Below are 230,686 nucleotides of genomic sequence, written 5' to 3'. Positions count from 1 at the left end.
GAGGGCCGCCGTCATGCGGTCGAGCACGATGGCGAGGACGACGACCGAGACGCCGGCCTCGGCGCCCAGCCCCACGTCGATGCGGTTGAGGCTCGCGACGATGTCGCCGCCGAGCCCGCCCGCGCCGACCATGCCGGCGATGACGACCATCGAGAGCGAGAGCATGATCACCTGGTTGACGCCGGCCATGATGCTGGGCTTCGCGAGCGGCAGCTGGATCTGTCGCAGGATGCGCCACGGCGACGAACCGAACGCCTGGCCGGCCTCGACCACCTCCTTGTCGACTCCGCGGATGCCGAGCTCGGTGAGGCGGACGCCGGGGGCCATGGCGAAGACGATGGTCGCGACGATGCCGGGCACGACGCCGACGCGGAACAGCAGCAGGGCGGGGATCAGGTAGACGAACGCGGGCGTCGTCTGCATGAAGTCGAGCACGGGTCGGATGATCTGCGACGCGACGGTCGACTTCGCCGCGAGCACCCCGAGCGGGATGCTCAACGCGATGGCGAGCGTGCTGGCCACGAGCACGAGGGCGAGGCTCGACATCGCGTTCTCCCACTGGTTCACCGAGCCGATGAACAGCAGGCCCACGGCCGTGCCGACCGCGAACCTCCAGCCCTTCGCGACGAAGGCGAGGGCCGCGATGACGATCACGACCGCCCAGAACGGAGGCGCGCTCAAGAAGTACGCGACCCACTCGTAGAAGAAGGAGAACACCAGGCGGACGACGTCGAAGAAGCCGCCGAGGTTCGTCGTGACCAGGTCGACGACGTCCGAGACCCAGGAGCCGAAGGGGATGCGCAGGTACTCGTTCATCGGGTGGCTCCTTCGAGGGTGGCGTCGAGCTCGACGTCCGAGATGCGGGTGACGGGTTCGAGCACGGGGACGGGGGAGGTGGTCGTGTCGACGTTGCCGAGGGCCGCGAGCAGCGTGACGCGCGGGATGACGCCCAGCAGACGGTCGGCGTCGTCGACGACGGCGATCGGCAGCGGGCTCTCGACGGCGAGCTCGAACAGGTCGACGAGGGCCGCGTCGGGCCCGACCTTCGAGAACTCGGCGTTGACGACGGCCGCGAGGTCGGTGTCGTTCGCCTTGACCTGCCGCATGACGTGGCGGTCGCGCACCCAGCCGAGCAGCTTGCGGTCGCGACCGGTGACGAAGAGGGCGGCGGTCTGCAGGTCGCGGAGCGACCGCAGGGCGCCGCGCGGACCGACCGTCAGGGGGACGACGGCGCGGGCGGGCTCCATGACGCTCGCCGCGGTGAGGACGCGCGCCCGGTCGACGTCCTGCACGAACTGGGCGACGTAGTCGTTGGCCGGGTCGGTCAGGATGTCCTCGGGCGTGCCGATCTGCACGATGCGTCCGTCGCGCATGACGGCGATGCGGTCGCCGAGGAACATCGCCTCGTTGAGGTCGTGGGTGATGAAGACGATGGTCTTGCCGAGCTTCGCCTGCAACTCGACGAGCTGCTCCTGCATCTCGCGCCGGATCAGCGGATCGAGGGCCGAGAAGGCCTCGTCCATCAGCAGGATGTCCGTCTCGGCGGCGAGGGCGCGGGCGAGGCCGACGCGCTGCTGCATGCCGCCGGAGAGCTGGCTCGGCAACTCGTCCTCCCACCCGGCGAGCCCGACGATCTCGGTGACCTCGCGGGCCTTGGCGAGGCGCGTCGCCTTGGCGACGCCCTGCACCTCGAGGCCGTAGGCGACGTTGTCGAGGACGGTCCGGTGCGGCAGGAGGGCGAAGTGCTGGAACACCATCGAGACGTCCTTGCGACGCACCTCGCGGAGCCTCTTCGCCGGGACGTCCGAGATCCGGGCACCGGCGACCTCGACCGAACCGGAGGTGGGCTCGAGGAGTCCGTTGAGCATGCGGATGAGCGTCGACTTGCCCGAGCCGCTCAGCCCCATGACGACGAAGATCTCTCCGGGCTGCACGTCGAACGAGGCGTCGATGACGGCGGCGGTGCCGAGGCCCGCGGCCTCGGTGCGCGAGGCACCGGCCTCGAGTCGGGCGACGGCGTCCTCGGGTCGGCGACCGAACACCTTGTACAGGTTCCGGGCACGCACGGCAGGCGTTGTGGTCACAGGTGTCTCCAGGCACGCCGAGGGGGCACCGGCCGCTCGGGCCGGCTCGCCGTCGGCGGCGATCGGGTCGGGCGGACGGGTCGACGACGCGTGCGGATCGTGTCGGCTCAAGCCCACCGTGGTGTCACGGGGCGAACCTGACCTCCGCCGGGTCGGTCATGGGACCGGACCCTCGCGCCAGCAGACCGTACGACGACCTTCGTCCGACCGGGTCGGACCATCGGGCGGCGCGTCCTGATGATGACGGGCCCGGTCTCCCGGGCCTCGACGAACGTAGCCGACATCTGTCGTCGATCCCAACGGCGAACGGGCACGGAGGGGGCGCAGGACCCCACCTTCGACGGCGTGTCGCCCGGAGGCACGGGGATCGTGATCGTTTCGCATTCGTTACCCGGCCGTGAATCGACCCCGCGCCTCCTGGGGGTTCGCCCGGCGGCCGGTCGCCACGCGGCCGGACCGGATAGGGGCTACGGTCGACCGATGACGAGTCCCACGAACGGGGGCGGCGACGCCTCGACCGAGACGCACCTGCCCCAAGACTTCTCACACGAGCAAGAGGGCTTCCAGCACGGGCTGAAACCCCGCCAGCTGCAGATGATCGCCATCGGCGGCGCGATCGGCACGGGTCTCTTCCTCGGCGCCGGCGGCCGCCTGGCGTCGGCCGGCCCGGCGCTCGCGATCGTCTTCGCGATCTGCGGCGTGTTCGCCTTCTTCATCCTGCGTGCGCTCGGCGAGCTGGTGCTGCACCGCCCGTCGTCCGGCTCGTTCGTCTCGTACGCTCGGGAGTTCTTCGGCGAGAAGTTCGCCTACGCGGCCGGCTGGATGTACTTCTTGAACTGGGCCATGACCGCCATCGTCGACGTCACCGCGGTCGCCCTCTACCTCCACTACTGGTCGGCCTTCACGGCGGCGCCCGACTGGCTGCTGGCGCTCGTCGCGCTGGCGGTCGTGCTGTCGGTCAACCTGCTGGCCGTCAAGGTCTTCGGCGAGATGGAGTTCTGGTTCGCCATCATCAAGGTGGCGGCCCTCGTGGTGTTCCTGGTGGTCGGCGTCGTGTGGTTGGCCGCCGCGTTCCCGGTCTCGCACGACGGTGCAGCCGTCGACACCGGCTGGGGTCTCGTGGCGTCGTCGGGCGTCCTGCCGAACGGCCTGCTGCCGGCGGTCATCGTGGTGCAGGGCGTCGTCTTCGCCTACGCGGCCATCGAACTGGTGGGGACGGCGTCGGGTGAGACGCAGGACCCCGAGAAGGTCGTGCCGCGCGCGATCAACACGGTCATCATCCGCATCGCGGTGTTCTACGTCGGCTCGCTCGTGCTGCTGTCGCTGCTGCTGCCCTACACGGCGTACAAGGCCGGCGAGAGCCCGTTCGTGACGTTCTTCAGCAGCATCGGCAGCCCCGAGGTGGGTGACGTCGCGGGGTCGATCATGAACTTCGTCGTGGTGACGGCGGCGCTGTCGAGCCTGAACGCGGGCTTGTACTCGACCGGCCGGGTGCTGCACTCGATGGGCATGAACGGATCGGCACCGAAGTTCACGACGAAGATGTCGAAGGGCGGCGTGCCGTTCGGCGGCATCCTGCTGACGGCGAGCATCACGTTGCTGGGCGTGTTCTTGAACGCGATAGTCGGGGCGAACACGGCGTTCGAGATCGTGTTGAACATCGCGTCGCTCGGCATCCTGACGGCCTGGGGCACGATCATCCTGTGCCAGATGCGGCTGCGCCAGTGGGCGAAGCAGGGCAAGGCGAAGGAGCCCTCCTTCAAGCTGCCGGGCGCGCCGGTCACGAGCTACCTGACTTTGGCCTTCCTGGCCGCGGTGATCGTCCTCATGGCGATCGACTGGCCGATCGGGTCGTTCACCGTCATGTCGCTCGTCGTGATCGTCCCGCTGCTGATGCTCGGTTGGCACCTGCAGCGCGACCGCATCCTCGCGGCCGCCCGCCTGCGCGAGGGCATGACCGGCCCCTACCCCGTGACCGGCCGCGACGCCGCCTCGCAGGTCCCCCGCGACGGCCAGTAGGCGCCCCCACCCCGGACGCCGGAGGCGCGGGCCGACCCAAGTGTCCGCCCGCGCCTCCCCCGCCGACAAGGGAAGCGAAGTCACCCACGCGTGACGAGCGAAGCGATGTCACCCCCACCCTGACGAGCGAAGCGAAGTCACCCACCCGCGACGAGCGAAGCGAAGTCACCCCCACCCTGACGAGCGAAGCGAAGTCACCCACCCGCGACGAGCGAAGCGACGTCGCCCCACCCGTGACGAGCGAAGCGACGTCACCCCCGTGCACCGGCGACCTGGCGGGCGCGGCAGGCACCCCGTGCGGGGTGTGCCGCGGTCCGCGGAGCGGACCAAACCCACACGACGAAAGAATCCCCCGGTCCTGCACAGCAGGACACGGGGGACCAATTCTTTCGTGCACCCCCTCGGACTTGAACCGAGAACCCACTGATTAAGAGTCAGTTGCTCTGCCAATTGAGCTAGAGGTGCGAGCTGCGGTGCGTTCCGCAACGAGGAATGACTCTAGCATGAGTTCCGACCCCCTCAGAACCACCGGCCCCCTCGGGGCGCCCGCAGATCGGAGCACCATGTCCACGAAGCTCGAGAAGGGCGCCGCGGCGCCGACGTTCACCCTGGACGACGAGAACGGCTCGCCCGTCTCGTTGGCCGACTACTCGGGGCAGAAGGTCATCGTGTACTTCTACCCGGCGGCTTCGACGCCGGGGTGCACGACCGAGGCGTGCGACTTCCGCGACAACATCAACTCGCTGAAGTCGTCGGGCTACCAGGTGCTGGGCGTCTCGAAGGACGCCCCCGCCGCCCTGCGGTCGTTCAAGGACGAGCAGGGGCTGAACTTCCCGCTGCTGAGCGACCCCGACCTGACGGTGCACCTGGCGTACGGCGCCTACGGCGAGAAGAACAACTACGGGCGCATCGTGACGGGCACGATCCGCTCGACGTTCGTCGTCGACGAGCAGGGCGCGGTCGAGCTGCCGCTCTACAACGTCAAGGCGACGGGGCACGTGGCGTCGCTCCGCAAGAAGCTCGGCCTCGACTGACGCCCGGCGGCGACGCGAGCACAGGAGGCGCGGTGCCGGTCCTCGAGACCGGCACCGCGCCTCCTGCGCTGCCGCTGCGCCACGACGTGGACATCCCGCCACGAGATCGTGTGGCGGGATGTGTCTTTCGTGGCGGAACGCGGGGCACCGACTGTCGGGAGCCGCTCGCGTCGGGGGTCAGTAGACGTGGGGCTCCTGGTCGCGGGCCGAGGTCGCGGCGACGACCGACGGCACGAGCAGCAGGCCCACGACGGCGACGGCCGGCACGATGAGCGCGACGCCGATGGCCGGGTCGGCGAAGACCCCCTGGAGGCTGCCGAAGCCGACGGCGAACTGGAGCACCTGCCAGACGATCGCGGCCCCGCGGATCCAGGCCCGGCCGCGCAGCGCACCGAGCACGATCGACCCGAGCCAGACGGCCGCGAGCACCGTCAGCACGACGATCGCGACGGCCGAGGGGTACGAGTCCGGGCGGGCCACGAGCAGCTCGACGACCAGGAAGACGGCGGTCGCCGCGACGAGCAGGAACTCGGCCGCGAGCAGGACGATCACGACCCAGAGCAGGGCCGGGCGACCCGCCCCGGCAGACCGACCGGTCTCGTCTCGGGGGCCGTCGCTGCCTGCTGTCGTCACGTGTGAGCCTCCCGGAAATCCCTTGATTTGGCCGTACCAGTATGCGACCATATTCGAGGTCGAAGTGACGTGCACATTGCGGTGCGCGCCTCCCGAATTCTTCTCTTTCCCCACCACGAACCAGGCGCCTCGACGTGCCTGGTTCTGCATCTTTAAGGAGTACCCATCGATGGATTGGCGTGACAAAGCCGCTTGCCTGCAGGCTGACCCGGAGCTCTTCTTCCCCGTCGGCAACACCGGCCCCGCCGTCGACCAGATCGACAAGGCCAAGGCCGTGTGCGGACGCTGCACCGTCACCGAGACCTGCCTGCAGTACGCCCTCGAGACCTCGCAGGACTCGGGCGTCTGGGGCGGCCTGAGCGAGGACGAGCGTCGCGCGCTCAAGCGCCGCGCCGCCCGCGCCCGTCGCGCCAGCTGATCATCCGTCGACCGACTCCGGTCGGTCGACGCCCGGCCCTCGTGGCCGACGTCGGAGCCCGGCACCTCGTCGCAGGTGCCGGGCTCCGTCGCGTCCGGGGCAGTCGTCGAGCAGCGGGCTTCTCGACGTCCTGATCAGGGTTGCGTCAGCCAGCGGAACGGGATCTCGATGGTGACCTCGGTGCCGTTGCCGACCAGCGTGTGCCAGTCGATCGTGCCGCCGAGCTCGCCCTGGATCAGCGTGCGGACGATCTGGGTGCCGAGGCCCGAGCCGACCTTGCCCTCTGGCAGCCCCACGCCGTTGTCGCGCACCTTGACGGTGAGCTCTTCGGCGCGACGGTCGGCGACGATCTCGACCTCGCCGTCGCGCCCGTCGAGCCCGTGCTCGACCGCGTTCGTGACGAGCTCGGTCAGCGCCAGCGCCAGCGGCGTCGCGTACTCGCTGGGCAGGGCGCCGAAGCTGCCCGTCATCGTGGGACGGACCGTGGTGTTGTGGCTCGACGCGACCTCGGCGATGAGCATGAGCACGCGGTCGAACACGGTGTCGAAGTCGACGTTCTGGCTGAGGCCCTCCGACAGCGTGTCGTGCACGACGGCGATCGACTGCACGCGTCGCATGGCCTGCGTCAACGCTTCGCGGGCGACGTCGGTGCGCGTCCGGCGGGCCTGGATGCGCAGCAGCGACGCGACCGTCTGCAGGTTGTTCTTCACCCGGTGGTGGATCTCGCGGATCGTCGCGTCCTTGGTGATCAACTCGCGCTCTTGGTGCCGCAGCTCGGTGACGTCACGACAGAGCACGATCGCCCCGACGCGCTCACCCCTGTCACGCAGGGGGATGGCCCGTAGCGACACGGTGACCCCCCGGGCCTCGATGTCGGTGCGCCAGGGGGCCCTGCCCGTGACGACGAGGGGCAGCGACTCGTCGATGACGAGCTTGCCGGCGAGCAGCCCCGTGGTGACCTCGGCCAGCGACTCGCCCTCGAGCTCGCCGGCGAAGCCCATGCGGTTGAAGGCCGACAGGCCGTTGGGGCTCGCGAAGGTCACCATGCCGTCGACGTCGAGGCGCAGCAACCCGTCGGAGGCGCGGGGTGCGCCCCGTCGCGGACCCGTCGGCGCCCCGAGGTCGGGGAAGTCGCCGGCGGCGATCATCGCGAAGAGGTCGTTGGAGCACTGGTTGAAGGTGAGCTCCTGGCGACTCGGGGTGCGGGCCTCGCTGAGGTTCGTGTGCCGCGTGATGATCGCGATCGGGGCGTCGGTGACGTCGGGCCGGCTGGCCCCGAGACGCCGCAGCACGGGGACGGCACGGACGCGCGTGGGCGTCTCTTCGTACCAGTCGGGCGCTGCCGAGTCGACGATGCGCGTCGTCGTGAACGCCTGCTCGATCTGGTCCCGCCACTCGGGGCGCACCTCCTGCCCGACGAAGTCACGGTAGAACAGCGTGGCCGAACTGGACGGCCGGGCGTGGGCCACCGCGACGAAGCTGCCGGTCTGCGTGGGGACCCAGAGCACGATGTCGGCGAAGGCGAGGTCGGCGAGCAGTTGCCAGTCCCCCACCAGCAGGTGCAGCCACTCGACGTCCACCTCGCTCGAGAGGCCCTGGGCGAGAACGAGATCACTGAGCGTCGACACCCGATCAGTCTAGGTCGACGCCCGGAGCCGTGACGTCCGCGGGCCCCGTGCAGGCGCGGTGCCCGGACGGGTTCTCCACAGACCGTCGAGTCGGTCTGGTTTCGCCATCTCACATGTCATATCTTCGGAACGTGCCCGGATGACCGTGAACAGGAAGACTGCCGATGCCCTCGAACCACCACGCCCTCGCCCTCGCCGAGCCCGCCGTCGAGCCCCGCGTCCCCGAGGCCTCGCCTCGGCCGCACCTCCGGCCCGTGCCTCCGCTCGTGAGCCCGCGTCGAGGCTCCGACCGCGACGACGACGCCGCTCTCGTCACCGCTGACGGGCCGTCCGACGACCACGCCCTCGACCCGGGTCGCCCGGCGGCCAAGGCGTCGACCACCTCGCCGTTCCCGGACGACCCGGCCCTGCTCGTCGAGAACCTGGTGCGGTGCGTCGTCGAGATCCTCGCCGGCGCACGAGACCTCGACCAGGTGTCGCGCTGGGTCACCGAAGACGTCTACCGGACCCTGCACACCCGCGTCGTCCTGGCGGCCCGTGCCCGTTCGGCCCACGGCACCCGGGTGCAGCGTCCGGCCTTCACCACCGGCGGCGTCCGGCTCAGCTCGCCGGTCGACGGCGTCGTCGAGGCCGTCGTCGTCCTGCACGGACGAGCCCGCAGCCGAGCGGTCGCCGTGCGCCTCGAGACCTACGACCGCCGCTGGCGGGCGACCGCCGTCCACGTGCTCTGACACACGACGACGCGCCCCCGACCGGTGTCGGAAGCGCGTCGTCGTGTGGGCGGTGCGGGGTGGGTCAGCGGCCCTTCTTGCCCGACGCACGCCGCTCGGCGCGGTTGACCGGGCTGGCGCCGCCACCGGTCTTCTGCCCGAAGGCACCGACGGTGCCCTCGTCGGCGTCACGGGCGGCGGGGCCTCCGGAGGCGCGTGCCGCCGCGATCTCGGGCGACGTCGACCGCTCGGCCTCGTCCTGGGCCTTCTGGGCCTTCGCGGTCGCACCCTTCTCGAGCTGGCCGCGCTGGTTGCGGACCTCGACCTCGCCGTCGATGTTCGGGGCGGAGTAGGCGAGCTGCGCCTGCGGCTGCTTCTCGGCCTCGAGGCCCTTGGCCGCGATGACCGGTGCTTCGGCGGCGTCGACCTGACCCTGCACCTCGACCTCGAGGTTGAAGAGGAACCCGACGGTCTCTTCGCGGATCTGGCCCATCATGCTCTGGAAGAGCGCGTAGCCCTCTCGCTGGTACTCGACCAGCGGGTCGCGCTGGGCCATCGCCCGGAGGCCGATGCCGTCCTTCAGGTAGTCCATCTCGTAGAGGTGGTCGCGCCAGCGGCGGTCGATGACCGAGAGCACCACGCGTCGCTCGAGCTCGCGCATCGCGGACTCACCGAGGGCCTCGGTGCGTGCCTCGTAGGCCACCTTGGCGTCGGAGAGGATCTCTTGGCCGAGGAAGGCCCGCGTGGCCTTGCCCTTCGAGCCGGCCTCGGTGATGACCTCGTCGATGGTGATCGAGATCGGGTAGAGGGTGCCGAGCTCGGTCCAGAGCGCGTCGAGGTCCCAGTCGTCGGGGCTGCCGTCGCCCGTGTGCTGGTCGATGACCTCGTTGACGACGTCCTCGAGGAACTTCTGGCTGCGGTCCTTCAGGTCGTCGCCCTCGAGGATGTGCCGTCGGTCGCCGTAGATGGCCTCGCGCTGGCGGTTCAGGACGTCGTCGTACTTGAGGACGTTCTTGCGGATCTCGGCGTTGCGCGACTCGACCTGCGACTGCGCCGAGCGGATGGCCCGCCCGACGATCTTGTTCTCGATCGCGAGGTCGTCGGGGACGTTGCCGCGCCCCATCAGCGACTCGGCGGCTCCCGAGTTGAACAGGCGCATCAGGTCGTCGGTGAGCGACAGGTAGAACCGGCTCTCGCCCGGGTCGCCCTGGCGACCGGAGCGCCCACGCAGCTGGTTGTCGATGCGGCGGGACTCGTGGCGTTCGGTGCCCAGCACGTAGAGGCCACCCGCCTCGACGACCTTGTCGGCCTCTTCTTGGACCGCGGCCTTCTTGGCGGCGAAGACGTCGTCCCAGGCGGCCTCGTACTCGTCGGGGGTGTCGACCGGGCTGAGCCCCTTGGCGTTCATCTCGGCGACGGCCAGGAACTCGGCGTTGCCGCCGAGCATGATGTCGGTCCCGCGACCGGCCATGTTGGTGGCCACCGTCACGGCACCGGCACGACCGGCCTGTGCCACGATCGCGGCCTCTCGCGCGTGGTTCTTGGCGTTCAGCACCTCGTGCTTGACGCCCTTCTTGGCGAGCAGACGGGAGAGGTACTCGCTCTTCTCGACGCTCGTGGTGCCGACGAGGACCGGCTGGCCCTTCTCGTGCCGCTCGACGATGTCTTCGACGACCTGGTCGAACTTGCTCGTCTCGTTCTTGTAGACGAGGTCGGTCTGGTCGATGCGCTGCATGGGACGGTTGGTCGGGATGGGCACGACACCGAGCTTGTAGGTGCTCATGAACTCGGCGGCCTCGGTCTCGGCGGTACCGGTCATGCCCGACAGCTTCTTGTAGAGGCGGAAGTAGTTCTGCAACGTGACCGTCGCGAGGGTCTGGTTCTCGGCCTTGACCGACACCCCCTCCTTCGCCTCGATGGCCTGGTGGATGCCCTCGTTGTAGCGGCGACCGCTCAGGATGCGGCCGGTGTGCTCGTCGACGATCAGCACCTCGCCGTTGATGACGACGTAGTCCTTGTCGCGCTTGAAGAGCGAGTCGGCCTTGATGGCGTTGTTCAGGAACGAGATCAGCGGGGTGTTCGCCGACTCGTAGAGGTTGTCGATGCCGAGGTAGTCCTCGACCTTCTCGATGCCGGGCTCGAGGACGCCCACCGTGCGCTTCTTCTCGTCGACCTCGTAGTCCGTGCCCGGCACGAGGCGACGGGCGATGGTCGCGAACTCGGTGAACCAGCGGTTGGCCTCGCCGGACGAGGGCCCCGAGATGATCAGCGGGGTGCGGGCCTCGTCGATGAGGATCGAGTCGACCTCGTCGACGATCGCGAAGAAGTGGCCGCGTTGCACCATGTCCTGGGCCTGCCAGGCCATGTTGTCGCGCAGGTAGTCGAAGCCGAACTCGTTGTTCGTGCCGTAGGTGATGTCGGCGGCGTACATCTCACGGCGCTCGGCCGGCGTCTGCCCCGACAGGATGCACCCGGTCGTCATGCCCAGGGCGCGGAAGACGCGACCCATCAGCTCGGACTGGTAGCTCGCCAGGAAGTCGTTGACCGTGATGACGTGCACGCCGCGGGAGGCGATGGCGTTGAGGTACGCCGCCGTGGTGGCGACGAGGGTCTTGCCCTCACCGGTCTTCATCTCGGCGATGTTTCCGAGGTGCAGGGCGGCGCCACCCATGAGCTGCACGTCGAAGTGGCGCAGGCCGAGGGTGCGCTTCGACGCCTCGCGCACCGCGGCGAAGGCCTCGGGCAGCAGGTCGTCGAGCGACTCGCCCGACGCGTAGCGCTCGCGCAGCTCGACCGTCTCGTTGCGCAGCTCGTCGTCGGTCAGGGTCGTGAAGTCGTCCTCGAGCTCGTTGACCGCCTTGGCGTAGGCCTTCAGCTTGCGCAGCGTGCGGCCCTCGCCGACGCGGAGGACCTTCTCGAGGACGTTGGCCACTGGTGTGCTCCCATGTGTTCGGTCGAACCCGCGGAACGCTCCGCGGTCTCGCTGAGGTGATCCGCATCGGAGCACCGAGATGTCGAAGGTCCGTCCTGGACCGGCCCACGATTTTAGCAAGCGTAGTGGCCGACCCCCTGGGAGGCGGCAGGGACGTGCCCTGCGCCTCCCGGGGTGTCGGCCCCCGAGGACCTCGAGGCGTCAGCCCGCGAGCCCCGCCCGCAGCGCCGTCGCCGCCTCTTGCAGTTCGGGGGCGTCCTGGTCGAGCCCGATCACGCCGTAGTCCCAGCCCTTGCGGCGGTAGACGACGCTCGGCCGTTCGGTCTCGGCGTCGATGAAGAGGTAGAAGTCGTGGCCGACGAGCTCCATGTAGTAGAGCGCGTCGTCGACCGTCATGGGCGTCGAGGCGAAGACCTTCGTGCGGATGACCACGGGGCAGTAGTCGTCCTCGAACTCGTCGGAGGGGGCCTCGTCGCCCACCACCGGCACCGCGCCGGTCCGCACCAGGTCGAGGGTCTCGGCGGCGGCCGGCGTGACGCCGACCCCGCTGAAGTCGGCCGTCGACGCCTCTCGCAACGACGTCGGCCGGTGTTGCCCGCGATGGATCTTCTGCCGGTCCTTGGCTCGCCGCACCCGTTCGAGGAGGCGCCCGATCGCCAGGTCGAAGGCCGCGTACTTGTCGCCGGCCGTGGACTCGGCCCGCACGAGGGGGCCGGGGCCGATCAAGGTCAGCTCGACCCGGTCGTCGCCCGCCTGGCCGCCGGACTTCTCGTGGTGCCGCGAGACCTTGACCTCGAGTGCCAGCGCCTTGGTGGCGAGGGCGGCGACCTTGTCGGCCTTCTCGGTGGCGTACTCGCGGAACCGATCGGTGATGCCGACGTTTCGACCCGTGACGGAAATTTCCATGACGACCTCCTGTGGCTATCGACGTGCCGCCTGTCAGCCAGGCGGATGTCCTTTCACGCCTTTCGCCCCACCGTAGCCACCCGGACACCTCCCTGTCACGCACCGTCCACCCGGGCGCGGCGGATCGACAGGTGCGGCACGACCTCGGACACCCCGGCCCCGGCGCACCCGTCACGGCGTCGACCCCGACCACGACGGGGTCGACGCCAGGCACGCCGCACCGACCACCACCGCACCGCGGGCCCGCAGGGCACGGCACGCCTCGGTGAGGGTGCCGCCCGTCGTCACGACGTCGTCGACCAGCACGACGCGCGACCCCGACAGGTCCCGCGTGCAGCGCAGGCTGCCCTCGCGGGCGCGCAGCCGCTGCTGCCGGTCGCGACCCTTCTGACCTCCGCCCGCCGACGCCGTCGGCACGAGCACCCGACCCCCGACCACGAGGCCGAGCCGCCGCAGGACGAGCTCGACCGGGTCGTAGCCCCGCCGCCGTCGGCCCCGGCGCGACGGAGGGACGGGGACGACCAGCAGCGAGAGGCCCGACCGAGCATCGGCGCACGCCCCGGGCCCGGCCCCGGCCTCGGCCTCGGCGTTCCGGGCACAGCACTCGAGGGCCGCGCCCAGGGCCGGGGCGAGCGCCTCGGCGAGGCGGACGCGCCCGCCGTTCTTGAAGGCCAGCACGACGCCCCGCACCTCGAACGCGTAGACCAGCCCGGCGAAGACGGGCAGCCCGTCGGGCAGGTCGACCCGCGTGACCTCGGGGACGAGACGACGACGGCAGTCGCCGCAGAGCGCGACGTCGGGCGACCGGCACCCCGCGCACGACACGGGCGAGACGACCGAGAGCGCCTCGCGCGCGGCCTGCCGGAGGGCACCACGCCAGGCGCCGCTCGGGCGGCGGGGGCGGGAGCCGGACGACGGAGGCACCCCGCCAGCGTGACCCGTGAGGAGCACCCGCGCCGCGCCTCCTCGTCCGGCTGGGGACGGGAGCACGACCGGGCCGCCTGGGGAGGACCCGGCGCGGCCCTCAGCGCTGGGTCGCCAGCAGGTCGGCCGTGAGCCCGGTCGCCTGCCAGCTGCTGCCGCGGGGTTCGAGGACGTCGCCGTCGGCGCTCAGGACCAGCAACCGCTCGAGTCCGTTGCCGCCGACGACGGCCACCGCCTCGCTCGGCGGGCGTCCGGCGCTCGACGAGTCGCCGCCGACCTCGGACGTGGTCACGCGCGAGGACTCACCCACGGTGGTGAGCACGGCCACGGTGAGCTGGTCGGCCCAGGTCGCGTCGACCGGGGCGCCGTCGGGCGCGGACAGCTCGAGGGGCGGGCCCAGGCGGATCGGGACGCCGTCGGAGTCGCGGACGACGGCGGCCACGAGGAGGCGCGACGCACCCTGGTCGTCGAGCAGCAGCAGGGCACGGGTGCCGTCGCGCGCGACGCGGAAGGTGGTCACGCGCGGACCCGTCGGCAGCGACGTCGCGACCGGGTGGGCCGTGCCGTCGGTCGAGTACGCCGTGAGGCTCGACGGGTCGTCGGCGACGAGGGACCAGACGAAGCCGCCGCCGTCGAGCGAGGGGGCCACGAGACCGGCCCGACCGTCGACCAGGCGCGCACCGCCCGAGGCCGTGACGGCGTACGAACCGGACGCCGTGCCCACGGCGGCGGTGGTCTGGTCGGAGGACAGTTCGACCGACCGGGGGCGCAGGGCCTCGACGGCCGTCGAGAGCCCGGGCAGTTGACTCGTGGCACTCGCCGTGGCGAATCCCAGCACCCCGTCGGCCAGCACGAGGGGTCGAGCGTCGACGGCGGGGTCGCGGACGGGCACGGGCTGCTGCATCGCCGGGACCGACAGCGGCGCCCCCTCGACGCTGAGCTCGACGGCGGTCACGGTCGCCAACGTCGAGAAGCTCGCCAGCAGTTGTGCCTGCATGCGGGCCCGGGCGTCGGGCGTCGCCTCGAGGGCGTCGGCGGTGAGGTCGACCCTGGCCGTGCCGTCGTCGACGGTGATGGCCGTCAGCGACAGCTGCGTGCCCTCGGGGAAGGCCGAGACGACGGCGCCCTGCAGCCAGTCGGAGGGGCCGTCGAGCAGTGCCGTGGCGAGGCGGGTGCTCGTCGAGGACCGGGCGAGGAACCAGCGCTCGTCGGGCACGAGGTAGGTGAAGGTCGGGTCGTAGAAGTACGCGGCGTGCGCCCGGAAGACCGAGTCGAAGGTGGCCGGCGAGAGGACGATGCCGTCCGGGGCGTCGCTGATGCGCCATTCGTCCCCCTCTTTCACGAACGAGAACGCCAGGGTCGTCGTCGTCGTCGAGGTGGCCGGGGTGTAGTGCCCCGCCGAGTCGACCGTCGCCGAGCCCACGAAGGCGTAGTCGAGCGTCGTCTCGCCGACCCGCGACGTGGACCCCACGCCCGGGCGGATGGTCACGCTCGCCCGGGGCTCCCACGCGTCGGCGAAGCCCGTGCTGAGGAACTCCCTGGCGACGCCGTAGTTGTCCTGCGAGCCCGTGCCCGCCGAGAGGAAGTCGCGCAGCAGTCGCTCCTGCGAGCTGCCGGCGACCGGGCCGTTGGGCCGGAACACGAAGTCGCTCACGACGTCGTCGCTCACGGTGTCGCCCTGCTGCACCTGCCCGCCGTCGGGGATGCCGACGCAACCGGTCAGCACGGCGAGGGCGGCCACGAGGGTCGCGAGGGCGGCGGATGCCCGGCCCGCCCGCCCGGCCGGTCGACGCCCGGTCATCGGAGCCCCTCGTCGGAGCCGTTCGTCGGCGCCGTCGGCACGGCTGGCGTCTCGTGGGCGGGGACCTGGCCCGTCCAGGGTTCACCGGTCACCGGCACGGTCGTCTCGCCCCGGCGGTCCGGGGGCACCACGGGCAGGGGGGTCCCGTCGATGCGGCCGCCCGCCACCCGGGGCAGGGTCACGACGAAGCGGCTGCCCGACCCCGGCTCGGACCACACCTCGAGCCGTCCGCCGTGCAGGGCCGCGTCCTCGAGGCTGATGGCGAGCCCGAGGCCCGTCCCCCCGATCGTGCGTCGGCGCGAGGGGTCGGCCCGCCAGAACCGGTCGAACACCCGCGACGCGTCGTCGGGACTCATCCCGACGCCGTGGTCACGCACCGCGACCGCGACCGCCGAGGCGTCGCTGTCGACCTCGACCTCGATGGGCCGCCCCTCGCCGTGCTCGATCGCGTTGCCGAGCAGGTTGCGCAGGATGCGGCGCAGTCGGCGGGGGTCGACCTCGGCCTCGAAGTACCCGCCCCTCGCGACGACCGACACGACGCTGCCGGACTCGGCCGCCAGCGGGCCGAACTCGTCGACGCCGTCCTCGACGAGCCGCACCACCGTCACCGGCTCGGTCTCGAGCTCGACCGCCCCGGCGTCGAACCGCGAGATCTCGAGGAGGTCGGCCAGCAACAGCTCGAACCGGTCGACCTGGGTGTGCAACAGCTCGGCCGTCCGGGCGGCCGACGGGGTGAACGACGTGCGCTGGTCGTACAGCACGTCGCCGGCCAACCGGATGGTGGTCAGCGGCGTGCGGAGCTCGTGCGAGACGTCGCTCACGAACCGTTGCTGGACGCGCGAGAGCTCGGCCAACTGCGAGATCTGACGCTGCATGGCGTCGGCCATGCCGTTGAACGACCGCCCGAGCGTGGCCACGACGTCCTGCCCCTTCTCGGGGATGCGCTCCTCGAGGTGACCGGCCGCGATCTTCTGGCTCGTCTCGGCCGCGGTGCGGATCGGCCCGACGACGAGACGGACCACCAGGTACGTGATCGCGCCGATCAGCAGCACGAGCGCGAGCGACCCGATGCCGAGCGTCCGCTGCATCAGGTCGAGGGTGGCCTGCGCGTCGCTGAGGTCGTAGACGAGGTAGAGCTCGTACTGGCCTGCGGTGGGCACCTGCAGGGTCGACCCGACCGCGATGCCCGGTGATCCGCCGCCCTGCGACGTGGGGGGCAGCGACACCGACTGCATCGACAAGCGTCCGTCGTCCGTCGCCACGGCCTCGCGGAGCGCCGGCGAGATCACCGAGTCGGGGAAGTCGGGGCTGGCGATGTTCTGGATCGTCTGGGGGCTGTTCTGCCCCGGGGTGCGGAGGATGGCGATGCTCGTCCCTCCGGGGCTCGAGGTCGAGCCGAGGATGGCGGTCTGCGCCTCGTTCTGCAGCGCGTCGAGCTCGACCTGGTTGGCGTCCTCGGTCGCGGTCGCCGAGTCGAAGATGTTCTGGGCCAACAGCGTGGCGCGGACGCTCTCGGCCTCGACCTGCTCGCGGCGCTGGTCGTACAGGCTCGTGCCGATGGTGACCGAGATGAGCGTGCCGATGATCGTCACGGCCACGGTCGAGAGCACCACGGTGAGCGCCACCGTGCGGAACGACAGGGAGGAGCGCCAGAAGCGGACCACCCTCGTCGGCCAGGTGCGCCACGCCGGCGGCCACCAGGTGGACGCCGCGCCCCGTCGCCGGGCCGGCCCCGGTCCGGGCCCCTGCGTCGCGGACACGAGCGTCACCCGCCGGGCTACGAACCCGCGCCGGCGCGGTAGCCCACGCCGCGCACGGTGGTGACGATGCGCGGAGCGTCGGGATCGTGCTCGACCTTGGCCCGCAGCCGCTGGACGTGGACGTTCACGAGACGCGTGTCGGCCTTGTAGTGGTAGCCCCAGACCTGCTCGAGCAGCATCTCGCGCGTGAAGACCTGCTGCGGCTTCGACGCGAGCGCGAGCAGCAGCTCGAACTCGAGCGGGGTGAGGGCGATCGGCGTGTCGCCCCGGCGCACCTCGTGGGCGGCGACGTCGAGACGCAGGTCGCCGACGGTGAGCACGTCGTTCGTGGGCTCGGTGGCGGGGCGCAACCGGGTGCGGATGCGGGCGACCAGCTCTTTCGGGTTGAAGGGCTTGACCACGTAGTCGTCCGCGCCGCTCTCGAGCCCGCGGACGACGTCGGCCGTGTCGCCCTTGGCCGTCAGCATGATGATCGGCACCCCGCTCTCGGCACGGATGAGCCGGCACACCTCGATGCCGTCGAGGCCCGGCAGCATGAGGTCGAGCAGCACCAGGTCGGGCGTGGCCTCGTGGAACGCCTCGAGGGCGCCGCTGCCGTCGCCGCAGAAGTGGGGGTCGAACTCGTCGGCGCGAAGGACGATGCCGATCATCTCGGCGAGCGCCGGGTCGTCGTCGACCACGAGGATGCGCGGGTTCATGTTCTCCGTCGGGGCTGGGCCGCTCGGGAGGCGGCACGTCAGGACAGATTAGTGCAGGAGGCGCGCATCGGCTGGCAGCGCTGCGTCCGGTGTGGAAACATGAACACACTCGTGAGGACGACCCCACGGGCAGGACGACCAGGGGGACCATGAGCGATCCGAACGCCTGGAGCACGCCGGGAGGCGACGCGTCGCCGCCGCGCTGGGGCGAGCGGGTCGACCCGTCGACCGCCGGTCCGGTGCCCACGCCCATGCCGCCCGTCGGGGGCCACCTGCCGGCTCCCGGCTGGACTCCCCCGCCGAAGCCGGGGCTCGTGCCGTTGCGTCCCCTGACGTTCGGCGAGATCCTCGGTGCCTCGTTCCAGGTCTTCCGCCGCAACCCCCGGACGACCTTCGGGACGGCCCTGCTGTCGCAGGTCGTCCTGCTGGTGGTGACCCTGCTCGTCACCGGTGGCAGCGCCTTCCTCGCCTTCGGCCGGGTCGAGCAGGCCCTGCCCCGCGACCGCGACGCGGTCCTCGCCGGCGCCGTCGCGATCGTGGCCGCCTCGGCCCTCGTGCCGATCGCCCTCCAGGTGATCGTCACGGCGCTGTTGCAGGGCCTCTTCGTGCTCGAGACGGCGCGTCAGACGCTCGGCGAGAAGCTGCGGCTCGGGGGGCTCTGGGCCCTGGCGAAGGGCCGCCTCGGCACCCTCGTCGGCTGGTCCGCCCTGCTGACCGCCGCCTACGTCGTGGCGCTGGCTCTCGTCGCCGGGGTCGTCGTGGTCGGCGTCGCCGTCGGCACGGGGCCGAGCATCGGCATCGGCATCGGCATCGGGGTCCTGCTGGGCCTCGGCCTCCTCGTCCTCGGGGTGTGGGTGACCGTGAAGACCAGCCTGGTGCCGAGCGCCATCGTCCTCGAGCGGATGGGGCTGGGTGCGGCGGTGAGGCGCTCGTGGTCGCTGACCCGCACCTCCTTCTGGCGGACCTTCGGCGTGATCGCCCTCGTGTTCCTGATGGTGCAGATCGCCTCCCAGGTCGTCGCGACGCCGTTCTCGGTGCTCTTCAGCGTCCTGACCGGCACCCTCGCCCCCACCGGCGACGTGACCGACCCGACCTTCGTCGCGTTGACGGCGGGCACCTACGCGGTGACCCTCGGCATCACGGCGGTCATCGGTGCCATCGGCTCGGTGCTGCAGGCGGCGTCGGCCGGGCTCGTCTACGTCGACCGCCGCATCCGGACCGAGGGGCTCGACCTCGAGCTGGTGCGGTACGTCGAACGGGGCGGACGGGCCGTCGACGGGCAGCCGGACCCCTTCCGCACCCCCGACGCCCCGATCGTCCCGACGACACCGCCGGGAGCACCGCGCTGGTGACCGGGCTGCCCTTCGCCGCCGGGCCGCCGCTGACACCCGACGCCGACGACGCGCGACGCGACGTCCTCCGTGAGCTCACGAAGCCCGAGTACGTGGCCGCGCAGCCGTCGTGGCTGGACCGGGCCGCGCAGGCGTTCTGGGACTGGCTCGGCTCGATCCGGTTCGGCGGCACCGAGGGGGCCCCGGCCGTCGCCCTGATCGTCCTGCTCGCGGTCGTCGTGGTGGTCGTCGTCGTCGTGCTGCTCGTCTACGGGGTGCCCCGGCTGAACCGCCGGTCGACCCGCGCCCCGGTCCTCTTCGGCGACGACGACGCCCGCGACAGCGAGGCGATGCGCACGGCCGCCCGCGCCGCGGCCGCCCGGGGCGACCTGACGCTGGCCGTGGCCGAGGCGTTCCGGGCCATCGCCCGCGGGCTCGACGAACGCGGCGACGTCGCGGTCTCGCCCGGCACGACGGCGAACGACGTGGCGCGACGGGCCGGTGACGTGTTCCCCGACCTGCGGGGCGGGTTCGCCGAGGCCGCGGCGGCCTTCGACGGCGTCCGCTACCTCGACCGGCCGGGCACCGACGACGCCTACCGGGCCGTCGCCGACCTCGACCGCCGCGTCACGGCCTCTCGGCGGGTCGACGCGTGACCACCACGGCACGCGACGGTGCGACCGGCACGGTCACGACGCCGACCCTCGGGGCCACGCTGCGCCGCGCCCGGTTCTGGCTCGCGCTCGCCCTCGTGCTGGCGCTCGGGGTGGCGGCCGCCCTCGTCGTCGGCTCGGGTTCGGGCGAGGGACGCCCCCTCGGGCCCGCGAACGCCGCCCCCGGCGGGGCGAAGGCGCTCGTCGAGGTGCTGGGCGCCCAGGGCGTCGACGTGACCGTGACGACGCGCTTCGACGCGACGACGGACCGGCTCGCCGGCGGGGACGGCACGGACGGTTCCGGCGGCGGCACGGTGGTCGTGGACGACGCCGACGGGTTCCTCGTGGCCGAGCAGTGGCGACGACTCGCCTCCGAGGCCTCCCACCTCGTCCTGCTCGCGCCCGGGCCCGCGGCGCTCGAGAGCCTCGGGGTCGACGTCCGAGCCACCGCCGAGGTGACCGACGCCGTGGCGTCCCCCTCGTGCGCGCTGCCCGCGTTGCGCCAGGCGTCCCGCGTCGACGTCACGGGCGTGGCGTACGACTCCGACCTCCCCGGCGCGGTCCGCTGCCTGCCGAGCGACGACGGCCACGGCCTCGTCGAGGTCGAGGACGGCGGCACCCGGGTGACGGTCGTGGGGGCGACCGGCGCCCTGAGCAACGGCTCGATCTCGTCGGACGACGACGCGGCCTTCGCCCTCGCCCTGCTGGGCGAGTCCTCCGAGCTGACCTGGTACCTGCCCTCGGCCGACGACCTGCCCGAGGGCTCCGGGACGCTGGCCACGCTCACCCCCTCGTGGGTCACCCCGTCCCTGGTCGTGCTGCTGCTCGCCGGCGTCGCGGCCATGGTGTGGCGGGGTCGACGACTCGGCGCCCTCGTCGTCGAACGGCTGCCGGTGACCGTGAGGGCGTCCGAGACCACCGAGGGCCGGGCCCGGCTGTACGAGCGGTCGGGGCACCGCGGTCACGCCCTCGACCAGCTGCGCATCGGGACGCTGGGTCGTCTCGCCCGGGTGACCGGCCTGTCGACGACCGCCTCGGTCGACGAGGTGGTCGCGCGCGTGGCCGTGCTGACGGCTGCCGACCCACGGGGCCTCCGCCACGTCCTCGTCGACGCCGATCCGGTCGACGACCGAGAGCTGGTGGCGCTCAGCGACAGCCTGCTCGACCTCGAGCGCGCGGTGCACCGGGCGGTGGCTCCGTCGTGACCCGCCCCGCGCCTCCCGTTCCTGCCTCGGGCGTCCCCGCCTCCCTCGATCCCGCACCGATCCCCCTCACGGAGAAGACCACCAGATGAGTTCAGAACTTCAGCAGACCTTCGCCCGCGTGCGCACCGAGGTGGGCAAGGCGGTCGTCGCCCAGGACGGTGCCGTCACGGGCCTGATCGTGACCCTGCTGGCACAGGGGCACGCCCTGCTCGAAGGTGTCCCCGGGGTCGCCAAGACCCTGCTCGTCCGTGCGCTCAGCCACTCGTTGTCGCTCGAGACGGCCCGGGTCCAGTTCACCCCCGACCTGATGCCCGGCGACATCACCGGGTCGCTCGTGTACGACGCGAAGTCGGGTGAGTTCGAGTTCCGGGCGGGCCCGGTCTTCACGAACGTCCTGCTCGCCGACGAGATCAACCGCACGCCCCCCAAGACCCAGTCCGCCCTGCTCGAGGCGATGGAGGAGCGCCAGGTCTCGGTCGACGGCGTCAGCCGCCCCCTGCCGACGCCGTTCCTCGTCGCCGCGACCATGAACCCCGTCGAGTACGAGGGCACCTACACGCTGCCCGAGGCCCAGCTCGACCGCTTCCTGATGAAGCTCACGCTCGACCTGCCGCCGCGGGACGCCGAGGTCGAGGTGCTCGGGCGGCACGCCGCGGGATTCTCGCCCCGCGACCTGCGGGCCGCGGGGGTCACCGCCGTGCTCGGCCCCGACGACCTGGCCCGCGCCCAGGCCGAGGTGGCCCGGGTCGGCGCCTCCCCTGACGTGCTGGCCTACATGGTCGACCTGGCTCGCGCCACGCGGGAGAGCCCGTCGGTCAAGATCGGCGTCAGCCCCCGCGGGTCGACGGCCCTGCTCGCGGCCTCGAAGGCGTGGGCCTGGCTGACCGGCTTCGACCACGTCACCCCCGACCACGTGCAGGCCATGGCGCTGCCCGTCCTCCGACACCGCCTCCAGCTGCGTCCCGAGGCCGAACTCGAGGGCGTCGACGCCGACGGCATCGTCCGCTCGGTGCTGCAGCAGGTCCGGGTGCCGCTCTAGCCATGGCGATCACCGGGTGGTTCGTCGCGCTCGTCGCGTTGGGGGTCGTGCCCGTCGTCGCGACGGGCAGCGGCTGGGCGATCGTCGGGTGGCTGGGGGTCGTCGTCGCCCTGACGGTGGTCGACGTGGCCCTCGCGGCGTCCCCGCGATCGCTCTCGCTGCGCCGTGACCTGCCCGGCGCCATCCGCCTGGGCGAGAGCGCGCCGGCCCGGCTGGTCGTCGTGAACGAGGGCCGACGGACCCTCCGCGGCCTGCTGCGTGACGCGTGGCAACCCTCGGCCGGAGCCACGCCGACCCGTCACCGGGTGACGCTTCGACCGGGCAGGGCGACGACCGTCACGGTCTCGCTGACCCCGTTCCGTCGGGGCGAGCGCCGGGCCGGCGGGGTGACCGTCCGGACGATCGGGCCGCTCCGGCTCGCCGGGCGCCAGGCGACGCACGACGTGCCGGGAGCGGTGCGCGTCCTGCCCCGCTTCTCGTCACGGAAGCACCTGCCGTCGCGGCTGGCGCGCCTCCGTGAGCTCGACGGGCGCACGAGCGTCATGATCCGGGGCCAGGGCACCGAGTTCGACAGCCTGCGCGAGTACGTGCGTGGCGACGACGTCCGCTCCATCGACTGGCGGGCGACCGCCCGCCGCGACGGCCTCGTCGTCCGCACCTGGCGACCCGAGCGCGACCGCCGCGTCGTCGTCGTCGTCGACACCGGGCGCACCTCGGCGGCCCGCATCGACGACGAGCCCCGGCTCGACACGGCGTTCGAGTCCGCCCTGCTGCTCGGGGCCCTCGCGTCACGGGCCGGCGACCGGGTCGACGTGGTCCTCTTCGACCGGCGCGTCCGGGGTCGGGTGCAGGGCACGACCGGGCCGGCCCTGCTGTCGTCGATGGTCGAGACCATGGCCCCCGTCGAGCCCGAGCTCGTCGAGACCGACTGGGCCGCGGTGCCCGCCCTGGTCCGCTCGGTGACCTCGCGACGGGCGTTGGTCGTCCTCGCCACGACGGTCGACAGTCCGGGCGCCTCGCGCTCACTGCTCGCGGCCGTCCCCCAGCTGACGCGCCAGCACCTCGTGGTCGTCGCGTCGGTGACCGACCCCGCCCTCGACGAGACGGTGCTGCGCCGGGGCGACCGCGCCGAGGTCTACCGGGCCGCGGCAGCCGAGAGGGCACGCCTCGACCAGGCTCGCGTCGCGGCGGCCCTCCGCCAGGTCGGTGCCGACGTCGTCACCGGGGCACCGGCCGACCTCCCGCCGGCCCTCGCCGACCGGTACCTGGCGCTGAAGGCGGCCGGCCGGCTCTGACCTCGCCCCGACGGTGGGGCGACGGGGGGCGGCCGACCGGCTCCGACCCCGCCCGGCGGTGCGGACGACCGGGTCAGTCGGCGACGAGCTGGGTCGCCCCGGCTTCGAACTCGTCGAGGTCGCCGGTCTGACCGGCCCGGTGCGCCCGGCCGCCGAGCACCCACTGGTAGGCCAGGAAGCCGAGCAGGGCCACCGTGCCGATGCCGATCTTGACCGGCCAGGGCCAGGCCTGACGGGTCACGAACCCCTCGATGACCCCCGAGACCAGCAACGAGAGCACGAGGCCGACGGCGATGGTCACGAGCGCCCGGCCGTCCTGCGCGAGCGCCTGGCCGCGGGTGCGGGCACCGGGTGCCACCCACGACCAGAAGATCATCAGGCCGGCGGCCCCGGCGACGAAGATGCTGTACAGCTCGAGCTGGCCGTGGGGCGCGATGTAGAGGAAGAACTGGTCGAGTCGCCCCTGGTCGGCCATCAGCCCGGCCGAGATGCCGACGTTCATCGCGTTGCTGAGGATCGCGTACGGCACCCACACCCCCGTGATGCCGAACGCCACGCACTGGGCCGCGATGTAGGCGTTGTTGGTCCACACCTGGCCCGTGAACGAGGTGGACGCGCTCTCGGAGTAGTACTGCACGAAGTCCTGCTCGGCGAACTGACGACGGAACTCCTCGCTGCCGAACGACGCGAGCAGGGCCGGCGTGTTCGCCGCCCAGACGGCGAACACCGCGGCGACGACGACCGTCACGATCGTCAGGACGAGCGACAACCAGCGCACCCGGTAGAGCGCGGCGGGCAGTTGCGCGACGAAGAACGCGGGCAGTTGGGCGAACAGGTCGCGACCGGCGCCCGTGAACCTCAGCCTGGCCCTCGACAGCGACATCGACAGGCGGTCGGCGGGCACCGAGTCGCCGGTGGCGGTCTTGAGCGCGGACAGCTGCCCCGCCCCCGACTGGTAGAGGCGCACGAGTTCGTCGGCCTCGGGTCCGCTCAGGCGACGCCGTCGGGCCAGACGGTCGAGCTCGGCCCAGTCGTGACCGTGGGCGGCGGCGTAGGCGTCGATGTCCATTCTGCTTAGATGATAGGCATGTCGCGCACGAAGGCACGAGGCGCCTCCCCGGTGGCGTTGCGCCCCGACCAGGTCGAGGCGTTCACGGCGGGCGGCGACGAACTCGTCACGGGCGAGGCGGTCGCCCTCGACCTCCGCCCGACGAGCTTCGTGCTGCGGGCCGCGGGCGTGCTGATCGACTACCTCGCCTACGCCCTGCTGCTGGTGGGCGCGCTGGTGCTCGTCTCCCTGCTCAACGAGGCCGGGGTGCTCGACGACGCGATCTCCCAGGCGTTCCTGGTGGCGTCGATCGCCGTCTGCTTCATCGTGGTGCCGACGGTCGTCGAGACCGCGAGCCACGGGCGGTCCCTCGGCAAGCTCGCCGTGGGTGCCCGCATCGTCCGCACCGACGGCGGCGCGATCGGCCTGCGTCACGCCCTGACCCGCGCGCTGGTGGGGTTGCTCGAGATCGTCTTCACGAGCGGCGGCCTGGCCGTCGTGGTCGCGCTGCTGAACGGCTCGTCCCGGCGCCTCGGCGACCTCATGGCCGGCACGTACAGCCGCAACGAGCGCGTGCCGAGGGCGACGCACGTGGTCTACGGGGTCCCCGCACACCTGCAGGGGTGGGCCCTGGTCGCCGACGTCGCGCGCCTCCCCGACGGGCTCGCCCGCCGCATCGCGTCGTTCCTGCAGCAGGCCCCCCAGCTCTCGCCGGCCAGCCGTCGTCGCGTCGCCGACGAGCTGGCGGCCGAGGCGGTCCCCTACGTCTCGCCCGTGCCGCCCGGCGACGCGGAGTTCCTGCTCGCGGGCGTCTCGGCGCTGCGTCGGCAGCGCGAGGCCGCGGCGCTGGCCCGCGAGGCGGCGCTGCTCGAGCGTCTCACGCCGGCCCTCACCGAGACCGTGCCGGGGTTCCCCCGCCGCTAGTGCGTCACGACCGGACGAGCCGGGCGATGGCCGCCGACGCCTCGCGCACCTTGGCGTCCGCGACGTCGCCGCCCTCTCGGGCGGCCTGGGCGACGCAGTGGGCGAGGTGGTCCTCGAGCAGCTGCAGGGCCACGGTCTCGAGGGCGCGGGTCGCGGCGCTGACCTGGGTCAGCACGTCGATGCAGTAGGTGTCGTCCTCGACCATGCGTTGGATGCCCCGCACCTGGCCCTCGGCCCGGCGCAGCCGCTTGACGATCTGTTCCTTGTCGCCGCTGTAGCCGACGTGCGCCGCCGACGTCCGCTCACCGTGCTGCGCCACCCGCGCCTCCTGACCGTGTCGTGACCTCGGGCCAGGATACCCCGTGGGGGTACGCTCCCCGACGCGGCCACGGGCCGCGACGAGGAGCGTCCCGGGTCAACCCCGGATCAGGCCCAGCACGTGGTCGCGGACGCGCTCCATGCCGGCGGGCGTCGCCGCCTCGGCGTTGAGGCGCAGCAACGGCTCGGTGTTCGAGGGGCGCACGTTGAACCACCAGAACCCGTCGTCGGACGAGCCGCTCACCGTCAGGCCGTCGAGCTCGTCGAACTCGCCGACGCCCGTGTAGGCCTCGACGATGCGGGCGTAGGCCGCCGGGACGTCGGTGACCGTCGAGTTGATCTCACCGCTGGCGGCGTAGGGCGTGTACCGGTCGGTCAGGGTCGACAGCGGCTCGGACTGCGAGCCGAACTCGGCCAGGACGTGCATCGCGGCCAGCATGCCGTTGTCGGCGCTCCAGAAGTCGCGGAAGTAGTAGTGGGCCGAGTGCTCGCCGCCGAAGATCGCCCCGGTCGCGCGCATCTCGTCCTTGATGAGCGAGTGGCCGACGCGCGTGCGCACCGGCGTGGCCCCCGCGGCCTGGATGGCCTCGGGCACGGCACGCGAGGTGATGAGGTTGTGGATCACCGCGATCTCGGCGTCGGGTTCGGCCGCCCGGACGCGGGCGATCTCGCGCACCGCGACGATGGCGGCCACGGCCGACGGCGTGACGGCGTCGCCCTTCTCGTCGACGACGAAGCACCGGTCGGCGTCGCCGTCGAAGGCGAGCCCGAGGTCGGCGCCGTGCTCGAGGACGGCCTTCTGCAGGTCGACGAGGTTCGCCGGGTCGAGCGGGTTGGCCTCGTGGTTCGGGAACGTGCCGTCGAGCTCGAAGTAGAGCGGGACGATCTCGATCGGCAGCTTCGGCAGGCCCGCGGCCTCGCCGAGCACGGCGGGGACGGTCAGGCCGCCCATGCCGTTGCCCGCGTCGACGACGATCTTGATCGGTCGGATGCCCGACAGGTCGACGAGGCCGCGCAGGTACGCCGCGTAGTCGGGCAGGGCGTCGTGCTCGCGCACGGCGCCGGGCTCGTCGACGGCCTCGATGCCGTCGGCCAGGAACGAGGAGGCGCGGTCACGGATCGAGGACAGCCCCGTGTCGAGGCTGATGCCCTGGGCACCGGCTCGGCTCATCTTGATGCCGTTGTAGGTGGCCGGGTTGTGGCTGGCGGTGAACATGGCGGCGGGAGCGTCGAGCGAGCCGGAGGCGAAGTACGACTCGTCGGTCGAGCACAGGCCGAGGGCGACGACGTTCGCGCCGCGGGCGCGGGCGCCGCGCGCGAAGGCGGCGGCGAAGCCCGGCGACGAGTCGCGCATGTCGTGGCCGACGACGAGGTCGCGGCCGGCGGCGTCGATCTCGTCGGCGAAGGCCGCACCGAAGGCCTCGATCACGGTCTCGGTCAACTGGCTGCCGACGAGCCCGCGGACGTCGTAGGTCTTGACGAAGGCGGTCAGGTCGACGGGGTCGTTCTCAGTGGTCATGGCCCAAAACTACCTGGCGCAGCACCTGCCATCCCTGAGGCACCGAGAGCGAGGCCGCGTGTCGGGCGCAGAGGTCGTACCCGTGGGGCTCCACCCGGCCGCTGAGCGGACCCACGACGACCATCGAGTCGGCGTACACGTAGGTCAGCGTCGCGACGGCCTCGTCGTGGCACGTCACCTTGCTGCAGGGTCGTCCGTTCATCTGCCCGCCAGACTACCGCGACGTCCCCGGGGGCCGACCCGCGCCTCCTCGACGGGCCTACGATGGGCGGATGAGCAAGGCCCGCCGCGCACGCGTCACCGACCGGTCCCGTCGGCGGGACCGCCACGGACGAGGCCTCCGGTCGTCGGCCGCAGGGCCCCACCTGCCGTTCCTCCGCACGCGGGTCGACCTCTTCGACGACATCGTCGCGGCGACCGCCGACTACCTGCGCGAGGCGTGGCCCGACGAGCTGGCCGACACGTCGTTCGAGGTCGCCGGCCTGCCCGCCGAACCCGATCGCACGAGGGTCGAACGGTGGTCGGTCGACCGGGCCGCGGGTCGGGTCGTCCTCTACCGCCTGCCGATCGAACGGCTGGCGCCCTCGCACGACCGTCGCGGCTCGGCCGAGGACGAGTGGAACCACCGCGTGCTCGTCGAGGGCTACGTGTTCCGGGCCGTCGCGGACCTCCTCGGCAAGGACCCGTGGGAGCTCGCACCCGACCGCTGGCGCGACGGCTGACCGGGGTCAGGGGTAGACGGTCACCGGGGTCGACGCCGCGAACGGCGAGGTCACGGGCCAGGCCGCGATCGCCGCGGTGGCCGAGAAGCTGACGCCGGCCCGCAGTCCGTCGGCGTCCTCGACCAGGACGGCGTCGCCGGAGGCCACGTCGAGGCCGACCGTCGACCCCCCGGCCACCTCGACGTCCTGCTCGTCGGCGTCACCGATCGTGACGCGCGCCGTGACGGCCTCCTGCCCGGGGTTGACGAGCCAGAACCGGCCCCCGTCCCCCTCGGGCACGACGGTCTGGGTGTCACCCGACAGACGCGGCGACGACGCGGCCCAGCTGAGGTCGACGCCGGCGCCGTCCGAGCCGACGGTCGAGGTCCTCGCGGCCACGGCGACGGCGGTGGAGGACCGCACGGTGGCGGTGTAGACGCCGTCCTCGAGGCCGTCGATCGGCACGTCGGTGACGCGGCCGCCCTCGACCCGGGTCTCGAAGGTGGTCCCGGTGCCGTCGTCGGTGGCCAGCGAGACCGTCAGGCTGGCGGCGTCCCGGCCCGGCACGAGGACGCGCAGGACCGACTGCAGGTCGGACGACGACGGGTCGGCCAGTGCGCCCTCGAGGTTGGCGGAGTCGCGCACGACGATCCCCGGGACGACCGACTCGCGCGCGGGCGCGGCCGAGCCGGTCACGATGTCGACCCCGCCGGGCTCGAGGGTCCGGACGACGCTCTGCTGCAGGCTCGCGACGATCTGGCCACCCCGGCTCGACACGTGCACCGCCGGCGACACGAGTCCCGTCGCGAAGCCCGAGAGGGGCACCACCTTCTGGCTGCGGGGGGCGACGACTATGCCGTCGATGCCCGGGCCCTGCACGTCACCGGTCTCGGACCGGATGTCGAGGTCGACGGTGGCGTTCACGTCGCTGGGGTTCACGAGACTGATGAGCGAGACGCGCCCGGTCTCGGTCGAACCGCCGATCAGCCAGGTCGAGCTGGTGGGTTCGGTGCACGGCGCCGAGGCGAAGCCCCGCAGGTCGCCGTCGTCGACCGACTGGCTCTGTGCTGCCGCGACGAGGGGGACGTCGTCGCCCTCGACGGGGGCCGTCACCACGGACGGGCGCGAGTCGCTGCCGTCCGCGCCGGTGAGGACGTCGACGTCGACGTCTCCCCCGCTCGATCGACGGACGACGTCGGCCCGGCCGACCGAGCTGGCGGTCGTCGCCTGCTGCCCCTCGGCGTCGGAGAGCTGCAGGAGCGACCCCGTGCAGACGCGCTGCTGGTCGACGGGCACCGGTGTCACGAGCTGACCGGCCGGCACGGTCTCGAAGCGCGGCAGGGGCAGCACGGCCGCACCGCCGACGACCGCCGCGGCGACGGCGAGGCCGACGACGCCGACCGCGACGCGTCCCGTGGTCGAGAAGACCGATCGCTTATTCATCTCGCTCCTCGTCGAAGGTCGTGGCGGGCTGCTCGGCCTCGGGGGTCCCCGCCCGCGAACGGCGTCGGCGGGGCGACGTCGGGATCGCGAGCAGCAGGGCCGAGCCGAAGACCAGGCCCCAGCTGATCAGGACGATCGGGCGCAGCGGCCCGGCGCCGGGGTGCCCCTCTCGCTCGTCGGCCGCCTCGACGTACCGCCAGAGCAGGCCGTTCGAGGTGTCGCCGACCGGCAGGAAGAGCGCGTCGGCGTCCAGTGCCTCGCCGGCTCGCTGACCGAGGCGGTCGGCGTCGCCGTCGTCGTCCGTCGCCGAGAGCAGCACGAAGCCCACGCCGAGCCGGCGGAGGTCGTCGGTGGGGTCGAAGCCGCTGCGGCTGACGAGGTTGCCCGCCAGGACGGTGAGGTCCTCGTTGACCGAGGTGAGGCGCTGCGCGGTCGAGTCGAGCGTCGACTGGTCGTCGAGCGTCGCCCCCTGACCGTGCTCGAGCGAGACGGCGAGCGAGCCGTCGGGCTGGGGCGTCAGCACGAGGGTCCCGACGTCGGGGGTCGCCTCGGCCTCGGCCGTGACGTACGCCGACAGGATGCGACCCGAACTCGGGCGGACGTCGGCGACGGGACCGAACGAGGCCACGACGGTGGGCGCCGCGGCCGCGACGGCGAGCACGGCGACGAGGGCCCCCGCGGGAGGCGCGGCCCTCGGCAGCCGGTCGAGGGTGACGGCGGCGGCGCCGACGAGTCCGAGCAGGTAGAGGCTCAGGCCGCTGCCCGCCCAGATGGTCGTCGTGTCGCTGCCCACGCCCGTGACCGACACGTGGGTCGCGGCGACGGCGGTGAGGTAGCCCAACAGGGCGAGGGCCAGCGCGGGCACGGCCCGGCGCTGCGAGCCGACGAACGGCGAGGCCACCGCGAGCAGGGCGAGGGGGGCGATCGCCACGGCGACCAGGACGGCGAGGGTGGCCGCCGAGAAGCCCGTGCCGATGATGACGGCCGTCCAGCCGTTCAGGCCCGTCTCGGGCGAGGTCAGCAGCAGCTGCAGGGGCGAGGCGGGGTCGGAGCGGGTGGGCACCCCCGGATCGGCGAACACGGCCCACCAGGTGCCCCGCTGCAGCTGGGCGATCACGAGGGGGGCGAAGAGCGCCAGGGCGGGCAGCGGCACCGCGACGAGCCGGTGGGTGCCCCGGGGCCTGCTGACGATCGAGCCGAGCCAGCCGACGAGCAGGGCGGGGATCAGCGAGGGGGCGGCGGCCGCGGCGACCGCGAACAGCAGGGAGGCGGTGGCCCCGGCGGTCCACGACCTCGCGGCCCCGACCATGGCCCAGACGAGGAACGGCAGCGTCACGTGCGCGATGACCGCGCCCAGGTGACCGGACTGCAGACCCGAGAGCAGGGGGGACGACAGGGCGTAGAGGGCGGCGGCGACGGCCGGCACCCACGCGCGGCGGGTGACGCGACGCGTGGCGAACCACGCGCCGAGGGCGGTGAGGGGCAGGGCGACGACGTAGACGCCGACGATCGCCGTCGAGGGCGACCAGAACGTGATCGTGCCCAGGACGGCGACGAGCGCCGTGAAGGGGTCGGACGGGCCGACGAACCCCGTGCCGATCTCGCGCCAGCCGTAGCCGACCGACGACCACAACTGCCCCACCGAGGTGCTGAGCGGCAGCAGTCCCCCGCCGGTCACCGCGGGGTTGCCGAGCAACGGCAGGAACGCGACGACCCCGACGACGGCCGCGACCAGCACGACCCACAGCCCACCGGAGTGGACGAAGCTGGCGCGGGGGTCGGGTGCGTCCTCGACGGACGCGACCTGGGCGTCGCGGTCGGTCACGCGACGTTCGCGCAGCAGCGACCGTGACGCCCGGAGCGGTTCGACCGACGCCCAGCCGACGGTCCTCGTGCGGGCGAGCGAGCGACGCGCCGTTCCGACGTGCGAGCCCCCGAACGCGGCCCGGAACGCGGTGGCGAACTCGCCGACGACGGCTCCGGGGTTCTTGGTCAGCAGGTGCCAGACGCTGCGGACGACCGCGAGGGGCACGAGGCTCAGCCAGTGCAGCGGCAGCAGGACGGCCGACGAGTAGACCAGGCGCCGGTGCAGCTGGGCGGCCCGGTGCAGGCGGGCCCGACGGGCGTGCCCGACCGGACCGTGCCCGAACTCTTCCGGCGGGCCCGCGCTGTCGACCTTGGCGTCGGGCACGAGCACCACGCGGTGTCCCGCGAGCCGGGCCCTGATCGAGAAGTCGAGGGCGGCGTCGACGTGCGGCAGGGCGGGGTCGAATCCCCCCAGGGCGTTCCAGACGGTGCGGCGGACGAGCATGCCGCCGGCCGCGACGCCGAGCACGTCGTCGATCACGTCGTGCTGCCCCTGGTCGAGTTCGTTCTCGACCCGGGCGAGCGAGGCCCCGTACCGGGTCACCGTCTCGCCGAACTCGGCGATGACGCCGGGTCGTCCCCAGCGCATCAGCTTCGGGCCCGCGACGGCGACCGACGGTGAGACCTCGACCGTGGACATGAGGTGCTCGAGCGCCTCGGGTGCGGGGGCGTTGTCGTGGCCGAGCAGCCACACCCAGTCGTCCGGAGACGCGTCGCCCGGGTCCGAGAGCCGGACGCCGTGGGCCGCGGCCGCGCCGAAGGTCCCGACGTCCGGAAGCGAGGCCAGCTGCGCGGCGCCGCTCAGCGAGAGCCGACCGGCGGCCGAGTCCTTGCCGCCGGTGTCGACCACCACCAGCGCCTCGGGGGGACGCGTCTGACGCGACAGCCCGTCGAGGGTTCGGTCGAGGTAGGTCGCTCCACCAGGGGCGACGAGGATCGCTGTGACTCTCGGCTGCATGACCTGAGCAGCCTAGGTCGCACCGACGCGGGCACCTGGTCGGCGCGCCGACGCGACGGGCGAGTCGTGGCGACCCGCGCCTCCTCGTCCCTCCGCGCCCCGCGGCGAGCGTCGCCACCCGCCCGCCACGTGGCGACGGCACCGGCCCCGGAGGGTCGGTGCCGTCGTGGCCGATGCGGTCGAGGACCGAGGAGGCGCGGGTCAGGCCCGCTTGCGCAGCTTGCGACGTTCGCGCTCGGACAGCCCGCCCCAGATGCCGAAGCGCTCGTCGTTCTGGAGGGCGTACTCGAGGCACTGGGCCCGTACGTCGCACGAGGCGCAGATCTTCTTCGCGTCGCGGGTGGAGCCGCCCTTCTCGGGGAAGAACGCCTCGGGGTCGGTCTGGGCGCAGAGCGAGTCCGCCTGCCAGGCCAGCTGGTTCTCGTCGTCGACCGTGGTGCGCGACGCCGGCGAGCCGGGGACGCCCAGCTGGATCGGGTCGACGTGCCAGTCGTCCGGGACGCCGGCGCGGTTCTCGTGGATGCCCACAGCGCATCTCCCCTCGTGTCGATCGCCCGTGAATGTACGCGACAAGGTAATTACACCGGTGTCATTACCCATCCGTCAAGTCGAGGGCCAATAAACCCTGCACCCCCCGATCAGGGGCAAGGGAGCCTCGGCGTGTCGGGGGACGTTTCGGGCGGAACGGGTGACTTCGACCTCGCGCCCGCCCTCAGGCGCGCGGTGCGGCCTGCCAGGCGCTGGTCACCATCTCGAGCAAGGTGTGGCGCATCCGCCAGTCGAGGTCGCGGGCCGCCAGGCCGCCGTCGGCGACGATGCGGTCCGGGTCACCCGGGCGACGCGGGCCGATCTCGGGCGTGAAGTCGACGCCGGTGCCCTCGCGCATGGCGGTCATGATCTCGGCGACCGAGACGCCGCCACCCGAGCCGAGGTTGTAGGCGGGCTCGACGGCTTCGCCCGCGTCCAGTCGTCGGGCCGCCGCCACGTGGGAGACCGCCAGGTCGGCCACGTGGACGTAGTCCCGGACGCAGGTGCCGTCGGGGGTGTCGTAGTCGGCGCCGTTGATCCGGGGGGCGCGGCCCTCGGCGAGCGCCGCGAACACGAGCGGGAAGAGGTTGTGCGGGCTGGCGTCCCAGAGGTCGGGGCGACCCGAGCCGACGACGTTGAAGTAGCGCAGGCTCGTGTGGCGCAGGCCCTCGGCGACGGCCTGGTCACGCAGCAGCCACTCGCCGATCAGCTTGCTCTCGCCGTAGGGCGACGCGGGGGCCTTCGGGGTGTCCTCGGTGACGAGCTCGGTCGGCGGGGTGCCGTAGACGGCCGCGCTCGACGAGAAGACGATGCGGTCGACGCCCCGGCTCGACATCGCCTCGAGCAGGCGGGCGGTGCCGGTGACGTTCTGTTCGTAGGTGTGGAGCGGTCGCTGGACCGACACCCCCGCGTACTTGTAGCCCGCGACGTGGACGACGCCGGTCACGCCGTGGGCGTCGATCGTCCGCTCGACGAGTTCGCGGTCGAGGATCGACCCCCGGACGAACGGCACCCCGTCGGGCACGAAGCCCTCGAGGCCCGACGAGAGGTCGTCGAGGACGACCGCGTCCATGCCCGACCCCGTGAACTCGCGGACGACGTGCGAACCGATGTACCCGGCACCGCCGGTGACCAACCAAGACATGGGGCCAACCTATCGGGTCGCGTCCGACCGCCCCGCCGTCGGTGGACGGCGGCCGGGGGCCGCCGACGGAGGGCCGCCGGCGACGGCCAGGGGCCGGGGCCGGCCTCAGGCGGGCGTGGCCACGTAGGCGGTCCCGCCACCGGTCATCGCGAGCCGGACCTCGTCGGGGGTGACGAAGGCGGACTCGCCCCGGCCGAGGCGGATGGTACCGTCCTGGCCCTTCACGTGGACCTCGCCGTCGGTGACCAGGACGATGCTCGGGCCGCCGATCTCGACGACCGCCCCCTGGCCCGCCGCGTCGACCCGGACCAGCGCGAAGCCCGTCCCCGCGGGGGCGAACCGTTCGACGCCACGGGCCACCTCGACGGGCTCGAGGCGGGGCACGGGGAGGGGGTCGAAGTCGAGCACCTCCATGAGCTCTGGCACGTCGACGTGCTTGGGCGTGAGACCGCCGCGCAGGACGTTGTCGGAGGGCGACATGAGTTCGACGCCGAACCCGCCGAGGTAGGCGTGCACGTTGCCCGCGGGCAGGAAGAGCGCCTCGCCGCGGCGCAGGGTCACCCGGTTGAGCAGCAGCGACAGCGCGACGCCCGGGTCGCCCGGGTACCGCTCGGCGAGGTCGACGACCGTGGCGATGCCCGGGCTGCCGGACCGGTGGGCGGCGGCCAGCTCGCTGACCGCCGCGATCGTGTCCGCCGACTCGTCGGTGCCCTCGAACAAGAACGCGAGGGTCGCCCGGAGGGAGTCGCGCAGGTGCCCGCGCAGTCGGTCCAGCCGCCCGGAACCGCCGTCGAGCAGGTCGACGTCGACCAACGTCTCGGACGGCTCGCGGAAGCCGCACAGGGCGTCGAAGGTGTCGCTGAGGGCCACGATGATCTCGGGCTTGGCCGAGGCGTCCTTGTAGTTGCGTTCGGGCGCGTCGAGCGGGACGCCGGCGGCGTTCTCGCGCTCGAAGCCCTCTCGGGCCTGCTCGGGCGTCGGGTGCGCCTGGATCGACAGGGGGCCGTCGGCGGCCAGCAGCTTGAGCAGGAAGGGCAGCTCGTCGCGGTCGCGGCCGAGGGCCCTGGCCGGCTCGGCGGCGAACCAGTCGGCGAGCGTGTCGGCCCCGCCGACGACCGCCGGGGCGACGACCACGCTCGGCGACCCCGGGTGGGCGCCGAGCCAGAGCTCGGCCTCCGGGCGGCCGCTGGGCCGCCGGCCGAGGAGTTCGGCGATGGCCGTCGTCGATCCCCAGGCGTAGTCGCGGGGCGTGTTGGTGATGGCGAGGAACATCGTTCTACCTGCTTGTCGGAGCTCGTGCTTGGTCGCCCCCTACAAAGCCGTGCGGTCGACGGCCTGGGGGCGTTGACCAAAGCTACCAACCCCTTGGTCTCGGGCGGGCGGCTGCCTAGGCTCCTGTCGTCCCGACACGAAGCAATGGAGCACGGATGTCATCAGCGACCCTCACCTCGTTCACCTCTCTCGTCAGCGACTTCTACGGTTACGAAGACCTGCTCTCCGACCGTGAGAAGGGCCTGCTGGCCGACCTCCGTCGGTATCTCGAGACCGAGGTCAAGCCGGGTGTGAACCGGCACTGGGCGGACGCGACCTTCCCGCACGAGATCGTCAAGGGCCTCGCCGGGCTCGGGCTCTTCGGCATGCCGTGGGAAGAGACGCGCCCGTTCGAGAACTCCGCGGTCTTCCGCGGCTGGGTCGCCCTCGAGCTCGCCAGGGTCGACGCGTCCGTCGCGACCTTCGTCGGCGTGCAGAACGGCCTGGCGATGGGGTCGATCGGCGTCGGGGGGTCGGCCGAGCAGCGCGCCGAGTGGCTGCCCCGCATGGCGAGCGGAGACCTCGTCGGGGCGTTCGGCCTGACCGAGCCGCTCTCGGGCTCGGACTCGGCCCAGGGCCTCCGCACGATCGCGACGCGTGACGGCGACGACTGGGTGCTCAACGGCTCGAAGCGGTGGATCGGCAACGCGACCTTCAGCGACATCACGATCATCTGGGCGAAGAGCGCCGAGGACGGCCAGGTCAAGGGGTTCATCGTCCCGACCGACACCGCCGGGTACACGGCGACCAAGATCGAGGACAAGCAGAGCCTGCGCATCGTGCAGAACGCCGACATCACCCTCGAGGACGTGCGTGTGCCCGAGAGCCACCGCCTGCAGCAGGCCGACTCGTTCCGCAGCACCGCGGCCGTGCTCCGCCTGACCCGTGCCGAGGTCGCCTGGGCCGCCGTCGGCAACTCGATCGGGGCCTACGAGGCCGCCCTGGCCTACGCGAACGAGCGCGTGCAGTTCGGCAAGCCCATCGCGAAGCACCAGCTGATCCAGGACCTCCTCGTGAAGTGCATCGGCAACATCACGGCGTCCATCGGCATGGTGGTGCGGTGCTCGCAGATGCTCGACGAGGGCACCCAGCGCGACGAGCACGCCTCCCTCGCTAAGGCCTTCACGACGGCCCGCATGCGCGAGACCGTCGGCTACGCCCGCGAGGTCATGGGCGGCAACGGCATCGTGCTCGACTACGACGTGGCCCGCTTCTTCGCCGACGCCGAGGCCCTCTACAGCTACGAGGGCACCCGCGAGATGAACACGCTCATCGTCGGCCGCAGCATCACCGGGCAGGCCGCGTTCGTCTGAGCCGTCCGGCGGGGCGGCCCCCGGTCGCCCCGCCGCGCCTCCCCCGTCGTCTAGCCTGGTGCCCATGACCTCGACGCTGCCCGCGCGGCCCGCCCGAGTGGCGCCGACTCGCGGTGCCACGACGTTCGCGACGCTCGCGTTCCTCGTGCTCTTCGGGGGCGACGTCCTGCGCAACGGCACGGGGTGGTGGGGCTGGGGCGCGGCCTGCGTGGCGATGGTGGTCGCGGCGGTCGTCCTCGTCGCGCGGCAGCCGCCCCGGGTGCGGACGCTGCCGCGCCTCCTCGTGCTCTACCTCGCGTTCGCCGTCGCGTCCCTCGCCTGGTCGCAGTACCCGGTCGGGACGGCCGTCGGCGTCGTCACCACCCTGATGACCACCGTGGGCGCCCTGGCGATCACGGTCGTGGCCCCGTGGCCTGCCATCGTCACCGCGCTCGGCCGGGCGCTGCGCATCCACGTGGTCGCCTCGTTGCTCTTCGAGGTCGTCGTCGGGCTCGTGGTGCGCCGTCCCGTCTGCCCGGTCTACCTCGACTGCACCGGGCGACCGCCGGCCTTCCTCTGGTCCCGCGACGTCCTGTTCGAGGGGGGTCGCATCCAGGGGCTGCAGGGCAACAGCAACATCCTGGCCGTGATCGCCCTGCTCGCCCTGATCGTCACGGCCGTCCAGGCGGCGGACCGCTCGATCACCCGTGGCTCGACCGTCGTCGGCGTCGCGGCGTCCGTGCTCGCCCTCGGGCTGACCCGTTCCGCCACCGTCGCCGTGGTCGCGGTCGCCGTGGGTCTCGTGCTGCTGCTCGTCGTGGCGACCCGCCGACGCGGTCCCGGCCGCCGCGCACCCGTCTACGGCGTGGCCGCACTCGTCGTGCTCGCCGCCGCCGCGACCCTCACCGTCGCCCGCGGTCCACTGCTCGAGCTGGCCGGCAAGAGCGCCGACCTGACGGGTCGCACCGACATCTGGTCGGCGGTCCACGACCTCGGCGTCCAGCACCCCGTCGTCGGGTGGGGCTGGGTCAGCTACTGGTTCCCGTTCGTCGAGCCCTTCACCGACCTGGCCGAGCGCAACGGCGTCGTGTACCTGCAGGCCCACGACGCCTACCTCGACGTGTGGTTCCAACTGGGCTGGATCGGCCTCGTCCTCTTCGGCCTGACGATCGTCGGGGTCGTCGTGCGGTCGTGGTGGTGGGCCGTCGACCGCCGCATGCTGTCGCGCGAGGTGGCCGCCCCGTACAGCGCCCACGACCTGCTGCCGCTGCTGCTCGTCACGGCGCTGCTCGTCCACGGGCTGACCGAGTCGAGGCTGATCGTCGAATGGGGCTGGGCCACCTTCGTCGTGGTCGTCCTCGTGACCCGTCGCGACCCCTTCGGCTGGACGGGCCACGACCGGTGAGTTCGGGCTTCGACCGCAGCCGTGACCCCCTGCGCCGGTACCTGTCGGCCTGGATCGGCTTCTCGGCCGGTGGGCACTTCTCGCAGGCGCTGTCGGTCGCGATCGTGCTGTACGCGTTCTCGACGCAGTCCGTCAGGGCCCTGATGGGCTGGCCCGGCTCGTTGGCCGTCCTGGGAACCCTCGTCGTCCTCGCCGCGCTGTCGCTCGTCGGCGGCCGGCACCACATCGAATGGCACGGCATCCTGCCCGTGTCGCTCATCGCCCTGTTCGGCTTCATGGGCCTCAGCGTCTTCTGGAGCGAGTACACGTGGGTCACGGTCGGCGGCGTCGCCTACGCCGTCGGGTTCGGCGCCCTGGGGCTGTACCTCGCCCTGGGACGCGACCTGGTGCAGGTGGTCCGGGCGTTCGGCGACGCCCTGCGCATCCTGCTCGTCGCGTCGCTGTCGCTCGAGGTGCTGAGCGGCCTGCTGATCGACCAACCGATCGCGTTCCTGGGCATCCAGGGCAACCTGGCCTCGGGCGGACCGATCCAGGGCATCTCGGGCACCCGCAACTACCTGGGGTTCCTGGCCACGCTCGCCGTCATCACCTTCGCCGTCGAGTTCCTCACCCGGTCGGTGCCGAGACGGCAGGCCGTGGCGTCCGGCGTGCTGGCCCTCGCGGCGTTGGTCTTCGCCCGCTCCCCCGCGACGGCGATCGCCGTCATCGTCCTCATCGTGGCGGGCGTGGCGCTCGACGCCCTGCGGCGGGCCCCCGAATCACGGCGGCCCCTGATGCAGTCGGTCTTCGCGGTGATCGTGGTGCTGGGAGGCGCCCTGGCCTACGCGGGCCGGGTGCGCCTCCTCGACGCGGTCGGCGCGACCGACGACCTCTCGGTGCGGACGCTGCTGTGGGCACGCATCCGCGAGCTGGCGGCCGTGCACGACATCGTCGGCTGGGGCTTCGTCGGCCAGTGGCCGACCGACATCTTCCCGTACTCGACGATCATCGCCCCCAGCGGCCGTCCGCACGAGACGGGCCTGAACGCCTTCTTCGACATCTGGCTGCAGCTCGGGCTCGTCGGGGGGCTGTTGCTCGTCGTCGCCGGCACGTTGGCGTTCGTGCGCAGCTGGATCACCGCGTCGGGCCACCCCATCGTGGCCTACGTCTGGCCCGCCCTCGTGCTCGTCCTGATCGGCGTGACCGCCGTCGCCGAGAGCTTCGTGCTGTTCGAGGGTGCCCTCATGACCTTCGTGGCCATCGCGACGATCGCCGCCCGCAAACGCTCGTGGCGGTCACGCCTGCCCCAGGCGTCCCGCCGCTGACGAGCGCCGGGCACCAGGAGGCGCGGCGCGGTGCGTCGACCCGGCCGACCGGGCCCGACGACGGGTGCCGTGCGGCCGACGTCAGTCCTCGACGACCCAGCGGGGCCCCGGTCGCCGACCGAGCAGGGCCTGCACCCGACGCTGGACGCCCCACCTCGTGACGCGGAGCATCGCCTCGACGACGATCGCCTGGCTCATCTTGGACTCGCCGAGCTCGCGCTCCCGGAACTCGATGGGCACCTCGACGACGCGACCGCCGCCGTCGAGGACGCGCAGGGTCATGTCGACCTGGAAGCAGTAGCCCTTCGAGTCGATGCCCGTGAGGTCCATCGCCTCGAGGGCCTCGCGCGTGTAGGCGCGGAACCCGGCCGTGACGTCCTTCAGCGACAGCCCGAGCGCGAGGCGGGCGTAGAGGTTGCCGCCCCGGCTGAGGACCTGCCGCGAGACCGGCCAGTTCACGACGGAGCCGCCCGGCACCCAGCGCGAACCGATCGCGAGGCTGGGGGCGCCCGGGCCGTCGGCGCCGACGAGCGCGATCATCTCGGGAAGCTTCTCGGGCGGGTGCGAGCCGTCGGCGTCCATCTCGACGACGACGTCGTAGCCGCGTTCGAGCGCCCAGCCGAAGCCCATCACGTAGGCGGAGCCCAGGCCGAGCTTGCCCGTGCGGTGTGCCACGTGGATGCGCTCGTCGTCGGCGGCCATGGTCTCGGCGAGTTCGCCGGTGCCGTCGGGACTGCCGTCGTCGACCACGAGGACGTGGGCCTCGGGCACCGCCGCGAAGAGCCGGCCCAGGATGATCGGCAGGTTCTCGACCTCGTCGTAGGTGGGGAGGACGACGAGGGGACGGGGTCGGTGATCTGCAGAGCGCACCGCTGGAGTTTAGTGCACCGGGTCAGCCCCGGCCGTGACGGGCGCGGACGCCCGTCCGGCGCCCTCGCGCCGGATCGACCAGGCCAACCCGACGGCGGCGGTCACGAAGGTGGCCGCCGTGCCGGCCAGCATGGCTCCCCCGACCGCGACGCCGAGGTCGGCCCAGGGCAGCGCGAAGACCACGAGCAGGACGATCAGCCCGACGGGCCAGGCGAGGACCGACGTGCGGTCGCGGTGCAGGGCCAGGAGGCCCTGGACGGTGACCATCGTCGCGATCTGGAACACGCAGGACGCCGCGAGCAGCACCAGCTGACGCGTGGCCAGTTCGTAGTCCGGTCCGAAGAGCGTCAGCGCCGTCGTGCCCCCGACGTCGACGAGGACGACCCACACGACGCCGAGCACCAGCACGACGGCGTTCCAGACGGCGACGGACCGGGCCAGGGGTCGCAGGCGGCCGGCCTGGGCGTCCACGGTGAAGCGCGTCAGGAGGAACGACTGCACCGCGTTGAAGAGGAAGAGCGGGATGCGCGCGATGGCCAGTCCGGCGACCAGACTCGCGGTGAAGGCCGTCGCCCGGCCGTCCACCGACAGCTGCGTGAGCAGCACGCCGGCGTTGACGAAGACCTGCAGGAGGAGCGACCCCGTCGTCAGGGCGGCGAACGACCGCAGACCGACGCCCGCCCCGGGGTCGGTGGTGCGCCGGTCGAGTCCGTCGCCGTCGGGCGACGCCGCCGGGGCGGGGGCGCCGGAGCGGCGCGCGGCCCTCGACACGAGGACGGCGACCGCGGAGGCGGCCAGCGGCGCCAACACCAGCGAGATCGCCAGCACGATCGGGTCTCGTACTCCGGCACCGGCCAGGACGGCGACCGCGCCCACCTTGATCAGACCCTCGGACGCCATCTCGAGGGCGTACGACCCGAAGCGCCCCTGACCGGCGAGCCAGCCACGGACGAAGAAGAGCACGGTCGACGAGACCAGGCCCACGGCCAGCAGGACCGTGAACTCTGGACGCCCGGAGAAGAGCAGTCGTGACGCCGGCTCGGAGGCCGACGCGAGGACGATCGAGGAGGCGACCAGCAGGCCGCCGGCGAGGAGGGCGACCCGACGCATGGTCGGCCGCACGTCGAGCCCGTTCGCCCGGCGCCGGGCGAGCGCCCGCGACAGCAGCTGCTCGACGGGTTGGAACAGACCGACGGCGAGCCCCGCCATCATCGTCCAGAGCACCGAGACCGGTGCGCTCTCGACGCCGCCCACCACGTTCCCGACGAGGGCCAGGTAGACGTAGTTGCTCGCCCCGAGGACGATGGTACCGGCCGCGAGGCCGACGACCGGGTTCCGCGGGGCGGGGGTGCCCTCACCGGGGCTCGCGCTCGCGGTCACCCGAACTCGGCGCGCAGGGCGGCGACGCCGTCGACGGCGCCCCCGTCGAAGATGACCTGGCCGTGGGCGAGGACGATGGCACGGTCGCACAGTGACTCGACGGTGCCGAGGTCGTGGGTGACGATGACGATCGTGCGCCCCTGGCGTTGGAACTCCTCGATCTTGTCGAGGCACTTGCGCTGGAAGGGCTCGTCTCCCACGGCGAGGACCTCGTCGACCAGCAGCACGTCGGGATCGACGTGGATGGCGATGGCGAAGGCGAGTCGCACGTACATGCCCGACGAGTAGAACTTGACCTGCGTGTCGATGAAGTCGCCGATCTCGCTGAACTCGACGATCGAGTCGAAGAAGCCCGCGATCTGCTGCTGCGACAGACCCAGGATCGCCCCGTTCAAGAACACGTTCTCGCGACCCGTCAGGTCGGGGTGGAAGCCGGCCCCGAGCTCGAGGAGGGCGGCGAGCTGACCCCGTCGCCTCACCTCGCCGGTGGACGGCTGCAGGATGCCGCCGATGACCTTGAGCAGCGTGCTCTTGCCCGACCCGTTCGCACCGATCAGGCCGACGGTCGTGCCCGCCTCGATGTCGAGCGAGATGCCCCGGAGGGCCCAGAAGTCGTCCTTGTGCTTGTTCGAGCGGGCCAGGTTGACGATGCGTTCCTTGAGCGACTTCTCTTTGCGGATGACGAAGCGCTTGGACACGCCTGCCATCGTGACGACGGGGACGGGGGTGGGGCTCACGGGTCAGATCTCCTGTGCGAAGTTGCCCTGCAGGCGGGCGAAGATGCGCTGGGCGACGACGAGCAGGGCGAGCCCCACGACGCCGATGACCAGCAGGCGGAAGTCGAGGTCGACGGGGTAGGGCTGCGGACCGACCACCGTGCCGTCGGCGAGGGTCGTCGTCTCGGTGCCCGCCCGCCAGATGCCCTTCTGGAAGGCCAGGATGATGTCGGTCATCGGGTTGAGCTGGTACAGGGTGACGATCCACTCCTGGCCGCGCGCCGCGGCGCGGTCGACCACCATGCCGAACGAGTACACGATCGGGGACGCCCAGAAGAGGATCAGCAGGGCCACCTCGACCAGGTACTGGATGTCCCTGAGGTAGACGTTCAGGGCCGAGAGCAGCAACGCCAGGGCGAGGCCGTAGACGACGGTCAGCACGAGGGCCACGGGCACGTAGAGCAGGTTCCACGAGACGGGGAACTGCCCGAGCAGCACGACGGCCGCCACCAGCACCAGGAACTGCACGCCGAAGTTGAACAACGCCGACCCCAGGGACGCCAGCGGGAAGAGCTCGCGGGGCACGTAGACCTTCTTGATGAGCCCGGCGTTGGCGAGGATCGACGTCGTGCCGCTGGCGATGATCTCGTTGTAGAGGCCCCAGAGGGTGAGGCCGGCGAACACGTAGATGGCGAACTGCGGCACCGAGCGGGCCGCGCCGAGGACCTGCCCGACGGCGAAGTAGTAGATGGCCAGCATCGTCAACGGTCGGATGAAGCTCCACACGAAACCGAGCGCGCTGTCCTTGTAGCGAGCCTTCAGCTCGCGACGGATGAGGAGGTCGAGGAGGCTCCGGTGCGACCAGATGTCGCGGACCGCCGGTGAGATGCCGCTCACGAGGCCGCCGGCGGGGGCCCCGGCCTTCTCGAACGGCAGCGTCGCGATGCGTTCGATGCGCGCCTGCGATTCAGTACTCACGACTCTCCAAGACTCTCGACGCCACGACGGCCACGACCCGCCGACCGGCGGTGCCGAGGTCACGGCGACGAATCATTATCACAGGCCGTCACCGACAGCCCGGGGCAGCTTACCCGTCGCGTCCCGGGGCATCGGTAGACTCTGCCTCTGGTCAAGCCAGAGAGTTGCGTGAATGTCACCCCGTCTATCCGTCGTCGTGCCCGCCTTCAACAACGCCGACTTCGTCGACGAGACCGTGCGATCGATCCTCGACCAGTCGTACGACGACTTCGAGTTGATCATCGCCGACCACGCATCGACGGACGACACCTGGCAGGTGCTGCAGCGCCACGCACACGACGAGCGCGTCACGCTGCTCCGCACCCCCGCCGGCGGAGGCGCGGCGGCGAACTGGAACCGCGTGACCGAGGCCGCCACGGGCGAGTACCTGCGTCTCGTGCCCGGCGACGACGTGCTCTTCCCCGACACGCTCGCGCAGCACGTCGCCGCCCTCGACGCCCACCCCTCGGCGGCGATCGCCTCGTCGCCCCGCTCGTTGGTCGACGCCTCGACGAAGACGATCATCGGTCGCCGCGGTCCGCGCTGGCGGTCCCGCCTCGTCCCCGGCGCCGAGGCCGTCCGCGCGACGGTCCGGGCGGGCACGAACGTCTTCGGCGAGCCCTTCTGCGTGACGTTCCGGCGAGAGCCCTTCCTCGCCGCGGGCGGATGGGACTCCTCCTTCCCGTACCTGATCGACCAGGCCAGTTACTGCCGGGCCCTCCTCCAGGGCGACCTCGCCGCCGTCCCCGAGCTGGCCGGTGGGTTCCGACTCAGCTCCACGCAGTGGAGCGTGGCGCTGGCCGCCGAGCAGTCGCGCCAGGCCCGCGGGTACCACGCCGAGTTGCGACGCACGCACCCCGAGGTCGTCAGCGAGGCCGACCGCCGCGTCGGCGACCTGCGCGTCCGCCTGGTCGCTCAGACGCGTCGCCTCGCGTACATCGTGCTGAGACGGCGGATGACCGCCGCGACGACCGGACCCGGGGGGAAGAGCTGATGGCGACCACCCGACCCGACGACACCGGGCGCCTGCAGCGCGTCGTCCGCTCCCCCGGCGTCGCGTACCTCGTCACGGCGCTCGTCACCCTCGCGGCGACGACCTGGGTGCTGAAGCTCTGGCGGGCGGACTGGAGCGTCCCCTTCTACTACGCGGGCGACGCCCTGGCCGTGTCGGCCCACTTCAAGACCCTGCTCGAGACGGGCTGGTACGAGTCCCAGCCCCTGCTCGGCGCGCCGATCGGCCAGACGTACCACGACTTCCCGACGGCCGACAACCTCAACTTCGCCGCGGGTCGCGTCCTCGGCGTGCTGTTCGGCGACTGGGCCGTCGCGATGAACGTCTACTACGTGCTCGGCTTCGTCCTCTGCGCGATCGGCGGCCTGTTCTTCCTGTCCAGGGTGGGAGTGTCGCGCCTCCTGGCCATGGCCCTCGCGGTGTTGTTCGCCCTCGCGCCCTACCACTTCGTCCGCAACGAGAACCACCTCTGGTTGGCGTCGTACTTCCTCCTGCCGGTCGCCCTGTGGGTGGTCTGGCTGGTCGGGACGGGCCAGCCGCTCTGGTCCCGTCGAGCCGGGGTCTCGAACCCCGTGCTCGCCGTCCTGACCGGCCGGGGCGCCGGGGTCCTCGTCGGCCTCGCCCTCGCCGCCGCGAGTTCGACGTACTACGCGTTCTTCTCGATCGTGCTGCTGGCCGTGGCCGGCGTGGCCGCCTTCTGGCGGCACCGCTCGTGGCGACGGTTCATGGGTGCCGTCGCCGCCGGCGCCGTCCTCGCGGCCAGCGCCGTGGCCAACATGCTGCCCGACACGATCTACGCCTGGCAGAACGGCGAGTCGAACGGCGGCCTCACCCGCTCGCCGGTCGAGACCGAGTTCTACGCCTTCAAGCTGACCCAGCTGCTGCTGCCCATCCCGAACCACCGCGTCGCGGCCCTCGGCGCCCTGCGCAACTTCTACGACTCGTACTACCCCTTCCCGTCCGAGACCCCCGTCCTCGGGGCCGTCGCCGCCGCGGGCTTCGTCGCCCTGCTCGTGCTGGCGCTCGTGACCCTCTTCGGCCGTCGTCGGACGGCGGTCGCGACCACGCCGGCCGAGTCCGACCGCTTCCGCACGCTCCGCGTCCTCGCCGCCCTCAGCATCGCCGCCTTCCTCTTCGGCACGCTCGGCGGCGTCTCGAGCCTGCTGTCGTTCGTCACGAGCGACCTCCGCGGCTGGAACCGCCTCTCGATCGTCATCGGGCTGCTGGCGTTGGCGGCGGTCGGGCTCGTCGTCGACGTGGTCCTGTCGCGACTGGCCCGCTGGCGACCCCGCTGGCGGCGTGCGCCCGTGCTCGTCAGCGGACTCGTGGCGCTCGTGCTCCTCGGCGGGGGCGTCTACGACCAGACGAACTCGGGGGCGATCCCCACCTACGCCGCCAACGACGCGTCCTTCTCGTCCGACCAGGCCTTCTTCTCGGCCGTCCAGGAGGACGTCGGACAGGGCGCGGACGTGCTGCAGCTGCCCTACGTCGACTTCCCCGAGGCCAGCACCCCGAACGGCCTCAGCTACACCGAGTTCCTCAAGCCGTACCTCCACACCGAGGGCGTCCACTGGTCCGCGGGTGGCATCAAGGGCCGCGCGACGAGCGAGTGGGTCCAGTCGCTGCAGGAGTACCCGGGCACGTCCATCGCCGACCAGCTCGCCGTCGTCGGCTTCTCGGCCGTCCTGGTCGACCGTCAGGGGTACGCCGACTCGGGCGACGAGGTCGAGCAGTCGCTCGAACCGACGTTGGGCGCCCCGACCCTCGAGTCCCCGGGGGGACGCTGGGCGCTGTACTCGATCCCGGCCGACCTCGCCGCCGCGGCCGCCTCCCTGCCCGCCGACGAACGTCAGCAGCTCACGGAAGAGATCACCGACCCCCCGGTGGCTCGCCCGGGCAGCACCGACGTCGCCAGCGGCGGCGACGACACCGTCAACAGCGTCGTCGTGCAGAACGACCGCGACTCCGCCGTGCCGGCGACGCTCGAGATCGACCTCACCACGCTGCCGAGCGTGACCAGCGTGGTCGTCACGGCCTCCGGCACGACCCGCGTCGTCCCGGTCGACGAGAGCTCGGCGACCGTCACGCTCGACCTCGACCTGGCCCCCGGGGTCACCACGGTCACCCTCGAGGGGTCGACCGACGGTGGCAGGACGACCCTCGGCCAGTCCGCGGCCGTCGGCTTCACCTCCATCGCCGTCCTGCAGCCCTCGGTCGAGGCCCTCGACCTCACCCCGTGAGCCGTGACGCACCGTCGCCGTCACCCCTGATCCCCCGAGAGGCCCTGTGATAAAGTCACGACCCGTGCCGAGCCAGCCCGACGACGACGAGACGCCGGTCCACCGCCTCTCGGTGGTCGTCCCGGTCTACCAGGGCGAGAAGACGCTGCCGGGCCTGATCGACGAGATCGTCGCCCTGGCGTCGGTGCGCCGGACGCCCGACGGGCACCGCCGTGAGGTCACGGAGATCCTCCTGGTGCACGACAACGGGCCCGACGGCTCCGACCGTGTCATCCGCGAGCTCGAAGTCGCCCACGACCTCGTCCGGGGCGTGTGGCTGAGCCGCAACTTCGGCCAGCACGCCGCCACCCTCGCGGGCATGGCGTCCACCGGGGGCGACTGGATCGCGACCGTCGACGAGGACGGCCAGCACGACCCCGCCTACCTCGACTCGATGCTCGACACGGCCATGCGCGAGCAGGCCGCGCTCGTCTACGCACGGCCCACGAACGCCGCTCCCCACGGCCCCCTGCGCAACGCCGCGTCGAAGGGCGCCAAGACCGTGCTGCGCGCCGTCTTCGGCGACGGCGACGCGTCGTTGTTCCAGTCGTACCGGCTGATCCTCGGCGACGTGGGCCGCAGCGTGTCCGCCTACGCCGGGTCGGGGGTCTACCTCGACGTCGCGATCAGCTGGGTCACTCGCCGCGTCACCACGAGCCCGGTCCTGCTGCGCGACGAGGGCGACCGCACCAGCGGCTACTCGCTGCGCAAGCTGCTGTCGCACTTCTGGCGGATGGTCCTCACCTCCGGCACCCGGGGCCTGCGCATCGTCAGCGTCCTCGGGGTCGTCCTCGGCGTCCTGGGCGTCCTCTTCGCGCTCTACGTCGTCATCTCGACCCTGGCCGGTCAGCAACTCGAGGCCGGCTGGTCGTCCACCATCGTCGTGGTGCTCCTGTCGTCGGGGGCCATCCTCTTCTCGCTGGGCATCGTCGCCGAGTACATCGGCGTCGCCGTCAACATGGCGATGGGGCGCCCGTCGTACCTGATCGTGAGCGATCCCGGTCGTGGGCCGTTGGGCCGAGGCGTCGCGGCGTCGCGACGGGACGGCCGACGCGACCCCGACCCCCGATGACGGCAGAGACCGCACCGTGAGCGTCGAGTCGGCCCGCGCCTCCCGGCGGTTCTTCGTCGTCGGGGCCGGCGGCCTGCTCGGAGGAGCGGTCGCCGCCCAGCTCGACCGCCGACCCGACGCGGCCGTCACCCGGGCGTCGGTGCCGTGGCAGGACGAGGCCGGGTCGATCGCCGCCCTGACCGAGCAGTTCGCTGCCGTCGTCGCGTCGGGTGACCCCTGGTCGCTCGTCTGGTGCGCGGGCGCCGGCGTGGTCGCCAGCGGCCCGGACGCCCTCGAGCGCGAGCGCCGGGTCGTCGAGGCCTCGCTCGCCGCCTTCGGCCGCCTGCTCGCGGCTCGCGACACCGCCACGGACGGAGGCGCGCCCCACGGCAGCGCCTTCGTCGCCTCGTCCGCGGGCGGGGTCTACGCCGGATCGTCGGGGTCGCCCTTCGACGAGCACACCGAGCCCCTGCCCCTCGCCCCCTACGGCTGGAACAAGCTCGGCGTCGAAGAGCTCTTCACCCGCTGGGCTGCCGACTCGGGCGTGCCCGTCGTGGTCGGCCGCTTCGCGAACCTGTACGGCCCGGGGCAGGACCTCACCAAGGCGCAGGGGCTCGTCTCGCAACTCTGCCTGGCGCACCTGCAGGGGCGACCGTCGTCGATCTACGTGCCGATGGACACGATCCGCGACTACGTGTTCGTCGACGACGCGGCCGCGATGACCGTCGACGCACTCGAGCGCGCCTCCCTGCTCGACGCCGGGACGGTCGTCACGAAGATCATCGCGTCCGGGCTGGGCGTGACCATCGGGGCCCTGATCGCCGAACTGCAGAACGTCGTGAAGCGGCGACCGCGCATCGTGTGGGGCAGCCACGCCTCGGCCTCGCGGCAGGCCCTCGACCTGAGGTTCCGCTCGCTGGTGTGGCCCGAGCTCGACCGGCGGTCGCTGACCCCGATCGCGGCCGGCATCCACCGCACCCTGATGTCGCTCAACGAAGGAGGGGTCCGACGATGACGTCGACCGACACCCGTCCCACCCGACGGGTCACCATCCCGTCGTCCCCGGCCCCCGAGGTCTCGGTCGTCGTCCTCGCCTGGCGCCTCGGCGACGAACTGCTCGACTGTCTCGAGGCCCTGTCCGCCCAACGCGGCGCACCGCCCTTCGAGGTCGTGGTCGTCGCCAACGGAGTCGTCCCGGCGGCCCGGGCCGCGCTCGACCTGGTCGACGGCGCCGTGGTCGTCGAACTCGCCGAGAACGCCGGGTTCGGCGGCGGATGCGCCGCGGGCGCCTCGGTGGCCGGGGGCGCCGCCCTCGTCTTCGTCAACGACGACGCGGTCGCCGAGCCCGACTGGCTCGCCCGGCTGAGCGCCCGGGCCGTGGCCGACGATCGCCCGGCCGCCGTCGGGAGCCTGCTCCTCGACACGGACGGGACGGTCCAGGAGGCCGGCAGCCGCGTGCTCTCGACGGCGGGCACCGTCCAGCTCGGACGCGGCCTCGGCCTCGAGGACGCCCGGTCGGCCGGCCTGCTCGTCTCACGCGAGGTGGACTACTGTTCCGCCGCCGCGCTCTGGGTCGACCGTGCCGCCTTCGACGCGATCGGCGGCTTCGACGAACGGTTCGCACCCGCCTACTTCGAGGACGTCGACCTGCAGTTCCGCCTTCGACTCGCCGGGCGACCGGTGGTCGTCGCACCGGACGCGGTCGTGCGTCACTCGTCGGGCGCCTCGACCGACGCCATGCCCTTCTACCGCGAGTTCCTCGGGCAGCGGAACGGCACGACGTTCAGGGCGAGGTGGGCCGACACCCTGGCCTCGGCCCCGGCGCCGGAGGCTCCCCTGGACGAGCTCTGCGAGGTCGTGCCGCCGGACGAACTTGTCGGGGCGGTGGGCGAGGGTGTCGCCGCGTCGACGACGAGCCCGACGCCCGGCATCCCGCACACCGCCGTGGCCGACGACTACCTGCGGTGGCTCACCGAGCAACTCGGGCGGGCCCGCGAGCTCACCGCGGTCGTCGAGGCGCAACGAGTCGAGGCGGCCGACCTCCACGAGCAGTTCGCCGAACTGCAGGCGAAGCACCACGAGCTGTCGCAGAGCAACCACGCACTCTTCGTGCACGTGCAGCACCTCGAGTCCATGACGACAATCGACCGGGTCAGGGCCCGCCTGCCGCACCGACGCGACTAACGGGCGTCGGCCCCCTCGACCAGGGTCCACATCTCGGTCGCGTAGTCGTCCCAGGTCGGTCGGGGCAGCGTGGCCGAGGCCTCGACCAGCTCGGCACGGAGTCCGTCGTCCGTCAACAGCTGCTCCATGGCCGCGGCCATGTCGAGCGGCGAGTGCGGATCGACGACGACGGCCCCGTGGCCCTCGCCGAGTTCGCGCATGCTGCCGAAGTCGCTCGTGATGACGGGGACCCCGCTGACGAGCGACTCGACGACCGGCAGGCCGAACCCCTCGTTGACGCTGCAGAAGACGCTGAACCGGGCCATGCGGTACAGGCTCCAGACGACGCTGTCGTCGACGCCGGACAGCATCTGGACCGACCGGCCCTTGCGCCGCAGCCGACGGACCATCGCCTGGAACTCGCCGTCACCCCAGGCGTTGCCGCCGACGAGCACCAGGGTGAAGTCGTGCCCGCGTCGCCAGTTGAGCTCGGCCGCCGTCAGCAGTGCGAGGTGGTTCTTGCGCGGTTCGTGGCTGCCGACCGACAGCACGACCGTGCTGTCGACCAACCCGAGCTCGCTTCGGACGCCCTCGACGGTGTCGTCGTCGACCCGGCCGACCTGGGCCGGCAGCGCGACCGTCGTGATCGCGGGCGGCGTCAGCCCGGCACCGGGCAACATGGACGCCCAGCCCGAGTACTCGGTGTGGGCGGCACTCGAGATCGGCGCGACGGCGTCGAACGTCGCCAGGGTCGCGAGGTACTCGGAGAACGCGCCGGGCATGCCCGGTCCGCTCGTCTCGGCCGTCGTGACGGGGATGCAGTCGTAGCCGATGGCCACCGACCGGGCCGCCCCGTAAGCGACGACCGACCTCAGGCTCGCGGTGCGGTCGGCGTTGACGGTGATCTCGGGCAGCACGAACGTCGCGTCGAACGGGATGACCACCGAGCCCGCAGGCACCGACGTGACGGCGCCGGCACCGTCGAGCAGCACGCGCCCGGTCTCGTCGGGGGTGAGCCCGGCGAGGTGACGACCGGTGACGTCCCAGGCCGCGAGGACGACTCGGTGCTCGCGCGTCCATCGGGTCACCGTCTCGCGGGCGACCCGCTGGATGCCGGTGGTGAAGCGACTGCGGCTCGTGTCGGTGACGTCCATGACGACGCCGTCGACGATGACGAACGGCGTCGGTCGGCGCGGCGCGCGCAGACGGCGGTACTCGACGGTCAGCGGTGCGGACAGGCCTTCGACCCGCCAACGCCGCGTGAACTCGACCACTCGGGCTGTCGAGGGGATGCGCCGTTCGAGCAGCGCGAGCAACAGGTACGACAGGCGGTCGCTGGCCTCGCCGAGGTCGCGCGAGAGCGCGTCGACGAGCTCGCCGCCCGAGAGGCGGTCCCAGTCGACGGGGGCCGAGGAGGCGCGGCGTCCGGCCGCCCGGAGGGCCAGGTCGTGGCCCGGTCGCGCCAGCAGCCGGGGCGTCGGTGAGGTGAGGTTCATGCGGTGACCGCCGTCCAGATCTCGTCGGCGTAGCTGCGCCAGGTCTTCGGTCGCTGCTCGGCGATCTCGGCCACGAGCCGGGCGTGCTCGGCGTCGTCGGTCAGCAGGGTGCGCATGGCATCGACGATCGCCGTGTCGTCGCGGGGATCGACCTGCAGGCAGCCGCCGACCCGGGCGATCTCGTCCAGGCTGCCGAAGTCGCTCGTCACGACCGGAACGCCCAGGGCCAGCGACTCGGCCACCGGCAGGCCGAAGCCCTCGTGCAGCGAGACGAAGACGGTGAAGCGGGCGACGCCGAAGAGGCCCCACAGCTCGGAGTCGCCGAGGCGCCGGTGCGACTCGACCCTCATGCCCGAGGCCGAGAGCTTGGCGACGCGCTTGTCGAAGTGCATGGTGGCCAGACGGCTGCCGCCGCCGACGAAGACGATGCGGAACCGGTGCCCCTCGCGGTGCAGCAGCTCGGCCGCGAAGAGGGTGGCGTCCTGGTTCTTGCGGGGCTCGTGGCTGCCGACGCAGAGCACGACCGGCTCGGCGTCGGCGTCGACCGTCACCGCGGAGGCGGCGGCCCGGGCGACGGGCGAGACCTCGGTGGCCAGGGTGACGTCGACGACCTCGGGACCCGAGAGCCCCTGACTGGGCAGGGTCGCCACGAAACCGCGGAACTCGTCCGCGGCCGAGACGCTGATGCCGTAGACGCGTCGGGCGTGCTTGACGATCGTGAGGTAGTGCGCGAAGCGCTCGGACTCGGCGTTCGGCACGGAGTCGGCGCTGACGAGCGGGATGGCGTCGTAGCCGATCAGGTCGACGGCCGTCCCCGACCAGCGGGCGATCGAGGTCAACGAGTCGCACACGTGGAAGGCCGGCACCTCGGCGACGAGCAGGGTCGCGCGCCAGGGCACGAGGACGTGCTCGCGTCGCAGGTCGGCGTCGGTGAGGACGGGGTCGTCCGTCTTCGGCAGCCGCCGGTCGTTCCAGTGGAGGACGCGGTCGACCTGCTCGGCCGTCAGCTCGCGGTAGCCCGTGCTGTCCTGGTTCCAGGCGACCAGCCGATGACGGTCGTCGCGATCACCGCTCCACTCGGGCACCATGTGCCGGACGACGCGTTGGATGCCCGTGTTGTGCTCGTACTTGGCACAGAAGTCGACGTCGACGAGCACCGTGTCGGTGACCAGCTCGATGGTCCGGAGGCCCGAGTGCGTGCGCGACTGGACGTCCATCGTGCGCTCGAGGACGGCGAGCATCGCCGTCGCGGGCGTGGCGAGCAGCAGCGCCCGACGAAGGGACGCGAGGTCGGCGGTCGACGGGAACGTCGCCGTCACGCCGACGAAGAGCAGCCACGCCGAGGCCGGGTCGGCGCTCGCGTGCACCGAGCGCGCGAGGCGGTCGAGCTGCTCGGACGGGGTGAGACCCGAGACGTCCACGCCGAGGGCGGGCGCGACCACCTCGAGTCGGGCGCCCAGCGCGGCGCGGAGGGCGCCGATCTCGTCGGAGACGTTCTCGGTCGTGACCGGGGCCGTCCGCGTCATCGGCGCCCCAGGCGACGGGCGACCTCGACGGCGGCCAGTCGGCCGGCCGGGACCACGCCCACCTCTTCGGCCTTGCGCGAGAAGGTCTTGGCGGCGCGCAGCGGCCTCGTGACGCGCCACGACACGGTCTGCTGGATGTCCCGCAGGGCGTCGGTCACGTTCGACGTGACCGTCAGCCAGTCGTCGAGCACGGCCTCGCGCAGTTCTTCGAGGTCTCTCTCGGCGCTCGTCTGGTCTTGGTTCATCGCTGGTTCTCCGTCTCGGACGCTCCGTGCGGCCCGTCCGACCCCGCGAGGACGTGGGCGGGACCCCCCGAAGGGGAGCATCGACGACAGGCCGACCGACCCGATCGGCCGGAGCGCCCGGCTAGCATATCGTCTAACCCATCAGGGTCGGAGCAGGGTCCGACCCGGAAGAGTGAGCCATGAAGAAAGCCACCGTCGTCACGCTGAGCGTGGTCGCCGGCGTCCTCGTCGTCGCGGGCGTCGTCACGGCCGTGGTCGCCTCGACCGGTGGACCGGGCCCCGGGGGCGAGCCGTCCGCGACGACGTCGTCGACGCGTGCCTCGACCTCCCCCACCCCCTCGGCGTCGGCTCCGGAGACGCCCTCGGCCTCGCCGACGGCCGGGTCGACCCCGCGGCCCACGGCGACGCCGGTCGGTCCGGGCCAGACCACCACGGCGGCACCGGAACCGGCCCCCGAGGCCGCGGCCGTGACCCCGCTGATCACGTTCGACCAGTGGTCGGCCGACACCCGCACCCTGACGATCGGGGCGACCGTCCCCGGCACCCTCGAAGACGACGGCACCTGCACGGTGACCGCGACGAACGGCGGCACCGAGGTCTCGGGGACGTTCACCGCCCTGGCGTCGGCCTCCAGCACCGACTGCGGGTCCATGCCCCTGCAGAGCGACACCTTCACGTCCGGCACCTGGTCGGTGAGCGTCGCGTACGCCTCGTCGACGTCGGCCGGCTCCGTCACCGATTACGAGGTCACCATCCCATGAGACGTCCCTCACGCCTGATCGCCCTCGTCGCCTCGGTCGCCGTCGCCGCGGGGCTGATGACCGCCGCGACCGTCGCCGGTCCGGCCGCGCCGGCCTCGGCTGCCGCCGACGCCCGGAAGTTCGACGCGGGCAACATCATCTCGAACGACACCTTCTACAACTCGGCGGCCATGACGCCCGAGAGCATCCAGTCGTTCTTGAACTCGAAGGTCGTGACCTGCAAGGCCGCCGCCGGTCAGCCCTGCCTCAAGGACTACAAGCAGACGACGTCCGGCCGGGCGGCCACGGCCTACTGCTCGGCGATCGACGGTCGCAGCAACGAGAGCGCGGCGTCGATCATCTACCGCGTCGGGCAGGTGTGCGGCATCAACCCCCAGGTGCTGCTGGTCATGCTGCAGAAAGAACAGGGCCTCGTCCAGGCGGTCAGCCCCACGGCGACCGCCTACAAGATCGCCATGGGCTACGGCTGCCCCGACACCGCCCCGTGCGACACCGCCTACTACGGCTTCTTCAACCAGGTCTACAACGCGGCCCACCAGTTCCAGCGGTACACCAAGACGAGCTCGTCGTGGAGCTACCAGCCGGGCCGCAACAACAACGTCTACTACCACCCCAACGCCGCGTGCGGGACGAAGACGGTCTACATCGCCAACCAGGCGACCGCCAACCTGTACCTCTACACGCCGTACACGCCGAACCAGGCGGCACTCAACGCGGGCTACGGCACGGGCGACTCGTGCAGCGCCTACGGCAACCGCAACTTCTACCTCTACTTCACCGACTGGTTCGGCAACCCGTCGAACTGGCTGCAGTCGGCCTCGTTCGAGGGCGGGTCGGTGTCGGGCTGGGGCTGGAGCAACGGCGCCATCAACCGCGCGGCGGTCAAGTCGCCGGCGCTCAGCCAGAACGGCGACTACTTCCTGGCGATGAACACGTCGGTCGTCGGTCGCGCCATCACGCAGGACGTGCAGCGGACGACCAACGTCGGCGAACAGGCGACCGCCACGGCGTGGGTCCGGTCGGGCTCCGCCGCCTCGTACTCGGGCGAGATGGTGCTCTGGGGCCTGGGCGGCAGCCAGGAGGTCGCGATCTCCAAGTTCACCGTCGGCACCTCGTGGACGAAGATCCAGGTCAAGCTGCCGGTCCGCAAGTCCTCGCACTCGACGATCCGCCTCGACGTCTACATGGGGTCGAACACGGGCGACCTGTGGCTCGACAACACCGAGCTGACCTTCGGCGCGGCCCCGAGACCCCAGAACGAACTGAGCAACGCGTCGTTCGAGGGCTCGTTCGCCCGGTGGGTGCCGGGCAACGGCTTCGTCAACCAGCAGATCTTCAAGGACGCGAACGAGGCGGTCGACGGCTCGTGGTTCGCCGCCTCGAACACGCCGGCACGAGGACGCAGCTTCGCCCAGACGGTGCCCGTCTCGGCGACCTCGACGAACCAGCGCTACACCTTCTCGATCTGGCTGCGCTCGGACAGCGCCACCACCCCGTTCAAGGGCACCCTCGCCCTCTGGGGACTCGGCGGCAAGGCGAACGTGGTCGAGCAGACCCCCTTCACCGTGAACTCGACCTGGCAGAAGATCACCGTCTCGACCGACATGAAGTCGACGGCGTCCAGGCAGCTCAAGGCCGAGGTCTACATGGAGACCACCAACGCGACGTTGTGGCTCGACGGCGGGGGCCTCAGCGACAACCTGCTCGCGTCGGGCTCGTTCGAGGGCAACACGTCGGCCGGCTGGACCCGTGGCAACTCGCGCATGAACCTGGCCGTCTACTCGAAGGCGCAACTCCCCCCGAAGGACGGCTCGTACCTGGCCGCCACGAACACCCCGGTGGCCTCGTCGCTCTACCAGACGGTGAGCGCCAAGCCCCTGGCCGGCGAGAAGTACACCGCCGAGCTGTGGGTCCGGTCGGGCGGCCCCACGCCGTTCAAGGGCCGGCTCGCCCTGTGGGCGCTGGGCGGCGCGACCGAGGCGGGCAGCGCCTCCTTCACGACGACGGACGCCTGGACGAAGGTCACCTTCGAGGTGCCGATCACCCACGACGACCACACGCAGTTCAAGTTCGAGATCTACCAGGACTCGACCGACTCCACCCTGCTGATCGACTCGGCCCAGGTCTACTGACCCGGGTCCGCCGTCGCGAACGGCCACGGCTAAGATGTCGTGTCGGCCCGAAATCAACGTAAGGAACCTGAATTGACCAAGCGCGCCCTCATCACCGGTATCACGGGCCAGGACGGCATGTACCTGAGCCGCCTGCTCCTCTCGAAGGGGTACGAGGTCTACGGCCTCGTCCGCGGCCAGAACAACCCCAAGATCCCCGTGATCAACGAGTGGGCCCCCGAGGTCAAGATCCTCACCGGTGACCTGCTCGACCAGTCGAGCCTGCTGCGCGCGCTCAACAGCGCCCGTCCCGACGAGGTCTACAACCTCGGTGCCATCTCGTTCGTGGCCTACTCGTGGGAGAACGCCCAGCTGACCAGCCAGGTCACCGGCCTCGGCGTGCTCAACATCCTCGAGGCGATCCGCCTGTACGCCGGCGACGACATCGGCAAGGTGCGCTTCTACCAGGCGTCGTCGTCCGAGATGTTCGGTCGCGTGCAAGAGGTCCCCCAGCGCGAGACCACCCTGCTGTGGCCGCGTTCGCCGTACGGCGTCGCCAAGGTCTTCGGCCACTACATGACCATCAACTACCGCGAGTCGTACGGCATGCACGCCTCGTCCGGCGTGCTCTTCAACCACGAGTCGCCCCTGCGCGGGCCCGAGTTCGTGACCCGCAAGATCAGCATGGCCGTCGCGCGCATCGCCCTCGGCCTGCAGGACCAGCTCAGCCTCGGCAACCTCGACGCCAAACGCGACTGGGGCTTCGCCGGCGACTACGTCGAGGCCATGTGGCGCATGCTGCAGCAGGACGAGGCCGACGACTACGTCATCTCGACCGGTGAGACCTACTCGGTGCGTCAGTTCCTCGACATCGCGTTCAACCACGTCGGCATCGCCGACTGGGAGAAGCACGTCTTCCAGGACCCCCAGTTCTTCCGCCCCGCCGAGGTCGACCTGCTGATCGGTGACTCCGCCAAGGCCCGCGAGACCCTCGGCTGGACGCCCGCCACGAAGTTCGAGGACCTCGTGACGATGATGGTCGACGCCGATCTCGAGCGCGAGAAGGCGACGCAGGGCAAGTAGGGCATGTTGCGCGCCCTCGTCACCGGAATCGCCGGCCAGACCGGCAGCTACCTCGCCGAGAACCTCGTGGCCCGCGGCCTCGAGGTCCACGGCGTCGTCCGGGACGGGGGCGAGGACGCGCCGGTCGCCGACCTGCCGGCCGACGTCGTCCTGCACCGCGGCGACCTGACCGACCTGGCGGGGATGCGCTCCACGGTCCTCGCGGTCCGGCCCGACGTCGTGGTGAACCTCGCGGCGCTCAGCAGCGTCGCGGCCTCGTGGCGCCTGCCCGTCGAGACCGCACAGCTGAACGGCACCGCCGTGGCCGGGTTGCTCGCCGCGGTGGCCGAGCTGCGCGACGGCGGGCACGACGCCGCCTTCGTCCAGGCCTCGAGCGCCGAGATCTTCGGTCAGGCCGACGTCTCACCGCAGGACGAGACCACGCCGATCGCACCGGTCAACCCGTACGGCGCGGCGAAGGCGTACGCGCACCTGCTCGTCGGGGCCTACCGCGCCGCCGGCATGCGCGCCTCGAGCGTGGTCCTCTACAACCACGAGTCGCCGCGACGGCCCGAGCAGTTCGTCACCCGCAAGATCACCGCCGCGGCGGCCCGCATCGCGCGCGGCGAACAACGCGAGCTCGTGCTGGGCGACCTCGCCGTCCGCCGCGACTGGGGCTGGGCGCCCGACTACGCCGAGGCCCTCGCCCTCGTGGCGACGTCCGACACGGCCGACGACTACGTCGTGGCGACCGGCGAGTCGCACAGCATCCAGGACTTCGTCGACGCGGCGTTCGCCCGGGTCGGCATCACCGACACGACCGACCTCGTCCGCAGCGACGCCGAGTTCGTCCGGCCCGCCGACGCCTCCGAGCTGCGCGGCGACGCCTCGAAGATCCGCTCCTCGCTGGGATGGACGCCGACCCGGTCGTTCACCGAGGTCGTCGAGGCGATGGTCGACGCCGACCGCTGATCCGGCGGCGTCACGACCACCCAGCCCCCCACCGCCCGTCCGCACCGCACCGCACCGCACCGATCGAGGAGTCCCGTCGTGAGCGTCACCGTCCTCCTCGACGCCACGTCGATCCCCGCCGACTCCGGCGGCGTGGGTCGCTACCTGCGTGAACTCGTCCCGGCGTTGTCCGTGCGCGACGACGTCGTCCTCCACGTGGCCTGCCAGGAACGCGATCTCGAGTGGCTGCGCGCGGACGCACCCGCGGCGATCCTGCACCGGGTCCCGCCCCGCACGACCTCGGTCGGCGTGCGCCTGCTGTGGGAACAGCTCGTCCTGCCTCGCCTCGCGCGCCGTCTGGGCGTCGACGTGATCCACTCGCCGCACTACACGATGCCCCTGCTCAGTCGGCGTCGACGGGTGGTCACCCTGCACGACGCGACCTTCTTCTCGCACCCCGAGCTGCACGGGCGACTCAAGGGGCCCTTCTTCCGCACCTGGATCCGCCTCGCCGCCCGTCGTGCCGACCGTTGCCTCGCCCCGAGTCAGGCCACCGCCGACGAGGTCGCCCGGTGGGTGACGGGTCGTCTGGCGCCGATCGTCGTGTCGTTCCACGGGGTCGACACCGTGCGGTACTCCCCCGACGCCCGGCGCGACGAGGTCGAGATGCGTGAGCGGTTGGCGATCGGCGACGGTGGCTACTGCGCGTTCGTGGGCACCATCGAGCCACGGAAGAACGTGGGGCCGCTGCTCGACGCGATCGCCCGGGTGGGCGAGCGACGGCCCGACCTGGCACCGCGCCTCCTGCTCGCGGGCGGACGCGGCTGGGACGACGCCGTCCTCGCCCGCCTCGAGGCGGCGGGGCCGACGTCGCCCTACCGCTGGCTCGGCTACGTCGACGAGCGACTGCTGCCGGCGTTCGTGGCGTCGTCGACGCTCGTGGCCTACCCGAGCGTGGGCGAAGGTTTCGGCCTGCCGATCCTCGAGGCCCTGGCCAGCGGCGTCCCGGTGGTCACGACCGACCGGCTCGCGGCCCCGGAGGTCGGCGGTGACGTGGCCGTCTACTGCGAGCCCGACGCCGCCTCGCTCGAGGCGACGCTCGAGGCGCTGCTCGGCGACGGCGACCGTCGGGCCGAGCTCGGTCGCCGCGGCCGCGAGCGGGCCCTCGGCTTCACCTGGCAGCGGACGGCCGCCGAGCACGCCGTGGCCTATCGCGACGCCGCGGGAGGCACCCGATGAGCGAGATCCTCTGCATCACCGTCACCTACTCACCCGGCGACACCCTCGAGACCTTCGTCGACTCGCTCGCGCCGAACGGGTTCCCCCCCGGCCGGGTGCTGGTGGTCGACAACGGGTCGACCGACGGAGCCCCGGAGGCGGTGGCCGCGTCGCACGACGAGGTCACGCTCGTGAGGTCCCCCGGCAACGTCGGTTACGGGCGCGCCGTCAACCTCGGCACCACGTCGGCCACCGCCGACGAACGGTGGTACCTGATCTGCAACCCCGACGTCGTGGCCACGCCCGGGACGGTCGGGGCCCTGCTGGCCGCGGGCCGGGAGAACCCGCGAGCCGGTGCCCTGGGCCCGCGCGTCCTCGACCCCGACGGCACCGTCTACCCGTCGGCCAGGGCACTGCCCTCGATCCGCACCGGCATCGGCCACGCCCTGCTCTCGGGGGTCTGGCCGTCGAACCCCTGGACGCGCCGCTACCAGCAGCGCGACGTGTCGAAGTCGGAGAGCACCGCTGCCGTGGGCTGGCTCTCGGGTGCGTTCCTGCTGGTGCGGCGCGAGGCCTTCGAGGCGGTCGGCGGCTTCGACCCCGACTTCTTCATGTACTTCGAGGACGTCGACCTCGGGCGCCGACTGGCCCGGGCCGGCTGGTCGAACCTCTTCGTCCCCGACGCCGAGGTGATGCACATCGGCGGCGAGAGCACCGCTCGGTCGGCCGACGTCATGATCACGGCCCACCACCGGTCGGCGCACCGCTACATCGCCAAGACCCACCCGGGGCTGCTCTGGCGCCCCGTCGTCGCCGCGGTCGGCCTCGGGCTCCGCGTGCGGGCGCGCGTCACCATCGCAGCGGGGCGCGGGCGGCGAGCGTAGGCGCGACGACGCCCCGGTCAGCGGGCCATGTGGCCGTAGGACGAGCGGATCGTCGCCTAGGCCGCCGTGGCGGTGCAGTTCGCGATCGAGCCCGTGTACGAGAACGGGGTCGCCGTGTCGTTGCGTGCCGTGAAGATGTGGCGAGTCACGCCGAAGTCCTCGCTGATCGGCCGGGCGTACCCGCTCAACAGGGAGTCCTTGACCGCGTTCTTGCCGGGCTGGTCGAGCTGGTAGGTCTTGACCGCCCCGTCGTAGCGACCGGACCCGTTCGGGACGGCGATGATGTTCCGCTGGGCCTCGACCCCTTCTGCTGCGAGACCGATCGTCAGGCCCGACGCTGCGGACAACAGGGTGTTGTACCTGATGGTGACGTTCCGCGGGCTCCCGGACGCCGTCGCAGGGGTGCTCCCGGCGGCCTTGATGTTGGCCCCTCGCGGCGCACCAGCGACCAAGTTCCTCTCGATGAGGCCACCAGTGGACCAGATGGACGACATGAGATAGATGTTGTGGTCCGTCCCGGCGGCGTCCACGGCTCGGTTGTCGTGGATGCAGTTGCCTCCGATGAGGTAGTTGCGCGGCGCCGCAGCCGCCAGCTGGGCGGTCGACCCGGAGGCAGTCGTCGCGTTGACCAGCACGTTGGCCACGCCGCGTGTTCCCTGCACCTCGTTGTTGGTGAACGACCACCCGTCGCCGCCCGACATCAGCACCACCGATTGACCGGTCTGGATGGCCGAGTTGTACGTGAAGCGGATGCCGTTGATGGTCCAGTGGTCCGCCGAAGCCATGATGAGCGTCCCGTTGACCTCGACTCGTTCCCCCGGGCTCGCCTGCAGGACGATGGGACGCTCGGCGGTCCCGCGTTGGAGACCCCATCCGATCGCCTCCGCGTAGACGCCCCCTCGCACGACGATCACGTCGCCGGGCCTGGCTGCCCGGATGCCGGCCTGCACCGTCCGCAACGGCGACGATGCCGTGGGTTCGGGGCACCTGTCCTGATACTGGCCGGCGTTGGCGGGGTCCCTGAGGCAAGCGGCACGGTGGTACTGCTTGTAGGTGTCGGAGCCGGTCGTGGACACGTAGACGTGCCGACCGCCCGGCGACGGCTGACTCAACGAGCGCGCTCCGACGCCGTAGGACACGGCTGCCGCCGAGGCGGCTGCCGCCCCGGCCAATGGCGCGCCCGAGAGGCCTCCGCCGAGGACCGTCGCGATGACCACGACCGTCGCGGCCAGCAGACGTGAGCGACGGCCGGCCGGGGTCATGTCAGCGACCGGACCAGTCGGCACCGGTCTTCAGGGCGGTGCGAGGGATCGAGAGGGAGCTGAGGGCGGCGTAGAAGCCGGCGGCGTTCAGGTTCTTGTACTGGACCCCGACCGCCTGCATGGCGTTCACCATCTCCATGGTGGTCATGTGCCGGAGCGACCGGACGCCGACCATGCAGACGTAGCCGCTTCCCACCTCGGGCAGGTTGTCGGTGCAACGGATGATGAGCATGTGGAAGTCCTTCGATTCGTGTCGGGCGTGTCGGGCGTGTCGGTCGTGTCGGTCGGGTGCGCGTCAGCGACGCCAGTAGTCCGCGTCCTGGGTGAGTGCCGAGCGAGCGATGCCCAGCGAGTTGATGATCGCGTAGAACTGGTTGCGGTCCACCTCGTAGAACGGGGTGCCGGCGACGCGCATCGCGTTGATCATGTCGATGGTCGACAGGTGTCGCAGGCTGCGGACGCCCACGAGGGCCGTGTAGCCGAGCGCCTGTTCGCTGAGGGCCTGCTTGGCCCGGATGATGATGACCTCGGAGTCCGCGTCGACCTGCAGCGGGATGTCACCGACGTAGGCCGGGGTGTAGTCGAAGTGCCAGGGCTCGGGCCGGCTGAAGGAGTTGCCCGTGGGCATCCAGCCGTACGACGGCGCGTTCGCGTCCATCCACCGTTTGGCCGCCGAGCCGGCCGTGGCGACACCGGCACCGAAGTCGCAGGCGATGCCCCAGCCGTGGTTCGAGGTGCCGGGGTAGGCCGCGAGGTTGCCGGTGCCGGCCTGGTAGGCGTTCCAGTAGTCGACCTGACGGGAGTACGCGCGGTACCCCTCGGTGATGGCCAGGGGACGACCGACGGCGTTCGAAAAGGCGAGGCTGAGGGCGAGGTACTGGCGCGCGGCGTCGGTGCGGAGGTACCCCGAGCCGGCCACGGTCGCCGACACCGGCGTGAGGGCCCTGGCCGGGATGTTGCCGTTGGAGTACCCGCCCCAGGCGCTCAGTTCGGCCACGGCGAGTGCCTCGGCGATGCTGTCCGTGGCGGCGGAGGTCTCGCCGAGGCTGACCGACGCGTGCGCGGCGTCGGGCCGCAGCACGGAGGCCGCGCCGGTGGCGACGACGGAGGCGGCAGCGAGCGAGAGCAAGTGGCGGCGATGGATCATGCGCCCGATCTTGTCCCCCGGCTCTGCCTGATCAACAGAGGAGTCCATACTCCGAAGATCGCACGGATGCCAGCATCCGACCACCCCCCGTGCGGGAGTCGGCAAGAAGGAGGACTAGCCCAGCAACCCCATGAGGTACGCCCCGTAACCACTCTTGACCAGGGGTTTCGCGAGCCGACGCAGCTGCTCGTCGTCGATCCAGCCACGGCGCCAGGCGAGTTCTTCGATGCACCCGATCTTGTACCCCTGACGGTGTTCGATGACGCGGACGTACTCGGACGCCTGCATCATCGACTCGTGGGTGCCGGTGTCGAGCCAGGCGGTGCCCCGGTCGAGCACCTGCACCTGCAGCTTGCCCGCCTCGAGGTAGCGCTCGTTGATCGTCGTGATCTCGAGCTCGCCCCGTGAGCTCGGCTCGATGCCCTTCGCGATCTCGACGACGGAGTTGTCGTAGAAGTAGAGGCCCGGGACGGCGTAGTTGCTCTTGGGGTTCTCGGGCTTCTCCTCGATGGAGCGCGCCGTGAAGGTCTCGTCGAAGTCGACGACGCCGTAGGCCCGGGGGTTCGACACGTGGTAGGCGAAGATGACGCCGCCGTCGGGATCGGTGTTGGCCCGGAGGTTCGAGCCGAGCCCGACCCCGTGGAAGATGTTGTCGCCGAGCACGAGGGCGACCTTCTCGTCGCCGATGAACTCCTCGCCGATGATGAACGCCTGGGCCAGGCCGTCGGGTGACGGCTGGATGGCGTAGGTCAGTTCGATGCCGAGGTCGGACCCGTCGCCGAGGAGGCGCTGGAACTGGGGCGCGTCGTCGGGGGTCGTGATGATGAGGATCTCGCGGATGCCGGCCGACAGCAGCGTCGACAGGGGGTAGTAGACCATCGGCTTGTCGTAGATCGGCATCAACTGCTTCGAGATGCCCTTGGTGATCGGGTAGAGACGTGTGCCGGACCCGCCGGCGAGGATGATTCCGCGCATGTCTGCCTAGTTCTCGGTTCGGAGCTGCTGGTAGAAGGCCTGGCACTCGTCCCAGGTGGGCAGGAGGCCGAGGCTCTCGGCCTCGCCCAGGGTGGGCGCCGACGTGTCCTTCGGGGAGAGGAGGATCTCGCCGATGTCGTCGGGGAAGACGAGCCCGATGTCGGAGTCGAGGACGCTGAGGCCCTTCTCGCGCTCGGGGTTGAAGGTCTCGGTGACGAGGTAGTTGACGGTCGCCCCCTCGGTCAGCGCGACGATGGCGTGCCCGAGCCCCTCGGAGAGGTAGACGGCGCGCCGGTCGACGTCGTCGATGACGACGGAGTCCCACTGGCCGAAGGTCGGCGAGCCGACCCGGATGTCGACGACGAAGTCGATGAAGGCGCCCTTGGGGGCCGAGACGTACTTGGCCTGGCTCGGCGGCACGAGCGCGTAGTGGATGCCCCGCGCGACGCCCCGCGCCGACACCGACGTGTTGGTCTGCTTGAGGTCGAGCGGGTGGCCGACGACGTCCTGCAACACGTCGTAGCGGTACTGCTCGAAGAAGACGCCGCGGTCGTCACCGTGTTGCTTCGGGGTGAACTCCCAGGCGCCGGGGATGGCCAGTTCTCGCGTCTGCACCGGTGGAGTCTACAAGCACCCCGGCGTCCCCCGGGCTCGAGCCGCGCATCGATAGACTCCTCCCGGCCCGTCGCCGCAGGCACGGGTGTACCGAGAGACGCGAGGGGAAGCGCCGCGAGTTCCATGGACACCGCCAAGATCCGCCGACTCGTCACCGACCTGGTGCGGGTCAACAGGGACTACCTGACGCGCCCCGAGTTCCGCAACGCCGCTCGCGAGCGCCTCGTCGCGGTCGACAACTCCCCGGTCTCGCGTGCCGAGGCCGCGCTCGTCGACGACGCCGCCCTCCCCTATCTGCACCTCGTCGAGACGAGCACCGCCCTCGCCGGGATCACCGTCTCGCACGACGCGGAGCCCCACCTCGACCTGGTCGTCGGCGAGATCCGGCCGGACGCGACCTTCGCCGGCATCTCGACGGCGCTGTCGGTCGGCCGGACCCTCGCGGCCGAACTCGGACTGCCCCTGCGCATCGTCATGGTGTCGTACACGACCTCCGGCAACTCGTCCGCCGCGGCCCAGGCCTTCGTCGGGGCGCGCTTCCCCGACGTCGAGGCCAGGGTGGTCGCGCGCGAGGACCTCCCGTCGATCCGGTTCTCGCCCGACGACTCGTGGCTCGTCACCCACTGGAAGACCGCCCACGCCGTCGACGTCGCGACCCGCAGCGGACGCATCGCCCGCGAGCGGGTCGCCTACCTCGTCCAGGACTACGAGCCCGGGTTCAGCCCCTGGTCGACCGAGTACGCGGTCGCGGCCTCGACGTACCGACGGGGGTTCCAGCCCATCGTCAACTCGACGCCCCTCCGCGCCTACCTCGAGGAGCAGCAGGGCCTCACCGTCGACGACGACCTGGTGTTCGCCCCCGACCTCGACCTCGACCTCCTCCGCCGCGTCGCCGCGAAGCGGTCGGCGGGCGAGACGACGCGCGTGTTGTTCTACGGACGTCCGAGCAAGCACCGCAACCTCTTCCGGCTCGGGGTGGCGGCGCTCAAGATCGCCGCCCGAGAGCTCGCCGCCTCGGGCCACCCGGTCGAGTTCGTGTCGGCCGGCGAGCTCCACGGCGACACGGATCTCGGCGGCGGCCACACCCTGCGGAGCGTGGGCACCCTGCCCTGGGACGACTACTTCGACCTCCTGGCGTCGACGAACGTCGTCCTGTCGTTGCAGTACAGCCCCCACCCGAGCCACCCGCCCTTCGACGCGGCCGTCTCGGGCGCCCTGGCCGTCACGAACGAGTTCGACGGCACCCGCTCGGGCCTGCACGACCGCATCGACGCCGTGGCCGCCGAGCCGGAGGCCCTGGCCGCGGCCGTCGTCTCGGCCGTCCGGCGGAACGCCGCGGAGGGCCCAGGGGCCTTCGCCGACCTCGCACCCGGTGCACTCGGCGGCACCCTCGCCTCCGCCGTCCGGTCGGCTGCCGAGCGCCTGACCGCCGCACGACCCGAGTCCGACGGCAGCCGTCGAGGAGGAACCCCGTGAGCACCTCCCCCGTCCAGACGTCCCCGGGCGTCACCGTCGTCGTCCCGGTCTACGGAGACCTGCCGTCCCTGCTCGACTGCATCGCGTCCCTCCTCGACCACGTCGACACCTCGCGGCACCGCGTCCTGCTCGTCAACGACTGCGGGCCGGACGCCGACGCGATCGAACGCGCCGTCCTCGAAGCCGTCGCCGGCCGTGACGGGTTCCGCTACGAAAGCAACGACCGGAACCTCGGTTTCGTGGGCACCTGCAACCGGGCCGTGACCGAGCTCGACACCTCCGACCGCGACGTGCTGCTCTTGAACAGCGACACCGTCGTCACCGCCGGGTTCATCGACGAGATGCTCGAGGTCCTCCTGGCGGCACCCGAGCACGGGGTCGTCTGCGCCCGCAGCAACAACGCCACGATCGCCAGCCTGCCGTTCCGCCAGGTGTCCCCCGCCGAGCGCTCGTTCGAACGCACCCTGCAGGTCGCCGCCGAGATCGTCCCCGTCCTGCCCCGATGGTACGTCTCGCCCGTGGCCATGGGCTTCTGCTTCCTGACGCGACGCGACCTGATCCGACGGTTCGGCCTGTTCGACGACGAGTTCGCCCCCGGGTACGGCGAGGAGAACGACTACTGCCTGCGCCTCAACGAGCACGGGTACCTCGCGCTGGTCGCGAACCGGGCCCTCGTGCTGCACGCCGGGTCCAAGAGCTTCGTCGGGGCGCGTCGGAACACCCTTCGTGACGCCCACCAGAAGAAGCTCGAGGCCCGGTACCCCTTCTACGGGTCGGCGACGGCCGCGTTCCTGCGGCACGACGTGCACCCCGCCGACCGGTTCGCCGACGCGCTCGTCCCGGGCGCCGCTCGGGACACGATGACGATCGACCTGCGGGGTGCGGCCGCCGCGGGTCTCGACGACGCACGACGCGACGGCGTCGTCACCCGCGCCTCCCGGGCCCTCGGCGACGCGTTCGCCCTCGAGCTCCTGGTCGACGACGAGGCGGTGTCGGCGGTGTCGGCCCTGGCTCCGACCGCGGTCGTGCGGAGCGACGCGCCGGACGACCAGATCGGCTCCCTCGGGCTGCTCGTCAACGGCCTCGTCGACGGTGACCGACTGCTGCAGGCCCACCGCCGGTACGCCGTCTGGGCGAGCCTCGACCTCGGGCTCTCCGCGCAGCCGGTCCGCTGGAGCGTCGACGGCCCCGCCGCCGGACGCCGCCTCACGGGTGCCGCGGTCGGCGACCACGCCGCGTTCACCGTCACCGACGACGGAGGCGCGGACGCGTCGCCGTGGACCTCCCTGCCCCGGCAGTGGTCGCGTCACCGGGCCACGCCCCTCGCCGACCGCGTGGCCGCGCTGCAGCAGCGAGCCGATCGGATCGGCCTCGCCGACGCCGTGGCGCACCGGTCGGCCTCGACGGACGCTCGGCGCCTGCACCGCTATCGTGACGAGCTCAACCAGCTCAAGGCCAGCCGCAGCTACAAGCTCGCGTCGGTCATCGGACGTGTCGCGTCGCGACTGCCCCGGGGCCGCTCGTGACCGGGCCCGACCGTCGGTCCGTCCCGGCGCTCGTGCGTCGCTCGCTCGCGAGGTTCCGACCCGAGCCGAAGCCGCTCACGGTCGAGGACCGCCTCAAGCGCTGGGCCGACCGCGTCGTCGAGTTCGACCTGGTCGACCGTCCGTACGTCGAGGCGATCACCGGCCGCCCGTTCGGGTCGGACGCCGAGGCGGCCCGCTTCGTCATCACCGGCGACGGCGGGCGTGGGCTCACCCTGTCGCCCCTCGTCGAGCCCGAGTGGCTGCAGGCCCAGCTCACCGACCCGAGGACGAGCTGGTTCGACTTCCTGCACCAGGAGGACGACCGGCTCGTCGAGACGGGTCCCGTCTTCGACGCCGCCGCCTACGTCGGCTCCCTGCCCGAGGCCGACCGCCCCCGGACGACGCTGGACGCCCTGCGGCACTTCCTCGCCCACGCCCGCCCCGAGACGCTGCTGCCGACCCCCGCCGGACGCCTCGGTGACGCGCCGACCTGGGCGGAGCACCGCGAGGCGGCCCTCGCCCGGGCCCGGTCGTTCGCCGCCGACCAGGTGCGCACCCGCCGCCGGTACCGGTCGACCTGGGACGGACTCGACGCTCCAGCGGCCCGTTCTCGCTACCGCCGGGGGCTCGAGAGGGCCGCGGCCGAGCCGCCGGTCGTCTCCGTCGTGCTGCCGACGCGTGACCGGGCCGACTCGCTGCGGGCGGCCATCGCCTCGGTCCGGGCGCAGACCTGGTCGTCGTGGCAGCTCGTCGTGGTCGACGACGGCTCGACGGACGGCACGGCCGACCTCCTGGCGGAAGCAGCCCGAGACGACCCCCGCATCGTCCCGCTCGCGCAGGCGTCGCTCGGCGCGGGTGCGGCGCGGAACACCGGTCTCGCGGCGGCCACGGGTGGCGTGGTGGCCTTCCTCGACTCGGACAACGCGTGGTACCCGACGCACCTCGAGATCGCGGTCGCGGCCCTGCTCGAGACGGGGGCCGCCGCGGTGCACACCGGCCTGCGGATGCGCGGGCTCAACGACCCCGCCGCACGGGACGGTGCCCCCGTCGAGACGTACCGCGGCGAGGACGGCACCTGGGAGGACCTCCTCGCCGGCAACTTCATCGACCTCAACGCCCTGGTCGTGACCCGTGAGGCCGCGGACGCGGTGGGCGCCTTCGACCTGCGGCTCAAGCGGTGGATCGACTACGACTACGTCCTGCGCCTCGCCCGGGCACACGGCGTGCCCACCTACGTGCCCCACCTCGGCGTCGACTACGACAACTCGCACGACGGCGGCCGCATCTCGTCGACCCACCCGGCCTCCTGGCAGGACGTCGCCGTGGCACCCCACCTGATCGACTGGACCGCCCTCGAGGCGTCGGCGGGCGACCGCTCGGACGACCGCGTGTCGATCGTCATGCCCGTCTACCGCGACTGGAAGCTCACCCGACGAGCCGTGGAGGCGGTGCTCGCGTCGGACGACGGAGCCCCGGGCGTCGAGGTGGTCCTGATCGACAACGCCTCCGGACGGTCCGTCTCGGCGATCCTCGACAGCTGGTTCGGCGGTGACGACCGCGTGACGGTCCACCGGCAGGCCCGCAACCTCAACTTCGGCCTCGGCAGCGACGTGGGGCTCGCCCTGAGCACGGGCTCGCGGGTGGTCATGCTGAACAACGACACCGAGGTGCGCCCGGGCTGGCTGGCCCCGCTGCTCGCCGCCCTCGACGACGAGGACGTCCTCGGGGCGCAGCCGCTCCTGCTCTACCCGGACGGCACGGTCCAGGCCGCCGGAACGGTGTTCGGCGGGGACAAGGTCATGCCCTGGCACTTCCTCGCCCACCACCCACGCCTCGACGTCGACCGCGCGGACGCCCGACGGTTCGCGGCCGTGACGGCGGCGGCCGCGGCCTTCCGGGCGCGCGACCTCATCAGGTGGCGGGGCTTCGACCCCGTCTTCGCCAACGGGCTCGAGGACGTCGACCTGTGCCTGCGAGCACTCGACGACCGCCCGGGGTCGCACTTCGCCGTCGTGCTCGAGTCGGTCGTCGTGCACCACGAGAGCACGTCGCCCGGGCGCGACGACGCCCGGCTCGTCAACCGCCGGCTGTTCGACGAGCGGTGGCGCGGACGCTACCCCGACCTCGACGTCGCGGGCTACGAGGCGGCCGGGCTCCGCCTGGTGGGCATCGAGGCCGGCGAGCCGCGAGGGCACGACGTCATGGTCAGGTCGTCCCGTCCCCTGGTCGAACGCGCCCCGCGCTCGGGCCCCTGGGAGCGCGACGGCCTCCGCTGGGCCCTCAAGGCCGACCTCTCGGACGCCCGGGCCGCCGCCGCCTGCGCGCGCCTCCGGGGCCACCTCGTCTTCCACGGGCACGACGTCGTCGTCGACGACGTCGCGGCGTTCTACCGGTCGTCGTGCTCGATCGACGACGTCGCCGTGCTCGTCGCGACGGCCGAGGGCGCGCCCCGCTTCGTTCCCCAGCCCGGCGCGGTCAACGCCGTCTGGCTCGACGAGGACGGCCGGGTGGACGACCTGACCCGCGCCTCCTTCTCGGTCCTGGCCGGTCCGGGGGCGGGTGACGACCACCCGGCGGTGAGCGGACGCGCCGCGATCGTCCTCGACCAGCTGCGCGCCGTCGCCGCCGAGGCCTCGTCGTGAGGACCGTCACGACGCTGGGGGTGTTCCCGGCCTACCGGGACAACCCCTACGTGAACCTGATGACCCTCGCACCACGGGCGGCCGGCGTCCGGGTCGACGAGACGACCACGCTCGAGGGGGCCGAGGCCGTGCTCGCCGGCCTGGCCGATGGTGACGCCTTCCACCTGCACTGGACCTCGCCCGTCGCCCAACGCGCCGTCGACGGACGCGAGGAGGCGCGGGCCCGGTCCGAGAGGTTCCTCGCGGCCCTGCGGCGGGCGCACGAGCGGGGCGTGCTGCTCGTGTGGACCATCCACAACGTCGTCCCCCACGACGCCCGTCACCTCGACGTCGAGGTCGCGCTCTGTCAGGCCCTGGCCGATCTCGTCGACGTCGTCCACGCCATGTCGACGGGCACCGTCGAGGCGACCCGCGAGCACTACGTCGTCGACCCCGCGAAGGTCGTCACGATCCCCCACCCGAGCTACCAGGGCGTCTACCCCTCGACGCTGCCCCGCCGCGAGGCCCGCGAGCGCCTGGGCCTCGGCGACGAGGACCACGCCGCCCTGTTCTTCGGCCAGATGAGGTCGTACAAGGGGCTCGACGTGCTGCTGTCGGCCCTCGGCCGGGTCGCCGACGACACGGGCCCCGAAGCCGCACGGCCGGTCGTCCTGCTCGCCGGCAAGACCTCCGCCGACGAGCTCGCGTTCGTCGAGGCGCACCTGCCGCCCGGCCAGCGCGCCGTGAGACACCACGACCACGTCGACGACGCCGACGTCGAGACCTGGTTCGCCGCGGCCGACGTCGCGGTGTTGCCGTACCGGCGCATCCTGAACTCGGGCACGGTGCACCTGGCGGCGACGTTCGGCCTGCCGGTCGTCCTGCCGGGCGAGGACCACCTGATGGCCGACTTCGGTGACGAGCCGTGGGTCGGGTTCTACGGCCTCGACGATCCCGTGGGCTCACTCGCGTCGCTGCTGTCGATGCCCGGCACGTACGCCATGCCCCGCGAGGGGGCTCAGGAGTTCGCCCGGCGCCTGTCGCCGTTCACCGTCTCGAACCGGTACGCCGACCTCCTGTCGGACCGCCTCGCCTGCCTCGGCACCTGGCGTGACGGCGACCGCTCCGAGGGCCCGACCGGCCGCCCGAGGGGCTCAGCCCACAGGGCCTAGCCCCGGCGGGTGGCGGGGACCGACGCGCGGAGTCGATCGAGCACCCGTCGAGGGATGCGTCGGACGAGGGGCGACCGACGGTCGACGACGAGGGCACGTCCCCGCCGACGGTCGCTGAGCCCCTGCAGGTCGTGCCAGATCGACAGCGGTGCGATCGGCATCGGCGTCGTGGCGACCGGCAGGTCGAGGACGAGCCCGTCGTCGACCGCGACGCGGACCTCGATCGAGTACCGGCCGCTCCGGGCCATCGACCGGGCGTCGATCTCCGCCGCCCATCGCGCCGTGTCTCCTGCCGCGGGGACCAGCTCGACCGGGCCCAGGTCGACGGCGTCGGTCGCCCCTCGTACCGAGGCGACCAACCGCGCCCCCGCGAGCGTGCCCACGTCGCCGACGGGACCGGTGACCCGCAGGGAGCGCCGCCCGGCGTCGATGCGGTCGACGCGGAGGGGCGCCGCCCGCCGGGCGGCCGAGACGCGCGCGACGGCGACGGGGGCGCCCCGCCGCGCGCCGTCGACCACGGCCCGGAGGACGGCCGAGGTCGTCCCGGACGCGGCGAGCAGGCGGCCCGCCGCCCGGGGCGCGCGGACGGCCGGACCGACGCGGAGGGCTGCCACGACGGCCGCGAAGGCCTCGGGGTCGTCCCGCTGGACGTGGTCGGCGTCGTTCGCCAGGGCGACGCCGAGGCCGTCGGTCGCCAGCAGGACACGGTCGACGCCGGGCAGGGCGTCCGGGTGCCGGTCGATCGCGTCGAGGGCCGTCACCCAGGCCGAGAGGCTCGCGGCGTCGTGCGAGCGTCGCGTCCTGGCCTCGTCCATCCGGACGGCGAAGTCGCGTGCGACGTCGATCTCGTCGGCCACGACCAGCAGTGCGAGGGCACGCTTGTCGGGGCCCGCCTCGTCCACCGCGTCGTCGGGCGCGGTCGTCAGGACGGCACGCGCGGCGGCGACGACGTCCGCCGAGACGTCCGCACCGGGCTCGAGTCGACTCAGCCATCCACTGAGGTGCACCCAGGCGTCGGCATCGAAGACGAGTCGGGAGTAGACGCGCCCCACGGCCGGACCGCCGTGTCCACGGACCAGCTCGGCGCACGCCGCCTCCTGGCGGAAGTAGCTCGAGGCGGCCGCGTCGGCCGAAGCCCGGGCCGTCATCGACGTCCGACCGGGCCGGTCCCGGTAGAGGTAGACGCACCGGGGCACGACGTCGATCGACGACGCCGACAGGATCGCCCGGGTCATGGGGACGATGTCGTTGGACCTCGGCACCTCGGGGAACGCCAGTCGCGTCCGGTCCCAGAACGAACGGCGGAACAGCTTGTTCCAACAGGCGCGGCCCGAGATGGCCCAAGGGACGTCCTCGGGCGCCGCTCCGTCGACCTGTTCGGCGAGGTCGGCCCATCGGGCCGTGGGGCTCCACGACCTGCTCGGCGAGAACTTGAGGTGGTCTCCGATCGCAAGGTCGGACCCGGTGCGCTCGAGGCTGTCGATCATCGCACGGTAGGCCCCCCGTGGGACGAGGTCGTCGCCGTCGGCGAAGACGAGGTACCGCCCGGAGGCCGCCTCGACGCCGTGGTTGCGGGCGTTGCCGCCGCCGGCCAGGGGCGACGTCAGGAGGCTGACGCGCGGGTCGCGCGCCGCGACCGCGCGCACCCGGTCGCGCGTGCCGTCGTCCGACCGGTCGTCCACGACGAGGACCTCCATGCCGTCGACGTCCTGGGCGAGGACGCTGTCGAGCAGCTCGTCGATCCACGGCTCGACGTCATGGGTGGGTACCACCACCGAGAGCGACGGACGCACCGGCATCACGCCCGCCCCACCGGACGGAGTCGCCGGACGACGGCTCCGACGGCGCGCCGCGCGGCACTCGTCGGCGGGGCGACGACGGTGGGGGCGAGCAGATCGACCCCGTCGGGCGAGGTGAGCACCACCGCCCATCGTTCACCGTCGACGGGATGGTCGGCGACGTCGACCACGGCCACGCCGCCGTCGCCGAGGTCCAAGTCGGCCACGCGACGCGACGCTCCGCCGTCGCGCTCCCGCCGGATCACCAGGCGCCCTCGTCGCAACTCCCCGGGCGAACCGCCACCCGTCACCTCGACGCGGACGCTGCGGCGAGCGCCCGACGACGAGCCGACGGACAGCCGGACCGAGGCCTTGCGGTGGCGGCGGAGCGCTCGCACGACGGTCTCGTCGCCGACGCGCAGCGCGTCGAGCACCTGGCCCTCGTGCAGGTCGAGGGCCGTCGACACGTGGCGGTCGTGGAACGCGGCGACCTCGCGGAGTCCGTGAACGGGGACTCGGCCGGCCTGGACAGCGTCCAGGGTCGGGCCGAAGAGGCGCTCGCGCCAGACGCCGGCCGCGAGGTCGGCCTCGGTCACGCCGATGGTCCGTGCTGCGTCGTGCCGCCCCGACCACGAGGCCCAGGCCTCCGCCGGATCGGCCGTGCGGGCGTCGACGGCGCCGAGCAGCGCGACGAGGTCGGCGACGCGTCCGGCGGCCAAGAGGCGGTAGGAGGCGCGGGGCAGCGGCGTGAGGACCTCCAGTTCCCCCGCAGGCACGACCGACACCAGCCACGCGCCGAACGAGACCAACGAGGATTGCTCGGCGGCCCCCATGCCCGCCACGCCGCGCACCCGGGTCCAGGCCTCGCGCAGCAGCAGCTTCTTGAGGTATGCCTCGACCGGGGGGCCGGGAGCCGTGCGCTGGTACTCGGCCAGCGCCTCCTTCGTCTGGACGATCCAGTCGTCGAGATGCGAGCCGGCCGCGATGCCGCCCGTGACCGAGGCCGCGTGACGACGGTGACGGTAGACGACCTGGTCGACGACGTCGATGCGCACTCCGGGCACGATGCGGGCCCAGTGGACGAGGTCCTCCGAGGTCGTCCCCTCGGGAAAGTCGACGGCGACCTCGGCCCGGTAGACCTTGTTCCAGGGGGTGTGGTCCTCGACGAGGGCGGGGACGTCGGCGAGCGTCACGCCGACCCGGGGCTCGTCGAACGCCCGTCCCTCGGTCGACCAGTAGGGCCACGAGGCCGTGTCGTCGGTGAACTGCTCGGCCCGTCCGGTCGCCACGTCGGAGCCCGACGCCTCGAGGCTGCCGACCAAGGCGGCGTAGGCGCCCGGGGGGACGACGTCGTCCGCGTCGGCGTAGGCGATGTACCGACCGGCTGCGGCACGACGGCCCACGTTGCGGGCGTACCCGGCCCCCCGCGCCTCCGGCAGCTCGATGACACGGGCCCGCGGCACCAGATCGAGGACTTCTCGGAGGGCGACGTCCGTTCCGTCGGTCGGGTGATCGAGCACGAAGACCAGTTCGACGTCCGCGAGCTCTTGCCGACTCAGGCTCAAGACGCACGATCGGATGAAGTCGACGGCACGACCGGCCGGCACGACGACGCTGAGGACCGGTCGCGGCCCGTGACGTGAATGCGAATCGACCACTCGACCAACCCCCGGATCGTGCACGAACGAGCTGCCGATGAGTGAGGTCTCGGCACTCCTCGAACCGACGACGGCAGGGACTGCGGGCCCCTGTTTTCGTTCGCCGTGCGAACAACACCCTAATATCGTTTCGTGCCGCAACCGGTCGGGGGTCGTTGCGACCAGATCCTCAACCCGCTTCGAGTCGCGTGCCACCCGTACCCCGCACACCGGCCGGGCCACGACAGAAGGACGATCACGTGTTGCCTCACGCCGCTTCCTCATCGGACGACGACGAGACCAGTCGTTTCCTCATCAGCATCGTCATCGCGACCTACGACGTCGAGAAGTACCTTCCCGCGTTCCTTCAGTCGCTCGACCAACAGACGGCCGACCTGGCCGACGTCCAGCTGGTCTTCGTCGACGACGGCTCTCCGGACCACTCCGGCGACCTCATCCGCGACTGGGCTCGAGGGCGCGGCGACGGCGTCCTCCTCATCTCGAAGGAGAACGGCGGAGCCGCGTCGGCACGCAACGCAGGACTGGGCGCCGTCGACGCCGAATGGGTCACGTTCGCCGATCCGGACGACGTGCTCGATCGCGACTACCTCCGCGAGGTCGTGAAGTTCGTCCGACTCCACGGGCAGCGGCCGCTCTCGGTCCTCGCCACCCACATCCTCATGCTCAACGACAGCACCGGGGAAGTGACGAACACCCACCCGTTGCGCTCGAAGTTCGACAAGGGCAGCCGCATCGTCGACCTCAGAGCAGAACCCCTCATCCAGATCAGCGGCGGCAGCACGTTCGTCCGGACGAGTGTGCTCCGGAAGGAGGGCATCACCTTCGACGAGAGGATCCGTCCCAACTTCGAGGACGGACATCTCATCTCCCGCGTGCTCCTCGCCCAGGAGACGCCGCGCGTCGGGATCGTGGCGTCTGCGAAGTACCACTACCGCTATCGCGCTGACGGCAGCTCCCTGGTGCAGAGCAGCCACGACAAGGCGACGAAGTACACCGACCTCCTGCGGTACGGGTTCCTGGACTTGATCGAGCGCGCGACCGACACCGGCGGGGCCGTGCCCCGTTGGCTGGAGAACGTCGTCCTCTACGACCTCCTGTGGTACTTCAAGAACGAGATGGCGATCCGCTCGTTGACCGCCGCGGCGCCCGCATCGACTTTTGACGAGTTCCACGAACTCATCCGACGGATCATCGGCCGGGTGAGCAGGGACGCCGTGCGGTCCTTCGACTTCATGAGCGTCGACTTCGTGGTCCGGGAAGCCGTGCTCCGCGGGTACGAGGACTCACACCAGGAGCCCGAGTACGTCCGGGTCTTCGCCGTCGACGAGTCACGGCAGGAGATCCACCTCACCTACTTCTTCACCGGCGAACAGCCCGAGGAGGTCGTGGTGGTCGACGGAGAGGTGACGGAGCCCTCGTTCGCCAAGACCCAGGACTACCGCTTCTACGGTCGAGTCCTGCTCCGGCGCCGGCATCTGTGGATCCGTCGAGGGATCTCGACGACCATGACCCTCGGCGGGCGCCCTGTCCCTTTCACCCGCGGGGAGCAGTGGGGGCACCAGGAGAGGCTGACGCACCGACAGATCAACCCGCTCATCATGAGCCAGCGAAAGAGGGTGAAGCCCCAGTACGCCGACCCGTCCGAGACCCTCCGCCGTCGAGCCGGCATCAAGGTCCGCGAGTGGCGGGAGGGCCTGTCGCGGAGCCTCTCACGCGACAGGATGGTGGACAACGCCCTGGCGATCACCCTCCACATGAAGAAGACCCGCGAGAAATTCGCGGATGCGTGGGTCTTCATGGATCGAAACACCGACGCCAACGACAACGCCGAACACCTCTACCGACACGTTCGGGCACGCCACCCCGAGATCAACGCCTGGTTCGTGCTCGAGAAGGATTCACCAGACTGGGCTCGCCTCGAGAAAGAGGGTTTCCGTCTCGTCGCCTATCGTTCGTGGGAGTGGCACCACCTGATCTTCAGCGCGGCCCACCTGGCCTCGTCCCACATCGACCAGTACGTGATCCGGCCCCTCCTGAACGCACGATACGGGTGGCCGCGCTTCCACTACACGTTCCTGCAGCACGGCATCACCAAGGACGACCTCTCCCGCTGGCTGAACGTGAAGCCGATCGACCTGTTGGTCACCGCCACGCCCCAAGAACACGATTCGATCGCCTTGGACGGCCCGTACGCCTTCTCGGGCAGGGAAGTCGTCATGACCGGCTTCCCCCGTCACGACGCGCTCCTCAGGTTGCGACGAGCCACGCCCGACGAGGCTCGATCTCTCATCGTCATCATGCCCACGTGGCGCCAGATCCTGCTCGGGCCGGCGCTGCCCGGGTCCAACAAGCGGACCAAGGGCGTCTTGTTCCCCGGTAGCGACTACGCGAGACAGTACGGTGAGCTCTTGCAGTCCCGGCGACTCAAGGAGCTCGCCGAAGAGGGCGGCAAATCCATCGTCTTCATGCCCCACCCGAACATGGCACCGCACCTCGACGACTTCGTCATCCCGTCACACGTCACACTCATGACGTTCCAGGAGAACAACGTGCAGGAGGTCCTCGCGCGAAGCGCCCTCGTCATCACCGACTATTCCTCCCTGGGCTTCGAGGCCGCCTTCCTCGACATCCCCCTCGTGTACTTCCAGTTCGACGCGGCGGAGTTCTTCAACGGCATGCACATCGGACGCCGGGGGTACTTCGACTACGCCCGAGACGGCTTCGGGCCGGTCGCCGAGACCGTGGACGACGTCAACCGGGCGGTCGACGCCATCAGCACCCTCGGCTTCACGATGGAAGCGACCTACGCCGCCCGCACGCGGTCCACCTTCACGCAACGCGACGACCAGAACAGTGAGCGGGTCGTCGTGGCGATGAAAGCCCTCGACGGTGGCCCACGGCTCGAGACCGAACCGAATCCCGTCGACCGCCCTGCGATCGATCCGGTCACCGTCGGGGACACGCAGTGATGGTCTCCCGGGTACCTCGAGGGCGCTCACCCCTCCACCGCTTTCTCCGGAAACACCGACGCGATCTCATCGATGGGACGACAGGCCCGATCGTCGTCGTGGCAGACAGCAGCAGTGCGGCGGTCGTCGACGTGTGGAACGAGACGGCGCCGGGGCGGGTCCATGTCTTGTCGAGTGACCGACCTGAGTCGGAAGGCGTCATCTGGCACGAGAGCACGCCGGATCGCGGCGCCTACCGACTCATCGAATCCATCGGAGACATCGCGATCATCGTCGATGCCACGACGGCGGGGGTGCTGCAGCGAGTCATCAACTGGGAGTGGCTGTTCTTCCACGTGAAGTTCGGCGGCTATTACGTCGCCGCCGAGGGAGCTCGCGAATCCGGATGGGTCGTCGCCACCAGGCTCGTCGGACGGCAGCACCGATCCGACAGGGAACTGGACGCTCTCCGCATGGCGATGAAACAGCAGATCAGCGACGAGGGCTTCACCATCCTTCCCAAGGTGCAACAGCACGTGTGGAAGACGCGCGAGGAATCGGCCACGGACGTCCTTCGAGCCCGCCACCCCGAACTGACGGTTCGGGAGCTCGACGTCAAGGCCGGCGGTGAAGAATCGTCCGACCTCGTCGTCGTCCAGCACGGCGGCGAGCAATCCCTCCCCGGGACCACGTTCGAGTACCCCTCCGCGACGCTCAGGTCGTACGAAGGGGACGTCCTGGTCGGGTCACACCTGCTCACGACGGTGAGCAACACAGCGCTGCCTTCGTCCTTCCGACACGCCCGCATGGCGAACGTGAGCAACATGCGACTGGTCAACGTCAATCGAGATATCGCCTCAGCAGGCGTCGAGGAACTGGGCGGCGCCGAGCGGCCCGGGGCGTTCTACGATCTCAACGCCGGCATCCCGGGGCACTTCGGTCACACGATGATGGAGTCCGTGGCGAAGCTCTGGGGCTGGGAGACGGCCAAAGCGGACGATCCTGATATGAAGGCGTACTACAGGGTTCCGACGGGCGAGTTCGACACGTCGCTCGTGACGGAACTGCTCGCTGCCTACGGCATCGAGGAGGGAGACATCCACTTCGCGACGGAGAACGAGCGCGTCACGCGTCTGGTCGCTCCGTCACTGCTCTGGCACAACGCGATTCCCTACCACTTCCACCCTGCCGTCCGGACGGTGTGGGACACACTGCGGGGCAACCTCGCACGTCTGGACGAGGGTTCACCACGCCGAATCTTCGTGTCGCGCGGTTCGTCGGCGACGTCGAGGGTCTGCCGGAACGGGACCGACGTCGAGGAGTTCTTCGAGGAGCGCGGCTTCACCGTCGTCAAGCCGGAATCACTGAGCCTGGAGGAGCAGGCCACGCTGTTCTTCAACGCCGACGACATCGCGGGTTTCGCGGGGGCGGCCATGTTCAACCTGATCTTCGCCGGTCGGCGGCCTCGGGTGACGGTCCTGAGCCACGAGTCGTACACGGCGAGGAACGAGCAACTGATCGCTTCGTCCGTCGCCCGTGAGCTCCACTACTTCTGGTCTCGCGCCGACGTCTCGCAGCCGAAGAACCGCTATTCACCGGAGGCCTTCCTCTCCGACTGGGAATTCGACTTCGCTCGAAACGGGAAAGAGCTCGAAGCCCTCCTGGCAAGCGCGAACCACGGTGAGGCCGCGAGCCGATGACGATGCCGCCATCACCCGATGCATCCCGGGTGTCCCAGAGACCCCGCACCGTGCGCTTCGCCGCCCTCGACGGTCTGCGCTTCTTCGCCGCCGTGGCCGTCGTGCTCTTCCACTTCACGGCGCGGACGACCGATGCTTGGCCCCAGCCCGTGTCGGAAGTCGCACCGTGGCTCTTTCGGGTCAGCAAAATCGGTTACTACGGTGTGGACCTGTTCTTCGTCATCAGCGGCTTCGTGATCCTGATGAGCGCGTGGGGTCGCACGACCCCCCAATTCGCGGCCTCGAGGATCTCACGCTTGTACCCGGCCTATTGGGCCGGTGTCCTCATCACCTCCGCAATCCTCCTCTGGAGCGGACGAGAAGGATTCGACGTCGGCAAGCTGCTGGTGAACCTCACGATGGCCCAATCCGCCTTCGGCATCCCGAACGTCGACGGCGTCTACTGGACACTCTGGGTCGAGCTCCGGTTCTACCTCTTGATCGGCCTGTTCATCCTCGTCGGCATCACCACGCGCCGGGTGCTCCTCTTCTCGGCCCTCTGGCCTGTCGTCGCCTTCATCGCCGAGAGGAGTGAGGCCCATCTCGTACAGACGCTGCTGATCCCTCACTACGCCAGCCTCTTCGCGGGAGGCATGCTGCTGTATCTCCTCCACCGGAACGGTCACTCGTTCTTGACGTGGATGCTCCTGCTGGCGAACGTCGCCTGGGCCGTGCCCACGGCGGGAGACGACGCCCGAGGTGCTGTTCTCGACACCACGGGGTCCGGTGTGAGCCCTGGCGTCGGTGCGCTGGTGATCGTGTTCTGCTTCGCTGCCGTCGCGGTGACGACCCTGACGCCCCTCGTGCGCCTCCGTTGGCGTTGGCTCACCACACTCGGCGTCCTGACCTATCCCCTCTACCTGCTGCACGAACAGATCGGATGGTCCGTCATCCGGGTCGTCGCACCACACACCGCGTGGCCTCTCGCGCTGGCCGCGGCTCTCCTCGTCAGCCTGGTGCTGGCCGTCCTCGTCAACAGGTTCGTGGAGGTGCCGTTCGCGAGCCGACTCCGCGACCGGTTGAGCGCCGAACTCGGGTCAGGGGCGACGGACGTCCGGAAGGCGGGCACGTCAGCACGTCGGCGCCGACGATCACCGATCGAGTGACCGGAAAACGGGTCAGACGGTGGCTGAGTAAGCCTTGATGACGGCCTCGGCCGGGCCGGTCTGCCTGAGCTTGCCGGCATCCAGCCAGGCCACCTGGTCGCACATCTCCTTGACCGTGTTCATCGAGTGCGACACGAGGATGACCGTCTGCCCGTCGGCCTTCATCTCCTTGAACTTGTTGCGGCAACGCTTCTGGAAGGTCGCGTCGCCGACCGCGAGGACCTCGTCCACCACCAGGATGTCCGGGGTCACGCTCACGGCGACAGAGAACCCGAGTCGGACGTACATGCCGGACGAGTAGTTCTTCACCGGCTGGTCGATGAACTTCTCGACACCCGAGAAGGCGACGATCTCGTCGAACTTCCGGGTGACCTCTTTCTTGGACATGCCGAGGATCGAGCCGTTCAGGAAGATGTTCTCGCGTCCGGAGAGCTCGGGGTGGAACCCCGAGCCGACCTCGAGCAGCGACGCCTGCCGGCCATTGGCCGTGATGGTGCCGGACTCGGGCTGCAAGATGCGCGCCAGGCATTTGAGGAGCGTCGACTTGCCCGAACCGTTCTTGCCGATCAGTCCGAAGGTCGACCCGCTCGGCACCTCGAACGAGATGTTGTTCAGCGCCCAGAAGTCGTCGTGGATGCTGCGTCGGCCACGCATCAGCATGGACTTCAACGAGTTGTTCTGCTCGTGGTACATCCGGAACTTCTTCGAGACGTCGTCGACGAGCACGGCGGGAGCGTTCATAGCAGTTCGGCCAGTCTCTTCTCGTTCTTCGAGAAGGCGAGGAACCCGACGGCGAACATGATCGACGCCGCGAGGAGGATGAAGACGCCGTCGGACGGGTCGGGCCAACGGTTGTCGTAGAGGAAGTTGCGGAACACCTCGACGAAGCGCTCCATGGGGTTCAGCCGGTAGACGGTGAGTATCCACGAACCGTGCTTGGCCGACGCCTCCTCGACCAGCGAGATCGGGTAGATGATCGGCGTGAGGTACATCCACATCTGCAGCACGATGCCCATCAGGTGCTGCATGTCCCTGAAGTACACGTTCGCGATCGCCAGCAGCATCGCCATGCCCGCCGCGAAGAAGGCGAGCGCGATCATCGTCAGGATGACGAACGGCAACCACAGCCAGAGCTTCGAGCCGAAGACGACCAAGGCGAGGCAGAGGACGCCCATCTCGATGAGCCACGTGAAACCCACCGAGCCGACCGTCGAGAGCGGCAGGTTCATCCGGGGGAAGTACACCTTCTTGATCAACGAGCCGTTGGCCGTGATCGACGACATCCCCCCGTTGACGACCCGGGTGAAGAACATCCAGGGCAGCAGACCCGACATGAGCCACAGCGGATAGATCTGGATGCCGCTCGGGTCACCCGTCTGAATGCGCGCCCGGAAGATGAACGAGAAGACGATCGTGTAGACCAGCATCGTCGCCAGAGGGTTGATCAGCGACCACAGCTGACCGAACACCGTCCGCCGGTACTTGCCCTTCACCTCGCGCATCGTGAGGTTCGCCAAGAGTTCGCGTGACGAGACGAGTTCGCTCAAGTAGGTCATGCAGTTGTTCTCCCAGCTGCGCTATGGAACAGCAGCCGCTGTCGGGAAGGCGGACAAAGCATTGTCACACATCCGCCCTGCGTGCACGGCACCGCTCCGCGGGCGCCCGAGGCAAGGTGTCCATTCAGTGGCATGGAGATAGACGGCACTTGTAGGCTTGTCGAATGCGTGTCATGTTCTCGAACCACAGCACCGCCCCGGTGAACCTGGGCGGGGCGGAGCGCTCGCTGCTCCGGTTGGTCGAGGACTGGAAGGTTCGCCGCCCCGACCTCGACGCGGTCTTCGTCACGAAGGCACCCGAGGGGCAGTTCATCAAGGCGCTGCGCGAGAGGGGCTGGCCGTTCAAGGCCTACCGCTTCCGAGGGTGGGCGGTGCCCAGCGACCAACCCGCACCCGCAGCCGAGACCGCCTCGTTCGCGACGGTCGACTACGCAGCCGTCCGCGCGATGATCCGCGACATGGAGGCCGACCGGCCCGACCTCGTCGTCACCAACACGCTGGTGGCCCCCTGGGCGGCCTTCGCCGCGGCGACCCTCGGCATCCCGCACGCCTGGTTCGTCCGCGAGTACGGAGATCTCGACCACGGCTTGCAGTTCCAGACGGGACGGGTGTCCACCATCCACGACATCGGCCTCCTCAGCCAGGCCGTCTTCACGAACTCCCTCGCCCTCAAGACCCACCTGTCCGACCACCTCGACGCCGACAAGGTAACGGTGGTTTACCCGCAGGTCGATGCCGCCCAGGCTCGGCGGCTCGGGCTCGAGCGGCCCGCCACGCCGCCCTTCCCCCAGGCGGCACCGGGTCTCCGCATCACGGTCGTGGGACGCGTCGAACCCGGCAAGGGACAACACCGCGTCATCGACGCCGTCGCCGAGCTCAAGCGACGAGGCGTCACGGCGACGGTCTGCTTCGTCGGGTCATGGAAGGAGCCGGGCTACGACGTGGCCTTGCGCGACCGTGCCCGGTCGGCAGGAGTGGCCGAGCAGGTGACCCTCGTCGGAGAACAGGCCAATCCCTACGCGTTCATCTCCGCCGCCGACGTCTGCGTGACGCCGTCCACCCTGGAGGCCTTCGGCCGGACCACGCTCGAGTACATGCTGCTGAGCAAGCCGGTGGTCGCGTCGAACTCCGGCGGAAGTGCCGAACTCGTGGTGCCCGGCGTGACCGGTGCGCTGTTCGACCTCGACCGTCCCGACGCCCTGGCCGACGCCCTCGAGCCCTACGCGACCTCGCCCGACCTCGTGCGCGAACACGGCGACGCCGCCGCTCGGCACCTCGAGACCGTGGTCCACGGCCGGTACGGCAACGACGCAGCCATCGACCGCCTGGAGTCGCTCGTCGGCGGACCGGCCTACCGCCTGCCCGACGTGGCCCGCTACTGGTTCGCCCTTCCCGAGGCGTACGCGTCGCTCGGTGCCATGTCGGGGAAGATGGCCGCGGGACTGCTGGTGTCGCGCCTCCGGACCCGCTCCGGACTCGTCGGTCGGGTGATGCGCCGACCGGCCGTGGCCGTGAAGCGGATGGTCGGCCGGTGACGGACCCCGGCACCAGACGCCCCGTGACCGTGGTCGTCCCCGTCTACGACGACATCTCCGGCCTCGAGACGTGCGTCCGGTCGTTGATGCAGAACATCGACTTCGGCCTCGACCGGGTGCTGCTCACGAACGACGTCGGACCCCAGGCCGACGCCATCGAGACCATGTTGCTCGACCTCGTCGGATCGCACCCCGGGTTCGAATACCACCGCAACGAGGCCAACCTCGGCTTCGTGGGCAACTGCAACAGGGCGGTGCTCGAGCTCGACCGGACGGGCAACGACGTCCTGCTGCTCAACAGCGACACCGTCACCACGCCGGGTTTCGTCGACGAGATGGCGGCCGTCCTCTACGCCTCCCCCCACCACGGCGTGGTGGCACCCCGCAGCAACAACGCGACGCTGGCGAGCATGCCCGACGCTCGGCGGGTCAAGCACGGCCCGCGCTCGATGGAACGCAGTGCCGAGGTCCACGCCCTCGTGTCGCCGCTCCTGCCCCGGTTCTCGGTCGCCCCCGTCGCGATGGGGTTCTGCTACCTCGTCAAGCGCGAGCTGATCGACCGTTTCGGCTTCTTCGACGAGGCCTTCTCGCCGGGCTACGGAGAAGAGAACGACTTCTGCCTCCGGATCAACGAGCACGGCTACGTCTCGCTGCTGGCCAACCGGGCCATGGTCTTCCACGTCGGCAGCACCAGCTTCAGCGGCGACGTCGGCCCCTCGTTGAGGTTCGCCCACGAGAAGTTGTTGATCGAGCGGTATCCGTTCTACGTCGGCGCCCTCGAGATGTACCGGGCCGTCGAACGCGACCCCATCGACGCCTTCGCGGACACCCTCGTCCCCTCCGACGACGTCATCCGGATCGCCGTCGACGTCCCCGCCGACGTCGACGACTCGATCGTCGACCTCGTCGACACGCTCGTCGGAGAGATGGAAGGGGCCGCGGAGGTGACCGTCGTGGCCACCGCCAAGGTCGCCCGCCGACTGCGGACGCGACGAGAGCACCTCCGCCTGCAGGATCCGCGATCGGTCGCCACGGTCTTCGACGCCGTGGCCCTCATCCGCTCGGGAACGTCCCTCGAACGCCTCATCCGGGTCAACCAGCTCGCCCCGCGGCTGATCGTCATCGACCGGGGCACCCGCGACGACCGCCGGTGGGCGAAGCGCGTCTCGCGCCACCGTTACGACGCCGTCCGACAGACCGCCGTGCGGTACGCGGACAACCGCATCGACAAGTCGTCGGGCGCCGACGGCGAAGCGGGCGCGGGCGCGTCCGTCGTGATGGCCGCCTCGGTGCCCATCGAGGCCTCGCGCCTCCGGGCCCGGTGGGCGGCTCTGGCCGGAGCCGGCCTGGCGACGGGCGTCTGGGACATCCCCCTGCGGGCGTCGCGCCAGAGGCGCTACGCCCTGTTGCTGGCGTCGCGGTATCCGATGGTGAGCCGGCGGTTGCGCACCCTGCTGCACCGATGACCCCGGCTCGACCAGCGGCCCCCGGGCCACCCAGTAGCATCGACTGACCCGTCCGAGAACGACCACCCCAAGGAATCAGCGTGAAAATCCTCGTCACCGGCGGCGCCGGCTTCATCGGCTCCAACTTCGTCCGTCGCACCCTCGAAGACGCCTACCCGGGACTCGAGGGCGCCGAGGTGGTCGTGCTCGACGCCCTGACCTACTCGGGCAACGAGGCCAACCTGGCGAGCGTCGCCGACTCCCCCCGCTACACCTTCGTCAAGGGTGACATCCGTGACGGCGCGCTGCTCGACACGCTCTTCCCCGAGGTCGACGCCGTCGTCCACTTCGCGGCCGAGTCGCACGTCGACCGCTCGGTCCGCGACGCGTCGATCTTCGTCGAGACCAACGTGCTCGGCACCCAGCAGCTGCTCGACGCCGCCCTGCGCAACGACCTGAAGCGCTTCGTGCACGTCTCGACCGACGAGGTCTACGGCTCGATCGCCGAGGGCTCGTGGGCCGAGGACCGCCCGCTCGAGCCGAACTCGCCCTATTCGGCGTCGAAGGCCGGCAGCGACCTGCTCGCCCGCAGCTACCACCGCACGCACGGCCTGAACGTGTCGATCACGCGCTGCAGCAACAACTACGGTCCGTACCACTTCCCCGAGAAGGTCATCCCCCTATTCGTCACGAACCTCATCGACGACCACCACGTGCCCCTCTACGGCGCGGGAAACAACATCCGCGACTGGCTGCACGTCGACGACCACACCCGCGGCATCGCGATGGTGCTCGTGAGCGGCCGCGCCGGCGAGATCTACAACATCGGCGGCGGCACCGAGCTCACCAACGAGGAGCTCACCGGGATGCTGCTCGAGGCGACGGGCAAGGACTGGTCCTACGTCGACCGCGTCCAGGACCGCCTCGGCCACGACCTGCGCTACTCGGTCGACATCTCGAAGATCCGCGACGAGCTCGGCTACGAGCCGCAGGTGCCCTTCGAGCAGGGACTCGCCGACGTCGTGCAGTGGTACCGCGACAACCGCGAGTGGTGGCAGCCCCTCAAAGAACGCGCCGCCCTCTGATGGCGGTGCGCCAGAACGCCCGGTACCTGGTGACCGGGGCGCGCGGCATGCTCGGGTCCGACCTCGCCGAGGCACTCTTCGGCCGTGACGTCACGCTCCTGTCGCGCGCCGACCTCGACGTGACCGACCGCGACGCGGTCTCCGACGCCGTGCAGGGCCACGACGTCGTCATCAACGCCGCGGCCTACACCGCCGTCGACGCCGCCGAGACCGACGAGGACACCGCGCGCGCCGTCAACGGCACCGCGGTCGGACTGCTCGCCGAGGCCACGGCGACCCACGGGGCCAAGCTCGTCACCATCTCGACCGACTACGTCTTCGCGGGGGACGCCACCGAGCCCTACGACGAGGACGCACCGCTCGCACCCCTGGGCGCCTACGGGCGCACGAAGGCCCTCGGCGAACGCCTGGCGCGAGACGGCAACCCCGACGGCAGCTACATCGTGCGGACCGCCTGGCTCTACGGGCGGCACGGTGCGAACTTCCCGAAGACGATGCTCGGCCTGGCGGCCCACCGCGACAGGCTCTCGGTCGTCGCCGACCAGGTCGGGCAGCCCACCTGGACGCTCGACCTGGCCCACCAGATCGTCGCCCTGCTCGATTCGGACGCGCCCGCCGGCACCTACCACGGCACCAACGAGGGCAGCGTCAGCTGGTTCGAGTTCGCCCGCGCGGTCTTCGAGGAGTCCGGTCTCGACGCTGCTAGGGTCGAGCCGACCGACAGCTCGACGTTCGTCCGCCCCGCCCCGAGACCGAGCTACAGCGTGCTCGGTCACGACGCGTGGCGCCGAGCGGGGCTCACCCCGATGCGCTCATGGAGACAAGCCTTGTCCGAGGCCGCCAACACGGGAGTCCTGCAGAACGATGACAACGCTTCGAGTGGTCGTTGACCAGATCCTCGCACCCGTACCCGGCGGCATCGGGCGTTACACCGAAGAGATCACCCGTGCGCTGATCCGCACCGCCCCAGGCGGCTGCACCGTCGAGGGCATCGTCGCGGCGCACCCCCAGGCCGACTACGACCGGCTCACCGACTGCCTGCCCGGCCTGTCGCACCTGACCAAGACCCTGGTCGGCCGGCGAGAGCTGTCGGTCGCCTGGCAGACGGGCGTGATCGGCCCGAGCGGTCGCGGCATGGTCCACGCCACGAGCCTGATGGCCCCACTGAGGCGACACGACCGTCAGCTCGACCCCAGCACGCAGACCGTGGTCACCATCCACGACACCGTGCCGTGGACGAACCCCGAGACCCTCACGCCCCGCGGGGTCAGCTGGCACAAGGCGATGACGAAGCGTGCCCACCGGTACGCGGACGCCGTGGTCGTGCCCACCCACGCCGTGGCCCGCGACCTGGGCGAGTGGTTCGACTTCGGCGACCGCATCCGCGTCATCGGCGGGGCCGTCAGCGACGCCCTGGCCGTCCCCGACGACGCCGACGAGGTCGCGGACTCCCTCGACCTGCCCGAGCGCTACCTCCTCAGCGTGGGAACCGTCGAGCCGCGGAAGGGCATCGAGCCCCTCATCCAGGCCCTCGCGCACCCCGACGCCCCCGACCTGCCCCTGCTGATCGTCGGCCCCGAGGGCTGGGGCGACGTCCGCGTCGCCGACATCGTCGAGAAGGCCGGCCTCGCGCCCGACCGCGTCCGCACCCTCGGCTTCGTCTCGGACGCCCAGATCGCCGTGCTCTACCAGCGTGCAGCCGCCTTCGTCTTCCCGAGCCTGGCCGAGGGCTTCGGGCTGCCCGTCGTCGAGGCCCTGAGCTTCGGCACCCCGACCATCGTGTCGGACGCCCCGGCTCTCGTCGAGGTCGCCGCCGACGCCGCGGTCGTCGTGCCGCGAGACGACCCCGAGAGCTACCCCGAGCGCCTCGCGCAGGCGATGTTCCAGGTCGTCAACGACCTCGAGCTCTCGTCCCGCCTCGGCATCGCCGGCCTCGACCGTGCGCGAGCCTTCAGCTGGACCGACTCCGCCGACAAGGTCTGGCAGCTGCACGCCGACCTCTAGGCGTCCCCGAGGTCGCGAGCCGCGCCTCCCGCGTCACGACACCACCGGAGGCGCGGGTCACCGTGCGCCCGGAGCGGCCGACGAGCGTCGGCAGGCACGGGAGGCGCGGGTCACCGCGCCGACGACGGGTCCGGTCAGCCGGCGGGTGCGACGGCCGTGGCCGCCGCGACGTCGGCGTGGATCACCGTGTAGTCCGGGTAGACGTTCGAGTACGTCGGCGGGACGATCTCGAGGTCGGTGACCTGCTGGTCCTTCGCCTTGAGCGCGAGCTCGACGAAGGCCGTCAGGGCTCCCTGCGGGATGTCGGTGTCGACGGTCTGTGCCCCGGCCGACGCGACGGACTGGAACTTGGTCAGGACGGTCGCCGGCTGGAACTGCGTCAACAGCGCCTGCTGGACCTCTCGCTGTCGGGCCATGCGGTGGTAGTCGTCGGACCCGTGACGGGCCCTGGCGTACCAGAGCGCGTGGTAGCCGTCGAGCTTCTGGACGCCCGGCTCGATCCATCCGTCGACGTTCGTCGGCTGGCCGTTCGCGTCGACGCCGCCGTTGATCGGCAGCCGACCCTCGGTGTTGTCGACGGTGATGCCGCCGAGCGCGTCGATCAGGTCGACGAACCCCTGCATGTCGATCAGCACGTAGTACTGCAGCGTCAATCCGGTCACGCCCTCGACGGCGTCACGCATGGCCTCGACGCCCGGGTTGCTGCCCTTCGCCTCGGCGTCGGGGTAGAGGTCGGGGTGCTCTTCGCCGTACGTGTAGAGGTAGCTCACCAGGCAGTCGTCACCGCAGGTGTAGCCGTCGGGGTAGGCGCCGTAGAGCGGCGAGCCCTCGCTGAAGGGGGCGTTGTAGAGGTTCCGCGGGATGCCCACGATCGTGGTGGCCCCGGTCTCGGCGTCGATGCTCGCCACCGAGATGCTGTCGGGGCGGAGGCCGGTCCGGTCGGAGCCGGCGTCGCCACCGAGCAGCAGGATGTTGTACCGACCGTCGACCGGCGCGGCGGCCGCCTGCTGCGACGTGAAGAGGCTGTTCAGCAGCCCGTGCTGCACGCCGCTGAGGTACGCACCCCAGGCCGCGGGCCCGACGGTGGCCACGAGCAGCAGCACCATGACCCCCGCGAGCAGGCCCCGGGCCGACGGCGCGGTGCGGATGATCCGGATCAACCGGAGCGTGTCGAGGGTGAGCACGAGCCAGAGCACGGCGTAGTACACCAAGAAGATCTGCACCGCGGTGAGCGCGACGACACTCGTGGCGACGTCGAACAGGGGCGTCCGCCAGAACAGCGCCAGGGCGACGGTCACGAGCGCCACCGCCCAGAAGACGAGGGTCGAGGCGAGGCCCCAGCGACCGAGCCGACGACTGCCGGCCAGCACCTGCGCCGACCCGGGGATCACGACGTTCAGCAGCACCAGCGTCCACGCCCGCCGGGTCATGAACGGGACCGACCGCGTGTCGGGGTGGCGGACCGGGAGCGCGGCGCTCACAGCGACCGCGAGAGGGCCGCGTTCTTCTCGTCGACCAGCTGCGCCAGGCCCGACGCGTAGTCGGCGAGCTGGTCGGCGACGCCCTGGTCGCGCGACCCGATGATGCGCGCCGCCAGCAGCCCGGCGTTGACCGCTCCGCCGATCGAGACCGTGGCCACGGGCACGCCCGCCGGCATCTGGACGATCGACAGGAGGCTGTCGAGCCCGTCGAGCTTCGCGAGGGCGACCGGGACCCCGACGACGGGCAGAGTCGTCACCGACGCCAGCATGCCGGGCAGGTGCGCCGCCCCGCCGGCACCGGCGATGATGACGCGGACGCCGCGGCCGGCTGCCTCCTGGCCGAAGCGGATCATCTTCTCGGGGGTGCGGTGGGCCGAGACGACCTCGACCTCGTGGGCGATGCCGAACCGCGAGAGGATCTCGGAGGCGCCGGTCATCGTGGGCCAGTCGCTGTCGGAGCCCATGACGATCGACACCACGGGCGTCACCGACGGGTCGTTCGGCGAGGCCGGGGTCGGAGAAGTGCTCTTCGGGTCGGACACGGACTAGAGGATAGCCGTCAGTCGGTGAAGAACTCGACAGCGGCGCGCGCCCTGGCGACGCTCTCGTCGAGGTCGTCGCCGATCACCGTGACGTGCCCGACCTTGCGACCCGGTCGGGGCTCCTTGCCGTAGTCGTGGACCTTCACGGCCGGCTGGTCGCGCATCAACGCCGGCAGGCGGTCGGCCATCGTCCCCGTCGCGGGCCCGCCGAGGACGTTCACCATGACGCTGTGGGGGCGGTGGTGACCCGTGTCGCCCAGGGGCAGGTCGAGCACCGCGCGGAGGTGCTGCTCGAACTGGCTGGTGACCGACCCGTCGATCGTCCAGTGCCCGGTGTTGTGCGGTCGCATGGCCAGCTCGTTGATCAGGAGGCGCTCGTCGGTGGTCTCGAACAGCTCGACCGCGAGCACGCCCGTGACCCCGAGCCGCTCGGCCACCGTGCGCGCGATGTCGTGGGCGACGTCGGCCACCCGGCCGGCGCTGGACGGCGCGGGCGCGAAGACCTCGGCACAGACGCCGTCACGCTGGACCGTCTCGACGACCGACCAGGGCACGATCTGCCCGCTCGGCCGCCGGGCCACGAGCTGCGACAGCTCACGCCGGAACTCGACGAGCTCCTCGACCAGGAGCGCGCCTCCCTCGCCGTCCTGCGAGAGCGCCGCGAACCAGTCGTCGGCCTCGTGGGCCGCCGAGACCACGCGGACGCCCTTGCCGTCGTAGCCGCCGCGGGCGGTCTTGACGACGGCACGACCGCCGTGGTCGGCCAGGAATGCCTCGAGGCCGGCCCGGTCGTGGACCGCCGCCCAGTCGGGGACGGGCAGCCCGAGGGCCGTGAGCCGCTCGCGCATGACGATCTTGTCCTGTGCGACGGCCAGGGCGGCGGGCCCGGGGTGGACCTCGACGCCAGCCTCGACCAGGGTGGCGAGCACCGACTGCGGCACGTGCTCGTGGTCGAAGGTGACGACGTCGACTCCCCGCGCGAAGTCGAGCACGACGTCGACGTCGTGGTAGTCGCCGACCCGGGTCGCGGCGAGCCGCGCCGAGCTGCCCTCGGTCTCGGCCAGGACGCTGATCTCGATGCCCAGGTGGACGGCCGGCGGCACCATCATGCGGGCCAGCTGCCCTCCACCGATCACTCCGACGCGGTAGGCCATCTCGACTCCTGACTGCGCGACCGCCCCGCGGATGCGAGGATGGCGGGCACGCGAACGAACGCGGTGGACCCGAAACCGTCCGGTCGGGCCCGAACCATCTTGGCCGATCCCCGAAGGAGATGCATGCTGCGCCTCGCCCGACAGCTCGTCCGGTACGGGCTGATCGGCCTGTGCGGCCTCGTGGTCGACCTCGGGGTCTTCAACGCCCTGCGCCTGACGGTGTTCGACCCCGAGGTCACGGCCGGCGGGCCCGTCCTGGCGAAGGTCGCGTCGAGCGTCGTGTCGATCGTGGTCGTCTGGTTGGGCAACCGGTACTGGACCTTCGGCGACACCCGTAGGGACCGGGCCGTGCGCGAGGCCGTCGAGTTCTTCGCGGTCGCCCTCGGCGGCATGGTGATCGGGCTCGCCTGCCTGTGGGTGTCGCACTACGTGCTCGGGTACCGGTCCGCCCTGGCCGACAACGTCGCGTCCAACGTCGTGGGGCTCGCCCTGGGCACGGTGTTCCGCTTCACGCTCTACCGGCTGTGGGTGTTCCACCCCGCACGCACCCGGCCGGCGTCGTCGGACGTCGACCCCGCGCCCGCCGACGACCTGCAGCTCGAGGACTCGACGCGGGTCGGACGCGCCTGACCGCTAGGGACGCCCGAGCGCCCGGTACTCGAAGCCCGCGTCGCGCCACGCGGCCGGGTCGAAGACGTTGCGGGCGTCGACGAGTCGCGGGTGCGCGACGAGAGGGAGCACGTCGGCCGGCCGGAGGGCCTTGAACTGCTTCCACTCGGTCAGGACGAGCACGAGGTCGGCACCGGACAGGGCCGACGCCGCGTCGTCGACGTACGACAGGTCGGGCGCGAGGCGGGCGGCCGTGTGGTTGGCCTCGGGGTCGAACACCACGACCTCGGCCCCGGCCGCGTGCAGGCGCCGGGCGACGTCGAGCGCCGGGGAGTCGCGGACGTCGTCGCTGTCGGGCTTGAAGGCCACGCCCAGCACGGCGACCCGCCGACCCCGGACGTCCCCGCCCAGCAACTCGTCGGCCAGCGCCACCACCCGGTCGCGGCGGCGCAGGTTGACGGCGTCGACGTCGGCGAGGAAGTCGAGGGACTCGAGGCCCAGTTCGCGCGACCGGGCCTGGAACGCCCGGATGTCCTTCGGCAGGCAGCCACCCCCGAAGCCCAGGCCGGCGTTGAGGAACCGCCGACCGATGCGGGCGTCGTGACCGATGGCGTCGGCCAGCTGCGTGACGTCGGCGCCGGTGGCCTCGGCGATCTCGGCCATCGCGTTGATGAACGAGATCTTCGTCGCGAGGAACGCGTTCGCCGACACCTTGACGAGCTCGGCCGTCGCGTAGTCGGTGACGAGCCGGGGCGTGCCGGTGGCCAACGCCGTGGCGTACACCTCGTCGAGCACCGCGGTGGCCCGCTCGCCGGCGTCGCCGGACGGCACGCCGTACACGAACCGGTCGGGCGAGACGGTGTCGGCCACGGCGAAGCCCTCGCGCAGGAACTCGGGGTTCCAGGCCAGGTCGGCCCCCGAGGAGGCGCGGACCAGGTCGGCGAGGCGGCTCGCGGTGCCGACCGGCACGGTGGACTTGCCGACCACGAGGTCGCCGTCGGCGAGGTGCGGCAGGAGCCCCTGGACCGCGGCGTCGACGTAGGTCAGGTCGGCGGCGTCGCTGCCGGCCGTCTGCGGGGTGCCGACGGCGACGAAGTGCACCTGGGCCCCCGCGGCGTCGGCCGGGTCGGTCGAGAACCGCAGCCGCCCCGAGTCGAGGGCCCGGCGCAGGGCCTCGGGCAGGCCCGGCTCGAAGAAGGGGGCGTGACCCGACGCGAGCATCTCGATCTTGCCGGGGTCGACGTCGATGCCGACCACCTCGTGCCCGAGATCGGCCATGCACGCTGCGTGCACGGCGCCGAGGTAACCGCATCCGATGACTGACATACGCATGCCGTCAACCCTAGGGCAGGCCGGAGCGGCGCTCGTCCCGAGAGGGTCAGCGACCGAACGGCCCGTCCCCACCCCACGAGGTGGTGTCGTCGTGCCCGGCCGCCTGCTGGTGCTGACGACGCTGGGCCACGCTGTTCTGGTTCGCCTCCATCAGGTCGTGCAGAGCCGACTGCACGAGGTCGGCCGACGGCACGTCCCAGAGCACCAGCGGCCGGTCGAGCCCGGTGTTGACCAGGACGTCGCCGCTGCGGAACAGGCTCTGCACCGAGTTCTTGCGCACCGTCAGGTCGTATCCGCGACTGTGCAGCAGTTCGTGGCGGGTGCGGACGAACAGCCCCCGACGCACGACGAGCCGCCGCGAGGTGACGACGTAGCGCCGGCTCAGCCAGAGCAGCACCGGGACGAGCCACAGCAGCACGATCAGCGCGAGCGCCGCGCCCAGCAGCACGTAGTTCTGCCAGTCGACGTCGAACCGGCCGCCGAAGTACCCGGTCGCGGCGCAGATGCCGACGAGGGCGAGCGACGGCCAGAACAGGACGCGGGCGTGCGGCCGGAGGCGCGCGACGACGTACTCGGTCGGCTGCGGTCCGTCGGTGCTCACAGGCTCATTCATACCGCAGATGCGTGACGTCGCCCGATGCCACGGCCGTGGTCCCGCCGCTCGTGGCGGAACGCACGACCAGCCGTCCCGCCTCGTCGACGTCCACCGCCTCGCCGACCAGCACCGCGCCTCCCGGCAGCTCGACGCGCACCTCGCGACCCAGGGTCGCGCACGCCTCGCGCACCGCGTCGAGGGCGCCGCTCGCGGCGGCGTCGCCCCCGGCAGCCGCGAGGTCGCCGACGAGGCGCCCGAGGTCGGCGACCCACGACGAGAGCACGGCGTCGGCCAGGTCGGGTGCCGACCCCGTCGCGCCGTGCAGGCCCAACGACGTGGCGGTCGGCGTGGGCAGTTCGTCGGCGGGCACCGTGAGGTTGACCCCGGCCCCGACGACCACGGCGCTCGCGTCGGGCCGCAGCTCGGCGAGCAGCCCGCAGACCTTGTCGCCGCCGACCTGCACGTCGTTGGGCCACTTGAGGGTCACGTCCGCGCCCTCGACGACCCGACGGACGGAGGCGCGCATCGCCACGCCCGCGAGCAGCGGCACCCAGCCGAGCGACCCCGTCGGCAGGTCGCCCCGGTGCAGCAGCACGCTGGCCGCGAGCGAGCGCCCGGGCGTGGTCACCCAGCGACGGTCGAGCCGGCCTCGGCCGGCGGACTGGTCGAGCGTCGCCCAGGTCGCCAGGTGCGGCTCGTCGACGGCGGCGAGCAGGTCGGCGTTGGTCGACCCCGTCGACCCGAGCACGACGAGGTGAGGGCTGACGGCCGAGGTCAGGGGGAGGTCCATCGGTTCAGCCTAGGGGCGCCAGTTGACGAGTCCTACGACGTCCGGGCGCGTCCACGCGTGGAAACCTCCAACGGTGGGCCGGGGGCCGGTCAGTAGAGTGAAGCGCGTGACTCCTGACTCCGCGCCCCTCACCGACGCCGCGCCCGACCTGCACACCACCGCGGGCAAGCTCGCCGACCTCAAGGCCCGCTACCACGAGGCCGTGACGGCCAGCGGCGAGGCCGCCGTCGCGAAGCAGCACGCGAAAGGCAAGAAGACGGCGCGCGAGCGCATCGACGAGCTGCTCGACCCGGGCTCGTTCGTCGAGCTCGACGAGTTCGTCCGGCACCGCACCCACGCCTTCGGCATGGAGGCCAAGCGCCCCTACGGCGATGCCGTGGTGACGGGCACGGGCACGATCCACGGCCGCCAGGTGGCCGTCTACTCGCAGGACTTCACCATCTTCGGCGGGTCGCTCGGCGAGGTCGCCGGCGAGAAGATCATCAAGGTCATGCAGCTGGCCCTCAAGACCGGCGTGCCCATCATCGGCATCCTCGACTCGGGCGGGGCCCGCATCCAGGAGGGCGTCGTGGCGCTCGGCAAGTACGGCGAGATCTTCCGCCTGAACACGGCCGCGTCGGGCGTCATCCCGCAGATCTCGCTCATCATGGGCCCGGCGGCGGGAGGCGCGGTGTACTCCCCCGCGCTCACCGACTTCGTGATCATGGTCGACAAGACGAGCCACATGTTCGTCACCGGGCCGGACGTCATCAAGACCGTCACCGGCGAGGACGTCGGCTTCGAGGAGCTCGGCGGGGCCCTGACCCACAACAAGGTCTCGGGCGTCTCGCACTACCTGGCCAGCGACGAGGACGACGCCCTCGACTACGCCCGGTCGCTGCTGTCGTACCTGCCCGACAACAACCTGGCCGACCCGCACGTCTTCGACGTGCCCGTCGAACTCGAGACCACCGACCTCGACCGTCAGCTGAACACGCTGATCCCCGACAGCCCCAACCAGCCCTACGACGTCATGACGGTCATCGAGCACGTCGTCGACGACGGCGAGTTCCTCGAGGTGCAGCCGCTCTTCGCCCCCAACATCGTCGTCGGCTTCGGCCGGGTCGAGGGCCGCCCGGTGGGCGTGATCGCCAACCAGCCCTCGGCCATGGCCGGCACCCTCAACATCGAGGCGGGCGAGAAGGCGAGCCGGTTCGTGCGCTTCTGCGACGCGTTCAACATCCCGATCCTCACCCTCGTCGACGTGCCCGGCTACCTGCCCGGCACCGACCAGGAGTGGACCGGCGTGATCCGTCGTGGTGCCAAGCTGCTCTACGCCTACGCCGAGGCCACCGTGCCGCTGGTCACCGTGATCACCCGCAAGGCCTACGGCGGCGCCTACATCGTCATGGGTTCCAAGCAGCTCGGCGCCGACATCAACCTCGCCTGGCCGACGGCCGAGATCGCCGTGATGGGCGGGCAGGGTGCCGTCAACATTCTGTACCGCAACGAGATCAAGGCCGCCGCCGAGGCCGGCGAGGACGTCGCCGCCGTCCGCACGCGTCTCGCCAACGAGTACACGTACAACGTCGCGAGCCCGTTCCTGGCCGCCGAGCGCGGCGAGCTCGACGGCGTCATCGAGCCGGCGGCGACCCGGGTCGCGGTGATCAAGGCCCTCCGGGCGCTCAAGACGAAGCGCGCCACGCTGCCGCCCAAGAAGCACGGGAACATCCCCCTGTGACCGGGCGACACGCGGCCGAGTCCGCCGACCCGCCTGCCGGCACCTCGCCCGCCCCCGTGCTGCGGGTCGTGGCCGGCGACCCGACGCCGGACGAGCTCGCCGCCGTCACGGCGTTGCTGGCCGCCGTCCAGGCCGGTCGGTCGGCCTCCGTCGGGGCCGCACCCGTCTCGACCCCCACCTCGGCCTGGACCCGGTCGGCCAGGGCGCCGCGCCCCTCGATCGTGGCCGGAGAAGGCCGCTGGCGCGGATTCTCGGGCTGACGTGCCCCGGAGGGGGGGTGGACGGGGCCATCCTCCCCCGCCTGTCCCCCTAAATGACGACTGCACACCGGGCGTCGAGGGGTCATGCTGTCTCTTGCTAGGTGTCTCTCTCAGAGTCACACCACCGCGCAGGAGCCGACTAGGGTAAGCGGGTTCCTGCCGGGGGGAGTCAGGGCGACATTCGGGTTGCCGCCCTGGCTCAGGGTCTCGAAAGGGCCGGACGATCGTCCGGCCCTTCTTCCTGTGCCCGGCCCGGCGTCGGGCAGGGTGCCGGACGGCGTGGGTCAGGGAGCCGAACGGGGGATCTGCAGCCAGAGCTGCACCTCGTCGCCGTCGTCGTCCTCGTCGGCGTCGGCCGAGACGCCGCGACCGAGTGCGCTCGACGCGAGGTCGACCGACCCCAGGCCCACGACCGTGACGGCGTCGTCCCCGCCGCCCTGGACGGTCCGCACGACGATGCGGTCCGCTGCCGAGTCGCGGAGGGCCTCGGCGAGCACGCCGTGGACGCGGCGAAGGTCGGCCGGACCGAGATCGTCGATGCCGCCCTCGTCGAGGAGACTCACGACGGCCCCGCGGCGACGGGCCGCCATGACCTCGCGCCGCACGTCGTCGTCGAGCAGCCGCCGCCCGCGGATCTCGTCGCGGATCGCCCCCTCGAGGTTCAGGCACTCCCGGCGCTCGTCGGGGGTCAGGTCGCCGTGGCGTCGGACGATCGTCTGCAGCATCGGGCGGGCCGTGCGGCCCGTCTGCAGCAGTCGGTACTGGCGCTCGTTCACGTGCGCCTCCTGCGCGGCCTGCCAGTCGGCCGCCTCGTGCTCGGCGAGGATGAACTCGCGCGTCTCACGCCCGGCCCGCGTCAGCGTGCTCGACATGGCGTGGCTGAACGCCACCCAGACGACGCTGCCCACGATGCCGAGCTCGGCGATCTGCTGGACCCCGGCCCAGAGCACGCCGTGCACCGCCATGAACCCGACGCCGAGCCAGGCGAACCCCTGCCGCCGCCGGGTCGAGACGATGACCATGAGCGTGCCCACGGCGGCGACGTACCACGTGGCGTAGCCGTTCTTCACCGAGGCGTCGAGCTGCGACGTCACCACCAGGGGCAGGACGATGCTCACGGCCAGGCAGAACGAGGCCATCCAGACGGGCATGATGACGTGCCTGCTCGGCCACAGCACGGCCACGGTCGCGGCGGCGTAGAGGCCCATGCAGGCGAGCACCGGCAACGGGTCCGCGACGCGGTCCACCGACGCCGCGGCGAGGACGAGGTGGTAGGCCGAGAAGACGGCGGCCAGCGAGACGATCAGCCAGCGGGGCACGGAGACCCTCATGCGGGCCTCCCCGACGGCTCGGACGGGGTGGACGGCCCCGTCGGGCCGGACGCGACGGCCTCGCCGGACGGGCCCTCGATCGAGGGCACGCCCGCGGGTGCCTGGTCGACCGGCCAGCGGAGACGGACGACGGTGCCGCGTCCCGGTGCCGACTCGATGGTGGCGAGCCCGCCGGCGTTGTTCAGTCGCTCGTGGATCGACACGCGCACCCCCAGGCGCTCGGTCGGCACCGACGCCGGCTCGAACCCCTTGCCCGTGTCGCCCACCTCGACGGTGGTGAGCCCGTCGCCGTCGTGACGGACCTCGACCCAACGGTCGACGCCCGGGCCCTCGCCGGCGTGCTGCGAGCTGTTGACCAGCGCCTGCATCGCCGCCGAGTAGAGCGCCTCGGCGGCCGTGGAGGGGATGCCCTGGTCGTCGAGTCCGCCCCGGCGCACCTCGACCGGGACGCCGAGGTCGGCGACCGCCGCCTCGACGCGGTCTGCCATGCTCGCGAGCGTCGTGTCGGACTCGTCGAACGGCGTCGTGCTCGCCGCCGCCGAGAGGTGGGACATGGCGTTCCGGGCCATGTTCGTCGACAGGTCGCGCTCGTCGGGCGACCAGGCCCTGGCCGCCTGGATGAAGGTCGTGAGGACGCTGTCGTGGACGATGGCGTCGACCTCGACCCGCTCGAGCTCGGTCGCGTGCTCGCGGATGGCCTCGGAGTAGCGGGCGACGGCGGTCGCCTGGGCCTGGTCGACGTTCGCCGCCGCCTGCCGCAGGATCACCACGAGGATCAGCACGGCCCCGCCGAGCAGGATGGCGTAGACGGAGTCGAGGGTCGCCCGCTGCGGGGACACCGCGCCGCCCGAGGGCGTGAGCCGGATGAAGCCGTAGACGGCGGGGGCGACGAAGAGGTAGCCGCTGGCGATCCAGGTCGAGAACGCCGACGCCGCCGACGCGGTGGCGACCGTGCAGAGGTACCAGAGCCAGGGCACGCCCGACTGGATGCGACTCGGATCGTCGACGGCCAGCGGCCAGGTCACGAGGGCGATGAGGTAGGCGACGGCGACGAAGGCCTCGACGGTCGTGACGCCGCGCTGCACGAGGCTCGCCACCACGAGGGCCAGGAAGCCGCCGAACATGGCCAGGCCGATGACCCAGGCCCAGGCGAGTTGCATGTCGTCGACCTGACGGATCATGTCGGGCAGCGCCTGCAACCCGAACACGAGCCCGGCCGCGGCGATGATCCGCCCCAGCACCTTGTCGAGGAGCGCGCGGCTGATGGGGTTGCGCGGGGGCCGCAGGGCCCCGAGGGGGATCGGGGCGCTCAGGCGGCCCTCACCGGCCATCGCCGCCGTCCGCGTCGAGGCCCGGCAGGATGCCGTCCTCGACCGCGCGGCGCAGCAGGTCGACCTTGGTCGGCGCCGGACGCCCGACCTCGACGTACTTGACGCGGATGCGGTCGAGGTACTCGCGGGCCGTCGAGTAGCCGATGCCGAGCTGCTGGGCGGCGAGCTTCAACGGCAGTCCCGAGGCGTAGAGGTGCAGGATCTCGCGTTCGCGGCGGCCGAGCTGCGCCTTGGCGAAGTCGCGGTCGGCGTCGATGGCGCTCGCCCACTCGAGGTTGTTGAGGACGTCGCCCCGCGCGACGGTCGCGACGGCGGCCATGACCGTCTTCGTCGCGGACGACTTCGGGATCACCCCGGCCGCACCGGCGGCGAGCGCCTCGCGGACCGACGCGACCCGGTCGGCGATGCTGTGCACGAGGACGGCCGACCCGGTGGCCTGCACCCGCTTGACGTTCTCGGTGACGGTCGACCCGTCGCCGAGGGACAGGTCGAGGACGACGACGTCGACCTCGCGTCCGGCGAGGTTCTCGACGAACTCCTGCACGCCGGCGGCCGTCAGGACGACGTCGAAGCCCTCGTTCTGGCAGGCGGCCTGGATGCCGAGCCGGACCGACTCGTGGTCGTCGACGATGGCGACCCGGACGGGAGCCGTCGGGCGGGGCGCGGTGGGGGTCTCGGTCGAGAGGTCTGACACGGTGATCCTTCGTTCGGCGTGCGTCTGGCCCTGAACCCCAGGCGTGCACGGGGTACATCGTAACGGGATCGGTGCTCAGGCAGGCAGCAGGCGCACCACCGTCTCGACGTGGTGCGTGTGGGGGAACAGGTCGTAGGCCTGCAGGGCCTCCAGCCGGTAGCCGCGCTCGGCGAAGAGGGCCACGTCGCGGGCGAGGGCGACGGGATCGCAGGCGACGTAGACCACCTGGGCCGGGCCGAGGGCGGCGATCTCGGTGACCACGTCGCGACCGGCGCCCGACCGGGGCGGGTCGAGCACGATGGTCGCGTTCGCCAGACGCTCGCGCTCGGCGCCGCCGGCCTGCGACGCCGTCTGACGGAGCCAGCGCTCGACGCGTCCGGTCACGGCCGACGCTCCGATCCACTCGGCCAGGTTCTCGGAGGCGTGCTCGGTCGCCCGCTCGTCGCTCTCGACGCTCGTGATGCGCGTGCCCGCACCGAAGCGGTCCCCCACGGCCGCGGCCAGCAACCCGACGCCACCGTAGAGGTCGAGGTTGGCGGCCTTCGGGTCGAAGCGCCCGGGGTCGATCATCGTCTGCACCGCGGTGGTGAGCGTCGCGGCGGCCTCGCGGTGCACCTGCCAGAACCCGCCGTCGTCGAGGCGGAACTCACGGTCGCCGACGACCTCGGTGATGGTCGACCGGGCCTGACGACCGATGATGAGGCGGGCGCCGCCCATGCTCGGGGCCACGACGTCGACGTGCTCCTCGCCGGGGAAGGCGTCGCCGAGCGGGGCGACCTCGGCGACCTCGGGCGACGCGAGGGGCAGGTCGGGCACGTGGACGACCCGGTGCGACCGCGCGGCGTACTGCCCCGGGCGACCGTCCTCGTCGAGGTGCAGACGCAGGCGCGTCCGCCACCCGGTGCCCCCTCGCTCGTCGTCGCCGGGCAGCGCCTCGACCGTGACGCGCCCGTCGGCGTCGGCGACGCCGCCCATCCGTGAGAGGGCGTCGACGACCACCCGCCGCTTCAGCTCGCGCTGATGGGCCAGCTCGACGTGACCGAACTCGGCACCGCCCGCGCGGTCGGCGGGGTCCACCTCGAGGGCGGCCGCACCCCAGACGTGCGGGCGACGGTGCTCGCTGGCCTCGAGGACGCTCACGGTGTCGGCCCGCCAGAACGACTTCTTGCGGTCGTCGGCGATGCGCGCGACGACCTTCTCGCCGGGCAGCGTGTCGGTGACGAACACCACCCGCCCGTCGAGGCGGGCCACCGAGATGCCCCCGTGTGCGATGCCCGTCACGTCCAGTTCGACCTCGCGGCCCAGCATGTCTCCCATGCGTCGAGTCTGACAGGCTGGGCGGCATGACCGTCCCGCTCTACCTGGCCAGCACCTCCCCCGCCCGTCTCGCCCTGCTGCGCGCCGCGGGCGTCGAGCCGGTGCTCATCAGCCCCGGCGTCGACGAGGGGGCCGCGGTCGACGTCGAGGCCGGCCGGCTCGGTCGGCCGCTCACGGCCGCCGAGACCGTCCGGCACCTGGCCCGCCTCAAGGCCGAGGCCGTGCTCGACGTCACGGTCGACGGGCGCCCGCTCGACGGGTTGGTGCTCGGCGGCGACAGCGCCTTCGAGTTCGACGGCGAGGTGCACGGCAAACCGCACGAACCCGCCCTGGCGCTCGAGCGCTGGCGGCGCATGGCCGCGGTCGGCCACGGCACCCTCTGGTCGGGCCACTGGCTGATCGACCACCGCGGCGGCGCGCCGCGCACCAGCGACGAGCACCCCTCAGGAGGCGCGGGCCGGGTCGCGAGCGCGTCCCTCACCTTCGCCGACGACCTCGACCCGCACGAGCTCACCGCCTACGTCGAGACCGGCGAGCCGCTCGAGGTCGCGGGCGCCTTCACGATCGACGGCCGGGCGTCGGCGTTCATCACGCACATCGAGGGCACGCCGAGCGCCGTGGTCGGCCTGTCGGTGCCCGTGCTTCGATCGCTCGTCCGGGGCTTCGGGGTGCCGTGGCACGAGCTGTGGACCTCGCCGACCGCGGGCTCCTTGTAGGTTCTGCCTCGCGCCTCCTCGTCCTTTTTGTGCACGTCAGCCAAAGGCGAGTGCGGAGCGCGCAATAGGGTGGGGAACTATGCCGCGTATCAGCAAGGTCCTCATCGCCAACCGTGGAGAGATCGCCGTCCGCGTGATCCGGGCCGCACGTGACGCCGGGATCGGCTCGGTGGCGGTCTACGCCGACCAGGACCGCGACGCCCAGCACGCCCGCCTCGCCGACGAGGCCTACGCCCTCGGCGGGACGACGAGCGCCGAGACGTACCTCGTCATCGACAAGATCCTCTCGGTCGCGCGCCGCTCGGGCGCCGACGCCGTCCACCCCGGCTACGGGTTCCTCGCCGAGAACGCCGACTTCGCCCGTGCCGTCCAGGCCGCCGGCCTCGTCTGGATCGGACCCTCCCCCGAGGCCATCGAGCAGCTCGGCGACAAGGTGTCGGCCCGCCACATCGCCGAGCGCGTCGGGGCACCCCTCGCCCCCGGCACGCTTAACCCGGTCTCGGGTGCCGACGAGGTGCTCGAGTTCGTCGACCAGCACGGCCTCCCCGTCGCCATCAAGGCGGCCTTCGGCGGGGGCGGACGCGGCCTCAAGGTCGCCCGCACCCGCGACGAGGTGCCCGAGCTCTTCGAGTCGGCCACCCGCGAGGCCGTCGCCGCCTTCGGGCGCGGCGAGTGCTTCGTCGAGAAGTACCTCGACCAGCCGCGCCACGTCGAGACCCAGTGCCTCGCCGACGCCCACGGCAACGTCGTCGTCGTGTCGACCCGCGACTGCTCGCTGCAACGTCGCCACCAGAAGCTCGTCGAGGAGGCCCCCGCCCCGTTCCTGACCGACGAGCAGACCACCAAGCTCTACGAGTCGTCGAAGGCCATCCTGCGCGAGGTCGGCTACGTCGGCGCCGGCACCTGCGAGTTCTTGATCGGCAAGGACGGCACCGTGTCGTTCCTCGAGGTCAACACCCGCCTGCAGGTCGAGCACCCCGTGTCGGAAGAGGTCACCGGACTCGACCTCGTCCGCGAGCAGTTCCGCCTCGCCGAGGGCGGCGTGCTCGACTACGACGACCCCGAGGCCCGCGGCCACTCGTTCGAGTTCCGCATCAACGGCGAGGACGCCGGTCGCGGCTTCATGCCGGCCCCCGGCCCGATCCACGTCTTCAAGGCCCCCGGCGGCCCCGGCGTCCGCGTCGACAGCGGCGTCCAGGCGGGCGACGAGATCAGCGGCTCGTTCGACTCGCTGCTCGCCAAGCTCGTCGTCACCGGCTCGTCGCGCGAGGACGCCCTCGAGCGCTCGCGCCGCGCCCTCGCCGAGTTCGAGGTCGCCGGCCTGCCGACCGTGCTGCCGTTCCACCGCGCGATCGTCGACGACCCGGCCTTCGCGCCCACCGACGGTCGGCCGTTCTCGATCTACACCCGCTGGATCGAGACCGAGTTCGACAACACCATCCCGGCGTGGAGCGGCGAGGCCGAGGCCCCCCGCCCGGCCGACGAGCGTGACACGGTCGTGGTCGAGGTCGCCGGGAAGCGCCTCGAGGTCTCGCTGCCCGCCGGTCTCGGGTCGCGCACCGCGCCTCCCGCCGTCGCCCCCAAGCGCCGCGGGGCGTCCCGCTCGACGGTCGTGACCGCGACCGGCGCCGAGGTCAAGGCTCCGATGCAGGCCACCGTCGTCAAGCTCGCCGTCGAGGCGGGCCAGCAGGTCGTCAAAGGCGACCTCGTGCTCGTGCTCGAGGCCATGAAGATGGAACAACCCGTCGCCGCCCACCGCGACGGCACCGTCTCGGGCATCTCGGCGGTCGTCGGCGAGACCGTCTCGTCGGGCCACGTCCTGCTCAGCATCGACTGACGCGCGGGCCGGGCCCGGCACGACCGGGGTGGCGGGTCGGCAGACCCTAGAGTGGACGGCATGTCTGAGACCACCACGCACCCGCTCGACGACCGCGCCGCCGACCCCTTCGAGGTCGCCCGGACCGCCGCCGCCGAGATCGCCGAGAAGACCGGCGTCGCCCGCCACGACGTCGCCCTGACCCTGGGCAGCGGTTGGGCCAAGGCCGCCGACCTGATCGGCGAGACCGTGGCCGAGATCCCGGCGACCGAGATCACCGGCTTCGCCGCGTCGGCCGTCGTCGGCCACACCAGCTCGATCCGCAGCATCGCCCTGCCCTCGGGCAAGCACGCCCTCGTCATGGGCGCCCGCACGCACTACTACGAGGGGCACGGCGTCCGCCGCGTCGTGCACGGCGTCCGCACCGCCGCCGCGACCGGTGCCACGACGATGATCCTGACGAACGGCGCCGGCGGCATCAAGGAGACCTGGAAGCCCGGCACGCCCGTGCTGATCAGCGACCACATCAACCTCACGGCCGACTCGCCGCTCGAGGGGGCGACCTTCGTCGACCTGACCGACCTGTACTCGTCGCGCCTGCGTGACGTCGCCCGGAGCATCGACCCCGACCTCGACGAGGGCGTCTACACGCAGTTCCGCGGGCCGCACTACGAGACGCCGGCCGAGGTGCAGATGGCCAAGGCCGTCGGCGGCCACATCGTCGGCATGTCGACGGCGCTCGAGGCCATCGCCGCGCGCCAGGCCGGCATGGAGGTGCTCGGCATGTCGCTGATCACGAACCTCGCCGCAGGCATCCAGAAGACCCCGCTCAGCCACGCCGAGGTGCTCGAGGCCGGCCGCGACGCCGAGGCGAAGATCAGCGACCTCCTCGCCCGGATCGTGGCGGCCCTGTGAGCGTCTCGGTGAGCGGCCCGGTGACCGGCGACCTCGACGGGTTGCTCGCCACGGCCACGGCCTGGCGCGACCAGGACCCCGACGACGAGACCCGCGACGAACTCGACCGCCTGGTGACCCGGGCGACGTCGTCCGACGACGAGGCCCTCGCCGAGCTCGCCGACCGCTTCGCGGGTCGCCTGCAGTTCGGCACCGCCGGGCTCCGCGGTGCGCTCGGCTCGGGCTCGAACCGCATGAACCGCGTGCTCGTCGCCCAGGCGGCGGCCGGCTTCGCCGCCTTCCTGCTGGGTCGCGAGTCGCACCCCTCGATCGTCATCGGCTACGACGGCCGCAAGAACTCCGACGTCTTCGCCCGCGACACCGCCGAGATCATGGCGGCCGCCGGGGTGGCCGCGACCATCCTCCCCCGGGCCCTGCCGACCCCGGTGCTCGCCTTCGCCGTGCGGCACCTCGACGTCAGCGCCGGGGTCATGGTCACGGCCAGCCACAACCCGCCGCAGGACAACGGCTACAAGGTCTACCTCGGCGGCGTCGACGCCGGGTCGCAGATCGTGTCGCCCGTCGACGGCGAGATCGCGGCCGAGATCGAGGCGGCCGCGCAGTCCCCCGTCACCGACCTGCCCCGTTCGGACGACTACCGCGAGGCGGGTGACGACCTCGTCATGGAGTACGTCCGCCGGACGGCCGCCGTCGCCGGCACGGCCTCGACCGGCCGCCAGCCCCGCGTCGTCTACACGGCGATGCACGGCGTCGGGTGGGAGGTCGCCCGCCGGGTGTTCGCCACCGCGGGCTTCGCCGAACCCATCCCGGTCAGCGAGCAGAGCGCCCCCGACCCGGCCTTCCCCACCGTGGCGTTCCCGAACCCGGAGGAGCCCGGCGCGATGGACCTCTCGTTCGCGACGGCCGACCGCGTCGGGGCGGACCTGATCATCGCCAACGACCCCGACGCCGACCGTCTCGCCGTGGCCGTCCCCGTCGACGGTGGCTGGCGTCGACTCAGCGGCAACGAGGTCGGCTCGTTGCTCGGCTGGCGCGCCGCCGAGCGTGCCCGCCGCGACGACCGTGACGGGACGCTCGCCGCCAGCATCGTCTCGTCCCCCGCCCTGCGCGAGATCGCCCGCGTCCACGGTCTCGACTACGTCGACACGCTGACGGGCTTCAAGTGGGTGTCGCGCGTCGGCGGCCTGATCTACGGCTACGAGGAGGCGCTCGGCTACCTCGTCGATCCCGACGTCGTCCGCGACAAGGACGGCATCTCGGCGGCCGTCGACCTGCTCGCCCTCGCGACCGAGCTGCACGCCGCAGGGTCGAGCCTGTCCGAGCACCTCGTCGCCTTCGACGAGCGCTTCGGCGCCTACGCGTCGTCGCAGATCTCGATCCGGGTCGACGACCTCGCCACCATCACGGCCCTCACGTCGCGCCTGCGGCAGCAGCCCCCGTCGACCATCGGCTCGCACCGGGTCGACCACGTCGACGACTTCCGCGACGGATTCGGGTCGTTCCCCGCCGGCGACGTGCTGCGGTACTGGCTGACCGACGGCTCCCGGGTCATCGTCCGGCCGAGCGGCACCGAGCCCAAGCTCAAGGTCTACATCGACGCGTCGAGCACCGAGGGCGACGCCGTCGCCCGGCGGGCCGCCGCCGAGGCGGCCGTGGCCGACCTCGACGCCGGCATGCGCGAGCTGCTGGCCTGACGCCCGGGGCGGCGACCGCCCCGACGACGTGAGAGACCCCGGAGGCGCAGGTCGCGCCTCCGGGGTCTCTCACGTCGCGGACTCAGCCGAGCGACTTCTGCAGCTTCTCGGTGAGCTCGGCCTGGTCGAAGTGGTTGCGGATCACGATGACGTCGGCGAAGGTCGAGCCGATCGCCTCGACGAACTCGGCCGAGGTGAGGATGACCTGCGCGTCGTCGCCGACGGACGCGATCGAGCCGATGTCGGCGGCGACCACGTCGGCCTCGATGTCGAGCTTGGCCAGGACGCGCTCGGCGTTGACCTTGAGGATTCCGCTGCTGCCGATGCCGGCGCCGCAGATGGTGACGATCTTCATGGGGGTGTCTCGATCTGTCGGGGGCGGATCAGGCGGGGACGCCCATCAGCCGGCGCACCTCGTCGACCGAGGTGGCGGCTGCGAGGGCGGGGATGACGGACGCCTCGTTGAAGACGTTGGCCAGGTCGGCGATCGATTCGAGGTGACCCCCGACGGTGACGATCGCCAGGCCGAGGACGACGCTGACCGGGTCGTTGTGGGGGTGGCCGAACGGCACCGGTTCGGCGAGGGTGACGACCGCGAGGCCGTCGCGCACGACGGCGTCGCCGGGACGCGCGTGCGCGAGCACCAGCCCCGGGGCGATGACGACGTAGGGGCCGTGCTCGTCGATCATGCGGACCATCTCGTCGCCGTAGCCCTCGTGGGCGGCACCGGAGTCGACGAGCGCGCGGCCGGCGACGTGGACGGCCTCACGCCAGTCGGCGACGTGTGCGCCGATGACGACGGCTTCGTCGGGCAGCGGCGGAAGCGGCATGCTCAGGCCCCCTCGAAGCCGGCCGTGATGCGGTCGGCCAGCGCCTCGCGCTCTTCGAGGGGCAGGAAGCACGACGCCGCGGCGTTGAGCTGGAACGTCTCGTGGTCGTCGAGGTCGTAGTCGAAGGCCTGGCTGAGCAGGGCGAGCTCTTTGCACAGGCTGGTGTCGCTCATCAGGCGGTTGTCGGTGTTCACCGTGACGCCGTAGCCGAGCTGGTAGAGCAGGTCGAAGGGGTGGTCGTCGAGGTCGGTGCCCCAGGCGGCGATCGCACCGGTCTGCAGGTTCGACTGGGGCGACAGCTCGAGCGGGATCTCGCGGTCGCGCACCCACGACGCGACGGGCCCGATCTCGACCGTGGTCGCGGCACCCTTGCTCGCGACGACGCGGATGTCTTCGGCGATGCGGACGCCGTGCCCGAGGCGCAGCGCCCGCCCGTCGAGGAGGGCACCGCGGATGCTGTCGAGACCGTCGGCCTCGCCCGCGTGCACGGTGACCGGCATGAACTCGCGGGCCAGCAGGTCGAAGGCGACCCGGTGGTCGGCGGCGGGGTGCCCGGCCTCGGGCCCGGCGATGTCGAAGGCGAGCACGCCCGACTCGCGGTGGCGGACGGCGAGCTGGGCGATCTCGAGCGACCGGTCGCCGTGACGGAGTGCGCTGAGGATCTGGCCCACCGAGATCTGGTGGCCGTCGGACGCGAGCGCGCTCACGGCCGACGTGAAGCCCGCCTGGACCGCCTCGACGGCCTGGTCGAGCGTGAGCCCCTGACGCTGGTGCTGTTCGGGGGCCCAGCGCACCTCGGCGTGGACGACCCCGTCGGCCGCCAGGTCGAGGACGAACTCGTGGGCGACGCGCGTGAGCTGGTCGGCGGTCTGCATGACGGCGACGGTCAGCTCGAAGGTCGCGAGGTAGTCGACCAGGTTGCCGGAGTCGGCGTTCTCGACGAACCACCGGCGAAGACCCTCGGGCTCGGAGGCGGGCAGCTCGACGCCGGCCTCGCGCGCCAGCTCGACGACCGTCTCGGGTCGGAGGCCCCCGTCGAGGTGGTCGTGCAACGACACCTTGGGCAGGGCCGCGAGGCGCGGGCCCCCGTTCGGCAGCCGGTAGTCCTTGTCGGGAGCGCTCATGCCCCCAACCTACTAGCGGTCCGGCCGACGACTCTGGACGCGCGCCACGAGAGGGGCGGGTGCGCCACGAGAACCGGCACCGCGCCTCCTGGACGGAGGCGCGGTGCCGGTGGGACGTGCGTCGGGCGAGCCCGCTCAGCCGATCCGCTCGGCGACGATGGTGCGCGCCGCCGGAGCCTCGTCGCCGATCGTCCACGCGCCGTCGACGGCCTCGAGCGCACGCTCGAAACGCCCGGGCTCGTCGGTGTGCAGCGTGAAGAGCGGCTGCCCCTCGGTCACGCGGTCGCCGGGCTTCGCGTGCAGCTCGATGCCCGCGGCCGCCTGCACCGGGTCCTGCTTGCGGGCCCGACCGGCACCGAGGCGCCAGGCACCGATGCCGAACGGCAGCGCGTGCTGCTCGGTGAGGTAGCCGGTGCCCGAGGCGGTGACGACGTGCGTCTCGCGGGCGGTCGGCAGGGCGGCGTCGGGGTCGCCGCCCTGGGCACGGATCATGCGCTTCCAGGCGTCCATGGCGCGGCCGTCGTCGAGGGCGGCCTCGACGTCGGCGTCCGGGCGACCCGCGAGGGTCAGCATCTCGCGGGCGAGCGCGACGGTCAGCTCGCGGATGTCGGCGGGCCCGCCACCGGCGAGGGTCTCGACCGATTCGCGCACCTCGAGGGCGTTGCCGATGGTCAGGCCGAGCGGCACGTTCATGTCGGTCAGCAGGGCCGTGGTCGCGACCCCGGCGTCGGTGCCGAGGTCGACCATCGTGCGGGCCAGCTCGCGCGACCGCTCGACGTCCTGGATGAAGGCGCCCGACCCGAACTTGACGTCGAGCACGAGGGCCGCGGTGCCCTCGGCGATCTTCTTGCTCATGATCGACGACGCGATGAGCGGGATGGCCTCGACCGTGCCCGTGATGTCACGCAGCGCGTAGAGCTTGCCGTCGGCGGGAGCGAGGCCCGACCCCGCGGCGCAGACCACGGCTCCGCTGTCGGCCATGATCTCGCGCATGCGCTCGTTCGAGATCGAGGCCTGCCAGCCCGGGATCGACTCGAGCTTGTCGAGCGTGCCGCCCGTGTGGCCGAGACCGCGGCCCGAGAGCTGCGGGACGGCCACGCCGAACGAGGCCACCAGCGGTGCGAGCGGCAGGGTGATCTTGTCGCCCACCCCGCCGGTCGAGTGCTTGTCGACGGTCGTCTTGCCGAGCCCGGTGAAGTCCATCGTCTCGCCCGAGCGGATCATCGCCATGGTCATGTCGCGGATCTCGCGACGCTCCATGCCGTTCAGGAAGATCGCCATCGTCAGTGCCGACATCTGCTCGTCGGCGACGTAGCCCCGGGTGTACGCGTCGATCAGCCAGTCGATCTGCTCGGTGCCGAGGGCGCCCCCGCCGCGCTTGACGCGGATGAGGTCGACGGTGTCGAAGGGTTCGACGGCGTTCTGGGTCACGGTGGGGCTCCTTGCGGTGGTGCGATCGGTGGTGCGGCGGCGCGACCACGAGGTCGCGTCCGGGACGGACGAGGAGGCGCGGGTCAGCCCTGCGAGGCGCGGTACGCCTCGAGTTGCCGCGGCCCGAACGCGTCGGGGATGACCTCGTCGATGGTCTTGAAGCCCGACACGGTGTCGAGCACCATGGCCTCGTCGGAGTGTTCGTAGAGCAGTTGGCGGCACCGACCGCAGGGCATCAGCACCCCGCCGTTGCCGTCGACGCAGGCGAAGGCGACCAGACGGCCGCCACCCGACATCACGAGGTCGGACACGAGCGAGCACTCGGCGCACAGGGTGATGCCGTACGACGCGTTCTCGACGTTGCAGCCCGAGACGATCCGCCCGTCGTCGGTGACGGCGGCGGCGCCCACCGGAAAGCGGGAGTACGGCACGTAGGCCTTGCGCATGGCGGCCCTGGCCGCCTCGCGGAGGGCGTCCCAGTCGGTCTCGGCGACGACCGACGCGCTGCTGCGGCCCGTCACGACTTGACGTAGGGCTTGCCGGAGGCCGCCGGGCCCCGGGACTGCCCGACCAGGCCGGCGACCGCGAAGATCGTCACGACGTACGGCAGCATGAGCATGAACTCGCTCGGCACCGGCGAGCCGATGGCCCCGAGCACGTTCTGCAGGTTGCTCGCGAAGCCGAACAGCAGCGCGGCGAGCGTGGCCCGGATGGGGTCCCACCGGCCGAAGATGACGGCCGCCAGGGCGATGAAGCCCGCGCCCGCCGTCATCTCCTTCTGGAAGTTGCCGAGCGAGCCGAGGGTGAAGTAGGCGCCGCCGAGACCGGCGACGGCACCGGCGAGCGAGACGTTCCAGAACCGGGTGGCGTTGACCTTGATGCCCACCGTGTCGGCCGCCTGCGGGTGCTCGCCGACCGACCGGAGGCGCAGCCCCCAACGGGTGCGGAACAGACCGTAGAAGACGACCGCGATCGCGACGTACATCAGGTACACGATGATCGTCTGACGGAAGAAGACCGGGCCGACGATGGGGATCTGGCTGAGGACGGGGACGTCGAGCTGCGGGAAGCGCACGCCGCGGTTGAGCGAGTCGGACTTCGACAGCACCTGCGAGTACAGGAAGCTCGTCAGGCCGGTCACCAGCACGTTGAGGACGACGCCCACGATGACCTGGTCGACGATGTAGCGGATGCTGAAGACGGCGAGGACCATCGACACGAGCACGCCGGCGATCATGGCGCCGACCAGGCCGACGTAGGCCGACCCGGTCGCCGAGGCGATCGTCGCCGAGACGAAGGCGCCGGCCAGCAGCTGACCCTCGATCGCCACGTTGACGACGCCCACGCGCTCGCTGATCACGCCGCCGAGGGCGCCGAAGATGAGCGGCGTGCTGAGCGCCAGGGCACCGAGCAGCAGACCCGGCACCGGGATCGTCTGGCCGGCGCTCGCCCACGTGAGGAAGCCCAGCAGGAAGAGCACGCCGAAGACGGCGACCAGCCAGATCGGCACCTTCTCGTAGCGCACGGCCCGGAGGACCGCGACGACGGTGATCACGGCCAGCAGCACCGTGAGCACGACCCCGGTGACGGTCGACGGGAGGACGGCGTCGGGCAGGGCGAAGAAGTCCGTGGCGGTCGAGAGCCGGAAGGTGCTCTCGCCGTCACGGGCCAGGCCGACGAACAGCACCGCCGCGACGACGGTGAAGATCGCGAAGGCGATCGGGGCCTTGAGGCTGCGGGTCGAGGCCCGGGCCAGGTCGGGCGACGGCGCGGCGGGGACCGCGGTGTCGGGGGTGAGCGTGCTCACTTGGTGACCACCGCCTCCTTGGTCGAGGCCTTGCGCACCGGGCGGACGCCCGGGGCCGGCAGACGGAAGATCGCTCGGACCAGCGGGGGCGCGGCCACGAACAACACGATGAGGGACTGCACGACGAGCACGATGTCGATCGGCACGCCGTTCGCGGCCTGCATGGAGTACCCACCGGCCTTGAGCGCGCCGAACAGGACGCCGGCGCCGAACACGCCCCAGGGCCGTGACCGACCGAGCAACGCCACGGTGATGGCGTCGAAGCCGATGCCCGCGTCGATGCCCGAGGTGAAGCCGCTGGTCAGCGTGCCGAGCACCTGCGTCGAACCCGCGACGCCCGCCAGGGCGCCCGAGATGAGCATCGCGTAGAGGTAGATGTTCTTGACGTTCATGCCCGCCGTGCGCGCGGCGTGCGGGTTCTCGCCCACGGCCCGGAACCGGAAGCCCAGCGTCGACCGGTTGATCAACCACCAGACGACCGCGGTGATGACGACGACCAGCACGAAGCCCCAGTTGAGGTTGTACCGCGAACCGAACAGGTCGGGCAGGATCGCCGTGTCGAGCGTCGCGGGCGACTTCGGGTTCGCGCTGCCCGGGGCCTGCAGCAGGCCCTGGGTCCGCAGCATGAAGGCCAGCAGGTAGAAGGCGATGTAGTTGAGCATGATCGTGAGGATCACCTCGTGGGCGCCGGTGCGGGCCTTCAGCAGACCGACGATGCCGCCCCAGAGCGCACCCGCGGCGATGCCGGCCGCGAGGGCGAGCGGCAGGTGCACGGCCAGGGGCAGGTGGAACGAGAAGCCCACCCACCCGGCGGCAGCCGACGCCATGAGCATCTGACCGCGGGCGCCGATGTTGAACAGGCCGACGCGGAAAGCCACGGCGACGCCGAGGCCGGCGGCGATCAGGGGCACGGCGTAGTTGAGCGTCTCGGTCAGGGGGCGGATGCCCGCCGCGAAGCCGTCGACCCGGAAGTTGTAGATCGCGCCCTGGAACAGCGACGAGTACGACCCGCCGACCGACGTCCAGAACGCCTGGAAGAAGTCGGCCGGACGCGAGAAGAAGTAGCCCAGCGTGCCCTGGACGGTCGTGTCGGTGAACCCGATCAACAGGCCCGAGACGACGAGCGCGAGCACGACGGCGAGCACCGAGATGGCGGCGTTGCCGGTCGTGATCTCTCGCAGGAGGCGCGAGCCGCGTCCCTCGGTCGACTCCGGTGACGACGGGGCGGGTGGCGTGCCCGGCCCCTGCGTGGTGGTCGTGGCGTCGGTCACGCTGCCTGCTCCGTTCCCTGCGGCATCTCGCCGGCCATCATGAGCCCCAGCACGTCGCGGGGGGTGTCCGCCGGCACGATGCCGACGATGGTGCCGCGGTACATCACCGCGATGCGGTCCGCGAGGGCGGCGACCTCGTCGAGCTCGGTCGAGACGACGATGACGGGCACGCCCTGGTCGCGGGTCTCGACGATGCGCTTGTGCACGAACTCGATCGAGCCCACGTCGATGCCGCGGGTGGGTTGCGCCGCGACGAAGAGCCGGAGGTCGCGGCTGAGCTCTCGCGCCAGGACGACCTTCTGCTGGTTGCCTCCCGAGAGGCGACCGGCCGGGGTGGTGATGCCCTGGGTGCGGATGTCGAACTCCTTCACCTTGGCGACCGCGAACGCCGCCAGCTCGGACAGCTTGAGCGACCCGCGCCGCACGAACGGGCCCGACTGCGACCGGTCGAGCATGAGGTTCTCGGCGACGGTGAACTCGCCGACGAGGCCGTCCTGGTTGCGGTCCTCGGGGACGAAGCCGACGCCGGCGTCGAGCACCTGGCGGACGCTGCGGCCCGTGATGTCGCGTCCGTCGAGTGCGACCCGGCCCTCGACGCGGGGCTGCAGGCCGAGGATCGCCTCGGTCAACTCGGTCTGGCCGTTGCCCTGGACCCCGGCGATGGCGAGGATCTCGCCGCGGCGGACCTCGAACGAGACGTCGTCGACGACGACCTGCCCGATGGGGTCGACGACCCGCAGGTTCTCGACGACGAGGGCGGCTTCGCCGGCCTCGGCCGGCGCCTTCTGGACGGTCAGCTCGACGGCGCGGCCGACCATGAGCGAGGCGAGCTCGGCGTTCGAGGCGCTCGGCTCGGCCTCGCCGACGACCTTGCCGAGGCGGATCACGGTGATGCGCGTGGCGACCTCGCGGACCTCACGGAGCTTGTGGGTGATGAAGACGATCGCGGTGCCCGCATCGCGGAGCTGACGCATGATGACCATCAGCTCGTCGGTCTCCTGTGGGGTCAGCACGGCCGTCGGCTCGTCGAAGACGAGCACCTTGGCGTCGCGCGAGAGGGCCTTGATGATCTCGACCCGCTGCTGCACGCCGACCGGCAGCTCCTCGACGAGGGCGTCGGGGTCGATGTCGAACCCGAACCGACCGCTGATCTCGCGCACCTTCGTGCGGGCCGCGGCGAGGTCGAGCCGTCCGCCGGCCCTGGTCTCTTCGTGGCCGAGCATGACGTTCTCGGCGACCGTGAAGACGGGGACGAGCATGAAGTGCTGGTGCACCATGCCGATGCCCGCGTTCATGGCGTCGCCGGGACCGGAGAAGTGCTGGACGGCGTCGTCGAGCAGGATCTCGCCCTCGTCGGCCTGGTACAGGCCGTAGAGCACGTTCATGAGCGTGGACTTGCCGGCCCCGTTCTCGCCGAGGAGGCAGTGGATCTCGCCGGGCTCGACGGTCAGGCTGATGTGGTCGTTGGCGGTCAGGGCGCCGAATCGCTTGGTGATGCCCCGCAGTTCGAGCTTCATCTCAGGTGGACACCTCGGGTCTAGGCAATCGGGTGGAGGGCGGGCGGTGCCGGATCGGGCGGCCCGCCCACGGGCGTGGACAGGGCCGGGAGCGACGGGGTGACCGTCGCTCCCGGCCCTGGGTCAGTCGATGCTAATCGATGACGGGAGGTGCGTTCGTCAGCTCGTCAGGGCCGACGGCGACTCGACCGTGATCGAACCGTCGATGATGCCGGCCTTGATCGTGTCGAGCTCGTCCTGCAGGCCGCTGTCGACCTTGTCGGCGTAGTCGTGGAAGGGCGCGATGCCGACGCCGTCGTTCTCGAGGGTGCCCACGTACGGGGTGCTCGAGAACTCGTCCTCGCTGGCCTGCGTGACGACCGCGTCGGTCGCCTGCTTGATGCCCTTCAGCACCGAGGTGAGGAAGAGGTCCTTGTTGGCGCTGTCGGTCTCGTAGGTGTCGCTGTCGGCACCGACCAGGACGACGTCCTTGCCGGAGTCGCGGATCGCCTCGGCGGCGCTCTGGTAGATCGGGCCACCGACCGGCAGGATGACGTCGGCGTTCTGGTCGATCAGCGTCTGGGCGCTCTGCTTGGCCGTGGTGCCGGCCTCGAAGCCACCGGTGAAGGTGCCGTTCTGCGAGGCGACGTCCCAGCCGACGACCTTGACGTCCTCGCCCTTCTGCTCGTTGTAGTACTTCACGCCGTCGGCGAAGCCGTCCATGAAGATCGTGACGGTCGGGAACTGCATGCCGCCGAAGGTGCCGACCACGCCGGTCTTCGAGTAGCTGGCCGCCGCGTAGCCCGCGAGGAACGCGGCCTCGGAGGTGTTGAACGTGATGGGCTGGACGTTGTCGGCCGTGATGGACGCGTCGTCGATCGTGGCGTAGTCGATGTTCGGGTTCGCCTCGGCAGCGGCCTTCGTGGCGTCGGCGAGCGCGAAGCCGACCGTGACGATCAGGTTGCAGCCCTGGTCGGCGAGGTTCGACAGGTTGGCGTCGTAGACGGTCTCGTCGGCGGACTCGACGGTCTTCGGGGTGGCACCGATGGTGTCGGCCGCCTCGTTGAGGCCCTCGTAGCCGAGCTGGTTGAACGACTTGTCGTCGAAGCCGCCGGCGTCGGAGACCATGCAAGGGACGAAGTCGCTCGAGGCGCCGCTGGTCGAGCCAGAGCCGCTCTCGGGGGCCGAGGCACAGCCGGCCAGGATGACGGCGGTGCTCGCCAGGGCGAGGCCGCTGAGCACGGCCTTGCGCGCAGTTGTAGTCAAGTTGTCCTCCAGGGTGCAGCCCGGCACGAGGCGCGCCGGGCGGGTATGGCTGACAGGTTACCTACTGTGACGGGCGCCGATGACCGCGGGGTGCTAGTGATGCCGAGGCGTTACACAGTCGCGACCACGACGTAACGAACGCGAAACCTCGACGGCCCCCCGACGCCCGACGCGACCGGTCAGAGGACGTCGCTGCGGCCGCTGAGCTTGAGGGCGTCGACGACGCCCTTCACCCGCTGGGCGTTGGCCGTCGTGGTGACGAGCAGGGCGTCGGGGGTGTCGACGACGATGATGTCGTTCACCCCGATGAGCGAGATGAGGCGTCCGCTGTTCGCCACGACGATGCCGCTCGAGCTGTCCGCGAGCACGCGGGCGTTCTCACCGAGGATGGCCAGGTCGCTCTTGCGTCCGCCGGCGTGCAGCTTCGCGATGGAGGCGAAGTCGCCGACGTCGTCCCAGTCGAAGTCGCCCGGCACGACGGCCAGGCGGCCGGAGGCCGCGGCCGGCTCGGCCACGGTGTAGTCGATGGCGATCTTCTGCAGCCCCGGCCAGACCTTGTCGACCACGGCACCGCGCCTCGGGGTGTCCCACGCCTCGGCCAGCTCCTCGATGCCGGCCAGCAGCTCGGGGCTCGTCTCACCCAGTTGCTCGAGCAGGCGGTCGGCGCGTGCGATGAACATGCCGCCGTTCCAGAGGTAGTCGCCGCCCGAGACGTACCGCTCGGCCGTCTCGAGGTCGGGCTTCTCGACGAACGACTCGACCGTCCGCGCGCTGGGGGCCCCCTCGATGTGCAGGGGCGCGCCGACGTGGATGTAGCCGAACCCGATGGCGGGTTCGGTGGGGGTGATGCCGATGGTGGCGATGTAGCCCTCGTCCGCCGCGACGATGGCCTCGCGGACGGCCCGGGCGAAGCCGCGGGTGTCGGCGATGACGTGGTCGGCGGCGAACGACCCGATGATCACGTCCGGCTCGCGGCGGCGGAGGACCGCCGCGGCGAGGCCGATCGCGGCGGTGCTGTCCTTCGGCTCGCTCTCGAGGACGACGTTGTGGTCGGCGAGGCCCGGCAGCTGCGACTCGACGGCGGCCCGGTGCGCCCGACCGGTGACGACCATGATGCGCTGGTCGCCGTTCAGCGGGGCCAGGCGGTCCCAGGTGCCCCGGAGCAACGTCGAACCGCTGCCGGTCAGGTCGTGCAAGAACTTCGGCGCGTCGGCACGGCTGAGCGGCCACAGACGCGACCCGATGCCACCGGCGGGGATGATGCTGTAGAACCGGTCGAGGCTTTCCTGGATCGTCATGCGTTCACCTTATCGACGCCCCTCCTCCATTCCGCCGCTCCCCTCCCGCCACCGTCGCCGGTGATGCTCGCACCACGAGCAGTCCGAGGAGGACCGATGCGAGTCGCAGTCGTGACCGAGAGCTTCCTGCCCACCGTCAACGGGGTCACCACCAGCGTGCTGCGCGTGCTCGACCACCTGGCTCGACACGGGCACGAGGCCCTCGTCGTCGCGCCGGCCGGTCGGGGCACGACGAGCTACGCGGGCTTCCCGGTGCACCGGGTGCCCTCGGTCGCCTACCGGCAGTTCCCCGTGGGGCTGCCGAACCCGCAGGTCGCGGCCGCCATCGCCGCGTTCCGGCCGGACGTCGTCCACGTCGCCTCGCCGTTCCTGCTCGGAGCCCAGGCCATCGCCGCCGCCGCCCGCCTCGGCGTGCCCTCGGTCGCCGTGTTCCAGACCGACGTCGCCCGGTACGCGGGGACGAACGGCCTCGGTCTCGGCTCGGCCGTCGCCTGGCGGCTCGTGCGCCGCATCCACGACCAGGCGACGACGACGCTGGTCCCCTCGCGCGCCTCCCTGCGGGACCTCGAGACGGCGGGCGTCCGACGACTCGAGACGTGGGGTCGCGGGGTCGACTCGGCCCTCTTCCACCCCAACCGGAAGTCGGGAGGGGCCGTCCGCTCGCTGCGTGAGTCGTGGGGAGCACCCGGGCAGGTGCTCGTGGGCTACGTGGGACGCCTGGCGCCCGAGAAGCAGGTCGAGCGGCTCGCCGCCCTGCGGCCCCTGCGCGGGGCCCGACTCGTCGTCGTGGGCGGCGGTCCGTCGCTGCCGGCCCTCCGCCGGCGCCTGCGACACCTCGACCCGGTCTTCACGGGGCCGCTGCACGGGGAGCACCTCGCCGACGCGTACGCCGCGCTGGACGTCTTCGTGCACACCGGGTCGACCGAGACCTTCGGACAGACCGTGCAGGAGGCCCACGCGAGCGGACTGCCGGTCGTGGCCCCGGCCGCCGGCGGGCCCCTCGACCTGGTGCGCCACGGCGTCGACGGGTTCCTCTTCGACCCGCGCCACGACCACTCGCTGCGGCGGGGCGTGCGGGCGCTGGTCGACTCGGACGACCTCCGGGCGCGCTTCGGCGAGGCAGGGAGGCGCGCGGTCGTCGGACGCACGTGGGAGGCCCTCGGCGGAGAACTCGTCGAGCACTACCGCCGGGCGATGGCGACCGTCCGCGACGGGGCCGAGCGCGCCTCCGTCGGCTGACCCCGCCGGCCGGGGTGCCGTCTTGTCTCGACGTCGAACGACTTCGGCGGGGCGGGGCCGCGGCCCGACTCGACGGGACCGTAGACTGAACGGGTTCTGAGAACGCCACCAGCGGACACGGCTGTCCCTCGTACCGACCGAGTGAGAGCGTCGTCCGCCTCATCCGCGAGGAGAAGTGCTCATGGCTGAGCAGTCGACGGGAACGGTCGCATCACCGGCAGGCAGACCGGATGCGCCGAAGATCAGCGCGCCCAAGGCGCCCGGCAAGATCGCGGGCACCCTGTACCGCGGTCGCGAGGGCATGTGGTCGTGGGTGCTGCACCGCATCACCGGCGTGAGCATCTACTTCTTCCTGCTCGTGCACATCCTCGACACCGCCCTCGTGCGCATCAGCCCCGAGGCCTACAACGCGGTGATCGGCACCTACAAGAACCCGATCATGGGGCTCGGCGAGACCGGCCTCGTGGCGGCGATCCTGTTCCACGCCCTGAACGGCCTGCGCATCATCCTGATCGACTTCTGGGGCCCGGGCACGAAGTACCAGCGCGTGATGTTCTGGGTCGTCATCGGCCTCGCCGTGGTCCTGTTCGCCGGCTTCGCGCCCCGCCACCTGATGAACGTCTTCTCGGAGTAGGACCATGACCACCCAGACCGTCGAAGCCCCGCGCTCGGCCCGCACGGCCCAGCGCTCCACCAACTACGAGAAGTGGGGCTGGATCTACATGCGCGCCAGCGGGCTGTTGCTCGTCGTGCTCGTCTTCGGCCACCTCTTCATCAACCTGCTCGCGAGCGAGGGCGGCGTCAAGGCCATCGACTTCGCCTTCGTCGCCGGCAAGTGGGCCAGCCCCTTCTGGCAGGTGTACGACACCCTGCTGCTCTGGCTGGCGTTGATCCACGGCACCAACGGCATGCGCACGATCGTCAACGACTACGTCTCGAAGCCCACCGTCCGCAAGGTGCTGCTCGTCACGCTGCTCGTGTCGACGGTCGTCCTGCTCGTGCTCGGGACGCTCGTGATCTACACGTTCGACCCGTGCCCCGCGAACGCCCCGGCCGACCTGCTGCCGTCGTTCTGCACCGCCGGCTAGCCACCCGGCCCACCGCCCGCCCCGGCCTCCGGCCGCACGTCCCCCACCGGAAAGAACCGTGACCACACCCTCCCCCGCCTCCGCCAGCACCGTCGTCGACGGCGTCCACTACCACCAGCACGACATCGTCATCGTCGGGGCCGGGGGTGCGGGCATGCGGGCGGCCATCGAGGCCGGCCCGAACGCCAGCACCGCGGTGATCTCGAAGCTGTACCCGACCCGTTCGCACACCGGTGCGGCCCAGGGCGGCATGGCGGCGGCCCTCGCGAACGTCGAGGACGACAACTGGGAGTGGCACACCTTCGACACCGTCAAGGGCGGCGACTACCTCGTCGACCAGGACGCGGCCGAGATCCTGGCGAAAGAGGCGATCGACGCCGTCCTCGACCTCGAGAACATGGGCCTGCCGTTCAACCGCACGCCCGAGGGCAAGATCGACCAGCGCCGCTTCGGCGGGCACACTGCCGAACACGGCAAGAACCCCGTCCGTCGCGCCTGCTACGCGGCCGACCGCACCGGTCACATGATCCTGCAGACGCTGTACCAGAACTGCGTCAAGCACGGCATCAACTTCTTCAACGAGTTCTACGTGCTCGACCTGATCATGGGCGAGATAGACGGTGAAGAACGCCCCGCCGGCGTCATCGCCTACGAGCTCTCGACCGGCGACCTGCACGTGTTCCAGGGCAAGGCCGTCATCTTCGCCACCGGCGGCTTCGGCAAGATCTACAAGACGACGTCGAACGCGCACACCCTGACCGGCGACGGCGTGGGCATCATCTGGCGCAAGGGCCTGCCGCTCGAGGACATGGAGTTCTTCCAGTTCCACCCGACCGGCCTGGCCGGTCTCGGCATCCTGCTCAGCGAGGCCGCACGCGGCGAGGGAGCGATCCTCCGCAACAGCGAGGGCGAGCGCTTCATGGAGCGCTACGCTCCCACCATCAAGGACCTCGCACCGCGCGACATCGTCGCCCGCTGCATGGCGACCGAGATCCGCGAGGGCCGGGGGGCCGGTCCGCACAAGGACTACGTCTACCTCGACATCACGCACCTCGACCCGGCCGTGATCGACGCGAAGCTGCCCGACATCACCGAGTTCGCTCGCACCTACCTCGGCGTCGAGCCCTACACCGAACCGGTGCCCGTGCTGCCGACGGCCCACTACGCCATGGGCGGCATCCCCACCAACGTCAAGGCCGAGGTGCTCCGCGACAACACCACCGTCGTGCCGGGCCTCTACGCCGCCGGCGAGTGCGCCTGCGTCAGCGTGCACGGCTCGAACCGCCTCGGCACCAACTCGCTGCTCGACATCAACGTCTTCGGCAAGCGTGCCGGCAACAACGCCGTCGAGTTCGTCAAGGACGCCCCCTTCGTGCCGCTCCCCGACGACCCGGCCGCCTTCGTCCGCGGCCTCGTCGAGGACGTCCGCAACGCGACCGGCACCGAGCGCATCGCCACGCTGCGGAAAGAGCTGCAGGACAGCATGGACCGCAACGCCCAGGTGTTCCGCACCGAAGAGACGCTCGACGAGGTCACCCACGTCATCGCCGACCTGCGCGAGCGGTTCAAGAACATCTCGGTGCAGGACAAGGGCAAGCGCTTCAACACCGACCTCCTCGAAGCGATCGAGCTGGGCTTCCTCCTCGACCTGGCCGAGGTCGTCGTCTACTCGGCGAGGTCGCGGCAGGAGAGCCGGGGCGGGCACTTCCGGGAGGACCACCCCACCCGCGACGACGCCAACTGGCTCGTCCACACCATGGCGTACCTGACCGGCGACGCGCACTCGTCGCTGGCCGGCGACCACATCCGCCTCGACACCAAGCCCGTCGTGATCACGAACTACCAGCCGATGGAACGGAAGTACTGACATGAGCACCGCTGTCCTCGAGAACGCGCCCCAGGGCTCCGACGCCGTCCCCACGTTCACGGCCACCCTGATCATCCGACGCTTCGACCCCGAGGTCGACGACGAGCCCCGCTGGCAGGACTTCGACGTCCAGGTGCTGCCGACCGACCGCGTGCTCGACGCCCTGCACCAGATCAAGTGGGAGCAGGACGGCTCGTTGACGTTCCGCCGCTCGTGCGCCCACGGCGTCTGCGGCTCGGACGCCATGCGCATCAACGGCCGCAACCGCCTGGCCTGCAAGACGCTGATCAAGGACCTCGACATCTCGCAGCCGATCTACGTCGAGGCCATCAAGGGCCTGCCCCTCGAGAAGGACCTCGTCGTCGACATGGAGCCCTTCTTCCAGTCGTACCGCGAGATCCAGCCGTTCCTGATGGCGTCGTCGAAGCCCGAGAAGGAGCGCCTGCAGAGCGCCACGCAGCGGGAGCGCTTCGACGACACCACGAAGTGCATCCTCTGCGCGGCGTGCACCTCGAGCTGCCCGGTCTTCTGGACCGACGGCCAGTACTTCGGCCCTGCCGCGATCGTGAACGCCCACCGCTTCATCTTCGACTCCCGCGACGAGGGTGCCCAGGTGCGGCTCGACATCCTCAACGACAAAGAGGGCGTCTGGCGCTGCCGGACCACCTTCAACTGCACCGAGGCGTGCCCCCGTGGCATCCAGGTGACCCAGGCCATCGCCGAGGTCAAGCAGGCCGTGCTGCGCGGACGCGCCTGAGCCCGGGAGACCGGCTGCCCGGGCGACCGGCTCACGCACGAGGGCCCGACCACCACGGTGGTCGGGCCCTCGTGCGTGCCGGCTCGGGTGCTGGCGACGCGTCAGTCGTCCTCGACGATGCACGCGGCCTCGAGGCCCAGCGCGAGGCGGAGCGCGACCGAGACGCCGACCTCACCCTCGTCTCCCATCGGGGCGACGGCGTCGATCCAGAAGACCGGGAGGCGCACCGTGGGCGGGTCGGGCAGCAGACGGCCGATCTCGCCCGCGTCGGTCAGCTCGGCCGCTTGGTACACGGTGAGCAGGGGCACCCCGCCCGCCGCGAACACCTGGAGGGCGTCGCCGCCGTCGATCTCGCGCACGCCGAGCGAGTCGTCCACGGCGCGGGCCGCGGTGACGAGGTCGAGCTGGTCGTAGACGTGCGGGCTCAGGATGGTGATGTCGCGCGGCATCAGGCCTCGTCCTCGGCGGGGCCGTCACCCTCGAGCGAGCTCTCGTGCAGGAGGTCGAGTTCGTGGAGGTCTTCCTCCCAGGCCTGCAGCAACGGGCTGGCGACGAGCTGGGCGAGCCGCTCGGGTCCCACGACCTCGAGGGTGCGATGCAGGGCGTTCCAGCCCGAGGTGCCGGCGTCGCCGAGTGGGACCACGTAGGCGGGCAGACGCGGGCGGCCGACGACGACGACGGGGCGTTCGGCGTCCAGCGTGGATCGCTCGAGCCCGAGGCGGCGGACGGACGGGGCGCCGATCAGCAGTGCGACCGGGTTCGGCGGCGGGTACGTGACGGCACGGACGCACCGGTCGGACTCGCCCTCTCGGGCGATGACGAGGGCGAAGGTCGGCAGCGACGAGCCGGCGATCTCGGCGAGGGCGTCGGTCAGGCGGGCGATGGCGTCGTCGAGGGACCCGTCGACCACGTCGACCGTCACGGCGGTCGTCTCCTCGATGCCGTGGTCGGTGACGCGTGCGGTGATGGTGGCCGACAGGTGCGGACCCTCCACCACGACGCGGACCGTCTCGGGCGCCTCATGGCGTGCGTGCTGCGTGAGGACCCATCGATCCCAGCCGTGCACGAGCGGCTCGGTCGCGCCCCAACGGGTCGGGACGGAGCCCGAGGCGGCCCCGGCCAGGGTCTCGAGCGCGCCTCCCAGGCTCGTGTCGTGCGACGCGCGGTGCAGCACGGTGAGGTCGACGCTCAACTGACGGGTCGTGTCGACGGCGTCCGCGATGACCGGCAGCCGCTCGGCGGCGGGGACGTCGACGGTCGACGCGTCGACCTCGGCGGCCGCGGCGTCGACGCCGTCGTAGGGCACGCCGGTCAGACCGTCGCGCAGGCGGTCGGCGTCGTCGTGGACCACCCAGACTCCCCCGGCAGCCACCAGGGCCGCCCGCAGGCCGACGGTCAGTCGTGACCGCTCGCTCGTGACGAGCACGACCCGGCGCCCCGTCGCGGGTCGGCCGAGGAGGTCGGCGAGCGGACGGCTCAGCCGGACGACGCGGGCCCTGCTGTCGACACGGACCGCTCGCGACGAGATCGCGTCGACCAACGGGTGTCGGATAGGGGTGCCCACCCGTCGATTCTGCTCCGTGCTCGGCCGCCGTGACCGGATGCACGGCGGACTCGGACGTGCGCGGCCCGAGGTGGCCCGAGCGGCCTAGGCTGGGTCACCGTCATCGCCACCGACCCCGAGAGGCACGCCATGGACGACGTCCGACGTCTCGATCGACGGCCCCTCGCGGTCGTCCCCCGGCCGATCTCGTGAGGCGTCGCCCCTACCGCAACGGCGAGCGGCCCGTCGACCAGCGTGAACGTCGACGTGCCTTCTCGGCCGCCCTCCGGACGCGGCCGCCGGTGCGTCCGGCCGTCGACCGTGCGACGGGGCGCGCCCTGGCCCGACTCGACGAGCTCGTCGAGAAGGCCCTCGTCTCGGGCGAGCACGACCGCCTGCTCGACGAGACCCGCGTCTCGACCTGGCCCCGCGAGCTGGACGCCGTCGTCTCGGTGGTCGTCGACAGGCTCGACCCGCCTCCGTCGGTCGACCGTGCCGCGGTCGCGGCCGCCGTCGCCGACAACCTGGAGGCGCGGTTCGGCCTGCGACCCGGAGCCTCGCCGACCGAGCGGTCGGTCGTCCTCTGGCAGTCGGTCGCCGGAGCGGACTCGCGGCTCGCCGAGACCGGCTGGGAGCGCGACGTGCTCTCGGACGACCGGGAGGCGCTGGCCGAGTTCTTCGCGTCGGACGGCGACCCCGTGCGGGCCCGCCTCACGCGGTCGTCGGGCCGCCTGCACCTCGAGCTGCGGGGCACGAACGCCCCCGTCGGCGACCGCTCGTCGTCGTACGCGGTCCTGTCGCGGTCGAGCACGCTCGTGTTGGTCGACGACCCGCGCGGCCTCGTGTCGGTGCTCGACGACGACGCCGCCGGAGCGATCCGCGACGCGGTCGTGGCGTGGGGCGAACTCGCCGACCACCTGGACGAGCGGCGAGCCGAGGTCTCGGGCCGCTGACGCGGCCCGACGACCGGAACGGGTCGACGTCCAGGACGGATCGGCGACCGGAACGGAACCGCCGACAGGAGCCGACCCGTCGACGCGAGCGGCGCCGGCGATCCGGGTGCGGCCGCCGGTCCGAACGGGCCCGCCGGTCCGGACGGGCCCGTGTCGGGCCCGCCCGTCAGCTCAGACGGTGACGGCCTCGGCCGCGGCCCGCGCCCCGGCTGCCGTGGTGGCCGCGACGGCGGCGGTCGCGAGTTCGCGCGCCTGGTCGAGCGTGTAGCGCGACAGCTCGAGCCGCACGTCGGCGAGCGCGGCCGGCGTCATCGAGAGGGTCGTCGCCCCGAGGCCGACGAGCACGACGGCGAGCAGCGGGTCGGCCGCCGCCTCGCCGCAGATGCCGACGGGCTTGCCCGCCGCGGCCCCGGCGTCGCCCAAGGACTTCACCAGGCGCAGGACGGCGGGGTGCCACGGGTCCTGGTAGGCCGCCACGGACCCGAGCATGCGGTCGGCCGCCATCGTGTACTGCGTGAGGTCGTTGGTGCCGACGCTGACGAAGTCGGCGGACGCGAAGATCTGGTCGGCGAGCACGGCGAGCGAGGGCACCTCGGCCATCACGCCGACCGTCTTGAGCCCGAGCTCGCGGCCCAGCGTGACGAAGTACTCGGTCTCTTCGGCGTCGCTCACCATCGGGGCCATGACCCAGAGGTCGGCGGTCGTCGCGGCCTGGGCCGCCGCGAGGGCGGTCAGCTGGTCGCGGAGGATGTCCTCTTTGACGCGGAGGGCCCGCAGGCCGCGCAGGCCCAGGGCCGGGTTCTCCTCGTGGGCGTCGTTCAGGAAGCTCAGCGGCTTGTCGGCGCCGGCGTCGAGGGCGCGCACGACCACCTTCTTGCCGGGGAAGGCCTCGAGCAACGCGGTGTAGCTGCTGGTCTGGCTCTCGACGGTCGGCGCGGACGAGTTGCCGAGGAAGAGGAACTCGGTGCGGAACAGGCCGACGCCCTCGGCGCCCAGTTCGATCGCCCCCGCGGCCTCGGCCGGTGCTCCCAGGTTCGCGAGGAGCGGGACGGCGTGGCCGTCGGCGAGGGCGCCGTCGGTCAGGGGCGCCGCGGCCGCGGCCGCCCGGTCGGCGATGCGCTTCTCGGCCTCGGCGACCTCGTCGGGCGACGGGTCGACCGTGACGACGCCGCTCGCGGCGTCCGCGACGACCACGGTGCCGTCGACGAGGTCGAGGGCGCCGGTCACGCCGACGATCGCGGGGATGGACTTCGACCGGGCGAGGATGGCGGTGTGCGAGGTGGGCCCGCCGTCACGGGTGACGAGGGCGAGCACCTTGTCGAGGTCGAGCAGGGCGGTGTCGGCCGGCGCCAGGTCGGGGGCGACGAGCACGAACGGGGTGTCGCTCTCGGGCACGCCGGGAGCCGGGACGCCGCGCAGCGCGGCGATGACGCGCTGCGCCACGTCGCCGAGGTCGGTCGCCCGCTCGGCCATGTAGCCGCCCATGCCGATCAGGAGGTCCTGGAAGGCGGCGAACGCCTCGTGCACGGCGCGCTCGCCCGTGCGGCCGTCGTCGATGCGGGCCTTCACGTCGTCGGTGAGGGTGGGGTCCTGGGCCATCAGCGACTGCGCGTCGAGGACGTCCTTGGCCTCGCCACCGGCCTTCTCGCCCCGCGCGGTGAGGTCGGCCGCGACCGCGAACAGGGCCTTGAGCACGCCGTCGTACTCGAGGGCCGCGTCGGCCGTCCGGGGGTCGGTGCCCGGCTCGGGCAGCGGATCGGGCATCTTCTTGACGGGGCCGACGGCCACTCCACGTCCGACGCCAACGCCCTGTAGTGCCACGGTGAACCTCTTCGAGTCTCGATGGTGGAGACGTGCGGCAGGACGCCGGGCACGCTCACGGTCGGTCCATCGTAGACGGATCGCCCGGGCGTCCGGTCCGTGCCGATCAGGCGGGTCGCCGCGGCGTCGGTCCGGACGCCCCGGCGGACGGACCGGCCCCCGTACCCTGGACGCATGCGCGCGCCGTGGACCCGACGACCGACGCCCGACCCGGTCGAGGCGGCCCGCGCCTCCTCGGCCGTCCGCCCCTCGGCGCGGGCCCGTCGGGCCGGGTCGCGCGTCGTGGGGTCGCGACCGACCCGGGTGCTGGCCCGGCACGTCACGTCGAAGGGGCCGCTGCTGGCGGCGGGGCTGACCTACCAGGCGTTGTTCGCGCTCTTCGCGGCGCTCTGGGTGGGCTTCTCGGTGGCGGGCTTCGTCGTCTCGGGCGACGTCCTGCTGCGCGACGAGCTGATCGTCTTCATCCGGTCGGCCGTCCCCGGCCTCATCCAGGACGCCGACGGCACGGGCGTCGTCGACCCCGGGCTGCTGCTCGACGCGTCGGTCTTCGGCTGGACCGGCGCCGTGGCCCTCGTCGGCCTGCTCGTGTCGTCCATCACGCTGCTCGGCAGCATGCGCGACTGCGTGCGCATCGTGTTCCGGGCACCGCAGCCGGTCACGCCCCTGGGGCGGCTGATCGTGCGCGACCTCGGGTTGGCGCTCGCCTTCGGAGCCGCCGTCGTCGTGTCGGCGACGCTCTCGCTGCTGAGCACCACGGCGGTCTCGGGCCTGCTGTCCGGGGTGGGCGTCCCGGTGCGGTCGCTGCTCGGCGAGACGACCCTCCGCGTGGTCGGCGTGCTGCTCGTCTTCGTCTTCGAGACCGCCGTGCTGGCCGTGCTCTTCCGCGTGCTGGCCGGGCTGCACATCCCCTTCCGACGGCTGCTCTCGGGGGCCGTCATCGGGGCGGCCGGCTTCGTCTCGCTGACGTTGGTCGGAGGCGTCGTGCTGCGGAGCACGGGGTCGAACCCCCTGGTGGCCTCGTTCGCGGCGATCGTCGGCCTGCTGGTCGTCATCAACCTGCTCTGCCAGGTGCTGCTGCTCAGCGCGGGCTGGATCGCCGTCGGCATGGACGACCTCGGCGTGCACGCCGACCCGCACCAGGAGGCCGAGCGCCTGCGCCGCCTCGAAGAGGACCGCCTGGCCGAGGAGGCGCGGGCCCGGTCGCGTCGCGGCCGTCTCGTCACCGGCGCCCGCGGCCTGCTCGCGCGGTCGCTGCGGGCCGTGCGCCCGGGCGACCCGCCCGACGTCCCGCCCCCCGGCCTCCCGGTCGAGCCCCGTGACGGTGCCCGCCGCTAGTCTGGAGCCCATGTCCACGCGCCTCCGTCTCGCCACCGTCAACGTCAACGGCGTCCGCGCCGCGTTCCGCAAGGGCATGGGCGACTGGCTGTCGGCACGCGACGTCGACGTCCTCACCCTGCAAGAGGTCCGCGCGTCCACCGACGACCTCGAGGGCCTGCTCGGCCCCGAGTGGAACGTCGTGCACGACCCGGCGACCGCCAAGGGCCGGGCCGGCGTCGCGATCGCGAGCCGGGGCAAGGCCCACGTGCACCGGGTCGAGCTCGGCCCCGACGACTTCGACAGCGCCGGCCGCTGGCTCGAGGCCGACTACGAGATCGACGGCACCGTCGTGACCGTGGTCAGCACGTACGTCCACTCGGGCGAGGTCGACACCCCCAAGCAAGACGAGAAGTGGAAGTTCCTCGACGCGATGTCGGCCAGGCTGCCCGAGCTCGCGGCGCACAACGAGCTCTCGGTGGTCACCGGCGACCTCAACGTCGGGCACCGCGAGCTCGACATCAAGAACTGGAAGGGCAACGTCAAGCGCGCCGGCTTCCTGCCCCGCGAACGGTCGTACTTCGACCGGTTCCTCGGCCCGGCGGGCGAGCAGGTCGAGACCGTCGACGGCACCGGCGGCGAGGGCCTCGGCTGGGTCGACGTGGGCCGACGGTTCGCGGGCGAGGTCGAGGGGCCCTACTCGTGGTGGTCCTGGCGAGGCCAGGCCTTCGACAACGACACCGGTTGGCGCATCGACTACCAGCTCGCGACCCCGTCGCTCGCCGACGCCGTCGAGCACTACGTCGTCGACCGCGCCGCCGCCTACGACCAGCGGTGGTCCGACCACGCGCCGGTCGTCGTCGACTACCGTCTCTGAACCGCGCCTCCCCGTCCTGCGCCGCCCCGCCTCGCACCTCCCCTGTCTCGCACCTCCCCCGTGTCGCACCACCCCACCGAGGACCACATGACCAAGCCCCGCCTCTTCTCCGGAATGCAGCCGTCCGCCGACTCCCTCCACGTCGGCAACTACATCGGTGCGCTCCAGCAGTGGAAGTCCCTGCAGACCACGCACGACGCCCTCTTCTGCGTCGTCGACCTGCACGCCATCACCGTCCCGCAAGACCCTGCCGCGCTGCGGGCGCAGATCCGAGGGACGGCCGCCCAGTACATCGCGGCGGGCATCGACCCGTCGCGGTCGACCCTGTTCATCCAGTCGCACGTGCCGGCCCACACCCAGCTGGCCTGGGTGCTGAACACGCTGACCGGCTTCGGCGAGGCCAGCCGCATGACCCAGTTCAAGGACAAGGCGGCCAAGCAGGGTTCCGACGCGGCCTCGCTGGGCCTCTTCGCCTACCCCACGCTGATGGCCGCCGACATCCTGCTCTACCAGGCCGAGACGGTGCCGGTCGGTGACGACCAACGACAACACGTCGAGCTGACGCGCGACCTCGCGACCCGGTTCAACTCGCGCTTCGGCGAGACGTTCGTCGTGCCCGAGGCGACGATCCAGAAAGAGTCGGCGCGCATCTACGACCTCCAGTCCCCCGAGTCGAAGATGAGCAAGTCGGCGACGACCGACTCGGGCGTCGTGTGGATGCTCGACGAGCCGAGCCGCACCGCCAAGAAGATCAAGTCGGCCGTCACCGACGCCGAGCGCGAGATCCGCTTCGACCGCGGCTCGAAGGCGGGCGTCTCGAACCTGCTCACGATCCTCTCGTCGTTCTCGGGCGACAGCGTCGCCGACCTCGAGGAGCGCTACGTCGGCCGCGGCTACGGCGACCTGAAGAAAGACACGGCGGAAGCCGTCGTCGAGACGTTCGCGCCGGTCCGCGCCCGGGCACTCGAACTGCTCGACGACCCGGCGGAGCTCGATCGCATCCTCGCGGTCAACGCCGACCGTGCGAACGAGATCGCCCAGGTCACGATCGACACCGTGTACGACCGCATCGGCTTCGTCCGCAAGGCCTGACCGTGCTGCCGTTCGTGCTCGCGTCACCGACCCTCGAGTTGCTGGCGCCGAGCGCGGCCGACGTGCCCGCGATCGTCGACGCCTGCCAGGACGAGACCCTGCGGCGGTTCACCACGGTCCCCGTGCCGTACGACCGGTCGGACGCCGAGTTCTTCCTCCGGCGCATCGTCGACGACGGCTGGGCCACCGGTCGTGAGTTCACCTGGGGCCTGCGACGACCGGGCTCCGGTCTGCTCGAAGGCATCATCAGCGTGCGGCTGCGGTCGTCCGACGTCGGCTTCTGGACGGCACCGGCCTCGAGGGGCCGGGGCCTCATGACCGGCGCGCTGAGCCTGGTGGCCGACTGGGCCTTCGAGGGCGGAGCACTGCGAGAGCTCTTCTGGGAGGGCTACGTCGGCAACGACGCCTCCGCCGCCGTGGCCCGGCACGTCGGCTTCACCTACCAGGGGGTCGGCCCGGGCCTGCACCCGGGTCGCGACGGCGGACGTCCCCTCTGCTGGAAGGCCCGGCTCCGTCCCGGCGACGAGCGGTCGGCGCGACCGGGCTGGCCCGACCTGGGCGGCCGGTCGGCCGGTCCGGGCCGACCGGCGGAATACCGCGACGCCGACGGCGTTGAGTCCGTCGGCGACGCCGGAGACGGCGTCCGCAGACCATCCCCCGACCCGCACGCCCTGGCGCGTGACCGTTCCCTCCCGGAGGCACCGTGAGCACCGACGCGACCGATCGCGAGCTGCTCGAGCGCACGATGCGCCGAGCGGTGGTCCTCGCGCGCCGCGGGCCCGAGCGCGGCGTCAACCCCCAGGTGGGCTGCGTCCTCCTCCGCCCCGACGGCAGCACCGCGGCCGAGGGGTGGCACCGCGGCGCGGGCACGCCCCACGCCGAGGTCGACGCCCTGTCCCACCTGGCCCCCGGCGAGGCGCGCGGCCTGACGGCCGTGGTCTCGCTCGAGCCCTGCGACCACGTCGGCCGCACCGGTCCCTGCAGCGTCGCCCTGATCGAGGCGGGCGTCGCCCGGGTGGTGCACGCCGTCGACGACCCCGGCGCGTCGTCCGGCGGCGGCGCCGAGAGGCTCCGACGGGCGGGCGTCGACGTGATCGGCGGCGTGCTCGCCGACGAGGCCTCCGAGATGGCACGCCGCTGGCTGGTGACGGCACGCACGGGCCGACCCTTCGTCACCCTGAAGTGGGCGTCCAGCCTCGACGGGCGAGCCGCCGCCGCCGACGGCAGCAGCCGGTGGATCACCGGCACGGCCGCCCGTCAGCACGTCCACGAACGGCGGGCCGCCCACGACGCGATCCTCGTGGGCACGGGCACCGTGCTGGCCGACGACCCGAGCCTGACCGCCCGGGGCGACGCCGGCGAGCTGTCGCCCGCGCAACCCCTGCCCGTCGTCGTCGGCACCCGCGCCGTCCCGGCCAACGCGGCCCTCCGCAGGCACCCGCGGGGCCTCGTCGAGACCGGCACGCGCGACCTCGAGGCCGTCCTCGACGACCTGGGCAGCCGGGGAGTCCGCAGCGTGTTCGTCGAGGGCGGGCCGACCGTCGCGAGCGCCTTCGTCCGACTCGGACTCGTCGACGACTACCTCGTCTACCTCGCACCGACCCTGCTGGGCGGCCCGCGCACCGCCCTCGACGACCTCGGCGTCGACCACATCGACCGGCAACGACGACTGCGCGTCACCGAGGCGCGCACCCTCGGCGACGACCTCGTGGTCGTCGCCCGCGACACCTCCAGGAGGCACGCATGACCACCACCCCTGCCGCACCGTCCCAGGTCTCGTTCGAGGTCGAGACCACCGTCCCCACCCGCCACGGCACGTTCCGCATGCGCGCCTACCGTGACACCGTCACGGGGGCCGACCACGTGGCGGTCATCGCGAGCGATCCGACGGGCCTCCCCCCGGCGGACGGCGCCCTGGTCCGCGTGCACTCCGAGTGCCTGACGGGCGAGGCGTTCGGCTCGCTCAAGTGCGAGTGCGGCCCGCAGCTGGACGCGGCGCTCGACACCATCCGGGACCACGGCGGCGTCGTGGTCTACCTGCGCGGGCACGAGGGCCGGGGCATCGGCCTCGTCAACAAGCTGCGCGCCTACCGCCTGCAAGAGGACGGCCTCGACACGCTCGACGCCAACCTCGCCCTCGGCCTGCCGGCCGACGCCCGCGACTACGGGGCGGCGGCGGACGTGCTCCGCGACCTGGGGCTGACGCGCGTGCGGCTGCTGAGCAACAACCCCGAGAAGCGACGCCAGCTCGAAGACCACGGCATCGACGTGACCGAGCTCGTGCCGCTCGTCGTCGGGGTCGGGGCCTTCAACGAGGGCTACCTCGACACCAAGCGCGACCGCATGGGGCACGAGCTGCCCGGCCACCTCGGCGCCGACGACTGACCGCGTCACCGGCCGGCGACGCCGACCCCGGCGTCCGGACCGACCTCCCGGGGGACGACACGGGGTACAGCCGGGGTAGGATGGGCGACAGCCGTCACGAGCGGCTCCCGTCTTTCCCGGCCGAGCGAGCAGCAGATCCCTGCACCGCGCCTCCGTCCGATCCGTTGCGCCGCATCACGCGCCCGGTCGTCGACGTCCGCCGGGCCCTCGACCCGCCTCGGAGTGCCCCCGTGTCTGCCCCCACCGTCGACCCGTCGACGTCGTCCACCCCCGCCACCAACAAGCGCTCGCGCGTCATCGTCGCGAGCCTCATCGGCACCTCGATCGAGTTCTACGACTTCTACGTCTACGCGACCGCCGCCGTGCTGGTCTTCCCGACGATCTTCTTCGCCAACGACGACCCCGCGGTCGCGCGCCTCGCCTCGTTCGCCGTCTTCGGCGTCGCGTTCGTCGCCCGGCCCGTCGGCTCGGTCGTCTTCGGCCACTTCGGCGACCGCATCGGTCGCAAGGGCACCCTGGTGGCGTCCCTCCTGACGATGGGCATCGCGACCGTCCTCATCGGCTGCATCCCGGCCGGCACGACGCCCGGATGGGCGGTCGCCGGCCCCGCGTGCCTGGTGGTCCTGCGCTTCTGCCAGGGCCTCGGGCTCGGGGGCGAATGGAGCGGCGCCGCCCTGCTCGCGACCGAGAACGCGCCGGCGAACCGCCGAGCGATCTACGGCACGTTCCCCCAGCTGGGCGCACCGATCGGCTTCATCATCGCCAACCTCCTCTTCGTGCTGCTGAACTCGACCCTCACCGAAGAGCAGTTCATGAGCTGGGGTTGGCGTCTGCCGTTCCTGGCGAGCGCCGTGCTCGTCATCATCGGGCTGTACGTGCGCTTCAAGCTGATCGAGACGCCGGCGTTCCAGAAGGTCGTCGACTCGGGCAACGTCGCGTCGCTGCCGCTCGCCCGCGTGTTCCGCACGAGCTGGCGTCCGCTGCTGCTCGGCACGTTCATCATGCTGGCCACGTACACGCTCTTCTACCTGATGACGACCTTCACGCTCACCTACGGCACGGCCGACGCCGCGGGCGAGCCCGCGGGTCTCGGCATCCCCCGGACGCAGTTCCTGTGGATGCTGATCCTCGGCGTCGTGTTCTTCGGCATCTTCACCCTCGTCTCGGGGCCGCTCGCCGAGAGGTACGGTCGCCGCGCCATGCTGATCTGCGTCACCGCGGGCATCCTCGTCTTCGGCTTCACGTTCGCCCCGCTGTTCGCGGCCGGCGAGCTGGGCGCGCAGGCGTTGCTCATCATCGGCTTCGTGCTGATGGGGCTGACCTTCGGACCCATGGGGGCCGTGCTGCCCGAGCTCTTCCCGACGAGCGTGCGCTACACCGGGTCGGCCATCAGCTACAACGTGGCGAGCATCCTCGGCGCGGCCGTGGCCCCGTTCATCGCCGTCGCACTCTGGACGGCGGCGGACGGGAGCACCTGGCTCGTCGGCCTGTACCTGTCGTCCATGGCGCTCCTCACCCTCGTGGCGCTCGTGCTCAGCCGCGAGACCCGCGACGTCGACTACGAGGCGGCCGGCTGACCGGACGCACGCCGCCCCTCCGGCCGGCCCGCGCCTCCTGACCGGAGGGGCGGGCCGTCGTCGTGACGCAGGTGGATGTCACCCGGACGAAGTACGGTCGTACCCGGCGGTGGCACCGCCCGCGACATCCGACCGCCGCAGACCGCGACGCCGGTCACCGGCACGAGAGGCATCATGAGCTCCGACACACGCGCGCGCACGACGACGTCCACCGGTCAGGAGGCGCGGGTCGACCCGGTCGCCGCGCCCCGGTCGCGCTGGGGCCGCCGTCCGCAGCCCGAAGGGCCTCGCGCCACGTTCCGTCAGCTGCTGCCCTACCTGTTCGAGCACAAGAAGGTCATGGCCTTCATCATCGTGCTCAGCGTGCTCGGCGCCGCGGCGTCGCTCGGGCAGCCGCTGCTGGTGCAGCAGGTGATCTCGGCCGTCCAGCAGGGCGCGACGCTCGGGCCACTCGTCTGGGCGCTCGTCGCGCTGGTCGTCGCGGCCGGCCTGATCAGCGGGTTCCAGCACTACCTGCTGCAGCGCACCGGCGAGGGCGTCGTGCTCTCGAGTCGCCGCCGGCTGGTCGGACGCATGCTCCGGCTGCCGATCAGCCAGTTCGACACCCGTCGCACCGGCGACCTCGTGTCGCGCGTCGGCTCGGACACCACCCTGTTGCGCGCCGTGCTCACCCAGGGGCTCGTCGAGGCCATCGGCGGCAGCCTGACCTTCGTGGGCGCCCTGGTCGGCATGTTCCTGATCGACCCGGTGCTGCTCGGCCTGACGGTGCTCGTCGTCGCCGTCTCGGTGGTGGTCGTCGTGCTGCTGTCCGGCCGCATCCGCGTGGCGAGCCGCCAGGCGCAAGAGAAGGTGGGCGACCTGACCGCCGCCGTCGAGCGTGCGATCAGCTCGGTGCGCACGATCCGCGCCTCGGGTGCCACCGAGCGCGAGATCGCCGGCGTCGAACGCGACGCCGAGGGCGCCTACCAGCGCGGACTCCAGGTCGCACGCATCTCGGCCCTCGTCGTGCCGATCTCGTCGGTGGCGCTGCAGGCGTCGTTCCTCGTCGTGCTCGGCGTCGGCGGCTACCGGGTCGCCAGCGGCGCCATCGAGATCGCGTCTCTCGTGTCGTTCGTGCTGTTCCTCTTCCTCATGATCATGCCGCTGGGCCAGGCCCTCGGTGCCGTGCTCAGCGTCAACCAGGCGCTCGGGGCGCTCGGCCGCATCCAGGAGATCCTCGACCTGCCGAGCGAGACCGACGGCGACCGGCGCCTCGCGGCCGAGGTCGCCGCGGCCGGAACCGGGGCCCGCACCGGTCACGCCGGTCCCGACGACGGCGTCGCCGTCCGCTTCGACGACGTGCACTTCCGGTACCCGGGTTCGCCCGTGGCCGATGCGGCGCCGTCCGACCGTCCGGGCGTCCCCGGCACCCCGACGGACGACGCACGCACCGGCCACGAGGGCACCGGCGACGACGACCTGACGGTGCTGCGCGGCGTGAGCTTCACCGTGCCCGTCGGTCGACGAACGGCCCTCGTCGGTCCGTCGGGTGCCGGCAAGAGCACCATCCTGTCGCTGATCGAGCGCTTCTACGACCCGACCTCGGGGGCCGTCGTGGTGGGCGGGGCCGACGTCCGCACCCTCGACCGTCACGAGCTGCGGTCGCGCATCGGGTACGTCGAGCAGGACGCCCCGGTGCTCGCGGGCACCATCCGCGACAACCTCACCCTGGGGTCGCCGGACGCCACCGACGACGACTGCCGCCGGGTGCTCGAGGCCGTCAACCTCACGGCCGTGCTCGAGCGGGGCGACCAGGGTCTGGACGCGCAGGTCGGCGAAGACGGCGTGATGCTCTCGGGCGGCGAGCGGCAGCGCCTGGCCATCGCCCGGACGCTCCTCAACGCGCCGCCCATCCTGCTGCTCGACGAATCGACCTCGAGCCTCGACGGCCTCAACGAACAGCGCCTCCGCGAGGCCATCGACGCCGTGGCCGAGAACCGGACGCTCATCGTCATCGCCCACCGGCTGTCGACCGTGGTCGACTCGGACCAGATCGTCGTCGTCGAGGCGGGGCGCGTGGTGGGGGTCGGCACCCACTCCGAGCTCGTGCAGACCACGCCGCTGTACCGCGACCTCGCCAAGCACCAGCTGCTCGTCTGAGTCTCGCGTCTCGCGTCTCGCGTCTCGCCTCTGGCGTCTCGCGTCTCGCGTCTCGCGTCGGGTGCAGGGACCGGGTGTCGTACGGCGACGTGCGACGATGGCCCGATGAGCGACGTCGCCCCCACCGTCCTGACCCACGTCGAGCGCGGGGTGGGCGTCATCACCCTCAACCGGCCGCAGAAGATCAACGCGGTGACGGTCGAGATGCTCGGCCTCGTCGAACGCGCACTGGACGCCTGGCAGGACGACCCCACCGTGACGGCCGTGCTGCTGCAGGGGGCGGGCCCGCGGGGCTTCTGCGCCGGAGGAGACATCGCCTGGATCCACGCCAACGTGACGGACGACCCACGGCGCAGCGTCGACATGTGGCGTCGTGAGTACCGCGGCACGTTGCGGCTGTCGCGCTGGCCGAAGCCGATCGTCTCGCTGTTGGACGGCATCGCGATGGGGGCCGGCATCGGACTGGGCGGCCACGTCACGCTCCGCGTCGTCACCGAACGCAGCTCGCTGGGCATGCCCGAGACCCGCATCGGCCTCTCGCCCGACGCCGGCGGCAGCTTCCTGCTCTCGAGGGCGCCGGGCGAGCTCGGCACCCACCTGGCCCTGACCGGGCGCGCCATGACGGCCGCCGACGCCCTGCACACGGGGTTCGCCGACGTCGTCGTCCCGTCCGCCGACCTCGCACGCGTGCTGCCGACCCTCGCAGAGGGCGGTGTCGACGCCGTCCGAGTGCTCGGCATCCCGGCGGGTCCGTCCGAACTCGCCGCGGCCCGTGACTGGATCGACGAGGCCTACCGTGGCGACGACGCGCGCGCCGTCGTCCGTCGGCTGCGCGACCTCGCGTCGTCCGGACTCGTCGAGTCCGGAGCCGTCGCCGACGACCTCGAGGCCGCCTCGCCCACGTCGGTCGTGTTGACCCTCGAGGCCCGGCGCCGGGCCGCCCGCCTGCCCGACCTCGAGGCCGTCCTCGGCCAGGAGCTCGGCATCGTCACCTCGCTCGCCGCGTCACCGGACCTCGCCGAGGGCATCCGGGCGCGCGTCGTCGACAAGGACCGTCGGCCCCGCTGGTCGCCGGCGACCCTGGACGAGGTCGACGTGGCGGCGACCCTGGCGACGGTCGACTGGACGACGAGACTCTGACCGCGGAACCCGCGGGAGGCACGGCGCGGCACGCGACACCCGTCGCCTCGCGACCGCCCCGCGTCACGCGCCCGGGGCTCGAGATCAGAGCCGGATGACGCGTCCCTCGTCCGCCGAGCGACGCGCAGCCTCGATCACCTCGAGCACGCGGACGGCGTCCCACGGGTCGACCGGCAGGTCGCCGTCGCCGCGAAGGGCCACGGCGAGCTGCGAGTAGAAGTCCGGGTAGCGCCCGGGGTCGGTGGCCTCGTCGTGACGGGAACCGTCGGCGACCACGACACCGCGGCGGACGCCGGCCCCGTCGACACCGTAGGACGGGTCGGTCGGCCGGACGCCCGCGGCCAGCTGGGCCTCTTGCGGGTCGAGACCGTGCACCTCGTAGGCCCCGGACGACCCGAGCACCCGGAACCTCGGCCCCGGCACCGCCGCGACGTGGCTCAGGGCCAGGCGCGACCGCCGGCCGCCCTCGTGCCCGAGGGACAGGAACACGTCGTCGTCGGCCGAACCGGCCGGACGCCGGGTCGCGATCTCGGCGTGGACCGTCACGACGGGACCCAGGAGCGTCGACACCTGGTCGACGAGGTGCGGGCCCAGGTCGAAGAGGATGCCGCCGCCGTCCGCCGCCGTCGCCCGGCGCTTCCAGCCGGCACGGTTCTCGAGCTTCCAGGGCTCGAACCGCGATTCGACCGTGTGGACCTCGCCCAGGACGCCCGAGCCCACCAGGCGTGACGCGGTGAGGAAGTCGCCGTCCCACCGGCGGTTCTGGTAGACGGTCAGCGGACGGTCGAGCGACTCGGCCAGCTCGACGAGGGCCCGGGCGTCGGCCGACGAGGTCGCCAGCGGCTTGTCGACGACCACGGCGGCGCCGGCCCGGAGGGCCTGCGTCGCCGTCTCGACGTGGGTGTCGTTCGGCGTGGCCACGACCACCAGGTCGAGGTCGCGTGGCCAGAGCTGGTCGGCACTCGCGACCACGTCGGCCCCGGGGTGCGCCACGGCGACCTGCGCGGCCCGGTCGGGGTCGCGGGTCACCACCGCGTCGACCTGCCAGGCCGGGTCGGCGGCCAGGAGGGCCCCGTGGAACACCCGCCCGGCGAGCCCGTAGCCCACGATGCCGACCCGCAGCGGCTGCTCGGCGCTCATGCGGCGAAGGGGTCGGGGGTCAGCACGTACACCGTCTCGAGGTACTCGTGGATGCCCTCGGCCCCGCCTTCTCGACCGAGGCCGGACGACTTGACGCCGCCGAACGGCGCCGAGGCGTTCGACACGACGCCCACGTTCAGCCCGAGCATGCCGGTCTGCAGCCGCTCGGCCAGGCGCTGCCCCCTCGCGAGGTCGCGGGTGAACGCGTAGGCGACGAGCCCGAACTCGGTGTCGTTGGCGAGCCGCACGGCCTCGTCTTCGTCGCCGAAGGTCGAGACGGCGAGCACGGGCCCGAAGATCTCGGTGGTGAGGATCTCGCTGCCCGGCACGATGCCCGACAGCACGGTCGGCTCGAAGAAGGTGCCCGGCCCGTCGACGACCTGCCCGCCCGTCTCGACGACGGCGCCCCGCTCGACCGCCTCGCGCACGAGACGATCGGCCTTGTCGACCGCACGGTCGTCGATCAGGGGGCCGACCGTGACGCCGTCCTCGGTGCCCGGCCCCACGCGCAGGCCACGGACGCGCTCGACCACCCGCGAGGTGAACTCGGCAGCGACCGAGTCCTGCACGATGAAGCGGTTGGCGGCCGTGCAGGCCTGGCCCACGTTGCGGAACTTCGCCTGCATGGCCCCCTCGACCGCCGCGTCGAGGTCGGCGTCGTCGAAGACCACGAAGGGGGCGTTGCCGCCGAGCTCCATCGAGGTGCGCAGCACCTGCTCGGCCGCCTGGGTCAGCAAGGTCGACCCGACCGGGGTCGACCCCGTGAAGCTGAGCTTCCGGAGGCGCGGGTCGCGGATCAGGGGCTCGCACACGTCGTTCGCCGACAGCGTCGTCACGACGTTGACCACCCCGTCGGGGACGCCGGCCTCGACGAGCAGGGCCGCGAAGGCGAGCGTCGTCAGGGGGGTCAGCTCGGCGGGCTTGACGACCACGGTGCAGCCGGCCGCCAGGGCGGGGGCGATCTTGCGGGTGGCCATGGCGAGGGGGAAGTTCCAGGGCGTGATGAGCAGGCACGGGCCCACCGGGCGGTGCAGCACGGTCGTGCGACCGGTGCCCTCGGGGTTGGTGCCGTAGCGACCCGACACGCGCACCGCCTCTTCGGAGAACCACCGCAGGAACTCGCCGCCGTAGGTGACCTCGCCGAGCGACTCGGCCAACGGCTTGCCCATCTCGAGGGTCATGAGCAGGGCGAAGTCGTCGCGCCGCTCCGTGAGGAGGTCGAAGGCGCGGCGGAGCACCTCGCCGCGGTGTCGGGGCGACGCCGCGGCCCAGTCGTCCTGCGCGGCGACCGCGGCGTCGAGCGCCCGCACGCCGTCGGCCGGGGAGGCGTCGGCCACGGCGACGAGGACCTCGCCCGTGGCGGGATCGACGACGTCGATGGTGCCCCCACCGGACGACGGGCCCCACGAGCCGCCGATGAACAAGCCGGTGGGCACCGCGTCGAGCACCCGACGGCGATCGGCCGCCGTCACGCCCGTGCCGCTCACGCGGATGCCCCGGTCGAGCCGGCGACGACGTCGGCCGAGGGTGCGGTGGTCACGCCGGCCGCGCGCAGCTCGGCCAGGGCGGCCTCGCTCGGGCCCTGAGCCACGCCCGCGACGAGGTCGGTCAGCACGCTCACCCGGAGGCCCGCCGCCACCGCGTCGAGGGCGGAGGCCCGGACGCAGTGGTCGGTCGCGAGGCCCACGACCTCGACCTCGTCGACGCCCCGGTCGGAGAGGACCCGGGCGATCGAGGGGCCTCCCTCGACCAGCCCGTCGAAGAGCGAGTAGGCGGGACGCCCGTCGCCCTTGAGCACGTGGACGTCGACGGCCGAGGTGTCGAGGTCGGGGTGGTAGTCGGCCCCGACCGATCCCTGGACGCAGTGCGGCGGCCACGAGTCGACGAAGTCGGGCGCGGTGCTGAAGTGGCCACCGTTGTCACCGTCGGGCGAGTGCCAGTCCCGGCTGGCGACGACGAGGTCGTAGCGGTCGGGGTGGGCGCGCAGGTGGGCGGTGACGGCCTGCGCGACGTGGGCGCCGCCGGTCACGCCGAGCGCGCCTCCTTCGGTGAAGTCGTTCTGGACGTCGACGACGAAGAGTGCTCTGGTCATGCGTCCATTCTCGCGCGCCGCACCGACACCGGCGTCGTCAGCTGTTGGACAGGGCGTCGCCGCAGCTGTAGACCGCCGTCGTCAGGGTGTCGAGGGCGGCCCGCGCGTTGTCCTGCACCGGACCGATCGCGTAGAAGGCGAAGGTGAGCTTCGTGCCGTCCGCCGCGTCGATCGTGCCCGCGAGCGTGTAGGCCGTGTCGATCCACCCGGTCTTGGCGTGCACGGCACCCCGGGCGACGGCGTTCGACCCGGTGAAGCGCGAGGCGAGGGTGCCGGTCTTGCCCGACACGGGCAGGGCGTCGTACACGACGCCGAGCCCGTGCTCGCGGTTCAGCACCTGGACCATCAGCCGCGCGACGAAGGTCGAGGGCACGGCGTCGTTCTCGCTCAGGCCCGAACCGTCGACGATGGTGAGCGACGACGTGTCGAGCCCGTAGGTCGACGACAGCACGCTCTTGTAGAGCGCCGTGAGCGACGCGGCCGAACCGTCGGCGCCGGAGACCTTCGACGAGACCCGCGCGAGCATCTCGGCGAGCGTGTTGTCGGAGGTCGGCAGCAGTTGCGAGATCAGCGTGCCGACCGGCTGCGACGACACCTGGGCGATGACCGTGCCGCTCGTGGCGGTGCCCTGGGTCATCGTGGCGGAGTCGGCGCCGACGACGCCCGCCGCGACGAGGGCCGACCGGAAGGCGTCGCCCGCCCGGGCGACGGGGTCGGTGCTGCGGGGGCTCGTCTGCGCGGCCGGGTTCGCGCGGTCGCCGTCGACCATGAGCGCGGTGACCTCGGAGTGGTAGCCGATCGTCTGCTCGGTGCGCTTCCACGACGGGTCCCACTTGTCGGCGGGGTTCCAGTAGGTGGCGTCGAGCGTGATCTGGGTCAGCGGTTGGTCGCCGAGCGACGTCTTGACCTGGGTCGCGAGGTCGGCGACGGTGGGGGCGCCGGCGTACACGCTCGAACCAGTGGCGCTGAGCGTGGCGTCGCCGCCGCCCACCAACGCCACGGCACCGGTGCCGGGATCGCCGGTGACCCGCGTCGTGAGCCGCGCGTCGGCGCCGAGGACCGACAGCGCGACGGCGCTGGTCAGGGTCTTGAGCACGCTGCCCGTGCGGGCCGCCGTCGAGCCGTTGCGGTCGAAGAGCACCTCGCCCGTCTCGGCGTTGACCACGCTGCCCTCGAACTGGGCGAGCCGGGCGTCGGAGGCGGCCCCGGCGACCGAGCAGGTGCGCAGGCGGGTGGCGCCCGGCAGCACGTCGGGCACCGACCGCTCGGGGTCGACGGTGGGCGTGGCGCTCGGCGTGACCGTCACCACGGGCTGGGGAGTCGCCGAACCGGCCCGGGCCGACGGTGCCCCGGGCGCCGTGGCCGCGCCCGCCGCGACGGCACCGCCGCCCAGCAGGGCCAGGACGAGCACGCCGGCCGTCACGAGGACGGCCCGGGGCCGGGTCGACACCCACTGCCAGGCGGACGGGCGCGTCGTCGGCGACCCGGTCGGGGTCGTGTCGCCGTGGCCGTCACCCCGGGCCCCCGGGCTCGGTGCGGGTCGGTCGTGACGTGGCTCACCCTGATCGCTCATCGAGGACATCATACGGAGCGACGACGCGCCGTCACCCCTCTGACGGGTACCGCACGCCGATCTGCCGTCGGACCTCGTCCATGGTGCGCATGACCTCGACGCCGTCCGCCGCGGTCAACAGGGGGCTCTCGGATCCGCCCGCCGCGACGACCCGCTCGAGTTCGAGGGCCTGGTGCTGCATGCCCCGCAGACCGCCCTCGTCGGCGTCGAAGCGCTCGATCACCGCACCGTCGCCGTCTCGGACGGTGAAGCCACCCGGCGCGTAGAAGGTGTCGTCGACGTCGATGCGCCCCGCGGTGCCGAGCAACGAGGCGGTGTTGCGACCGGACGTGTCGAGGGCGGCGTAGAGCTGCGACGTCGCGCCCGACGCGTGGCCGAGCTGGATGCCGACGCGGGCGTCGACGCCCTGGTCGCTCAGGGTCGCCGTGGCCGTGACGCCCTCGGGCGGGCCCAGGAGGTCGTGGGCGAACGACACGGGGTAGACCCCCAGGTCGAGCAGGGCACCGCCGCCCAGGGCCGGGTCGTTGAGGCGGTGCCGAGGGTCGGTCGGCAACGACTGGACGTGCACCGCGGTCAGGAGGCGCACCTCGCCGATCACGCCGGAGCTCACGACCGCGCGCAGTCGCGCACTCTGCGGCGTGTAGCGCGTCCACATGGCCTCGAGCACGACGACGCCGGCCCGACGGGCGGCCGTGTAGACGGACTCGGCCTCGGCCGCGTTGACGGTGAACGCCTTCTCGACGAGGACGTGCTTGCCCGCGGCGATCGCGAGCAGGGCGTTCTCGGCGTGGAACGGGTGCGGGGTGGCCACGTAGACCACGTCGACCTCGGGGTCGGCGACGAGGTCGTCGTAGCTGCCGTGGGCACCGGGAACCCCGACCCGGTCGGCGAACGCTCGTGCCTTGCCCAGGTCGCGCGACCCGACGGCCGAGACGGTCAGCCCGACGCCCTGCAGGTCGGAGGTGAAGGTCGAGGCGATGCCGCCGGCGCCGAGGATTCCCCATCGAAGTGTCATGCGGACTGTCTACCAGCCACCGCCGACGACGCCGGTCAGCAGGCGTACCACCGACTGGCCGACCGGACGAAGTCCGGGCTGTCGCCCGGCGCTCCCCCGTGCACCGACGCGAACCCGAGGCAGGCGTGCGCGAGGTCGCCACGGAAGTCCGGCCGGTAGACGGCGTCCCGGTGCGGGGTCGAGGCCCACCACTTGTCGGCGGCCACGGCTCCGGTGGTGCCGGTCCCGCCCGCGAGGTTCCCGTCGCACCCCACGGCGGGCTCGCCGTCGCTGCGGACGACCTGACCCTTGTGCCCCCACGCGCTCAACGGGTCTGGGCTCGGGTCCCCGGCGATCCAGAAGAGGTACCGCTCGAGGCAGGCGTCGTACCGCACGTTGTCCGCCGGCAGCGGCTCGAGGCAGCCCTGCCGACGCTGCTCCTGGTACGCCGCGCGGAACGCGTCGAGGTCGTCGACGGTCGTGCCCGTGGCCCCGCTCGCGGCGTCCGCGGCACCCGTGGGCGCGGCGGACGCGTCGGCCACGGGCTGCGGACGCGAGGCCGGGGAGGCGCCGGTGGCGTCGACGACGCAGCCCGCGCCTCCCGGGCCCTCGGCGTCGGCCCCGGGGCCGCCGCCCACGGCGAGCACGGTCGCCCGCCCGTCGGCGACGCCGGCCGTCGCGAGGGCCGAGCTGTCGCCCCCCGCCCAGACGACCATCAGCACGCCCGCGAGGACGGCGGCGAGCAGCGCGGTGCAGAGGAGCCGGAGGGTCACGGGGACGCCTCCTTCCGTCGGTCGCGGGCGTCGCAGACCGACCGTACGGCGGCCGGACGCCCCCCGGGGGCCGTCCGGGGTACAAACGGGCCACGCGCTCACCACTACTGGGGGCGGAGGGTCGCCGCGAGGGCCGGACCGCGGGTCGGCCGGGACCTGCTGCGGGACGACGACGGGGACGAGAACAGCCCCGGGTCGAGGTGACCCGGGGCTGTGAGGGAGCCGCTTATCAGAATCGAACTGATGACCTTCTCATTACGAGTGAGACGCTCTACCGACTGAGCTAAAGCGGCGGGACCGGCCTGGGCCGGCTGCCCGTGCCTCGCGGCACGATTAGACACTGTACAGGATCAGCGGACCTCACGCGTCACGAGGCGGCCGAGCTCGTCGAAGCTGGCCTCCATCCGGGCGCGCAGGCTGTAGCGCATGTCGCTCAGGTGGTCCACGTCGTCGTCGTCGATCCACTCGGCCCAGGCGTGACGCAGGGCGGCGATGCTGACGAGCGACACGAGGTGCGCCCGGCTCACCAGGGACGCGTCGGCGGTCTCGCCGGCGACGCCCTCGTCGGCCGCCATGCGCTGGGCGACGACGGTGGTGAGGCGCTCCTCGAACACGCGCGTGGACGCGATGCGACGGGCCAGCAGGTCGGGGTGCGCCCGCAGCACGCGACGGCGCAGGACCACCAGCTCACGGTCTACCGTCGCCGACTCGACCGCGGTCGTCAGAAGCTCGATCAGGCTCGGGAGCACGGGCTCGTCACGCTGGGCCACGAACCGTTCGAGGTCGCTGCCGTCGGGCAGGGCGGGCGGGTCGCCGACGACGGCCTCTTCCTTCGACGTGAAGTAGTTGAAGAAGGTGCGCGGAGAGACGTCCGCCCGCCGGCTGACCATGTCGACGGTCACCGCGTCGAGGCCGTGCTCGACGATGAGGTCGAGGACGGCGACCTGGATGGCTCGACGGGTGGCCAGACGTTTGCGCTCGCGCAGGCCGGGGGCGGCGTTCGGGTCGCTCATCCGGCCATCATCGCGCATGCGTCCGGGAAACCGGTGGACGGACCCGACACCGTGGCCGCCCCGCCCCGTGGTGGCGGGTCGGCGGGAGGCGGGTCGACGGGAGGCGGGTCGGCGGGGTGCGGCTCAGCGGGTGGCGTGCCGGCTGACGACGACGAGCATGGCCTCGAGGGCCATGGCCGGCGACACGTTCGCCTCGATCCGCCGACGGGCCACCGCGACGGCGTCCAGCACCGCGAGGGTGGCGGCGGGGGTCGACGCGGCCGCGGCCGAGTCGAGCTGGGCCCTGATGCTGTCGTTGATGGGCTGCTCGTCGACGCCGAGCTGCAGGAGGAGGACGTCGCGGTACAGCGAGAGGAGGTCGACCATGATGCGGTCGATGCCGTCGCGCAGGCTGCGGGTCGCCCGGCGCTTCTGGTCGTCCTCGAGGGCACGCAACTGGCTGCGGAGCGCCGGGGGGACGGTGCCGCCCGGCTCGACGCCCAACGAGCGCAGCGCGCTCGCGCGCTCCTCGGCGTCGCGCTCTTCGGTGATGGCCTTGGCGTCGTCGCCGGCGACGGCCAACAGGGTGGCCGCGGCGATGACGGCGTCCGAGACGCTGCGGATGCCGAGGGCGGCCTCGAGCGTCTGCCGCCGCCGTGACCTGGCCGAGGTGTCGAGGGCGAGTCGGCGGGCCATGCCGATGTGGCTCTGGGCCTCGCGGGCGGCCACGAGGGCGACCTCGGGGTCGACGCCGTCGCGGTGTTCGAGCAACGCGGCGACGTCGGTCACGGCGGGCATCCGGAGGCGCACGCTGCGCACCCGGGACCGGATCGTCGGGATGAGATCGGCCTCGCTCGGGGCGCACAGCAACCAGACGGTGCGGGGTGGCGGCTCTTCCAGGGCCTTCAGCAGCAGGTTGGAGGTGCGCTCGGTCATGCGGTCGGCGTCCTCGATCACGACCACCCGGTATCGCCCGACCGACGGCGAGAACTGACTGGCCGCGACGAGGGCCCGGACCTCGTCGATGGTGATGATGATGCGCTCGGTGCTGAGGACGGCGAGGTCGGGATGCGAGCGGGCGGCGACCTGCCGCAGCGTGGCCTCCTCGTCGGCGGGGGTCCGCGACAGCAGAGCTGCCGCGAAGGCGTACGCGAGGTTCGACCGACCGGAGCCCGGCGGGCCGGTGATCAACCACGAGTGGGTCATCGAGGCGTTGCCGGGCTGCGTCGACGCCGCCGCGGTCAACGCCTCGATGGCGTCGGGCTGACCCGTGAGGTGTTCCCAGAGGGGCATGGTCAGCGAGTGCCCTGGGCTCGCCGCCCGACCACGCCGATCACTCGGCCGTGGCCTCGGGCGTGGCGGTCTTCGCCGCCGTCGCCCTCTTCGCGGGTGCCTTCGTCGCCGGCGCCTTCTTCGCGGCTGCCGTGGTCTTCGCCGCACCGGTCTTCGCCGGGGCCTTCTTCGCCGGGGCCTTCTTGGCGGGCGCCTTCTTGGCGGCGGTCTTCGGCTTGGCCGGCCCCTTGGCCCGCTTGTCGGCGAGCAGCTGGACCGCCCGGTCGAAGTCGACCTCCTCGACGGTCTCGCCGCGCGGGATCGTCGCGTTGGTCTCGCCGTCGGTGACGTACGGGCCGAACCGGCCGTCCTTCACCTTGATCGGCTTGCCGCTGACCGGATCGGCCTCGAACTCCTTGAGGGCGCTGCTCGCCTTGCGGGCACCGTACTTGGGCTGCGCGTAGAGCTCGAGCGCCCCGGTGAGGTCGATGTCGAAGATCTGGTCCTCGCTCGTCAGCGACCGGGTGTCGGTCCCCTTCTTGAGGTACGGACCGTAGCGCCCGTTCTGAGCCTGGATCTCGTCACCGCTGTCGGGATCGGTGCCGACGGTGCGAGGGAGGTCGAGCAGCCGCAGGGCGGTCGCGAGGTCGACCGTGTCGACGCTCATGCTCTTGAAGAGGGACGCCGTGCGCTCCTTCGGGGCCGTGGCCTTCCTGGCGGCAGCCTTCTTGGCCGGGGCCTTCTTGGCCGCGGTCGTCGTCGAGGCGGCCGCGGGCTCGGTCACGTCGCCGGTCGCGGGGTCGGCCGCGATCTCGCCGGCCGCCTCGTCGGACGCCGTCTCGGGCGTCCGCTCGGTGACGTACGGGCCGAAGCGGCCGTCCTTCGCGACGACCTCCTTGCCCGAGTCGGGGTTGACGCCCAGGACCCTGTCGCCGACGACGGGGGCGTCGATCAGCTCACGCGCCTTCTCGGCGGTCAGCTCGTCGGGAGCGAGATCTTCGGGCACGTTCACCCGGCGGGGCGTCTCGGGGTCGTCGCCCGGTGCCTCGAGGTAGGGACCGTAGCGACCGATGCGCAGCGTGACGCCGTCGGCGAGCACGATGGAGTTGATGTCCCGGGCGTCGATCTCGCCGAGGTTGTCGATGACCTTCCGCAGGCCTCGGTGCGACTCGTTGCCGAAGTAGAACCCGTTCAACCAGTCCACGCGGTCGGCGTCGCCGCCGGCGATGAGGTCGAGGTCGTCCTCCATGCTGGCCGTGAAGTCGTACTCGACCAGGTCGGCGAAGTAGTCCTCGAGCAGGCGGACCACCGAGAACGCGATCCAGTTCGGCACGAGCGCCGTGCCCCGCGGGGTGACGTAGCCGCGGTCGACGATGGTCGACATGATGGCGGCGTAGGTCGAGGGGCGCCCGATGCCGAGTTCTTCGAGTGTCTTGACGAGGCTCGCCTCGGTGTACCGCGGCGGCGCCGACGTGTCGTGGCCCTTGGCCTCGACCTCGTCGAGGCCGAGGGCCTGGCCCTCGGTCAGCGGCGGAAGCTTGGCCTCGGCGGGCTCGGCCGCGCCGTGCCGGTCTTCGTCCCGACCCTCTTCGTAGGCGTTGAGGAACCCGCGGAAGGTGATCACCGTGCCGGACGCGGCGAACTCGGCGAGGGTGCCCGCCGCGGTGCGCGCCGTGATGCCCTCGACCGCCCCGGGGGTGGTCGCCGACACGACGACCGAAGCCGTCGAGCCCTTGGCGTCGGCCATCTGCGAGGCGACCGTGCGCTTCCAGATCAGGTCGTAGAGCTTCCAGTCGTTGCCGCGGAGCACGGCCTGCATCTCGGAGGGCGTCTTGAAGGTGTCGCCCGAGGGGCGGATGGCCTCGTGTGCCTCTTGTGCGTTCTTGCTCTTGCCCGTGTAGAGGCGCGGTTTGTCGGGGACCGTCTCGGCGCCGTAGAGCTTGGCCGCCTGGCTGCGAGCGGCACCGATCGCCTGCTGCGAGAGCGCCGGCGAATCGGTCCGCATGTAGGTGATGTGCCCGTTCTCGTAGAGCGACTGGGCGACGCTCATCGTCTGACGGGCGGAGAAGCGCAGCTTGCGCGCGGCCTCCTGCTGCAGGGTCGACGTCGTGAAGGGCGCCGCCGGACGGCGGGTGTAGGGCTTCGAGTCGACCGAGCCGACGACGACGTGGACGTCGGGCGAGCCCAGCGCCTCGGCGAGTGCTCGTGCCGACGACTCGTCGAGCGCCACGGCCTCGCCCTTCAGTCGACCCCGGTCGTCGAAGTCGCGACCGGCGGCCACGCGTCCCCCGTTGACCCGGACGAGGCGCGACCCGAACGCGACCTTCGCCTCGCCCTCGGCCGCGACGGGCTCGAACGTGGCCGTGAGGTCCCAGTAGGAGGCCGAGACGAACGCCAGGCGCTCGCGCTCACGGTCGACGACGAGACGGGTCGCGGCGGACTGGACGCGGCCGGCCGACAGCCCGGGCCCGACCTTGCGCCACAGCACGGGCGAGACCTCGTAGCCGTAGAGGCGGTCGAGTATCCGGCGGGTCTCCTGCGCGTCGACCAGCGCGGTGTCGAGCTCTCGCGTGTTCTCCTGCGCCTTCTGGATGGCGTCCTTGGTGATCTCGTGGAAGACCATGCGCTTGACGGGCACCTTGGGCTTCAGCTCTTGGAGGAGGTGCCAGGCGATGGCCTCGCCCTCGCGGTCCTCATCTGTCGCGAGGTAGAGCTCGTCGGCGTTCTTCAGGGCGCGCTTGAGGTCGGTGACCGTCTTCTTCTTGGCGTCGGAGACGACGTAGTAGGGCTCGAAGCCGTTCTCGACGTCGACGGAGAACTTGCCCATCGACCCCTTCTTCAGCTCGGCCGGGAGGTTCTTGGGCTCGACGAGGTCGCGGATGTGGCCGACGGAGGCCAGCACCTCGTATCCGTCACCGAGGTACTGCCCGATCGTCTTGGCCTTGGCGGGCGACTCGACGATGACCAGTTTCTTCGTGCCTGGCACGGGACTCCTTGGGTGGTGGTGCGGCGACCCGGTCCGACGGACCGGGCGAGGGGCTGCAGGGCGAGGACGGGGCGCTCGATCGCTCCCACCGACCCCGAGGAACGTCGGGAGCCGTGCAGCCGACAGCCACACCATACACACCCGACGCTCCGGCCCCCTTCACGGGGCACGACCCCGGGGCGGGGCCGACGCGGGCGGCGGACCGGCCGTCGCGCGGGCCCTGACGCCGAAGGGCCCGAAGGCCGTCCGGACCTCGACCGTCACCTCGGCGCCCGTCACGACGCACTCCGAGACCACCACCCCGTTCGCCGCGGCCGTGACCGTCGCCCGGTCGCACGGTGGGCCCGCGACCAGGCCCGAGACGGCGTCGGCCGCGGCGAGCGCCGAGGCGTCGGCCGCGCCGGCGGCCTGCGAGCGGACGGCCAGGGCGGAGTGCGAGCCGACCAGCAGGACGCCGACGGCGGCGAGCGTCACGAGGACGCCGACGAGGACGACGGTCGAACCACCGTGGTCGCAGCACAACAGTCGGCGGAACGTCATCGCCCCGCCCTGGGGGCGCAGCTGCTCGCGCTCACCGTGATCGCTGCATCGACCGGACCGACGCGGACGTCCCGACGGAGGTCGACGCAGACGAGGTCGGATTCGTCGGAGCGGGTGACGCGGGCACCCGGTGCGAGCCGCGCCAGGGTGTCCGCCACCGAGCGGCCGTCGCCGCGGGCCGTCTGCCGGGCGACGACGGCTGCGGCGTCGGCGAGGCGGACCGACTGCGAGGTGACGGCCAGGCTCGCGACGACGAAGGCGACGACCACGATCAGGGACGGCATCACCATGGCGAACTCGACCGTCGCGCTGCCCGTCTCGTCACGGAGCGCACGGAGGACGCGGGCTCCGTGCCGACATCGGCCGACCCGGCTCGCCCCGGGGGTGCTCATCCGACCGTGAGGGCCGAACGGACCAGGTCGGACAACACGCCGCGGACCTCGTCCGACCTCATGATCGTCACGAGCAACCCGGCGAAGCCCACGGCGGCCATGATGACGATCGCGTACTCGGCCGTCGCCGCGCCGTCGTCGGCCCGGGCGAGGCGACCGGCCGCCCCGACGAGACGTCGGACCGTCGGTGCGGATCGGGGTGACGTCGGCTCCCCCGTGGGGGCGGCGGCCTGGGCAGTCGTGGTGACGGTCATGGTGTTCCTCTCTCTCGGGACGCCACCGCGGCGGTGACGCCTCGAGCCTGTCGGGGTCGCGGCGGCCCGGTCGCGACGCGGGCTCGTGCTGGGGACGCCGGTCACCACGAGCCGGTTGTGGACGACACGAGCGAGACGACCAGCGGGACGACCCCGATCACGAGGAAGGCCGGCAGGATGCACACGCCCAGCGGCAGCATCAGGGTGACACCGAGCCGACTCGCCGCGGCCTGCGCCGCCGCGCGGGCCTCCGACCGCAGCTCACGGGCCTCGGAGCGGAGCAGCAACCCGGCCGGGGCGCCCGCACGACGGGACAGGTCGAGGACGATCTCGCAGCGGTGGCGCTCGGAGTGGCCGGCTGTCTCGTCGACCGCACCCGCGCCTCCTCGGGGGTGGCCGGACGCCCCGTCGACCCCGCACGAGGCGACGGCCTCGTCGACGACGGTGAGCCCGGCCGACCACGCTGCTCCCCCGGACAACGCCACCGCGAGCAGTTCGGGCCACAGGCCCGGCACCCGCGGTGACGGGCGGGCACGCCGGACCAGGCGTGCGTTCCATCGTCGCGCCAGCGTCACGAGGCCTGCCGCGACGACGAGGCAGGCCCAGCCGATCGGGGTGCCCACGAGGACGGCACCGGTGTCGAAGCCCGACACCAGGGAGAAGAGCAGACCCACCAACGGGAGGGCGAGCACCACCTGGGACGTCGCGCGGGGGCCGCTCAGCGCGACCCGGACGTCGCGGCGGGCATCGTCGGCCGCGCGCAACGCTCCGACCAGCGCGTGGAGGCAGTCGGCCATGGGAGCCCCGCTCGTCTCGGCGACGCGCCATGCACAGGCGACCTGCCGCCAGGTGCGCTCGTGCTCGAGGGCGTCGGGGACGCCGTCGAAGGGGGCCGCGTCGAGCCACGTCACCAGACCGGACGACACCGGGACGCCGTCGGCCCCGCTCGACGCCACCGCCTCGGCCATCCGGCGGATCGGCCCCTCGGGTTCGACGGACGCGACGTGGCCCCACGCGCGGGCCGGCGCGACCCCCGCCTCGACGAGGACGGCGAGGCGCTCGACCAGCACGGCGGCCGGCGTCGACGGCGTCCGCCTCGTGGCGCGGCCACCCGGGAGGCGACGACGCTCTCCGTCACGTCGGCTCGGACCACCCGGCCGGTCAGACACGCAGGCCGGTCCGGGCGCACAGCCGTCCGTCGGGGCCGACGGCCAGGTGGCCGATCTCGGCCAGCCTCCGGCGGCCGCCCCGGCGTTCGAGGTGGAACACCGCGTCGACGGCGCTGACCGCCTGGCGGGCGAGCGCCTCGACGGACATGCCGGCGAGTGCCCCGAGCGCCTCGAGGCGGGCGGGGACGTCGTCCAGGCCGTTGGCGTGGACGGTGCCCGCCCCACCGTCGTGGCCGGTGTTCAGGGCCGCGAGCAGGTCGCGGATCTCACACCCCCTCACCTCGCCCACCACGAGTCGGTCGGGTCTCATGCGCAGGGCCTCGCGGACGAGTCGGGAGAGGTCGACGCCCCCGGCGCCCTCGAGGTTCGGCTGCCGGGTCTCGAGGGCCACGACGTGGGGGTGACGGGGGCGCAGCTCGGCGACGTCCTCGATCGTCACGATGCGGTCCGACCCCGGTGCCTCGGACAGGAGGGCGGCCAGGAAGGTCGTCTTGCCGGCCCCGCCCGACCCGCTGACGAGGACGTTGGCCCGTCGGGCGACGCAGCTCGTCACCGACTCGAGGTCGCCCTCGGCGAAGAACCCCCGCCGGTCGAGGTCGAGCAGCGACGGGGTCTCGGCGCGGGGCACCCGGATCGACAGGGCGGTGCCCGCGACCGCGAGTGGCGGGAGGACGACGTGCACGCGGACCCCGTCACCGAGGCGGACGTCCACGCACGGACTGGCCTCGTCGACGTGCCGTCCCCCGAGCGAGACCAGTCGCACGGCCACCTGCCGCGCCGACGCCTCGGACAGGTGGACCGACGTCTCGGCTTCGGCCCCGCCGCCACGATCGACCCAGACGCCGACCCCGCCGGTGACGAACACGTCCGTGACGGCCGGGTCGTCGAGGAAGCGCGCCAGCGGCCCGAAGGCCGAGCGCTGCTGTCGCGTGAACCTGTTCTGTACCCCGATCACCGATCCTGTACCCCGATCTGACGCCCGCGCCGTCGACGGGTGCAGGACGAAGCGGGCGGGCGGGTGATCGAGGGTGAGGGAGGGGTGACGATCGGCTTCGACGGGCCGCGGTGGAGGAGGCGGTGAGGACATCCACCGACGGTAGGCACGCCCTACCGGAACAGACAGATCGGTGGGGGCAGATGGGGACACGACGAGCGTCCCGCGACCTGGGGAGGAGCAGACGACCCACCCGGGCGACCGGCGGGTTAAACGAGAGGGGCGGCACCGGTTGGGGGGAACCGGTGCCGCCACGTGCGTCGGGCGATTGGGGGGAATCAGCGCGACGCACGTCGGAATCGAATCCGACTCCCCCACTGTACCCCAGAACTCCCCTCGCGCACCACGACGTCGCCACCGTGCGGGGCGTGTCGTCGGCCTCGGCTCGCCGCAGCCTCCGGAGTAGGGTCGTCGACGCGGCTCCGTGCCGCGGTTCACGCAACGACGCGAGAGGACTTGCGATGCTCGACGGCACCGACGACCAGCCCACCGAAGGCCGCGCCTTCGCCCCGCCCGCAGACTTCGCCAGGACGGCCGTGGCCGGTCCCGACCTCGCCGGACGGGCCGCCGCCGACCGCCTCGGGTTCTGGGCCGACCAGGCCCGCGAGCGCCTCACGTGGGACCGGGTCCCCACCGAGACCCTCGACTGGTCGAACGCCCCCTTCGCCCGCTGGTTCGCCGACGGCACGCTCAACGTCGCGTACAACTGCCTCGACCGCCACGTCGAGGCCGGTCACGGAGGACGCGTCGCCCTGCACTGGGAAGGCGAGCCCGGCGACGCCCGGACCCTGACCTACGCGGAGTTGACCCGCGAGGTCAAGCGGGCCGCGAACGTGCTGCTGTCGCTGGGCGTGCGAGCCGGTGACCGCGTCGTGGTGTACCTCCCCCAGATCCCCGAGGCCGTCGTCACGATGTTGGCCGTCGCGCGCATCGGAGCGGTCCACTCGGTGGTCTTCGGCGGGTTCAGCGCCGAGAGCCTCCGGGCCCGCATCGACGACGCGGGCGCGCGGCTCGTCGTGACGGCCGACGGCGGCTGGCGCAAGGGGGCCGTCTCGCCCCTCAAGGCGGCCGTGGACGACGCCCTCGCCGTGGACGGTGAGACGACGGTCGAGCACGTCCTCGTCGTCCGACGGGGCGGCAACGACGTCGAGTGGACGGACGGTCGCGACGTCTGGTGGCACGACGCCGTCGAGACGGTGGACGACGAGCACGACGCCGAGGCGTTCGAGGCCGAGCACCCGCTGTTCATCCTCTACACGAGCGGCACGACCGGCAAGCCGAAGGGCATCCTCCACACCTCGGGCGGCTACCTCACCCAGGTCGCCTACACGCACGCCGTCGTCTTCGACCTCCACCCCGAGACCGACGTCTACTGGTGCACCGCCGACGTCGGCTGGATCACGGGCCACAGCTACGTCGTCTACGGCCCGCTCGCCAACGGGGCCACCCAGGTGCTCTACGAGGGGACGCCCGACGTCCCCGCGCCCGGCCGGTGGTGGGACCTCGTCGAGAGGTACGGCGTGACGATCTTCTACACGGCGCCGACGGCCATCCGGGGCTTCATGAAGTCCGGGAGGGAGATCCCCGGCGCCCGCGACCTCTCGTCGTTGCGCCTCCTCGGCTCAGTCGGCGAGCCGATCAACCCCGAGGCCTGGCTGTGGTTCCGCGAGGTGATCGGTGCGGACCGCACGCCGATCGTCGACACGTGGTGGCAGACCGAGACGGGCGCCCAGATGATCTCGCCCCTGCCCGGGGTGACGACGACGAAACCGGGATCGGCCCAGACGCCCCTGCCGGGAGTCGTGGTCGACGTGGTGGACGACCACGGCGACCCGGTGGCGAACGGCGAGAGCGGCCTGCTCGTCGTGTCGGAGCCCTGGCCGTCGATGCTGCGCGGCATCTGGGGCGACCCGGACCGCTACGTCGAGACGTACTGGAGCCGCTTCGGCGACCGCTACTTCGCCGGGGACGGCGCCCGCCGCGACGCCGACGGCGACATCTGGCTGCTCGGCCGGGTCGACGACGTCATGAACGTGTCGGGTCACCGGCTGTCGACCGCCGAGATCGAGTCGGCCCTCGTGTCGCACCCCATCGTGGCCGAGTCCGCGGTCGTCGGCGCCGGCGACGAGACGACCGGTCAGGCGGTGGTGGCCTTCGTCATCCTGCGCGACGAGGCGAAGGCCACCCAGACCCCCGAGGAGGCGGTGGCCGCCCTGCGCGCGCACGTCGCCCACCAGATCGGTGCGATCGCCCGGCCGCGCACCGTCGTGCTCGTCGACGAACTGCCGAAGACGCGCTCGGGCAAGATCATGCGGCGCCTGCTGCGCGACGTCGCGGAGGGACGCGAGGTCGGCGACACGACCACGCTGGCCGACACCTCGGTGATGTCGGTCATCACGGCCGAGATGCGCTGAGCCAGGGCCTGCCGGGACGCCGACGGCCCCTCCTCGGATCGAGGAGGGGCCGTCGGCGTGGAGGGACGAGGAGGCGCGTCAGCGGACCTCGAGGACGAGCTCGACCTCGACGGGCGAGTCGAGCGGCAGCACCGCCACCCCGACGGCGCTGCGGGCGTGACGTCCGGCCTCGCCGAAGATCTCGGCGAGCAGCTCGGAGGCGCCGTTGACGACCCCCGGCTGACCGGAGAAGCCGGGGTCGGAGGCGACGAAGCCCGTCACCTTGACCACGCGCACGACGTCGTCGAGCGAGTCGAGCACGGTCGCCGCCGCGGCGAGGCCGTTCAGCACACAGGTCGCCGCGAGGGCCTGGGCGTCCGCGGATGCGACCAGGCCGTGGCCCTCGCCGACCTTTCCCGTGGACGGCAGCCGGCCGTCGACGAAGGGCAGTTGCCCCGCCGTGAAGACGAGCGACCCGCTGCGGAGCGCCGGGAGGTAGGAACCCGCCGGTGCCGCCACCGGAGGGAGGACGAGCCCCAGCTCGGCCAGGCGTTCGTCGACCGCTCCCATCAGGCGTCCTGACGGGGACGCTTGAGCCACGCGACGGGGCCGCCCTCGGGGCCCTGGGTCACCTGGACGAGCTCCCACCCGTCCGAGCCCCAGTTGTTGAGGATCGCCGTGCTGTTGTGCACCAGCAGGGGCGTCGTCGTGTACTCCCAAAGGACCATTTCGGCTTCCGTTCAGCTTGAAAATCGGCGATGTCGCTTACCCTGATCCTATGTCTGCCCAAAAATCGAAGCCCACGTCCGCCATCGGGGCACTCTTCGGATTCGTCGGCTTCAGCGTCCTGGCCGGCCTCCTGGTGACCATCGGCGTGACGCCGGCCATCGCGGTCGCCGGCATGACGGCCTCGAGCTCGATCGGCGTGTTCGAGTCGATCCCCGAGTACATCGAGATCGGCAAGCTGCAGCAGCGCAACACGTTGTACGCGACCCAGGGCGGGCAGCAGGTCCCCTTCGCGACGCTCTACAGCGAGAACCGCGTCGAGCTCAAGTGGGACGAGGTCAGCGAGAACCTCAAGACGGCCGTGGTCGCCGGTGAGGACCGTCGTTTCTACGAGCACGGCGGCGTGGACGTGACCTCGTTGGTGCGCGCGGCCGTCGGGTCGGCGGGTGCCGGCGAGCTCGGCGCGAGCGGTGGTGGCTCGACGCTGACGATGCAGCTCGTGCGCAACATCCGCATCGCCCAGTCCCAGCAGCTGCCCACGCAAGAGGAGCGTGACGCCGCCTACAAGGAGGCGACCACCACGACCCTCGACCGCAAGCTGGAAGAGATGAAGTTCGCGATCGGACTCGAGAAGAAGTACAGCAAGGACGACATCCTGCTGGCCTACCTCAACATCGCCTACTTCGGCGACCAGACCTACGGCGTGCAGGCCGCCGCGCAGCACTACTACAACAAGGCCGCGTCCGACCTCACGGTCGCCGAGGCGGCCAGCCTCATCGCGATCGTCCAGTACCCGGACTCGCGCAACATGTCCTCGCCCGACAAGTACGAGGCGAACACCGCCCGCCGCGACGTCATCATCAAGTCGATGTACGCCGAGAAGGACATCGACCAGCCCACGGCGGCCCTGGCGCTGTCGACGCCGGTCGCGAGCTACGTCGTGCTGACGCCCCCGACCCAGGGCTGCGGAGCCGTCACGGCCTCGGGCGCCCAGTACTTCTGCGACTACGTCAAGAAGAACATCAAGAACCTCGCCGTCCTGGGCTCGAGCCCCGAAGAGCGCGAGGCCAACTGGCGCAACGGCGGTTACGAGGTCTTCACGACGCTGAACCTCGACCTGACCGCGAACGCCAAGGCCCAGGTCGACGCCTTCGCGCCGGCCAAGGAGTCCCGCTTCAAGCTCGGCAGCGTCGTCAACTCGGTCGAGGCCGGCACCGGGCGCGTCATCGTCATGGCCCAGAACACCACCTTCTCCGAGGTGTCGGGCACCGATCCCACCCAGACCTCGGTCAACTTCAGCACCGACAGCGACTACGGCGGATCGAAGGGGTTCTCGACGGGCTCGACCTACAAGCCCTTCACCCTGCTCGACTGGCTCGAGAAGGGCCACGGCATCTCGGAGTCCGTCAACGCGACGCCGCGCACCTTCACCCCGATGACCTGGAACGGCGAGAAGGTCAAGGGCTACGACCCCAAGAACGACAACGGTGGCAACCCGGGCACCGTCTCGGTCGCGACGGCCACGGCCCAGTCGATCAACACCGCCTACATGGCGATGGCCCAGAAGCTCGACCTCGCCGACATCGGTGCGGTCGCCGAGAAGCTCGGCGTGCACCGTGCCGACGGCGGCGAACTCCAGACCGCGAACCCCTCGTCCATCCTCGGGACGAACGAGATCGCTCCGCTGACGATGGCGACCGCCTACGCGGCCATCGCCTCGGGCGGCACCTACTGCAAGTCGATCGTCGTCGACAACGTCAAGGACGCCGACGGCACCGACCTCGGTGGTCAGCCGCAGGAGTGCACCCAGGCCCTCGACCCGCAGGTCGCCGCGGCCGCGGCCGTCGCCATGCAGGGCCTGTGGCGCAACGGAACCGCCGTCGGCGGCCTGCCGGCCGACGGTTACCCCGAGATCGGCAAGACCGGTACCACGAACGACAAGGACCAGATCTGGATCATCGGTGCCACGAACAAGCTCGCCACGGCGGTCTGGCAGGGCACCTACGACGGCCCGAAGGCGAACCTCCGGTCGTACACGTCGCCGAACCAGAGCCGCTACGGCAGCTACGCCAACGCGCGGCCGCAGTTCTTCCGGGCCGTCCAGTCCGTGAACAACACGGTGTACCCGGGTACCGCCTTCGGTCAGGCCTCCGGTTCGGTGCTTCGTGGCTCGGGAGTCGCCGTGCCCGACATGCAGGGCATCACGGCCTCCGAGGCGCAGACGCTGCTCCGGAGCACGTCCCTGGCATTCAAGGACGGCGGCACGCAGGCCTCGGCGCTGCCCGCCGGCCAGGTGATCGGCTCCGACCCCGCCGTCGGCACGGTGGTCTCGAAGGGCACCACCGTCACGGTCTACACGAGCGACGGCAGCGGTGCGGCGCAGGTGCCGGACGTCTCACGCCAGAAGGTCGCCGACGCCGTCAAGTCGTTCGGCGGGGCGGGCTTCGACACGTCGAAGGTCTCGATCGCCGGCTTCACGCAGGGTGACGGCAAGAACGCCTGCCAGGTGGCCGGGTCGAACCCCGCCGCCGGTTCGTCGGCCGCAAAGGACGCCGCCATCGGCCTCACCCTCTACGGTGACCGGGACGGCAACGACCCGGGCAACTGCACGTGAGCCCTCGCGGGACCACCGGGCTCAGCCCCCTGGGGACGACGGCCGTGACCGCAGCAGCGGGCGCGGCCGTCGGCCTCGGGGCGCTCGCCTGGGGAGTCTTCGTGGAGCGCAACCGCTTCACCGTGCGACACGAGGTGCTGCCGATCCTCGAACCCGGCTCGCGCACCCTGACGATCCTGCACCTGTCGGACCTCCACCTCGCCCCCTGGCAGTCGGAGAAGCAGGAGTGGGTCCGCGGTCTCGCGGTGCTCGAGCCCGACCTCGTCGTCAACACGGGCGACAACATCGGCCACGAGGACGCCCACACGGCGCTCGAGTACACCCTCGAACCCTTCCGGGGCGTCCCCGGCGTCTTCGTGAACGGCTCGAACGACTACTACGGGCCCACCCCCAAGAACCCGTTCACCTACTTCGGAGGACCGAGCAAGGTCCACCGTGCCCCGGTCGACCTCGACGTCGACCGGATGCAGTCGTTCTTCACCGACCAGCTCGGCTGGCTCGACCTCGACAACACGGCCCGGGCCCTCGAACTGCGGGGCTCCCGGCTCGAATTGTTCGGCGTCAACGACGCCCACCGGGGATGGGACCGGCTCGACCGCATCCCCGGAGCCCTCGACGACCTCCGCGAGAACGTGGGCTGGCAGGACGACCACGGCGGGCCCGACCCGATCAGCATCGGGGTCACCCACGCCCCCTACCAACGCGTCCTGAACTCGTTCGTCAACAACGGTGCCGACGTCGTCTTCGCCGGCCACACGCACGGTGGGCAAGTCCAGGTGCCCGGCTACGGGGCCCTCGTCACCAACTGCGACCTGCCCCGCAGCAAGGTCAGCGGCCTGACCACCTGGAGCCACGCCCGCAAGACGGCGCACCTCGAGATCTCGGCAGGCCTCGGCACCTCGATCTACGCCCCCGTGCGGTTCGCGTGCCGTCCCGAAGCCGTGATCGTCACCCTCACGGCCTGACCTCGGGGCGAGTGACACGGAGAGCCTCGAACATGGGCTATTCTTGTCGAGTCGCTTCACGTGAGAACGCGAAGACATCGGGGTGTGGCGCAGCTTGGTAGCGCGCCTCGTTCGGGACGAGGAGGTCGTGGGTTCGAATCCCGCTACCCCGACGAAAAAAATTGGCTCCACCTATGGGTGGGGCCAATTTTTTTAAGCTTTTGATTCGCCCTTCGGGCGACACGGAAATTGGCTCCATCATTGGGTGGGGCCAATTTTTTTGTGCTTTTCGGTTCGCCCTCCGGGCGACACAGGAATTGGCTCCACCTATGGGTGGAGCCAATTTCTTGGTGCATCGTGGTTCGACCTGGGGGCGACGGGGTCAGGCGAGGCGGCCGCCGGACTCGGCGAGGTAGCAGGCGCCGCAGAGGGACTCGTAGGTCACCTCTCGGCCGTCGATGGCCACCTGGTCGCCGTCGAAGACGAAGCGATCGCCCACCGTGCGGGCGGTGAACACGGCTTTGCGACCGCACCGGCAGATCGTCTTGAGCTCTTCGAGCGAATGCGCGACCTCGAGCAGGCGGCGGCTGCCCGGGAAGGCCACGGTGCGGAAGTCCGTCCTGATGCCGTACGCCAGCACGGGGACGTCGTCGAGGATCGCGATGCGCAGCAGGTCGTCGATCTGGTGCGGTGACAGGAACTGGGCCTCGTCGACGAGCAGACAGGCCAGGCTCGACCCCGTCTCGACCCGGATGGAGTCCCGACGCTCGAGGAAGACCCGGCGCACGTCGTCGTCGGGCCCGAACGTGACGTCCGTGGCACGCGTCACGCCCAGACGCGACACGATCGCGTCGTCGCCCTTCGTGTCGACGCCGGGCTTGGCGAGCAGGACTCGCTGCCCGCGCTCTTCGTAGTTGTAGGCGGCCTGCAGCAGAGCCGTGCTCTTGCCGCTGTTCATCGCCCCGTAGCGGAAGTAGAGCTTGGCCACTACTGCAGGTAACCGTCTTCGGCGGCCCTACGAATCAGCTCGGACTTCTTGCTGGCCGGCCGGTTCGCCTTCGCGTACTTCTCACGGACCCGCCGGAGGAACGTCTTGGCGGTCTCGTACTGAACGTTCATCTGGGCCGCGACCTCGTTCGTGCTGAAGCCCGACACGTACAGGCGGAACGCCTCGGCCTCGCCGGCGCTGAGCTTCGGACGGGTCTGGTTGGCGGCGCCTGCCGGCAGGGGACGCCAGTCGCGCTGCGGCGAGTTGTCGCGAGCGACGCCCATGACCTGGCGAGCGGCGTCCATGACCTCGCGCATCGGCAGGGTCTTGGACAGGAAGGCCGAGGCGCCCGCCTCGAGGGCCCGCTCGCGGGACTCGCGGGTGTCGAGGCTCGACAGCACGACGACCTTGGCACCGGCGGCGCGACACGTCCGCACCCTGGCCTCGATCGAGACGGGCTCTTTCAGCTGGAAGTCGAGGAACACCAGGTCGGTCGGGAAGTTGTCGCTGTGCACCAGCTGCAGCCAGGTGTGCGCGGTGAGCACGAGGTCGAAGTCGTAGGCGTTGACGTTGATCCAGCTGCTGAGGCTGTCGAGCAGCACCTCGTGGTCGTCGAGGATCGCGAGCCGGACGCGTCGCGCCGGCGGTGCCTCGGACCCCGGGCCGACGGTGGCCCAGGACGGTGCTGCGACGGGCCTCCCGAAGCCCGGACGGTGGGACGAGCGGCCGCTCGGCTCAGTGCTGGTCATAAGAAAACCTTAGTGTCAGAAGCGAGGGCGACCGGTCGATGCGGAGGTCGCCCGAGACGAGGCGGAGCACGGTGAGGTAGGGCGAGAGCGACCGACGCGCGGCCGTGGCCGACGAGGCGACCGCGAGCTCGATCGTGACGTCGACCCGCGCCTCCTGACCGGTGAGCACGAGCCGCATCGAGCGCGCGTCGACCACCGAGGGGTCGTCCACGGCCGCGAAGAACGCCCAGAGCGCCGTCCGGTGCTCGGACCCGAGACGGTCGGCGACACGGCCGGGGTCGACCACCTCGGTCGCCACCCGCCGACCGGGGGCCTCGAGACGTCGCGACAGCCACGTCGCATCGGCGTCCGCCACCAGGGAGGCGCGGAGTGCCTCGGCCACGCGGCGCGCCTCGTCGGCGTCCCCCTCGGCGACGCTCCCCGCCGCGATCAGGCGGGCGAAGAACGGCACGACCTCGCGGTTCAGCACCGTGACGCGATCTTGCTGGACGGAACGCGCGAGGGTCACCCGCAGGTCGTCGGTGCTCACGCGGCGGAAGCCGACCGCGCGGGCGAGCCAGCGCTCGACGTGGCCGACGTAGACGGCCGAGAACACGGCCGACGCCGCCGTGAGGGCCAGCAGCGGCGTGACGGCGACCACGACGTACGTCGCGGTCGGCACCGCGGTGACGAACCCCGGGGACTCGACGACGACCACGACCGCGAGGACCGTCGCGACGGCGGCACCGACCACGACGATCTCGCGCGTGGGCCGGTACGGGGCGAGGCCGAGCACGAGCACGCCCGAGACGACCCCGGCCCAGTCGTCGCGGACGAAGGGATTGCTGCCGGACGTCGACACGGCCGACAGCACCGACGCCACGGCGCAGGCCGCCGCGACGCACCCGGCGGCACCGGCTCCGAACGGTGCCCGCACGGGGTCGGCCGCCACGACGAGCACCACCGCGCCCGCGGCCACCGCCAGCAGCGCCACGACCGCCGCCCAGGGCGTCGACACGTCGGAGGCGCGCGACAGGGTCTGGACGGACGCGAGCAACAGGGCGGCGGCCCCGGCCGCGAGGGTGACCGGCCGGGCCGCGAGGGCGCCGAGCGGATCGACCACCTGCGGCGTCCGGACGGAGGCGCGGGCGCTCGTCCGAGGAGCGGCACCGTCGGTCATGCCGACACGCCGCCCTCGGTGCCGACGCCGAGGGGCTCCGGACTCGCGGGGGCGAAAGGGACCCTCAGGACGATCGACGTGCCGCTGCCGGGCGACGACCAGATCTGCACGTGGCCGTCGACACGGCCCAGGCGGGCCTCGACCGAGTTCGTCAGCCCCAGTCGATCGGGGGCCACCGCCGCCTGGTCGAACCCGACGCCGTCGTCGATCACCATCACGGTGAGGTCGGTGCCGTCGCCGAAGACCACGATCTCGGCACGGTCGACGCCACTGTGCCGACCCACGTTGACCAGGCACTGCGCGACGGCGAGGCCGAGGGCGTCCGCCGTGGCGCCGTCGAGGCGACCGACCGACGAGACGTCGCCCGTCACGGCGACCTCGAGGCCGTCGCCACGCGCCTGTTCGACGGCGGCGTGCAGGCGACTGCGCTCCCAGCCGTCCGCCGCCGCGACGGCCTCGTCGGGGGTGCCGCCGCCCGGCGACAGCCAGTCCCGCCCCACGAGCACCTCGAGGTCGTCGGAGATCGACCGCGCCGCCTGTGCGGACAACGGCCCCGGGCCGGCCGCGGCCACCGCCGCGAGGTGCCCGAGGACCGTGTCGTGGACGAGGGCCGCCGCCTGGCCCTCGACGTCGGCACGGAGCCGTTGCACCTGCTGCTCGAGCGCCGCCCGATGGAGTCTCGGCTGCGCCCGTCGGGCCCGACCGCGGGATGCCTCGGCGTGGACCGACACGATCGCGACGAGGACGAAGGCCAGCAGCGTGGTCACGTCGAGTCGAAGGGAGGCGCCCGTGTGCCGGGTCGCCAGTTGCGTGGCGAGCTCGCCGGCCGCGTACCCCGCCGCCGACCAGAGCAACCCGCGTCGAGGGCCGAGGGCCGTGCTGCCCACCATCACGAGGGCGATCTTCGGCAGGGACAACGAGAACGCGTCGGACGCCTGTACCGAGGCCACCTGGGCGAACAGGGTGACGGCGTACCAGTAGAGGGAGGCCGTCCCCACGATCAGGTAGGCGAGGTGGGCCGTCGTCGACCTCGTCCGTTCGACGACGACGAGCAGCGCGAGCACCGGGACGAGCGACGCCAGCGCCGGCCAGAGGAGCAGGCTCGGCGAGGCGACCTGTTTCACGAGCAGGAGGGCCGCCGCGGCGACCAGCACGGTGGCCGCGATGGCGTGGCACGCCCTCGACACGGAGTCCCCGAGGGCCGCCGGTGCGAGGTGGGCCGGGAGGCCGAGCAGCATGAGGCCTCCTGATCGGCTCGTTCGTCGTCTGGAGAGATCATGGCAGAAGCCTGACCACGGGTGTACCCCGACATGTGGTGACATCGACGGGGTCATGCGGGTCGGAGCCGCCGTTTGTGCCCCGTTCGGTCGGGTCGGGGCACAGCTGGGGCGCGCCCGGCCGGACACCCCCCCTCGGATCGGGTCAGAACAACCGGGGCTGAGGGGACCGGGCACCGCCCGGGAGCTCGTGGGCGATCAGCGCGCGCGGAGCTCGTGACGACCCGGACTCGGCCGGCACGGCGTCGACCGCCGGACCACCGGCCCGGCCGTTCAGCCCCATCAACCGCAGCGATCGTGCGCTGTCGTCGAGGGCGGCCGAGCGCATCGACCCGGTGGACGGGTCGGCTCGCCCCTTCTCGAGGCCGTACTCGCGCAGCAGCGGCCGCATGCGGGCTGCCAACCACGAGCGGTAGCCCGTCGGGGCGTAGGTGCCTTGGGAGTAGAGCGAGCGGTACCTCGGGACGAGCTCGGGGTGCTCGCGTTCGAGCCAGGCGAACCACCACTCTCGGACGCCGGGCTTGAGGTGGAGTGCGCTGTACATGACGCTCGAGGCACCCGAGTCGCGCACGGCGGCGAACGCCGCGTGCAGGTGGTCGAGCCCGTCGGTAAGGTACGGCAGGACGGGCATCATGAACACGGAGCAGGACAGCCCGAGGTCGCGGGCCGCCGCGACGGTGGCCAGGCGGGCGGCGGTCGTCGGCGTGCCCGGCTCGACGGACTGCTGCAGGTCGTCGTCGTGGATCGCGATCGACATGGCCAGGTCGACGGGCACGTGCTCTGCGGCCTCGGCGAGCAGGGGCAGGTCGCGCCGCAGCAACGTGCCCTTGGTGAGAATGCTGAAGGGCGTGCCCGAGTCGGCCAGGGCGGCGATGATGCCGGGCATCAGGCGGTAGCGCCCCTCGGCCCGCTGGTACGGGTCGGTGTTCGTGCCGAGGGCCACCGGGTGGTGCTGCCACGTCGGTCGGTGCAGTTCGCGCGCGAGCACCTCGGCGACGTTCACCTTCACGACGATCTGCCGGTCGAAGTCGTCGCCGCCGTCGAGGTCGAGGTACTCGTGGGTGGGACGGGCGAAGCAGTAGACGCAGGCGTGACTGCACCCCCGGTACGGGTTGATGGTCCAACCGAACGGCAGGGCCGAGTCGCCACCCGGGACGCGGTTCAGAGCGCTCTTCGCGACCACCTCGTGGAAGGTCACCCCGGCGAACTCGGGCGTCGTGACCGAGGTGATGAGGTTGTTCAGGCGTGCCAGGCCGGGCAGGGCCGACGCCTTCTCGGTGTCGACCGCTTGCTCTGACCATCGCATGGCCCCATTCGAACACACGTTCGAACGGGGGTCAAGCCGGTCGGGGCCTGTCCTCGCCGCCGGGTCGCCCCGGGGGCGACGGCGGACGGAGGACGGGGAGGCGCGTCAGGCGTGGATGCCGAGGGCCTCGGCCGTCGCCCCGATGGTCGACGCCGCACGCCGCTCGTCGGACGACAGGTCGTCGCCGTAGGTCGGGATCATCGCGTTGAGACGGGGCTTCCAGGCCGCGATGCGGTCGGGGAAGCACCGCTCGAGCACGGTGAGCATGATCGGCACGGCGGTCGACGCACCGGGAGACGCGCCCAGGAGGCCGGCGATGGTGCCGTCGCCCGCCGTGATGACCTCGGTGCCGAACTGCAGCACCCCGCCCTTCTTCGCGTCCTTCTTGATGACCTGCACGCGCTGCCCGGCCGTGATGCGGTACCAGTCCTTCGGGTCGGCGTCGGGCATGAACTCCCGGAGCGACTCGAACTTGGCCTGCTTGCTCGCGGCGAGCTGGCCCACGAGGTACTTCACCAACGACAGGTTGGCGAGCCCGGCCCGGATCATCGGGTAGAGGTTGTGCGGGCGGATCGAGGCGAAGAGGTCGAGCAGCGAACCGTGCTTCAAGAACTTGGGGCTGAAGCCGGCGTAGGGCCCGAACATGAGGCTGGCCCGGCCGTCGACCACGCGCGTGTCGAGGTGGGGCACCGACATCGGCGGCGACCCCACGGCGGCCTTGCCGTAGACCTTCGCCTGGTGCTTGCCGACCACGGCGGGGTCGTCGCAGCGGAGGAACTCGCCGCTGACCGGGAACCCGCCGAAGCCCTTGATCTCGTCGATGCCGGACTTCTGCAGGAGGTGCAGGGCCCCGCCACCGGCACCGACGAACACGAACCGGGCGTCGACCGTCGTGGCGGTGCCCCCTGCGCGCAGGGCGACGCGCCAGGTGCCGTCGCGGAGCTTGGTGAGGTCGGTGACCCGGTGGTCGACCTCGAGGCCCGCCCCTTCGCCCTGCAGGTAGGCGAACAGGAGGCGCGTGAGAGAGCCGAAGTCGACGTCGGTGCCGGCCGCGATGCGGGTCGCGGCGATCGGTTGCCCCTCGGCACGCCCCGGGATGAGCACAGGCGCCCACGACTCGATGACCGACGAGTCGGTGCTGAACTCGAGCCCTTGGAACAACGGGTGCTCGCGCAGCGCGTCGTAACGCTTGCGGAGGTACTCGACGTTCTTCTCGCCCCAGACGAAGCTCATGTGCGGGGTCGAGTTGATGAAGGCGTCGGGCTGGGGCAGCGCGCCCTCGGCGACGAGGAACGACCAGAACTGGCGGGACACCTGGAACTGCTCGTTGACCTTGACGGCGCTCGAGGTGTCGATCGTGCCGTCGGCCCGCTCGGGCGTGTAGTTCAGCTCGCAGAGTGCCGAGTGCCCCGTGCCCGCGTTGTTCCAGGGGTTGCTCGACTCTAGGGCGACGTCGCCGAGGGCCTCGTAGATCTGGATCGTCCAGCTCGGCTCGAGCTGCTTGATCATGGCACCGAGGGTGGCACTCATGATGCCGCCCCCGATGAGGGCTACGTCGACGGGCTTCTTCGCATCGGTCACGGGGGTCAGTCTAGGCCCGGGCCCCGGGCGGGCCACGGGTGCCCGGCACGACGTGGCCCGATGGTGTCTCGACGTCGAGAGACCGGGGCCGGCGTCGGAGGCGGCCGGACCCGGCCGGACCCCACCGGAACGGCTCAGGCGACGGCGGCGCGCCTCGCGGCGACGAGCTCGGCGATCTGGACGGCGTTGAGAGCCGCGCCCTTCCGCAGGTTGTCGTTGCTGATGAAGAGCGCGAGCCCGCGGTGCCCGGGGACGCCCTCGTCGTGACGGATGCGACCGACGAAGCTCGGGTCGGCCCCGGCGGCCTGGAGCGGCGTCGGAACGTCGGTCAGCACGACCCCTGGCGCGCCGCGCAACAGCTCCTCGGCGCGCTCGACCGTGATGTCGGAGGCGAACTCGGCGTTGATCGAGAGCGAGTGGCCGGTGAAGACGGGGACGCGCACGCAGGTGCCGCTGACCAGCAGGTCGGGACGCTCGAGGATCTTGCGGCTCTCGTTGCGCAGCTTCTTCTCCTCGTCGGTCTCGTGGGTGCCGTCGTCGACGATCGACCCGGCGAGCGGGATGACGTCGAAGGCGATGGGTCGCACGTACGTCACCGGTTCGGGGAGGTCGACGGCGTGGCCGTCGTGCACGAGGCCGATCGTGTCGCCCTCGATGGCGGCACGGGTCTGCTGCAGCAGCTCGTCGGCACCGGCGAGCCCGCTGCCCGACACGGCCTGGTACGTGCTGACGATCAGGCGCTGCAACGTGGCCTCGGCGTCGAGCACCTTGAGCACGGGCATGGCCGCCATCGTCGTGCAGTTCGGGTTGGCGACGATGCCCTTGACCGCCTGGTCGAGCGCGTGGGGGTTGACCTCGCTGACCACCAGGGGGACGTCGGGGTCCATGCGCCAGGCGCTCGAGTTGTCGATCACGAGGGCCCCGGCCGCGGCGAAGCGGGGGGCGTGGGCCCGCGACCCCGTCGCCCCCGCCGAGAAGAGCGCGATGTCGAGACCGGCGGGGTCGGCCGTCTCGACGTCCTCGACGACGATCTCGGCGCCTCGGAAGGGCAGGGTCGTCCCGGCCGACCGGGCGGTCGCGAAGAACCGGATCTCGGCCACGGGGAAGTCGCGCTCGTCGAGGAGCGTGCGCATGACCTTGCCGACCTGTCCGGTCGCGCCGATCACGCCGACGCGCAGTCCTTCGGCCATGGGGTCCTCCTGGGGGTTCGGTGGTGCAGGGTCTCGATGCGGTGGGGGCAGGGTCGGGAGGCGCGGTGGCGGGCCGCGCGCGCCTCCTGCGGTGGGTGACCGGGTCGCGTCAGCGGCCGGTGCCGCCGTGGACGACGGCGTCGACCTCGGCGTCCAGGCCGAAGGCCGTGTGCACGACGCGCAGGGCGTCGTTGAGGGTGTCGGCCCGGGTGACGACCGAGATGCGGATCTCGCTGGTCGAGATCATCTCGATGTTGATGCCCGCCTCGAAGAGGGCGGTGAACAGACGCGCCGAGACGCCCGCGTTCGTCCGCATGCCGGCGCCGACCAGGGCCAGCTTGCCGATCTGGTCGTCGTACTGCAGCGACTCGAAGCCGATCTCGGCCCGGTCGGACTCGAGGGCCTGGAGCACGACGGCGCCCTCGGACTTCGGCAGGGTGAACGAGATGTCGGTCCGGCTGGTCGAGGCGGCCGAGACGTTCTGCACGATCATGTCGATGTTGGCACCGGTCTTGGCGACCGTGCGGAAGATCTGTGCGGCCTTGCCGGGCACGTCGGGGACGCCGACGACGGTGATCTTGCCCTCGCTGAGGTCGCCCGCGACCCCGCTGATGATGGGTTCTTCCACGTTCTCTCCCTCTTTCGGGTTGACGACGAGCGTGCCCTCGTTGTTGTTGAACGACGAGCGGACGTGCAGGGTGACGCCGTGGCGCCTGGCGTACTCGACGGCGCGGATGTACAGCACCTTCGAGCCGGCCGCCGCGAGCTCGAGCATCTCTTCGCTCGTCACGCGGTCGAGCTTGCGGGCCTTCGGGACGACCCGCGGGTCGGCCGTGAACACGCCGTCGACGTCGGTGTAGATCTCGCAGACGTCGGCGTCGAGGGCCGCGGCGAGCGCGACCGCTGTCGTGTCGGAACCGCCGCGACCGAGCGTCGTGATGTCGCCGGTGGACCGGTTGAACCCCTGGAACCCGGCGACGATGGCGACGTACCCGGCGTCGAGCGCGTCGCGCACGCGCCCGGGCGTCACGTCGACGATGCGGGCCTTGCCGTGCTGGGCGTCGGTGATCATGCCGGCCTGGCTGCCGGTGTACGAACGGGCCTCGACCCCCAGGCTGCGGATGGCCATCGCGAGCAGGGCCATGCTGATGCGTTCGCCCGCGGTCAGCAGCATGTCGAGCTCTCGCCCACCCGGCAGCGGGCTGACCTCGTTGGCCAGGTCGAGCAGCTCGTCGGTCGTGTCGCCCATCGCGCTGACGGCCACGACGACGTCGTTGCCCGCCTTGCGGGTCTCGACGATGCGCTTGGCGACGCGCTTGATGCTCTCGGCATCGGCGACGGACGACCCGCCGAATTTCTGCACGATCAAGCTCACGGTGACTCCTGGGGGAACTGGGCGCGCCGGAGGACGGCTCACGCCTGCGTGCGGCGATTCTATTCGGTGTCGGGGGCGTGTGACGCACGTCGGGACGCGGGGCGCGGGACGCGGTCGTCGCCCCTCCCCTACGGTGGAGCGATGCCCGACACCACCGACCAGGCCCGCGGTGCGGCCGACCGCCTGCAGGACAGCCGCGCGCTCACGACCTCCGCCCGCATCGGGTTCGCCATGAACGGCCTGCTGCACGTCGTCATCGGCGTCATCGCCCTGGGCGTGGCCTTCGGCGGCGGGGGCGAGGCCGACCAGGGCGGGGCCCTCGGGCAGTTCGCCTCACGCCCGGGCGGCGTGTTCCTGCTCTGGCTGATCGTCGTCGGGCTCTGGGGTCTCGGCCTGTTCCAGCTGCTCGAGGCGGCCCTCGTCCGGGGAGGCGACCGGGACTCGTGGGCCGAGCGTGCCAAGGAGGGCGGCAAGGGCGTGGCCTACCTCGCCGTCGGCGCCACGGCCTTCACCTTCGCCCGCGGCTCGTCGTCGGACAGCTCGGGGCAGACGCAGACCCTCAGCGCCCGCCTGCTCGCCGTGCCCGGTGGCGTCGTGCTGCTCGTCGTCCTCGCGCTCGCCGTCGTGGCGATCGGGGTCTACTTCGTCGTCAAGGGCGCCACGCGACGGTTCCGAGACGACCTGGTGCTGCCGGGCGGCACCGCGGGCCGCGGCACGATCGTGCTCGGCGTGACCGGGTACGTGGCGAAGGGCGTCGCCCTGGCGGTGGTCGGGGTGTTGTTCGCCGTCGCCGCCGTCACGGCCGATCCCAGCGAGGCCACGGGTCTCGACGGCGCGCTCAAGGCCCTGGCCGCCCTGCCCTTCGGCGTGGCCGTGCTGACCGCCGTCGCCGTGGGGCTCATGGCCTACGGCGCGTACTGCGTCGTGCGGGCGCGTCGCGCCCGTCTCTGACCGGTCACCGACCCCGGAGGGCCCGGGAGGCGCGGGTCGTCACTCGGAGACGAGCCGGCGGCCCTCGAAGGCGCGGCCGAGGGTGACCTCGTCGGCGTACTCGAGGTCGCCGCCGACCGGCAGGCCCGAGGCGAGCCGCGTGACCCGCAACCCGAAGGGCGCGAGCATGCGCGACAGGTAGGTCGCCGTCGCCTCGCCCTCGAGGTTGGGATCGGTGGCGATGATGACCTCTTGCACGGTGTCGTCGGCCAGGCGCTGGACCAGTTGACGGATGCGCAGGTCGTCGGGCCCGATGCCGTCGATGGGGCTGATCGCCCCGCCGAGCACGTGGTACAGCCCGCGGAACTCTCGCGTGCGCTCGATCGCCTGCACGTCCTTCGCCTCTTCGACCACGCAGATGGTGGCCGGCGAACGGCGCGGGTCACGGCAGATGTTGCAGGTCTCCTGCTCGCTGACGTTGCCGCAGATCTCGCAGAAACGCACCTTGGTCTTGACGTCGACGAGCAGCTCGGCGAGCCGGGACGTGTCGAACGACTCGTTCTGCACGATGTGGAACGCGATGCGCTGCGCCGACTTCGGCCCGATGCCCGGCAGTCGGCCGAACTCGTCGATCAGCTCTTGGACGATGCCTTCGTACACGCGCTACTCGCTTCTCTGAGGCGTGACCCGAGGGGCGAGCGTCTCTTCTTCGATGAACTGGGCCCCGAGGATCTCGCGGACGACGGCCTCGCCGTAGCGGGACCCCGTCGGGATGCCCCGGCGGGGGTCGCCCGTCGCCGCACGGCGTTCGGCGACGGACGGCCCGGCCGAAGCGGACGGGGCCGCGGGTGCCGACGTCGTCGAGGGGGCGGGGCCGGTGGGCCGGCCCACCGGAACGCCGACGACCTCGGCGGGCGGGGGCGCGGCGTCGACCGTCGGCACCCCGCCGGGGGGCTCTTCGGTGATGTGCTCGGGTTCGTCGGGCTCGGGCGGTGCGCTCTGCGGGATCGGTGCGACGTCCCAGCCGGTCACCGGTGCCGAGGTGGCCGGACGCCGGTCCGGGGCTGTCTCGGTCGGAGGCGTCGACGCTCGCGAGGGGCCGCTCGACGTCGAGGGCTCGGTCGACGTCGAGGGCGCGGTCGACGTCGAGGGGGCGGCGGGTTCGGCGACCGTGGCGGAGGGGGCCGCGGACGTCGCCTCGGCGCCGGGCCCGGTGACCGCGGCGGGTGTGGCAGCCGACGGGGACGGGGCGGGAGCGGCCCCGCCGGCCGGACGGTCCGCGGGCGCCGTCGTGCCTTGGGGCGCCGTCGTGCCCTGGGGCGCCGGGGCGGGTCGCGAGGTCGGTGCCGTCGGGGTCGAGGCCGTCGTGTCGGGCGCGGGCGCCCCGGTCGGGGTGGGCCCGGCGGGCCCGTCGCCCTCGACGCGGGCGATGTACTTGACCTTCACGCCGAGCACGTCGACGATGGCCCGTCGCAGGTACTCGCTGACGCCTTCGGCGGCGCCCTGCGGACGCTTGAAGCTCTCGACGTCGTTCGCACTCGGGAACGCCAGCGTCAGCACGTCGTCGGCGAAGTCGACGACGGTGGCCGTGACGACGACCATCCAGGCCGTGCGACGCGCCTTCTGGACGACCTCGACGATCTCGGGCCAGCTGTCGCGCAGCTGCTGGAGCGTCACCGGGGCGGCGGCCGAGCCCGCGGGCCGCTCGGCCTCGGCGGTCTGGGCCCAGGCGGCCGAGTGCGCAGCCGACGGAGGCGCGGGCTCGGTCGCCGAGGAGTCGTCGCCCCCGGCGGACGCCGCCGGAGCGGCCGACGCCCAGGACGCCGTCGCGCTCTCGACGGCCGAGGGCCCGCCGGATGCCTCGGTCGAGGGGGTGGCCTCGACCGGCGACGGGGAGGTTGGCGCGGTGGACGTGGTCGGTGCCGGTGCCGCTGCCGCTGCCGCTGCCGGGGAGCGAGTGGCACCCGTCGACCCCGGCGCCTGCGAGGTCTCGGCGGGGCGGGCGCCCGCCGACGTCGCGGGCGAACCCGACGAGGAGCCCGAGCCGTCGACCCCGACGCGCCGCTCGAGCCGCTCGACGCGGGCGAGGGCGCCGCGTCCGCTCTGGTCGCTCTCGGGGACGAGCACCCGAGCGATCATCAGCTCGAGGTGCAGCCGGGGCGACGTCGCGCCGGTCATGTCGGTGAGCGCCCGGTTGACGACGTCGGCCGACCGCGAGAGCTCGGCTGCGCCGAAGGCGTGCGACTGGTGCACGAGGCGGTCGAGTTCGTCCGCCGTGACGCCGCGCAGGACCGCCGAGGCGCCCTCGACGGTCGCGCCGACGACGATGAGGTCACGCAGGCGCTCGAGCAGGTCTTCGACGAACCGTCGCGGGTCCTGGCCGGTCTGGACGACCCGGTCGACGGCAGCGAAGGCCGCCGCGCCGTCGCGGGCGCCGAGCGCCTCGACGACGTCGTCGAGCAGGGAGGCGTGCGTGTAGCCGAGCAGGGCGACGGCGCGTTCGTACTCGATGGCGCCGTTCTCGCTGCCAGCCATCAACTGGTCGAGCAGGGAGAGGGTGTCGCGCACCGATCCGCCGCCCGCCCGGACGACGAGCGGCAGTACGCCGGGGGCCGCCTCGACCGATTCGCTCTCACAGAGCTCGTGGACGTACTCGAGCATCTGGGCCGGGGGCACGAGCCGGAACGGGTAGTGGTGCGTGCGCGACCGGATCGTGCCGATCACCTTGTCGGGCTCGGTCGTGGCGAAGATGAACTTGACGTGCTCGGGCGGCTCTTCGACGACCTTGAGCAGGGCGTTGAACCCCTGCGGGGTGACCATGTGGGCCTCGTCGAGGATGAAGATCTTGAACCGGTCGCGAGCCGGGGCGAAGACGGCACGGTCGCGGATGTCTCGGGCGTCGTCGACGCCGTTGTGGCTGGCGGCGTCGATCTCGATGACGTCGAGCGACCCCCCGCCGTCGCGCGAGAGCTCGACGCACGACGCGCAGACGCCGCAGGGCGTGTCGGTCGGACCCTGGGCGCAGTTCAGGCAGCGGGCCAGGATGCGGGCCGACGTCGTCTTGCCGCACCCGCGGGGACCACTGAACAGGTAGGCGTGGTTGACCCGGTTGGTGCGCAGGGCGGTGCGCAGCGGATCGGTCACCTGGGTCTGCCCGATGAGCTCGGCGAAGTTCTCTGGCCGGTAACGGCGATACAGGGCGGTGACCACGGACCAAGAGTAGTCGGGGCCACCGACAACGGTCGACGCCCGGGGACGCCGTCCGGCGTGCCCGGGCGTCGACTCCGGACGCACGAGGGGGCCCGTCGTGACGACGGGCCCCCGGTGCCGATCTCGGTGGGGTCGACTAGCGGGACGACCCCCTCGAGCGACGTCGCGAACGGGTGGCCGAGACCAGGCCGAGACCGATCAGCAGGGCGAAGGCCGCGAGCGAGGACCAGCCGAGGACGTCCGAGCCCGTGTACGCCAGGCCCGAGGCCCCGCCGGTCACGACCGCTCCCCCGCCGGTGCCGCCGCCGGTGCCCGGCCCGCCTCCGGCCCCGGGCAGGCCCGGGAACCCGGGCGTGCCCGGCGTGCCCGGCGCACCCGGCGTGCCCGGCGTGCCCGGCGTGCCCGGCGTGCCCGGCGTGCCCGGCGTGCCCGGCGTGCCCGGCGTGCCCGGCGTCGCGGCGCCCGCCGTGACCGAGAACCCGGTCGTGACCGGGGCCGAGGTGGCCCCGTCGACGGTCTGCGAGGCGGCGACCACGTGCGGCCCGACGCCCACGTCCGTGAACACGACCGTCCAGGCTCCCGTCGCGGGGTCGGCCGTCACGGTCTGCGTCGCACCGGCGTCGAGCTGGACGGTCACCGTCGCCCCGGGTTCCGCGGTCCCGACGACCGTGACGGGCGTCGTGCCCGTCGTGCCCGCCTGCAGGACCGAACCCGCGACCGGGCTCGTGACGACGACCGGGTCGACCGACGCGATCACGAGGTCCTGGGTCGCCGTGGTCGTGCCCGAGCCCGCGGTCTGCGTCGCCGTGACGACGTAGGCGCCGACCGGGACGTCCGCGAAGTCGACCGACCAGGTGCCGTCGTCGCCGACCGTCGTCGTCTGCGTCAGCCCGCCTCCGAGGTCGACCTCGACGAGCGCGCCGGGCGTGCCGGTCCCCGTCAGGGTGAGGTCCTCGACGCCGTCGCCGTCGACGTCGGCGACGAGGGCTCCCGGTGCCGGCGACGTGATGACGACGCCGGCGTCGGTGTTCGCGGGCGAGGTGACCGTGAACGCGACGGTCTCGGGTGCCGACACCGCGCCTCCCACGGTCTGGGTCACCGACAGCGTGTGCTGACCGGGCGCGACGCCCTGCAGCGTCGTCGACCAGGCGCCCCCGGCGGGGACGTCGACCGTCACCGGCAGGCCGCCGTCGAGGCGGACGGCCACCGAGGCGCCCGGTTGGGCCGTGCCGCCGACGAGGACGTCGGCGGTGCCCGTCGTGCCCGAGGGCAAGATGGAGCCCTGCTCGGGCGAGGTCACCACGAGGGGCGCGACCTCGGCGGCGGGTGCCACGGTGACGGTCACCGAGGCGGTACCGGTCACGACCCCCGCGACCGTCTGCTCGACGACCACGGTGCTCGTGCCGATCGGGACGCCCGGCACGGTCACCGACCAGGTGCCTCCCTCGGTCACGGTCGTCGTCAGCGTGGTCCCGCCGACGGTGACGGTGATCGTGGCGCCGGGCTCGCCGGTGCCGGTGACCGGCAGGTCGACGAGGTCGTCGCCTTCCGTGTCCGTCACGAGCTGACCGTCGGCCGGCGAGGTGATCGTCGGTGCCGTCGCGGGGTCGGCCGGAGCGGGCACGACCTGGACCGTGACCTCGACCGGGTCACTCGTCGCGTCGCCGATCGTCTGCACGACCGACACGGTGTGCGTCCCGGTGCCGAGCACCACGGGCACCTGCCACGAACCGTCGTCACCGACCGTCGTGGTGACGGGGTCTCCCCCGTCGACCGTGACGGCGACCGGCGCGCCCGGCTGGCCCTGGCCCCGGACGACGACCGGTGCCGTGCCGGCGTCACCCGCCTGGTACTGCTGACCGTCGGTCGGTGCCGTGACGCCGAGGGGCGCGGCGGCGTCGACCACGACCGTGGTCGTGACCGGGGCCGACTCGACCCCGGCGACCGTCTGCGTCGCCGACACCACGTGCTCGCCCACGCCGACCCCGGCGAAGGTCGTCGCCCAGGTGCCGTCGTCGTCGGCCTCGACCGTGACGGCCGTCCCGTCGTCGAGCGTCACCGAGACGGTCGCACCGGCCTGCGCCGAACCCGACACCAGCAGGTCGACCGTGGCGTCCGCCGACACCACGAGGAGGCGCGTGCCCGTCCCGGGGTCGGTGATCGTGATCGGGTCTGCCGCGACCACCGCGAAGGGCTGGGTCACGGGGACCGTCGTGACGGTGCCGTACTGCTGCACCACCGAGATCGGTCCGGCGCCCACCGGCACGGCGTCGAAGGTCGTGGTCCACGCCCCCGTCGTCGGGTCGGCCGTGACCGTCTGCGTCCGGTCGCCGCCGAGCGAGACGGTGACGGTCGCACCGGGCTGGGCCGCGCCCGACACCGCGACCGGGGTGGTCTCGCCGTCGAGCACGACGACCGTGGCACCCGGCGCGGGCTCGGTGATCGAGACCGGGGTGCCGACCACGACGTCGAGCTGCTGCGTGACGGGGGGCGTCGAGCCGGCGGGGACGGTCTGCGTGACGTCCACCGGGTACGAGCCGACCGGCACGTCGCCCACCGTGACGGTCCAGGTGCCCGCGGGGGTCACCGTGGTCGTCCCGGACAGGTCGTCGCCCACCTGGACCACGACGGCGGCGCCGGGCTGACCCGTGCCGGTGACCGTGACGTCGGTGGTGTCGTCGGCCGTGCCGACCACGATCGTCGACCCGTCGGCGGGCGAGGTCACGGTGACCGGTGCCGCCACGACGACCGACACGGCGCGGGTGACCGGGGTCGACTGCGCTCCGTCGACGGTCTGGGTGACCGAGGCGGTGCGGTCACCGACGGGGACGCCGTCGACCGTCACGGTCCAGGCGCCCGTCGTCGGGTCGGCCACGACCGTGCCGACCAGGCCGTCGCCCAGGTCGACCGTGACGGTCGCTCCGGACTCGGCCGTGCCGGAGGCGACGATCGAGGCCGTGTCGCCCTCGGCGAGCACGACGACCGTCGTGCCGTCGGTGGGCCGGTCCACCACGAGCCCCGCGGCCGCGGCGACCGTGAAGGGTCGCGTCGCCGCGTCGGAGGTCACGCCGCGGATCGTCTGCGTGGCCGTGACGGTGTACTCGCCGACGGGGACTCCGTCGACGGTCGTGCGCCAGTCGCCGTCGGGGTCGACGGTGGCCGCCGCCGTGAGGCCGGTGCCGAGCGAGACGGCGACGGTGGCGCCGGGCTCGCCGGTGCCCGAGACGACGACCGACGTGGTGCCGGCCGGGTCGAGGAGCGACACGGTCGCTCCCGGCTCCGGGGCGACGATCACGGGCGCGGCGGGAGCCACGACGACGGACACGTCGCGCGTGACCGGGCTCGACGTCGAACCGTCGACGGTCTGGGTGACCGCGATGGTGCGGTCACCGACCGGGACGCCCGGCACGGTGGTGCTCCAGGCACCCGTCTCGTCGTCGGCCGTGGCGGCGGCGGTCAGGCCGTCGCCGAGGTCGACGGCGATCGAGGCCCCCGGCTCGGCGGTGCCCGAGACGACCAGGTCGGTCGTGGCGTCGGGCGTGGCGACGGCGACGACGGCGCCCGGTGCCGGGGCGTCGATGACGACCGCGGCGGCGGCCACCACCGAGAGCGGCTGGGTCACGGCGGGCGAGACCGATCCGCCGAGCGCCTGGGTGGCGCTCAGCGTCCGCTCGCCGACCGAGACGCCGGGGACGACGACGCTCCAGGCACCGGTGGTGCCGTCGGCCGTCGTCGAGGCGACGAGGTCGTCGCCGAGGTCGACGCGGACGGTCGCCCCGGGTTCGGCCGTGCCGGTCACGGTGACGTCGGTGGTCGCGGTGGCGTCGGCCACCGTCACCACGTCGCCGGGCGCGGGCTGCAGGACGGTCAGCCCGGCACCCACCTCGATCGTGAACGAGGCCACGACGGGGGTCGAGGTCGTGCCGGCCACGGCCTGCGACGCGGTGACCTGGTAGACGGCGACCGGCAGGTCGGCGAAGAGGACGGACCAGTCACCCGACGCGGGGTCGGCGGTCGTCGTGACGGCGGCTCCCCCGTTCAGCCGGACCGAGACCTCGGCACCCGGCGACGCCGTGCCCGAGACGGGCACGTCGATCGTGCCGTCGGGGTCGAGCACCGTGAAGACGGAGTCGTCCGGGTCGACGATGACGACCGGGTCGGCCGCCCGCACCTCGAACGAGGACTCCTGCGCCGGCGAGGTGGTCCCGCCGATGCTCTGCGTGGCCGACAGGGCGACCGTGCCGACGGGGACGCCGGCCACGTCGACCGACCAGGCGCCGGTGGTGGCGTCGGCCGTCACGGAGGCGGTCAGGTCGGCGCCCGTCGCGGGGTCGAGGACCACGTCGACCGTGGCCCCGGCCGCGGCGGTGCCCGAGACCGTCACCGTCGCCGTGACGTCCGGCCCGGCCACGTCGACGACGGTGCCGTCGACGGGAGCCGTGACGACGAGCGCGGCACCGGCGACGATGCTGACCACGCGCGTCTCGGGTGCCGAGACCGAGGTGCCCACCGTCTGGGTCGCGGTGACGGTGCGGGTGCCCACGGGCACCCCGGCGAACGACACCGACCAGGCGCCCGTCGTGGTGCCCGCGGCGACGGTGTCGGTCAGGCCGTCGCCGAGGTCGACCCGGACGACCGCGCCCGGCTCGGCCTGACCCGACACGACGAGGGTCGTCGTCGACGACGGGTCGGCCAGGACGATCGGCACGCCGGCGGCGGGTGCCACGATCGTGAGACTCGCCGCCGGGACGACCGTCACGAGGCGCGTGTCGGCCTGCTGGACGGTGTCGCGGACGGTCTGCGAGGCCCCGAGGACGCGCTCCCCGACGCCGATGCCCACGAGGGTCACGGACCAGGCTCCGGTGGTGGCGTCGGCCAGGGCGGTGCCGGCCTCGACGCCGTCGAGCGTGACGGTGACGAGGGCGCCCGGCTGAGCCGTCCCGGCCACGGGGACGTCCTGCGTGACGCCCGGCGAGGCGACGACGTAGCGGACGTCGGTGGCGGGCGTGGTGACGACCACGTCGGCGCCGGCGCGGACCTCGAAGGCCGAGGTCACGGGGTCGGTCGTGGTCGTGCCGCCGACCGTCTGGGTCACCGAGGCGAGCTGGTCGCCGACGGGGACGCCCGGGACCGTGACGGTCCAGAGGCCGTCGGGGCCGGCGGTCGTCGGCACGACCGTGCCGGCCAGCGTGACCTCGACGGGTGCGCCGGGGGTGGCCGTGCCGCTCACGACGACGGCCGTGGTCGCCGCGCCCCCGGCGACGGTGAGGACGTCACCGGCTGCCGGGGTCGAGACGGTGAGGTCGGCCGCGGCCGAGACCACCGAGAAGCTCGTCGGCCGGGCCTCGAGCAGGACCGCGCCCTGCTGCTGGGTCGCGCCGACGACGTGGTCGCCGACGGCGACGTCGGCCAGCTCGAGCGACCAGGCGCCCTGGGCGTCCGGCGTGACGGGAGCCTGGTCGACGCCGTCGAGCGTCACGACGAGCGGCAGGAGGGCCACGCCGGTGCCCGACACGGTGACCGGGGTGGTGCCCTGGTCGTCGGCCACCGCGATGCGGGTGCCGGGGACGGGCGCCGCGATGACGACGTCACCGCCCTCCACCACGTCGATGTCGACGGTCACGGCCGCCGAGGTCGAGCCGTCGACGCTCTGGGTCGCCGAGACCGTGTGCGGGCCGACCGGGACGCCGTCGACGACGACCGACCAGGTGCCGGACGCCGGGACGACCGTCTGGCCGACGAGACCGTCGCCGAGGTCGACCGCGACGGTCGCGCCGACCTGCCCCGTGCCCGAGACGACGACGGGCGTCGTGCCGTCCGGCCCGGCGACGACGTACTCGTCGCCGTCGATCGGTGACGTGACGTCGAGGGGCGTGCCCTGGGCGATGGTCAACGGCTGCGTGACCGGTGCCGAGGTGGTGCCGCCGAGGGTCTGGGTCGCGCCGAGGGTCCGGTCGCCGACGGGGACGTCGGGGATGACGGCCGTCCAGGCGCCGGTGACGGGGTCGACCGTGGCCGGCACCTCGAAGCCGGCGCCGAGGCCGACGGTGACGGTGGCGCCGGGGTCGGCGGTGCCGGTGACGGTCACGTCGGCGGTGGCGCCGCCGACGATCGGGATCGTGGCCCCGGGTGCCGGGGTCGAGATGGCGACCGGGGTCCCGGCGACGATCGTCACGACTCGCGTCTGCACGGCCGAGACGGTGCCGCCGACGGTCTGCGTCGCCGAGATCGTGCGCTGGCCGACGGGCACGTCGGTGACGTCCACCGACCAGGCGCCGGTCGTGGCGTCCGCCGTGACCCGACCGGTCAGGTCGTCGCCGAGGTCGACGCGGACGTCGGCCCCCGCTTCGGCGGTGCCCGAGACGGTCAGCGTCGCCAGGGAGGCGCTGCTCGCGACGCGCACCGTGGTGCCCTCGGCGGGAGCCTCGATGACGAGCGGGTCACCGGCGGCGACCGTCAGCTCCTGCGTGACCGGCACCGAGACGACCCCGGTGACGGTCTGCGTGACGCTGATCGTGCGGGTCCCGACCGGCACGGACGAGACCGTCGCCGTCCAGGCACCCGTCCCGTCGGCCGTCGTCGAGGCGACGTAGCCGTCGCCCAGGTCGATCGCGACCGGGGCGTTCGGCTCGGCGGACCCCGTGACCGTGACCGGGATGGTCGAGGTGGGGTCGGCGACCGTCAGGGTGGCGCCGGGCGCCGGCGTCGCGATCGTGACCGGGGTCGCGGCCACGAGGGCGAAGTCGGTGGTCTGCGGGGCGGACACCGCGCCTCCCACCGTCTGGGTCGCGGTGGCCGTGTAGGCGGCGACCGGCAGGGCCTCGAAGGTCACGGACCAGGTGCCGTTGGCGGCCACCGTGGCGGTGAGGTCGCGGCCGCCGCCGAGCGAGACGGCGACGGGGGCGCCGGGCTGCCCGGTGCCCGAGACGGTGACGTCACGGGTCGAGTCGGCGCCGGGCAGGCGGTACTGCGTGCCGGGGGTCGGGCTCGTGACGGTGAGGCCGGCGCCGGCGACGACGCCGAAGGCCCGGGTGACCGGTGCCGACACGTCTCCGCCGAGGGCCTGGGTGACCGAGGCGGTGTACGAGCCCACGGGCACGTCGGCCACCGTGGTCGTCCAGCCGCCGTCGGCGGCGACGAGTGCGGTGGCCGTGCGGCCGCCGCCCAGGTCGACCGAGACGGTGGCCGTCGGCGTGCCGGTGCCCGAGACGACGACGGGCGTCGTGGAGCCCGCGTCGAGCACGGTGAAGACGCGACCGGCCGTGGGCGTCGTCACGACGAGGGGCTGCTGGGCCACGACGGCGAAGTCACGCGTGACGGGCCCGGTGGTCACCGCCCCGAGGGACTGTGTCACGGAGGCGGTGTAGGCCCCCGCGGGCACGCTCGCCACGGTCACGCTCCAGCTGCCGTCGGCGGCCACCGTGCCGGTGCCCGTGCGGCCGGCGCCGAGGTCGACCGTGACGGTCGCGCCCGGCTCTCCGGCACCGGTCAGCACGACGTTGCGGGTCGCACCGGGGGTGTTCGGCACGACGAAGACCTGACCGGCGGCGGGCGTGGCGATGCTGAGGGGGGCCAGGGCCGCGGCGCGGACAGTCGAGGTCGCGAGGTCGACTCGTGAGGCGTTCACGAGCGGCAGCACCGAGAGGCTGACGGCATGGACGGAGCTCGAGCCCGCGTCGGTGCCCCGGGCGTCGCGGAAGCCTTCGCCGTCCTGCGCGTTGATCGTCACGCGGACGAGCTGGTTCAGCAACGTGGTCAGGGGCGCGAGGGTCGTGACGACCGCGGTGGTCGTGGTGCGGAGGGTGGCCGTGGTGGCGGCGAGCGCCGTGCCGTCCACGAGCGGTGAGTACAGGCCGCCGACCGAGCCGAGGAGGGTGCCGACGACGGGCAGGATCGCGCCGCGGAGGGTGGTGGCGCCGAGCGCGCCGACGAGACCCGTGCCCGTGACGGTGGTGGCGGTCGCCGGGGTGGTCCCGTCGAGGAGCTGGCCGATGGTGGTCACCGTGCGGGTCGACAGCGTCTCGTTCGCGGTCGTGAGCCCCAGGTCGATGCGCAGTGCGACCCGCAGGTCGACGGTGGCCGCCGTGGCCCGCACGGCGGCGTTCGCGGCGGCGACGAGGTTGGTCGGCAGCTGGTTCTGCAGGATGTCGGTGATGCCGTCCGTGATGGCGGTGATCGTCGCGGGCCGCAGCAGGTCGCTGTTCGCGGGCAGGCCGTTGAGGGCGCCGAGGTCGATGACGACCTGACCCGTGCTCGGCGTGATGGTCACGGGGCCCGAGGTGAGGGGCCTCGCCAGTTCGGCCGAGATCGTCGAGTCGAGGTCGACGGTCGCCGTCACCCCGACGACCGGCTGCCCGAGCGTGACCGCACCCCCGAGGGGCAGCGTGTTGACCGCCGTGGTGAGCGGTGCGGTGATCGAGGTGCCGAGGGCGGCCACGGCGCCGCTGCCCGAGACCGCGTTCACGGTCGTCCCGAGCCCGGTCACGGTGCCCCGCAGGGACGAGGTCACCTGCTGGACGGCCGGGCTGGTCAGCGTGTAGCGCGCACCGGCGACCTGGTAGGCCGTCGTGGGCGCCGTGGCGGTCGCGCCGCGCTGCTGCGTGATCTGGGACGACAGCGCGCCGAGCCCCAGTCGCACGTCGCTGAGCACGCCGGCCGTCGCGGGCACCGAGGAGAGCAGGGGCTGCAGGTTCAGCGTCGCCCCGGTGCCGGGGGCGCCGCTGCCCGTGGCGATCGAGCCGTCGGCCCCGATCAGGCCGGCCGAGGCGGTGGCCGACGTCGCGGTCGCGTTCGCGTACTGACCGTCGACGCCGAGGGTCACCAGCCCGTTGCCGCCGAGCAGGCGGATGCCGTTGCCGAGGCCGACCGTCAGCGCGTTGACGGCGGTGAGGTTCAGGGGGTTGCGTGACGTCGGCGGGTTCTGCGTCGTGCCGAAGGCCGAGTAGGCCCCGCCGAGGGCGGCGACCTGGTCGAGCGAGACGATGCCCGAACCGCCGAGCAGCGAGGCCTCGGCCTCGCTGCGGTCGGTCGTGGCCGCCTGCGCGGGGACGACGACGACGAGGGCGCCGACCACCGCCGCGACGACGGCCGCCGCCGTCGCCTTCAGTGCGCGGGACGCGTGGGAGCGCCGGGGACGCTCGATCGCCTGGCTTCGCATGGGTGTGCCTCTTCCTGACGGGACGAGCCCGCCGCCTGATCCGAAGAACTCCCGCTGGTGAGGCGGGAGGTGCTGCTGTTCTGTCGTGGTGCCGGGTGACGGCGCCGTGCGTGGTCGAGCCCTCCGCCTCGTCGTCGTCCGGGGACGACGACGAGGCGGACGGGCCTACCGCGCGGTGCGCGGGCTCGTTCGCCTGGTGCGGGTGCTGCTGACGTGCCGTGGTGAAGGGCTCATCGGTCCTGATCCTGATCGTGTGGTGCGACGACGTCGTCGCGGCGTGGTCGCACCGTGGTGAGCGGTGCGGCCGGAGCGGTGGTTGGTCGCTCCCGACGAGCTGGTTCGGTCTCGTCGTGGGTCGAGCATAGGGGCGATCGGGTGGATCGCGCACCCCACGAAGGGGGGCCACCGGAACCGGTACCCGCCAGGCACGTGCGGGGCGGGCGGAGCTTCGCTCCGAAAAGAGGAATGACCCCTCACGCACCCGCCAGAGCCCGGTTACCCTTGCTGCATTTCTGCCCTGGGGGAGTTGGCCTGGATGACGCCACGTGAGGAGCCTCGACGAGTTTAGCGGCAACTGGACGGTCGCCGCGACCCGGGGTGTTGCCTGGGCTCATGAGAATCGTCATCGCCGGAGGACACGGCAAGATCGCCCAGCTCCTCGAACGCCGACTCGCCGACGCCGGGCACGACCCCGTCGGCATCGTCCGCAACCCCGACCACACCGCCGACCTCGAGACCGCCGGGGCGCGTGCCCTGGTGCTCGACCTCGAGCAGACCGACGTCGACACGCTCGCCGGCCACCTCGACGGGGCCGACGCGGTCGTCTTCGCCGCCGGCGGCGGAGGGGGCAGCGGCGCAGAGCGCAAGCTGACCGTCGACCGCGACGGTGCCGTGCTGCTGGCCGACGCCGCCGAGAAGGCGGGCGTCACCCGCTACGTCATGGTCTCGGCCATCGGCACGGACGACTACGACCCCGCACGCGCCGAGCTGCCGGCGGCGAACGACGACGACGTGTACCAGGTGTACCTGCGGGCGAAGAGCGAGGCCGACGCCGACCTGCGTCGTCGTGAGGGCCTCGACTGGACGATCATGCGTCCCGGCGGCCTGACCGACGACGCCGGCACCGGCCAGGTGTCGGTCGGCACGACCGTCGAACGCGGCAGCATCCCCCGCGCCGACGTCGCCGAGATCATCGCCACCGCCCTGATCGAGGGCACCGCCGTGAAGACGCAGTTCGAGGCCGTCTCGGGTGACGTGACCGTCTCGGACGCGCTGGCGACCATCAAGTACTGACCCGCGCCTCCTGGTCGACGACCGGGAGGACGAGAGCCCCGGAGGCGCGACCTGCGCTCCGGGGCTCTCTCGCGTCGTCCGCCGCGCGGCTCGCCCGCCCGGGCCCGACCCGTGCGGGACGGCCCGCGCCGGCTCAGCTGAGCGCGGCGGCCTGCCGGGCGATCTCGAGCTCTTCGTTCGTCGGGACGACGAGCACCTGGACGGGTGCGCCGTCGGGCGAGATGAGGCGTGCCTCGCGGGAGGCCAGCTCGTTGCGGTCGTCGTCGACGTGGATGCCGAAGAAGTCGAGGCCGAGCAGCGTGCGACGACGCAGCAGGGCGTTGTTCTCGCCGACCCCCGCCGTGAAGACGACGGCGTCGAGACCGCCGAGCTGCGCGACGTAGGCGCCGACGTAGTGCCGGATGCGGTGCCGGTAGACCGCGAGCGCGGCTTCGGAGACGGCGTCGCCGCGTGAGGCGCTGTCTTGCACGTCGCGCATGTCGCCGCTGCCGGTCAGGCCGAGCAGGCCGCTCTTCTTGTTGAGCAGCGCCTCGAGCTCGTCGAAGTCGAGCCCGGCCTCACGGTGCAGGTGGAACACGGCCGCCGGGTCGATGTCGCCCGAGCGGGTGCCCATCACGAGGCCCTCGAGGGGCGTCATGCCCATGCTCGTCTCGATCGAACGCCCCCCGTCGACGGCGGCGACCGACGCTCCGTTGCCGAGGTGCAGCACGATGATCTTGAGCTCGGAGAGGGGACGGCCGAGGAACTCGGCGGTCTTCTCGCTGACGTACTTGTGCGACGTGCCGTGGAACCCGAAGCGGCGCACGTGGTGCTTCTTCGCCAGCTCGGCGTCGATGGCGTAGGTGTAGGCCGCGGGGGCGAGCGTCTGGTGGAACGCCGTGTCGAAGACCGCGACGTGGGGCACGTCGGGGAAGGCCTCCTTCGCGGCCCGGATGCCCTGGAGGTTGGCCGGGTTGTGCAGCGGGGCGAGGGCCGAGAGGCGGTCGATCGCCTTCTCGACGTCGGCCGTGACGACCGTGGCGCGGTCGAAGTCCTCGCCGCCGTGGACGACGCGGTGGCCGACCGCGACGGGCGGGTACTCGGCGAACGACGGGCCGTGCGCGTCGAACGCCTCGAGCATCGCCGCGAAGCCGGCCGCGTGGTCGGCGATCGGCTGGGTGTCGTTGCGGGTCTCGTCACCCGTGACCTCGTTGCGGTGCCGGGTCGAGCCGACGTCTTCGCCGATGCGCTCGACGAGGCCGCTGGCGAGCGTCCGCTCGCCGTCGAGCTCGATCAGCTGGTACTTGAACGACGACGAGCCGGAGTTGACGACGAGGACGGTGCTCACGAGGGGGCTCCTTCGGGGGTGGGGGTGGTCGGCGCCGGGGCGACCGGTGCCGCGGGGGCGTTCTCGGCGGCCTGCGTGCCGGCCTGGATGGCGGTGATGGCGACGGTGTTGACGATGTCGCCGACGAGCGCGCCGCGCGAGAGGTCGTTGATGGGCTTGCGCAGGCCCTGCAGGACGGGCCCGACGGCGACGGCGCCCGCGCTGCGCTGCACGGCCTTGTAGGTGTTGTTGCCCGTGTTGAGGTCGGGGAAGATGAACACCGTCGCCCGGCCGGCGACCTCGGAGTCGGGCATCTTCGCGGCGGCGACGGTCGGGTCGGCCGCGGCGTCGTACTGGATCGGGCCCTCGACGAGCAGGTCGGGGCGACGTTCGCGCACGAGGGCGGTGGCGGCGCGCACCTTCTCGACGTCGGCGCCCGAGCCGCTGTCGCCGGTGCTGTAGCTCAGCATCGCGACGCGCGGCTCGATGCCGAACTGCAGGGCCGTCTGCGCCGACGAGATGGCGATGTCGGCCAGCTGCTCGGCGGTCGGGTCGGGGATGACGGCGCAGTCGCCGTAGACCAGCACGCGGTCGGCGAGCGCCATGAGGAACACGCTCGACACGACCCCCACGTCGGGCAGGGTCTTGATGACCTCGAAGGCGGGGCGGATCGTGTGCGCCGTCGTGTGCTTGGCGCCCGACACCATGCCGTCGGCCAGGCCGAGCTTCACCATCATGGTGCCGAAGTACGACACGTCGGTGACGGTGTCCATCGCCTGCGAGACCGCGATGCCCTTGTGGGCGCGCAGCTTGGCGTACTCGGTCGCGAACAGCACCTGGAGGCTCGGGTCGAACGGGTCGAGCACCCGCGCGGCGGAGAGGTCGAGGCCGAGCTCGGCGCCCCGGGCGCGGATCGCCGTCTCGTCGCCGAGCAGGGTGATGTCGGCCACGCCGCGTTGCAGCAGGGTCGAGGCCGCGCGCAGGATGCGGTCGTCGTCGCCCTCGGGCAGGACGATCTTCTTCCGGAGGCCGCGGGCCCGCTCGAGCAGCTGGTACTCGAACATGAGGGGCGTGACGACGCCGGACGGGCTCACCTGCAGCAGGCGCAGCAGCTCGGCACCGTCGACGTGCGTCTCGAACAGGGCGAGGGCGAGGTCGTACTTGCGCGGTGAGTCGGCGGCGAGTCGGCCCCTGGTCTGCGTGATGGCGAGGGCCGTGTCGTAGGTGCCGGTGGTCGTGGTGGCGATCGGCAGCGGACTGTCGAGGCCCTCGAGCAGGCGCTCGACCTGCGGGGCGAGGGCGAAGCCGCCGTTCAGCACGATGCCGGCGAGCGACGGGAACGTCTCGGAGGCGTGGGCGAGCACGGTCGCGACGAGGACGTCCGACCGGTCGCCCGGCACGACGACGACGGCGCCCTCGGTGAGCCGGGGCAGCACGTTCTCCATCGACATGGCCGCGACGACCACGCCCAGCGCCTCGCGGTCGAGCAGGGCGTCGTCACCACGCAGCAGCGTGGCGCCGGTGGCCTGCAGGACGGCCCGCATCGTCGGGGCCACGAGCACCCTGTCCTCGGGCAGCGTCCAGATCGGCACGCGCCCGGTGGGCGAGGACTCGAGGGCGTGACCGATGCCGTCGACCACCTCGTCGAGGTGGTCGGGGTCGACGCGGTTCGCGACGACGGCGAGCAGGCTCGCGTGCTCGCTCCGCAGCTCGGCCGTGGTCAGCTCGGCGACCTGGCGCATGTCGGCGCCGGTGCGCCGGGTCTGCCCGTCGGCGCTGCGGCCGCCCAGCACGAGCAGCACCGGGGCGCCGAGGTTCGCCGCGATGCGGGCGTTGTACGAGAGCTCGGTCGGGCTGCCGACGTCGGTGTAGTCGGAGCCGATGACGACGACCGCGTCGCACTGCCGTTCGACGGCGGCGAACCGGCTGACGATCGTGGCGAGCGCGGCGTCGGGGTCGGCGTGCACCGCGTCGTAGCTGACGCCCACGCACTCGTCGTAGGCGAGGTCGACGCTGTCGTGCGAGAGCAGCAGCTCGAGCACGTAGTCGCGTTCGTCGGTCGAGCGGGCGACGGGTCGGAACACCCCCACGCGGCCCACCTCGTGGCTGAGGGTGTCGAGCACGCCGAGCGCGATCGTGGACTTGCCCGTGTGGCCTTCGGCTGAGGTGATGTAGATGCGTGTCGACACCCCGCCAGCCTACGGGCGGCAGCCTTCGAGCCGCCGGGGAGGCGTGCCCCGCCCGGGGGTCGTAAGATCGGCCCGTGGCCACCCCGAGGAAGACCCGGACGGCGCGGTTCACCCGCGACGACGCCCTCGCGCGCGCGGTGGCGTCCACCCGCCTCGAGGGCGGGTCGCTCTCGGACGACCAGCGCCGCCTGATCGAGCGCTACCAGGCCGGTGAGCTCAGCGCGGACGACGTGACCGACCGCGTGGTCTCGGCCGCCCAGACCGAGCAGTGACCGACGACCCGTACTACTGGCCGGGCACGGTCGTGCTCGCGAACGCCTTCGACATCCACGATGCCGACGAGTTGCGCCGGGTCGAGGACGACCTCGCCGGCACGGTGCTGGCCCTGCTCGACGCCGTCGACCTGCCCGACGAGTACGGCCGCGAGCTGCTCTGCGCGATCCACTCGACCGTCTTCGGGCTGATCTACCCCTGGGCCGGTCGGCTGCGGACGGTGGGCATCACGAAGGGCGTCGGCTCGTTCACCCCGCCCGAGCACCTCGACGCCGCCCTGCACCGGTTCGAGGACGACCTCGCCGAGGCCCCCGACGGGTCCGACCGCCCGGCCTTCGTCGTGGCGCTCGCCCGCCTGTACCGCGACCTCAACCACGTCCATCCGTTCCGCGAGGGCAACGGCCGGGCGCAGCGGGCCTTCTGGGACCTCTGGTGCCACGAGGAGGGCTACCGCCTCGACTGGGCCTCGGTCACGAAGGACGAGAACGACTCGGCCTGCCGCGCCGGCGACGTCGGCGACCTGGGGCCCCTCGAGGCGATGTTCGACCGGGTGCTGCTGCGCGCCTCCTAGGCTGTCGGCATGCTGATCCGCACCGCGACCGAGGCCGACCTGGCCGGCGTCCTCGAGATCCACGCCGACGCCGTCGCGCACTCGAAGGCCATCTGGACCGACGCCACGCCGACCCTCGAGGGCCGTCGCGAGTGGCTGACGGCACACCAGGAGGCGCGGCGCGGCGCGATCGTCGCGGTGGACGGCGACGAGGTGGTCGGCTACGGCAGCTACGGCCCGTTCCACGCCAAGGACGGCTACCGGCACACCTGCGAGAACTCGGTCTACGTGCGGCCGGGCCACCAGGGCGAGGGCATCGGGCGGGGGTTGCTGACCGAGCTGGTGGAGCGGGCCACGCGCGACGAGCTGCACGTCATGGTGGCGCTGATCGAGGCGGGCAACGAGGCGTCGGTGCGGTTGCACGCGTCGCTCGGCTTCGAGGACGCCGGCGTGCTGCGCGAGGTCGGCACGAAGTTCGGCGAGTGGCTCGACCTCCGCTACATGACGCGCCCCCTGGCCTGACCCCGAGCACTCCCCCCGGGGCCACCGTCCGTCGAAGTCGACCCCCGCCCGCCCGCGGCGAATCCATCCGGCCCCCGACGGCCCCGGATGATCGACGCCCCACGCCCGCCCGTCCGCGGCGAAGCCGCAAGCGCCCGGCCACGTCCACGCCTGCCCGTCCGCGGCGAAGCCGCCCACGCCCGGAGGGCGCCGAACAAGCACAGAGCGAGAAATGGCTCCTCCCGAAGGGAGAAGCCATTTCGTCGCGGAGGATAGGGGATTCGAACCCCTGAGGGCTTGCACCCAACACGCTTTCCAAGCGTGCGCCATAGGCCACTAGGCGAATCCTCCAGGGCGGGCACGCGGCGGACCGGCGCACGACCGAGACCAGCGTACCGGACTCCGCGACGCCTGACGGACGCCCCGTGTCGGTCCGACTCATGAGGCTCCCTCATGGCTACGGTCGGGGCATGACCGACGCGCACCGCCCCTCCTCGGAGCACCTCGACGCCGCCGCCCTCCCGCCGCGCGCCCGCACCGTCGTCTCGGCCCTCCGTGCCGCGGGTGCCGACGGCGAGGTCCGCGCGTTCGACGAGTCGACCCACACGGCCGCCCAGGCCGCCGCGGCCCTCGGTTGCGAGGTGGGCGCCATCGCCAGCAGCCTGGTGTTCCGCACCGGCGACGAGGCGCTCCTCGTGCTCACGAGCGGCGCCCACCGGGTCGACACCGACCTCGTGGCCTCGACGCTCGGGCTCGGCCCGATCATGCGGGCGAACGCCGACCAGGTGAAGCGCGCGACCGGGCAGGTGATCGGCGGCGTGGCACCGCTCGGCCACCCGGCCCCGGTGCGGACGCTCGTCGACACCGCCCTCGGCGCCCACGACGTCGTCTGGGCGAGCGCCGGCACGGCGAACACGGTCTTCGCGACGACCTTCGACGAGCTCGTGCGCGTCACCGGCGGCACCCCGGTGCGCGTCGCCGACGACGACCTCTGACGCGAGCACGCCGTCCGACCCGACGACGACCTCCGACCCGGGCACACCCTCCGACCAGGGCACCTGCGGCGGGCAGGGCCCCGGCGGCCGACGTCGGCGGCCCCCCGTAGCATCGACGCATGCCACCCCTCACGTCCGCCCGCGTCGACGCCTGGCTCTGGGCCGTCCGTCTCTACAAGACCCGGTCGGCCGCGAACGCAGCCTGCCGCGCCGGCCACGTCCGGGTCAACGGCGAGCGGGTGAAGGCCGCCCAGGCGGTGCGCCCCGGCGACGAGGTGCGGGCCCGCATCGCGGGCTTCGAGCGCATCGTCGTCGTGAAGACCTGCCTGGTGAAGCGCGTCGGCGCCCCCGCGGCGGCCGAGGCGCTGACCGACCTGACTCCCCCACCGCCAGCGCGCGAAGAGGTCGCCGCCGTCCCGGTGCGCGATCGGGGGGCCGGGCGTCCGACCAAGCGCGACCGGCGCGAGATCGAGCGCCTCCGCGACCGCTCCGAGAACTGACACTCGCTCGACTCCCCCGATCGCGGGCTCCCCGCACTGGGGTGGAGCGGCCCGGTTTCTGTGCGTATGCATCGTCTACGCTGAAGGTGCGGCGCTGCCCCGACAGCAGCAGCCCCGGGTCGGGGGACCCGGGGTGACGCCCACCTCTGGGGGACGACATGAGCACGACCGACGCGGCGACGCCGACCGAACGGGGCACCGTCACGGTGCGGCCCCGGCGCGAGCTCGCCCGGGGCGCCACCCTCACCGGGGTGTTCAGCCTCTCCCCCGTCCTCGTCGCGGTGCTCTGGCTGACCCTGCCGACGGGCCACCAGGACGGCGTGCTCGCGGTGGCGGCCGGTGTCGTGGTCATGGGCCTGCTCATGTACTGGCGCTACCGCCTCTCGTTCGCCGCCGTCACCCGCACCGAGTTCGTCAAGCGCGGCTGGCTGCCCGGTTTCGTCCGCCTGCGACGCGACGAGGTCGACTCGCTCGTGCTCGTCCGCACCTACCGCGACCACTCGACCGAGACGGTCACCCAGCTGCTCGCCCTCGACGACGAGGGGCGGCGGCTGTTCCGCATGCGCGGCACCTACTGGTCCGAGTCCTCGGTCGACGCCGTCGTCGAGGCCCTCGGCATGCCGACGACCGTCGTGCCCCGGCCGCTCACGCGCCGCGAATTCTTCGCCGCCTACCCCGACAGCCCGTACTGGTACGAGAGTCGGCCGTGGATCGGCGTCACGATCGCGTGCGCCCTCTTCGCCCTGGCCACCGGCACCCTGGCCCTGCTCTTCCAGGCCTTCGGCACCAGCGTCTGAGTCGTCCTAGCGACGGCGCAACGTGCCGAAGATCCCCTTGACGACCTCGCGGACGACGGCCTTGCCGGCGCTCGACCCGAGCACCTCGCCGAGCAGCCCCCCGGACGCACCCGACGAGCGCGACCCCGAGGAGGCGCGGGTCGTCGAACCACGTCCGGCGCGTGCCTTCGCGGCCGCCCGCTCGGCGCGCTCGAACTCCGCCTGCTGACGTTCGTACTCGGCCTGGGCGGCCTTCCGCTCGCGTTCGGCGGCGGTCGCCGCCTTCGCGTCCGCCTTCTCGCGGGCCGCGGCCTCCTTCAGCCGGGCGTCGATGGTCGCCTGCCGGGCCGCCGCGTCGGTGCGCTCGCGCTGGTCGAGCGCCGCGGCCTCGAGCTTGCGGGCGAGCATCTCGCGGGCCGAGTCGCGGTCGATCGCCGCGCCGTACGCCGCGATCAACGGCGAGGCGGCGACCGCGGCCGTCATGACGTCCGCGGGGGTCGGCGACATCGATCCGCGCGGGGCCCGGAGGCGCGTCCAGGCGACCGGGCTGGGGGCGCCCTTCTCGTCCATGACCGTCACCACCGCCTCCCCCGTGGCCAACGTCGTGAGCACCTCGGCGAGGTCGTAGTCGCTCGTCGGGTACGTCGACACCGTGGCCCGCAGGGCCTTGGCGTCGTCGGGGGTGAAGGCCCGCAGCTGGTGCTGCACGCGCGAGCCGAGCTGCGCGAGCACCTCGCCGGGGACGTCCTTCGGGGTCTGCGTTACGAAGACGATGCCGACGCCCTTGGACCGGATCAGGCGCACGGTCTGCGTGATCTGCGCCAGGAAGTCCTTCGACGCGTCCGTGAAGAGCAGGTGCGCCTCGTCGAAGAAGAAGACGAGCTTCGGCTTGTCGAGGTCGCCCACCTCGGGCAGGTCGTTGTAGAGGTCGGCGAGCAGCCACATCAAGAAGGTCGAGAACAGCGCCGGCTGGTCGTGCACGCCGGGCACCTCGAGCAGGCTGACGATGCCGCGCCCGTCGTCGGCCGTGCGGAGGAACTCGGCGGTGTCGATCTCGGGCTCGCCGAAGAACGCGTCGGCGCCCCGGTCGGCGAAGGTGATCAGCTCGCGCAGGATGACCCCGACGGTCTGCTTGCTGAGCCCGCCCAGGCCCTCGAGCTCGCCCTTGCCCTCGTCGCTCGTCAGCCACGACAGCACGGCGCGCAGGTCGGCGAGGTCGAGCAGGGGCAGCCCGGCCTGCTCGGCGTAGTGGAACACCAGGCCGAGGCTGCTCTCCTGCGTGTCGTTCAGGCCGAGCACCTTGCTGAGCAGCAGCGAGCCGAAGCCGCTGACCGTGGCGCGGACCGGCACCCCCGTGCCCACGCCCCCGAGGGCGAAGTACTCGGTGGGGGCCGCCTGCGGCGACCAGTCCTGCCCGATGCCCCGCGTCCGCGCGAGCAGCTTGTCGTTCGCCTCGCCCGGCGTCGCGATGCCCGAGAGGTCGCCCTTGACGTCGGCCGCGAACACCGGCACCCCGGCGGCCGAGAGCTGCTCGGCCAGCACCTGCAGGGTCTTCGTCTTGCCCGTGCCGGTCGCGCCGGCCACGAGCCCGTGCCGGTTGAGCATCGACAGCGGGATGCGCACGGGGACGTCCGCCCGGGCCTCGCCGTTCACGAGCGCGCCGATCTCGAGCGCGGGACCCTCGAAGCCGTAGCCCGCACGGACGGCGTCGACGGCCGATTCGTCGAGCGGCCCGCCGACCGGCATCGGCAGCCCCTCGACCGGGCTGCCCGCCACGGTCTCGGGTTCGGTGAGCCCCGCGTCGGCGGCGGCGTCGGCGACGTCCGCCTCGGCTGCCGCCTGCTCCGGGTCGGCGGCCGCGTGATGCGGCTCGGCGGCGCTGGACGCGGCCGCCTCGCTCGCGAGCTGCTCGGCCCGCGCGAGTGCCGCCTCCGCGTCCTGCTTCGCCTTCTCGGCGGCGGCGACCGCGGCGGCGGCCTCCGCCCTGGCCTGCTCGAGCGCGTCCGTCATGTCGCCAGCCTAGGCACCCCCGGGGCTGCGGTCCGGGCGAGTTCGTCGACGCCGGTCGGCTGCGGACGCCCGGCGGTGGCGGACACGCCCGCCCTCGGCGGCGCGACCCCGGACGGCGACACCGCCGAGGTCGGGCCGAGGCGAGGGGCCGAGGTGAGCCGCCGAGGTCGGGCACCGCGGTCAGGCGCCGCGGCCCTGCCAGATCCAGCCGCGACCGCGGACGCGCTCCTGCTCGGCGAGCAGCCGGTGCGCCACGGGGGCCCAGAGCACCACGGCGACCCCGGCCCCGATCAGGAGGCCCCCGATCGTGTCGGTGAGCCAGTGGGCACCGAGGTAGGTGCGGCTCAGCAGCATGAGCACGGTGTAGACCGCACCGGCGACCCACACCCAGACGCGCCGCAGGATCACCCCGAGCACGACGGCCAGGGTCGCGGCATTGGCGGTGTGACCCGACGGGAACGAGCCGTAGTCGCTCACCACGAGGATGTCCTCGGGCCGGGCCCGCCCGAAGGCGTGCTTGACGACCTGCACGACGCCGGCGCTGACCGCGCACGCCGCGATCCAGTACAGCGCAGCCCAGGGGCGACGCCGCAGCAGGAAGACCGCGGCGACGCCGAGCGGCACCACGAAGACGCCGACCACCCCGGCCCCGATCGAGTCGAAGACCAACGACGGGACGTCCCAGAAGGGGCTGCGGTGCTCGACCAGCTCGCCCATGAACCGCTCGTCGACGCCGATCACGCCCGCGCGCGCCGTGATGACCACGCCGAGCAGCAGCACGACCCCGATCGCCCCGAGGGCGCTGAACACCCACCACCGCCGCTGGACGCGGCGCGCCACCCGCTGTTCGGCGGGGGATGCGGGCTTGGGGGCGAGCGGGTCGGTGCGCATCCCCAGACGGTACCGGCAGGCGCGGGCCGGCGACCGCACGGTGCCGCCGCGGCGTCCCGGCGCGTCCCCCGAGGAGGCGCGGGTCAGCGACCGAGCGCCGGCACCGTCCGCGGGCGCACCAGCAGCCACAGGCTCGCGATCGCCACGCAGGAGGTGGCGATCATCACGCTGCCCATCGGCACGGCCGAGCCGATGCCCAGGAATCCGACCACCGGCGAGATGAGGCCCGCCAGGCCGAAGTTCAGCGCGCCGAGCAGCGACGCCGCCGTCCCGGCCTCCTTGCCGTGGTTGGCGAGCCCGAGCACCTGCACCTGCGGGAACGAGAAGCCGCAGGCCGCGATGAAGAACCACAGGGGCACGAGGATTCCGACGAGCCCGGCACCGAGCGAGTCGAGCACGACGATCGCCGCGGCCGCGAGCAGCAGCACGACGGTCGAGCAGGCGAGGATCCACTGCGGCCCCACCCGGCGGGCCAGCCGCGAGCTGATCTGGACGCCCGCGACGATGCCCAGCGAGTTGATCGCGAACAGGTAGCCGTACTGCTGCGCGTTGAGCCCGTAGACCTCCTGGAACAGGAACGACGACGCCGACAGGTACGAGAACAGGCCCGAGAAGACCATGGCCCCGATCAGGGCGACGCCGACGAAGATGCGGTCGCCGAACAACACCTTGTAGCGCTGCCGCAGGGTGCTGTGCCCGGCCTCCTGGCGCCGCGCCGGGGGCAGGGTCTCGACGATGAGGAAGATCGCGGCGATGATCACGAAGGCGCCGTAGGCGACCAGGAAGACGAAGATGCCGCGCCAGCTCGTGAAGGCCAGCAGCTGCGACCCGATGACGGGCGCGACGATCGGGGCGAGCCCGTTGACCAGCGCCAGGCGCGACAGCATGCGCACGAGGGGCAGCCCGCCGAACAGGTCGCGCACCGTCGCCATGGCCACGACGCCGCCGGCGGCCGCGCCCATGCCCTGCAGCACGCGGAACGCCGCGAGCAGTTCGATGGTCGGCGCGCTGGCCGCACCGATGCTGGCGAGGATGTGCACGGCGGTGGCCACGATCAGCGGCGTCCGCCGACCGACCTTGTCGCTCCACGGTCCGACGAGCAGCTGCCCGACCCCGAAGCCGATGGTGGTCGCGGTCAGCGTCAGCTGGATGACCCCGCTGTCGACCGAGAAGTCGCGACTGAGCTCGGGGAAGGCCGGCAGGTAGAGGTCGATCGTGAACGGTCCGAGCGCGGTGAGCGCGCCGAGCACGACGACGTAGACGAGCCGTTGACGGCGGGTCAGGGAGTCACCCGGGTGGACGACGGTGGTCACGAGGCAGGTCCTGTCTGGAGGGGTCACGGAGGGGTGGTCACGGGCCGGAGGACGTCAGGAGGCGCGGCCGCGGCGGGCCGGACGACTCACGGGTCGAATCGATGCGATCGCGTCGACGCGGACGACCGCCACGTGGTTCGAGGGGGTGGGAGGAGGGAGGGGGACGGCGTCGGTGCACGACACCCGTCGCATCCCAGCCTATCCCGCTGGCGAGGCCCCCCGACAGTCCCCCCGGCGCCTTGCCGTGTCGGCGTGCCACCCCGGTCTAGGCTCGACCTGGCCTCGGACGCGACCGTCCCGTCCCGGGCCCCGAGGAGGAACGTCCATGGTCGACGCGCGCATCGTCCAGACCACGAAGGCGCTGCACGCCGCCGTCGTCGAGCTCGCCTCGACGCGGGCCGTGTCGAGCATCTCGGTCGCCGACGTGACCAGGGCCGCGGGCATCAACCGCGCCACCTTCTACAGCCACGCGACCTCGCCGGGCAGCCTGCTCACCGCGGTGCTCACCCCCGAGCTGGACGCGATCCGGGCCGAGGACCACGCCCTGCGGCTCGAGGGCCGGGCCGACGGCCCCGAGGCCACCCGGCGCGCCATCGAGAAGGTCGTCGACCACGTCGTCCGGTACCGCGAGATCTACCGCCTCGCCCTGCCCGACCCCCTCGACGCCTCGATCCACCAGGCCCTGGCCCGGCACTTCGAGGAGTCCAGCGTGCAGCACCTGAGCACCCTGCCCGAGGGCAGCCTGCCCCAGGGGCTCTCGGTGCACATCGCCGCCGGGCACCTGGCGCACGGGCTCGTGGGCGCCATCGAGGCCTGGCTTCGCGGCAAGCGCACGAGCCGTCGGGCGCTGCTCGACACGATGACGCTCATGCTGCCCACCTGGTGGGGCTGACCGGCGGCCGTCCGCCGGGTCGACTGGTCGCCTAGGAGGCGCGCAGCAGTCCCGGCCCCACGCGCAGCACCCCGTCGGTGAGCGGCTCGCACCGGACTCCCCCGCGACCCCGGAGCGCCCGGAAGGCGCCGACGCCGAACACGACGTCCATCCAGGCGCAGGGGTTCGCCGCCCGGTTCGCCCGGAACGCCACCGGGCCGTCGCCCGTGTCGAGGTCGAACTCGTGCCCGACCAGCGCGTCGACGTCGACTCCGCGGACGACCACGTTGCGGCGGGTCAGGGCCGCGTCGAGCGTCGTGCCGTCCGGCAGGCCGAGCTCGCGGGCGACGTGCTCGAGCTGCTCGGCGGCGAACAGGGTGACCGAGGCGCCACGGTGCGCGGGGGCGTTGAAGTAGCGGTCGCCCACGATGCCGAGGTGGGCACGCACGGTGACGGCGTCGTGCCGCTCGGGGCCCGTGACCGGAGCCGGGGCCGGGCCGTCGGCGGGGCGCCCGACGTAGCGGGAGCGGGGCGAGGCGAGCAGCAGCTCGACGGTCACCGGCGTCGCGGACGGCACCCGCGCCTCCTGCGCTTCTCCCTCGGTGGCCACGGACGCACGATACCGCCCACCGACGACGACGGCCGGGCACCCCTGGTGGGGTGCCCGGCCGGTGCCGGTGCCGCCGAGCGGCGGCGGGGTGCTACTTGGTGAGCGGCTCGAGGGTCGTGTCGTTGGCGTACGCCTCGGCGGCGTTCTCCTTCGTCACGATCTGGGGCGGCAACAGGTAGGCGGGGACGACCTTGTTGCCGTTGTCGTACGACTTGTCGTCGTTCGTCTCGGCCTTGTCGCCCTTGCTCAGCGAGGTGACCATCGCGACGGCCTGCTTCACGAGGTTGCGGGTGTCCTTGTTGATGGTGGAGTACTGCTCGCCGGCCATGATCGACTTGACCGACTCGACCTCGGAGTCCTGACCGGTGACGACGGGGATCGGCTTGCCGGCCTGCTTCACCGAGGTGATGATGGCGCGGGCCAGGGTGTCGTTCGGGCTGAGGACGCCGTCGAGCTCCTTGTCGCCGTAGGTGCTGGTGAGCAGCGAGTCCATGCGGCGCTGGGCGTTCTCGGGCTTCCAGCCGTCGGTCGCCGTCTGCTTGATGTCGGTCTGACCCGAGGCGACGACGAGCGTGCCGTCGTCGATCTTCGGCTGCAGGACGCTCATCGCACCGTCGAAGAACACCTTCGAGTTGGCGTCGTCGGACGAGCCGGAGAACAGCTCGACGTTGTACGGGCCCTCGGCCTTCTTGGCGGCCATGCCGTCGAGCAGGGCCTGACCCTGCAGCTCGCCGACCTTGTAGTTGTCGTACGCGACGTAGTAGTCGACGTCGTCGGTGTTGAGGATCAGGCGGTCGTAGGCGATGACCACGGCGCCGGCGTCGTGGGCGGCCTTGACCTGGGTGCCGAGCTGGCCACCGTCGGCGGCGCCGATGATGATGACCTTGGCGCCCTTGGTGACCATGGACTGGATCTCGTCCTGCTGGTTGGCGACGGTGCCGCTGGCCGCTGCGTACTGCACGTCGGGCTTGAAGCCGGCGTCGGTGAGGTCCTTGGTGAACAGGTCACCGGCGAGGACCCAGTTCTCGCTCGTCTTGGCGGGCAGGGCCACGCCGATCGTCGAGCCGGACTCGAAGCCCGAGGCCGCGTCGCCCGAACCCGCGTCGGTGCGGGCCGAGTTCGAGCAGCCGCTCAGGATCAGCGTCGTTGCTGCGGCGACCGCGAAGGTCGTCAGCGCGAGTTTGCGCATGCTGTGTCTACTTTCTCGTTGTGAGGGGTGGTGCCGTGTGGTCGCCCGCGGTGCGGACTCCCGGTGGAGGCGCGTCCGACCGTCGATGGACGGGCGCGCCGGGTGGTGGGTCTAGTTGGGCGTGGTGGCCTTGGGCCGCTGCACGTCCGAGAGGTCGCCGTTCGGGGTGAGGGCGGGCTCGGTCGTCTCGGCGTCGCGGCCGACGCCGTTCTGGCTGCCGGGCGGCAGGTCGGACGCGGCGACGCCGTTCTTGTCGCGGCGCAGGCCCCGGGTGAGGAACCCGGTGATCGAGGGACGACCCTGGCTCTTGTTGTAGACGTCGACGGCGACGGCGATCAGCAGGACGAGGCCCTTGATCATCTGCACCTTGTCGGAACCGACGCCCATCAGCTGGAGGCCGTTGTTCAGGACGGCGATGACGAAACCACCGACGATCGAACCGGTGACGGTGCCGATGCCGCCGGCGACGGCCGCACCGCCGATGAAGACCGACGCGATGGCGTCGAGCTCCCAGTTCAGGCCGTCCTGCGGGCCGGAGGCGCCAGCGCGGGCCACGTAGATCATGCCGGCCAGGGCGGCGAGCACCGACATGTTCATCATGACGAAGAAGTTGATCCGCTTCGCCTTGACGCCCGAGAGCTCGGCGGCGTGCGAGTTGCCACCGACCGCGTAGATGTGGCGACCGAAGATCGTGTTCTGCGTCACGAAGCCGTAGACCAGCACGAGCACGCCGAGGATGATGCCCGAGATCGGGAAGGACGTGCCGACCCGGCCGCCCGCGAACAGCGTGGCGGCGTAGGCGACGATGGCGACGAGCACGACCAGCTTGACGGCGCTGACCCAGAGCGGTGCCCGCTCGGAGCCCATCTTCTGCTGGATGCGGCGCAGGCGGAACTCGTTGTAGACGATCGCGACGATGATGACGAGGCCGAGCAGCAGGGTCGCGTTGTTGTAACCGGTGTTCGGCCCGAACTCGGGCAGGTAGCCGGCGCCGATCACGGTGAAGCCGTCGGGCACGGGGATGGTGTCGGCGTTGCCCACGAACTGGTTGGCACCGCGGAAGAGCAGCATGCCGGCGAGCGTGACGATGAACGCGGGGACGCCGACGTAGGCGACCCAGAAGCCCTGCCAGGCGCCGATGACGACGCCGACGACGAGGCCGAGCAGGATCGCGGCGCCCCAGGGCAGACCCCAGCTGTCCATCGCCTTGGCGACGACGATGCCGCTGAAGGCGGCGACCGAGCCGACCGAGAGGTCGATGTGGCCGGCCACGATGACCATCACCATGCCGATGGCGAGGATCAGGATGTACGAGTACTGGCTGACCAGGGCAATGAGGTTCGTGGGCTGCAGGGTGAGCCCGTCGGTCAGCACCTGGAAGATCAGGATGGCCACGACGAGCGTCGCGATCATGCCGAACTGGCGCGCGTTCGACGTGTTGCCGCCGAACACCTTCTTCAGGTCTTTGATGCCACTCATGCGGCTTGCTCCTTCTTCTTCGAGGTCATGGTTCGCATGAGCGTCTCGGCGTCGGCCTCTGAGGCCTCGATCTCGTTCGTGACGGTGCCCTCGAAGATCGTGTAGATGCGATCGGAGAGCCCCAGCAGCTCGGGCAGCTCGGACGAGATGACGATCACGCCTTTGCCCTGTGCCGCGAGCTGGTTGATGATGTTGTAGATCTCGAACTTGGCGCCCACGTCGATGCCGCGGGTCGGTTCGTCGAGGATGAGCAGGTCGGGGTCGGTGAACATCCACTTCGCCAGGACGACCTTCTGCTGGTTGCCGCCCGAGAGCTTGGCGACGCCCTCGTCGACCGTCGGGGTCTTGACCCGCAGGCTCTTGCGGTACTCCTCGGCGATCGAGTGCTCTTCGTAGGTGTTGACCACCGACGCCTTCGAGATCTTGGTCAGCTTGGCGGCGACGGTCGAGCGCTTGATGTCGTCGAGCAGGTTCAGCCCGAGCACCTTGCGGTCCTCCGACACGTAGGCGAGGCCGTTGTCGATCGCGTCCGAGACGTTCTTGATCTCGACGGTCTCGCCGTCCTTGACGATCTGACCCGAGACGAACTGCCCGTACGACCGACCGAAGATGCTCATCGCGAGCTCGGTGCGACCCGCGCCCATGAGGCCGGCCAGGCCGACGATCTCGCCCTTGCGGACGGTGATGCTGGAGCCCTTGCAGACGAACCGCTCGGCGGTCTGCGGGTGGCGCACCCACCAGTCCTTGACCTCGAAGAACACCTCGCCGATCTTCGGCGTGCGGTCGGGGAACCGGCTGGCCAGGTTGCGGCCGACCATGCCGCGGATGATGCGGTCCTCGTTGACGCCGTCGGCCTTCACGTCGAGGGTCTCGATCGTGCGGCCGTCGCGGATGATGGTGATCGAGTCGGCGATCGCCTCGATCTCGTTCAGCTTGTGGCTGATCATGATCGACGAGATGCCGCGGCCCTTGAGCCCGCGGATGAGGTCGAGCAGGTGCTGCGAGTCCGCCTCGTTCAGGGCCGCGGTGGGCTCGTCGAGGATCAGCAGCTTGACGTTCTTGTTCAGTGCCTTGGCGATCTCGACGAGCTGCTGCTTGCCGACGCCGAGGTTCTTGATGGCGGTGTCGGGGTCGTCCTTCAGGCCCACGCGGGCGAGCAGGTCGATGGCCTTCGTCTTGGCGGCGCGCCAGTCGATGGCACCGAAGCGGGTCGGCTCGTTGCCGAGGAAGATGTTCTCGGTGATCGAGAGCTCGGGGATGAGCGCCAGTTCTTGGTGGATGATGACGATGCCCTGCGACTCGCTCGAGCGGATGTCGCGGAAGCGCATCTCGTCGCCCTGGTAGACGATGTCACCCGAGTACGTGCCGTAGGGGTAGACGCCCGAGAGCACCTTCATGAGCGTCGACTTGCCGGCGCCGTTCTCGCCGCAGATCGCGTGCACCTCACCGGCGCGGACCTGCATCGAGACGTCGTCGAGCGCCTTGACGCCCGGGAACTCCTTCGTGATGGAGCGCATCTCGAGGATGACGGGGGACTCAACGCCCATGCGGGGCACCCCCGGGGATGTGGCTGCTCGCGAGCTGTGCGCTCGACGTCACGGCACTGGGCACGTCGTCCTCGACCTTCGACCTCGTCGTCGTCCGACGGAGACGTGCTCCGGCGGGCATCCTGCTGTTCGTCGTCGCCGTGCGGGGCCCGAGCGCGGAACCGGCGTTCGTTGCCCGGCCCGCGAAATGTGACCGTTCACACCGCGACTGGAGCAAAGCTAATCCTGAGAGGGGGTCGTGTCAAATGCCGATGCGGATCCGTTATCGAAGCCGGTCCGCGTGACGCCCGCCGCGCCTCCTCGACCCGGCCGGCACGCCCTCGCCCGCCGGTGCGGGCGGGTGCGTCAGAGGAACCAGGGTCGCGAGGTCGACCCGCGCACCACGAGTTCCGGCGGGATCAGGGTGCGGTCGACGACCGTGCCGCCCTCGAGCTCGGCGACGACCAGTTCGACGGCCCGTCGGCCGATCAGCGCGAAGTCCTGCCGGACCGTCGTGAGCGGTGGCCACAGGTGCGGCGCGGTCGGCGAGTCGTCGAAGCCCACGACGCTGACCTCGCGCGGCACGTCGACGTCGGCCTCGCGGAACGCGTGCAGCAGCCCGACCGCCATCAGGTCGTTGGCCGAGAAGACCGCCGTGAAGTCCCGCCGACGCAGCAGCTCCTGCCCGGCGACGTACCCGAAGTCGGCGGTCAGGTCACCGAGGATGGGCGGCTCGATCGACAGCTCGGCCTCGCCCATCTCGAAGAGGAAGCCCTGCATCCGCTCGTCGGCCTCGATCCAGTCCTGCGGGCCGGCGACGTGCACGATGTGCCGGTGGCCGAGGTCGATGAGGTGCCGGGTGGCGAGTCGGGCCCCCTCGAACTGGTCGACCGACAGGCTGTGCGCCCGCGCACGCTGGGTCGAGTCGAGCGCCACGATCGGCACGTCGAGGTCGAGCTCGTCGATCACGTCGAAGAACTTGCGCTGCGGGGCGATGACGATGATCGCCTCGACCGCCTGGTTCGTGAGCAGCTGCAGGCTCGCCCGCACGTCGTCGGACGCCGTCGTCGTGCTCGCGATGCTCAGCCGGTACCCGGCGGTGCGGGCCTCGACCTCGATGGCGTTGACGATGGTCTGCGGGCCGAAGTGCACGTTCTGCAGGGTGAGCACCCCGATCGCCTTCGACCGGCTGGTCACCAGCGCGCGCGCGGCCTGGTTCGGCCGGTAGCCGATCTCGTCGATGACGTCGAGCACCTTCTGGCGGGTGCTCGGCCGGATGCTCGGGCTGTCGTTGAGGACGCGCGAGACGGTCTGGTAAGACACCCCGGCGAGGGCGGCCACGTCGCGGATGTTGGGAGCACGCACCTTCTCGATGTCAGGCTTCACCGTCGCTCCGTCGCTCTGTGACCGCGCGATGTGACCGTACACATCGTCGTCCGGAGACCATTATGCATTCATCCGGCAGGAGGCGCGGTCACCGCCCTCGGGGCACCGCCCGGCCACTGAGGGCGAGCGCCAGCAGGGCGACACCCGTGCCGACGACGAAGCAGGCGACGAACGCGATCGGGCTCGACGCCCCGCCCAGCAGCCCGAACGCGGCCCCGGTCAGCGCCAACGCGACGGCCGACCCGGTGGAGTCGGCGATCGTGAGGGCGGAGCTGTTGAACCCGCGCTCGGCCTCGGGCGAGAGGGCGAGCACGAGCACCGAGAAGCGCGGGTACATGAAGCCCATGCCGAAGCCGGCGACGGCCCAGGTGGCGATCAAGGCGGCCGGGGGCAGGTGGAACAAGGGGGTGAGCGCGGCGACGACGACGCCGAGCACCACGAGGACGATGCCGACCCGGATGCCCGTGCGCTGCCGGACCCGGTCGCCGAGTCGTCCCTGCACCCAGCTGGCGAAGGCCCAGCCCAGCGCGCCGAGGGTGAGGGTGACGCCCGAGGCGGAGGCGCTGAAGTCGTATTCGGCCGAGAGCATGTAGGGGATGTAGACCTCGCTGCCGAGGAAGGCCGCGCCGACGAGCCCGCGCAGCAGCACGAGCGTCGGCAGTCCGGGGGCCGCCCGCAGCGTGCCCCGGGGCAACAGCGGCCGGAGGGCCACGGCGAGCACGACGACCGCCACCACGATGACGACGACCGTGAGCCAGGTCGGGAACTCGGAGACCAGGTTGAGCGCCAGCACGCCGAGCGCGGCGCCGACCGACCAGAGGATGCGCCCGATGCTCCAGGCGACGCGCCGAGCCCCCTCGGCCACCTCGGGCGGCGGGACGCGGCGCAGGCTCGGCAGGATCGCGAAGAACGCGGGGACCGCCAGGGCGAGCGCCCCGAGGAAGACCCAGTGCCAGCCCACCGCCTCGGCGACGACGCCGGCGACCAGCGGCCCGACGAGCCCGGGCACCACCCACGCGGCCGCGAAGCCGGCGAAGATCGACGGGTGCAGGCCCGGCGGGTAGAGCCGGGCGACCATGACGTAGAGGCCGACGATGACCGCGCCCGAACCGACGCCCTGGACGAGGCGGCCGAGCAGCAGCACGACCATGTCGGGGGCGGTGCCGACGACGAGCAGTCCCACGGCGAACATCAGCATCGACGCGATGACGACGACGCGGGGCCCGCTGCGGTCGGCCCAGTTGCCGGCGACCACCATGCCCACGAGTCCCGAGGCGAGCGGAGCGGCGAAGCTCAGCGAGTACAGCGCCTCGCCGTCGAGCTCGCGGCTGATGATCGGCATGATCGTCGTGACGGCGAGCGACTCGAACGCGGCGATGCCGATCAGCGCGCACATGCCCAGCGTGGCCAGGCGGTACCGGCCGCTGAGCACGCCCTCGGGGCGGGTGCTCACGGCGACGTCGGACATGCGTCGAGCCTAGGCCGAGCCACCGACGTCGGGCGTCGGCCGCAACCGGACGCGCGGGACGGCACGGGACGGGACGAGGAGGCGCGGTGCGGGCCTCCCCCGCACCGCGCCTCCTCGGGCTGCCGCGACGACGCCTAGGCGTCGAGGCGCGCGAGCGCCTGGGTGACGTCGCCGAGCAGGTCGTCGACGTCCTCGATGCCGACCGAGAGCCGCACGATCGTGTCGGGCACCTCGAGCTCGGTGCCGCGCACCGACGCGTGGGTCATCTCGCTCGGGTAGCCGATCAGCGACTCGACGCCGCCGAGGGACTCGGCGAGCTGGAAGATCTCGGTCGACTCGGCGAAGCGTCGGGCCGCGGCGCCGCCCGCGGCGAGCTGCACCGAGAGCATGCCGCCGAACGCCCGCATCTGGCGCGCGGCCAGCTCGTGCCCGGGGTGCGACTCGAGCCCCGGGTAGTAGACCCGCTCGACGGCCGGGTGGCCCTCGAGGGCCCGGGCGATGGCGAGCGCGTTCGACGAGTGGCGGTCGAGGCGCACGCCGAGGGTCTTGATGCCGCGCACGGTCAGCCAGGCCTCCATCGGCGCCGACACGGCACCGACCCCGAACTGCACGAAGCCGACCTTCGAGGCGAGCTCGTCGTCGCGCACGACCACGGCCCCGCCGACGACGTCGGAGTGTCCGCCGATGTACTTCGTCGTCGAGTGCACCACCGCGTCGGCCCCGAGCGAGAGCGGTTGCTGCAGGTAGGGCGAGGCGAAGGTGTTGTCGACGACGACGACGGCACCGGCCGCGTGCCCGATCTCGGCGAGCGCCGCGACGTCGCTGATCTTCATCAGCGGGTTGCTGGGCGTCTCGACCCAGAGGACGGCCGTCGGGGCGGCCTGCACGGCCGCACGCACGGCGTCGAGGTCGCTCATCTCGACGGTGTCGAGCGTCACGCCCCACGGCACCCAGACCCGGTTCACCAGCCGGTGCGTGCCGCCGTAGACGTCGTTGCCCATGACGATGCGCGAACCCGGCGCCAGCACCGAGCGCAGCAGGGCGTCCTCGGCCGACAGCCCGGAGGCGAAGCTGAAGGCCGCCGTGCCGCCCTCGAGGTCGGCGAGCAGGGTCTGCAGGGAGTCCCGCGTGGGGTTGGCCGAGCGGGCGTACTCGTAGCCGCCGCGGAACCCGCCGATGCCGTCCTGCACGAAGGTGGAGGACTGGTAGATCGGCGGCACGACCGCGCCGGTCGTCGGGTCGAACTCCTGACCGGCGTGGATCGCGCGGGTCGAGAAACCGTGGGTCATGGGGTGTCCTTTCGAGGGGGACGGGTGCGGCGAGGCGGGAGGGGAAGCAGAGGAGGCGCGGGTCGGGTCGCGGGGCCGGGTCGCCCCGGCCGACCGCTCACGACGACAGGAAGGCCAGCACGTCCTGGCGGGTGACCACGCCGACCGGTCGCCCGTCGTCGGTGACGAGCAGGGCGTCGACGGACTCGAGGGCGGTGCGTGCCGCCGAGACGGGCTCGTTGACGCCGATCAGCGGCAGCGGGTCGCCGAGGTAGGCCGAGACGGCGTCGCCCATCGTCGCCCCACCGCGGAAGATCGCCTCGAGCAGGGCCTTCTCCTCGATGGCGCCGACCACCTCGCCGATGACGACGGGCGGTTCGGCCGAGAGCACCGGCATCTGCGAGACGCCGTAGGTCTTCATGATGCCGATGACGTCGTGGACGGTGTCGGACGGGTGCGCGTGCACGAGGTCGGGCAGCTGACCGGTCTTGGACGCGATGAGGTCGCGCACCGAGCGCTCGTCGTGGCTGACGCCGAAGCCGTACGAACGCATCCAGGCGTCGTTGAAGATCTTGCCGAGGTAGCCGCGCCCGCTGTCGGGCAAGAGCGCGACCACGACGTCGTCGGGGCCGAGCTCGCGGGCGACGTCGAGGGCGGCCGCGACGGCGAGGCCCGACGAGCCGCCGACCAGCAGCCCCTCCTCGCGGGCGAGGCGACGCGTCAGCTCGAACGAGCGGGCGTCGTCGGCGGCGATGATCCGGTCGACCACCGACGGGTCGTAGGCGGCCGGCCAGAAGTCCTCGCCGACGCCCTCGAGCAGGTAGGGGCGGCCGGTGCCACCGCTGTAGACGCTGCCCTCGGGGTCGGCGCCGACGACCTGCACCGCGCCTCCGGACACCTCTTTCAGGTAACGGCCCGTGCCGCTGATGGTGCCGCCGGTGCCCACGCCCGCGACGAAGTGGGTGATGCGACCGTCGGTGTCGCGCCAGATCTCGGGGCCGGTCGTCTCGTAGTGGCTGAGCGGTCCGTTGGGGTTGGCGTACTGGTTCGGCTTGAACGCCCCGGGGATCTCGCGGGCCAGCCGGTCCGAGACGCTGTAGTACGACTCGGGGCTCGTGGGTTCGACGGCGGTCGGCGTGACGACGATCTCGGCGCCGTAGGCCTTCAGCACGTTGCGCTTGTCGTCGCCGACCTTGTCGGGCAGCACGAAGACGCAGCGGTACCCCCGCTGCTGGGCGACCAGGGCGAGCCCCACTCCCGTGTTGCCGCTCGTCGGCTCGACGATGGTGCCGCCGGGGCCCAGCAGCCCGTCGCGCTCGGCGGCGTCGATGATGCGGGTGGCGATGCGGTCCTTCGACGACCCACCCGGGTTGACGTACTCGACCTTGACGAGCACGGTCGCCGTGATGCCCTCGGTCACCTTGTTGAGCTTGACCAACGGGGTGTCGCCGATCAGGTCGAGGACGGTCTCGGCGTACTTCACGGGGATGCTCCGGTTCTCGCGCGGCCCTCGTGGGGCTCGGCGCAGGTCGACGACTCGGGTGGCCGGGCCGACCGCTGCGGCCTGGCCGGACCCGTCGTCCGAGTCTACCGAGGGGGTCGTGCCGTGTGACGGCCGCGTGACGCCGTCCGCCCGACTGGCACGCGCCTCCCAGGCAGTCGTGAGAGAAAATGGATGACGCATCTACGATCTGGTGCGTCCCGACCACCTCCCCGACCCAGAGGACACCCGTGGCCAGCAGCGACAAGCCGACCGACAAGCCCACCGTCAAGCAGCAGCGCGACGCCCGACGCCAGGAGAAGGTCGCCGAGCTCAAGCGGCAGCAGGCCCGGGCGAAGCGCAACCGGAGGATCGGCATCGTCACCGCCTCGGTGGCCGGCGCGGCGGTCGTCGCGCTCGTCGTGACCTTCGTCGTGACGAGCGGGCAACCCCGCCAGGACCCCCAGGCCATCGAGGTGGACGGCGTGAAGACGTACTCCGACCTCACCGCCAACCACGTGGGCGGCACCGTCGACTACGCGATGACCCCGCCGGCGGGTGGCGACCACAACCAGGTCTGGCTCAACTGCGGCGTCTACACCGAGCCGGTGCCGAACGAGAACGCCGTCCACGACCTCGAGCACGGCGCGGTCTGGTTCACCTACGACCCCGAACAGGTCAGCGAGTCCGAGATCGAGGCGCTGCGCGACTTCGCCCCCGACACCTACGCGGTCGTGTCGCCCTACGAGGGCCTCGACTCGCCGATGTACGTGTCGGCCTGGGGCGCCCAGCTGCCGTTCTCGAACGTCGCCGACGACGAGGCGACGGTCTCGGACTTCGTCACCAAGTACTGGAAGTCCACGAACGCCCCCGAGCCCGGCGCCCCCTGCACCGGCGGCGTGGACGGCACCGGCAAGATCGCGTGACCGCGGCGGGCCGTGACGACGGCGACGTGACAGACGAGGCGACGCCGACCCGCGCCTCCTCGGGTCGTCGGCTGCGCCTGGTGGTCGCGGGCGTCCTGACGGTCGCGATCGTGCTGCTCGTGGGCGTCGCCCTCGGCCGGCTCAGCTCGCCGAACCCCCTCACGCCCGGCACCGACAGCGTCGAGGCCGGCTTCTCGCGCGACATGCAGGTGCACCACGAACAGGCCGTCCAGATGGCCATGATGGTCCGAGACCGCACCGACGACCCCGACGTGCGCTCGTTGGCGTACGACCTGGCCCTGACGCAGTCCCAGCAGGCCGGGCAGATGTACGCCTGGCTCGAGCTGTGGCGCGTGCCCCAGGCGCCGTCCGAGCCGACCATGACGTGGATGACCCGACCGACGCTCGACGGCGACTACGGCAGCCACCACATGACGGGCGACGGAGGCGCGGGCGGCTCGGCGACGCCGGTCGCCACCCACGAGCCCGGCGGTCGCATGCCGGGGCTGGCCACCGACGAGCAGCTCGCCTCGCTCGACGCCGCCCGGGGGGTCGAGGCCGAACGGATCTTCCTGACGCTGATGATCGCCCACCACGAGGGCGGCATCGAGATGGCCGACGCGATCCTGGCCCGCAGCGAGGTGCCGCAGGTGCGGGCCTTCGCCTCGGGCATGGTGCAGACGCAGCAGAGCGAGGTCGAGGCGATGCAGGCGATGCTCGCCGAGCGGGGCTGACCCGCCGCTACCCGGCCAGGGCCGCGCGCGCCTGGTCGCGACGACGCTCGATGACGTCGCCGAACTCGCGCGCGAGCCTCGGCCGCACGCGGACCAGGTCGTCGAGGGTCGCCGTCGGCACCACCGCGACGGCCACCTCGGTCAGGGCGACGGCGGCCGTCGACGTCGTCTCTCGCGTCAGGGCCGTCTGCCCCACGTAGTCGCCGGCCTCGACCCGCGTGACCGGCACGACGGCTCCGTCGGGCAGGGTCGCCCCGAGCGACACGGCACCGTGCAGCACGAAGCGCACCGCCTCGGGCACGACGCCGGCCGGCAGCACGACCTCCCCGGCCGCGTAGCGCTCGAGTCGGACGAGCGGCACGAGGGCGGGGGTGTCCTCGGCCGACAGGGAGAGCGTGGGCGCGATCGACCGAACGGCCTGTTCGGTGCGCTCGGGCGTCGCGAAGTCGTCGGTGGCGTCGCCGTCGAGAGCGAGGCCGGCCCGCCGGGCGGCGTACCAGAGCCAGCCACGGAAGGTCGCGAGGGCTGCCCCCTCGAGCGCGGGCCCCCGCGTGTCGAACGACAGTTCGTAGTCGGCACCGCCGAGGGGCACGGCGACCGGCACGCTGCCCTCTGCCAGTTGGGGCAGGGTCGCCGCGACGCGCTGCAGCAGGGCGACGACCTCGGCGGGCGGGTCGTCGGTGGTGAACGAGACCGTGGTCGTGACGGTGAAGCTGCCGCCACCCCGGCTCAGGTTGGTGAACGACGCACCGGCCAGCGTGGCGTTCGGCATGATCTGGATGCCGTTGCCCGTGTCGATGTGCACGGCGCGCCAGTTGACCTGGACGACCCGGCCGCGGACTCCCCCGGCGTCGAGCCAGTCGCCCAGTCGGAAGGGCTGTTCGAACAGCAGCAGCAGACCCGAGACGATGCTGCCGATGGCGCCCTGCAACGCGAGGCCGAGGACGATCGAGGTGACCCCGAGCGCCGTGAACAGACCTGCCACGTCGGTGCCCCAGACCGCGCTGAAGAGCACCGCCAGGCCGATCGCGATGAGGACGATGCGACCGATGTCGACGAAGATCGACGGCAGCCGGTCACGCCAGCTGCCCTTCGAGGCGTTCGTGAACAGCGCGAGGTTGACCGTGTTGAGGACGGCGAGGATCACCAGGAACCCGAAGACCGTCGCCACCACGCGCGTCCAGGTGAAGTCCTGGGAGTCGAGGGCCCTGGTCACCTCGCCGAGCAAAAGGGCGATCGCCCCGGCGGGCACGACGTAGCTGCGCAGCAGCCGGGTGACCTTGTGCGCGGGGTTGCCGCGACGTCGCAGGGTCGACGTGACCTCGGTCAGCACGACGAGCGCGATCGGCAGGCCGATCACGACGACGAGCGTCGGCACGAACCACGGCTGCTGCCAGACGCTGGTCACGAGGCGGCCGGTCGGTCGAGACGGAAGACGCGCTGGGCACCCGACTGGGTCGTGACGGTGCCGGCGTCCGACGCCGGGACGGCGTCGCCGATCTTCTGCACCACGCGTTCCGTGGCGTACACCCCCGGCTGCGCGGCGACGTCCTGCACCCGGTAGGCCAGGGTCACGGCGTCGCCCCACATGTCGTAGACCATGCTCTGCCGTCCGACCAGGCCGCTCGTCACCGACCCGGTGTCGAGCCCCGCCCGCAGGGCGAGACGGGCGTCGTGCGTCGCGTTGAAGCGGTCCAGCACGGTCTGCAGCTCGAGGGTGAAGTCGACGACCCGTCGGGCCGCGTCCACCCGCGGCACCGAGAGGCCGCAGCTCGCCAGGTAACCGGTCTGGCTGCTGCGCACCTTCTCGACGCCGAACCGGTCGGCGGCCTCGTCGAAGGACTTCCACAGGCCGTTGAGCAGGGCCAGCGACTCGCCCGACCGGAGCCCGCGGCTCACGTCGTCGAACCCGACGATGTCGGCGAACACGACCGAGACGTCGGTGTGGTCCTCGGCGATGGTCTCCTCGCCCTCCTTGTAGCGCTTGGCGACCGCCTCGGGCATCAACGTGAGCAGCAGCCGGTCGTTCTCGCGGCGCTGGTCGTCGATGAGGTCCTGCTTCAGCTTCAGGCTGCGGCTCATGTCGTTGAACGACGAGCCCAGGTCGGCGAACTCGTCGCCGCCGCGCACCGGCACCTCGACGCCGACCTCCCCACCGCTGACGCGGTTGACCGCGGTCTGCAGCCGTCGGACGGGCCGGACGAACACCTGCGCCAGCAGCAACGACAGCAACGAGACGAGCACGATGATGGCGGCGGTCGACAGCAGCAGGTTGCGGGTGAACACGTCCACCGGGGCGAAGGCCTCCGAGGTGTCGACCTTGGCCACGATCACCCAGTTCAGGCCGTCGACGTCGATCGGCTTGTAGGCGGCGAGCACCTGGTGGCCGAGGTAGTCGGTGTTCACGGTGGTCGCGGTCCGGCCCTCGAGCGCGGCCCGGACCGCCGTCGTCGCGACCGGCTGGAGCAGCACCGAGCTGCCCGTCTCGACCTGCCGGTTCGCGACCGAGGTGGGGGTGCCGTGCGAGATCACGTCGGCGGCGAAGGTGTCGGGGTGCTCGATCAGCTCGCGAGACGACGACCGCATCGTCAGGTCCGGGCCGGCGAGGTAGGCCTCGCCGGTGTCGCCCAAGCCGTCGCGACCCCACGACTCGTCACCGGTCATGACGTCGTCGATGGTGTCGACCGGCACCTGGATGGCCAGCACGCCCGAGACGTCGGCCCCCGTGCCGACGGGCGAGGCGATCCAGGCGGTCGGCGCACCGAGGGACGGCAGGTAGGGCTGGAAGTCGGTCGTGAACGACGAGTCGACGGTGTTCGACTCGAGGGCCTCGTCGTAGACCTCGCGCAGGTTCGTGCGCGAGTACGGCCCGGTCTCGACGTTGGTGCCGAGGTCGACCCCCGAGAAGGCCGAGTAGACCACGTTGCCGTCGGTGTCGAGCAGCAGGGCGTCCTCGTACGACAGCTGCGTGACCATCTCGCGGAAGTAGTCGTGGTACTCGGCCCGGGCGGCCGACCACTGGCTGCCGTCGTCCGCGGCGTCGAAGGCGAGCGACGCGTCGTAGTCGTCGTCGAAGGGGACCGTGTAGAGCGACTGCAGGTAGGTCTGCGCCGGGGTCGACGGCGTGATGAGGTCGACGTCGGCCTGCGAGCCCGTCGCCTCGTCGTACCGCGGCCCGAACGTGTCGGAGTAGTACCCGTCGACCGCCGAGGTCTGCTCGGCGGTCGGGGTCTGGTCGGCGAGGGCGGCGAACCCGGCGTTGAACGCCCGCGAGGCCTGCACCGCGCTGTCGTTGCGGCTGTCGAGCACGACGGCCTGCTGCACGCCGGCCAGCGTGCGCTCGACCTCTCGCGCCCGGGACTCGCGGATGCTCGTCACCTGGTCGAACGCCGCCTCGCGCAGCGAGTCGCGACCGTTCACGTAGCCGACCGCGCCGATCACGACGGCCGCGACGAAACTGACGGCGAGCAGCATCACGAGGAGCTTCGACTGGATGTCGAGCGAGCCGCGACCCGCCAGGGCCCGCCAGCTGAAACGACGGTGCGGCACGGCGTCGACGACGTCGGTCGAGCGCTGGTCGGTCGGCGTGGTGGTCATGTCTGGCCTCGTCCCTCGGGCCAGCCCGAACGTGGCGCCCCGCGATTCGAGGACGACTCACCTGACCCGTGCTCAACATGTACCACCAGGGCCCCGTCGACGACCAGGGGCTCGCGACCCTTCCGGTCAGGAGGCGCGGGTCACCGGCCCGGGGCGGCTCGCGTCACCGGATCGCTCGGCGGCCGTCACGCCTCACGCCGACACCTGTTGCCCGTAGAGCTCGGCGTAGACCCCGCCCAGCGCGAGCAGCTCGTCGTGCGTGCCACGTTCGACGACGTGGCCCGCCACGACGACGAAGACGACGTCCGCCTCGCGCACGGTCGAGAGCCGGTGGGCGATCGCGATGGTCGTCCGACCGCGGGTCGCCGTGTCGAGGGCCTCTTGCACCACGCGCTCGGACACCGTGTCGAGGGCGCTCGTCGCCTCGTCGAGGACCATCACCGCCGGGTCTTTCAGCAGGACCCGCGCGATGGCGATCCGTTGCTTCTCACCACCCGAGAGGCGGTAGCCCCGCTCACCGACGATCGTGTCGTAGCCGTCGGGGAACGACGCGATGGTCTCGTGGATGTTGGCCTGCCGGGCCGCGTCGACCAGTTGCTCGTCGGTCGCGTCGGGCCGCGCGTAGCGGAGGTTGTCGCCGATGCTGGCGTGGAAGAGGTACGTCTCTTGGCTGACGATGCCGATGTTGCCGACCAGGCTCTCTTGGTCGAGCCGCCGGACGTCGGTGCCGGCGAAGCGCACGGCCCCACCCGACGCCTCGTAGAACCGAGGGATGAGGTACGACACGGTCGTCTTGCCGGCGCCGCTCGGGCCCACGAAGGCGGCGAACTGACCGGGCGCGATGTCGAACGAGACGCCGTCGAGGGTCTTCTGGCCGGGCTCGGCGTCGGGGTACGAGAACGAGACGTCGTCGAACTCGACCCGGCCGAGCTGCGTCTCGTCGACGGCCTCGGCCGAGGGGTCGTTCGTGATCGCCGGGTGGAGGTCGAGGTACTCGAAGATGCGCGCGAAGAGCGCTCCGGAGGTCTGCAGGTCGAGGGCCACCCGCAGCAGGCCCATCAGCGGGAAGGTCAGCCGGGCCTGCACCGTCGTGAAGGCGACGATCGTGCCGGCCGTCACCGGGACGTCGCGGAGGATCAGCCACGCCGCGACCAGGTAGATCAGGGCGGGGATGACCGAGAGGAAGATCTGGACGACGGCGAAGAACCACTGGCCGCTCATCTGCTGGCGCACCTGCAGGCCGATCTGGGTGCGGTTCTCGGCCGAGTACCGTTCGACCTCGGCGCGCTGCTGGTTGAAGCTCTTGGCCAGCAGGATGCCGCTGACGCTCAGGGCCTCTTGCGTGATGGCCGTCATGTCGCTGAGGGACTCCTGCGTCTTGGTCGCGATGCGCGCCCTGACCTGCCCGACCCGGCGCTGGGCGATGACGAGCAGCGGCAGCAGGATCACCGTCACGACCGTCATCTGCCAGCTGAGCACCAGCATCGACACGAACGCCGCGATGACCGTGACCGTGTTGCCGAGGACGCTCGAGATCGTGTTGCTGAGCACGCTCGCGACGCCACCGACGTCGTTCTGCAGCCGGGACTGGATCACACCCGTCTTGGTGCGGGTGAAGAAGGCGAGCTCCATGCGCTGCAGGTGGCCGAACAGGCGGATGCGCAACGCACCCATGACCTTGTTGCCGACCGTGGCCGTCAGGTACGTCTGCCACACGCCGATGCCGGCCGACAGCACCCAGAGCCCGACCATGGCACCCACCAGCTCGAGCAGCACGGGCACGTCGGGCCCGCCCGGCGGGAACAGCCCCCGGTCGAAGGCCTGCTTGGTGAGCAACGGCGGAGCCACGCTGAGGGCCGCCCCGACGAGGACGAGCACGACCGTGACGACGAGGGCCCGCTTGTGCGGCGAGAACAGACCCCGGATGCGACCGACGAGGTCGGGGATGCGTGGCGCCGTGGCGTTCGCCGCCCGCTGGGCGTCGGCGTCGCCGCTCGACACCCGGGACCCACCCGGCCGACCGCCGCCGCGGGGACCGCCCGCGGGCGGATGCATCGAACTCATCCGGTCAGCGTAGGCCGGACCCCCGTCGTCCGCCGTCGGCCCCGCGAGATCGGTGCAGACCGTGCACGGGACGAGGGGCCGCACCGGGACCGACACGCCGTAGAACGACCGTTCGTCCCCCAGTTGTGGGCGCAATGCCCGACACATCCCCCGGTGCGAAGACCACTCAGTTTAGTATGGCGATGTCGGTGCACCTGACCAGGCTCCGGCAGCCGCGCCCCCGTACCCGACGAGTGGGCCTCCCGAAGCGGCAGAGCTAGGACCATCGTGAACACGTCGAACCCCACGGCCGTCGAACCACCGAGTGCCGAACTGCAGCCCGCCGACCACCGGGCCGCTCTCGATGCCATCGAGCAGGGCTGGACCCAGATCGCCCCCGTCCAGGGAGCACGCCTCCGCGAGGCGATCCGCTCCACCCCCGAGGAGGAGTGGCGCGGCAGGCCGCGCATCCTGCTCGCGCTGGCGGCGAGCCACCGCTCGGTCGGCTCACGCTCGCGCAGTGCCGCGCTGCCGTGGTTCCGAGGCGTCGCCAAGGCCCTCGACGCCGACCCCGACCTGCCCCTCGACGTCCGCGCCGGGTACCACATCCACCTCGGCGCCTCCCTGCGCACCCTGGGCAACTTCGTGGTGGCCCACGAGCACCTCGAGGTCGCCCGCACGCTGATCGAGAACGACCTCGCCGAGTCGATCAGCCTCCGCATCTCGCTGAGCGCCTCGTTCTCGCTGCAGCTCGGCCTGATCCGCCTGCACTACGGCGAGATCGACCAGGCCCGCTTCGCCCTCAGCCTGGCGAACGGGCTGGGCGAGGACCACCTCAGCACCGCCGAGCGGGTCGAGTGCCTCTCGGCCCTCGCCTTCGTCGCCATGCTGATCGGGGACTTCGACCTGGCCGACCGGCACGTCGACCTCGCCCGCGAGCTCGCCGACGGCACCGACCTGCTGGTCAGCTCGTTCGGCGCCCTGACGCAGATCACCCGCGTGCACCTCGCCCTCGAACGCGGCGAGGCCGTCGGCGGCCACGAGGGCCTGCTCACCGACGTCCGCCAGGCCTCACGGGGCAGCGACTGGGAGGCCCTCGGCCTCTTCGCCGAGGCCCACGTGCTGCTGTCCGAGGGTCGGCACATCGAGGTGCTCGACCTCCTCGCCCGCATCACGCGGACGATCGACGGCTTCACCGGCCACAGCGCCCTCACCGACTCCGCCGTCGTCATGCGCGCCGAGACCATGCGCCTCCTCGGCCAGTCGCACGAGGCCCGGCGGCTGGCGTCGTCGGTGACCCCGTCGCACCACCACATCCGCTGCCCCGGCCGCGTGCTCGCCCTCGTGCACCTCGCCGCCGGCGAGCCGGACTCGGCGCTCGAGGCGCTCGAGCCCTGCCTGGCCATCGGCGATCTGCACAGCGAACGCACCATGGGACAGGTGCACGCGCTCCAGGCCGCCGCCCACCTCGCCCTGGGCGACGCCGCCCACAGCGACATCGCCTTCGACCAGGCGCTCTTGAGCGCCGGTCACAACGGCTCGATCTGGCTCTTCGCCTCCCTGCCGGAGGACGTCCTCGAGCACCTCGTGCAGCGGGCCGTCGGCCGCCGTCAGCCCCCCGCCATCGTCGGGGTGCTCGACCGCCTGCGCGGCACGTCGGCCGACGTCGTGCCGCAGCTCGCCGAGCCGCTGAGCGACCGCGAGCTCGTCATCGTCCGACACCTGGCCACGGGCCAGACCCTCGGGCAGATCGGCAGCCAGCTCTTCATCTCGGTCAACACCGTGAAGAGCCACGTGCGCAGCATCTACCGCAAGCTGCAGGCGTCCTCGAGGCGTGAGGCCATGACCCGCGTCAAGCAGTTGGGCCTCGACCTCGACGACTGACCACGACGGGGTGCGGTGCCGGTCGTACGGTAACCTCTCGCGGTGCCCGAAGAGCTCCGCCTCCCCTCCCGTCCGTCCCTCGTCGCCCAGCTGAGGGCGCGCAAACCCCTCGACGCGTTCGCCGCCGAGGGGGCAGCAGTCGACGGCGGCCCGCGCCTGCGGCGCACCCTCGGGGTCTGGCACCTCACCGCGATCAGCATCGGGGCGACGCTCGGCACGGGCATCCTCGTCGTGCTCGGCACCGCCGTCCCGTTGGCCGGGCCGGCCGTCTGGATCTCGTTCGTGCTCGCGGGCGTCGCGGCACTGCTCTCGGCCCTGTCGTACGCCGAGATGGCCGGCAGCGTGCCCGTCTCGGGCTCGAGCTACTCGTACGCCTACGCCACCCTCGGCGAGGGCATCGCCTGGGTCTGCGGCTGGTGCCTCGTGCTCGAGTACGCCGTCTCGGTCGCGGCCGTCGCCGTCGGCGCGGGTCAGTACGTCAACGAGGCACTCGACGTCTTCGGCCTCGCCCTGCCCGCCGCGATCGCCGAGCCGCCGGGGGTCGGCGGCGTGCTCAACCTGCCCGCGGCCGTGCTCGTCGTGCTCGCCACGCTCGTCCTCGTGCCGGGTGCCCGCGAGAGCGCCTGGGTGAACACCTTGTTGGTGGTGGTCAAGGTGGGGCTGCTCGTCTTCTTCGTCGCCGTGGCCTTCACCGCGTTCAGCGTCGGCAACTTCGAACCGCTCGCCCCGATGGGCGCCGCCGGGGTCTCGGCCGCGGCGTCGCGGCTCTTCTTCTCGTACATCGGGTTCGACGCGGCCTCGACGGCCGGCGAGGAGGCCCGCGACGCCCGGCGCGACCTGCCGCGCGCCATCATCGCCTCGATCGTCATCATCACGGTGCTGTACATCCTGGTGGCCGTCGCCGCGATCGGCGCCCGGCCGTGGACGTCGTTCACCGACGGCGAGGCCACCCTCGTCACGATCGTCGCCGACATCACCGGCCAGCCCTGGGTGGCGTTCCTGTTCGCCGTCACGGCCGTCGCCGCGATCGCCAGCGTCGTGCTCACCGTGCTCTACGGGCAGACGCGCATCTTCGTCGCCATGGCCCGCGACGGTCTCGTGCCCCGGGTGCTCGGGCGCGTCTCACCGAGGACGCGGACCCCGGTCGCCGGCACGCTGATCGTCGGCGGGGCGGTGGCCGTGGCCGCCGCGGTGATCCCCCTCGGCGCCCTCGCCGACGCGACGAGCATCGGCACGCTCTTCGCCTTCGCCCTCGTCAACGTGTCGGTGATCTGGCTGCGCCGCAACCGGCCCGAGCTCGAGCGCACCTACCGGGTGCCGCTGTACCCGCTCACGCCGATCGCCGGCTGCGCCTTCTGCGTCCTGCTGATGGTCACGCTGGGGTGGGTGACGTGGCTCGCCTTCGCCGTGTGGATGGTCGTGGGCACCGCGGTGTACCTCGGGTACGGCCGCCGGCACTCGGAGCTGGCCCGCGCCTCCTGACCGGGCACCCGCCGACACGACGAGGAGGCGCGGGTCACCGGGCTCGGACGACGCGCCCTGGCAGCGCCCCCGCAGGAACGCCAGAAGGCGCCACCCCGAGGGGTGGCGCCTTCTGTCTGGTGCTGAGCAGACGTGCCGCTCAAGCGCGAGGGGCCGCGAGGGCCCGCCGACTACTTGAGGGTGATCGTCGCGCCGGCGGCCTCGAGCTGAGCCTTGGCCTTCTCGGCGGCTTCCTTGTTCGCGCCCTCGAGGACGGTGCTGGGGGCACCGTCGACGACGGCCTTGGCCTCGCCGAGGCCGAGGCTGGTGAGCGCACGGACCTCTTTGATGACCTGGATCTTCTTGTCGCCGGCAGCCTCGAGGACGACGTCGAAGGAGTCCTTCTCCTCGACCTCTTCGGCGGGGGCGGCGGGGCCGGCGGCACCGGCGGCGGCCACGGGGGCAGCAGCGGTGACCTCGAAGACCTCTTCGAACTTCTTCACGAACTCGCTGAGCTCGATGAGCGTGAGCTCCTTGAAAGCCTCGATCAGTTCGTCCTGCGTGAGCTTCGCCATGATTTTCTCCTTGTTGTGTAGCTGAAGTGGGGGTTGGTGCGACAGCGCTTAGCTGTCGGCTTCCTGCTTCGCGCGCAGCGCCTCGACCGTGCGGACGGCCTGCGAGAGCGGAGCCTGGAACAGGTACGCAGCACCGAACAGCGAGGCCTTGAAGGCGCCGGCCAGTTTGCCCAGCAGCACCTCTCGGGACTCGAGGTCGGCGAGCTTGTTGACCTCGTCTGCCGAGAGAGGGTTACCGTCGAAGTAACCGTTCTTCACGATCAGAGCGGGGTGTGCCTTGGCGAAGTCACGCAGGCCCTTGGCGACGGCGACAGGGTCACCGTGGACGAAGGCGATCGCAGAAGGTCCGACGAGTTCGTCGTCGAACGAGCTGATTCCGGCGTTGTTCGCCGCGATCTTGCTGAGCGTGTTCTTCACCACGGCGTACGTCGCGTCTGCACTGATGGACTTGCGGAGCTCTTTCAGCTCGGCAACAGTGAGACCGCGGTACTCGGTGAGCAGGACGGCGGTCGAGTCACGGAAGTTCTCCGTGAGCTCGGCGACCGATGCTTCCTTGTTCGCCATGGCTCTCCTAAAACGTGGGTGTGCCGGCAGCCCCCGGGCACTCGACCACGCCTGCTCGAAACGAGACGGCATGAAAAAAGCTCCGGCGCAGGGGCACGGAGCTGGATCTCTTCGAGAAGAGGAACGACTTCACACACCTGCGCTGGTCGCTCTCTCTCGAGAACCTTCGGCACCCGTCTGCGAGCAGACGAGCACAACCGGCGGTCTTGGGCTTCGTACAGAGTAGACGCAGGAGGCGCGTTCACGCAAGTCGCGCCTCCTCACCGTCGCGGGCGGCCACGACGACGGGCGTCGCGAGCGGCAGGCGCACCGTGAAGGTCGCCCCCGCGGCCGAGCTGTCGACGTCGACGGTGCCGCCGTGCGAGTGGACGACGGCCTCGACGATGGCGAGGCCGAGGCCGGTCGAGCCGGCCTTGCGCGAGCGCGAGCTGTCGGCGCGGGCGAACCGCTCGAAGAGCACGGGCAGCACGGCCTCGTCGATGCCGGGGCCGTCGTCGGCCACCGAGACGACGGCCCGCCCCGACGCGTCGTCGACCGTCAGCGAGACGTGCACGTGGGTGCCGTCGGGCGTGTGGGTGCGCGCGTTGGTCAACAGGTTGGCGACGATCTGGTGCAGGCGCATGGCGTCGCCCGACACCGTCACGGGTTCGTCGGGCACGTAGACGTCGACGTCGTGCGTCGGGCCGGCCACGTGGGCGTCGTTGACGGCGTCGAGCACCACGCGGGTGAGGTCGACGTCGCCCGTGACGAGGTCGCGCCCCTCGTCGAGGCGCGCGAGCAGCAGCAGGTCCTCGACGAGCGAGGTCATGCGCAGCGACTCGGACTCGATGCGCCCCATGGCGTAGACGACGTCGTCGGGCAGGCCGGCGTTCATGCGTCGGGTCAGCTCGGCGTAGCCGCGCACCGAGGCGAGCGGCGTCCGCAGCTCGTGCGAGGCGTCCGCGACGAACTGCCGCACCTTGTTCTCGCTCTGCTGTCGGGCCTCGAGCGCGCCCGCCACGTGGCCGAGCATGCGGTTGAGCGACGCGCCGACCCGCCCGACCTCGGTGCGGGTGTCGGCGTCGGCGTCGTCGACGCGTTCCGCCAGCGCCACCTCGCCCCGGTCGAGGGGCAGTTCGGCGACCCGCAGGGCCGTGTCGGACATCCGCTCGAGCGGTCGCAGGGCGCTGCGGACGACGGCGTAGGCGATGGCGATGGCGATCGCCAGGCCGACGACGGTGATCGCCACGATGACGGCCACCATGCGGGTCACCGTCGTCGACACGCTGTCCATCGGCAGGCCGACGACGATGTAGCCGTAGGTCGTCGTGGTGCCGACCCCCGAGGTCGGGACGAGCTGCACGGGCTGCGCCTCGACCCGGTACGAGCCGAGGTCGCCGCCCAGGTCGACCGTCGTGGGGTCGGTCGACCCGACGACCGACAGGACGGCCGCGGCGTTCGCCGACGTCACCGGGTCGTCGACGTCGCCGAACGAGTCGATGCTGTAGGCGGCGGTGACCCGTTGGCCGACCACGAGGGCCGTGAAGGTGCCCGGCGCCTGGCGGGGCCCCAGCAGGTCGGCCTCGTCGGGAGAGACGCTCGGCCGACCGGAGTCGGCCCCTCCCCCCGCCGGACCGCTCAGGGCCCGGTTCGTCGCCTGGCCCAGTTCGTCGTCGAGCTGGTCGACGAGCGAGCTGCGGAGCGCGACGACGCTCACCGCGCCGATGACGATCGTCAGCAGCACCACGAGGGCGACGATGCTGAGGATCAGGCGGTTGCGCAGGGTGAGCGGCCCGGCGAGCCCGGGCGCCCGACGCACGAGGCCCCGGAGGCGCGAGCCCACCCGGGCGGGCAGGGCATCGGTCACGACGTGGGCTTGATCACGTAACCCACGCCGCGAACGGTGTGGATCATGGGCTCTTCGCCGACGTCGATCTTCTTGCGCAGGTACGAGATGTAGATCTCGACGACGCTGGACTTGCCGCCGAAGTCGTAGCTCCAGACCCGGTCGAGGATCTGCGCCTTGCTCAGCACGCGCCGCGGGTTGCGCATCAGGAAGCGCAGCAGCTCGAACTCGGTCGCGGTCAGCTCGATCTCGCGGCCGGACCGGGTCACCTCGTAGCTCTCCTCGTCGAGGACGAGGTCGCCGACGACGATGCGCGAGTCTCCGGCCTCGCTGACGGCCGAGGCCGACCGCCGGATCAGGCCGCGCAGCCGGGCCACGACCTCTTCGAGCGAGAAGGGCTTGGTGACGTAGTCGTCGCCCCCGGCCGTGAGGCCCGACACTCGGTCCTCGACGCTGTCCTTCGCGGTGAGGAACAGGATGGGGGTGTCGTCGCCGCTCGAGCGCAGCCGGCCGAGCACCTGGATGCCGTCGATGTCGGGCAGCATCCAGTCGAGCACGATGGCGTCGGGCTTGAACTCGCGGGCCGTGGCGAGCGCCGCCTGCCCGTCGGAGGCGGCCTTGACGTCCCACCCCTCGTAGCGCAGGGCCATCGAGAGCAGGTCGGTGAGGCTGTTCTCGTCGTCGACGACGAGGACTCGGAGGGGCGTTCCGTCGGCACGGGTGAGGCGCGGGGCCGAAGCGGTGGCGGGGGTCGTTGTGGTCACCTCTCCAAGTATCGAGCGGTTCCTATGAACGGACTGTGATCGGACCATGAGCAGGCTGCACATGTCTCATAGCCGCCTCATGGCCGGCTGATCGGCCCCTCATCGAGGTCGTCCCTAGGTTCGCTCCGGCGGCAGGCCCTCCCGGCCCGGCACCGCCCCAGTCAAGGAGCCCCCACCATGTTCTTCACCTACCTGCGCCGAGAACTCGGCAACAGGCGCAAGCAGACGGTCGTCATCGCCATCGGCATGGCGCTCGCCATCGCCCTCGTCATCGTCGTCAACGGCGTCGCCTCCGGCGTGCGCGACGCCCAGTCGTCCGTGCTCGAGTCCGTCTACGGCGTCGGCACCGACGTCACGATCACGCAGACCGCCGAGCCCGGCGCCGACGGCGGCGGCCCCGGCCAGCGCTTCGACTTCGGCTCGGGCGACGGCAGCACGGAAGGCGGCAGCACCCAGGTCGCGCAGAGCACCCTCTCGGCGGCCCGCGGCACGGCCACCTTCGACGCCTCGACGCTCACCACCGTCGAGGGGGTCGACGGCGTCGCCGCCGCCACCGCCACCCTCAGCCTGCAGGCCTCGAGCTTCTCGGGCACGCTGCCCGACTTCTCGCAGGGCGGCACGAGCGGCACGGGAGGCACGGGCACCGCCCCCGACGCGGGCACCGGCACCGACTCGGGCGCGACGCAGCAGTCCCCTCCGACCGGCGGGGCCGACGGCGCGGGCGGCAGCTCGTTCGACGTCGACCAGTTCGCCGTCGAGGGCATCGACGTGACCGCGGACGCGGTCGGCCCGCTCACGAGCGTCTCGCTGGTGGACGGCCGCACCTTCACCGCCGCCGACGCCGGACAGGACGTCGTCGTGCTCGACCAGACCTACGCCACGAGCGCCGACCTCGCCACCGGCGACACCCTCGCCATCGGCGGCACCGACTTCACCGTGATCGGCGTCGTGGCGTCCACGTCGTCCGACGCGGCGACCGCGAGCGACACGTACGTCCCGCTCGACACGGCCCAGGCCGTCAGCGGGCTGACCGGACAGATCAGCGACGTCTACGTCACGGCCGCGAGCGCGAGCGACGTCGACTCGCTGAAGACCGACCTCGAGGCCGCCCTGCCCGACGCGACCGTCAGCACGCAGTCCGACCTCGCGTCCAGCGTCTCGGGTTCGCTCTCGACCGCCTCGGGCCTGGTCTCGACCCTCGGCACCTGGCTCTCGGTCGTCGTGCTGGCCGCCGCGTTCGCCCTCGCCGTCCTGTTCACGGTCTCGGGCGTCGGCCGACGCACCAGGGAGTTCGGCACCCTGAAGGCCGTCGGCTGGAGCAACGCGCGCATCACCCGTCAGGTCGCCGGCGAGTCGCTCGTGCAGGGCCTGATCGGCGGCGTCGCCGGCGTCGCGGTCGGCCTGCTCGGCATCGTCGTGGTCAACGCGATCGCCCCGACCCTTTCGGCGTCGGCCGCGAGTTCGTCCGGCCCCGGAGCGGGCGGCCCGGGCGGCGTGCCCGGCGGCGCCGCCACCGCGGCCGCCGGTACGGCGACCCAGGGAGGCGCGGCGACCGGTGCCGGCGGCGGCTTCGGTCAGCAGGTGGTCCAGGCCACGACCGACGTCGTGCTGCACGTGCCGGTCTCGCTCACGATCGTCCTCTTCGCCGTGGGGCTCGCCGTGCTCGGCGGCCTCTTGGCCGGCGCGATCGGCGGCTGGCGGGCCTCGCGGCTGCGCCCCGCCGAAGCGCTGCGGAGCGTCGCGTGAGCCGCGCCGAGGCGGGGGCGGCCGGCGTGACCGACGCGACCCGCGCCTCCTCGTCCCCCGCCGACCGGCACGTCCCCGCCGAGCGGCACTCCCCCGCCGACCGGCACTCCCCCACCGCACCGCACGCACCCGAAGGGCACCGACCGATGTACCGCCTCACCGACGTCGTCAAGACGTACTCGCAGAAGAAGAAGACCGTGACCGCGCTGGCCGGCGTCACGCTCGAGATCCCGGCCGGCCAGATGGTCGCGATCCAGGGGCCGACCGGCGGCGGCAAGTCGACGCTGCTGCAGATGCTCGGCGCCCTGGACCGACCCACGAGCGGCACGGTGCTGCTCGGCGAGCACGACCTGTCGAAGGCCGGCGACCACGCCCTGGCCGCGGCCAGGGGGCGCGAGATCGGCTTCGTGTTCCAGGGGTTCAACCTGATCCCGACCTTGACGGCGGCCGAGAACGTCGAGACGGCGTTCGCCGACGGCTCGGTGCCCCGCGACGAACGGCGTCGACGGGCGGCCGCCGCCCTCGCCTCGGTCGGCCTCGCCGAGCGCGCCGACCACCTGCCCGTCGAGCTCTCGGGCGGTCAGCAGCAACGCGTCGCCGTCGCCAGGGCCCTGGTCAAGGAGCCCACGGTGCTGCTCGCCGACGAACCCACCGGGTCGCTCGACGAGGCGACCCGTGACGAGATCATGGACCTGCTCGAGGGCGTCTGGCGCGAGCGCGGCCTGACCCTGGTGATCGTCACGCACGACTCGGCGGTGGCGAGGCGGGCCGAACGCCGGCTGCACCTGAAGGGTGGCCGGGTCACCGAGATCTGACCGCGGGCGTGCCGGGGCCGTGCCAGGGCCCCGGCGTCAGCCCAGGGGGTAGTCCGCGCAGGCGAAGCGGCTCGAGTCGGGGGCCCAGCAGGGCACGTTGATCGTGCCCTGGCCGCCGAACAGGGCGAGGACGTCGTGCGGCTCACGACCCGGCACGGGCAGGCCGTCGGGGCCGAGCGGCAGGGTGCGCAGCACCACGTCGCGGTCCTCGGGGTGGCCGATCGTGCCCGGCTCGAACGACACCCAGAGCAGCGTCCCGCCGTCGGGCGACACGTGCGGGAACCAGTTGACGCGCTCGTCGTGCGTCACCTGGACGACGTCGCCGCCGTCGAGGCGGCTGCGGAAGAGCTGGGCGTGACCGGCGACCCCCGCGGAGGCGCGTTCCGAGTTCGTCCACAGCCAGGCGCCGTCGGGCGAGAACTCGGCCCCGTCGTCCGGGTGCTCGTCGTCGGTCACCGGCGTGGTCGCGCCGTCGGCCCGCGAGACCAGGGCGACGTCCGTCCGCCAGCCGGCCCGCGCCTCCTCGTCGTCCGGGTCGTCGACCGGGGCCGGCAGGGCGCCGACGATCACGCTGAGCGTGGCGCCGTCGGGCGAGACGCCGTGCAGGTAGTTCTTGTGGTTGCGCCCGGCGGGGTGGTCGCGGGTCACCCGGCGCGCGGTGCCGCCCGGGGTGACGCCGTCCCAGGGGACCTCGTACAGGTGGCCGTCGCGGGCGCTGACGATCACCGCACCCTGGTCGGGGGCGATCACGTGGTCGTTGTTGATCTCGGGCACGTCGCCCATCGGCACCGGCTCGAGCGCGGCCTCGTCGACCCCGCGCGCGTCGGCCGGCAGCCGCCAGAGCAGACCGTCGCCGTTGACCACGAGCCAGCGGCCGTCTGGGCTCCAGTTCGGGGCCTCGACCAGCAGGCGGGTGCTCTCGAGGACGACCTCGACGTCGCCGGTCGCGGGGTCGACGACGAGCAGGCGGCTGCGTCGTCCGGGCAGGAGGGTTCGGGGCATGCGGTCAGTCTGCCGTCACTGGTTCGAGAAGGCGGCGTCGAAGGAGGCGCTCGGCCGCTGCCAGAGCAGCGACCGGACGTACGCCAGCGCCTCGGGGGCGCCGTGCAGGCGGTCCATGCCGGCGTCCTCCCACTCGATCGAGATCGGGCCGTCGTAGCCGATGGAGTCGAGGGCACGGAAGGCGTCCTCCCAGTGCATGTCGCCGTGACCCGTCGAGACGAAGTCCCAGCCGCGGCGCGGGTCGCCCCAGGGCAGGTGCGACCCGAGCACGCCCGACCGGCCGGTGGGCGGCTTGATGCGGGTGTCCTTGCAGTCGACGTGGAAGATCCGGTCGGCGAAGTCGGTGATGAACGACACGGTGTCGACGCCCTGCCAGAGCATGTGCGACGGGTCCCAGTTGAAGCCGAACGCCGACCGGTGGCCGATGGCCTCGAGGGTCCGGACGCTCGTCCAGTGGTCGTAGGCGATCTCGCTCGGGTGCACCTCGTGGGCGAACCGGACGCCCTCGGCGTCGAACACGTCGAGGATGGGGTTCCAGCGGTCGGCGAAGTCCTGGTAACCGGCGTCGATGACGCTCGCCGGCACCGGCGGGAACATCGCGACGTACGGCCAGATCTTCGACCCGGTGAAGCCGACGACGGTGTCGACGCCCATCTTGCGGGCGACGCGCGCCGCGCGCTTCATGTCCTCGGCGGCCCGCCGTCGGACGCCCTCGGGCTCGCCGTCGCCCCAGGTGGACGGCCGCACGATCGCTTGGTGCCGGAAGTCGATCGGGTCGTCGCAGACCGCCTGGCCGGTCAGGTGGTTCGAGATCGCCCAGACGCGCAGGCCGTGCCGGTCGAGCACGTCGAGGCGCGAGCGCAGGTAGGCGTCGTCCTGGTCGGCGCGCTCGAGGTCGAGGTGGTCGCCCGAGGCGGCGATCTCGAGGCCGTCGTACCCCCAGCCGGCGGCGAGCGCCGCGACCTCGTCGAACGGCAGGTCGGCCCACTGGCCGGTGAACAGGGTGACGGGGCGCGAGCTCTCGGTCATGGGGTCCTTCCAGGGTGCGGCGGTGCGGGGGACGGCGACGGCGGGTGGGCGGGGTCAGGGCAGCTCGACCCACGTGCGCGCGGCGGCGGACGCGAGGACGGCCTCGGTCACCCGCACGGCGCGGAGGCCGTCGGCGAACGTGGGCAGCCCCTCGGGCGAACCCCCGCGGACGGCGTCGTGCGCGTCGCGGACGAACCCCGCGAAGGCGTCGACGTAGCCCATCGGGTGCCCGGCGGGCACGGTGGACAACCGCGCGGCGTCGGGAGCGAGCACCGCGGCGTCGCGGGCGACGAGCTGGGTGCCCGAGCGGCGACCGACCCAGAGCGTCTCGGGCTCCTCCTGCGAGAACTCGAGGCTCTCGGCCGTGCCCGACAGGTCGAGCAGGAGGCGGTTCTTGCGACCCGGCGCCACCTGCGACACGAAGAGGGTGCCGATCGCACCGCGGGCCGTCTCGAACACGACGGCCGCCTCGTCCTCGGTGTCGACCGACGAACCGCCGCGGTGCGCGTGCACCGTCCGGGTCGTCGAGGTCAGCCGGGCCAGTCGGTCGCCCAGGACGAACTCGAGCAGGTCGACCAGGTGGCTGCCGATGTCGGCGAAGGCCCGCGACGGGCCGCCCGCCGCCGAGTCGACGCGCCAGTCGACGTCGGTGCTGTCCAGCAGCCAGTCCTGCAGGTACGAGCCCCGCACGCTCAGCACGCGGCCCGCCTCGCCCGAGGCGACGCGTGCCCGCGCCTCGCGGACCATCGGGTGGTACCGGTAGACGAAGGGCACCGCACCGACCAGGCGCCCGGCGCGAGCGGCGGCGACCAGGGCCTCCGCCTCGGCGGACGAGGTCGCGAGCGGCTTCTCGCAGACGACGTGCTTGCCGGCGGCGAGCGCCGCCAGCGCGACCGGGGCGTGCGTGGCGTTCGGCGAGCAGACGTGGACGACGTCGACGCCGGGGTCGGTCACCAGGTCGTCGACGCTCTCGTGCGCCGTGTCGACGCCGAGCACCCCCGCCGCCCTGGCCGCGCTCGACGCGCTCGACGAGGCCAGGGCGACCACCCGGGCGCCGGCCGACCGTGCGGCCCCGGCGTGCACGCGGGCCATGAAGCCGCCGCCCACGATGCCGACGCGGAGGGGTTCGACCGGCACCGCGCCTCCTCGGCTCGGCGTGGTCCGCCCGGCCGGGCCGGCGGTGGCGCCCACCGGCTCCACCGCCGTGGCCACGGCCGGCTCCGTCACTTCACGGCCCCCGACGACAGCCCGGTGATCAGGTGTTTCTGGACGAGCATGAAGCCGATCAGGACGGGCAGCGAGACGACGACCGAGGCCGCCATCAGCTGGTTCCAGTAGACGTCCTGCTGCGAGGCGTAGGCGCGGAGGCCGATCGAGAGCGTCCTGGTGTCCTTGCTCGTGAGCACCGAGGCGAAGAGCACCTCGCCCCAGGCCGTGATGAAGGCGTAGACCGCGACGGCGATGATGCCGGGCTTCGCGACCGGGATCACGACGCGGAACAGCGCACCGAGGCGACCCGTGCCGTCGATCATCGAGGCCTCCTCGAGCTCTTTCGGGATCGACGCGAAGTAGCCCGTCAGCATCCAGATCGAGAACGGCAGCGAGAAGGTCATGTACGTGATGATCAGGCCGAGGTAGCTGCCGGTCAGCTGCACGCCGACCGTCCGCTGGATCTGCACGAAGATCAGGAACAGCGGCAGCAGGAACAGGATGCCCGGGAACATCTGCGTCGAGAGCACGACCAGGCTGAAGCTGCGCTGGCCCTTGAACCGCAGGCGGGCCAGCGAGTACGCCGCCAGCACGGCCATCGCGACCGAGAGCACCGTGGCCGAGATTGTGACGATCAGGCTGTTCTTGAAGTACGAGGCGAGCGGCACGGTCTGCCAGATCTGCACGTACGGTTCGAGCGTCACCCGGCTGGGGATCCAGGTGAAGAGCCCCTGGACGTCGGCGAGCGGCTTGATCGAGGTCGTCAGCACCACGTAGAGCGGCACGACCACCACGAGCGACAGGAAGGCCAGCCCGAAGAAGCGGAAGACCTTGAACCCACGGGTCTCAATCATCGTGTTGTCCCTTCGGCAGAACCATGCGGATGTAGAACGCCGACGCGATCAGCAGCACGACCAGGAGCATGACGCTCATGGCACCGCCGAGGCCGAAGTTCCAGTTGTTGAACGACTGCTGGTAGATCAACGGCGAGATGAGGGTCGCCTGCTCGGGCGAGGCCGGGCCGAAGAGCACGTAGGGCACGTTGAACTGGTTGAAGATCCACAGGCTCATGATCAGCAGCAGCACGGCGTTGGCCGGCTTGACCATGGGCAGGGTGATCTGCGTGAACTGCTTCCAGAGGCTGGCGCCGTCGAGGCTGGCGGCCTCGTAGACGTCGCCCGGGATGTTCTGCAGCGCGGCGAGCAGCATGAGGAAGGCGAACGGCCAGAACTGCCAGGCCGTCACGATGACGATGGCCCAGAACGAGTTGCCGCCGAGCAACCAGAAGGGGCGGTCCTGCAGGATGCCCAGGTCGTCGACCAGGAACCGGTTGATCGCCCCGTCGCGCTGGTTGAACATGAAGGCCCAGGCGATGGTGCCGACGTACGAGGGCAGCGCGTAGGGCACGAGGAAGAGCGTGCGCAGGATGCCGCGGCCCTTGAACGAGCTGGTGAGCAGCACGGCACCCAGCATGCCCATGCTCCACGCGATGGCGACGACGATGACCGTGAAGAGCACGGTGCGACCGAGGGCGCCGTAGAGCTGGGCCGCGATCGGCGAGCTGGGGTCGAGGGCGGTGACGAAGTTGCGCAGGCCGACGAAGGGCGCGTTGACCCAGTTGGCGATGCTGAGCTGGTTGAGGGTGATGAAGGCGATCCACACGCCGAGCACCATCGGGACGATGTGGACGAGCAGTTCGGCGAGGGCGGCCGGGGCCACGAGCAGGTAGGCGAGCGGCGAGCGGTGCTTCTTGCGCTTCGCGGGCTCGAGCGGGGCCTGCTGGTGCGGGTCGGGCGGCAGGTCCTCGACGGCGGTGGCGGGGGGCAGGACGTTGACGGTCATGAGGGTCCTCTCGGGGCCTCGACGGGGGCGGCCGGTCGCTCGGACCGACCGCCCCCACCGGTGGCGGTGGGACGGGCTACTGACCCGAGCTCATCTGACTGTTCGCGTCCTCGAGGGCCGACTCGACGTCGGACTCGCTGACGGAACCGCCCTGGGCTGCGGTGGCGAGGAGGTTCTTGATCGCGGTGCCGACCAAGGTCTCCATCTGCCCCTCTGAGGGGTAGAGGGGCATCGGCTGGGCGTGGTCGGCGAGCGTGACCTGCTTCAGCTTGATGGTGTCCGACTGGAACGCCGGGTCGTCGTACGCGCTCGTGACCACGGGCAGCGAGCTGAACGACTTGTTGAGGTAGACCTGCTCGGAGTCGCTCGTCAGGTGCTTGACGAAGTCGATCGCGGCGGCCTTGTTGTCGCTGTTCTCGAACACGCTGACGTTGATGCCGGCCACGTGGCTCTGGGTGCCCAGCAGCCCGGTGGCGTCGGCGGACTCCATCGGCACCGGCGCGGCCGCGTAGTCCGTGAAGTCACGGGCGGCGAGGTTGGCGTCGGGGGCCTGGTCGAAGAACATGGCCGCCTTGCCGTCGGCGAAGGTCGCCGCCATGTCGGAACCGTTGACGCTCTCGGCGTCCGAGGGCGAGACCACCTTGTCGACGGCCATCAGGTCGACCCACTCCTTGACGCCCTTCACGACGCCGTCGTTGCCGAAGTCCGGGTTGCCGTCGGAGTCGTAGAGCGCCCCGTCGTTCTGCAGGCCGCGGACGAACGCCTGGTGCGAGTTGTTCGAGATGCTCGACCCGGCCATCGTCACGCCCCACTGGTCGATGGTGCCGTCGCCGTCGGTGTCCACCGTCAGCTTCTTGGCGTCCTCGACGAACTCGTCCCACGTGGCGGGCGGCGTCGTGATGCCGGCCGCCTCGAACATGGCCGTGTTGTAGTACAGCGAGTAGGCGAGCCCGTACAGCGGGATCGACGTGGGGGCCTGACCCTCGGCGCCACCGGTGGCGAAGCTGGACTGCACGAAGCGGTCCTGGCCGCCGACCTGGTCGAGGGCGTCGCCCTCCCACGGCACGAACGCACCGCTGGACTGCAGCGACACCGCCCAGGTGTTGCCGATGTTGAGCACGTCGGGCCCCTCGCCGCTCGAGACGGCGGTGAGGATGCGGTTGTAGAGGTCGGACCACGGGATGACCTCGAGGTCGACCTTGACCCCGGTCTCCTCCGTGTAGCGGTCGATGCTCTCCTGCAGGATCTCGGCGTCCTTCTCGACCGTCGGGGCCTGGTTGCTGGCCCAGTAGGTGATGGTGTCGGAGTCGCCGCTGCCGCCCGAGGCGCTGCAGGCGGTCATCGATCCGACCGAGAGGGCTCCGACCGCGAGGGCGGCGAGCCAACGGAACTTCGTTTGCATGACTTCTCCTGGTGTCTCTTCTTCGAGATTTCTCTTCATCGAGTGGGGGAAGGGGTGGTGCGTGGTGCTGTGTCGTGCGGGTGGTGCTGTGTCGTGCGGGTGGTGCTGTGTCGTGCGGGTGGTGCTGTGTGGTGCGGGTGGTGCGCTCGGGGGCGGGTGGGGAGGCGCGGTGCCGGCGTCGAGGAGGCGCCGGCACCGCACCGGGTCAGCCGAGGGTCGGGACGGAGGGGTCCCAGCTCTCGGGCAGTTCGGGTGTCGGCTCGAGGGTCGACTCGACGCGGACGCTCTCGTCGCGCTCGGCGGACTCGGCCAACGAGACCATGACGTCGAGGACGTGGAAGGCGAGTTCGCCGGGCACGCGTTCGCGGCGTCCCTCGCGGATCGCCTGGGCGAGCTCGGCGACGCCGGTGCCGCGCGTGAAGGTCGAACCCGTCGCGGCGACGACCGCGGGTTCGTCGGTGCCGGTGTGCACCGTCGTGTCGCCCTCGAACTCGTTCGGGTCGGGGAACACGGCGGTCCCCTCGGTGCCGGCGATCTCGACGAAGCCGGCCCGGGCGAGCTTCGAGTCGAAGCTGAAGACGGCCTGCGCGCTGGCCCCGCTCTCGAACTGCAGCAGGGCGCTGACGTGCGTCGGCACCTCGACGGGGAAGACCGTGCCGGCCTTCGGGCCCGAACCGATCACGCGGCTGTCGCGCGCCTTCGAGGCCGTCGCCGTGACCTTGGCGACGGGACCGAAGACCTGCACCAGCGTGGTCAGGTAGTACGGGCCGACGTCGAACATGGGGCCGGCGCCGTGGGCGAAGAGGAACTCGGGGCTCGGGTGCCACGACTCGGGCCCTGGCACCTGGAAGAGCGCCAGTCCGGTGAGCGGCGTGCCGATGTCGCCGCGCGCGACGACCCGCAGGCCCGTCTGCAGTCCGGCGCCGAGGAAGGTGTCGGGGGCGACGGCCACCCGGACGCCGGCCTCCTTCGCCGCGGCGAGGAGGCGCGCGCCGCTCTCGCGGTCGAGCGCGTACGGCTTCTCGCCCCAGACGTGCTTGCCGGCGGCGACGGCCTGGAGGGCGACCTCGACGTGGGCCGCGGGGATCGTCAGGTTGACGACGATCTCGACCTCGTCGAGGGCGAGCAGCTCGGCGACGGTTCCGCTGCCGGGGACGCCCCACTTCTCGGCCTGGGCCGCGGCGCGGTCCTGGTCGATGTCGGCGACGAACAGGACCTTTAGGTCGGGGAACCGGGTCAGGTTGCCGAGGTACTGGTCGCTGATCACCCCGGCGCCGATGACGCCGACGCCGACCGGGCCGGTCCTGCCGTCGGAGGCCACGGCGGGCCGGGAGGCGGTGGTCACGTCGCTCACGCGCGCACCCCCTGCAAGAACTCGAGGCTGTCGGCCAGGGCCGTGAACACGTCGCCGGCGTGGTCGTCGAGCTCGACGACCGGCGTGGCCTGACGCGCGGCCTGCAGGATGTCGCGGACCGGCATCGAGCCGCGGCCCACGGCGACCTGCTCGACGTCGTTCTTGTTCTTCGGGCCGTCCTTCACGTGGAGGAACTGCACCTTTTCGCCCAGGCGGGCCAGCAGCTCGGCCGCGTCCACGCCGCCGACCTCGACCCAGTAGGTGTCGATCTCGAGCACGACGTTCGCGGGCAGCGCCGCGGCGAACACCTCGAGGGCGGGGGTGCCGTCGATGAGGTTCTCGAGTTCGAACGCGTGGTTGTGGTAGCCGATGGTGAGGTCGTGGACCGCGGCCGCGTCGGCGATGCCGCCGAGCTCCGCCGCGATCGCCTCGACGTCCTCGCGGGTGACCCACCGGGTCTCGTCGATGTGCGGGTCGATGATCGTGCCGACGCCGAGGCGGGTGGCGGCGGCGAAGATCGGCTCGAGGTCCTTGCCGATCAGGCCGACGTGCGCGCTGGGCGCGGTGAGCCCGGCGGCCGGCAGGGCCTCGGCGTACTCGTCGACGCGGTCGACGAACGCGTAGGGCTCGACCTGGGTGTAGCCGAGGTCGGCGATGCGCTGCAGGGTGCCGGGCAGGTCGGCGGCGATGGCGTCTCTGACCGTGTAGAGCTGGACCGAGATCGGGCTTGCGGTGGTCACCAGGGGTGTCTCCTCTTCCGAGTGGATGTGCGGCGGTGACGAGCACCGTCGGGGACTCTCAGCGGTCGAGCCGTCGACCGGTCACCCCCGGAAGAGTGGCGGTCGGCGTCGACCGAGACTCACCATAGGACCGCTTCTGTCGACCCGCAAGCAAAAGTCGTCGTTTTTTCGGCGGGCTTCTCTCGGCCGCCGTCGAGCCCTGTGGTTTACTGCTGCCATGTCCGACACGACGCGGTCGTCTGCCCTCGGCAGCACCGGGGCCAGCGAGATCTTCCAGCTGCTCCGCGACGGCGCGCCGCGCACCCGCGCCGAGCTGGCGGCGATGACCGGTCTCGCCCGGTCGACCATCGGCCTGCGCCTCGACGTCCTCGCCGAACTGGGGCTCGTCGGCCCCTTCGCCGACGCCGTCTCGACCGGCGGGCGACCGCCCTCGCGGGTCGCCCTCATCCCCTCGGCCCGGGTCGTGCTGGCCGCCGACTTCGGGGCCGGCCACGTCAACCTCGCCCTCACCGACCTCATGGGGGTCGAGCTGACCAGCGACCGCCGCCTGATCGACATCGCCGACGGGCCCGAGGCCACCCTGGGGGGCATGGTGACCGGGGCCGACGCCCTGCTCGACCGACTCGGACGCACCCGCGACGACCTCATCGGCGTCGGCATCGGGCTGCCCGGCCCCGTCCAGTTCGGCACGGGCCGA

At 72.0% G+C, this 230,686-nt stretch carries 190 protein-coding genes, 4 tRNA genes, 1 other RNA gene and 1 pseudogene (2 of these 196 cut by a window edge); 79 read left to right on the top strand and 117 right to left on the bottom strand.

Going from position 1 to position 230,686, the window contains the following annotated elements:
* Both AC3CCI_RS12625 and AC3CCI_RS12620 read right to left on the bottom strand, forming a co-directional pair.
* Positions 1-816 carry the 5' portion of an ABC transporter permease gene (locus tag AC3CCI_RS12625; protein WP_354593042.1) on the bottom strand. Its footprint begins 141 nt before the window's first position, so only the first 816 of its 957 coding nucleotides appear in the window; it begins with the start codon at positions 814-816; its stop codon lies beyond the left edge, outside the window.
* Positions 813-2,084, bottom strand: a complete 1,272-nt coding sequence (locus AC3CCI_RS12620; RefSeq protein ID WP_354593043.1) for a quaternary amine ABC transporter ATP-binding protein — start codon at positions 2,082-2,084, stop codon at positions 813-815. The genes AC3CCI_RS12625 and AC3CCI_RS12620 overlap by 4 nt, the downstream gene beginning before the upstream one ends.
* A gap of 480 nt (positions 2,085-2,564) precedes the next feature.
* Between AC3CCI_RS12620 and AC3CCI_RS12615 the strand changes: the two genes are divergently transcribed.
* Positions 2,565-4,103, top strand: coding sequence for an amino acid permease (locus AC3CCI_RS12615; protein WP_354593044.1), 1,539 nt, complete (start codon positions 2,565-2,567; stop codon positions 4,101-4,103).
* 392 nt (positions 4,104-4,495) lie between these two features.
* Here the strand turns inward: AC3CCI_RS12615 and AC3CCI_RS12610 are convergent.
* A tRNA-Lys gene (locus AC3CCI_RS12610) sits at positions 4,496-4,568 on the bottom strand.
* Between the two features lie 98 nt (positions 4,569-4,666).
* Between AC3CCI_RS12610 and bcp the strand changes: the two genes are divergently transcribed.
* Positions 4,667-5,137, top strand: a complete 471-nt coding sequence (gene bcp / locus AC3CCI_RS12605; protein ID WP_488627399.1) for a thioredoxin-dependent thiol peroxidase — start codon at positions 4,667-4,669, stop codon at positions 5,135-5,137.
* A gap of 177 nt (positions 5,138-5,314) precedes the next feature.
* On the opposite strand, the gene AC3CCI_RS12600 is transcribed toward bcp, so the two are convergent.
* Entirely contained in the window at positions 5,315-5,770 is a 456-nt protein-coding gene (locus AC3CCI_RS12600; protein WP_488627398.1) for a hypothetical protein, read from the bottom strand.
* 169 nt (positions 5,771-5,939) lie between these two features.
* On the opposite strand from AC3CCI_RS12600, the gene AC3CCI_RS12595 reads away from it, so the two are divergent.
* Positions 5,940-6,188, top strand: a complete 249-nt coding sequence (locus tag AC3CCI_RS12595) for a WhiB family transcriptional regulator (protein ID WP_043594001.1) — start codon at positions 5,940-5,942, stop codon at positions 6,186-6,188.
* A gap of 134 nt (positions 6,189-6,322) precedes the next feature.
* Here the strand turns inward: AC3CCI_RS12595 and AC3CCI_RS12590 are convergent, their stop codons facing one another.
* Entirely contained in the window at positions 6,323-7,816 is a 1,494-nt protein-coding gene (locus tag AC3CCI_RS12590) for a sensor histidine kinase (protein WP_354593047.1), read from the bottom strand.
* A 164-nt stretch (positions 7,817-7,980) separates the two neighbouring features.
* Between AC3CCI_RS12590 and AC3CCI_RS12585 the strand changes: the two genes are divergently transcribed.
* The gene (locus tag AC3CCI_RS12585; RefSeq protein ID WP_488627397.1) at positions 7,981-8,547 is read left to right on the top strand and encodes an Rv3235 family protein; all 567 of its coding nucleotides are present in this window, start codon (positions 7,981-7,983) and stop codon (positions 8,545-8,547) included.
* Positions 8,548-8,611: 64 nt separating this feature from the next.
* Here AC3CCI_RS12585 and secA read toward each other — a convergent pair whose 3' ends face one another.
* From secA to mtrA, 6 genes are all read right to left on the bottom strand, one after another.
* On the bottom strand, positions 8,612-11,458 hold the full coding sequence (gene secA / locus AC3CCI_RS12580; protein WP_488627396.1) for a preprotein translocase subunit SecA: 2,847 nt from the start codon (positions 11,456-11,458) through the stop codon (positions 8,612-8,614).
* Positions 11,459-11,659: 201 nt separating this feature from the next.
* Positions 11,660-12,364, bottom strand: a complete 705-nt coding sequence (gene hpf, locus AC3CCI_RS12575) for a ribosome hibernation-promoting factor, HPF/YfiA family (protein ID WP_354593050.1) — start codon at positions 12,362-12,364, stop codon at positions 11,660-11,662.
* A 171-nt stretch (positions 12,365-12,535) separates the two neighbouring features.
* Positions 12,536-13,288 carry a ComF family protein gene (locus AC3CCI_RS12570; protein WP_488627395.1) on the bottom strand — a complete coding sequence of 251 codons (753 nt, stop codon included), beginning with the start codon at positions 13,286-13,288 and terminating at the stop codon, positions 12,536-12,538.
* Positions 13,289-13,388: 100 nt separating this feature from the next.
* Positions 13,389-15,089 (bottom strand): LpqB family beta-propeller domain-containing protein, encoded by a 1,701-nt coding sequence (locus AC3CCI_RS12565; protein ID WP_488627394.1) that lies wholly within the window; start codon positions 15,087-15,089, stop codon positions 13,389-13,391.
* Positions 15,086-16,858 carry an MtrAB system histidine kinase MtrB gene (mtrB, locus tag AC3CCI_RS12560; protein ID WP_488627393.1) on the bottom strand — a complete coding sequence of 591 codons (1,773 nt, stop codon included), beginning with the start codon at positions 16,856-16,858 and terminating at the stop codon, positions 15,086-15,088. The genes AC3CCI_RS12565 and mtrB overlap by 4 nt, the downstream gene beginning before the upstream one ends.
* An 8-nt stretch (positions 16,859-16,866) precedes the next feature.
* Positions 16,867-17,547, bottom strand: coding sequence for an MtrAB system response regulator MtrA (mtrA, locus tag AC3CCI_RS12555; RefSeq protein WP_056257433.1), 681 nt, complete (start codon positions 17,545-17,547; stop codon positions 16,867-16,869).
* Positions 17,548-17,696: 149 nt separating this feature from the next.
* Between mtrA and AC3CCI_RS12550 the strand changes: the two genes are divergently transcribed.
* The 5 genes from AC3CCI_RS12550 (at position 17,697) to AC3CCI_RS12530 (ending at position 23,070) form a co-directional block, all read left to right on the top strand.
* Entirely contained in the window at positions 17,697-18,899 is a 1,203-nt protein-coding gene (locus tag AC3CCI_RS12550) for a DUF7847 domain-containing protein (protein WP_488627392.1), read from the top strand.
* Positions 18,896-19,534, top strand: a complete 639-nt coding sequence (locus AC3CCI_RS12545; protein WP_488627391.1) for a DUF4129 domain-containing protein — start codon at positions 18,896-18,898, stop codon at positions 19,532-19,534. The genes AC3CCI_RS12550 and AC3CCI_RS12545 overlap by 4 nt, the downstream gene beginning before the upstream one ends.
* Positions 19,531-20,736: a DUF4350 domain-containing protein gene (locus tag AC3CCI_RS12540; protein ID WP_488627390.1), complete on the top strand. Its 1,206-nt coding sequence runs from the start codon at positions 19,531-19,533 to the stop codon at positions 20,734-20,736. The genes AC3CCI_RS12545 and AC3CCI_RS12540 overlap by 4 nt, the downstream gene beginning before the upstream one ends.
* Positions 20,737-20,821: 85 nt before the next feature.
* Positions 20,822-21,775 (top strand): AAA family ATPase, encoded by a 954-nt coding sequence (locus AC3CCI_RS12535; protein ID WP_354593057.1) that lies wholly within the window; start codon positions 20,822-20,824, stop codon positions 21,773-21,775.
* Between the two features lie 2 nt (positions 21,776-21,777).
* Entirely contained in the window at positions 21,778-23,070 is a 1,293-nt protein-coding gene (locus AC3CCI_RS12530; RefSeq protein WP_488627389.1) for a DUF58 domain-containing protein, read from the top strand.
* A 73-nt stretch (positions 23,071-23,143) separates the two neighbouring features.
* Here AC3CCI_RS12530 and AC3CCI_RS12525 read toward each other — a convergent pair whose 3' ends face one another.
* Entirely contained in the window at positions 23,144-24,139 is a 996-nt protein-coding gene (locus tag AC3CCI_RS12525) for a stage II sporulation protein M (RefSeq protein ID WP_488627388.1), read from the bottom strand.
* A gap of 18 nt (positions 24,140-24,157) precedes the next feature.
* Between AC3CCI_RS12525 and AC3CCI_RS12520 the strand changes: the two genes are divergently transcribed.
* Positions 24,158-25,042 (top strand): RDD family protein, encoded by an 885-nt coding sequence (locus AC3CCI_RS12520; RefSeq protein ID WP_488627387.1) that lies wholly within the window; start codon positions 24,158-24,160, stop codon positions 25,040-25,042.
* 4 nt (positions 25,043-25,046) lie between these two features.
* On the opposite strand, the gene AC3CCI_RS12515 is transcribed toward AC3CCI_RS12520, so the two are convergent.
* From AC3CCI_RS12515 to AC3CCI_RS12505, 3 genes are all read right to left on the bottom strand, one after another.
* Positions 25,047-25,298: a metal-sensitive transcriptional regulator gene (locus AC3CCI_RS12515; RefSeq protein ID WP_233568399.1), complete on the bottom strand. Its 252-nt coding sequence runs from the start codon at positions 25,296-25,298 to the stop codon at positions 25,047-25,049.
* Between the two features lie 159 nt (positions 25,299-25,457).
* Entirely contained in the window at positions 25,458-26,879 is a 1,422-nt protein-coding gene (locus AC3CCI_RS12510; protein WP_354593062.1) for a phosphomannomutase/phosphoglucomutase, read from the bottom strand.
* Positions 26,869-27,081, bottom strand: coding sequence for a DUF3499 family protein (locus AC3CCI_RS12505; protein ID WP_354593063.1), 213 nt, complete (start codon positions 27,079-27,081; stop codon positions 26,869-26,871). The genes AC3CCI_RS12510 and AC3CCI_RS12505 overlap by 11 nt, the downstream gene beginning before the upstream one ends.
* A gap of 70 nt (positions 27,082-27,151) precedes the next feature.
* Here AC3CCI_RS12505 and AC3CCI_RS12500 point away from each other — a divergent pair, with 70 nt between their 5' ends.
* Positions 27,152-27,601, top strand: a complete 450-nt coding sequence (locus AC3CCI_RS12500) for a metallopeptidase family protein (RefSeq protein WP_354593064.1) — start codon at positions 27,152-27,154, stop codon at positions 27,599-27,601.
* A gap of 6 nt (positions 27,602-27,607) precedes the next feature.
* Here AC3CCI_RS12500 and AC3CCI_RS12495 read toward each other — a convergent pair whose 3' ends face one another.
* The 5 genes from AC3CCI_RS12495 to manA all read right to left on the bottom strand — a co-directional run bounded on the left by AC3CCI_RS12495 (position 27,608) and on the right by manA (position 34,791).
* Positions 27,608-29,023: a DUF5719 family protein gene (locus AC3CCI_RS12495; protein ID WP_488627386.1), complete on the bottom strand. Its 1,416-nt coding sequence runs from the start codon at positions 29,021-29,023 to the stop codon at positions 27,608-27,610.
* Positions 29,016-31,847 carry a glycosyltransferase family 2 protein gene (locus AC3CCI_RS12490; protein WP_488627385.1) on the bottom strand — a complete coding sequence of 944 codons (2,832 nt, stop codon included), beginning with the start codon at positions 31,845-31,847 and terminating at the stop codon, positions 29,016-29,018. Before AC3CCI_RS12490 ends, AC3CCI_RS12495 begins: the two co-directional genes overlap by 8 nt.
* Positions 31,848-32,048: 201 nt before the next feature.
* Positions 32,049-32,375, bottom strand: coding sequence for a WhiB family transcriptional regulator (locus tag AC3CCI_RS12485; protein WP_354593067.1), 327 nt, complete (start codon positions 32,373-32,375; stop codon positions 32,049-32,051).
* 184 nt (positions 32,376-32,559) lie between these two features.
* Positions 32,560-33,519, bottom strand: a complete 960-nt coding sequence (gene galE, locus AC3CCI_RS12480; RefSeq protein ID WP_354593068.1) for a UDP-glucose 4-epimerase GalE — start codon at positions 33,517-33,519, stop codon at positions 32,560-32,562.
* Between the two features lie 105 nt (positions 33,520-33,624).
* Positions 33,625-34,791: a mannose-6-phosphate isomerase, class I gene (manA, locus tag AC3CCI_RS12475; RefSeq protein WP_354593069.1), complete on the bottom strand. Its 1,167-nt coding sequence runs from the start codon at positions 34,789-34,791 to the stop codon at positions 33,625-33,627.
* A gap of 155 nt (positions 34,792-34,946) precedes the next feature.
* Here manA and AC3CCI_RS12470 point away from each other — a divergent pair, with 155 nt between their 5' ends.
* The 3 genes from AC3CCI_RS12470 to AC3CCI_RS12460 all read left to right on the top strand — a co-directional run bounded on the left by AC3CCI_RS12470 (position 34,947) and on the right by AC3CCI_RS12460 (position 38,831).
* Positions 34,947-36,143 carry an acyl-CoA dehydrogenase family protein gene (locus tag AC3CCI_RS12470; RefSeq protein ID WP_488627384.1) on the top strand — a complete coding sequence of 399 codons (1,197 nt, stop codon included), beginning with the start codon at positions 34,947-34,949 and terminating at the stop codon, positions 36,141-36,143.
* A 64-nt stretch (positions 36,144-36,207) separates the two neighbouring features.
* Positions 36,208-37,527 (top strand): O-antigen ligase family protein, encoded by a 1,320-nt coding sequence (locus tag AC3CCI_RS12465; RefSeq protein WP_488627383.1) that lies wholly within the window; start codon positions 36,208-36,210, stop codon positions 37,525-37,527.
* Positions 37,524-38,831, top strand: coding sequence for an exopolysaccharide production protein (locus AC3CCI_RS12460; RefSeq protein ID WP_354593072.1), 1,308 nt, complete (start codon positions 37,524-37,526; stop codon positions 38,829-38,831). The genes AC3CCI_RS12465 and AC3CCI_RS12460 overlap by 4 nt, the downstream gene beginning before the upstream one ends.
* Before the next feature lie 81 nt (positions 38,832-38,912).
* Here AC3CCI_RS12460 and AC3CCI_RS12455 read toward each other — a convergent pair whose 3' ends face one another.
* From AC3CCI_RS12455 to AC3CCI_RS12440, 4 genes are read right to left on the bottom strand one after another with little or no spacing between them, the layout of a single operon-like run.
* Positions 38,913-39,701 (bottom strand): polyprenol monophosphomannose synthase, encoded by a 789-nt coding sequence (locus tag AC3CCI_RS12455; protein WP_488627382.1) that lies wholly within the window; start codon positions 39,699-39,701, stop codon positions 38,913-38,915.
* A 9-nt stretch (positions 39,702-39,710) separates the two neighbouring features.
* On the bottom strand, positions 39,711-41,081 hold the full coding sequence (locus AC3CCI_RS12450) for a hypothetical protein (RefSeq protein WP_354593074.1): 1,371 nt from the start codon (positions 41,079-41,081) through the stop codon (positions 39,711-39,713).
* Positions 41,078-41,818, bottom strand: a complete 741-nt coding sequence (locus AC3CCI_RS12445; RefSeq protein ID WP_488627381.1) for an ABC transporter ATP-binding protein — start codon at positions 41,816-41,818, stop codon at positions 41,078-41,080. Before AC3CCI_RS12445 ends, AC3CCI_RS12450 begins: the two co-directional genes overlap by 4 nt.
* Before the next feature lie 3 nt (positions 41,819-41,821).
* Positions 41,822-42,775: an ABC transporter permease gene (locus tag AC3CCI_RS12440; RefSeq protein ID WP_354593075.1), complete on the bottom strand. Its 954-nt coding sequence runs from the start codon at positions 42,773-42,775 to the stop codon at positions 41,822-41,824.
* 172 nt (positions 42,776-42,947) lie between these two features.
* Between AC3CCI_RS12440 and AC3CCI_RS12435 the strand changes: the two genes are divergently transcribed.
* The 5 genes from AC3CCI_RS12435 (at position 42,948) to AC3CCI_RS12415 (ending at position 49,340) form a co-directional block, all read left to right on the top strand.
* Positions 42,948-43,808: a glycosyltransferase family 2 protein gene (locus AC3CCI_RS12435; RefSeq protein WP_354593076.1), complete on the top strand. Its 861-nt coding sequence runs from the start codon at positions 42,948-42,950 to the stop codon at positions 43,806-43,808.
* A complete protein-coding gene (locus AC3CCI_RS12430; protein WP_488627380.1) occupies positions 43,808-46,066 on the top strand; it encodes a hypothetical protein in 2,259 nt (752 codons plus the stop codon). Before AC3CCI_RS12435 ends, AC3CCI_RS12430 begins: the two co-directional genes overlap by 1 nt.
* Before the next feature lie 64 nt (positions 46,067-46,130).
* The gene (locus AC3CCI_RS12425; RefSeq protein ID WP_488627379.1) at positions 46,131-47,177 is read left to right on the top strand and encodes a glycosyltransferase; all 1,047 of its coding nucleotides are present in this window, start codon (positions 46,131-46,133) and stop codon (positions 47,175-47,177) included.
* Between the two features lie 16 nt (positions 47,178-47,193).
* Positions 47,194-48,171 carry an NAD-dependent epimerase/dehydratase family protein gene (locus AC3CCI_RS12420; RefSeq protein ID WP_354593079.1) on the top strand — a complete coding sequence of 326 codons (978 nt, stop codon included), beginning with the start codon at positions 47,194-47,196 and terminating at the stop codon, positions 48,169-48,171.
* Positions 48,168-49,340 (top strand): glycosyltransferase family 2 protein, encoded by a 1,173-nt coding sequence (locus AC3CCI_RS12415; RefSeq protein WP_488627378.1) that lies wholly within the window; start codon positions 48,168-48,170, stop codon positions 49,338-49,340. Before AC3CCI_RS12420 ends, AC3CCI_RS12415 begins: the two co-directional genes overlap by 4 nt.
* Here the strand turns inward: AC3CCI_RS12415 and AC3CCI_RS12410 are convergent.
* Genes AC3CCI_RS12410 through AC3CCI_RS12400 form a run of 3 tightly spaced genes read right to left on the bottom strand, consistent with a single transcriptional unit; the run spans position 49,337 to position 52,586 of the window.
* Positions 49,337-50,815: a glycosyltransferase family 4 protein gene (locus AC3CCI_RS12410; protein ID WP_488627377.1), complete on the bottom strand. Its 1,479-nt coding sequence runs from the start codon at positions 50,813-50,815 to the stop codon at positions 49,337-49,339. The two genes, AC3CCI_RS12415 and AC3CCI_RS12410, sit on opposite strands and share 4 nt — an antisense overlap.
* A complete protein-coding gene (locus AC3CCI_RS12405) occupies positions 50,812-52,341 on the bottom strand; it encodes a glycosyltransferase (RefSeq protein WP_354593082.1) in 1,530 nt (509 codons plus the stop codon). Before AC3CCI_RS12405 ends, AC3CCI_RS12410 begins: the two co-directional genes overlap by 4 nt.
* A complete protein-coding gene (locus AC3CCI_RS12400) occupies positions 52,338-52,586 on the bottom strand; it encodes a hypothetical protein (protein ID WP_354593083.1) in 249 nt (82 codons plus the stop codon). The genes AC3CCI_RS12405 and AC3CCI_RS12400 overlap by 4 nt, the downstream gene beginning before the upstream one ends.
* Before the next feature lie 179 nt (positions 52,587-52,765).
* Here AC3CCI_RS12400 and AC3CCI_RS12395 point away from each other — a divergent pair, with 179 nt between their 5' ends.
* The 6 genes from AC3CCI_RS12395 (at position 52,766) to AC3CCI_RS12370 (ending at position 59,573) form a co-directional block, all read left to right on the top strand.
* Positions 52,766-53,347 carry a hypothetical protein gene (locus AC3CCI_RS12395; RefSeq protein WP_354593084.1) on the top strand — a complete coding sequence of 194 codons (582 nt, stop codon included), beginning with the start codon at positions 52,766-52,768 and terminating at the stop codon, positions 53,345-53,347.
* A complete protein-coding gene (locus AC3CCI_RS12390) occupies positions 53,344-55,479 on the top strand; it encodes a hypothetical protein (RefSeq protein WP_354593085.1) in 2,136 nt (711 codons plus the stop codon). Before AC3CCI_RS12395 ends, AC3CCI_RS12390 begins: the two co-directional genes overlap by 4 nt.
* Positions 55,480-55,551: 72 nt before the next feature.
* A complete protein-coding gene (locus AC3CCI_RS12385) occupies positions 55,552-56,541 on the top strand; it encodes a GDP-mannose 4,6-dehydratase (protein WP_488627376.1) in 990 nt (329 codons plus the stop codon).
* Positions 56,542-56,544: 3 nt separating this feature from the next.
* Positions 56,545-57,492, top strand: a complete 948-nt coding sequence (locus AC3CCI_RS12380) for a GDP-mannose 4,6-dehydratase (RefSeq protein ID WP_488627375.1) — start codon at positions 56,545-56,547, stop codon at positions 57,490-57,492.
* A 78-nt stretch (positions 57,493-57,570) separates the two neighbouring features.
* Positions 57,571-58,710 (top strand): glycosyltransferase family 4 protein, encoded by a 1,140-nt coding sequence (locus tag AC3CCI_RS12375; RefSeq protein WP_488627374.1) that lies wholly within the window; start codon positions 57,571-57,573, stop codon positions 58,708-58,710.
* The gene (locus tag AC3CCI_RS12370; RefSeq protein ID WP_488627373.1) at positions 58,707-59,573 is read left to right on the top strand and encodes a glycosyltransferase family 2 protein; all 867 of its coding nucleotides are present in this window, start codon (positions 58,707-58,709) and stop codon (positions 59,571-59,573) included. Before AC3CCI_RS12375 ends, AC3CCI_RS12370 begins: the two co-directional genes overlap by 4 nt.
* A gap of 56 nt (positions 59,574-59,629) precedes the next feature.
* On the opposite strand, the gene AC3CCI_RS12365 is transcribed toward AC3CCI_RS12370, so the two are convergent.
* From AC3CCI_RS12365 to AC3CCI_RS12345, 5 genes are all read right to left on the bottom strand, one after another.
* Entirely contained in the window at positions 59,630-60,835 is a 1,206-nt protein-coding gene (locus AC3CCI_RS12365; RefSeq protein ID WP_488627372.1) for a right-handed parallel beta-helix repeat-containing protein, read from the bottom strand.
* Position 60,836: 1 nt separating this feature from the next.
* Complete coding sequence (locus AC3CCI_RS12360) at positions 60,837-61,067, bottom strand: hypothetical protein (RefSeq protein ID WP_194594265.1); 231 nt, start codon at positions 61,065-61,067, stop codon at positions 60,837-60,839.
* A gap of 63 nt (positions 61,068-61,130) precedes the next feature.
* Positions 61,131-61,982 (bottom strand): M15 family metallopeptidase, encoded by an 852-nt coding sequence (locus AC3CCI_RS12355; protein ID WP_354593091.1) that lies wholly within the window; start codon positions 61,980-61,982, stop codon positions 61,131-61,133.
* Between the two features lie 114 nt (positions 61,983-62,096).
* Positions 62,097-62,957 (bottom strand): glucose-1-phosphate thymidylyltransferase RfbA, encoded by an 861-nt coding sequence (rfbA, locus tag AC3CCI_RS12350; protein WP_354593092.1) that lies wholly within the window; start codon positions 62,955-62,957, stop codon positions 62,097-62,099.
* A gap of 6 nt (positions 62,958-62,963) precedes the next feature.
* Positions 62,964-63,572, bottom strand: coding sequence for a dTDP-4-dehydrorhamnose 3,5-epimerase family protein (locus AC3CCI_RS12345; RefSeq protein WP_354593093.1), 609 nt, complete (start codon positions 63,570-63,572; stop codon positions 62,964-62,966).
* Between the two features lie 123 nt (positions 63,573-63,695).
* Here AC3CCI_RS12345 and AC3CCI_RS12340 point away from each other — a divergent pair, with 123 nt between their 5' ends.
* The 4 genes from AC3CCI_RS12340 to AC3CCI_RS12325 are packed head-to-tail and all read left to right on the top strand — an operon-like array spanning position 63,696 to position 70,367.
* Positions 63,696-65,048: a rhamnosyltransferase WsaF family glycosyltransferase gene (locus AC3CCI_RS12340; protein WP_488627371.1), complete on the top strand. Its 1,353-nt coding sequence runs from the start codon at positions 63,696-63,698 to the stop codon at positions 65,046-65,048.
* Positions 65,045-66,574, top strand: coding sequence for a glycosyltransferase family 2 protein (locus tag AC3CCI_RS12335; RefSeq protein ID WP_488627370.1), 1,530 nt, complete (start codon positions 65,045-65,047; stop codon positions 66,572-66,574). Before AC3CCI_RS12340 ends, AC3CCI_RS12335 begins: the two co-directional genes overlap by 4 nt.
* Positions 66,571-69,216 (top strand): glycosyltransferase, encoded by a 2,646-nt coding sequence (locus AC3CCI_RS12330; RefSeq protein WP_488627369.1) that lies wholly within the window; start codon positions 66,571-66,573, stop codon positions 69,214-69,216. Before AC3CCI_RS12335 ends, AC3CCI_RS12330 begins: the two co-directional genes overlap by 4 nt.
* Positions 69,213-70,367, top strand: coding sequence for a glycosyltransferase (locus tag AC3CCI_RS12325; protein WP_488627368.1), 1,155 nt, complete (start codon positions 69,213-69,215; stop codon positions 70,365-70,367). Before AC3CCI_RS12330 ends, AC3CCI_RS12325 begins: the two co-directional genes overlap by 4 nt.
* Here AC3CCI_RS12325 and AC3CCI_RS12320 read toward each other — a convergent pair.
* Together AC3CCI_RS12320 and AC3CCI_RS12315 are read right to left on the bottom strand one after the other, a co-directional pair.
* The gene (locus AC3CCI_RS12320) at positions 70,364-72,166 is read right to left on the bottom strand and encodes a glycosyltransferase family 2 protein (RefSeq protein ID WP_488627367.1); all 1,803 of its coding nucleotides are present in this window, start codon (positions 72,164-72,166) and stop codon (positions 70,364-70,366) included. The two genes, AC3CCI_RS12325 and AC3CCI_RS12320, sit on opposite strands and share 4 nt — an antisense overlap.
* Complete coding sequence (locus AC3CCI_RS12315) at positions 72,166-74,067, bottom strand: glycosyltransferase family 2 protein (RefSeq protein WP_488627366.1); 1,902 nt, start codon at positions 74,065-74,067, stop codon at positions 72,166-72,168. The genes AC3CCI_RS12320 and AC3CCI_RS12315 overlap by 1 nt, the downstream gene beginning before the upstream one ends.
* Between AC3CCI_RS12315 and AC3CCI_RS12310 the strand changes: the two genes are divergently transcribed.
* From AC3CCI_RS12310 to AC3CCI_RS12300, 3 genes are all read left to right on the top strand, one after another.
* Complete coding sequence (locus AC3CCI_RS12310; RefSeq protein ID WP_488627365.1) at positions 74,043-76,772, top strand: bifunctional glycosyltransferase/CDP-glycerol:glycerophosphate glycerophosphotransferase; 2,730 nt, start codon at positions 74,043-74,045, stop codon at positions 76,770-76,772. The two genes, AC3CCI_RS12315 and AC3CCI_RS12310, sit on opposite strands and share 25 nt — an antisense overlap.
* Positions 76,773-76,870: 98 nt before the next feature.
* Positions 76,871-78,451, top strand: a complete 1,581-nt coding sequence (locus AC3CCI_RS12305) for a glycosyltransferase family 61 protein (RefSeq protein ID WP_488627364.1) — start codon at positions 76,871-76,873, stop codon at positions 78,449-78,451.
* Between the two features lie 29 nt (positions 78,452-78,480).
* Positions 78,481-79,596 carry an acyltransferase family protein gene (locus tag AC3CCI_RS12300; protein ID WP_488627363.1) on the top strand — a complete coding sequence of 372 codons (1,116 nt, stop codon included), beginning with the start codon at positions 78,481-78,483 and terminating at the stop codon, positions 79,594-79,596.
* A gap of 12 nt (positions 79,597-79,608) precedes the next feature.
* Here the strand turns inward: AC3CCI_RS12300 and AC3CCI_RS12295 are convergent, their stop codons facing one another.
* Together AC3CCI_RS12295 and AC3CCI_RS12290 are read right to left on the bottom strand one after the other, a co-directional pair.
* Positions 79,609-80,337 (bottom strand): ABC transporter ATP-binding protein, encoded by a 729-nt coding sequence (locus tag AC3CCI_RS12295; RefSeq protein WP_488627362.1) that lies wholly within the window; start codon positions 80,335-80,337, stop codon positions 79,609-79,611.
* Positions 80,334-81,152 (bottom strand): ABC transporter permease, encoded by an 819-nt coding sequence (locus AC3CCI_RS12290; protein ID WP_488627361.1) that lies wholly within the window; start codon positions 81,150-81,152, stop codon positions 80,334-80,336. The genes AC3CCI_RS12295 and AC3CCI_RS12290 overlap by 4 nt, the downstream gene beginning before the upstream one ends.
* A gap of 173 nt (positions 81,153-81,325) precedes the next feature.
* Between AC3CCI_RS12290 and AC3CCI_RS12285 the strand changes: the two genes are divergently transcribed.
* The 5 genes from AC3CCI_RS12285 (at position 81,326) to AC3CCI_RS12265 (ending at position 87,221) form a co-directional block, all read left to right on the top strand.
* The gene (locus AC3CCI_RS12285; protein WP_488627360.1) at positions 81,326-82,687 is read left to right on the top strand and encodes a glycosyltransferase family 4 protein; all 1,362 of its coding nucleotides are present in this window, start codon (positions 81,326-81,328) and stop codon (positions 82,685-82,687) included.
* A gap of 23 nt (positions 82,688-82,710) precedes the next feature.
* Positions 82,711-84,153 (top strand): glycosyltransferase family 2 protein, encoded by a 1,443-nt coding sequence (locus tag AC3CCI_RS12280; RefSeq protein ID WP_488627359.1) that lies wholly within the window; start codon positions 82,711-82,713, stop codon positions 84,151-84,153.
* 80 nt (positions 84,154-84,233) lie between these two features.
* Positions 84,234-85,217: a dTDP-glucose 4,6-dehydratase gene (gene rfbB / locus AC3CCI_RS12275; RefSeq protein WP_488627358.1), complete on the top strand. Its 984-nt coding sequence runs from the start codon at positions 84,234-84,236 to the stop codon at positions 85,215-85,217.
* Positions 85,217-86,107 (top strand): dTDP-4-dehydrorhamnose reductase, encoded by an 891-nt coding sequence (gene rfbD / locus AC3CCI_RS12270; protein WP_488627357.1) that lies wholly within the window; start codon positions 85,217-85,219, stop codon positions 86,105-86,107. Before rfbB ends, rfbD begins: the two co-directional genes overlap by 1 nt.
* Positions 86,097-87,221, top strand: coding sequence for a glycosyltransferase family 4 protein (locus AC3CCI_RS12265; RefSeq protein WP_354593107.1), 1,125 nt, complete (start codon positions 86,097-86,099; stop codon positions 87,219-87,221). The genes rfbD and AC3CCI_RS12265 overlap by 11 nt, the downstream gene beginning before the upstream one ends.
* A gap of 134 nt (positions 87,222-87,355) precedes the next feature.
* On the opposite strand, the gene AC3CCI_RS12260 is transcribed toward AC3CCI_RS12265, so the two are convergent.
* The 3 genes from AC3CCI_RS12260 to AC3CCI_RS12250 all read right to left on the bottom strand — a co-directional run bounded on the left by AC3CCI_RS12260 (position 87,356) and on the right by AC3CCI_RS12250 (position 90,398).
* Entirely contained in the window at positions 87,356-88,702 is a 1,347-nt protein-coding gene (locus AC3CCI_RS12260) for an LCP family protein (protein ID WP_488627356.1), read from the bottom strand.
* On the bottom strand, positions 88,699-89,166 hold the full coding sequence (gene purE, locus AC3CCI_RS12255) for a 5-(carboxyamino)imidazole ribonucleotide mutase (RefSeq protein ID WP_488628690.1): 468 nt from the start codon (positions 89,164-89,166) through the stop codon (positions 88,699-88,701). The genes AC3CCI_RS12260 and purE overlap by 4 nt, the downstream gene beginning before the upstream one ends.
* Positions 89,167-89,261: 95 nt before the next feature.
* Positions 89,262-90,398: a 5-(carboxyamino)imidazole ribonucleotide synthase gene (locus AC3CCI_RS12250; RefSeq protein WP_488627355.1), complete on the bottom strand. Its 1,137-nt coding sequence runs from the start codon at positions 90,396-90,398 to the stop codon at positions 89,262-89,264.
* A gap of 123 nt (positions 90,399-90,521) precedes the next feature.
* Between AC3CCI_RS12250 and AC3CCI_RS12245 the strand changes: the two genes are divergently transcribed.
* Positions 90,522-91,028 (top strand): GtrA family protein, encoded by a 507-nt coding sequence (locus tag AC3CCI_RS12245; RefSeq protein WP_488627354.1) that lies wholly within the window; start codon positions 90,522-90,524, stop codon positions 91,026-91,028.
* A gap of 3 nt (positions 91,029-91,031) precedes the next feature.
* Here the strand turns inward: AC3CCI_RS12245 and AC3CCI_RS12240 are convergent, their stop codons facing one another.
* From AC3CCI_RS12240 to AC3CCI_RS12230, 3 genes are read right to left on the bottom strand one after another with little or no spacing between them, the layout of a single operon-like run.
* A complete protein-coding gene (locus tag AC3CCI_RS12240; protein WP_488627353.1) occupies positions 91,032-92,339 on the bottom strand; it encodes a UDP-glucose dehydrogenase family protein in 1,308 nt (435 codons plus the stop codon).
* A gap of 46 nt (positions 92,340-92,385) precedes the next feature.
* Positions 92,386-92,940 (bottom strand): PH domain-containing protein, encoded by a 555-nt coding sequence (locus tag AC3CCI_RS12235; RefSeq protein ID WP_354593112.1) that lies wholly within the window; start codon positions 92,938-92,940, stop codon positions 92,386-92,388.
* A 4-nt stretch (positions 92,941-92,944) separates the two neighbouring features.
* Positions 92,945-93,724 (bottom strand): biotin--[acetyl-CoA-carboxylase] ligase, encoded by a 780-nt coding sequence (locus AC3CCI_RS12230; protein WP_488627352.1) that lies wholly within the window; start codon positions 93,722-93,724, stop codon positions 92,945-92,947.
* Between the two features lie 106 nt (positions 93,725-93,830).
* Here AC3CCI_RS12230 and AC3CCI_RS12225 point away from each other — a divergent pair, with 106 nt between their 5' ends.
* Both AC3CCI_RS12225 and AC3CCI_RS12220 read left to right on the top strand, forming a co-directional pair.
* Positions 93,831-95,444: an acyl-CoA carboxylase subunit beta gene (locus AC3CCI_RS12225; protein WP_354593114.1), complete on the top strand. Its 1,614-nt coding sequence runs from the start codon at positions 93,831-93,833 to the stop codon at positions 95,442-95,444.
* On the top strand, positions 95,441-95,704 hold the full coding sequence (locus tag AC3CCI_RS12220; protein WP_488627351.1) for an acyl-CoA carboxylase epsilon subunit: 264 nt from the start codon (positions 95,441-95,443) through the stop codon (positions 95,702-95,704). The genes AC3CCI_RS12225 and AC3CCI_RS12220 overlap by 4 nt, the downstream gene beginning before the upstream one ends.
* Positions 95,705-95,988: 284 nt before the next feature.
* Here AC3CCI_RS12220 and AC3CCI_RS12215 read toward each other — a convergent pair whose 3' ends face one another.
* The 4 genes from AC3CCI_RS12215 to AC3CCI_RS12200 all read right to left on the bottom strand — a co-directional run bounded on the left by AC3CCI_RS12215 (position 95,989) and on the right by AC3CCI_RS12200 (position 100,377).
* Positions 95,989-97,035 (bottom strand): hypothetical protein, encoded by a 1,047-nt coding sequence (locus AC3CCI_RS12215; protein ID WP_354593116.1) that lies wholly within the window; start codon positions 97,033-97,035, stop codon positions 95,989-95,991.
* Positions 97,032-98,366: a sensor histidine kinase gene (locus tag AC3CCI_RS12210; protein WP_488627350.1), complete on the bottom strand. Its 1,335-nt coding sequence runs from the start codon at positions 98,364-98,366 to the stop codon at positions 97,032-97,034. Before AC3CCI_RS12210 ends, AC3CCI_RS12215 begins: the two co-directional genes overlap by 4 nt.
* Positions 98,356-99,060 carry a response regulator transcription factor gene (locus AC3CCI_RS12205; protein ID WP_194594294.1) on the bottom strand — a complete coding sequence of 235 codons (705 nt, stop codon included), beginning with the start codon at positions 99,058-99,060 and terminating at the stop codon, positions 98,356-98,358. The genes AC3CCI_RS12210 and AC3CCI_RS12205 overlap by 11 nt, the downstream gene beginning before the upstream one ends.
* 75 nt (positions 99,061-99,135) lie before the next feature.
* Entirely contained in the window at positions 99,136-100,377 is a 1,242-nt protein-coding gene (locus AC3CCI_RS12200) for a class I SAM-dependent RNA methyltransferase (RefSeq protein WP_488627349.1), read from the bottom strand.
* A gap of 26 nt (positions 100,378-100,403) precedes the next feature.
* Between AC3CCI_RS12200 and AC3CCI_RS12195 the strand changes: the two genes are divergently transcribed.
* From AC3CCI_RS12195 to AC3CCI_RS12180, 4 genes are all read left to right on the top strand, one after another.
* Complete coding sequence (locus AC3CCI_RS12195) at positions 100,404-101,093, top strand: Maf family protein (protein ID WP_488627348.1); 690 nt, start codon at positions 100,404-100,406, stop codon at positions 101,091-101,093.
* 79 nt (positions 101,094-101,172) lie between these two features.
* Positions 101,173-102,930: an acetyl/propionyl/methylcrotonyl-CoA carboxylase subunit alpha gene (locus AC3CCI_RS12190; RefSeq protein WP_488627347.1), complete on the top strand. Its 1,758-nt coding sequence runs from the start codon at positions 101,173-101,175 to the stop codon at positions 102,928-102,930.
* 60 nt (positions 102,931-102,990) lie between these two features.
* Positions 102,991-103,824, top strand: coding sequence for a purine-nucleoside phosphorylase (locus tag AC3CCI_RS12185; protein ID WP_354593121.1), 834 nt, complete (start codon positions 102,991-102,993; stop codon positions 103,822-103,824).
* The gene (locus AC3CCI_RS12180; protein WP_488627346.1) at positions 103,821-105,518 is read left to right on the top strand and encodes a phospho-sugar mutase; all 1,698 of its coding nucleotides are present in this window, start codon (positions 103,821-103,823) and stop codon (positions 105,516-105,518) included. The genes AC3CCI_RS12185 and AC3CCI_RS12180 overlap by 4 nt, the downstream gene beginning before the upstream one ends.
* 82 nt (positions 105,519-105,600) lie before the next feature.
* Here the strand turns inward: AC3CCI_RS12180 and AC3CCI_RS12175 are convergent, their stop codons facing one another.
* The 10 genes from AC3CCI_RS12175 to AC3CCI_RS12130 form a co-directional block, all read right to left on the bottom strand.
* Positions 105,601-105,873: a PTS sugar transporter subunit IIB gene (locus tag AC3CCI_RS12175; RefSeq protein WP_354593123.1), complete on the bottom strand. Its 273-nt coding sequence runs from the start codon at positions 105,871-105,873 to the stop codon at positions 105,601-105,603.
* A 28-nt stretch (positions 105,874-105,901) separates the two neighbouring features.
* On the bottom strand, positions 105,902-106,348 hold the full coding sequence (locus tag AC3CCI_RS12170; protein WP_354593124.1) for a PTS sugar transporter subunit IIA: 447 nt from the start codon (positions 106,346-106,348) through the stop codon (positions 105,902-105,904).
* Between the two features lie 2 nt (positions 106,349-106,350).
* The gene (locus AC3CCI_RS12165) at positions 106,351-107,472 is read right to left on the bottom strand and encodes an adenosine deaminase (protein ID WP_488627345.1); all 1,122 of its coding nucleotides are present in this window, start codon (positions 107,470-107,472) and stop codon (positions 106,351-106,353) included.
* A 135-nt stretch (positions 107,473-107,607) separates the two neighbouring features.
* Positions 107,608-108,903 (bottom strand): thymidine phosphorylase, encoded by a 1,296-nt coding sequence (locus AC3CCI_RS12160; protein WP_488627344.1) that lies wholly within the window; start codon positions 108,901-108,903, stop codon positions 107,608-107,610.
* 83 nt (positions 108,904-108,986) lie between these two features.
* Complete coding sequence (locus AC3CCI_RS12155; RefSeq protein ID WP_354593127.1) at positions 108,987-109,424, bottom strand: cytidine deaminase; 438 nt, start codon at positions 109,422-109,424, stop codon at positions 108,987-108,989.
* Positions 109,421-110,710: an ABC transporter permease gene (locus AC3CCI_RS12150; protein WP_488627343.1), complete on the bottom strand. Its 1,290-nt coding sequence runs from the start codon at positions 110,708-110,710 to the stop codon at positions 109,421-109,423. Before AC3CCI_RS12150 ends, AC3CCI_RS12155 begins: the two co-directional genes overlap by 4 nt.
* The gene (locus tag AC3CCI_RS12145; protein ID WP_488627342.1) at positions 110,707-111,981 is read right to left on the bottom strand and encodes an ABC transporter permease; all 1,275 of its coding nucleotides are present in this window, start codon (positions 111,979-111,981) and stop codon (positions 110,707-110,709) included. Before AC3CCI_RS12145 ends, AC3CCI_RS12150 begins: the two co-directional genes overlap by 4 nt.
* Positions 111,978-113,498, bottom strand: coding sequence for an ABC transporter ATP-binding protein (locus AC3CCI_RS12140; protein WP_488627341.1), 1,521 nt, complete (start codon positions 113,496-113,498; stop codon positions 111,978-111,980). Before AC3CCI_RS12140 ends, AC3CCI_RS12145 begins: the two co-directional genes overlap by 4 nt.
* Before the next feature lie 159 nt (positions 113,499-113,657).
* Positions 113,658-114,743, bottom strand: coding sequence for a BMP family lipoprotein (locus tag AC3CCI_RS12135; RefSeq protein WP_488627340.1), 1,086 nt, complete (start codon positions 114,741-114,743; stop codon positions 113,658-113,660).
* Between the two features lie 179 nt (positions 114,744-114,922).
* Positions 114,923-116,041, bottom strand: coding sequence for a mannose-1-phosphate guanylyltransferase (locus AC3CCI_RS12130; protein ID WP_354593131.1), 1,119 nt, complete (start codon positions 116,039-116,041; stop codon positions 114,923-114,925).
* A 96-nt stretch (positions 116,042-116,137) separates the two neighbouring features.
* On the opposite strand from AC3CCI_RS12130, the gene AC3CCI_RS12125 reads away from it, so the two are divergent.
* From AC3CCI_RS12125 to AC3CCI_RS12105, 5 genes are all read left to right on the top strand, one after another.
* Positions 116,138-117,280 (top strand): glycosyltransferase family 4 protein, encoded by a 1,143-nt coding sequence (locus AC3CCI_RS12125; protein WP_354593132.1) that lies wholly within the window; start codon positions 116,138-116,140, stop codon positions 117,278-117,280.
* Between the two features lie 181 nt (positions 117,281-117,461).
* Positions 117,462-117,914, top strand: coding sequence for a succinate dehydrogenase, cytochrome b556 subunit (gene sdhC / locus AC3CCI_RS12120; RefSeq protein WP_354593133.1), 453 nt, complete (start codon positions 117,462-117,464; stop codon positions 117,912-117,914).
* Between the two features lie 4 nt (positions 117,915-117,918).
* Positions 117,919-118,368: a succinate dehydrogenase, hydrophobic membrane anchor protein gene (gene sdhD, locus AC3CCI_RS12115; RefSeq protein WP_354593134.1), complete on the top strand. Its 450-nt coding sequence runs from the start codon at positions 117,919-117,921 to the stop codon at positions 118,366-118,368.
* A 58-nt stretch (positions 118,369-118,426) separates the two neighbouring features.
* Positions 118,427-120,235, top strand: a complete 1,809-nt coding sequence (gene sdhA, locus AC3CCI_RS12110; RefSeq protein WP_354593135.1) for a succinate dehydrogenase flavoprotein subunit — start codon at positions 118,427-118,429, stop codon at positions 120,233-120,235.
* Between the two features lies 1 nt (position 120,236).
* Complete coding sequence (locus AC3CCI_RS12105; protein WP_354593136.1) at positions 120,237-120,992, top strand: succinate dehydrogenase iron-sulfur subunit; 756 nt, start codon at positions 120,237-120,239, stop codon at positions 120,990-120,992.
* A gap of 101 nt (positions 120,993-121,093) precedes the next feature.
* On the opposite strand, the gene AC3CCI_RS12100 is transcribed toward AC3CCI_RS12105, so the two are convergent.
* The gene (locus AC3CCI_RS12100) at positions 121,094-121,441 is read right to left on the bottom strand and encodes a hypothetical protein (RefSeq protein WP_488627339.1); all 348 of its coding nucleotides are present in this window, start codon (positions 121,439-121,441) and stop codon (positions 121,094-121,096) included.
* Positions 121,441-122,556 carry a DUF6177 family protein gene (locus tag AC3CCI_RS12095; protein WP_488627338.1) on the bottom strand — a complete coding sequence of 372 codons (1,116 nt, stop codon included), beginning with the start codon at positions 122,554-122,556 and terminating at the stop codon, positions 121,441-121,443. The genes AC3CCI_RS12100 and AC3CCI_RS12095 overlap by 1 nt, the downstream gene beginning before the upstream one ends.
* A 188-nt stretch (positions 122,557-122,744) precedes the next feature.
* Here AC3CCI_RS12095 and AC3CCI_RS12090 point away from each other — a divergent pair, with 188 nt between their 5' ends.
* Positions 122,745-123,488, top strand: a complete 744-nt coding sequence (locus AC3CCI_RS12090; RefSeq protein ID WP_488627337.1) for a hypothetical protein — start codon at positions 122,745-122,747, stop codon at positions 123,486-123,488.
* A gap of 171 nt (positions 123,489-123,659) precedes the next feature.
* Here AC3CCI_RS12090 and ptsP read toward each other — a convergent pair whose 3' ends face one another.
* Positions 123,660-125,309 carry a phosphoenolpyruvate--protein phosphotransferase gene (gene ptsP, locus AC3CCI_RS12085; protein WP_488627336.1) on the bottom strand — a complete coding sequence of 550 codons (1,650 nt, stop codon included), beginning with the start codon at positions 125,307-125,309 and terminating at the stop codon, positions 123,660-123,662.
* Between the two features lie 174 nt (positions 125,310-125,483).
* Between ptsP and AC3CCI_RS12080 the strand changes: the two genes are divergently transcribed.
* The 9 genes and pseudogenes from AC3CCI_RS12080 (at position 125,484) to AC3CCI_RS12040 (ending at position 135,833) form a co-directional block, all read left to right on the top strand.
* Positions 125,484-126,644, top strand: a complete 1,161-nt coding sequence (locus AC3CCI_RS12080; protein WP_354593141.1) for a YihY/virulence factor BrkB family protein — start codon at positions 125,484-125,486, stop codon at positions 126,642-126,644.
* 10 nt (positions 126,645-126,654) lie between these two features.
* Positions 126,655-127,500, top strand: a complete 846-nt coding sequence (locus AC3CCI_RS12075) for an exodeoxyribonuclease III (protein WP_354593142.1) — start codon at positions 126,655-126,657, stop codon at positions 127,498-127,500.
* 87 nt (positions 127,501-127,587) lie between these two features.
* Positions 127,588-128,592, top strand: a complete 1,005-nt coding sequence (trpS, locus tag AC3CCI_RS12070) for a tryptophan--tRNA ligase (RefSeq protein WP_354593143.1) — start codon at positions 127,588-127,590, stop codon at positions 128,590-128,592.
* A gap of 2 nt (positions 128,593-128,594) precedes the next feature.
* Positions 128,595-129,299 carry a GNAT family N-acetyltransferase gene (locus AC3CCI_RS12065; RefSeq protein ID WP_354593144.1) on the top strand — a complete coding sequence of 235 codons (705 nt, stop codon included), beginning with the start codon at positions 128,595-128,597 and terminating at the stop codon, positions 129,297-129,299.
* 38 nt (positions 129,300-129,337) lie between these two features.
* Positions 129,338-130,339, top strand: coding sequence for a bifunctional diaminohydroxyphosphoribosylaminopyrimidine deaminase/5-amino-6-(5-phosphoribosylamino)uracil reductase RibD (gene ribD, locus AC3CCI_RS12060; RefSeq protein ID WP_488628689.1), 1,002 nt, complete (start codon positions 129,338-129,340; stop codon positions 130,337-130,339).
* 20 nt (positions 130,340-130,359) lie between these two features.
* Positions 130,360-130,977, top strand: a pseudogene (gene ribA / locus AC3CCI_RS12055) (GTP cyclohydrolase II); the annotation flags it as partial.
* A 230-nt stretch (positions 130,978-131,207) separates the two neighbouring features.
* Entirely contained in the window at positions 131,208-132,554 is a 1,347-nt protein-coding gene (locus tag AC3CCI_RS12050) for an MFS transporter (protein ID WP_488627335.1), read from the top strand.
* A 174-nt stretch (positions 132,555-132,728) separates the two neighbouring features.
* Positions 132,729-134,693 (top strand): ABC transporter ATP-binding protein, encoded by a 1,965-nt coding sequence (locus tag AC3CCI_RS12045; protein ID WP_488627334.1) that lies wholly within the window; start codon positions 132,729-132,731, stop codon positions 134,691-134,693.
* Between the two features lie 105 nt (positions 134,694-134,798).
* A complete protein-coding gene (locus AC3CCI_RS12040) occupies positions 134,799-135,833 on the top strand; it encodes an enoyl-CoA hydratase/isomerase family protein (RefSeq protein ID WP_488627333.1) in 1,035 nt (344 codons plus the stop codon).
* Between the two features lie 84 nt (positions 135,834-135,917).
* Here AC3CCI_RS12040 and AC3CCI_RS12035 read toward each other — a convergent pair whose 3' ends face one another.
* From AC3CCI_RS12035 to AC3CCI_RS11965, 15 genes are all read right to left on the bottom strand, one after another.
* The gene (locus tag AC3CCI_RS12035; protein WP_488627332.1) at positions 135,918-136,973 is read right to left on the bottom strand and encodes a Gfo/Idh/MocA family oxidoreductase; all 1,056 of its coding nucleotides are present in this window, start codon (positions 136,971-136,973) and stop codon (positions 135,918-135,920) included.
* Complete coding sequence (locus AC3CCI_RS12030; RefSeq protein ID WP_488628688.1) at positions 136,970-138,445, bottom strand: NAD-dependent succinate-semialdehyde dehydrogenase; 1,476 nt, start codon at positions 138,443-138,445, stop codon at positions 136,970-136,972. The genes AC3CCI_RS12035 and AC3CCI_RS12030 overlap by 4 nt, the downstream gene beginning before the upstream one ends.
* 11 nt (positions 138,446-138,456) lie before the next feature.
* Positions 138,457-139,065: an isochorismatase family protein gene (locus AC3CCI_RS12025; protein ID WP_488627331.1), complete on the bottom strand. Its 609-nt coding sequence runs from the start codon at positions 139,063-139,065 to the stop codon at positions 138,457-138,459.
* Positions 139,066-139,102: 37 nt separating this feature from the next.
* Positions 139,103-140,638 (bottom strand): D-alanyl-D-alanine carboxypeptidase/D-alanyl-D-alanine endopeptidase, encoded by a 1,536-nt coding sequence (gene dacB, locus AC3CCI_RS12020; RefSeq protein ID WP_354593150.1) that lies wholly within the window; start codon positions 140,636-140,638, stop codon positions 139,103-139,105.
* A gap of 31 nt (positions 140,639-140,669) precedes the next feature.
* Positions 140,670-141,653 carry a Gfo/Idh/MocA family protein gene (locus tag AC3CCI_RS12015; RefSeq protein ID WP_354593151.1) on the bottom strand — a complete coding sequence of 328 codons (984 nt, stop codon included), beginning with the start codon at positions 141,651-141,653 and terminating at the stop codon, positions 140,670-140,672.
* 35 nt (positions 141,654-141,688) lie between these two features.
* Positions 141,689-142,405 (bottom strand): hypothetical protein, encoded by a 717-nt coding sequence (locus AC3CCI_RS12010; RefSeq protein WP_354593152.1) that lies wholly within the window; start codon positions 142,403-142,405, stop codon positions 141,689-141,691.
* Between the two features lie 220 nt (positions 142,406-142,625).
* Positions 142,626-142,698: transfer RNA gene (locus AC3CCI_RS12005), tRNA-Thr, on the bottom strand.
* Between the two features lie 57 nt (positions 142,699-142,755).
* On the bottom strand, positions 142,756-143,418 hold the full coding sequence (locus tag AC3CCI_RS12000; protein WP_488627330.1) for a TetR/AcrR family transcriptional regulator: 663 nt from the start codon (positions 143,416-143,418) through the stop codon (positions 142,756-142,758).
* Positions 143,419-143,541: 123 nt separating this feature from the next.
* Complete coding sequence (locus AC3CCI_RS11995) at positions 143,542-144,690, bottom strand: DNA polymerase III subunit delta' (protein ID WP_354593154.1); 1,149 nt, start codon at positions 144,688-144,690, stop codon at positions 143,542-143,544.
* 40 nt (positions 144,691-144,730) lie between these two features.
* Positions 144,731-147,655 (bottom strand): type I DNA topoisomerase, encoded by a 2,925-nt coding sequence (gene topA / locus AC3CCI_RS11990; RefSeq protein ID WP_488627329.1) that lies wholly within the window; start codon positions 147,653-147,655, stop codon positions 144,731-144,733.
* A gap of 159 nt (positions 147,656-147,814) precedes the next feature.
* On the bottom strand, positions 147,815-148,195 hold the full coding sequence (locus AC3CCI_RS11985) for an Rv3654c family TadE-like protein (RefSeq protein WP_488627328.1): 381 nt from the start codon (positions 148,193-148,195) through the stop codon (positions 147,815-147,817).
* Positions 148,192-148,587, bottom strand: a complete 396-nt coding sequence (locus AC3CCI_RS11980; protein ID WP_354593157.1) for a TadE family type IV pilus minor pilin — start codon at positions 148,585-148,587, stop codon at positions 148,192-148,194. Before AC3CCI_RS11980 ends, AC3CCI_RS11985 begins: the two co-directional genes overlap by 4 nt.
* Positions 148,584-148,841, bottom strand: coding sequence for a DUF4244 domain-containing protein (locus AC3CCI_RS11975; RefSeq protein ID WP_488627327.1), 258 nt, complete (start codon positions 148,839-148,841; stop codon positions 148,584-148,586). Before AC3CCI_RS11975 ends, AC3CCI_RS11980 begins: the two co-directional genes overlap by 4 nt.
* A 101-nt stretch (positions 148,842-148,942) precedes the next feature.
* Complete coding sequence (locus tag AC3CCI_RS11970) at positions 148,943-149,911, bottom strand: type II secretion system F family protein (RefSeq protein ID WP_488627326.1); 969 nt, start codon at positions 149,909-149,911, stop codon at positions 148,943-148,945.
* Between the two features lie 91 nt (positions 149,912-150,002).
* Entirely contained in the window at positions 150,003-150,965 is a 963-nt protein-coding gene (locus AC3CCI_RS11965) for a TadA family conjugal transfer-associated ATPase (RefSeq protein ID WP_354593160.1), read from the bottom strand.
* 500 nt (positions 150,966-151,465) lie between these two features.
* On the opposite strand from AC3CCI_RS11965, the gene acs reads away from it, so the two are divergent.
* Positions 151,466-153,418 (top strand): acetate--CoA ligase, encoded by a 1,953-nt coding sequence (gene acs, locus AC3CCI_RS11960; protein WP_488627325.1) that lies wholly within the window; start codon positions 151,466-151,468, stop codon positions 153,416-153,418.
* 78 nt (positions 153,419-153,496) lie between these two features.
* Here acs and AC3CCI_RS11955 read toward each other — a convergent pair whose 3' ends face one another.
* Positions 153,497-153,967, bottom strand: coding sequence for a RidA family protein (locus AC3CCI_RS11955; protein WP_488627324.1), 471 nt, complete (start codon positions 153,965-153,967; stop codon positions 153,497-153,499).
* A complete protein-coding gene (gene sp36, locus AC3CCI_RS11950; protein WP_167599048.1) occupies positions 153,967-154,125 on the bottom strand; it encodes a Sp36 family protein in 159 nt (52 codons plus the stop codon). Before sp36 ends, AC3CCI_RS11955 begins: the two co-directional genes overlap by 1 nt.
* Positions 154,126-154,175: 50 nt before the next feature.
* On the opposite strand from sp36, the gene AC3CCI_RS11945 reads away from it, so the two are divergent.
* From AC3CCI_RS11945 to AC3CCI_RS11935, 3 genes are all read left to right on the top strand, one after another.
* Complete coding sequence (locus AC3CCI_RS11945; protein WP_354593163.1) at positions 154,176-156,737, top strand: transglycosylase domain-containing protein; 2,562 nt, start codon at positions 154,176-154,178, stop codon at positions 156,735-156,737.
* Positions 156,738-156,781: 44 nt separating this feature from the next.
* Positions 156,782-157,702, top strand: a complete 921-nt coding sequence (locus AC3CCI_RS11940) for a metallophosphoesterase (protein WP_354593164.1) — start codon at positions 156,782-156,784, stop codon at positions 157,700-157,702.
* A gap of 78 nt (positions 157,703-157,780) precedes the next feature.
* Positions 157,781-157,854: transfer RNA gene (locus tag AC3CCI_RS11935), tRNA-Pro, on the top strand.
* A gap of 209 nt (positions 157,855-158,063) precedes the next feature.
* Here AC3CCI_RS11935 and AC3CCI_RS11930 read toward each other — a convergent pair.
* From AC3CCI_RS11930 to AC3CCI_RS11895, 8 genes are all read right to left on the bottom strand, one after another.
* Complete coding sequence (locus AC3CCI_RS11930; RefSeq protein ID WP_354593165.1) at positions 158,064-158,669, bottom strand: thymidine kinase; 606 nt, start codon at positions 158,667-158,669, stop codon at positions 158,064-158,066.
* A complete protein-coding gene (locus AC3CCI_RS11925) occupies positions 158,669-159,418 on the bottom strand; it encodes a response regulator transcription factor (protein ID WP_082486345.1) in 750 nt (249 codons plus the stop codon). Before AC3CCI_RS11925 ends, AC3CCI_RS11930 begins: the two co-directional genes overlap by 1 nt.
* Complete coding sequence (locus AC3CCI_RS11920; protein ID WP_488627323.1) at positions 159,405-160,577, bottom strand: hypothetical protein; 1,173 nt, start codon at positions 160,575-160,577, stop codon at positions 159,405-159,407. The genes AC3CCI_RS11925 and AC3CCI_RS11920 overlap by 14 nt, the downstream gene beginning before the upstream one ends.
* Positions 160,574-161,815: a sensor histidine kinase gene (locus AC3CCI_RS11915; protein WP_354593167.1), complete on the bottom strand. Its 1,242-nt coding sequence runs from the start codon at positions 161,813-161,815 to the stop codon at positions 160,574-160,576. The genes AC3CCI_RS11920 and AC3CCI_RS11915 overlap by 4 nt, the downstream gene beginning before the upstream one ends.
* Before the next feature lie 184 nt (positions 161,816-161,999).
* Positions 162,000-163,160: an Rv2578c family radical SAM protein gene (locus tag AC3CCI_RS11910; protein ID WP_488627322.1), complete on the bottom strand. Its 1,161-nt coding sequence runs from the start codon at positions 163,158-163,160 to the stop codon at positions 162,000-162,002.
* A 105-nt stretch (positions 163,161-163,265) separates the two neighbouring features.
* Complete coding sequence (locus tag AC3CCI_RS11905) at positions 163,266-164,690, bottom strand: malate:quinone oxidoreductase (RefSeq protein WP_488628687.1); 1,425 nt, start codon at positions 164,688-164,690, stop codon at positions 163,266-163,268.
* A gap of 185 nt (positions 164,691-164,875) precedes the next feature.
* Positions 164,876-165,931 carry an aspartate-semialdehyde dehydrogenase gene (locus AC3CCI_RS11900; protein ID WP_354593170.1) on the bottom strand — a complete coding sequence of 352 codons (1,056 nt, stop codon included), beginning with the start codon at positions 165,929-165,931 and terminating at the stop codon, positions 164,876-164,878.
* Between the two features lie 109 nt (positions 165,932-166,040).
* Entirely contained in the window at positions 166,041-167,306 is a 1,266-nt protein-coding gene (locus AC3CCI_RS11895) for an aspartate kinase (protein WP_055971466.1), read from the bottom strand.
* A gap of 141 nt (positions 167,307-167,447) precedes the next feature.
* Here AC3CCI_RS11895 and AC3CCI_RS11890 point away from each other — a divergent pair, with 141 nt between their 5' ends.
* Positions 167,448-168,257, top strand: a complete 810-nt coding sequence (locus AC3CCI_RS11890) for a DUF1206 domain-containing protein (RefSeq protein WP_488627321.1) — start codon at positions 167,448-167,450, stop codon at positions 168,255-168,257.
* 39 nt (positions 168,258-168,296) lie between these two features.
* On the opposite strand, the gene recR is transcribed toward AC3CCI_RS11890, so the two are convergent.
* The 4 genes from recR to ffs all read right to left on the bottom strand — a co-directional run bounded on the left by recR (position 168,297) and on the right by ffs (position 181,161).
* The gene (recR, locus tag AC3CCI_RS11885; protein WP_043595550.1) at positions 168,297-168,896 is read right to left on the bottom strand and encodes a recombination mediator RecR; all 600 of its coding nucleotides are present in this window, start codon (positions 168,894-168,896) and stop codon (positions 168,297-168,299) included.
* Between the two features lie 3 nt (positions 168,897-168,899).
* The gene (locus AC3CCI_RS11880) at positions 168,900-171,446 is read right to left on the bottom strand and encodes a DNA polymerase III subunit gamma and tau (RefSeq protein WP_488627320.1); all 2,547 of its coding nucleotides are present in this window, start codon (positions 171,444-171,446) and stop codon (positions 168,900-168,902) included.
* Between the two features lie 136 nt (positions 171,447-171,582).
* A complete protein-coding gene (locus AC3CCI_RS11875) occupies positions 171,583-180,603 on the bottom strand; it encodes an Ig-like domain-containing protein (RefSeq protein ID WP_488627319.1) in 9,021 nt (3,006 codons plus the stop codon).
* A 461-nt stretch (positions 180,604-181,064) separates the two neighbouring features.
* Positions 181,065-181,161, bottom strand: an RNA gene (ffs, locus tag AC3CCI_RS11870) — signal recognition particle sRNA small type.
* A 54-nt stretch (positions 181,162-181,215) separates the two neighbouring features.
* On the opposite strand from ffs, the gene AC3CCI_RS11865 reads away from it, so the two are divergent.
* The gene (locus tag AC3CCI_RS11865; protein ID WP_488627318.1) at positions 181,216-181,896 is read left to right on the top strand and encodes an SDR family oxidoreductase; all 681 of its coding nucleotides are present in this window, start codon (positions 181,216-181,218) and stop codon (positions 181,894-181,896) included.
* Positions 181,897-182,029: 133 nt separating this feature from the next.
* On the opposite strand, the gene AC3CCI_RS11860 is transcribed toward AC3CCI_RS11865, so the two are convergent.
* Together AC3CCI_RS11860 and pta are read right to left on the bottom strand one after the other, a co-directional pair.
* On the bottom strand, positions 182,030-183,223 hold the full coding sequence (locus AC3CCI_RS11860) for an acetate/propionate family kinase (protein ID WP_354593175.1): 1,194 nt from the start codon (positions 183,221-183,223) through the stop codon (positions 182,030-182,032).
* Positions 183,220-185,391, bottom strand: coding sequence for a phosphate acetyltransferase (gene pta / locus AC3CCI_RS11855; protein WP_354593176.1), 2,172 nt, complete (start codon positions 185,389-185,391; stop codon positions 183,220-183,222). Before pta ends, AC3CCI_RS11860 begins: the two co-directional genes overlap by 4 nt.
* Positions 185,392-185,465: 74 nt before the next feature.
* Here pta and AC3CCI_RS11850 point away from each other — a divergent pair, with 74 nt between their 5' ends.
* Genes AC3CCI_RS11850 through AC3CCI_RS11840 form a run of 3 tightly spaced genes read left to right on the top strand, consistent with a single transcriptional unit; the run spans position 185,466 to position 186,736 of the window.
* On the top strand, positions 185,466-185,663 hold the full coding sequence (locus AC3CCI_RS11850) for an antitoxin VbhA family protein (RefSeq protein WP_056257705.1): 198 nt from the start codon (positions 185,466-185,468) through the stop codon (positions 185,661-185,663).
* Positions 185,660-186,235 carry a Fic/DOC family protein gene (locus tag AC3CCI_RS11845; protein ID WP_354593177.1) on the top strand — a complete coding sequence of 192 codons (576 nt, stop codon included), beginning with the start codon at positions 185,660-185,662 and terminating at the stop codon, positions 186,233-186,235. The genes AC3CCI_RS11850 and AC3CCI_RS11845 overlap by 4 nt, the downstream gene beginning before the upstream one ends.
* Before the next feature lie 9 nt (positions 186,236-186,244).
* Entirely contained in the window at positions 186,245-186,736 is a 492-nt protein-coding gene (locus tag AC3CCI_RS11840) for a GNAT family N-acetyltransferase (protein WP_488627317.1), read from the top strand.
* A gap of 245 nt (positions 186,737-186,981) precedes the next feature.
* Here the strand turns inward: AC3CCI_RS11840 and AC3CCI_RS11835 are convergent.
* Positions 186,982-187,066: transfer RNA gene (locus AC3CCI_RS11835), tRNA-Ser, on the bottom strand.
* A 119-nt stretch (positions 187,067-187,185) separates the two neighbouring features.
* On the opposite strand from AC3CCI_RS11835, the gene AC3CCI_RS11830 reads away from it, so the two are divergent.
* The 3 genes from AC3CCI_RS11830 to AC3CCI_RS11820 all read left to right on the top strand — a co-directional run bounded on the left by AC3CCI_RS11830 (position 187,186) and on the right by AC3CCI_RS11820 (position 189,007).
* Positions 187,186-187,710, top strand: a complete 525-nt coding sequence (locus AC3CCI_RS11830) for a YbaK/EbsC family protein (protein WP_488627316.1) — start codon at positions 187,186-187,188, stop codon at positions 187,708-187,710.
* Positions 187,711-187,829: 119 nt separating this feature from the next.
* Complete coding sequence (locus tag AC3CCI_RS11825) at positions 187,830-188,210, top strand: RNA-binding S4 domain-containing protein (RefSeq protein ID WP_488627315.1); 381 nt, start codon at positions 187,830-187,832, stop codon at positions 188,208-188,210.
* Between the two features lie 158 nt (positions 188,211-188,368).
* Positions 188,369-189,007 (top strand): hypothetical protein, encoded by a 639-nt coding sequence (locus AC3CCI_RS11820; RefSeq protein WP_354593181.1) that lies wholly within the window; start codon positions 188,369-188,371, stop codon positions 189,005-189,007.
* A 6-nt stretch (positions 189,008-189,013) separates the two neighbouring features.
* Here the strand turns inward: AC3CCI_RS11820 and AC3CCI_RS11815 are convergent, their stop codons facing one another.
* From AC3CCI_RS11815 to AC3CCI_RS11805, 3 genes are all read right to left on the bottom strand, one after another.
* Positions 189,014-190,996 (bottom strand): helicase HerA-like domain-containing protein, encoded by a 1,983-nt coding sequence (locus AC3CCI_RS11815; RefSeq protein ID WP_488627314.1) that lies wholly within the window; start codon positions 190,994-190,996, stop codon positions 189,014-189,016.
* Between the two features lie 180 nt (positions 190,997-191,176).
* Positions 191,177-191,887 carry a phosphatase PAP2 family protein gene (locus AC3CCI_RS11810; protein ID WP_488627313.1) on the bottom strand — a complete coding sequence of 237 codons (711 nt, stop codon included), beginning with the start codon at positions 191,885-191,887 and terminating at the stop codon, positions 191,177-191,179.
* 83 nt (positions 191,888-191,970) lie between these two features.
* Complete coding sequence (locus AC3CCI_RS11805; protein ID WP_488627312.1) at positions 191,971-193,200, bottom strand: multidrug effflux MFS transporter; 1,230 nt, start codon at positions 193,198-193,200, stop codon at positions 191,971-191,973.
* A gap of 325 nt (positions 193,201-193,525) precedes the next feature.
* Here AC3CCI_RS11805 and AC3CCI_RS11800 point away from each other — a divergent pair, with 325 nt between their 5' ends.
* Positions 193,526-194,092 carry a TetR/AcrR family transcriptional regulator gene (locus tag AC3CCI_RS11800; protein WP_354593185.1) on the top strand — a complete coding sequence of 189 codons (567 nt, stop codon included), beginning with the start codon at positions 193,526-193,528 and terminating at the stop codon, positions 194,090-194,092.
* 31 nt (positions 194,093-194,123) lie between these two features.
* Here AC3CCI_RS11800 and AC3CCI_RS11795 read toward each other — a convergent pair whose 3' ends face one another.
* The 8 genes from AC3CCI_RS11795 to AC3CCI_RS11760 all read right to left on the bottom strand — a co-directional run bounded on the left by AC3CCI_RS11795 (position 194,124) and on the right by AC3CCI_RS11760 (position 204,480).
* Positions 194,124-194,681: an MOSC domain-containing protein gene (locus tag AC3CCI_RS11795; RefSeq protein WP_354593186.1), complete on the bottom strand. Its 558-nt coding sequence runs from the start codon at positions 194,679-194,681 to the stop codon at positions 194,124-194,126.
* A gap of 91 nt (positions 194,682-194,772) precedes the next feature.
* Positions 194,773-195,870, bottom strand: coding sequence for a substrate-binding domain-containing protein (locus AC3CCI_RS11790; protein ID WP_488627311.1), 1,098 nt, complete (start codon positions 195,868-195,870; stop codon positions 194,773-194,775).
* A 111-nt stretch (positions 195,871-195,981) separates the two neighbouring features.
* Positions 195,982-197,349 carry a multiple monosaccharide ABC transporter permease gene (gene mmsB / locus AC3CCI_RS11785; protein WP_354593188.1) on the bottom strand — a complete coding sequence of 456 codons (1,368 nt, stop codon included), beginning with the start codon at positions 197,347-197,349 and terminating at the stop codon, positions 195,982-195,984.
* Complete coding sequence (gene mmsA / locus AC3CCI_RS11780; RefSeq protein ID WP_354593189.1) at positions 197,346-198,896, bottom strand: multiple monosaccharide ABC transporter ATP-binding protein; 1,551 nt, start codon at positions 198,894-198,896, stop codon at positions 197,346-197,348. Before mmsA ends, mmsB begins: the two co-directional genes overlap by 4 nt.
* Before the next feature lie 345 nt (positions 198,897-199,241).
* Entirely contained in the window at positions 199,242-200,261 is a 1,020-nt protein-coding gene (locus AC3CCI_RS11775) for a LacI family DNA-binding transcriptional regulator (RefSeq protein WP_354593190.1), read from the bottom strand.
* Between the two features lie 88 nt (positions 200,262-200,349).
* A complete protein-coding gene (locus tag AC3CCI_RS11770; protein ID WP_488627310.1) occupies positions 200,350-201,729 on the bottom strand; it encodes an MFS transporter in 1,380 nt (459 codons plus the stop codon).
* A 134-nt stretch (positions 201,730-201,863) separates the two neighbouring features.
* On the bottom strand, positions 201,864-203,018 hold the full coding sequence (locus AC3CCI_RS11765; RefSeq protein ID WP_354593192.1) for a cystathionine gamma-synthase: 1,155 nt from the start codon (positions 203,016-203,018) through the stop codon (positions 201,864-201,866).
* Between the two features lie 97 nt (positions 203,019-203,115).
* Complete coding sequence (locus tag AC3CCI_RS11760) at positions 203,116-204,480, bottom strand: cystathionine beta-synthase (RefSeq protein WP_488627309.1); 1,365 nt, start codon at positions 204,478-204,480, stop codon at positions 203,116-203,118.
* A 248-nt stretch (positions 204,481-204,728) separates the two neighbouring features.
* Here AC3CCI_RS11760 and AC3CCI_RS11755 point away from each other — a divergent pair, with 248 nt between their 5' ends.
* Together AC3CCI_RS11755 and AC3CCI_RS11750 are read left to right on the top strand one after the other, a co-directional pair.
* Positions 204,729-205,403, top strand: a complete 675-nt coding sequence (locus AC3CCI_RS11755) for a thioredoxin-like domain-containing protein (protein WP_488627308.1) — start codon at positions 204,729-204,731, stop codon at positions 205,401-205,403.
* Positions 205,404-205,429: 26 nt separating this feature from the next.
* The gene (locus tag AC3CCI_RS11750; RefSeq protein ID WP_488627307.1) at positions 205,430-206,137 is read left to right on the top strand and encodes a DUF305 domain-containing protein; all 708 of its coding nucleotides are present in this window, start codon (positions 205,430-205,432) and stop codon (positions 206,135-206,137) included.
* A 7-nt stretch (positions 206,138-206,144) separates the two neighbouring features.
* Here AC3CCI_RS11750 and AC3CCI_RS11745 read toward each other — a convergent pair whose 3' ends face one another.
* The 3 genes from AC3CCI_RS11745 to AC3CCI_RS11735 all read right to left on the bottom strand — a co-directional run bounded on the left by AC3CCI_RS11745 (position 206,145) and on the right by AC3CCI_RS11735 (position 211,798).
* Positions 206,145-207,545 carry a mechanosensitive ion channel domain-containing protein gene (locus AC3CCI_RS11745; protein ID WP_354593196.1) on the bottom strand — a complete coding sequence of 467 codons (1,401 nt, stop codon included), beginning with the start codon at positions 207,543-207,545 and terminating at the stop codon, positions 206,145-206,147.
* Positions 207,542-209,734 (bottom strand): adenylate/guanylate cyclase domain-containing protein, encoded by a 2,193-nt coding sequence (locus AC3CCI_RS11740; protein WP_488627306.1) that lies wholly within the window; start codon positions 209,732-209,734, stop codon positions 207,542-207,544. The genes AC3CCI_RS11745 and AC3CCI_RS11740 overlap by 4 nt, the downstream gene beginning before the upstream one ends.
* A 192-nt stretch (positions 209,735-209,926) precedes the next feature.
* Positions 209,927-211,798: an ABC transporter ATP-binding protein gene (locus tag AC3CCI_RS11735; protein ID WP_488627305.1), complete on the bottom strand. Its 1,872-nt coding sequence runs from the start codon at positions 211,796-211,798 to the stop codon at positions 209,927-209,929.
* 267 nt (positions 211,799-212,065) lie between these two features.
* Here AC3CCI_RS11735 and AC3CCI_RS11730 point away from each other — a divergent pair, with 267 nt between their 5' ends.
* Both AC3CCI_RS11730 and AC3CCI_RS11725 read left to right on the top strand, forming a co-directional pair.
* Positions 212,066-213,661, top strand: coding sequence for a LuxR C-terminal-related transcriptional regulator (locus AC3CCI_RS11730; protein ID WP_354593199.1), 1,596 nt, complete (start codon positions 212,066-212,068; stop codon positions 213,659-213,661).
* A 42-nt stretch (positions 213,662-213,703) separates the two neighbouring features.
* Positions 213,704-215,143: an APC family permease gene (locus AC3CCI_RS11725; protein WP_488627304.1), complete on the top strand. Its 1,440-nt coding sequence runs from the start codon at positions 213,704-213,706 to the stop codon at positions 215,141-215,143.
* A gap of 170 nt (positions 215,144-215,313) precedes the next feature.
* Here the strand turns inward: AC3CCI_RS11725 and rplL are convergent, their stop codons facing one another.
* The 4 genes from rplL to AC3CCI_RS11705 form a co-directional block, all read right to left on the bottom strand.
* The gene (gene rplL / locus AC3CCI_RS11720) at positions 215,314-215,697 is read right to left on the bottom strand and encodes a 50S ribosomal protein L7/L12 (RefSeq protein ID WP_123518753.1); all 384 of its coding nucleotides are present in this window, start codon (positions 215,695-215,697) and stop codon (positions 215,314-215,316) included.
* Positions 215,698-215,745: 48 nt separating this feature from the next.
* A complete protein-coding gene (gene rplJ / locus AC3CCI_RS11715; RefSeq protein WP_354593201.1) occupies positions 215,746-216,261 on the bottom strand; it encodes a 50S ribosomal protein L10 in 516 nt (171 codons plus the stop codon).
* Between the two features lie 241 nt (positions 216,262-216,502).
* Entirely contained in the window at positions 216,503-218,107 is a 1,605-nt protein-coding gene (locus AC3CCI_RS11710) for a sensor histidine kinase (RefSeq protein WP_488627303.1), read from the bottom strand.
* Positions 218,104-218,862: a response regulator transcription factor gene (locus AC3CCI_RS11705; RefSeq protein ID WP_488628686.1), complete on the bottom strand. Its 759-nt coding sequence runs from the start codon at positions 218,860-218,862 to the stop codon at positions 218,104-218,106. Before AC3CCI_RS11705 ends, AC3CCI_RS11710 begins: the two co-directional genes overlap by 4 nt.
* 165 nt (positions 218,863-219,027) lie before the next feature.
* Here AC3CCI_RS11705 and AC3CCI_RS11700 point away from each other — a divergent pair, with 165 nt between their 5' ends.
* Positions 219,028-220,596: an ABC transporter permease gene (locus AC3CCI_RS11700; RefSeq protein ID WP_488627302.1), complete on the top strand. Its 1,569-nt coding sequence runs from the start codon at positions 219,028-219,030 to the stop codon at positions 220,594-220,596.
* A 146-nt stretch (positions 220,597-220,742) separates the two neighbouring features.
* Complete coding sequence (locus AC3CCI_RS11695) at positions 220,743-221,411, top strand: ABC transporter ATP-binding protein (protein ID WP_354593316.1); 669 nt, start codon at positions 220,743-220,745, stop codon at positions 221,409-221,411.
* A gap of 36 nt (positions 221,412-221,447) precedes the next feature.
* On the opposite strand, the gene AC3CCI_RS11690 is transcribed toward AC3CCI_RS11695, so the two are convergent.
* The 8 genes from AC3CCI_RS11690 to AC3CCI_RS11655 form a co-directional block, all read right to left on the bottom strand.
* A complete protein-coding gene (locus AC3CCI_RS11690; protein WP_488627301.1) occupies positions 221,448-222,413 on the bottom strand; it encodes a biopolymer transporter Tol in 966 nt (321 codons plus the stop codon).
* A 15-nt stretch (positions 222,414-222,428) separates the two neighbouring features.
* The gene (locus AC3CCI_RS11685; protein ID WP_488627300.1) at positions 222,429-223,442 is read right to left on the bottom strand and encodes a sugar phosphate isomerase/epimerase family protein; all 1,014 of its coding nucleotides are present in this window, start codon (positions 223,440-223,442) and stop codon (positions 222,429-222,431) included.
* 54 nt (positions 223,443-223,496) lie between these two features.
* Positions 223,497-224,579 (bottom strand): Gfo/Idh/MocA family protein, encoded by a 1,083-nt coding sequence (locus AC3CCI_RS11680; protein ID WP_488627299.1) that lies wholly within the window; start codon positions 224,577-224,579, stop codon positions 223,497-223,499.
* A gap of 86 nt (positions 224,580-224,665) precedes the next feature.
* Positions 224,666-225,505, bottom strand: a complete 840-nt coding sequence (locus tag AC3CCI_RS11675) for a carbohydrate ABC transporter permease (protein ID WP_056257769.1) — start codon at positions 225,503-225,505, stop codon at positions 224,666-224,668.
* Entirely contained in the window at positions 225,498-226,493 is a 996-nt protein-coding gene (locus tag AC3CCI_RS11670; protein ID WP_354593207.1) for a carbohydrate ABC transporter permease, read from the bottom strand. Before AC3CCI_RS11670 ends, AC3CCI_RS11675 begins: the two co-directional genes overlap by 8 nt.
* 76 nt (positions 226,494-226,569) lie before the next feature.
* Positions 226,570-227,895 (bottom strand): ABC transporter substrate-binding protein, encoded by a 1,326-nt coding sequence (locus AC3CCI_RS11665; protein WP_354593208.1) that lies wholly within the window; start codon positions 227,893-227,895, stop codon positions 226,570-226,572.
* 205 nt (positions 227,896-228,100) lie between these two features.
* Positions 228,101-229,249 carry a Gfo/Idh/MocA family protein gene (locus AC3CCI_RS11660; protein WP_488627298.1) on the bottom strand — a complete coding sequence of 383 codons (1,149 nt, stop codon included), beginning with the start codon at positions 229,247-229,249 and terminating at the stop codon, positions 228,101-228,103.
* Positions 229,246-229,989: a sugar phosphate isomerase/epimerase family protein gene (locus tag AC3CCI_RS11655; RefSeq protein ID WP_488627297.1), complete on the bottom strand. Its 744-nt coding sequence runs from the start codon at positions 229,987-229,989 to the stop codon at positions 229,246-229,248. Before AC3CCI_RS11655 ends, AC3CCI_RS11660 begins: the two co-directional genes overlap by 4 nt.
* Positions 229,990-230,206: 217 nt before the next feature.
* On the opposite strand from AC3CCI_RS11655, the gene AC3CCI_RS11650 reads away from it, so the two are divergent.
* A protein-coding gene (locus AC3CCI_RS11650; RefSeq protein WP_488627296.1) for an ROK family transcriptional regulator crosses the window boundary here: on the top strand, positions 230,207-230,686 show its beginning. The gene runs 711 nt beyond the window's last position; 480 of the gene's 1,191 nt are visible here — the first part of the coding sequence; it begins with the start codon at positions 230,207-230,209; its stop codon lies beyond the right edge, outside the window.

The sequence above is a fragment of the Frigoribacterium sp. CF331 genome (assembly GCF_057787905.1).
The sequence above is the reverse complement of the archived record's forward strand: the minus strand, read 5'-3'. Positions and strand labels throughout refer to the sequence as shown.

What these genes read in the sequence shown, in the direction of transcription:
- AC3CCI_RS12615 (WP_354593044.1), top strand. Translation starts at nt 2,565, where the DNA reads ATGACGAGTCCCACGAACGGGGGCGGCGACGCCTCGACCGAGACGCAC.
- bcp (WP_488627399.1), top strand. Translation starts at nt 4,667, where the DNA reads ATGTCCACGAAGCTCGAGAAGGGCGCCGCGGCGCCGACGTTCACCCTG.
- AC3CCI_RS12595 (WP_043594001.1), top strand. Translation starts at nt 5,940, where the DNA reads ATGGATTGGCGTGACAAAGCCGCTTGCCTGCAGGCTGACCCGGAGCTC.
- AC3CCI_RS12585 (WP_488627397.1), top strand. Translation starts at nt 7,981, where the DNA reads ATGCCCTCGAACCACCACGCCCTCGCCCTCGCCGAGCCCGCCGTCGAG.
- hpf (WP_354593050.1), bottom strand. Translation starts at nt 12,364, where the DNA reads ATGGAAATTTCCGTCACGGGTCGAAACGTCGGCATCACCGATCGGTTC.
- AC3CCI_RS12565 (WP_488627394.1), bottom strand. Translation starts at nt 15,089, where the DNA reads ATGACCGGGCGTCGACCGGCCGGGCGGGCGGGCCGGGCATCCGCCGCC.
- mtrA (WP_056257433.1), bottom strand. Translation starts at nt 17,547, where the DNA reads ATGAACCCGCGCATCCTCGTGGTCGACGACGACCCGGCGCTCGCCGAG.
- AC3CCI_RS12550 (WP_488627392.1), top strand. Translation starts at nt 17,697, where the DNA reads ATGAGCGATCCGAACGCCTGGAGCACGCCGGGAGGCGACGCGTCGCCG.
- AC3CCI_RS12535 (WP_354593057.1), top strand. Translation starts at nt 20,822, where the DNA reads ATGAGTTCAGAACTTCAGCAGACCTTCGCCCGCGTGCGCACCGAGGTG.
- AC3CCI_RS12530 (WP_488627389.1), top strand. Translation starts at nt 21,778, where the DNA reads ATGGCGATCACCGGGTGGTTCGTCGCGCTCGTCGCGTTGGGGGTCGTG.
- AC3CCI_RS12525 (WP_488627388.1), bottom strand. Translation starts at nt 24,139, where the DNA reads ATGGACATCGACGCCTACGCCGCCGCCCACGGTCACGACTGGGCCGAG.
- AC3CCI_RS12520 (WP_488627387.1), top strand. Translation starts at nt 24,158, where the DNA reads ATGTCGCGCACGAAGGCACGAGGCGCCTCCCCGGTGGCGTTGCGCCCC.
- AC3CCI_RS12510 (WP_354593062.1), bottom strand. Translation starts at nt 26,879, where the DNA reads ATGACCACTGAGAACGACCCCGTCGACCTGACCGCCTTCGTCAAGACC.
- AC3CCI_RS12505 (WP_354593063.1), bottom strand. Translation starts at nt 27,081, where the DNA reads ATGAACGGACGACCCTGCAGCAAGGTGACGTGCCACGACGAGGCCGTC.
- AC3CCI_RS12500 (WP_354593064.1), top strand. Translation starts at nt 27,152, where the DNA reads ATGAGCAAGGCCCGCCGCGCACGCGTCACCGACCGGTCCCGTCGGCGG.
- AC3CCI_RS12495 (WP_488627386.1), bottom strand. Translation starts at nt 29,023, where the DNA reads ATGAATAAGCGATCGGTCTTCTCGACCACGGGACGCGTCGCGGTCGGC.
- AC3CCI_RS12490 (WP_488627385.1), bottom strand. Translation starts at nt 31,847, where the DNA reads ATGCAGCCGAGAGTCACAGCGATCCTCGTCGCCCCTGGTGGAGCGACC.
- galE (WP_354593068.1), bottom strand. Translation starts at nt 33,519, where the DNA reads ATGTCTTGGTTGGTCACCGGCGGTGCCGGGTACATCGGTTCGCACGTC.
- manA (WP_354593069.1), bottom strand. Translation starts at nt 34,791, where the DNA reads ATGTTCCTCGCCATCACCAACACGCCCCGCGACTACGCCTGGGGATCG.
- AC3CCI_RS12470 (WP_488627384.1), top strand. Translation starts at nt 34,947, where the DNA reads ATGTCATCAGCGACCCTCACCTCGTTCACCTCTCTCGTCAGCGACTTC.
- AC3CCI_RS12465 (WP_488627383.1), top strand. Translation starts at nt 36,208, where the DNA reads ATGACCTCGACGCTGCCCGCGCGGCCCGCCCGAGTGGCGCCGACTCGC.
- AC3CCI_RS12435 (WP_354593076.1), top strand. Translation starts at nt 42,948, where the DNA reads ATGTCACCCCGTCTATCCGTCGTCGTGCCCGCCTTCAACAACGCCGAC.
- AC3CCI_RS12430 (WP_488627380.1), top strand. Translation starts at nt 43,808, where the DNA reads ATGGCGACCACCCGACCCGACGACACCGGGCGCCTGCAGCGCGTCGTC.
- AC3CCI_RS12415 (WP_488627378.1), top strand. Translation starts at nt 48,168, where the DNA reads ATGACGTCGACCGACACCCGTCCCACCCGACGGGTCACCATCCCGTCG.
- AC3CCI_RS12410 (WP_488627377.1), bottom strand. Translation starts at nt 50,815, where the DNA reads ATGAACCTCACCTCACCGACGCCCCGGCTGCTGGCGCGACCGGGCCAC.
- AC3CCI_RS12405 (WP_354593082.1), bottom strand. Translation starts at nt 52,341, where the DNA reads ATGACGCGGACGGCCCCGGTCACGACCGAGAACGTCTCCGACGAGATC.
- AC3CCI_RS12400 (WP_354593083.1), bottom strand. Translation starts at nt 52,586, where the DNA reads ATGAACCAAGACCAGACGAGCGCCGAGAGAGACCTCGAAGAACTGCGC.
- AC3CCI_RS12395 (WP_354593084.1), top strand. Translation starts at nt 52,766, where the DNA reads ATGAAGAAAGCCACCGTCGTCACGCTGAGCGTGGTCGCCGGCGTCCTC.
- AC3CCI_RS12390 (WP_354593085.1), top strand. Translation starts at nt 53,344, where the DNA reads ATGAGACGTCCCTCACGCCTGATCGCCCTCGTCGCCTCGGTCGCCGTC.
- AC3CCI_RS12380 (WP_488627375.1), top strand. Translation starts at nt 56,545, where the DNA reads ATGTTGCGCGCCCTCGTCACCGGAATCGCCGGCCAGACCGGCAGCTAC.
- AC3CCI_RS12370 (WP_488627373.1), top strand. Translation starts at nt 58,707, where the DNA reads ATGAGCGAGATCCTCTGCATCACCGTCACCTACTCACCCGGCGACACC.
- AC3CCI_RS12365 (WP_488627372.1), bottom strand. Translation starts at nt 60,835, where the DNA reads ATGACCCCGGCCGGCCGTCGCTCACGTCTGCTGGCCGCGACGGTCGTG.
- AC3CCI_RS12360 (WP_194594265.1), bottom strand. Translation starts at nt 61,067, where the DNA reads ATGCTCATCATCCGTTGCACCGACAACCTGCCCGAGGTGGGAAGCGGC.
- AC3CCI_RS12355 (WP_354593091.1), bottom strand. Translation starts at nt 61,982, where the DNA reads ATGATCCATCGCCGCCACTTGCTCTCGCTCGCTGCCGCCTCCGTCGTC.
- rfbA (WP_354593092.1), bottom strand. Translation starts at nt 62,957, where the DNA reads ATGCGCGGAATCATCCTCGCCGGCGGGTCCGGCACACGTCTCTACCCG.
- AC3CCI_RS12340 (WP_488627371.1), top strand. Translation starts at nt 63,696, where the DNA reads ATGGACACCGCCAAGATCCGCCGACTCGTCACCGACCTGGTGCGGGTC.
- AC3CCI_RS12320 (WP_488627367.1), bottom strand. Translation starts at nt 72,166, where the DNA reads ATGCCGGTGCGTCCGTCGCTCTCGGTGGTGGTACCCACCCATGACGTC.
- AC3CCI_RS12315 (WP_488627366.1), bottom strand. Translation starts at nt 74,067, where the DNA reads ATGAGGAAGCGGCGTGAGGCAACACGTGATCGTCCTTCTGTCGTGGCC.
- AC3CCI_RS12295 (WP_488627362.1), bottom strand. Translation starts at nt 80,337, where the DNA reads ATGAACGCTCCCGCCGTGCTCGTCGACGACGTCTCGAAGAAGTTCCGG.
- AC3CCI_RS12290 (WP_488627361.1), bottom strand. Translation starts at nt 81,152, where the DNA reads ATGACCTACTTGAGCGAACTCGTCTCGTCACGCGAACTCTTGGCGAAC.
- AC3CCI_RS12285 (WP_488627360.1), top strand. Translation starts at nt 81,326, where the DNA reads ATGTTCTCGAACCACAGCACCGCCCCGGTGAACCTGGGCGGGGCGGAG.
- rfbD (WP_488627357.1), top strand. Translation starts at nt 85,217, where the DNA reads ATGGCGGTGCGCCAGAACGCCCGGTACCTGGTGACCGGGGCGCGCGGC.
- purE (WP_488628690.1), bottom strand. Translation starts at nt 89,166, where the DNA reads ATGGGCTCCGACAGCGACTGGCCCACGATGACCGGCGCCTCCGAGATC.
- AC3CCI_RS12250 (WP_488627355.1), bottom strand. Translation starts at nt 90,398, where the DNA reads ATGGCCTACCGCGTCGGAGTGATCGGTGGAGGGCAGCTGGCCCGCATG.
- AC3CCI_RS12245 (WP_488627354.1), top strand. Translation starts at nt 90,522, where the DNA reads ATGCTGCGCCTCGCCCGACAGCTCGTCCGGTACGGGCTGATCGGCCTG.
- AC3CCI_RS12240 (WP_488627353.1), bottom strand. Translation starts at nt 92,339, where the DNA reads ATGCGTATGTCAGTCATCGGATGCGGTTACCTCGGCGCCGTGCACGCA.
- AC3CCI_RS12230 (WP_488627352.1), bottom strand. Translation starts at nt 93,724, where the DNA reads ATGGACCTCCCCCTGACCTCGGCCGTCAGCCCTCACCTCGTCGTGCTC.
- AC3CCI_RS12215 (WP_354593116.1), bottom strand. Translation starts at nt 97,035, where the DNA reads ATGAGGGTCTCCGTGCCCCGCTGGCTGATCGTCTCGCTGGCCGCCGTC.
- AC3CCI_RS12210 (WP_488627350.1), bottom strand. Translation starts at nt 98,366, where the DNA reads ATGGCCGGTGAGGGCCGCCTGAGCGCCCCGATCCCCCTCGGGGCCCTG.
- AC3CCI_RS12200 (WP_488627349.1), bottom strand. Translation starts at nt 100,377, where the DNA reads ATGGGAGACATGCTGGGCCGCGAGGTCGAACTGGACGTGACGGGCATC.
- AC3CCI_RS12195 (WP_488627348.1), top strand. Translation starts at nt 100,404, where the DNA reads ATGACCGTCCCGCTCTACCTGGCCAGCACCTCCCCCGCCCGTCTCGCC.
- AC3CCI_RS12190 (WP_488627347.1), top strand. Translation starts at nt 101,173, where the DNA reads ATGCCGCGTATCAGCAAGGTCCTCATCGCCAACCGTGGAGAGATCGCC.
- AC3CCI_RS12185 (WP_354593121.1), top strand. Translation starts at nt 102,991, where the DNA reads ATGTCTGAGACCACCACGCACCCGCTCGACGACCGCGCCGCCGACCCC.
- AC3CCI_RS12175 (WP_354593123.1), bottom strand. Translation starts at nt 105,873, where the DNA reads ATGAAGATCGTCACCATCTGCGGCGCCGGCATCGGCAGCAGCGGAATC.
- AC3CCI_RS12170 (WP_354593124.1), bottom strand. Translation starts at nt 106,348, where the DNA reads ATGCCGCTTCCGCCGCTGCCCGACGAAGCCGTCGTCATCGGCGCACAC.
- AC3CCI_RS12165 (WP_488627345.1), bottom strand. Translation starts at nt 107,472, where the DNA reads ATGAGCGCTCCCGACAAGGACTACCGGCTGCCGAACGGGGGCCCGCGC.
- AC3CCI_RS12140 (WP_488627341.1), bottom strand. Translation starts at nt 113,498, where the DNA reads ATGAAGCTCGAACTGCGGGGCATCACCAAGCGATTCGGCGCCCTGACC.
- AC3CCI_RS12130 (WP_354593131.1), bottom strand. Translation starts at nt 116,041, where the DNA reads ATGACGATCCAGGAAAGCCTCGACCGGTTCTACAGCATCATCCCCGCC.
- AC3CCI_RS12125 (WP_354593132.1), top strand. Translation starts at nt 116,138, where the DNA reads ATGCGAGTCGCAGTCGTGACCGAGAGCTTCCTGCCCACCGTCAACGGG.
- sdhC (WP_354593133.1), top strand. Translation starts at nt 117,462, where the DNA reads ATGGCTGAGCAGTCGACGGGAACGGTCGCATCACCGGCAGGCAGACCG.
- sdhD (WP_354593134.1), top strand. Translation starts at nt 117,919, where the DNA reads ATGACCACCCAGACCGTCGAAGCCCCGCGCTCGGCCCGCACGGCCCAG.
- AC3CCI_RS12105 (WP_354593136.1), top strand. Translation starts at nt 120,237, where the DNA reads ATGAGCACCGCTGTCCTCGAGAACGCGCCCCAGGGCTCCGACGCCGTC.
- AC3CCI_RS12100 (WP_488627339.1), bottom strand. Translation starts at nt 121,441, where the DNA reads ATGCCGCGCGACATCACCATCCTGAGCCCGCACGTCTACGACCAGCTC.
- AC3CCI_RS12080 (WP_354593141.1), top strand. Translation starts at nt 125,484, where the DNA reads ATGCGCGCGCCGTGGACCCGACGACCGACGCCCGACCCGGTCGAGGCG.
- AC3CCI_RS12075 (WP_354593142.1), top strand. Translation starts at nt 126,655, where the DNA reads ATGTCCACGCGCCTCCGTCTCGCCACCGTCAACGTCAACGGCGTCCGC.
- trpS (WP_354593143.1), top strand. Translation starts at nt 127,588, where the DNA reads ATGACCAAGCCCCGCCTCTTCTCCGGAATGCAGCCGTCCGCCGACTCC.
- ribD (WP_488628689.1), top strand. Translation starts at nt 129,338, where the DNA reads ATGCGCCGAGCGGTGGTCCTCGCGCGCCGCGGGCCCGAGCGCGGCGTC.
- AC3CCI_RS12045 (WP_488627334.1), top strand. Translation starts at nt 132,729, where the DNA reads ATGAGCTCCGACACACGCGCGCGCACGACGACGTCCACCGGTCAGGAG.
- AC3CCI_RS12040 (WP_488627333.1), top strand. Translation starts at nt 134,799, where the DNA reads ATGAGCGACGTCGCCCCCACCGTCCTGACCCACGTCGAGCGCGGGGTG.
- AC3CCI_RS12035 (WP_488627332.1), bottom strand. Translation starts at nt 136,973, where the DNA reads ATGAGCGCCGAGCAGCCGCTGCGGGTCGGCATCGTGGGCTACGGGCTC.
- AC3CCI_RS12025 (WP_488627331.1), bottom strand. Translation starts at nt 139,065, where the DNA reads ATGACCAGAGCACTCTTCGTCGTCGACGTCCAGAACGACTTCACCGAA.
- dacB (WP_354593150.1), bottom strand. Translation starts at nt 140,638, where the DNA reads ATGAGCGATCAGGGTGAGCCACGTCACGACCGACCCGCACCGAGCCCG.
- AC3CCI_RS12015 (WP_354593151.1), bottom strand. Translation starts at nt 141,653, where the DNA reads ATGACACTTCGATGGGGAATCCTCGGCGCCGGCGGCATCGCCTCGACC.
- AC3CCI_RS12000 (WP_488627330.1), bottom strand. Translation starts at nt 143,418, where the DNA reads ATGAGCGACCCGAACGCCGCCCCCGGCCTGCGCGAGCGCAAACGTCTG.
- AC3CCI_RS11995 (WP_354593154.1), bottom strand. Translation starts at nt 144,690, where the DNA reads ATGCCCCTCTGGGAACACCTCACGGGTCAGCCCGACGCCATCGAGGCG.
- AC3CCI_RS11985 (WP_488627328.1), bottom strand. Translation starts at nt 148,195, where the DNA reads ATGACGTTCCGCCGACTGTTGTGCTGCGACCACGGTGGTTCGACCGTC.
- AC3CCI_RS11980 (WP_354593157.1), bottom strand. Translation starts at nt 148,587, where the DNA reads ATGAGCACCCCCGGGGCGAGCCGGGTCGGCCGATGTCGGCACGGAGCC.
- AC3CCI_RS11975 (WP_488627327.1), bottom strand. Translation starts at nt 148,841, where the DNA reads ATGACCGTCACCACGACTGCCCAGGCCGCCGCCCCCACGGGGGAGCCG.
- acs (WP_488627325.1), top strand. Translation starts at nt 151,466, where the DNA reads ATGCTCGACGGCACCGACGACCAGCCCACCGAAGGCCGCGCCTTCGCC.
- AC3CCI_RS11955 (WP_488627324.1), bottom strand. Translation starts at nt 153,967, where the DNA reads ATGGGAGCGGTCGACGAACGCCTGGCCGAGCTGGGGCTCGTCCTCCCT.
- sp36 (WP_167599048.1), bottom strand. Translation starts at nt 154,125, where the DNA reads ATGGTCCTTTGGGAGTACACGACGACGCCCCTGCTGGTGCACAACAGC.
- AC3CCI_RS11945 (WP_354593163.1), top strand. Translation starts at nt 154,176, where the DNA reads ATGTCTGCCCAAAAATCGAAGCCCACGTCCGCCATCGGGGCACTCTTC.
- AC3CCI_RS11925 (WP_082486345.1), bottom strand. Translation starts at nt 159,418, where the DNA reads ATGACCAGCACTGAGCCGAGCGGCCGCTCGTCCCACCGTCCGGGCTTC.
- AC3CCI_RS11920 (WP_488627323.1), bottom strand. Translation starts at nt 160,577, where the DNA reads ATGACCGACGGTGCCGCTCCTCGGACGAGCGCCCGCGCCTCCGTCCGG.
- AC3CCI_RS11915 (WP_354593167.1), bottom strand. Translation starts at nt 161,815, where the DNA reads ATGCTGCTCGGCCTCCCGGCCCACCTCGCACCGGCGGCCCTCGGGGAC.
- AC3CCI_RS11910 (WP_488627322.1), bottom strand. Translation starts at nt 163,160, where the DNA reads ATGCGATGGTCAGAGCAAGCGGTCGACACCGAGAAGGCGTCGGCCCTG.
- AC3CCI_RS11905 (WP_488628687.1), bottom strand. Translation starts at nt 164,690, where the DNA reads ATGAGTGCCACCCTCGGTGCCATGATCAAGCAGCTCGAGCCGAGCTGG.
- AC3CCI_RS11900 (WP_354593170.1), bottom strand. Translation starts at nt 165,931, where the DNA reads ATGGCCGAAGGACTGCGCGTCGGCGTGATCGGCGCGACCGGACAGGTC.
- AC3CCI_RS11890 (WP_488627321.1), top strand. Translation starts at nt 167,448, where the DNA reads ATGCCCGACACCACCGACCAGGCCCGCGGTGCGGCCGACCGCCTGCAG.
- AC3CCI_RS11875 (WP_488627319.1), bottom strand. Translation starts at nt 180,603, where the DNA reads ATGCGAAGCCAGGCGATCGAGCGTCCCCGGCGCTCCCACGCGTCCCGC.
- AC3CCI_RS11865 (WP_488627318.1), top strand. Translation starts at nt 181,216, where the DNA reads ATGAGAATCGTCATCGCCGGAGGACACGGCAAGATCGCCCAGCTCCTC.
- AC3CCI_RS11840 (WP_488627317.1), top strand. Translation starts at nt 186,245, where the DNA reads ATGCTGATCCGCACCGCGACCGAGGCCGACCTGGCCGGCGTCCTCGAG.
- AC3CCI_RS11830 (WP_488627316.1), top strand. Translation starts at nt 187,186, where the DNA reads ATGACCGACGCGCACCGCCCCTCCTCGGAGCACCTCGACGCCGCCGCC.
- AC3CCI_RS11825 (WP_488627315.1), top strand. Translation starts at nt 187,830, where the DNA reads ATGCCACCCCTCACGTCCGCCCGCGTCGACGCCTGGCTCTGGGCCGTC.
- AC3CCI_RS11820 (WP_354593181.1), top strand. Translation starts at nt 188,369, where the DNA reads ATGAGCACGACCGACGCGGCGACGCCGACCGAACGGGGCACCGTCACG.
- AC3CCI_RS11815 (WP_488627314.1), bottom strand. Translation starts at nt 190,996, where the DNA reads ATGACGGACGCGCTCGAGCAGGCCAGGGCGGAGGCCGCCGCCGCGGTC.
- AC3CCI_RS11810 (WP_488627313.1), bottom strand. Translation starts at nt 191,887, where the DNA reads ATGCGCACCGACCCGCTCGCCCCCAAGCCCGCATCCCCCGCCGAACAG.
- AC3CCI_RS11800 (WP_354593185.1), top strand. Translation starts at nt 193,526, where the DNA reads ATGGTCGACGCGCGCATCGTCCAGACCACGAAGGCGCTGCACGCCGCC.
- AC3CCI_RS11790 (WP_488627311.1), bottom strand. Translation starts at nt 195,870, where the DNA reads ATGCGCAAACTCGCGCTGACGACCTTCGCGGTCGCCGCAGCAACGACG.
- mmsB (WP_354593188.1), bottom strand. Translation starts at nt 197,349, where the DNA reads ATGAGTGGCATCAAAGACCTGAAGAAGGTGTTCGGCGGCAACACGTCG.
- mmsA (WP_354593189.1), bottom strand. Translation starts at nt 198,896, where the DNA reads ATGGGCGTTGAGTCCCCCGTCATCCTCGAGATGCGCTCCATCACGAAG.
- AC3CCI_RS11770 (WP_488627310.1), bottom strand. Translation starts at nt 201,729, where the DNA reads ATGTCCGACGTCGCCGTGAGCACCCGCCCCGAGGGCGTGCTCAGCGGC.
- AC3CCI_RS11765 (WP_354593192.1), bottom strand. Translation starts at nt 203,018, where the DNA reads ATGACCCACGGTTTCTCGACCCGCGCGATCCACGCCGGTCAGGAGTTC.
- AC3CCI_RS11740 (WP_488627306.1), bottom strand. Translation starts at nt 209,734, where the DNA reads ATGACCACCACGCCGACCGACCAGCGCTCGACCGACGTCGTCGACGCC.
- AC3CCI_RS11735 (WP_488627305.1), bottom strand. Translation starts at nt 211,798, where the DNA reads ATGAGTTCGATGCATCCGCCCGCGGGCGGTCCCCGCGGCGGCGGTCGG.
- rplL (WP_123518753.1), bottom strand. Translation starts at nt 215,697, where the DNA reads ATGGCGAAGCTCACGCAGGACGAACTGATCGAGGCTTTCAAGGAGCTC.
- rplJ (WP_354593201.1), bottom strand. Translation starts at nt 216,261, where the DNA reads ATGGCGAACAAGGAAGCATCGGTCGCCGAGCTCACGGAGAACTTCCGT.
- AC3CCI_RS11700 (WP_488627302.1), top strand. Translation starts at nt 219,028, where the DNA reads ATGTTCTTCACCTACCTGCGCCGAGAACTCGGCAACAGGCGCAAGCAG.
- AC3CCI_RS11695 (WP_354593316.1), top strand. Translation starts at nt 220,743, where the DNA reads ATGTACCGCCTCACCGACGTCGTCAAGACGTACTCGCAGAAGAAGAAG.
- AC3CCI_RS11690 (WP_488627301.1), bottom strand. Translation starts at nt 222,413, where the DNA reads ATGCCCCGAACCCTCCTGCCCGGACGACGCAGCCGCCTGCTCGTCGTC.
- AC3CCI_RS11685 (WP_488627300.1), bottom strand. Translation starts at nt 223,442, where the DNA reads ATGACCGAGAGCTCGCGCCCCGTCACCCTGTTCACCGGCCAGTGGGCC.
- AC3CCI_RS11675 (WP_056257769.1), bottom strand. Translation starts at nt 225,505, where the DNA reads ATGATTGAGACCCGTGGGTTCAAGGTCTTCCGCTTCTTCGGGCTGGCC.
- AC3CCI_RS11670 (WP_354593207.1), bottom strand. Translation starts at nt 226,493, where the DNA reads ATGACCGTCAACGTCCTGCCCCCCGCCACCGCCGTCGAGGACCTGCCG.
- AC3CCI_RS11665 (WP_354593208.1), bottom strand. Translation starts at nt 227,895, where the DNA reads ATGCAAACGAAGTTCCGTTGGCTCGCCGCCCTCGCGGTCGGAGCCCTC.